General features: G+C 67.7%; 218 protein-coding genes and 2 tRNA genes (1 of these 220 cut by a window edge). 124 read left to right on the forward strand and 96 right to left on the reverse strand.

Annotation, left to right across the window (positions count from 1 at the left end):
* Positions 1-31 precede the first annotated feature (31 nt).
* The 14 genes from ACWPOC_RS01055 (at position 32) to ACWPOC_RS01120 (ending at position 13,698) form a co-directional block, all read left to right on the forward strand.
* Positions 32-1,138 (forward strand): aromatic/alkene monooxygenase hydroxylase subunit beta, encoded by a 1,107-nt coding sequence (locus ACWPOC_RS01055; RefSeq protein WP_145690506.1) that lies wholly within the window; start codon positions 32-34, stop codon positions 1,136-1,138.
* The gene (gene mimD, locus ACWPOC_RS01060; RefSeq protein ID WP_174246967.1) at positions 1,135-1,476 is read left to right on the forward strand and encodes a propane 2-monooxygenase effector subunit MimD; all 342 of its coding nucleotides are present in this window, start codon (positions 1,135-1,137) and stop codon (positions 1,474-1,476) included. The genes ACWPOC_RS01055 and mimD overlap by 4 nt, the downstream gene beginning before the upstream one ends.
* A 14-nt stretch (positions 1,477-1,490) precedes the next feature.
* Positions 1,491-2,534, forward strand: coding sequence for an amidohydrolase family protein (locus ACWPOC_RS01065; RefSeq protein WP_120280835.1), 1,044 nt, complete (start codon positions 1,491-1,493; stop codon positions 2,532-2,534).
* Positions 2,531-3,286, forward strand: a complete 756-nt coding sequence (locus ACWPOC_RS01070; RefSeq protein WP_455407860.1) for an iron-sulfur cluster assembly protein — start codon at positions 2,531-2,533, stop codon at positions 3,284-3,286. Before ACWPOC_RS01065 ends, ACWPOC_RS01070 begins: the two co-directional genes overlap by 4 nt.
* Complete coding sequence (locus ACWPOC_RS01075) at positions 3,283-4,308, forward strand: NAD(P)-dependent alcohol dehydrogenase (RefSeq protein WP_455407861.1); 1,026 nt, start codon at positions 3,283-3,285, stop codon at positions 4,306-4,308. The genes ACWPOC_RS01070 and ACWPOC_RS01075 overlap by 4 nt, the downstream gene beginning before the upstream one ends.
* Before the next feature lie 31 nt (positions 4,309-4,339).
* On the forward strand, positions 4,340-5,989 hold the full coding sequence (gene groL, locus ACWPOC_RS01080) for a chaperonin GroEL (RefSeq protein ID WP_159417207.1): 1,650 nt from the start codon (positions 4,340-4,342) through the stop codon (positions 5,987-5,989).
* Between the two features lie 11 nt (positions 5,990-6,000).
* Positions 6,001-6,324 carry a putative quinol monooxygenase gene (locus ACWPOC_RS01085; RefSeq protein ID WP_229566442.1) on the forward strand — a complete coding sequence of 108 codons (324 nt, stop codon included), beginning with the start codon at positions 6,001-6,003 and terminating at the stop codon, positions 6,322-6,324.
* Between the two features lie 198 nt (positions 6,325-6,522).
* Complete coding sequence (locus ACWPOC_RS01090; protein ID WP_159417205.1) at positions 6,523-8,088, forward strand: long-chain-fatty-acid--CoA ligase; 1,566 nt, start codon at positions 6,523-6,525, stop codon at positions 8,086-8,088.
* Positions 8,085-9,149, forward strand: coding sequence for an MBL fold metallo-hydrolase (locus ACWPOC_RS01095; RefSeq protein ID WP_455407862.1), 1,065 nt, complete (start codon positions 8,085-8,087; stop codon positions 9,147-9,149). Before ACWPOC_RS01090 ends, ACWPOC_RS01095 begins: the two co-directional genes overlap by 4 nt.
* 1 nt (position 9,150) lies before the next feature.
* Positions 9,151-9,912 (forward strand): crotonase/enoyl-CoA hydratase family protein, encoded by a 762-nt coding sequence (locus tag ACWPOC_RS01100; RefSeq protein ID WP_455407863.1) that lies wholly within the window; start codon positions 9,151-9,153, stop codon positions 9,910-9,912.
* A gap of 2 nt (positions 9,913-9,914) precedes the next feature.
* Positions 9,915-10,709: an enoyl-CoA hydratase/isomerase family protein gene (locus tag ACWPOC_RS01105; protein ID WP_120280840.1), complete on the forward strand. Its 795-nt coding sequence runs from the start codon at positions 9,915-9,917 to the stop codon at positions 10,707-10,709.
* Positions 10,710-10,753: 44 nt separating this feature from the next.
* Positions 10,754-11,623, forward strand: coding sequence for a LysR family transcriptional regulator (locus tag ACWPOC_RS01110; protein WP_120280841.1), 870 nt, complete (start codon positions 10,754-10,756; stop codon positions 11,621-11,623).
* Between the two features lie 4 nt (positions 11,624-11,627).
* Positions 11,628-12,521 (forward strand): LysR family transcriptional regulator, encoded by an 894-nt coding sequence (locus ACWPOC_RS01115; RefSeq protein ID WP_455407864.1) that lies wholly within the window; start codon positions 11,628-11,630, stop codon positions 12,519-12,521.
* Between the two features lie 76 nt (positions 12,522-12,597).
* Positions 12,598-13,698 carry a methyltransferase domain-containing protein gene (locus ACWPOC_RS01120; protein WP_455407865.1) on the forward strand — a complete coding sequence of 367 codons (1,101 nt, stop codon included), beginning with the start codon at positions 12,598-12,600 and terminating at the stop codon, positions 13,696-13,698.
* Between the two features lie 281 nt (positions 13,699-13,979).
* On the opposite strand, the gene ACWPOC_RS01125 is transcribed toward ACWPOC_RS01120, so the two are convergent.
* Positions 13,980-15,191 carry an acetyl-CoA C-acetyltransferase gene (locus tag ACWPOC_RS01125; protein WP_455407866.1) on the reverse strand — a complete coding sequence of 404 codons (1,212 nt, stop codon included), beginning with the start codon at positions 15,189-15,191 and terminating at the stop codon, positions 13,980-13,982.
* 40 nt (positions 15,192-15,231) lie between these two features.
* Positions 15,232-15,972 (reverse strand): 3-oxoacyl-ACP reductase FabG, encoded by a 741-nt coding sequence (gene fabG / locus ACWPOC_RS01130; protein ID WP_016695803.1) that lies wholly within the window; start codon positions 15,970-15,972, stop codon positions 15,232-15,234.
* Between the two features lie 166 nt (positions 15,973-16,138).
* Between fabG and ACWPOC_RS01135 the strand changes: the two genes are divergently transcribed.
* Entirely contained in the window at positions 16,139-17,323 is a 1,185-nt protein-coding gene (locus ACWPOC_RS01135) for an acyl-CoA dehydrogenase family protein (protein ID WP_059384416.1), read from the forward strand.
* Positions 17,324-17,447: 124 nt separating this feature from the next.
* On the opposite strand, the gene ACWPOC_RS01140 is transcribed toward ACWPOC_RS01135, so the two are convergent.
* From ACWPOC_RS01140 to ACWPOC_RS01155, 4 genes are all read right to left on the reverse strand, one after another.
* Positions 17,448-19,103, reverse strand: a complete 1,656-nt coding sequence (locus tag ACWPOC_RS01140; RefSeq protein ID WP_120280846.1) for an AMP-binding protein — start codon at positions 19,101-19,103, stop codon at positions 17,448-17,450.
* A 14-nt stretch (positions 19,104-19,117) separates the two neighbouring features.
* Positions 19,118-19,882 (reverse strand): SDR family NAD(P)-dependent oxidoreductase, encoded by a 765-nt coding sequence (locus ACWPOC_RS01145; protein WP_016695806.1) that lies wholly within the window; start codon positions 19,880-19,882, stop codon positions 19,118-19,120.
* Between the two features lie 43 nt (positions 19,883-19,925).
* Positions 19,926-21,056, reverse strand: a complete 1,131-nt coding sequence (locus tag ACWPOC_RS01150) for a thiolase family protein (protein ID WP_159417198.1) — start codon at positions 21,054-21,056, stop codon at positions 19,926-19,928.
* 168 nt (positions 21,057-21,224) lie between these two features.
* The gene (locus ACWPOC_RS01155) at positions 21,225-22,565 is read right to left on the reverse strand and encodes an MFS transporter (RefSeq protein ID WP_120280848.1); all 1,341 of its coding nucleotides are present in this window, start codon (positions 22,563-22,565) and stop codon (positions 21,225-21,227) included.
* 338 nt (positions 22,566-22,903) lie between these two features.
* Here ACWPOC_RS01155 and ACWPOC_RS01160 point away from each other — a divergent pair, with 338 nt between their 5' ends.
* Genes ACWPOC_RS01160 through ACWPOC_RS01170 form a run of 3 tightly spaced genes read left to right on the forward strand, consistent with a single transcriptional unit; the run spans position 22,904 to position 26,538 of the window.
* The gene (locus ACWPOC_RS01160; protein WP_120283788.1) at positions 22,904-24,148 is read left to right on the forward strand and encodes a CoA transferase; all 1,245 of its coding nucleotides are present in this window, start codon (positions 22,904-22,906) and stop codon (positions 24,146-24,148) included.
* Positions 24,145-25,338 (forward strand): acyl-CoA dehydrogenase family protein, encoded by a 1,194-nt coding sequence (locus tag ACWPOC_RS01165; RefSeq protein ID WP_016693093.1) that lies wholly within the window; start codon positions 24,145-24,147, stop codon positions 25,336-25,338. The genes ACWPOC_RS01160 and ACWPOC_RS01165 overlap by 4 nt, the downstream gene beginning before the upstream one ends.
* Before the next feature lie 42 nt (positions 25,339-25,380).
* Positions 25,381-26,538 carry an acyl-CoA dehydrogenase family protein gene (locus tag ACWPOC_RS01170; protein ID WP_159417196.1) on the forward strand — a complete coding sequence of 386 codons (1,158 nt, stop codon included), beginning with the start codon at positions 25,381-25,383 and terminating at the stop codon, positions 26,536-26,538.
* Positions 26,539-26,612: 74 nt separating this feature from the next.
* Here ACWPOC_RS01170 and ACWPOC_RS01175 read toward each other — a convergent pair whose 3' ends face one another.
* The 10 genes from ACWPOC_RS01175 to ACWPOC_RS01220 form a co-directional block, all read right to left on the reverse strand.
* A complete protein-coding gene (locus tag ACWPOC_RS01175) occupies positions 26,613-27,401 on the reverse strand; it encodes an IclR family transcriptional regulator (protein WP_455407867.1) in 789 nt (262 codons plus the stop codon).
* 130 nt (positions 27,402-27,531) lie between these two features.
* Positions 27,532-28,404: an alpha/beta fold hydrolase gene (locus ACWPOC_RS01180; RefSeq protein ID WP_455407868.1), complete on the reverse strand. Its 873-nt coding sequence runs from the start codon at positions 28,402-28,404 to the stop codon at positions 27,532-27,534.
* Between the two features lie 12 nt (positions 28,405-28,416).
* Positions 28,417-29,619, reverse strand: a complete 1,203-nt coding sequence (locus ACWPOC_RS01185; RefSeq protein ID WP_455407869.1) for a hydroxylase — start codon at positions 29,617-29,619, stop codon at positions 28,417-28,419.
* Between the two features lie 79 nt (positions 29,620-29,698).
* The gene (locus tag ACWPOC_RS01190; RefSeq protein ID WP_455407870.1) at positions 29,699-30,571 is read right to left on the reverse strand and encodes a VOC family protein; all 873 of its coding nucleotides are present in this window, start codon (positions 30,569-30,571) and stop codon (positions 29,699-29,701) included.
* 93 nt (positions 30,572-30,664) lie between these two features.
* Entirely contained in the window at positions 30,665-32,068 is a 1,404-nt protein-coding gene (locus tag ACWPOC_RS01195) for an MmgE/PrpD family protein (RefSeq protein WP_455407871.1), read from the reverse strand.
* The gene (locus ACWPOC_RS01200) at positions 32,065-32,871 is read right to left on the reverse strand and encodes an alpha/beta fold hydrolase (protein WP_455407872.1); all 807 of its coding nucleotides are present in this window, start codon (positions 32,869-32,871) and stop codon (positions 32,065-32,067) included. Before ACWPOC_RS01200 ends, ACWPOC_RS01195 begins: the two co-directional genes overlap by 4 nt.
* 95 nt (positions 32,872-32,966) lie before the next feature.
* Complete coding sequence (locus ACWPOC_RS01205) at positions 32,967-34,124, reverse strand: flavin reductase (RefSeq protein ID WP_455407873.1); 1,158 nt, start codon at positions 34,122-34,124, stop codon at positions 32,967-32,969.
* An 84-nt stretch (positions 34,125-34,208) separates the two neighbouring features.
* Positions 34,209-35,285, reverse strand: a complete 1,077-nt coding sequence (locus tag ACWPOC_RS01210) for an ABC transporter substrate-binding protein (protein WP_455407874.1) — start codon at positions 35,283-35,285, stop codon at positions 34,209-34,211.
* Between the two features lie 47 nt (positions 35,286-35,332).
* Positions 35,333-37,081, reverse strand: coding sequence for an ABC transporter permease (locus tag ACWPOC_RS01215; RefSeq protein ID WP_455407875.1), 1,749 nt, complete (start codon positions 37,079-37,081; stop codon positions 35,333-35,335).
* Positions 37,078-38,256: an ABC transporter ATP-binding protein gene (locus tag ACWPOC_RS01220; protein WP_455407876.1), complete on the reverse strand. Its 1,179-nt coding sequence runs from the start codon at positions 38,254-38,256 to the stop codon at positions 37,078-37,080. The genes ACWPOC_RS01215 and ACWPOC_RS01220 overlap by 4 nt, the downstream gene beginning before the upstream one ends.
* Positions 38,257-38,438: 182 nt before the next feature.
* Here ACWPOC_RS01220 and ACWPOC_RS01225 point away from each other — a divergent pair, with 182 nt between their 5' ends.
* The 6 genes from ACWPOC_RS01225 (at position 38,439) to ACWPOC_RS01250 (ending at position 41,772) form a co-directional block, all read left to right on the forward strand.
* Complete coding sequence (locus ACWPOC_RS01225) at positions 38,439-39,059, forward strand: AIM24 family protein (protein ID WP_455407877.1); 621 nt, start codon at positions 38,439-38,441, stop codon at positions 39,057-39,059.
* A gap of 6 nt (positions 39,060-39,065) precedes the next feature.
* The gene (locus ACWPOC_RS01230) at positions 39,066-39,770 is read left to right on the forward strand and encodes an AIM24 family protein (RefSeq protein ID WP_455407878.1); all 705 of its coding nucleotides are present in this window, start codon (positions 39,066-39,068) and stop codon (positions 39,768-39,770) included.
* Complete coding sequence (locus tag ACWPOC_RS01235; protein WP_006550740.1) at positions 39,767-40,516, forward strand: AIM24 family protein; 750 nt, start codon at positions 39,767-39,769, stop codon at positions 40,514-40,516. Before ACWPOC_RS01230 ends, ACWPOC_RS01235 begins: the two co-directional genes overlap by 4 nt.
* Positions 40,517-40,667: 151 nt before the next feature.
* The gene (locus ACWPOC_RS01240; protein WP_006550741.1) at positions 40,668-40,865 is read left to right on the forward strand and encodes a (2Fe-2S)-binding protein; all 198 of its coding nucleotides are present in this window, start codon (positions 40,668-40,670) and stop codon (positions 40,863-40,865) included.
* A gap of 48 nt (positions 40,866-40,913) precedes the next feature.
* Positions 40,914-41,390 carry a bacterioferritin gene (bfr, locus tag ACWPOC_RS01245; RefSeq protein ID WP_006550742.1) on the forward strand — a complete coding sequence of 159 codons (477 nt, stop codon included), beginning with the start codon at positions 40,914-40,916 and terminating at the stop codon, positions 41,388-41,390.
* Between the two features lie 91 nt (positions 41,391-41,481).
* Positions 41,482-41,772 carry a GNAT family N-acetyltransferase gene (locus tag ACWPOC_RS01250; RefSeq protein ID WP_120280850.1) on the forward strand — a complete coding sequence of 97 codons (291 nt, stop codon included), beginning with the start codon at positions 41,482-41,484 and terminating at the stop codon, positions 41,770-41,772.
* Between the two features lie 77 nt (positions 41,773-41,849).
* Here ACWPOC_RS01250 and dmpG read toward each other — a convergent pair whose 3' ends face one another.
* The 4 genes from dmpG to ACWPOC_RS01270 form a co-directional block, all read right to left on the reverse strand.
* A complete protein-coding gene (dmpG, locus tag ACWPOC_RS01255; protein WP_006550744.1) occupies positions 41,850-42,905 on the reverse strand; it encodes a 4-hydroxy-2-oxovalerate aldolase in 1,056 nt (351 codons plus the stop codon).
* Positions 42,902-43,834, reverse strand: coding sequence for an acetaldehyde dehydrogenase (acetylating) (locus tag ACWPOC_RS01260; protein ID WP_088899521.1), 933 nt, complete (start codon positions 43,832-43,834; stop codon positions 42,902-42,904). Before ACWPOC_RS01260 ends, dmpG begins: the two co-directional genes overlap by 4 nt.
* Positions 43,831-44,676, reverse strand: a complete 846-nt coding sequence (locus ACWPOC_RS01265; protein WP_006550746.1) for a 2-keto-4-pentenoate hydratase — start codon at positions 44,674-44,676, stop codon at positions 43,831-43,833. The genes ACWPOC_RS01260 and ACWPOC_RS01265 overlap by 4 nt, the downstream gene beginning before the upstream one ends.
* 90 nt (positions 44,677-44,766) lie before the next feature.
* A complete protein-coding gene (locus ACWPOC_RS01270; protein ID WP_016696328.1) occupies positions 44,767-45,522 on the reverse strand; it encodes an IclR family transcriptional regulator in 756 nt (251 codons plus the stop codon).
* A gap of 116 nt (positions 45,523-45,638) precedes the next feature.
* Here ACWPOC_RS01270 and ACWPOC_RS01275 point away from each other — a divergent pair, with 116 nt between their 5' ends.
* Positions 45,639-46,175, forward strand: coding sequence for a DnaJ family domain-containing protein (locus ACWPOC_RS01275; RefSeq protein WP_455407879.1), 537 nt, complete (start codon positions 45,639-45,641; stop codon positions 46,173-46,175).
* Here the strand turns inward: ACWPOC_RS01275 and ACWPOC_RS01280 are convergent.
* On the reverse strand, positions 46,162-46,815 hold the full coding sequence (locus ACWPOC_RS01280; RefSeq protein ID WP_120280851.1) for a CoA transferase subunit B: 654 nt from the start codon (positions 46,813-46,815) through the stop codon (positions 46,162-46,164). The two genes, ACWPOC_RS01275 and ACWPOC_RS01280, sit on opposite strands and share 14 nt — an antisense overlap.
* A gap of 3 nt (positions 46,816-46,818) precedes the next feature.
* Positions 46,819-47,580, reverse strand: coding sequence for a CoA transferase subunit A (locus ACWPOC_RS01285; RefSeq protein ID WP_455407880.1), 762 nt, complete (start codon positions 47,578-47,580; stop codon positions 46,819-46,821).
* 202 nt (positions 47,581-47,782) lie between these two features.
* Between ACWPOC_RS01285 and ACWPOC_RS01290 the strand changes: the two genes are divergently transcribed.
* Positions 47,783-48,556, forward strand: a complete 774-nt coding sequence (locus ACWPOC_RS01290) for an IclR family transcriptional regulator (protein WP_006550750.1) — start codon at positions 47,783-47,785, stop codon at positions 48,554-48,556.
* 7 nt (positions 48,557-48,563) lie between these two features.
* Here ACWPOC_RS01290 and ACWPOC_RS01295 read toward each other — a convergent pair whose 3' ends face one another.
* Genes ACWPOC_RS01295 through ACWPOC_RS01315 form a run of 5 tightly spaced genes read right to left on the reverse strand, consistent with a single transcriptional unit; the run spans position 48,564 to position 54,643 of the window.
* The gene (locus tag ACWPOC_RS01295) at positions 48,564-49,385 is read right to left on the reverse strand and encodes an HpcH/HpaI aldolase/citrate lyase family protein (protein WP_455407881.1); all 822 of its coding nucleotides are present in this window, start codon (positions 49,383-49,385) and stop codon (positions 48,564-48,566) included.
* Positions 49,382-49,876 carry a MaoC family dehydratase gene (locus ACWPOC_RS01300; protein WP_006550752.1) on the reverse strand — a complete coding sequence of 165 codons (495 nt, stop codon included), beginning with the start codon at positions 49,874-49,876 and terminating at the stop codon, positions 49,382-49,384. The genes ACWPOC_RS01295 and ACWPOC_RS01300 overlap by 4 nt, the downstream gene beginning before the upstream one ends.
* Positions 49,873-51,036, reverse strand: coding sequence for an acyl-CoA dehydrogenase family protein (locus ACWPOC_RS01305; RefSeq protein WP_006550753.1), 1,164 nt, complete (start codon positions 51,034-51,036; stop codon positions 49,873-49,875). The genes ACWPOC_RS01300 and ACWPOC_RS01305 overlap by 4 nt, the downstream gene beginning before the upstream one ends.
* Positions 51,033-53,039 (reverse strand): acetyl-CoA carboxylase biotin carboxylase subunit, encoded by a 2,007-nt coding sequence (locus tag ACWPOC_RS01310; protein ID WP_455407882.1) that lies wholly within the window; start codon positions 53,037-53,039, stop codon positions 51,033-51,035. Before ACWPOC_RS01310 ends, ACWPOC_RS01305 begins: the two co-directional genes overlap by 4 nt.
* 8 nt (positions 53,040-53,047) lie before the next feature.
* A complete protein-coding gene (locus ACWPOC_RS01315) occupies positions 53,048-54,643 on the reverse strand; it encodes a carboxyl transferase domain-containing protein (protein WP_455407883.1) in 1,596 nt (531 codons plus the stop codon).
* Between the two features lie 89 nt (positions 54,644-54,732).
* On the opposite strand from ACWPOC_RS01315, the gene ACWPOC_RS01320 reads away from it, so the two are divergent.
* Together ACWPOC_RS01320 and ACWPOC_RS01325 are read left to right on the forward strand one after the other, a co-directional pair.
* Positions 54,733-55,392, forward strand: a complete 660-nt coding sequence (locus ACWPOC_RS01320) for an SACE_7040 family transcriptional regulator (protein ID WP_016693261.1) — start codon at positions 54,733-54,735, stop codon at positions 55,390-55,392.
* Entirely contained in the window at positions 55,389-56,159 is a 771-nt protein-coding gene (locus ACWPOC_RS01325) for a thioesterase family protein (protein WP_016693262.1), read from the forward strand. The genes ACWPOC_RS01320 and ACWPOC_RS01325 overlap by 4 nt, the downstream gene beginning before the upstream one ends.
* An 87-nt stretch (positions 56,160-56,246) precedes the next feature.
* Here the strand turns inward: ACWPOC_RS01325 and ACWPOC_RS01330 are convergent, their stop codons facing one another.
* Complete coding sequence (locus ACWPOC_RS01330; RefSeq protein ID WP_202400343.1) at positions 56,247-57,119, reverse strand: LLM class F420-dependent oxidoreductase; 873 nt, start codon at positions 57,117-57,119, stop codon at positions 56,247-56,249.
* Between the two features lie 264 nt (positions 57,120-57,383).
* On the opposite strand from ACWPOC_RS01330, the gene ACWPOC_RS01335 reads away from it, so the two are divergent.
* Positions 57,384-59,024, forward strand: a complete 1,641-nt coding sequence (locus ACWPOC_RS01335) for a sensor histidine kinase (protein ID WP_088899515.1) — start codon at positions 57,384-57,386, stop codon at positions 59,022-59,024.
* A gap of 11 nt (positions 59,025-59,035) precedes the next feature.
* The gene (locus ACWPOC_RS01340) at positions 59,036-59,485 is read left to right on the forward strand and encodes a response regulator (RefSeq protein WP_172415070.1); all 450 of its coding nucleotides are present in this window, start codon (positions 59,036-59,038) and stop codon (positions 59,483-59,485) included.
* 34 nt (positions 59,486-59,519) lie between these two features.
* Here ACWPOC_RS01340 and ACWPOC_RS01345 read toward each other — a convergent pair whose 3' ends face one another.
* Complete coding sequence (locus ACWPOC_RS01345) at positions 59,520-59,765, reverse strand: DUF6480 family protein (RefSeq protein ID WP_024102438.1); 246 nt, start codon at positions 59,763-59,765, stop codon at positions 59,520-59,522.
* 244 nt (positions 59,766-60,009) lie between these two features.
* On the opposite strand from ACWPOC_RS01345, the gene ACWPOC_RS01350 reads away from it, so the two are divergent.
* Complete coding sequence (locus tag ACWPOC_RS01350; protein ID WP_016693267.1) at positions 60,010-61,191, forward strand: zinc-dependent alcohol dehydrogenase; 1,182 nt, start codon at positions 60,010-60,012, stop codon at positions 61,189-61,191.
* Positions 61,192-61,247: 56 nt separating this feature from the next.
* On the opposite strand, the gene ACWPOC_RS01355 is transcribed toward ACWPOC_RS01350, so the two are convergent.
* Entirely contained in the window at positions 61,248-61,673 is a 426-nt protein-coding gene (locus tag ACWPOC_RS01355; protein ID WP_016693268.1) for an Hsp20/alpha crystallin family protein, read from the reverse strand.
* Positions 61,674-61,832: 159 nt separating this feature from the next.
* Between ACWPOC_RS01355 and ACWPOC_RS01360 the strand changes: the two genes are divergently transcribed.
* The 5 genes from ACWPOC_RS01360 (at position 61,833) to ACWPOC_RS01380 (ending at position 65,932) form a co-directional block, all read left to right on the forward strand.
* Entirely contained in the window at positions 61,833-62,162 is a 330-nt protein-coding gene (locus ACWPOC_RS01360; protein WP_026061371.1) for a MerR family transcriptional regulator, read from the forward strand.
* Between the two features lie 366 nt (positions 62,163-62,528).
* Positions 62,529-62,738: a hypothetical protein gene (locus ACWPOC_RS01365; protein WP_447815201.1), complete on the forward strand. Its 210-nt coding sequence runs from the start codon at positions 62,529-62,531 to the stop codon at positions 62,736-62,738.
* Between the two features lie 56 nt (positions 62,739-62,794).
* Positions 62,795-63,688, forward strand: a complete 894-nt coding sequence (locus tag ACWPOC_RS01370; protein ID WP_455407884.1) for an AAA family ATPase — start codon at positions 62,795-62,797, stop codon at positions 63,686-63,688.
* Positions 63,685-64,797, forward strand: coding sequence for a vWA domain-containing protein (locus ACWPOC_RS01375; RefSeq protein ID WP_455407885.1), 1,113 nt, complete (start codon positions 63,685-63,687; stop codon positions 64,795-64,797). Before ACWPOC_RS01370 ends, ACWPOC_RS01375 begins: the two co-directional genes overlap by 4 nt.
* Positions 64,790-65,932, forward strand: a complete 1,143-nt coding sequence (locus tag ACWPOC_RS01380) for an XdhC/CoxI family protein (RefSeq protein WP_120280855.1) — start codon at positions 64,790-64,792, stop codon at positions 65,930-65,932. The genes ACWPOC_RS01375 and ACWPOC_RS01380 overlap by 8 nt, the downstream gene beginning before the upstream one ends.
* Here ACWPOC_RS01380 and ACWPOC_RS01385 read toward each other — a convergent pair.
* A complete protein-coding gene (locus ACWPOC_RS01385; protein ID WP_120283790.1) occupies positions 65,920-66,735 on the reverse strand; it encodes a mycofactocin-coupled SDR family oxidoreductase in 816 nt (271 codons plus the stop codon). The two genes, ACWPOC_RS01380 and ACWPOC_RS01385, sit on opposite strands and share 13 nt — an antisense overlap.
* Positions 66,736-66,878: 143 nt before the next feature.
* On the opposite strand from ACWPOC_RS01385, the gene ACWPOC_RS01390 reads away from it, so the two are divergent.
* Genes ACWPOC_RS01390 through ACWPOC_RS01405 form a run of 4 tightly spaced genes read left to right on the forward strand, consistent with a single transcriptional unit; the run spans position 66,879 to position 71,534 of the window.
* Positions 66,879-67,367 carry a (2Fe-2S)-binding protein gene (locus tag ACWPOC_RS01390; protein ID WP_120280856.1) on the forward strand — a complete coding sequence of 163 codons (489 nt, stop codon included), beginning with the start codon at positions 66,879-66,881 and terminating at the stop codon, positions 67,365-67,367.
* Between the two features lie 2 nt (positions 67,368-67,369).
* Complete coding sequence (locus ACWPOC_RS01395) at positions 67,370-69,769, forward strand: xanthine dehydrogenase family protein molybdopterin-binding subunit (RefSeq protein WP_026061374.1); 2,400 nt, start codon at positions 67,370-67,372, stop codon at positions 69,767-69,769.
* On the forward strand, positions 69,766-70,620 hold the full coding sequence (locus ACWPOC_RS01400; protein ID WP_016693278.1) for an FAD binding domain-containing protein: 855 nt from the start codon (positions 69,766-69,768) through the stop codon (positions 70,618-70,620). The genes ACWPOC_RS01395 and ACWPOC_RS01400 overlap by 4 nt, the downstream gene beginning before the upstream one ends.
* Before the next feature lie 53 nt (positions 70,621-70,673).
* Positions 70,674-71,534, forward strand: a complete 861-nt coding sequence (locus ACWPOC_RS01405; protein WP_120283792.1) for an SRPBCC family protein — start codon at positions 70,674-70,676, stop codon at positions 71,532-71,534.
* 71 nt (positions 71,535-71,605) lie between these two features.
* Here the strand turns inward: ACWPOC_RS01405 and ACWPOC_RS01410 are convergent, their stop codons facing one another.
* Positions 71,606-72,529, reverse strand: coding sequence for a LysR family transcriptional regulator (locus tag ACWPOC_RS01410; RefSeq protein ID WP_120280857.1), 924 nt, complete (start codon positions 72,527-72,529; stop codon positions 71,606-71,608).
* A gap of 286 nt (positions 72,530-72,815) precedes the next feature.
* Here ACWPOC_RS01410 and ACWPOC_RS01415 point away from each other — a divergent pair, with 286 nt between their 5' ends.
* The 8 genes from ACWPOC_RS01415 (at position 72,816) to ACWPOC_RS01450 (ending at position 80,547) form a co-directional block, all read left to right on the forward strand.
* Complete coding sequence (locus tag ACWPOC_RS01415; protein WP_120280858.1) at positions 72,816-74,891, forward strand: ATP-binding protein; 2,076 nt, start codon at positions 72,816-72,818, stop codon at positions 74,889-74,891.
* 42 nt (positions 74,892-74,933) lie between these two features.
* Positions 74,934-75,827, forward strand: coding sequence for an amidohydrolase family protein (locus ACWPOC_RS01420; RefSeq protein ID WP_120280859.1), 894 nt, complete (start codon positions 74,934-74,936; stop codon positions 75,825-75,827).
* Positions 75,828-76,034: 207 nt separating this feature from the next.
* Positions 76,035-76,535 carry a cysteine dioxygenase gene (locus ACWPOC_RS01425; protein ID WP_120280860.1) on the forward strand — a complete coding sequence of 167 codons (501 nt, stop codon included), beginning with the start codon at positions 76,035-76,037 and terminating at the stop codon, positions 76,533-76,535.
* Between the two features lie 83 nt (positions 76,536-76,618).
* Positions 76,619-77,530, forward strand: coding sequence for an ABC transporter substrate-binding protein (locus tag ACWPOC_RS01430; RefSeq protein ID WP_120280861.1), 912 nt, complete (start codon positions 76,619-76,621; stop codon positions 77,528-77,530).
* 16 nt (positions 77,531-77,546) lie between these two features.
* Positions 77,547-78,656 (forward strand): ABC transporter ATP-binding protein, encoded by a 1,110-nt coding sequence (locus ACWPOC_RS01435; RefSeq protein WP_120280862.1) that lies wholly within the window; start codon positions 77,547-77,549, stop codon positions 78,654-78,656.
* Positions 78,653-79,297 carry an ABC transporter permease gene (locus ACWPOC_RS01440; protein ID WP_060652536.1) on the forward strand — a complete coding sequence of 215 codons (645 nt, stop codon included), beginning with the start codon at positions 78,653-78,655 and terminating at the stop codon, positions 79,295-79,297. The genes ACWPOC_RS01435 and ACWPOC_RS01440 overlap by 4 nt, the downstream gene beginning before the upstream one ends.
* Positions 79,294-79,968 (forward strand): ABC transporter permease, encoded by a 675-nt coding sequence (locus tag ACWPOC_RS01445; protein WP_183070615.1) that lies wholly within the window; start codon positions 79,294-79,296, stop codon positions 79,966-79,968. Before ACWPOC_RS01440 ends, ACWPOC_RS01445 begins: the two co-directional genes overlap by 4 nt.
* A 105-nt stretch (positions 79,969-80,073) precedes the next feature.
* The gene (locus ACWPOC_RS01450) at positions 80,074-80,547 is read left to right on the forward strand and encodes a hypothetical protein (protein ID WP_120280864.1); all 474 of its coding nucleotides are present in this window, start codon (positions 80,074-80,076) and stop codon (positions 80,545-80,547) included.
* A 301-nt stretch (positions 80,548-80,848) separates the two neighbouring features.
* Here the strand turns inward: ACWPOC_RS01450 and ACWPOC_RS01455 are convergent, their stop codons facing one another.
* Entirely contained in the window at positions 80,849-81,721 is an 873-nt protein-coding gene (locus tag ACWPOC_RS01455; RefSeq protein ID WP_455407886.1) for an alpha/beta fold hydrolase, read from the reverse strand.
* Positions 81,722-81,928: 207 nt separating this feature from the next.
* Positions 81,929-83,203: a glutaminase gene (locus tag ACWPOC_RS01460; protein ID WP_455407887.1), complete on the reverse strand. Its 1,275-nt coding sequence runs from the start codon at positions 83,201-83,203 to the stop codon at positions 81,929-81,931.
* Between the two features lie 87 nt (positions 83,204-83,290).
* On the opposite strand from ACWPOC_RS01460, the gene ACWPOC_RS01465 reads away from it, so the two are divergent.
* Positions 83,291-83,974, forward strand: coding sequence for a phosphodiesterase (locus tag ACWPOC_RS01465; RefSeq protein WP_159417174.1), 684 nt, complete (start codon positions 83,291-83,293; stop codon positions 83,972-83,974).
* On the opposite strand, the gene ACWPOC_RS01470 is transcribed toward ACWPOC_RS01465, so the two are convergent.
* Positions 83,967-84,461 (reverse strand): hemerythrin domain-containing protein, encoded by a 495-nt coding sequence (locus tag ACWPOC_RS01470; RefSeq protein ID WP_159417173.1) that lies wholly within the window; start codon positions 84,459-84,461, stop codon positions 83,967-83,969. The genes ACWPOC_RS01465 and ACWPOC_RS01470 overlap by 8 nt on opposite strands.
* A 70-nt stretch (positions 84,462-84,531) precedes the next feature.
* The gene (locus ACWPOC_RS01475) at positions 84,532-85,398 is read right to left on the reverse strand and encodes a LysR family transcriptional regulator (RefSeq protein WP_455407888.1); all 867 of its coding nucleotides are present in this window, start codon (positions 85,396-85,398) and stop codon (positions 84,532-84,534) included.
* Between the two features lie 76 nt (positions 85,399-85,474).
* On the opposite strand from ACWPOC_RS01475, the gene ACWPOC_RS01480 reads away from it, so the two are divergent.
* Positions 85,475-86,464: a bile acid:sodium symporter family protein gene (locus tag ACWPOC_RS01480; RefSeq protein WP_159417172.1), complete on the forward strand. Its 990-nt coding sequence runs from the start codon at positions 85,475-85,477 to the stop codon at positions 86,462-86,464.
* Positions 86,465-86,598: 134 nt separating this feature from the next.
* Positions 86,599-87,816, forward strand: a complete 1,218-nt coding sequence (locus ACWPOC_RS01485; protein WP_268654878.1) for an alpha/beta hydrolase — start codon at positions 86,599-86,601, stop codon at positions 87,814-87,816.
* A gap of 3 nt (positions 87,817-87,819) precedes the next feature.
* On the opposite strand, the gene ACWPOC_RS01490 is transcribed toward ACWPOC_RS01485, so the two are convergent.
* Positions 87,820-89,016, reverse strand: coding sequence for a 4-hydroxybenzoate 3-monooxygenase (locus ACWPOC_RS01490; protein WP_455407889.1), 1,197 nt, complete (start codon positions 89,014-89,016; stop codon positions 87,820-87,822).
* A 103-nt stretch (positions 89,017-89,119) separates the two neighbouring features.
* Entirely contained in the window at positions 89,120-89,878 is a 759-nt protein-coding gene (locus ACWPOC_RS01495) for an IclR family transcriptional regulator (RefSeq protein WP_159417170.1), read from the reverse strand.
* Positions 89,879-89,959: 81 nt separating this feature from the next.
* Here ACWPOC_RS01495 and ACWPOC_RS01500 point away from each other — a divergent pair, with 81 nt between their 5' ends.
* From ACWPOC_RS01500 to ACWPOC_RS01515, 4 genes are all read left to right on the forward strand, one after another.
* Complete coding sequence (locus tag ACWPOC_RS01500) at positions 89,960-90,319, forward strand: ArsR/SmtB family transcription factor (protein WP_159417169.1); 360 nt, start codon at positions 89,960-89,962, stop codon at positions 90,317-90,319.
* A complete protein-coding gene (gene arsB / locus ACWPOC_RS01505) occupies positions 90,316-91,395 on the forward strand; it encodes an ACR3 family arsenite efflux transporter (protein WP_327204010.1) in 1,080 nt (359 codons plus the stop codon). Before ACWPOC_RS01500 ends, arsB begins: the two co-directional genes overlap by 4 nt.
* Positions 91,392-91,799 carry an arsenate reductase ArsC gene (locus tag ACWPOC_RS01510; RefSeq protein ID WP_120280870.1) on the forward strand — a complete coding sequence of 136 codons (408 nt, stop codon included), beginning with the start codon at positions 91,392-91,394 and terminating at the stop codon, positions 91,797-91,799. The genes arsB and ACWPOC_RS01510 overlap by 4 nt, the downstream gene beginning before the upstream one ends.
* Before the next feature lie 204 nt (positions 91,800-92,003).
* Positions 92,004-92,954: a DUF808 domain-containing protein gene (locus ACWPOC_RS01515; protein WP_183070775.1), complete on the forward strand. Its 951-nt coding sequence runs from the start codon at positions 92,004-92,006 to the stop codon at positions 92,952-92,954.
* 22 nt (positions 92,955-92,976) lie between these two features.
* Here ACWPOC_RS01515 and ACWPOC_RS01520 read toward each other — a convergent pair whose 3' ends face one another.
* Positions 92,977-93,579: a phosphoribosylanthranilate isomerase gene (locus ACWPOC_RS01520; protein ID WP_455407890.1), complete on the reverse strand. Its 603-nt coding sequence runs from the start codon at positions 93,577-93,579 to the stop codon at positions 92,977-92,979.
* A 48-nt stretch (positions 93,580-93,627) separates the two neighbouring features.
* Positions 93,628-93,987 (reverse strand): Rv2640c family ArsR-like transcriptional regulator, encoded by a 360-nt coding sequence (locus ACWPOC_RS01525; protein WP_120280873.1) that lies wholly within the window; start codon positions 93,985-93,987, stop codon positions 93,628-93,630.
* A 93-nt stretch (positions 93,988-94,080) separates the two neighbouring features.
* Here ACWPOC_RS01525 and ACWPOC_RS01530 point away from each other — a divergent pair, with 93 nt between their 5' ends.
* A complete protein-coding gene (locus ACWPOC_RS01530; RefSeq protein ID WP_159417165.1) occupies positions 94,081-94,578 on the forward strand; it encodes an ArsI/CadI family heavy metal resistance metalloenzyme in 498 nt (165 codons plus the stop codon).
* 75 nt (positions 94,579-94,653) lie between these two features.
* On the opposite strand, the gene dnaB is transcribed toward ACWPOC_RS01530, so the two are convergent.
* The 5 genes from dnaB to rpsF form a co-directional block, all read right to left on the reverse strand.
* A complete protein-coding gene (gene dnaB, locus ACWPOC_RS01535; RefSeq protein ID WP_455407891.1) occupies positions 94,654-97,878 on the reverse strand; it encodes a replicative DNA helicase in 3,225 nt (1,074 codons plus the stop codon).
* A gap of 469 nt (positions 97,879-98,347) precedes the next feature.
* Entirely contained in the window at positions 98,348-98,803 is a 456-nt protein-coding gene (rplI, locus tag ACWPOC_RS01540; RefSeq protein WP_455407892.1) for a 50S ribosomal protein L9, read from the reverse strand.
* A gap of 17 nt (positions 98,804-98,820) precedes the next feature.
* Positions 98,821-99,063 (reverse strand): 30S ribosomal protein S18, encoded by a 243-nt coding sequence (gene rpsR, locus ACWPOC_RS01545; RefSeq protein WP_006550800.1) that lies wholly within the window; start codon positions 99,061-99,063, stop codon positions 98,821-98,823.
* Positions 99,064-99,104: 41 nt separating this feature from the next.
* Positions 99,105-99,623, reverse strand: coding sequence for a single-stranded DNA-binding protein (locus ACWPOC_RS01550; RefSeq protein WP_006550801.1), 519 nt, complete (start codon positions 99,621-99,623; stop codon positions 99,105-99,107).
* A 64-nt stretch (positions 99,624-99,687) separates the two neighbouring features.
* A complete protein-coding gene (rpsF, locus tag ACWPOC_RS01555) occupies positions 99,688-99,975 on the reverse strand; it encodes a 30S ribosomal protein S6 (RefSeq protein ID WP_006550802.1) in 288 nt (95 codons plus the stop codon).
* Between the two features lie 154 nt (positions 99,976-100,129).
* Between rpsF and ACWPOC_RS01560 the strand changes: the two genes are divergently transcribed.
* The 3 genes from ACWPOC_RS01560 to ACWPOC_RS01570 are packed head-to-tail and all read left to right on the forward strand — an operon-like array spanning position 100,130 to position 102,464.
* Positions 100,130-101,470, forward strand: a complete 1,341-nt coding sequence (locus tag ACWPOC_RS01560) for a glycosyltransferase 87 family protein (RefSeq protein WP_159417163.1) — start codon at positions 100,130-100,132, stop codon at positions 101,468-101,470.
* Entirely contained in the window at positions 101,470-102,057 is a 588-nt protein-coding gene (locus tag ACWPOC_RS01565; protein WP_159417162.1) for a GNAT family N-acetyltransferase, read from the forward strand. The genes ACWPOC_RS01560 and ACWPOC_RS01565 overlap by 1 nt, the downstream gene beginning before the upstream one ends.
* Positions 102,058-102,083: 26 nt before the next feature.
* Positions 102,084-102,464 (forward strand): DUF2752 domain-containing protein, encoded by a 381-nt coding sequence (locus tag ACWPOC_RS01570; RefSeq protein WP_268655797.1) that lies wholly within the window; start codon positions 102,084-102,086, stop codon positions 102,462-102,464.
* Between the two features lie 3 nt (positions 102,465-102,467).
* Here the strand turns inward: ACWPOC_RS01570 and ACWPOC_RS01575 are convergent, their stop codons facing one another.
* Together ACWPOC_RS01575 and ACWPOC_RS01580 are read right to left on the reverse strand one after the other, a co-directional pair.
* A complete protein-coding gene (locus tag ACWPOC_RS01575; protein WP_159417161.1) occupies positions 102,468-103,025 on the reverse strand; it encodes a hypothetical protein in 558 nt (185 codons plus the stop codon).
* Between the two features lie 121 nt (positions 103,026-103,146).
* Positions 103,147-106,965, reverse strand: a complete 3,819-nt coding sequence (locus ACWPOC_RS01580; RefSeq protein WP_455407893.1) for an nSTAND1 domain-containing NTPase — start codon at positions 106,963-106,965, stop codon at positions 103,147-103,149.
* 174 nt (positions 106,966-107,139) lie between these two features.
* On the opposite strand from ACWPOC_RS01580, the gene ACWPOC_RS01585 reads away from it, so the two are divergent.
* Positions 107,140-107,421, forward strand: a complete 282-nt coding sequence (locus tag ACWPOC_RS01585; RefSeq protein ID WP_120280880.1) for a response regulator transcription factor — start codon at positions 107,140-107,142, stop codon at positions 107,419-107,421.
* A gap of 219 nt (positions 107,422-107,640) precedes the next feature.
* Here the strand turns inward: ACWPOC_RS01585 and ACWPOC_RS01590 are convergent, their stop codons facing one another.
* The 5 genes from ACWPOC_RS01590 to ACWPOC_RS01610 form a co-directional block, all read right to left on the reverse strand.
* Positions 107,641-108,054 (reverse strand): RNA polymerase subunit sigma-24, encoded by a 414-nt coding sequence (locus ACWPOC_RS01590; RefSeq protein ID WP_455407894.1) that lies wholly within the window; start codon positions 108,052-108,054, stop codon positions 107,641-107,643.
* Between the two features lie 96 nt (positions 108,055-108,150).
* Positions 108,151-109,743: a glycosyltransferase family 87 protein gene (locus ACWPOC_RS01595; RefSeq protein WP_159417158.1), complete on the reverse strand. Its 1,593-nt coding sequence runs from the start codon at positions 109,741-109,743 to the stop codon at positions 108,151-108,153.
* 9 nt (positions 109,744-109,752) lie between these two features.
* Positions 109,753-112,416 (reverse strand): transglycosylase domain-containing protein, encoded by a 2,664-nt coding sequence (locus ACWPOC_RS01600; RefSeq protein WP_455408007.1) that lies wholly within the window; start codon positions 112,414-112,416, stop codon positions 109,753-109,755.
* Between the two features lie 553 nt (positions 112,417-112,969).
* The gene (locus tag ACWPOC_RS01605) at positions 112,970-113,146 is read right to left on the reverse strand and encodes a hypothetical protein (protein WP_159417156.1); all 177 of its coding nucleotides are present in this window, start codon (positions 113,144-113,146) and stop codon (positions 112,970-112,972) included.
* 15 nt (positions 113,147-113,161) lie between these two features.
* On the reverse strand, positions 113,162-113,584 hold the full coding sequence (locus ACWPOC_RS01610) for a DUF5318 domain-containing protein (protein ID WP_172414849.1): 423 nt from the start codon (positions 113,582-113,584) through the stop codon (positions 113,162-113,164).
* A 231-nt stretch (positions 113,585-113,815) separates the two neighbouring features.
* Between ACWPOC_RS01610 and ACWPOC_RS01615 the strand changes: the two genes are divergently transcribed.
* Both ACWPOC_RS01615 and ACWPOC_RS01620 read left to right on the forward strand, forming a co-directional pair.
* The gene (locus tag ACWPOC_RS01615; RefSeq protein WP_006550821.1) at positions 113,816-114,373 is read left to right on the forward strand and encodes a PadR family transcriptional regulator; all 558 of its coding nucleotides are present in this window, start codon (positions 113,816-113,818) and stop codon (positions 114,371-114,373) included.
* The gene (locus ACWPOC_RS01620; protein WP_060652510.1) at positions 114,366-115,466 is read left to right on the forward strand and encodes an inositol-3-phosphate synthase; all 1,101 of its coding nucleotides are present in this window, start codon (positions 114,366-114,368) and stop codon (positions 115,464-115,466) included. The genes ACWPOC_RS01615 and ACWPOC_RS01620 overlap by 8 nt, the downstream gene beginning before the upstream one ends.
* Before the next feature lie 93 nt (positions 115,467-115,559).
* Here ACWPOC_RS01620 and ACWPOC_RS01625 read toward each other — a convergent pair whose 3' ends face one another.
* The 3 genes from ACWPOC_RS01625 to ACWPOC_RS01635 are packed head-to-tail and all read right to left on the reverse strand — an operon-like array spanning position 115,560 to position 118,637.
* The gene (locus ACWPOC_RS01625) at positions 115,560-116,318 is read right to left on the reverse strand and encodes an SDR family oxidoreductase (RefSeq protein ID WP_455407895.1); all 759 of its coding nucleotides are present in this window, start codon (positions 116,316-116,318) and stop codon (positions 115,560-115,562) included.
* Positions 116,315-117,388 carry a phosphotransferase family protein gene (locus ACWPOC_RS01630; RefSeq protein ID WP_455407896.1) on the reverse strand — a complete coding sequence of 358 codons (1,074 nt, stop codon included), beginning with the start codon at positions 117,386-117,388 and terminating at the stop codon, positions 116,315-116,317. Before ACWPOC_RS01630 ends, ACWPOC_RS01625 begins: the two co-directional genes overlap by 4 nt.
* Before the next feature lie 16 nt (positions 117,389-117,404).
* Positions 117,405-118,637 (reverse strand): acyl-CoA dehydrogenase family protein, encoded by a 1,233-nt coding sequence (locus tag ACWPOC_RS01635; RefSeq protein WP_455407897.1) that lies wholly within the window; start codon positions 118,635-118,637, stop codon positions 117,405-117,407.
* A 153-nt stretch (positions 118,638-118,790) separates the two neighbouring features.
* Here ACWPOC_RS01635 and ACWPOC_RS01640 point away from each other — a divergent pair, with 153 nt between their 5' ends.
* Positions 118,791-119,306: a TetR/AcrR family transcriptional regulator gene (locus ACWPOC_RS01640; RefSeq protein WP_455408008.1), complete on the forward strand. Its 516-nt coding sequence runs from the start codon at positions 118,791-118,793 to the stop codon at positions 119,304-119,306.
* Between the two features lie 92 nt (positions 119,307-119,398).
* Here the strand turns inward: ACWPOC_RS01640 and ACWPOC_RS01645 are convergent, their stop codons facing one another.
* From ACWPOC_RS01645 to ACWPOC_RS01675, 7 genes are all read right to left on the reverse strand, one after another.
* Positions 119,399-121,528 (reverse strand): transglycosylase domain-containing protein, encoded by a 2,130-nt coding sequence (locus tag ACWPOC_RS01645; RefSeq protein ID WP_120280888.1) that lies wholly within the window; start codon positions 121,526-121,528, stop codon positions 119,399-119,401.
* 125 nt (positions 121,529-121,653) lie between these two features.
* A complete protein-coding gene (locus tag ACWPOC_RS01650) occupies positions 121,654-121,845 on the reverse strand; it encodes a hypothetical protein (protein ID WP_006550829.1) in 192 nt (63 codons plus the stop codon).
* Positions 121,842-122,663, reverse strand: a complete 822-nt coding sequence (locus ACWPOC_RS01655; protein WP_060652728.1) for a carbohydrate ABC transporter permease — start codon at positions 122,661-122,663, stop codon at positions 121,842-121,844. The genes ACWPOC_RS01650 and ACWPOC_RS01655 overlap by 4 nt, the downstream gene beginning before the upstream one ends.
* Positions 122,664-122,746: 83 nt before the next feature.
* The gene (locus ACWPOC_RS01660) at positions 122,747-123,820 is read right to left on the reverse strand and encodes a carbohydrate ABC transporter permease (protein WP_120280889.1); all 1,074 of its coding nucleotides are present in this window, start codon (positions 123,818-123,820) and stop codon (positions 122,747-122,749) included.
* 17 nt (positions 123,821-123,837) lie between these two features.
* A complete protein-coding gene (locus tag ACWPOC_RS01665) occupies positions 123,838-125,121 on the reverse strand; it encodes an ABC transporter substrate-binding protein (protein ID WP_120280890.1) in 1,284 nt (427 codons plus the stop codon).
* 157 nt (positions 125,122-125,278) lie between these two features.
* Entirely contained in the window at positions 125,279-126,352 is a 1,074-nt protein-coding gene (locus ACWPOC_RS01670; RefSeq protein WP_060652503.1) for an ABC transporter ATP-binding protein, read from the reverse strand.
* Between the two features lie 47 nt (positions 126,353-126,399).
* On the reverse strand, positions 126,400-127,854 hold the full coding sequence (locus ACWPOC_RS01675; RefSeq protein WP_120280891.1) for an alanine/glycine:cation symporter family protein: 1,455 nt from the start codon (positions 127,852-127,854) through the stop codon (positions 126,400-126,402).
* Positions 127,855-127,951: 97 nt separating this feature from the next.
* On the opposite strand from ACWPOC_RS01675, the gene ACWPOC_RS01680 reads away from it, so the two are divergent.
* The 12 genes from ACWPOC_RS01680 (at position 127,952) to ACWPOC_RS01735 (ending at position 135,109) form a co-directional block, all read left to right on the forward strand.
* Complete coding sequence (locus ACWPOC_RS01680) at positions 127,952-128,761, forward strand: DUF2786 domain-containing protein (protein WP_033098495.1); 810 nt, start codon at positions 127,952-127,954, stop codon at positions 128,759-128,761.
* Complete coding sequence (locus tag ACWPOC_RS01685; protein WP_120280892.1) at positions 128,758-129,285, forward strand: TIGR04338 family metallohydrolase; 528 nt, start codon at positions 128,758-128,760, stop codon at positions 129,283-129,285. Before ACWPOC_RS01680 ends, ACWPOC_RS01685 begins: the two co-directional genes overlap by 4 nt.
* A gap of 297 nt (positions 129,286-129,582) precedes the next feature.
* Positions 129,583-130,266 carry a hypothetical protein gene (locus ACWPOC_RS01690; protein WP_120280893.1) on the forward strand — a complete coding sequence of 228 codons (684 nt, stop codon included), beginning with the start codon at positions 129,583-129,585 and terminating at the stop codon, positions 130,264-130,266.
* A 5-nt stretch (positions 130,267-130,271) separates the two neighbouring features.
* Complete coding sequence (locus ACWPOC_RS01695; protein ID WP_120280894.1) at positions 130,272-131,642, forward strand: SRPBCC family protein; 1,371 nt, start codon at positions 130,272-130,274, stop codon at positions 131,640-131,642.
* A complete protein-coding gene (gene gvpJ, locus ACWPOC_RS01700) occupies positions 131,639-132,049 on the forward strand; it encodes a gas vesicle protein GvpJ (protein WP_024102484.1) in 411 nt (136 codons plus the stop codon). Before ACWPOC_RS01695 ends, gvpJ (ACWPOC_RS01700) begins: the two co-directional genes overlap by 4 nt.
* Positions 132,049-132,861, forward strand: coding sequence for a GvpL/GvpF family gas vesicle protein (locus ACWPOC_RS01705; RefSeq protein WP_120280895.1), 813 nt, complete (start codon positions 132,049-132,051; stop codon positions 132,859-132,861). Before gvpJ (ACWPOC_RS01700) ends, ACWPOC_RS01705 begins: the two co-directional genes overlap by 1 nt.
* Positions 132,862-132,863: 2 nt before the next feature.
* A complete protein-coding gene (locus ACWPOC_RS01710; RefSeq protein WP_016693989.1) occupies positions 132,864-133,118 on the forward strand; it encodes a gas vesicle protein GvpG in 255 nt (84 codons plus the stop codon).
* Positions 133,119-133,122: 4 nt separating this feature from the next.
* Positions 133,123-133,419, forward strand: a complete 297-nt coding sequence (gene gvpO / locus ACWPOC_RS01715) for a gas vesicle protein GvpO (RefSeq protein WP_060652497.1) — start codon at positions 133,123-133,125, stop codon at positions 133,417-133,419.
* Positions 133,416-133,814 (forward strand): gas vesicle protein GvpJ, encoded by a 399-nt coding sequence (gvpJ, locus tag ACWPOC_RS01720; RefSeq protein ID WP_016693991.1) that lies wholly within the window; start codon positions 133,416-133,418, stop codon positions 133,812-133,814. Before gvpO ends, gvpJ (ACWPOC_RS01720) begins: the two co-directional genes overlap by 4 nt.
* Entirely contained in the window at positions 133,807-134,595 is a 789-nt protein-coding gene (locus ACWPOC_RS01725; RefSeq protein ID WP_258260024.1) for a GvpL/GvpF family gas vesicle protein, read from the forward strand. The genes gvpJ (ACWPOC_RS01720) and ACWPOC_RS01725 overlap by 8 nt, the downstream gene beginning before the upstream one ends.
* The gene (locus ACWPOC_RS01730) at positions 134,592-134,819 is read left to right on the forward strand and encodes a gas vesicle protein (RefSeq protein ID WP_258260023.1); all 228 of its coding nucleotides are present in this window, start codon (positions 134,592-134,594) and stop codon (positions 134,817-134,819) included. Before ACWPOC_RS01725 ends, ACWPOC_RS01730 begins: the two co-directional genes overlap by 4 nt.
* The gene (locus tag ACWPOC_RS01735; RefSeq protein ID WP_016693994.1) at positions 134,816-135,109 is read left to right on the forward strand and encodes a gas vesicle protein K; all 294 of its coding nucleotides are present in this window, start codon (positions 134,816-134,818) and stop codon (positions 135,107-135,109) included. Before ACWPOC_RS01730 ends, ACWPOC_RS01735 begins: the two co-directional genes overlap by 4 nt.
* Positions 135,110-135,119: 10 nt before the next feature.
* On the opposite strand, the gene ACWPOC_RS01740 is transcribed toward ACWPOC_RS01735, so the two are convergent.
* Both ACWPOC_RS01740 and ACWPOC_RS01745 read right to left on the reverse strand, forming a co-directional pair.
* The gene (locus ACWPOC_RS01740; protein WP_455407898.1) at positions 135,120-136,256 is read right to left on the reverse strand and encodes an acyl-CoA dehydrogenase family protein; all 1,137 of its coding nucleotides are present in this window, start codon (positions 136,254-136,256) and stop codon (positions 135,120-135,122) included.
* Between the two features lie 10 nt (positions 136,257-136,266).
* Positions 136,267-137,436, reverse strand: coding sequence for an acyl-CoA dehydrogenase family protein (locus tag ACWPOC_RS01745; protein ID WP_120280899.1), 1,170 nt, complete (start codon positions 137,434-137,436; stop codon positions 136,267-136,269).
* A 102-nt stretch (positions 137,437-137,538) separates the two neighbouring features.
* On the opposite strand from ACWPOC_RS01745, the gene ACWPOC_RS01750 reads away from it, so the two are divergent.
* The 4 genes from ACWPOC_RS01750 (at position 137,539) to ACWPOC_RS01765 (ending at position 142,471) form a co-directional block, all read left to right on the forward strand.
* Positions 137,539-138,165 (forward strand): TetR/AcrR family transcriptional regulator, encoded by a 627-nt coding sequence (locus ACWPOC_RS01750; RefSeq protein ID WP_088896930.1) that lies wholly within the window; start codon positions 137,539-137,541, stop codon positions 138,163-138,165.
* 10 nt (positions 138,166-138,175) lie between these two features.
* Positions 138,176-138,970: an LLM class F420-dependent oxidoreductase gene (locus tag ACWPOC_RS01755; RefSeq protein WP_059381980.1), complete on the forward strand. Its 795-nt coding sequence runs from the start codon at positions 138,176-138,178 to the stop codon at positions 138,968-138,970.
* Positions 138,971-139,030: 60 nt separating this feature from the next.
* Positions 139,031-140,263, forward strand: a complete 1,233-nt coding sequence (locus ACWPOC_RS01760; protein WP_455407899.1) for an alpha/beta fold hydrolase — start codon at positions 139,031-139,033, stop codon at positions 140,261-140,263.
* Between the two features lie 129 nt (positions 140,264-140,392).
* Positions 140,393-142,471: a PhoX family protein gene (locus tag ACWPOC_RS01765; RefSeq protein ID WP_455407900.1), complete on the forward strand. Its 2,079-nt coding sequence runs from the start codon at positions 140,393-140,395 to the stop codon at positions 142,469-142,471.
* Positions 142,472-142,531: 60 nt separating this feature from the next.
* Here ACWPOC_RS01765 and ggh read toward each other — a convergent pair whose 3' ends face one another.
* Together ggh and ACWPOC_RS01775 are read right to left on the reverse strand one after the other, a co-directional pair.
* Positions 142,532-143,869 carry a glucosylglycerate hydrolase gene (gene ggh / locus ACWPOC_RS01770; RefSeq protein ID WP_230789201.1) on the reverse strand — a complete coding sequence of 446 codons (1,338 nt, stop codon included), beginning with the start codon at positions 143,867-143,869 and terminating at the stop codon, positions 142,532-142,534.
* Positions 143,870-143,974: 105 nt separating this feature from the next.
* Positions 143,975-145,144, reverse strand: coding sequence for an LLM class flavin-dependent oxidoreductase (locus ACWPOC_RS01775; protein ID WP_120280903.1), 1,170 nt, complete (start codon positions 145,142-145,144; stop codon positions 143,975-143,977).
* A 166-nt stretch (positions 145,145-145,310) separates the two neighbouring features.
* On the opposite strand from ACWPOC_RS01775, the gene ACWPOC_RS01780 reads away from it, so the two are divergent.
* Genes ACWPOC_RS01780 through ACWPOC_RS01790 form a run of 3 tightly spaced genes read left to right on the forward strand, consistent with a single transcriptional unit; the run spans position 145,311 to position 148,601 of the window.
* Positions 145,311-146,627 (forward strand): MFS transporter, encoded by a 1,317-nt coding sequence (locus ACWPOC_RS01780; RefSeq protein WP_120280904.1) that lies wholly within the window; start codon positions 145,311-145,313, stop codon positions 146,625-146,627.
* A 34-nt stretch (positions 146,628-146,661) separates the two neighbouring features.
* The gene (locus ACWPOC_RS01785; protein ID WP_120280905.1) at positions 146,662-147,576 is read left to right on the forward strand and encodes a fused MFS/spermidine synthase; all 915 of its coding nucleotides are present in this window, start codon (positions 146,662-146,664) and stop codon (positions 147,574-147,576) included.
* Between the two features lie 44 nt (positions 147,577-147,620).
* On the forward strand, positions 147,621-148,601 hold the full coding sequence (locus ACWPOC_RS01790) for a pirin family protein (RefSeq protein WP_120280906.1): 981 nt from the start codon (positions 147,621-147,623) through the stop codon (positions 148,599-148,601).
* A 47-nt stretch (positions 148,602-148,648) separates the two neighbouring features.
* On the opposite strand, the gene ACWPOC_RS01795 is transcribed toward ACWPOC_RS01790, so the two are convergent.
* Positions 148,649-148,939 carry an antibiotic biosynthesis monooxygenase family protein gene (locus ACWPOC_RS01795; RefSeq protein WP_120280907.1) on the reverse strand — a complete coding sequence of 97 codons (291 nt, stop codon included), beginning with the start codon at positions 148,937-148,939 and terminating at the stop codon, positions 148,649-148,651.
* 87 nt (positions 148,940-149,026) lie between these two features.
* On the opposite strand from ACWPOC_RS01795, the gene ACWPOC_RS01800 reads away from it, so the two are divergent.
* Positions 149,027-149,647 (forward strand): class I SAM-dependent methyltransferase, encoded by a 621-nt coding sequence (locus ACWPOC_RS01800; RefSeq protein ID WP_120283806.1) that lies wholly within the window; start codon positions 149,027-149,029, stop codon positions 149,645-149,647.
* A 3-nt stretch (positions 149,648-149,650) separates the two neighbouring features.
* Here ACWPOC_RS01800 and ACWPOC_RS01805 read toward each other — a convergent pair whose 3' ends face one another.
* On the reverse strand, positions 149,651-151,093 hold the full coding sequence (locus ACWPOC_RS01805) for a flavin-containing monooxygenase (protein ID WP_455407901.1): 1,443 nt from the start codon (positions 151,091-151,093) through the stop codon (positions 149,651-149,653).
* Between the two features lie 3 nt (positions 151,094-151,096).
* Positions 151,097-152,107 carry a PHP domain-containing protein gene (locus ACWPOC_RS01810; RefSeq protein ID WP_455407902.1) on the reverse strand — a complete coding sequence of 337 codons (1,011 nt, stop codon included), beginning with the start codon at positions 152,105-152,107 and terminating at the stop codon, positions 151,097-151,099.
* A 40-nt stretch (positions 152,108-152,147) separates the two neighbouring features.
* On the opposite strand from ACWPOC_RS01810, the gene ACWPOC_RS01815 reads away from it, so the two are divergent.
* Together ACWPOC_RS01815 and ACWPOC_RS01820 are read left to right on the forward strand one after the other, a co-directional pair.
* The gene (locus tag ACWPOC_RS01815) at positions 152,148-152,852 is read left to right on the forward strand and encodes a YdcF family protein (RefSeq protein ID WP_120280910.1); all 705 of its coding nucleotides are present in this window, start codon (positions 152,148-152,150) and stop codon (positions 152,850-152,852) included.
* A 10-nt stretch (positions 152,853-152,862) separates the two neighbouring features.
* The gene (locus tag ACWPOC_RS01820; protein ID WP_120283808.1) at positions 152,863-153,534 is read left to right on the forward strand and encodes an SDR family oxidoreductase; all 672 of its coding nucleotides are present in this window, start codon (positions 152,863-152,865) and stop codon (positions 153,532-153,534) included.
* Between the two features lie 38 nt (positions 153,535-153,572).
* Here ACWPOC_RS01820 and ACWPOC_RS01825 read toward each other — a convergent pair whose 3' ends face one another.
* The 3 genes from ACWPOC_RS01825 to ACWPOC_RS01835 are packed head-to-tail and all read right to left on the reverse strand — an operon-like array spanning position 153,573 to position 156,019.
* Entirely contained in the window at positions 153,573-154,619 is a 1,047-nt protein-coding gene (locus ACWPOC_RS01825) for a DUF6777 domain-containing protein (RefSeq protein ID WP_455407903.1), read from the reverse strand.
* A 9-nt stretch (positions 154,620-154,628) separates the two neighbouring features.
* Positions 154,629-155,636 (reverse strand): alpha/beta fold hydrolase, encoded by a 1,008-nt coding sequence (locus ACWPOC_RS01830; RefSeq protein WP_455407904.1) that lies wholly within the window; start codon positions 155,634-155,636, stop codon positions 154,629-154,631.
* Positions 155,636-156,019, reverse strand: a complete 384-nt coding sequence (locus ACWPOC_RS01835; RefSeq protein ID WP_120280913.1) for a nuclear transport factor 2 family protein — start codon at positions 156,017-156,019, stop codon at positions 155,636-155,638. Before ACWPOC_RS01835 ends, ACWPOC_RS01830 begins: the two co-directional genes overlap by 1 nt.
* Before the next feature lie 143 nt (positions 156,020-156,162).
* Here ACWPOC_RS01835 and ACWPOC_RS01840 point away from each other — a divergent pair, with 143 nt between their 5' ends.
* The 3 genes from ACWPOC_RS01840 to ACWPOC_RS01850 all read left to right on the forward strand — a co-directional run bounded on the left by ACWPOC_RS01840 (position 156,163) and on the right by ACWPOC_RS01850 (position 158,370).
* A complete protein-coding gene (locus ACWPOC_RS01840; RefSeq protein WP_120280914.1) occupies positions 156,163-156,990 on the forward strand; it encodes an alpha/beta hydrolase in 828 nt (275 codons plus the stop codon).
* Positions 156,991-157,054: 64 nt separating this feature from the next.
* On the forward strand, positions 157,055-157,651 hold the full coding sequence (locus ACWPOC_RS01845; RefSeq protein WP_455407905.1) for a CsbD family protein: 597 nt from the start codon (positions 157,055-157,057) through the stop codon (positions 157,649-157,651).
* A 59-nt stretch (positions 157,652-157,710) separates the two neighbouring features.
* Positions 157,711-158,370, forward strand: coding sequence for a hypothetical protein (locus ACWPOC_RS01850; protein ID WP_060652439.1), 660 nt, complete (start codon positions 157,711-157,713; stop codon positions 158,368-158,370).
* Positions 158,371-158,438: 68 nt separating this feature from the next.
* Here ACWPOC_RS01850 and leuS read toward each other — a convergent pair whose 3' ends face one another.
* A complete protein-coding gene (gene leuS / locus ACWPOC_RS01855; RefSeq protein WP_455407906.1) occupies positions 158,439-161,306 on the reverse strand; it encodes a leucine--tRNA ligase in 2,868 nt (955 codons plus the stop codon).
* Between the two features lie 96 nt (positions 161,307-161,402).
* Between leuS and ACWPOC_RS01860 the strand changes: the two genes are divergently transcribed.
* Positions 161,403-161,807: an SdpI family protein gene (locus tag ACWPOC_RS01860; protein ID WP_016691037.1), complete on the forward strand. Its 405-nt coding sequence runs from the start codon at positions 161,403-161,405 to the stop codon at positions 161,805-161,807.
* Between the two features lie 21 nt (positions 161,808-161,828).
* Here the strand turns inward: ACWPOC_RS01860 and ACWPOC_RS01865 are convergent, their stop codons facing one another.
* Positions 161,829-162,482: a hemerythrin domain-containing protein gene (locus ACWPOC_RS01865; protein ID WP_120280919.1), complete on the reverse strand. Its 654-nt coding sequence runs from the start codon at positions 162,480-162,482 to the stop codon at positions 161,829-161,831.
* A gap of 101 nt (positions 162,483-162,583) precedes the next feature.
* Here ACWPOC_RS01865 and ACWPOC_RS01870 point away from each other — a divergent pair, with 101 nt between their 5' ends.
* Together ACWPOC_RS01870 and ACWPOC_RS01875 are read left to right on the forward strand one after the other, a co-directional pair.
* Positions 162,584-163,843 carry a response regulator transcription factor gene (locus ACWPOC_RS01870; RefSeq protein ID WP_455407907.1) on the forward strand — a complete coding sequence of 420 codons (1,260 nt, stop codon included), beginning with the start codon at positions 162,584-162,586 and terminating at the stop codon, positions 163,841-163,843.
* A gap of 4 nt (positions 163,844-163,847) precedes the next feature.
* Positions 163,848-164,801, forward strand: a complete 954-nt coding sequence (locus ACWPOC_RS01875) for a DUF1648 domain-containing protein (protein WP_455407908.1) — start codon at positions 163,848-163,850, stop codon at positions 164,799-164,801.
* Positions 164,802-164,826: 25 nt separating this feature from the next.
* Here the strand turns inward: ACWPOC_RS01875 and ACWPOC_RS01880 are convergent, their stop codons facing one another.
* The gene (locus ACWPOC_RS01880; protein ID WP_194293793.1) at positions 164,827-165,444 is read right to left on the reverse strand and encodes a YqgE/AlgH family protein; all 618 of its coding nucleotides are present in this window, start codon (positions 165,442-165,444) and stop codon (positions 164,827-164,829) included.
* Between the two features lie 13 nt (positions 165,445-165,457).
* Positions 165,458-166,126, reverse strand: a complete 669-nt coding sequence (locus tag ACWPOC_RS01885; protein ID WP_455408009.1) for a TetR/AcrR family transcriptional regulator — start codon at positions 166,124-166,126, stop codon at positions 165,458-165,460.
* A gap of 165 nt (positions 166,127-166,291) precedes the next feature.
* On the opposite strand from ACWPOC_RS01885, the gene ACWPOC_RS01890 reads away from it, so the two are divergent.
* Positions 166,292-167,239 carry an NAD-dependent epimerase/dehydratase family protein gene (locus tag ACWPOC_RS01890; RefSeq protein WP_455407909.1) on the forward strand — a complete coding sequence of 316 codons (948 nt, stop codon included), beginning with the start codon at positions 166,292-166,294 and terminating at the stop codon, positions 167,237-167,239.
* 4 nt (positions 167,240-167,243) lie between these two features.
* Positions 167,244-168,542 carry an MFS transporter gene (locus ACWPOC_RS01895; protein ID WP_455407910.1) on the forward strand — a complete coding sequence of 433 codons (1,299 nt, stop codon included), beginning with the start codon at positions 167,244-167,246 and terminating at the stop codon, positions 168,540-168,542.
* Between the two features lie 46 nt (positions 168,543-168,588).
* On the opposite strand, the gene ACWPOC_RS01900 is transcribed toward ACWPOC_RS01895, so the two are convergent.
* The 6 genes from ACWPOC_RS01900 to ACWPOC_RS01925 form a co-directional block, all read right to left on the reverse strand.
* Positions 168,589-169,650 carry a sulfate/molybdate ABC transporter ATP-binding protein gene (locus ACWPOC_RS01900; protein WP_455407911.1) on the reverse strand — a complete coding sequence of 354 codons (1,062 nt, stop codon included), beginning with the start codon at positions 169,648-169,650 and terminating at the stop codon, positions 168,589-168,591.
* Positions 169,647-170,432: an ABC transporter permease gene (locus ACWPOC_RS01905; RefSeq protein ID WP_268654910.1), complete on the reverse strand. Its 786-nt coding sequence runs from the start codon at positions 170,430-170,432 to the stop codon at positions 169,647-169,649. Before ACWPOC_RS01905 ends, ACWPOC_RS01900 begins: the two co-directional genes overlap by 4 nt.
* Positions 170,429-171,184 (reverse strand): molybdate ABC transporter substrate-binding protein, encoded by a 756-nt coding sequence (modA, locus tag ACWPOC_RS01910; RefSeq protein ID WP_455407912.1) that lies wholly within the window; start codon positions 171,182-171,184, stop codon positions 170,429-170,431. Before modA ends, ACWPOC_RS01905 begins: the two co-directional genes overlap by 4 nt.
* Entirely contained in the window at positions 171,181-171,585 is a 405-nt protein-coding gene (locus ACWPOC_RS01915) for a TOBE domain-containing protein (RefSeq protein WP_455407913.1), read from the reverse strand. The genes modA and ACWPOC_RS01915 overlap by 4 nt, the downstream gene beginning before the upstream one ends.
* Positions 171,586-171,649: 64 nt before the next feature.
* Complete coding sequence (locus tag ACWPOC_RS01920) at positions 171,650-175,711, reverse strand: molybdopterin-dependent oxidoreductase (protein ID WP_455407914.1); 4,062 nt, start codon at positions 175,709-175,711, stop codon at positions 171,650-171,652.
* A 141-nt stretch (positions 175,712-175,852) separates the two neighbouring features.
* On the reverse strand, positions 175,853-177,307 hold the full coding sequence (locus ACWPOC_RS01925) for a CCA tRNA nucleotidyltransferase (protein WP_120280930.1): 1,455 nt from the start codon (positions 177,305-177,307) through the stop codon (positions 175,853-175,855).
* A gap of 75 nt (positions 177,308-177,382) precedes the next feature.
* Between ACWPOC_RS01925 and ACWPOC_RS01930 the strand changes: the two genes are divergently transcribed.
* The 5 genes from ACWPOC_RS01930 (at position 177,383) to ACWPOC_RS01950 (ending at position 185,769) form a co-directional block, all read left to right on the forward strand.
* Complete coding sequence (locus ACWPOC_RS01930) at positions 177,383-177,988, forward strand: NUDIX hydrolase (protein WP_033098068.1); 606 nt, start codon at positions 177,383-177,385, stop codon at positions 177,986-177,988.
* Complete coding sequence (locus ACWPOC_RS01935) at positions 177,985-180,486, forward strand: glycoprotein (RefSeq protein ID WP_455407915.1); 2,502 nt, start codon at positions 177,985-177,987, stop codon at positions 180,484-180,486. Before ACWPOC_RS01930 ends, ACWPOC_RS01935 begins: the two co-directional genes overlap by 4 nt.
* Complete coding sequence (murJ, locus tag ACWPOC_RS01940; protein ID WP_455407916.1) at positions 180,483-184,301, forward strand: murein biosynthesis integral membrane protein MurJ; 3,819 nt, start codon at positions 180,483-180,485, stop codon at positions 184,299-184,301. Before ACWPOC_RS01935 ends, murJ begins: the two co-directional genes overlap by 4 nt.
* 142 nt (positions 184,302-184,443) lie before the next feature.
* Positions 184,444-184,992, forward strand: a complete 549-nt coding sequence (sigM, locus tag ACWPOC_RS01945) for an RNA polymerase sigma factor SigM (RefSeq protein WP_120283815.1) — start codon at positions 184,444-184,446, stop codon at positions 184,990-184,992.
* Positions 184,993-185,046: 54 nt separating this feature from the next.
* Positions 185,047-185,769, forward strand: a complete 723-nt coding sequence (locus tag ACWPOC_RS01950; protein WP_455407917.1) for a hypothetical protein — start codon at positions 185,047-185,049, stop codon at positions 185,767-185,769.
* Between the two features lie 24 nt (positions 185,770-185,793).
* Here the strand turns inward: ACWPOC_RS01950 and ACWPOC_RS01955 are convergent, their stop codons facing one another.
* A complete protein-coding gene (locus ACWPOC_RS01955) occupies positions 185,794-186,345 on the reverse strand; it encodes a TetR family transcriptional regulator (protein ID WP_006550897.1) in 552 nt (183 codons plus the stop codon).
* A gap of 105 nt (positions 186,346-186,450) precedes the next feature.
* Between ACWPOC_RS01955 and ACWPOC_RS01960 the strand changes: the two genes are divergently transcribed.
* From ACWPOC_RS01960 to ACWPOC_RS01975, 4 genes are all read left to right on the forward strand, one after another.
* Positions 186,451-187,650: an NADH:flavin oxidoreductase gene (locus tag ACWPOC_RS01960; protein WP_120280934.1), complete on the forward strand. Its 1,200-nt coding sequence runs from the start codon at positions 186,451-186,453 to the stop codon at positions 187,648-187,650.
* Between the two features lie 200 nt (positions 187,651-187,850).
* Positions 187,851-188,816: a thioredoxin-disulfide reductase gene (gene trxB, locus ACWPOC_RS01965; protein WP_120280935.1), complete on the forward strand. Its 966-nt coding sequence runs from the start codon at positions 187,851-187,853 to the stop codon at positions 188,814-188,816.
* Between the two features lie 46 nt (positions 188,817-188,862).
* Positions 188,863-189,192 carry a thioredoxin gene (trxA, locus tag ACWPOC_RS01970; RefSeq protein WP_006550900.1) on the forward strand — a complete coding sequence of 110 codons (330 nt, stop codon included), beginning with the start codon at positions 188,863-188,865 and terminating at the stop codon, positions 189,190-189,192.
* A gap of 135 nt (positions 189,193-189,327) precedes the next feature.
* A complete protein-coding gene (locus tag ACWPOC_RS01975; RefSeq protein WP_060652419.1) occupies positions 189,328-190,506 on the forward strand; it encodes an N-acetylmuramoyl-L-alanine amidase in 1,179 nt (392 codons plus the stop codon).
* A gap of 85 nt (positions 190,507-190,591) precedes the next feature.
* Here the strand turns inward: ACWPOC_RS01975 and ACWPOC_RS01980 are convergent, their stop codons facing one another.
* From ACWPOC_RS01980 to rpmH, 9 genes are all read right to left on the reverse strand, one after another.
* A complete protein-coding gene (locus tag ACWPOC_RS01980; protein WP_455407918.1) occupies positions 190,592-191,281 on the reverse strand; it encodes a GNAT family N-acetyltransferase in 690 nt (229 codons plus the stop codon).
* 58 nt (positions 191,282-191,339) lie between these two features.
* Positions 191,340-192,572: a ParB/RepB/Spo0J family partition protein gene (locus ACWPOC_RS01985; protein WP_455407919.1), complete on the reverse strand. Its 1,233-nt coding sequence runs from the start codon at positions 192,570-192,572 to the stop codon at positions 191,340-191,342.
* A complete protein-coding gene (locus ACWPOC_RS01990; protein WP_016691064.1) occupies positions 192,569-193,540 on the reverse strand; it encodes a ParA family protein in 972 nt (323 codons plus the stop codon). Before ACWPOC_RS01990 ends, ACWPOC_RS01985 begins: the two co-directional genes overlap by 4 nt.
* Before the next feature lie 623 nt (positions 193,541-194,163).
* On the reverse strand, positions 194,164-194,844 hold the full coding sequence (gene rsmG / locus ACWPOC_RS01995; RefSeq protein ID WP_174246960.1) for a 16S rRNA (guanine(527)-N(7))-methyltransferase RsmG: 681 nt from the start codon (positions 194,842-194,844) through the stop codon (positions 194,164-194,166).
* A gap of 110 nt (positions 194,845-194,954) precedes the next feature.
* Complete coding sequence (locus tag ACWPOC_RS02000; protein WP_120280938.1) at positions 194,955-195,503, reverse strand: Jag family protein; 549 nt, start codon at positions 195,501-195,503, stop codon at positions 194,955-194,957.
* 22 nt (positions 195,504-195,525) lie between these two features.
* The gene (gene yidC / locus ACWPOC_RS02005) at positions 195,526-196,629 is read right to left on the reverse strand and encodes a membrane protein insertase YidC (RefSeq protein ID WP_159417113.1); all 1,104 of its coding nucleotides are present in this window, start codon (positions 196,627-196,629) and stop codon (positions 195,526-195,528) included.
* Between the two features lie 69 nt (positions 196,630-196,698).
* Positions 196,699-196,989 (reverse strand): membrane protein insertion efficiency factor YidD, encoded by a 291-nt coding sequence (gene yidD, locus ACWPOC_RS02010; protein ID WP_120280940.1) that lies wholly within the window; start codon positions 196,987-196,989, stop codon positions 196,699-196,701.
* Positions 196,986-197,381 carry a ribonuclease P protein component gene (rnpA, locus tag ACWPOC_RS02015; RefSeq protein ID WP_159417112.1) on the reverse strand — a complete coding sequence of 132 codons (396 nt, stop codon included), beginning with the start codon at positions 197,379-197,381 and terminating at the stop codon, positions 196,986-196,988. Before rnpA ends, yidD begins: the two co-directional genes overlap by 4 nt.
* A 20-nt stretch (positions 197,382-197,401) precedes the next feature.
* Positions 197,402-197,545 carry a 50S ribosomal protein L34 gene (gene rpmH / locus ACWPOC_RS02020; RefSeq protein WP_006550910.1) on the reverse strand — a complete coding sequence of 48 codons (144 nt, stop codon included), beginning with the start codon at positions 197,543-197,545 and terminating at the stop codon, positions 197,402-197,404.
* A 658-nt stretch (positions 197,546-198,203) separates the two neighbouring features.
* Here rpmH and dnaA point away from each other — a divergent pair.
* The 17 genes from dnaA (at position 198,204) to ACWPOC_RS02105 (ending at position 218,494) form a co-directional block, all read left to right on the forward strand.
* Positions 198,204-199,874: a chromosomal replication initiator protein DnaA gene (dnaA, locus tag ACWPOC_RS02025; protein WP_455408010.1), complete on the forward strand. Its 1,671-nt coding sequence runs from the start codon at positions 198,204-198,206 to the stop codon at positions 199,872-199,874.
* Positions 199,875-200,375: 501 nt separating this feature from the next.
* Complete coding sequence (gene dnaN / locus ACWPOC_RS02030) at positions 200,376-201,560, forward strand: DNA polymerase III subunit beta (protein WP_024102543.1); 1,185 nt, start codon at positions 200,376-200,378, stop codon at positions 201,558-201,560.
* Between the two features lie 22 nt (positions 201,561-201,582).
* Positions 201,583-202,815 (forward strand): DNA replication/repair protein RecF, encoded by a 1,233-nt coding sequence (recF, locus tag ACWPOC_RS02035; RefSeq protein ID WP_230789331.1) that lies wholly within the window; start codon positions 201,583-201,585, stop codon positions 202,813-202,815.
* Entirely contained in the window at positions 202,812-203,384 is a 573-nt protein-coding gene (locus tag ACWPOC_RS02040) for a DUF721 family protein (protein WP_230789334.1), read from the forward strand. Before recF ends, ACWPOC_RS02040 begins: the two co-directional genes overlap by 4 nt.
* Before the next feature lie 215 nt (positions 203,385-203,599).
* Positions 203,600-205,636: a DNA topoisomerase (ATP-hydrolyzing) subunit B gene (gene gyrB / locus ACWPOC_RS02045; RefSeq protein WP_120280945.1), complete on the forward strand. Its 2,037-nt coding sequence runs from the start codon at positions 203,600-203,602 to the stop codon at positions 205,634-205,636.
* A gap of 360 nt (positions 205,637-205,996) precedes the next feature.
* Positions 205,997-209,554, forward strand: a complete 3,558-nt coding sequence (locus ACWPOC_RS02050; protein ID WP_455407920.1) for an ATP-binding protein — start codon at positions 205,997-205,999, stop codon at positions 209,552-209,554.
* Positions 209,551-209,967 carry a roadblock/LC7 domain-containing protein gene (locus tag ACWPOC_RS02055; protein ID WP_006550917.1) on the forward strand — a complete coding sequence of 139 codons (417 nt, stop codon included), beginning with the start codon at positions 209,551-209,553 and terminating at the stop codon, positions 209,965-209,967. Before ACWPOC_RS02050 ends, ACWPOC_RS02055 begins: the two co-directional genes overlap by 4 nt.
* Positions 209,968-209,980: 13 nt before the next feature.
* A complete protein-coding gene (locus ACWPOC_RS02060) occupies positions 209,981-210,355 on the forward strand; it encodes a DUF742 domain-containing protein (protein ID WP_006550918.1) in 375 nt (124 codons plus the stop codon).
* 13 nt (positions 210,356-210,368) lie between these two features.
* Positions 210,369-210,923: a GTP-binding protein gene (locus tag ACWPOC_RS02065; RefSeq protein ID WP_016691076.1), complete on the forward strand. Its 555-nt coding sequence runs from the start codon at positions 210,369-210,371 to the stop codon at positions 210,921-210,923.
* Complete coding sequence (locus ACWPOC_RS02070) at positions 210,923-211,735, forward strand: MHYT domain-containing protein (protein WP_120280947.1); 813 nt, start codon at positions 210,923-210,925, stop codon at positions 211,733-211,735. Before ACWPOC_RS02065 ends, ACWPOC_RS02070 begins: the two co-directional genes overlap by 1 nt.
* A gap of 147 nt (positions 211,736-211,882) precedes the next feature.
* Complete coding sequence (locus ACWPOC_RS02075; protein WP_120280948.1) at positions 211,883-212,722, forward strand: MHYT domain-containing protein; 840 nt, start codon at positions 211,883-211,885, stop codon at positions 212,720-212,722.
* 160 nt (positions 212,723-212,882) lie between these two features.
* The gene (locus ACWPOC_RS02080) at positions 212,883-213,689 is read left to right on the forward strand and encodes an MHYT domain-containing protein (RefSeq protein WP_225623680.1); all 807 of its coding nucleotides are present in this window, start codon (positions 212,883-212,885) and stop codon (positions 213,687-213,689) included.
* Positions 213,690-213,837: 148 nt separating this feature from the next.
* The gene (gyrA, locus tag ACWPOC_RS02085; protein WP_455407921.1) at positions 213,838-216,342 is read left to right on the forward strand and encodes a DNA gyrase subunit A; all 2,505 of its coding nucleotides are present in this window, start codon (positions 213,838-213,840) and stop codon (positions 216,340-216,342) included.
* Positions 216,343-217,605 (forward strand): DUF3566 domain-containing protein, encoded by a 1,263-nt coding sequence (locus ACWPOC_RS02090; protein ID WP_455407922.1) that lies wholly within the window; start codon positions 216,343-216,345, stop codon positions 217,603-217,605. It abuts the gene before it with no gap.
* Between the two features lie 75 nt (positions 217,606-217,680).
* Positions 217,681-217,754 (forward strand) — tRNA-Ile (locus ACWPOC_RS02095).
* A 137-nt stretch (positions 217,755-217,891) separates the two neighbouring features.
* A tRNA-Ala gene (locus tag ACWPOC_RS02100) sits at positions 217,892-217,964 on the forward strand.
* 98 nt (positions 217,965-218,062) lie between these two features.
* On the forward strand, positions 218,063-218,494 hold the full coding sequence (locus ACWPOC_RS02105) for an SAM-dependent methyltransferase (RefSeq protein ID WP_455407923.1): 432 nt from the start codon (positions 218,063-218,065) through the stop codon (positions 218,492-218,494).
* 42 nt (positions 218,495-218,536) lie between these two features.
* Here ACWPOC_RS02105 and ACWPOC_RS02110 read toward each other — a convergent pair whose 3' ends face one another.
* From ACWPOC_RS02110 to ACWPOC_RS02120, 3 genes are read right to left on the reverse strand one after another with little or no spacing between them, the layout of a single operon-like run.
* Complete coding sequence (locus tag ACWPOC_RS02110; RefSeq protein WP_455407924.1) at positions 218,537-219,109, reverse strand: TetR/AcrR family transcriptional regulator; 573 nt, start codon at positions 219,107-219,109, stop codon at positions 218,537-218,539.
* Between the two features lie 31 nt (positions 219,110-219,140).
* Positions 219,141-219,821, reverse strand: a complete 681-nt coding sequence (locus ACWPOC_RS02115; protein WP_455407925.1) for an ABC transporter ATP-binding protein — start codon at positions 219,819-219,821, stop codon at positions 219,141-219,143.
* Positions 219,818-220,948 (reverse strand): FtsX-like permease family protein, encoded by a 1,131-nt coding sequence (locus tag ACWPOC_RS02120; RefSeq protein ID WP_455407926.1) that lies wholly within the window; start codon positions 220,946-220,948, stop codon positions 219,818-219,820. Before ACWPOC_RS02120 ends, ACWPOC_RS02115 begins: the two co-directional genes overlap by 4 nt.
* Before the next feature lie 145 nt (positions 220,949-221,093).
* On the opposite strand from ACWPOC_RS02120, the gene ACWPOC_RS02125 reads away from it, so the two are divergent.
* The 4 genes from ACWPOC_RS02125 (at position 221,094) to ACWPOC_RS02140 (ending at position 224,381) form a co-directional block, all read left to right on the forward strand.
* A complete protein-coding gene (locus tag ACWPOC_RS02125; protein WP_277370644.1) occupies positions 221,094-221,597 on the forward strand; it encodes a hypothetical protein in 504 nt (167 codons plus the stop codon).
* Between the two features lie 74 nt (positions 221,598-221,671).
* The gene (locus tag ACWPOC_RS02130) at positions 221,672-222,178 is read left to right on the forward strand and encodes a copper chaperone PCu(A)C (protein ID WP_277370645.1); all 507 of its coding nucleotides are present in this window, start codon (positions 221,672-221,674) and stop codon (positions 222,176-222,178) included.
* The gene (locus tag ACWPOC_RS02135) at positions 222,171-223,346 is read left to right on the forward strand and encodes a Dyp-type peroxidase (protein ID WP_455407927.1); all 1,176 of its coding nucleotides are present in this window, start codon (positions 222,171-222,173) and stop codon (positions 223,344-223,346) included. The genes ACWPOC_RS02130 and ACWPOC_RS02135 overlap by 8 nt, the downstream gene beginning before the upstream one ends.
* A gap of 45 nt (positions 223,347-223,391) precedes the next feature.
* Positions 223,392-224,381, forward strand: a complete 990-nt coding sequence (locus ACWPOC_RS02140; RefSeq protein WP_455407928.1) for a R2-like ligand-binding oxidase — start codon at positions 223,392-223,394, stop codon at positions 224,379-224,381.
* Here the strand turns inward: ACWPOC_RS02140 and ACWPOC_RS02145 are convergent, their stop codons facing one another.
* Entirely contained in the window at positions 224,382-225,491 is a 1,110-nt protein-coding gene (locus ACWPOC_RS02145; RefSeq protein ID WP_455407929.1) for a hypothetical protein, read from the reverse strand.
* Between the two features lie 215 nt (positions 225,492-225,706).
* Here ACWPOC_RS02145 and ACWPOC_RS02150 point away from each other — a divergent pair, with 215 nt between their 5' ends.
* On the forward strand, positions 225,707-226,636 hold the 5' portion of the coding sequence (locus ACWPOC_RS02150; RefSeq protein WP_455407930.1) for an alpha/beta fold hydrolase. Its footprint extends 363 nt past the window's final position; 930 of the gene's 1,293 nt are visible here — the first part of the coding sequence; it begins with the start codon at positions 225,707-225,709; its stop codon lies off the right edge, out of view.

A 226,636-nucleotide genomic window follows, 5' to 3' on the forward strand; every position in this document is an offset into this window, starting at 1 on the left:
CACTTCGTCCCAGCGACAGGAGAATCCACAGATGACCGCCACTGCAGAGCCCCAGCGGCGCAGTTTCCCGCGCATCGAGTTCACCGATGCCGAGGCCGGCGCACTGGAGTTCCCGAGTTCGAAGAGCCGCACCTACAACTACTACAAGCCGGCGAAGCTGCGGGCGACGACCTACGAGGACGTCACCGTCGACGTGCAACCCGACCCCGAGCGGCACCTGAGCCAGGGCTGGATCTACGGATTCGGCAACGGCCCCGGAGGCTACCCGAAGGAATGGACGGTCGCGAAATCATCGGACTGGCACCAGTTCCGGGATCCGAACGAGGAGTGGGACCAGTCGATCTACCGCAACAACGCGGCGGTCGTCCGGCAGGTGGACCTGTGCCTGAAGAACGCGAAGCGGGCACGCGCGTACGAGGTGTGGAACACCCCCTGGCTCACGTTCATCGCCCGGAACCTCGGTGCGTGGATGCACGCCGAGAACGGTCTCGGTCTGCACGTGTTCACGTCGATCCAGCGGTCGGGACCGACCAACATGATCAACACCGCGGTGGCGGTCAACGCGGCACACAAGCTGCGGTTCGCGCAGGACCTGGCGCTGTTCAATCTCGACCTCTCCGAATCCGGTGTGCCGTTCGACGGATCGGCCCACAAGGAGGTCTGGCAGTCCGCCCCCGAATGGCAGCCCACCCGCGAAGTGGTCGAACGCCTGACGGCGGTGGGCGACTGGTGCGAACTGCTCTTCGCCACCAACATCGTCTTCGAGCAGCTGGTGGGATCGCTCTTCCGGACCGAGCTGATCATGCAGATCGCCGCCCGCAACGGCGACTACATCACCCCGACGATCGTCGGCACCGGCGAACACGACTACGACCGCGACCTCTCGTACACCCGGGCTCTGTACCGAATGCTCACGCGCGACGAGGAATTCGGTGAATCCAACAAGGAACTGTTCTCGTCGTGGATGAGCACGTGGGTGCCGCGGTGCATCGACGCGGCACGGGCGTTGCAGCCGATCTGGTCGCAGCCGTCCGACAAGGCGATCACCTTCGCCTCGAGCCTCGAAACCGCCCAGTCCAAGTTCCGGTCCCTGCTCGAGGAGATCGGCCTGGAAGCACCGAAGGAGTTGGACCAGTGAGCATGAATTTCGGATCCTCCACCGAATTCTCCAACAAGTGCGGAGTGACGCTCATGAACACTCCGATCGGCCGGGTCGTCGCCGACGTGATGGGCGCGAAGGAGGGAGTGGAACTGACGGAGTATCCGTCGATGATCCGCGTCGACGGCACCCGGTTGCTCGAGTTCGATTACGACGAGCTCACCGAGGCCCTCGGCAGCGAGTTCGACGGATCGATCTTCGAGGAGATCAGCTCGACCCACTACGGACGCATGGTGCATCTCGACGACAGGACCATGTTGTTCGCCAGCCCCGAGGACGCCGCCGAGTACATCGGCTTCGACCTCACCGCGCCCTAGGAATCGAGGACGGCATGTACACCAAGGACGACGAGAACTACTTCATCGTCGACGCTCACGTGCACATCTGGGACGCACGGGCTTCGAACTTGAAGAACATCCACGGTCAGCAGTTCATCGACTGCTTCTACGACTACCACAGGAACCTCAGCCCGCAGGAGGAGGTGTGGGACTTCGACACCTACGCCTACTACGGCAGCGAGAGGTTCATGAAGGACCTGTTCGTCGACGGCTACGTCGACCACGCGATCTTCCAGGCGACGCTGCTGAGCGAGTTCTACAAGACCGGCTTCGGGCAGACCGAGGAGTGCCTCGCCCTCACCCGCAAGCATCCCGGCAAGCTCACCTACAACCACGCCTACGATCCGCGTCACGAGGAGGCCGGCCTCGAACAGTTGCGGCGCGACGCGGAAAGCATGAACCTGCAGGGCGTCAAGCTCTACACGGCCGAATGGTTCGGCGACTCCCGCGGATACAAGCTCGACGACAAGTGGTCGCGCCGCTATCTCGAGGAATGTATCGAGCTGGGCATCAAGAACATCCACGTGCACAAGGGACCGACCATCAGGCCGCTCGACCGTGACGCCTTCGATGTCGCCGACATCGACAAGGTTGCCACCGACTACACCGACCTGCGGTTCGTCGTCGAGCACGTCGGCCTGCCCCGCCTCGAGGACTTCTGCTGGATCGCGACGCAGGAATCCAACGTGTACGGCGGTCTGGCCGTGGCGATCCCGTTCATCCACACCCGCCCGCGCTATTTCGCACAGATCATCGGTGAATTGATGTACTGGATCGGCGAGGACAAGATCCTGTTCTCGAGCGACTACGCGCTGTGGACACCGCGGTGGCTGATCGAGAAGTTCGTGGACTTCCAGATCCCCGAGGACATGACCGAATACGCTCCGCTGACCACCGACCAGAAGAAGAAGATCCTCGGTCTCAACGCGGCGGCGCTGTACGACATCGATGTGCCCGCGGAGTTGCGGCTTCCCGAACCGGCCGGACAGGAAGGGGTCGAGGTCGCCGCGGGAGCGCAGGAAGCGGTGTCGTCATGACGGTCGGACCGGTGACGGCCGACGACGTCCTGCGGGCGTTGTCGGACGTCACCGACCCCGAACTGGACGAGCCCATCACCGATCTCGGGTTCGTCCGGTCGGTGGTCCTCGACGACGAGGGCGTCACCGTCCACCTGCGTCTTCCCACGGCCTTCTGCTCACCCAACTTCGCGTACCTGATGGCCTCGGACGCGCAGGACGTGCTCGAGGCCGTCGAAGGGATCGGGCAGGTGCGGGTGCTGCTCGACGACCACCACGACAGCCACAAGATCAACACCGGATTGGCGGCGAACGTCGGCTACCGCGGCACCTTCGGGGTCGAGGCCGTCGACAGTCTCGAGGATCTGCGGCACACCTTCCTGCGCAAGGCCCATCTCGCGGCGCTCGAACGCTGCGTCGAGGCGCTGCTCCGCACCACCGAGCTCACTCTCGACGACCTGCCGTCGCTCACCCTGAGCGACATCCCGCCCGGCCGGTACCGGTCGGCCCTGATCCGGCGACGCCTGGCGCTCGGCCTGACGCTGTGTCCTGCAGGACGGGTCTTCGTCGACGACGACGGCAGAACGATTCCGGCCGAGAAGATTCCGATGCGACTGCGGTTCGCGAAGTCCGTGCGCATCTCCATGGAGGGCAACTCCCACTTCTGCCGGGGACTGCTCGCCACCCGCTACGCCGACGACGACGGGACCGCCGGCCCGCGGATCGTCGACGCCAGATCCACCTCGTCCGTTCCAGTCAGGAGGGTGTCATGAAGGCCGTCCAGGTCGTGGGTTACCACACGAAACTGCAGCTCACCGAGGTGCCGGAACCGAAGATCGAAGGTCCCCTCGACGTGATCGTCCGCATCGGCGGTGCCGGGGTGTGCCGCACCGACATCCACATCCTCGAAGGACAGTGGGCGGAGAAGAGCGGCGTCGAACTGCCGTACACGATCGGCCACGAGAACGCCGGATGGGTGCACGCCGTGGGGACTGCGGTCACGAACGTCGCGGTGGGCGACAAGGTGATCCTGCACCCGCTCATCACGTGCGGTCAGTGCCGCGCGTGCCGCTCCGGCGACGACGTGCACTGCGAGAACAACGCCTTCCCCGGTATCGACACCCACGGTGGCTACGCCGAATACCTGAAGACGACCTCCCGCAGCGTCGTCCGTATCGACGATTCACTCGAACCCGCGGACGTCGCTGCTCTCGCCGATGCGGGCCTGACGGCCTACCACGCAGTCGCCAAGGCAGCCAAGCTTCTTCACCCGGGCGACACCTGCGTGATGATCGGCGCGGGCGGTCTCGGCCACATCGGCATCCAGGTGCTGAAGGCGATCTCGGCGGCCACACTCGTCGTCGTCGACCGCAATCCCGACGCCGTGGAACTCGCCGCCGAGATCGGCGCCGACCACGCGATCGTCGCCGACGGCACCCATATACAGCAGGTCCTCGATCTCACCGGCGGCAACGGAGCCGAGGCCGTCGTGGACTTCGTCGGCGAAGGCGGCGCCACCAAGGAAGGCGTGGCGATGCTGCGACGCGCCGGCAACTACTACGTCGTCGGCTACGGCGAGAACATCGACGTCCCCACCATCGACATCGTCTCGACGGAGATCAACTTCATCGGCAATCTCGTCGGCTCCTACAACGACCTGCAGGACCTGATGGTCCTCGCCGCCCAGGGCAAGGTCACGCTCCACACCACGAAGTACCCGCTCGACCAGTTCCAGCAGGCCATCGACGATCTCGATGCCGGTCGCGTCCGCGGTCGCGCGATCCTCGTTCCCTGATCCCGAACCGCATCGACGAAAGGAAACCGCCATGGCCAAGGATCTGCGGTTCGAACAGGAAGCCCGCACCCTGCTCGAATACGGCGTCAACGCGCTCGCCGACGCGGTGAAGGTGACGCTCGGCCCCAAGGGACGCAACGCCGTCCTGGAGAAGCTCACCGGCCCGCCGACCATCACCAACGACGGCGTCACCATCGCCCGGGAGATCCAGCTGCGCGACCCCTTCGCGAACATGGGGGCGCAGCTGGTCAAGGAAGTCGCGATGAAGACCAACGGGACGGTCGGCGACGGCACCACCACCGCCACCGTGCTCGCGCAGGCCATGGTCCGCGAAGGGCTCCGGGCGGTCGAGGCCGGTGCCAACCCGATGCGGGTGCGTCGCGGCATCGAACGCACCGTGCCCGTCGTCGTCGACGCCGTGCGCGCCCATGCCGTGCAGATCCGCGACCGGCAGGATCTCGCCCGCATCGCGACCCTCGCCGCCAGCGACGACGACGCGATCGGTGAGGTCATCGCCGACGCCGTCGCGCATGTGGGACGCTCCGGCATCGTCACCACAGAAGAGTCCGACACGCTCGGCATGTCGGTGGACGTCGTCGACGGCATCGAGTTCGACCACGGCTACATCTCCGGCTACATGGTCACCGACCCCGAGCGCATGGAGTCGGTCCACGAGAACCCGCTGGTGCTGCTCACCAACAAGAAGATCAGCCAGGTGCAGGACATCATGCCGAGCATCGAGGCGGCCAAGCGCGCCGACCGGCCGCTGGTGGTGCTGGCGGAGGACGTCGACGGACCGGCGCTGCACCTGCTCGTCGGCGGCAACATGCACAAGACGATGCAGTCCGTCGTCGTGCGCGCCCCGGGCTTCGGGCACCGGCGGGTCGCCGAACTCGAGGATCTCGCGGTGGCGCTCGGCGGTCACGTCGTCGCCAAGGACACCGGTATCGAACTGTCCGAGGTCACGCGTGAGCACCTGGGCTCGTGCGATCGCATCACGGTCACCGAGAACGACACGACGATCGTCGGGGGTCACGGCGATCCGAATCTCGTGCAGGCCCGCATCGCGCAGCTCGAGACCCAGCTGCGGCGCGCCCGCATCGACGCCGATCAGGACGCGCTGCAACTGCGGCTGGCACGGCTGACCGGCAGTGTCGCGGTCATCAAGGTCGGTGGCGCGACCAGCGTCGAACTCAAGGAGCGGATGCTGCGGGTCGAGGACGCACTCGCCGCGACCCGCGCGGCTCTCGAGGAGGGTGTCGTCGCCGGTGGCGGCACGGCACTCGGGCAGGCCCACCGGGCGCTGGCCGACCTCGATCTTCCGGGCGACGAAGCAGTGGGGCGCGACGTGGTGCGGCGGGCGCTCGCCGAACCGATGCGCCGCATCGCGATCAATGCGGGCTTCGACGGCGACCAGGTCGCCGAGGTCGTCGAGGGGCTGCCGCTCGGTCACGGATTCAACGCCCTCACCGGTGAGTACGGCGATATGTTCGACGAGGGCGTGATCGACCCGTTCAAGGTCACCCGGGCGGCCTTCGAGAGCGCGGCGTCGATCGCGGCCCTGCTCATCACCACCGAGACCGCCGTGGTCGAGGAGGTCATGGGTAATCCCGGGGCGATCCCCGCGCCGGGCTTCGGCGACCTCGCCGAAGGCATGATCCGTCCCTCGAACATCTACTGACCGGAGGCGAGATGATCTTCATCGTGGTCCGTTTCAAGGTGAAGCCCGAGTACCAGGACAGCTGGCTCGAGACCACCGCGGAGTTCACCGAGGCGACTCGCAGCGAACCGGGGAACCTGTGGTTCGACTGGTCCCGCAGCGTGGACGATCCGTCCGAATTCGTTCTCGTCGAGGCGTTCCGCGACGGGGACGCCGGGGCCGAGCACGTGAAGTCCGATCACTTCCGCAAGGGACTCGACGCGATGCGGCCGGCGCTGAGCGAGACTCCACGCATCCTCAACACGGAGATTCCGGGCACCGAGTGGGCCCGGATGGGCGAACTGCAGATCGACTGATCGACCGCATCGAGACCGACGTCGTGTGCGAGATTCGTCGGGGATTTCGCACACGACGTCGGCCTCGGTGTGCGCCCATAGGTTTGTCCTAACGTTTCGTACGGCTGCAGGTCTTTGTGGCAGCAGTCACGGTCGTGATCGACTGGACCGGCGTGGACGGCATGTCCGCGCGTCGGCCGTGTCGATCAGGAGCGTGATGTGAGCGAGTTGCACCTTCCCAACCGAATCCGGCAGCTGGCAGTCGAGCATCCGGATCGTGCGGCGGTCAGCTCCGGCGGAACGACCCTCACCTACTCCGAGTTCGACGCGCTCACCAACCGGGTCGCCTCGGCACTCGCGACCGTTCCGGCGACGTCCATGCGCATCGGTGCGCTGCTGCGCATGGGCCTGCCCGGCGCGGCCTCGTTCGTCGGCTGCGCCAAGGCCGGGCTCGTCTTCACCCCGCTCAACTGGCGCCTGAATCCGGACGAGATCGCCGACATCGCCGACGACGCGCAGCTCGACGTCCTGATCGTCGAGGACGAGTTCGCCGCATCCGCCCGTGCTGCCACCGCGGTCCTGCCCGACGCACAGATCGTCGTGGTCGGCGACGCCTCTACCGTTCCCGGCGCACGCTCGTGGGACGACTTCGTCGCCTCCGGTGACGACATCGACCCCGGCTTCGGCGACGACCCACGGACCGAGGTGCTGCAGCTCTACACCTCGGGCACCACCGGCCGTCCCAAAGGTGTTGTGGCGACGCATCACAACCTGTTCAACGAACCGCAGAACTTCGCGCTGTACGAGTTCACCGAGGACTCGGTGTCCCTCGACGCGCTGCCCCTGTTCCACATCGCCGGCGCCGGCTGGATGAGCACGACCCTGTCGGCGGGTCTGCACCTGGTGCTGCTCGGCGAGATGCGCCCGAACCTCGTGGCGGCAGCCATCTCCGAGCACGGCATCACCCACGCATTTCTCGTGCCGTCGGTGATCAACATGCTCGTGGAGATGCCCGACCTGTCGGATTACGACCTGTCGACGCTGCGCCTGGTGGCCTACGGCGCCTCCCCCATCACGCCCACCCAGCTCGCCCGCGCCATGGACACCCTCGGCTGTCGCTTCGTGCAGCGTTACGGCATGACCGAGACGATGGGTGCCCTCACGGCCCTGCGTGCCGACGACCACGACCCGCACGGATCCCGCTCGTACCTGCTGCGTTCGGCCGGCAGCCCGCTCCCCGGCGTCGAGGTCGAGATCCGCGACATCGCCACAGGTGAACCGCTTCCCGACGGTCAGACCGGCGAGATCGTCTGCCGATCGCGCAACAACACGTCGGGCTACTGGCGTCGCGACGCCGAGAACGCGGCCCTGTTCACGGCCGACGGTTTCCTGCGCACCGGCGACGCCGGACACATCGACTCCGACGGCTACCTGTTCGTCACCGACCGCGTGAAGGACATGATCATCTCGGGTGGCGAGAACGTCTACCCGATCGAGGTCGAATCCGTCCTGTCCGAACACCCCGCCGTCGCGGAGGTCGCCGTCGTCGGTGTGCCCGACGACCGTTGGGGTGAGGCCGTCACCGCCGTCGTGCGGGTCGCGCCGGGCGCATCCCGCCCGACCGAGGACGAACTCCTCCAGTTCACGGTGGAGCGACTCGCGTCCTACAAGAAGCCCCGGCACATCCACTTCGTCGACGAACTGCCACGCAACGCGAGCGGAAAGATCCTCAAGCGCACACTGCGCAACGAGTTCGCTCCCGTGCAGGAGGGAACGACGCCATGATCGTCACCGAGGACCTCGGCGCCGTCCAGCGTGAAGCATGGGCCGCCGGAGTACTGCCGCCCGTCGAGGAAGTGCGTCCGGGACTGTGGTCGATCCCGGTCCCGATGCCGAAGAACCCGCTGCGGTACGTACTTTCGTATGCGCTCGCACTCGACGACGGTCTCGCTCTGATCGACCTCGGTATGGACACCGACGAGTCGTGGGACACCCTCGTCGCCGGTGTCGCCGCGACCGGCCACCACATCACCGACGTGCGCTACGCGGCGATCACCCACCTGCATCCCGACCATTTCGGCCTGGCACCCCGCCTGAAGGAGACGACCGGCGCCGTCATCGCGATGCACGCCGCCGACGCCACCGCCCTCGGGCACTTCACCCCGGAGGATGTCGCCGCCGACAAGGAAGCATGGCGCGTGGACCTCACCGGGCTCGGCGCACCGCCCGAGGTGGTCGAAGCCGCCCGCTTCGAACTCGTGCGCTTCCCCGAAGGCGAGAGCGCCGATGTAGTTCTCGCCCACGGCGATCGACTCGATCTCCCCGGATGGAACATCGAAGCGGTGTGGACACCCGGCCACACACCCGGGCATCTTGCGTTCGTCGACCGCGACCGCGACCTGCTGTTCAGCGGCGACCACATGCTCCCGCGCATCAGCCCCAACATCTCTTCGGGCCCCGGCGAACTGGGCGACCCACTGCACCGCTACCTGTTGTCGCTGCACGCGACGACGGCCCTGCCGGACTGCGAGGTACTACCGGCTCACGAGTACCGCTTCCGCGGGATCACCGAGCGTGCACGCCAACTCATGGACCACCACGAGGTCCGTCTCGACGAGATCCGCGAAGCCGTCGCCGTCCGGCCCGAATCGACGGCCTGGGAGATCACGACCCGCGTCACCTGGTCGCGCCCCATCGACGCGATGGATCCCCGGCTGCAGCGACTCGCCGTCCGCGAGACCCAGGCCCATCTCATCGTTCTCGCCGATCGAGGCGACATCCGTTCCGACGGCGGAACTCCCGCCCGCTGGACTCTCTCCGCTCCGACCGATACGAAGGAAAACTGACATGAGCGTTGTCCTCACCGAATTCGCCGACGGCGTCGCGGTGTTCACCCTCAACCGCCCCGAGGCCAAGAACGCCGTGAACCTCGAGGTCTCGGAAGCGCTGGCCGCGGCCATCGACGAGTTCGAGGCACGTCCCGACCTGACCATCGGCATCCTCACCGGCGCCGGCGGAACATTCTGCGCCGGAATGGACCTGAAGGCGTTCGCGCGCGGTGAGAAGCCGTCGATCCCCGGCCGCGGATTCGGTGGCCTCACCGAGGCACCGCCGAGCAAGCCGCTCATCGCCGCCGTCGAGGGCTGGGCTCTGGCCGGTGGATGCGAACTCGCCCTGTCCGCCGACCTGATCGTCGCGTCGCGTGAAGCGAAGTTCGGTATCCCCGAGGTCAAGCGCGGACTTGCCGCGGCGGCCGGTGGCCTGCTGCGCCTGCCGAAGATCCTGCCCTACCCGCTCGCGATGGAGCTGGCCATCACCGGTGACCCGCTCACCGCCGAGGTCGCCCACCAGCACGGTCTGGTCAACCGCATCACCGAGCCCGGTGAGGCACTCACCGTGGCAAAGGAACTCGCCGCCCGCGTCGCGGCGAACGGCCCTCTCGCCGTCAAGGCCACCAAGCAGGTCGTCGCGATGGCCGCCAACTACACCGACCCCGATGCCTTCGTCGCGCAGCGCAAGTTCATCGACCCGGTCTTCGCGTCGGCCGACGCCAAGGAAGGCGCTCGGGCGTTCGCCGAGAAGCGCGCACCGGTCTGGAAGGGCGAGTAGGAATGTCGGACGTGCTGGTCGCGCAGGACGGCTCGGTCGCCACGATCACGCTGAGTCGACCGGAGCGCAAGAACGCGATGACGCTCGATGCATGGCGATCGTTGCGTGAGACGTTCGGTGCGCTCCAGCACGACGACTCCGTCCGCGCCGTGATCCTCACCGGCGCCGGTGGCGACTTCTGCACCGGCGCCGACATGGAACGGCGCGACTCCACCCATCCCCTCGACCGCATGCGGGAGATCAACGCGACGGCGCTCGCCGTCGCCGAGTTCTCCAAACCGCTGGTCGCGCAGGTCGAGGGGTATGCGGTGGGCGCCGGATGGAACATGGCGCTGCTGTGCGACGTGGTCGTCGCCTCCCGGACGGCGAAGTTCAGCCAGATCTTCGCGCGGCGCGGACTGTCGGTCGACTTCGGCGGATCGTGGATCCTGCCGCGCCTCGTCGGATTGCACCAGGCGAAGCGTCTGGTCATGCTCGCCGACATCGTGAGCGCCGAGGAAGCGTACGGCCTCGGGCTGGTGACCGAGCTCGTCGAGCCCGACGCCCTCGCCGGTCGCGCCGCCGAACTGGCCGCGCGACTGGCCGCCGCCCCACCGGTCGCGGTGAGCATGTCGGCGCGGATGCTCGAGCAGGGTTCGTCGCTCACGCTCCGCGAGGCACTCGAGAACGAGGCGCGTTCGCAGGCGGTCAATCACGCCACCGACGCGCCCGACGCGATGCGCGCCTTCGTCGAGAAACGCGAGCCGTCGTTCACCGGCGGATGGCAGGTACCACGCCCGGTCGACACCCCTTCCTGACGGTTACGTGCGGGACGATTCGGGGCGTCACCTACGATAATCGGGTGGACCTGCACCTCGTGACCTATTTCGTGGCCGTCGTCGACCACGGCGGAATCACGAAAGCTGCTCAGGCACTCTATATTTCGCAGCCATCGTTATCGCAGGCCATCCGCACCCTCGAACGACGGCTCGGCACGACCCTGTTCGACCGCACCGGCCGACGGCTCACCCTCACCGAGGACGGTCGTGTCCTCGAGGTCGCCGCGCGCCGCATCCTGGCCGACGTCGAGCGGGCGAAACAGAAGGTCGCGGCGGTGCGCGACCTCGAGGCCGGTCGCGTCGAGATCGTCACCTTCGCGACGTTCTCGATCCACCCCGTCATCGAGTTCGTCCAGCGCTTCCGTCAGCGCTACCCCAACCTGACCGTGCGGGTGAACGACGCCGAAGGGCCTCCCGGGGTCCACGCGGCGCTGCGCCGCGGCGAGGCGGAGATCGGCATCACCGACCTGTCGGTCGAGCACGCCGGCATGATCACCGTCCCGGTCCTCGAGCAGGAGATGGTGCTCGCCCTGCATCCCGACCTCGCCGCCGACGTGCCCGACCCCGTCACCCGGGCCCAGGTCCGCGACTTCCCGCTGGTCCTGGACCTCGGCTCCCGCGCGAGCGCCGCGCGGACCGGTGAACTGCTCGGCGAGCAGAACGTCGTCGTCGACTGCGCCAACCAGGCCGCCCTGTGGCAGTTCGTCGAGCGGGGCACCGCCGGGACGGTCGTTCCGCGTCGCGTCGCCGAGAAGCAGATCCCCGGTGCGGTCATCCGGCCACTGGACCCGCCGTTCCGGCGTCCCGTCGGGTTGGTGATGCGCCCCGGCGATCTGTCCCCCGCTGCCGCCGCATTCGTGGCGACCACCACCGGCACCTCCTGGGAAGCGTGACGACATGGAGTTCCGTCAGGTCGAGTACTTCCTCGCCGTCGTGGAGAACGACGGCATCAACGGCGCGGCCGCCGAGCTCGGCGTCGCCCAGCCCACCGTCTCCCAGGCCCTGCGCAGCCTCGAGCGCGAGCTGGGCGTGCAGCTGTTCCACCGCATCGGGCGCGGCATGGTGCTCACCGCGGCGGGCAAGGCGCTGATCGGCCCGAGCCGGCAGATCCTCCGCGATGTGAACGCGGTCGAGGAGCTGCTCACCGTGTCGACGACCGAGGTGACGGGCCGACTGGATCTGATGGTCTTCCCCGCTCTCGCGACCGGCCCGATCGTCGACCTGGTCTCCGAGTTCCGCCGCCTCCATCCCAAGGTCACCGCGCGCCTCGGTGATCTGCGTGCGGAGGAGTTCACCGCGTCGGTCATCCACGACGGACACTGCGAGTTCGTCGTCACCCACCTGCCCGTCGAGGACGAGGTGGGTCTCGAGATCATCGAACTCGGACAGACCGAATACTGGCTCGCCTATCCCCCCGGCACCGACCTGCCACCCGGGCCGCTGTCCTTGGCCGAACTCCCCGGCATCCCGATGGTGTTCGTTCCCCGGGGAATGGGATCGGTGAGCGACGCGATCGACTACGCGATGCGACAGGCCGAGGTGCGCCGTCCCATCTCCGTGCTCACCGATCATCGCGAGGCCCGCCTGCCGATGGTGCTCGCGGGGCTCGGCGGGTCGTTCGTCGAACGGTCCCTCGCCGAGTCGGTCCAGGACATCGCGGTGGTCCGTCCGTGCGAGCCGGCCTTCGCGCAGTCGTACGGACTGGTGTTCGACCCGGTTTCACTGTCGAGAGCGGGACGCGCCTTCGTCGACTTCGTACGGTCGTCCGAGGAGACAGCCCCGGTCGAGTGAGTTCGTCGGGACGGTGACATCCGGAGGTCCGGGCGCGACCATAGGTGGGTACGACGTCCACTTCCGTCCTCGGGAGATGATCCGTATGTCCACTTCGACGTCCTCCCCCGTCCACCTCGACTCCGTCGACGCCTACGCGCAGCGCGTCCTCGATTCCGTCCTCGGCACCATGGACACCCTCATGATCCTGATCGGCGACCGGCTCGGCTGGTACCGAAGCCTCGCCGACCACGGGCCTGCGACGGCCGACGAACTGGCCGAACGCACCGGCACGCACCCGCGGTACACCCGTGAGTGGCTCGAGCAGCAGGCCGTGACCGGTCTGCTCGACGTCGACGACGGCGATCCCCCGCGCTTCGCGCTGTCGTCGGCCGGTCGCGAGGTGCTCACCGATCCACGCAACCTGGCGTACATGGCGCCGCTCGCCCGGATGATCGTCGGCGCGACGATGCAACTACCCGGCCTGCTCGAGGCCTACCGCAGCGGCGGCGGAGTGAGTTGGAGCCAGTTCGGCCGCGACGTGTGCGAGTCGCAGGCCGACGCGAACAGGCCGCTGTTCGAGAAGGCCCTGCCCGATGCCCTGCGGTCGGTCCCGGAGGTCGACCGGGTGCTCGGGCAGCCGGGCGCGCAGATCGCCGACATCGGCTGCGGCGGAGGATGGTCGACGATCACGATCGCACGCACCTATCCGGAGGCGAAGGTGCAGGGCTTCGACATCGATGCCCCGTCGGTCGAGATGGCCCGGTCGAACCTCGCGGAGAATGCCGATGTGGCGCAGCGCGTCACGTTCACGCAGTGCGACGCGTCCGAACTGCCCGGCGGAAACTTCCACGCGGCCTTCGCATTCGAGTGCGTCCACGACATGCCGCAACCGGTCGAGGTACTGGCTGCCGTGCGACGTTCGCTCGCACCCGGCGGGTTCATGATCGTCATGGACGAAGCGGTCGCCGACACCTTCACCGCGCCCGGTGACGACGTCGAACGGCTCATGTACGGCTACAGCCTCACCATCTGCCTCCCCGACGGCATGAGCCACACACCGAGCGCCGCGACGGGCACCGTCATGCGTCCCGCGACCCTGCGCCGCTACGCCCTCGACGCCGGTTTCACCGAGGTCGACGTGCTCCCCATCGAGGACTTCGGCTTCTTCCGCTTCTACCTGCTCCGCACCGAATAGCGGCGCCCGCCGAAACTTCGGCTCGGACGGGCGCACCGGCCGCTCCCAGAGCGCGACGCACCCGTTCGACGAAGACTTCGGGGCGCCGATAGCGGAGGTCGGTGCCGACCCGGATGGCCGTCCACCCCAGTTCGGGCAGCACCGCGTACCGGTCGATGTCGTGGGTGCGAATTCGACGTCATCCCCAGGCCCGGTCATCTGCGACGAAAGAAGTTCGGGGAGGTTGTGTCCAGGTTTTTCGAAGAACCGGACACAACCTCCCCGAACCCGGAGCTGTCTGCTTACGCGACGCGCTCGAAGATCGCTGCCAGACCCTGGCCGCCGCCGATGCACATGGTCTCGAGGCCGTAGCGGGCCTCGCGACGGTGCAGCTCGCGGGCGAGGGTGGCGAGCATGCGTCCGCCGGTCGCGCCGACCGGGTGGCCGAGCGAGATGCCGGAGCCGTGGACGTTGGTGCGCTCGAAGTCGGCCTTGCCGAACTTCCACTCGCGGGTCACGGCGAGGGCCTGCGCGGCGAACGCCTCGTTGAGCTCGATGAGGTCGACGTCGGCGAGGGTGATGCCCGCCTTGGCGAGGGCGACCTCGGTGGCCGGCACGGGACCGATGCCCATGACTTTGGGCTCGACGCCCGCCACACCCCACGAGACGAACCGCACCAGCGGGGTCAGGCCCAGCTCGGCGGCCTTCTCCGGGGTGGTGACGATCGCCATGGACGCGGCGTCGTTCTGGCCGCTGGCGTTGCCGGCGGTGACGGTGGCCTCGGGGTCCTGCTTGCCCATGATCGGCTTCAGCTTGGCGAGGGTCTCCAGGCTGATGTCGGGGCGCGGGTGCTCGTCGCTGTCGATGACCTCGTCGCCCTTACGGCTGCTGACCGTGACGGGGATGATCTCCTCGGCGAGGATGCCGTTCTTCTGGGCGTGGACGGCACGCAGGTGCGAGTTCAGGGCGAGCTCGTCCTGCTCGGCGCGGGAGATCGAGTACTCGCGACGCAGGTTCTCCGCGGTCTCGATCATGCCGCCGGGCACCGGATAGAAGCGGCCACCGGCGGTCGAGCGAGCGCGGACCAGACCGTCGTGCATCTGCACGCCGGTGCGGGCGCCGCCCCAGCGGATGTCGGTGGAGTAGAACGCGGCGTTGCTCATCGACTCGGTGCCACCGGCGACGACGAGATCGTGGTCGCCGTTACCGACCTGGAAAGCGGCCTGGATGACGGCCTGCAGGCCCGAACCACAACGGCGGTCGATGTGCATGCCGGGCACCGTGATCGGCAGACCGGCGTCGAGGGCGACGACGCGGCCGATGGCCGGGGCCTCGCTGTTGCCGTTGCAGTGGCCGAGGATGACGTCCTGAACCTGTTCGGGCGCAACACCGGTGCGCTCGAGCAGACCCTTCAGTGCCGCGACACCGAGATCGACTGCGGTGAGGGACTTGAACATTCCGCCGTAGCGGCCGATCGGGGTACGGACCGGCTCGCAGATGACTACTTCGCGCATGATGACCTTTCGGGAAGAGAGGGAGATGACGGACGGACCGTCACATGAAGCGGCCGCCGGTGACCTCGAGGACGGTGCCGGTCATATAGGAGGACATGTCTGACGCCAGGAACAGTGCGACGGAGGCGATCTCGTCGACCTCACCGGGGCGGCCCATGGGGATCTCGGCCATCTTCTGGTCCCATGCCTTCTGCGGCATGGCCTCGGTCATCGCCGAACGGATCAAGCCGGGCTGGATCGCGTTGACCCGGACGCCGTGGTGCGCCATCTCCTTGGCGGCGGCCTTGGTCAGGCCGACGATGCCCGCCTTGGCGGCGGAGTAGTTGGTCTGGCCGACCATGCCGACCTTGCCGGACAGCGAGGAGATGTTGACGATCGCGCCGCGCTTGGCCTCACGCATGATCGCGGCGGCCTTGCGGGTGCCGTGCCAGGTGCCCTTGAGGTGCACCGAGATGACCAGGTCGAAGTCCTCTTCGGTCATCGTGCGCATGGTCGCGTCGCGGGTGATACCGGCGTTGTTGACCACCACGTCGAGCGAGCCGAACCCGTCGACGGCCTCGGCGAGGAGGGTGTCCCAGTCGGCGGACTCGACGACGTTGGCACGCACGGCCCGGGCGACGTCGCGGCCACCGAGCTTCTCGGCGGCGGCGGTGGCGGCATCGAGGTCGAGGTCGCCGATCACGACGCGAGCGCCGGCGTCGACGAACTCCTGCGCGATGGCGAAGCCGATTCCCTGAGCGCCACCGGTGATCACGGCAGTGCGGTTCTCCAACAGAGACATCTACGATTCCTTTCGGCGGGGCTCGGGACGGCCCCCAGACAAGTCGATGCTCCGAATATAACGGCGATCCGGCCCGCGGAACGGTCTCGATCCATCGACAATGCCTATACGGGAATGGCGCCATTCGTATTGGACACCTCCCGGCGGCCGCACGAAGGTTGTAGACATGACACTCTCCATCCCGGCCCCCGAGGTCGACGAAGACGACTTCCGCGAGATCCTCGCGCAGACCCGCGCGTTCGTGCGCAACGTGGTCGTGCCGCGCGAGCAGGAGATCGCCGAGACCAATGCGATTCCCGAGGACATCCGCCAGGCCGCGAAGGACATGGGCCTGTTCGGATACGCCATCCCGCAGGAGTGGGGCGGCCTCGGCCTGAATCTGCAGCAGGACGCGGAACTCGCGATGGAGCTGGGTTACACGACCCTGTCGCTGCGCTCGATGTTCGGCACCAACAACGGCATCGCCGGCCAGGTGCTCGTCAACTTCGGCACCGACGAGCAGAAGAAGCAGTGGCTCGAGGGCATCGCCTCCGGCGAGGTCGTCGCCTCCTTCGCCCTCACCGAGCCGGGCGCCGGCTCGAACCCGTCGGGTCTGCGCACCAAGGCCGTGCGCGACGGTGACGACTGGGTGATCACCGGCGAGAAGCGCTTCATCACCAATGCGCCGCTGGCGAACCTGTTCGTCGTGTTCGCCCGCACCCGTCCGGCGGACGAGAACGGCACCGGCATCGCGGTCTTCCTCGTCCCCGCCGACACTCCCGGCCTGACGGTGGGCAACAAGGACGCGAAGATGGGCCAGGAAGGCGCCTGGACCGCCGACGTGCACTTCGACGGGGTGCGTGTGCCGAACTCCGCTCTCGTCGGCGGCAGCGAGGACGTCGGCTACAAGGCGGCGATGGTCTCGCTCGCCCGTGGTCGCGTGCACATCGCCGCACTGTCGGTCGGCCAGGCCCAGCGGGCGCTCGACGAATCGGTGGCCTATGCGGCCGCGGTGACCCAGGGCGGCACTCCCATCGGCAACTTCCAGTTGGTGCAGGCGATGATCGCCGATCAGCAGACCGGTGTGATGGCCGGCCGTGCCCTCGTCCGCGACGCCGCGAAGGCGTGGGTGGAGGAGACCGACCGCCGCATCGCACCGTCGGTCGCGAAGCTGTTCTGCACCGAGATGGTCGGCAAGGTCGCCGATCTCGCGGTGCAGATCCACGGTGGCAGCGGCTACATGCGCGAGGTCGCCGTCGAGCGGATCTACCGCGACGTGCGTCTGCTGCGCCTGTACGAGGGCACCAGCGAGATCCAGCGCCTGATCATCGGCGGCGGACTCGTCAAGCAGGAACAGAAGAAGAACTCCTGATCTTTGCGGCGCGGTTCCGGAACGGGTACATCCGGAACCGCGCCCGAAGCGATTCTCTCAATCGCCTTCCACCGCATACGAAGAAACCCCCGGCATTCGATGCCGGGGGTTTCTCGTGTGCGGGTCAGGAGATCGTCAGGCGCGATCGCAGATCGGTCTTGAGGATCTTGCCCGCGGCGGAGGTCGGCAGTGCGTCGACCACCACCACTTCACGGATCTTCTTGTACGGCAGGACCCGCTCGGCGACGTACGCCTTCAGTTCCTCCGCGTCGGGCTCCTCGCCGGCGATGGGGACGACGAAGGCGACCGGCTCCTGACCGATCGCGCCCGCCTCCCGGCCGACGACCGCCGCGGTGGACACCTTCGGGTGGGTCACCAGGATCTCCTCGAGCTCACGCGGATACACGTTGTAGCCCTTGTAGATCAACATGTCCTTCGCCCGGTCGGCGATGTACACGAATCCGTCGGCATCGCGGTAGGCGATGTCACCGGTGGCGAGCCAGCCGTCGACGTACTGCTCCGCAGTGATCTCGGGGTGTCCGAGATATCCGTCGGTGACCTGCGGTCCGCGGATCCACAGTTCGCCACGCTCCCCCTCGGGAAGGACGACGCCCGGATCGATCTGCGACCGGATCTCGAGCTCGGTGTCGAAGACCGGAAGGCCGACGCTGCCGAGGCGGTACTCCGAGTCGACGACGAGCGGCATCGCCGTGACGACGCAGGTGCCCTCGGTCAGACCGTAGCCCTCCGCGATACGTGCGTTGGGGAAGGCGCGCTCGAGATTCTCGAGGGTCACGTGGTCGATCGGCGCGGCACCGGACGCCACGACCCGCACGCTCGACAGATCCCGAACCTCCACATCGGGGTGTTCGGCGAGCGCGTGCCACATGGCCGGGCTGCCGGTGATGTAGCTGGCCTCGTACTCCTCGATCAGCTCGAGCATGCGCCCCGGCTCGAACCGTCCCGCGAGCACCTGGGTCAGGCCGCACGCGAGAAGGAACGACGTGTTGATCAGCGCGTGCGCGTGGAAGAGCGGGGACACCACGATCGTCGATCCGTGGCCCGGAACGACGCCGGCGATCTCCAGATCGTCGATCGGCTCGAGTAAGATCCGTCCGTCGACATCAGCGACCAGTTGATGCCCGGCCCGCCACGCGCACATCTGGGTGACGTTGCCGACGACGTTACGGTGCAGTACCCGAACGCCCTTCGAAATGCCGGTCGTGCCACCGGTGTACGCGATGTGCGCAATGTCGTCCGGGCCGGTCACGACCGGTTCGAATGTCGTGGGACGTTCCTCCAGAGCATCGGCGAAGTGCACCGCGCCCGCCGCGGTGACCGCCGCGTCGGAGACGACGGCGATCAACCGGACACTCGTCCCCTCCGCGGCCCGCAGCAGCGTGTCCGATTGGGCGGACTGCGTGACCGCAACCGCCGCGGAGGTCTCCTCGATCTGGCGGCGCAGGCCCGGCTCGGGCTGGAGCGGATTGACCAGCGTGACCGCCGCTCCGACGCGGAGCGCGCCGTAGTAGGCGATGTGGAACTCGACGCAGTTACCGAGGTGCAGGAGCACCACGTCGCGGGCCCGCACCCCGGCCTCGTGGAGCACGCCGGCGAACTGCGCCGAACGTGCATCGAGGTCGTTGTAGGTGAGCACCCGGTCGCCGTCGATCACCGCGGGACGGTCGCCGTAGACGGCGGCGAGGCTCGGTGCCCACACCGCCATCGTCGTCGCCGGGTACGACAGCCTGCGCTGTGCGAGGTCGGAAGCCGAGGTCATGGTCGACGCCCGGCTCAACGCGGTGCCATACGGATGGCGCCGTCGAGGCGAATGGTCTCGCCGTTGATGTAGCCGTTCTCGAGGATGTTCGTGGCCAACTGACCGAACTCGTCGGGGCGGCCGAGACGCGACGGGTTGGGCACGGTCGCCTCGAGCGACTTTCGGACGTCCTCGCGCAGGCGGGCGAGCAGCGGGGTGTCCATGATGCCGGGGGCGATGGTGTTGACGCGGATGCCCTTGCTGGCGAGGTCGCGTGCGGCGACGATCGTCATGCCGACGATGCCGGCCTTGGACGCCGAGTAATTGATCTGTCCGATCTGGCCCTCGAAGGCCGCGACGGAAGCCGTCATGACCACGGCGCCACGCTCGTCCTCGATGAGGTCGAGTTCGGCCATGCGCTCGGCGCCGAGACGCAGCGCGTTGAACGAGCCGATGAGGTTGAGGCGGATCACGAACTCGAAGTCCTCGAGCGAACCGGCCTTGCCCTCCTTGTCGAGGACACGCATCTTGCGTCCGGCGCCGGCGCAGTGCACGACACCGCGCAGGCCGCCGCGCTCGTGCGCGACGTCCAGTGCTGCCGCGAACTGCTCCGAATCGGTCACGTCGCCGGGAGCGAAGACGGCGCCGTCGCCGAGTTCCTTGGCGATCTCCTCACCGTTCGAGCCGGGGAGGTCGATGAGGGTGACGTTGCCGCCGGCAGCCAGGACGCGACGTGCCGTGGCGAGGCCGAGACCGGACGCTCCGCCGGTGACGGCAACGGACAGACCCTTGAGTTCCATGGTATTTCCTTCGAATTCGTAGCAGCTTGGGTGATGAGCAGGATCAGAGCAGTTCGAGGATGGTCGCGTTGGCCATGCCGCCGGCCTCGCACATCGACTGCAGGCCGTAACGGATGCCGTTGTCGCGCATGTGGTGCACGAGGCGGGTCATGAGGATCGCACCGGAGCCGCCGAGCGGGTGGCCGACACCGATCGCGCCGCCGAGCGGGTTGAGGCGGTCGGGCTTCGCGCCGGTCTCGACCTGCCATGCGAGCGGCACCGGTGCGAAGGCCTCGTTGATCTCGAAGGCGCCGATGTCGTCGATGGACAGACCGGAACGCTTGATGGCCTTCTCGGTGGCGGGGATGGGGCCGGTGAGCATGACGACCGGGTCGTCGGCAGCGACGACGGCGGTGTGGATGCGTGCGAGCGGGGTCCAGCCCTGGGCCGCGGCGTATTCGCTGGTGGTGATGAGCAGGGCGCCGGCACCGTCCGAGATCTGCGAGGAGTTGCCGGCGTGGATCACGCCGTCCTCCTTGAAGACGGTCTTGAGCTTGGCGAGCGACTCGACGGTGCCGCCGCGGCGGATGCCCTCGTCGGTGGCGAAGTCGCCGACCGGGGCGATCTGGCCGGTGAACGCGCCCGCGTCGGTGGCGGCCGCGGACAGCTCGTGCGAGCGCAGCGCGTACTCGTCGAGCTGGGTGCGGGAGAAGCCCCACTTCTCGGCGATCATCTCGGCGCCGATGCCCTGGCTGAAGCCGCCGACCTCGAAGCGGTCGAGCACGTTCTGCGGGAAGTGCTGGCCGTCCTTGCTGGCGCTGCCCATGGGCACGCGGCTCATGGACTCGACACCACCGGCGATCACGACGTCGTTCTGTCCGGAGATGACGGTCGCGGCGGCGAAGGACACCGCCTGCTGGCTCGATCCGCATGCCCGGTTGATGGTGGTGGCGGGAACGGTAACCGGCCATCCGGCCGCGAACACGGCGCTGCGCGAGACGATTCCGGCCTGGTCGCCGACCTGGCTCACGCAACCCCACTGGACGTCGTCGATCGTGGCGGGATCGAGTCCGGTTCGCTCGGCCAGTGCGGTCAGCACATGGGCGGACAGGTTGACGGGGTGGATCTCGGACAGTGCACCACCGCGACGTCCGATGGGGGAACGGACGGCGTCGACGATCACGGCATCGCGCATGCGAATCGGTCCTTTGCTGTTGCGGGTCACGGTTGCCGGGCAACCGTGGTGGGAGAAAAGACGACCGGCCGGGTGGTGGTCCTCACATTCGAGGAGACCATGCACCCGGCCGGTAGGGGAAAGTCTTTCCGCGGAAGCTTCCGTTAGGCGGAAGCTATGCCGAACTGGTCAGGCCGCGGCCCGGATGAGCTTGCGATCGCGTTCCGGGTTCGCCAGGAACAGGACCAGGATCGCAGCGAGCGCACCGAGTGCACCGATGACCTGGAAGGCCGTTGCGTAGCCCTCCGCCGCGGTCGCGGCGTTGTCGACGAGGACACCCGTGCCGTAGGGGGCGACGAGGCCGCCGACGGCCATCAGGGCGAGGAAGACACCCATCGTGCCGGCGGTCTGCTGCGGCGGGCACAGCTCGGAGATCGCGGCGTTGATCAGCGGGAACGCGATGGCACCGAAGCCGTAGCCGATGGAGACGACCGCGACGGCCAGGGCCGGCGTACCGATGGACGGGAGGAAGACCAGGATGGCACCGCAGATGAGCACGCCGACGGCGGGCACGATGATCCGGACGACCCGCGAACGGTAACCCTTGGCGCTGAGACGGTCGGTGACCGTACCCGAGCTGATCATGAGGAACAGACCGATGATGGACGGCAGGGCGAACATCGAGCCGGCCTGCAGGGCGCTGTAGCCGAGGCCGACCTCGAAGTAGGACGGCAGCCAGGTCAGGACGACGGTGGTGAGCGCGTAGACGACCATGATCAGAATCGCGCAGCTGATGAACGTGCGGGTGAGGAAGATCTTGCGCCACGGCACGGACGGTTCGGTCTGTGCAGCGGACGCAGAGGTCTCGGCGCCCTTGACGGCCTTGGTGGTGTAGGGGCCTTCCTTCCAGCCGAGGAGCCAGGAGCCCATCCAGACCGCTCCGAGGATCGACAGAGAGATCAGCGCGGCACGCCATCCCCACTCGACGGTGATGAAGGTCAGAACCGGGGCGAGGGCGATCTTCGCGACGGAGGCGGAACCGGCCAGGAAGGCGCCGGGCAGGCCACGCTTGGCCGGCGGGTGCCACGAGTACGCGGCGGTGTGCATGAGGGCCGAGCTCGGTCCTTCGGCGAGACCGAGCAGCATGCGGGTGACCACCAGCATCGCGAAGCTCGCGCTGACGACGAGCGGCAGCATCACCACCGACCAGATCAGGCCGAGGGCCAGCAGGGCCCAGCGGAGGGTCAGGTACTTGTTCAGCGGCCCGGCGAAGAATCCGCCGACGGTGAATGTGACGAAGAACAGCGATCCGACCAGGCCGATCTGGGAGGAGCTCATGCCGAGCTCACGCGCCAGGGGCTGGGCGATGATGCCGAGGACGGCCTTGTCGGCGTAGTTGACGACGTAGAGGAAGATGACCAGGCCGGTCATGCTCCACGCGCGGCCGGGAGTCACGAGAGGCGCGCGACCCGTTTCAGCCGGTCCGCCCGGAGAACCCAATTTTTCGTGCACGATTTCGCCTGTAGTCACTGAGAGTCCCTTCAGAACTCGGATGGGAGTCGACGGACGAATCCCCGTGGAATGCACCGCCGGTAAAAATGTCAAGCCTGATGTCCCAGCCATTGAACGTGAGCAAGCTCACGATTGGCAAAGTGCAGGAAGTGAACGAATCGATCACCAAAACCTATGACCCCTCACAAGCCGCTCCACTCGCGGTCTGTACCCACCGGTGATATTGGTCTGCGCTAACCGTGGGATAGCCGATCGGTGCTGTTCCCGGGCGCGAGAGCTGGGGCATGCTGACAGTGCATCCTCCGATTCGGGTCACCGCTGTACCCGACGAACCGCGACGAGAACAGGCGAGCAGCATGAACTCCACCGCTTCCACCGACGAGCTGCCCTCGTCCACTGCGCCCCTCGCGGGAGTGCGCGTTGTCGAGGTGTCCAGCTTCGTGGCCGCGCCCCTGTGCGGCATGACCCTGGCCGCTCTCGGCGCCGACGTGATCCGTGTCGACCCGATCGGCGGCGCCGCCGACTACCGTCGCTGGCCGGTCACCGACGACAACGAGTCGATCTACTGGGCCGGCCTGAACAAGGGCAAGCGGTCGTTCGCAGCGGATTTCCGTAACCCGGACGCGCAGAACCTGATCCGCGACCTGATCATCGATGCGGGGGTGCTGGTCACCAACGCTGCCGGTCGCTCGTGGCTCGACTACGACGAGCTCGCCGCGATCCGCCCCGACCTGATCCACGTGCAGGTCCTCGGCCGCGCCGACGGCACCGGCGCTGTCGACTACACCGTCAACGCCGCCGCCGGTTTCCCGCAGGTCACCGGCGCCGAGAACGTCTCGACCCCGGTCAACCACGTGCTGCCCGCCTGGGACGTCTCGTGCGGCCTGTACGCCGCGTTGTCGGTCGCCTCGGCCGTCTACCGCCGCGAGATCACCGGTGCAGGAACGAAAGTCGTACTCCCCCTCGAGGACGTTGCGTTCGCGACCGTCGGCAACCTCGGCTACATCGCCGAGGCCCAGCTCGGCCGCCCCGTCCGGGAGAAGGTCGGCAACTCCGTCTACGGCACATACGGCGCCGACTTCGCCACCAGTGACGGCGCACGCTTCATGCTCGTCGCGCTCACGCCGCGGCACTTCCGCGACCTCACCGAGCTCACCGGTACCGCCGAGGCCGTGGCCGCACTCGAATCCGCCCTGGGCGTCGACTTCCGCGACGAGGGCACCCGGTTCGAACACCGCCACGTGCTGAACAGCCTGTTCGGCGCCTGGTTCTCGCGCCACACCGCCGACGAGGTCGAGACGGCGCTCGGTGGTACCTCGGTCCTGCACGAGCGCTACCGCACCTTCGCCGAACTCGCCGCCGACCCGCGCGTGACCGACAACCCGATGTTCCACAAGCTCGACCAGCCGCGCATCGGCAGCTACCACGCCCCGAGCACCCCGATGTCCTTCGACGGCTGCTACCCCGAGGTCCGCCCCGCGCCGGCCAACGGCGACGACACCGCCGAGGTGCTCACCGAACATCTCGGGCTGACCGACGACGAGGTCGACGCCCTCGCAGCTTCCGGCACCATCCGCATCTCCCAGAAAGAGCCCGCATGACCCGCCTCGCCCAGACCCTCGGTCTGACGGAATTCCAGTCCGAGATCCTCGACACGGTCCGCACCTTCGTCGACCGCGAGATCATCCCGAACGCTCAGGAACTCGAGCACTCGGACACCTACCCGCAGGCCATCGTCGACCAGATGCGCGAGATGGGGCTGTTCGGACTGATGATCCCCGAGGAGTACGGCGGACTCGGCGAGTCGCTGCTGACCTACGCGCTGTGCGTCGAGGAACTCGCCCGCGGCTGGATGAGCGTCTCCGGCGTCATCAACACGCACTTCATCGTCGCGTACATGATCCGCCAGCACGGCACCGAGGAGCAGAAACAGTACTACCTGCCGCGCATGGCCACCGGTGAGGTCCGCGGCGCGTTCTCGATGTCCGAGCCCGAACTCGGCTCCGACGTCGCCGCCATCCGCACCAAGGCCAAGCGCGACGCCGACGGCAACTACGTCATCAACGGCCAGAAGATGTGGCTGACCAACGGCGGCAGCTCCACCCTCGTCGCCGCCCTGGTCAAGACGGAGGAAGGCTCCGACAAGCCCCACAAGAACCTGACCACCTTCCTGGTGGAGAAGCCCGCCGGCTTCGGTGAGGTCGTCCCGGGTGTCACCATCCCCGGCAAGATCGACAAGATGGGGTACAAGGGCATCGACACCACCGAACTCGTCTTCGACAACTACAAGGCCTCGGCCGATTCGATCCTCGGCGGCGAGCCCGGCAAGGGCTTCTTCCAGATGATGGACGGCGTCGAGGTCGGCCGCGTCAACGTCTCGGCCCGCGCGTGCGGTGTCGCGATCCGCGCGTTCGAGCTCGCCGCCCGGTACGCCCAGCAGCGCACCACCTTCGGCAAGCCCATCGCCCAGCACCAGGCGATCTCGTTCTCCCTCGCGGAAATGGCCACCAAGGTCGAGGCCGCCCACCTGATGATGGTCAACGCCGCGCGCCTGAAGGACTCCGGCGAGCGCAACGACGTCGCCGCCGGTATGGCCAAGTACCTCACCAGCGAGTACTGCTCCGAGGTCACCCAGGCCAGCTTCCGCATCCACGGCGGCTACGGCTACTCGAAGGAGTACGAGATCGAGCGCCTCATGCGCGAGGCTCCTTTCCTGCTCATCGGTGAGGGCACCAGCGAGATCCAGAAGACGATCATCAGCAAGGGTGTGCTGCGTAGTTACGCGCTGTAAGGTCCACCCCCGCAATCACATTCATCCCTGGAAGGACAACGCGTGAAGCGCACGCTGTACAACGAGGATCACGAGGCGTTCCGGCAGACCGTCCGCGACTTCATCGCGAAGGAGGTCGTACCCGTCTACCCGGAGTGGGAAGAGTCCGGCCATCCTCCGCGCGAGTTCTACAACCGCATGGGAGAACTCGGGCTCCTCGGTATCCAGGTTCCCGAAGAGTACGGCGGAGGCGGCGAGACGTCGCTGAAGTTCAACGTGATCCTCGCCGAAGAGGCGTCGGCGGCCGGTGTGTCGTTCGGTTCGTCGTCGGTGCACTCGAACCTGATCCTGCCGTACATCATGCAGAACGCCACCGAGGAGCAGAAGCAGCGCTGGCTCCCCGGGTTCGCCTCGGGTGAGCTGATGTTCGCCATCGCGATGACCGAGCCGGGCACCGGTTCCGACCTCGCCAACATCGCGACCACCGCGAAGCTCTCGGAGGACGGCAGCCACTACGTCCTCAACGGCGCGAAGACGTTCATCACCGGCGGTGCGCTCGCCGACCGCATCCTCGTCGTGGCCCGCACCTCGCCGTACAACCCCGAGGACCGTCGCGGTGGCCTGTCGATTCTTGTGGTGGACACCAGGAGCGAGGGCTTCGCGGTCGGGCGCAAGCTCCACAAGATCGGTCTCAAGGCCTCGGACACCGCCGAGCTGGCGTTCGACGACGTGAAGGTGCCGGTCGCCGATCTGCTCGGCAAGGAGGGCGAGGCGTTCTCGTACCTGACGCAGAACCTCGCGCAGGAGCGTCTCACCATCGCGTTCGGCGCTGCCGCCACCGCGGCCGCGGCGATCCAGCACGCCATCGCATACACCAAGGACCGCAAGGTCTTCGGCAAGCCGGTCGCCGCGTTCCAGAACACCAAGTTCGTGCTCGCCGAATGCTCCGCGGAGCTGCAGGCGCTGCAGATCATGGTCGACAACGCCATCGAGCTCAACGATCGCGGTGAGCTCACCGTGCCCGACGCCGCCCGCGCGAAGCTGTTCGCGACGGAAACCGCCGGCCGCATCATCGACAAGTGCCTGCAGCTGCACGGCGGCTACGGCTACATCACCGAGTACCCCATCGCCCGCCTCTACGCCGACACCCGCGTGACCCGCATCTACGGCGGCACCAGCGAGGTCATGAAGACGATCATCGCCAAGGATCTGGGGCTGTAGATCTTCTGTCGTTCTTCGGTGGAGTGAACCCCGCTACCCGGGGTTCACTCCACCGAAGTCGTTTCGGTCCGCTTCTAGTCCGCGGGTGCCATCATTGCCCGTTTGCGTTCGATCTCCCGGCCGATCGCCTGAGCCGCCGATGCGACATGCGGCGCGGCGGTCCGCAGGTTGAGACCCGTGGAAGGACCGGAGACGGAGATCGCCGCGACCTGCTGCCCTTCGACGACGATCGGTGAGGCGACACAGGTGATCCCGAGGAATCCCTCCTGGAGATCGTAGGCGACCCGCTCGTCACGGATCCGTCGGAGCTGTCCCATCAGCACCCCGTGGGCGGTGATCGTGTTCCGGGTCATCCGAGGCAATTCCCCGGTGAGAGCCTCCTGTACGGTCTCTCGCGAACCGAAGGCCAACATCGCCTTGCCGAGCGCCGACGCCGCAGCGGGGAGTTGCCCGCCGACCCGCGTGGGGATCCGCGGCGAGTCGCGGGCCTCGAGTTTGTCGAGGAAGATGACGTTGCGTCCATCCAGTACCGCGAGATGAGCGGTGTGCCGGAGTCTGAGGAACAGGTCTCCCAGGAAGGGACCGGACGTTGCTCGAATCCCCGGGGCCGTGGACCCGATCGTTCGGTTGCCCAATTCGTAGACACGAAGGCTGAGCCGATACCGGTTTCCGACGCGCACGACGAACTCGCTACTGATGAGCTGGGCGAGAATTCTATGTGCCGTCGTCTTCGGAAGGTTGGCTCGTCGCGCCAGTTCGCTGAGCCCGCATTCCTCCCCGACGCCGTTGAAGGCGTCGAGGAGTTGCAGGGCCTTCGAGACCGCGATCGAAGCCTCTTGTCCCTTCGACATTGCCTGTGCCACAACGCGAATATTACACCTGTTCGGTGTCTTTCATTCGGACTGCGGAAAGCATGTGGCGACGGGTCGGCTCCGTTCCTCGGTGTGGGCACCGAACGATCGATACTCGACCGTCCGTGCCGGTTCCCGTTCTCTAGGGTGCTGCCCCAGAAGCTCTTTCACGGGCCAGGAAATCCTCGAGTAATGCGTCGAACTCCTCCATCTTCTCGTAGGGCACCCACAGGCCGCATTCACCGAAGACGTGCAACTGCGAGTGCTTGATCCTGCTGAACATGAAGACCGCGTTCTCGAACGGTTGCATCCGATTCTCCCGCCCCCATACGATCAGGGTCGGCGCGGTGATCTCGTCGAGGCGCTTCCACAGATCGTCCGGCGTGTGCCGCTTGTCGCTGCGCCCTTCCGGCGCCTTCTGCATGAACTCCGGGTCCACGCTCGCCTCGTACCGCTCCCACACGATCTCGTCGGTGATGAGTCCGTGGTCGTACACGATGTCCTCGAGGTACTCGCGCATCTTCGGCAGCGACGGACCCTCTCCCGCGTAGTAGGCCCGCATCGCGTTCATCCGGGGCGGGACGTGGAACATGGTCCTGCCACCGGACGAGCTCACGAGGACGAGCTTGTCGATACGCTCGGGGAAGTCCAGCGCCATCCGGGCGGCGACCGCACCTCCGGTCGCCATCCCCACCACATGGGTTCTGCCCAGTCCCAATTCGTCGATCAGTGCCGCCATGGTCTCCGCGTACATCAGATGCCGCCCGTCCTCGACGTCGGGCTTGTCCGAACGACCGTAACCCGGTAGGTCCACGATGACCACGCGGAAGTTCCGGGACAGCGCCTCGAGATTGCGGCCGAAGTTCCCCCACCCGAAGGCACCCGGGGCACCGCCGTGGATCAGCAGCAGCGACGGACCCGTGCCCGCTTCGTGGTAGTGCACCCGTATGCCGCCGGCATTCACGAACCGACTGGTCGTCTCGTAGGTGGGTGCCTCGTCGACAGCGTTGCTCATGTCTGCGCCCACTCAGAACTTGATGCCGGGCAGTCCCGGGAATCCGAAGTGGTCACGGACGGCGGCATTGATGATGGTTCCTTCGACCTGCTGTGCGTGATGGACGGCCGAGTGGGCGTCGCGCCACATCCGTTCCATCGGAAGGTCGGTGCGGATGCCACGACCGCCGCTGAGCCGGAAGAGCTTGTCGACCGCGTCGAGAGACCGATGCGATGCACGGACCTGGTTGCGGCGTATCTCGGCCCGCAGTGAGTAGGGAAACTCGTCGCCGCGCAGACGCTCGGCCAGATCGTACGACCGCTCGATGTCCCACAGGAAGTGCCGGATGCTCGCCTGCACGTCCGCCATCGCGATGCCGAGAGCCGTCAGACGGTAGGGATCCTCGCTGGCCTTGCCGTACCGGCCTTCATGGTCACCGGTGCGCGCCGCACTCTCCTCGATGATGCCCAGGCAGATGCCGAGTGTCGCCGCCGTCACCGCACCCGCGAAGACGATGTTGCGGGGCATGCTGAACAGGGGTTCGTCGCGGCCGGCGGCGCGTCCGCCGGTTCCGTCGGTGATCGCGGCGATCTCGATGGCACGGTAGTCCGGCACGAACGCGTCACGGATGACGATGTCCTTGCTGCCCGTGCCCTTCAGACCCATGACCTGCCACGAGTCGTCGATGATCTCGTAATCCGAACGCGGGACCATGAAATGCCGCGGTGATTGCTCCACGATCTGACCGTCGTCGTTGGTGACGAATCCGCCGAGCATGGCCCACTGCGAGGGGTCCGCACCCGACGAGAAGCTCCAGTGCCCGGACAGCAGGAACCCACCGTCCACGACGCGCGCACGGCCGACCGGGTTGTACGACGACGACGTCCACACGTCGGGATCCGTGCCGAGCACCTCCTGCTGGAGTCGCGGATCGGCCTGGGCGAGTTCGTGATTGTGCACGGCGACGACACCGGTGACCCATCCCGCCGAGCCGTACTTCGAGGCGAGTCGGATCGAGGCCTCGAAGAACTCCACCGGGTGCGCCGCGGAACCGCCCAGGTCGGTCGGCTGCAGCATGCGCGTCAGGCCGGCCTGCTTGATCCCCTCGACCAATCGCGGAGTCAACGACCCCTGGACCTCGCTCGCGTGGGCCTCTTCGGTCGCGATCGTCCAGAGGGACTCGTATGCCTCATCGGCTCCCCGGTCGGCACCGATCTGCACGACAGCACTGCTCATGACAACTCCCATCACTTTCGAAACTCGTATTCCGGATCAACCGAATGGATCCCGACGATCGCGGAAACCCGCGTCGGGCTCAGATCTTCTGCTTCTCGTGGCCCCAGTAATGGCCCCAGTCGTAACGGGTCGGCGTCCACGTCGAGTCGTCGATGAGGAGACCGCCGAAACCGTACTCGACGCCGACGTTCGCCGGTGATTTCACATAGGCGGAGATCATCTTGTCGTTGGTGTGGCGCCCCAACGTCTGGATGACCGGTTCCTTGTCGTCGAGCATCTGCTGCCATGCGCAACCGACCCGGTCGAGATCGTCCACTTCGACCATGAAGTGTCCGACGCCGGTGGGACGAGCCGGGTTCTTCACGAAGGCGAAGGAATGGTGCCGTTCATTGCAGTGCAGGAACGTCGCTTCGATCTCCGGGGTGACGTCGATGTAGTCGCTGAGCCGGAAGCCGAGGATCTCGCGATAGAGCGTGTTGTACTTCTCGCGGTCCTCCACCACCTGGAAGACGTGTCCCACGCCCAGTCGGCCGGCGACGAAGTTGGCACCCTTGATCGAGTAGAAGGGTGTGTTGGCCGTCTTCAGCCCGATGTAGAGCTCGAGGTTCAGAACGTCGTCCGGGTCACGGAAAGTGACCAGTCGCGAGACGTTCCGGGCACGGGCGACGGATTCATCGAGGCGATCGACCCGGTAACCTGCCTCCTCGAGACGTTCGACGATCTGCTCGAGATCGCCTTCGCTCGCGACTTCCCATCCGATAGTGTCGACGCCGTCCGAAGCGGCTTCGTTGACCTCGATGCGGTACTCGTACTCGTCCATCCGGAACCGGATGCGATCCTCTCGATGCTCGGCAACATTGAGGCCCAGGAGATCCTCACCGAATCGTCTCCACTCACCGAGGTCGGTAGCGTTGATCCGGAGGTATCCCAAACTTCGCACAGTGGCCGCCATGGCATCTTCCTTTCGTCCTGATGAGAACATGCTCCCGCGGTTCGACGGCCGGTCGAAGAAAACCGTTCCGAGGGCCGGTACGCGCGAAAGTTTCTAATGGTGAGCCGCTTTCGACGCGATACAGACGTGAAGTTCACCCAGGAGCGACACGATGGGTTGCACGCTCGAACGCTCCGTGACGGAGAAGAGCGCGTCTGCGACCCGATGTGCTGCGCGGTCCTGCAATCCGGCACTCCGGCAGGCTCCGTCGAACTTCTCACGGATCTCGTTTCCGGTCATCGGGTTCCGGGCGTCACCACGGGTGATCTCGGTGCGTATGTCGATCGCGCGGCCGTCACGGAGCGTGACGGTGAGGTCTGCGAATCGGGCCGTGGCAGCGGGGTCGCCGACCAGGCGGATCCTGTTCATGAGTGTTGAAACGGACGGATCGAGCACGGCGTCGTCCTCGAAATCAGCTGCGGTGACAGCCCCACGGAGAAGAGCGACCGCGACGACGTACTCGAGACTGAACTTCGCCTCCAGGCCAGTGGCCGGTTTCCGTTTCGCCAGGATCGTGAGATCCGGACCGTAGATCGATACATCGATGCGCTCCACATCTTCCGGGTGGAACGCGTGACGGATGTCGAGCACGGCGTCGACGGCGTGGTGCGTGCCGTAGCAACACGGATACCGTTTGATGGACCAGTCACCGGTCCAATTGTCCTGCCAGTACTCGAGTCTCGCCGGGATCTGTTCGAGCCGAGTGAGGTCGCTGCGACCGTACATCGCGAAGAAGCCGTGCGGATGTTCGAGCTGGGTGACGTTCGCGGTGAATCCCCTGCCGGCGAGGGAAAGTGCGGTCAGGGCGTCGCGCGCGGCCAGTCCGGCGTGGAGTGGTTTGGTCATGGTGCCGAAGTTGCCGACGCTTCCGCTCGCCATCGACGCGACCGACCCGAGGGCGTGCGCTGTCGTAGCGGGATCTGCGGAGGTCAGATTCGCCAACGCGGCGACTGCCGCGATCCGGCCGGAGGTCGCGGTGTTGTGCCACCCGAGATCGACACTCGTATCAACGGGCAGTGCCTCCGACACCGCGCGGAAGACCGCTGCGCCGACGTTGTATGCGCGGACGAGCGCCGAACCCGACACGTCCCGCTCCGAGGTCTGGGACAGCAGGGCCGGCACGAGTACCGCGCTCGGGTGTATCGGCATCGACGGGGAGGCATCGTCCCAGTCCAGCGCGTGTGCGGCCGTGCCGTTGACCAGCGCCGCATCCGGAGCAGACACCCGAACCCCGCTACCCCACAGGGGCGCATCACCGACCGACGGGAGAGTCGTGACCCAGTCCGTGAGAATGCGGACCGCGTCACTGCGTCCGCCCGCGATCGCGACCCCCACGGTATCGACGATCGCGATCGCGACGGCATCGGCGTGCCGGGAGCTCTCGGATTCTCTTCGCGGCCGGGTCGCGAAGGTCGCGATCGCGGACGTGAGCGACAGGTCCGTCTCCCCGGTACTCATGCCGCTCGGAGATCGGCGAGGAAGAGTCGGAGCTGCTCCTCGAACAGGTGAGCGTGCTCGATCTGCACCCAGTGACCGCACTGGCTGACCAGGACCGCCCGCACGTTCGGAAGCAACGTCGCCAGGGAGTAGCCGTTCTCCACGGGAACGACCTTGTCCTCACGGCCGTGGATCACCAGTGCGGGGATCTCGATCGCGCGGATCTCGTCCTCGGTCAGCGGCAGCACGTTGGCCTCCGGTGTGGAGAACATCGCGCGGTAGTGCTCGGCTTCGCCGGGTCGCGAGCTCGCCTCGTAGCGCATCCGGACGAGTTCGTCGGTCACGACCTCGGGATCCACCACGAAGACCTCCCGCAGCGTCCTGCTCATCGACTCGTACGACGGGGAGAAGCTGCGCAGGTTGGTGAGCACCTCGGAGCGCGGTACCGACGGCGACAGAACACCCATGAGGGTGAGACTGCGCACGAGCTCGGGGGACTTGGCGGCGAGCGTCAGCGCGATCCGCCCACCCATCGAGTTTCCGACGAGATGAACAGGACCGAGATCGAGCGCCTCGATGAACTCGGCGACCGATTCGGCCCAGTTCAGGGAACTATAGGTGTACCCCTCGGGACGGTCGCTGTCACCGAATCCGACGAGGTCGGGCGCAATCGCGCGGTAGCCCATGCCCGCCACCGAAGGCAGGGTCCGTTCCCAGTTGAATCGGGCCGATACACCCGGTCCGGAACCGTGCAGAAGCACCACCGGGTCTCCGCTACCGGCCTCCTGATAGGCGATCGAGACGCCACCCGCTGTGATCTTCACGTCCAATCCTTTCGCAATGCTTCGGCCCGAGAGCCGGGATATCGATGGTGTGGAACCTGTGAAGGCTCCGGATACAGTTCGAGGTCCGGAATCGCTCACGCCGTGACGGGCAGGCTCGGTTCGATGCGACGCGCTCCGGCGACCAGACGCTGTCCGATCCGATGCGCGGTCGGTCCGTCGAGAGCCTCCGGGAAGTGGGCGAGTCGGAGCACCATCACCGGCCGTCCACCGTCGTCGAGCACGGGCGCGACGATCGAGTGCACCTCGAACTGCTCGTCGTTCGACTCCTCGACCGGCCGATAGAACCGCGCGAGTCCGGACACCTTGGCCGCCAGTGCCCGTTCCTGAACCGGAGTGAGACTGCCCTCCGCGCGCCGGCGGAAGTCGGTGTACAACACGCGTTCCTCTGCCGGGCCCGCCAGGGACATCGACCATCCACGTTCGCGGATGGTGCGCAAGCGCGTGCGGTAGTCGGCAACAGTCGACTCGTCGAGTGTGCCGGCGCGCGCGAGCCACCCTTCGATGTCGTCGTCTCCGCCGAAGGCGATGTAGGCCTCCCCCATGGGGGCGATGAGCGGTACTCGGGTTCCCAACAGGGAGCCGTCGGAGCTGGTCGCATTGTTCGCGATGGCGACCAGCACGAGGTCGTCGCCGACAGGGACCATCGCCGAGCACTCGGCGTCGAACTCCGTTGCGAGGATCTCCATTTCGTTGCGTGCAGCATTCCCCAGGCGCACACCCTCGATGAGCCCTGCATCCTCGGAGAGGACCATCGACGAGGAGGCGAACCGGCCCATCCCGCCCTGGAAGAAGATCAACGGCGATCGTGGATTGTGCGCTCCGAATTCCTGGACGCGACCGAGAACGATGTAGTGGTCGCCGGCTTCGAGGATCGACTCGTAGGTGCAATCGAACCAGGCCACAGCCTCGTCGAGAACGGGTGCTCCGCCGGAACCGAGATGCCAGGGCACGTCGCCCAGCCCCTCGGGAGTCGACGCGATCCGGCGACACACTTCCTCCTGCTCGTGGCCGAGGATGTTGACGCAGAACGACTTCGCTTCGCGCAGCCGCGCGAAGCGGTAGGAGGTCTTCGTCGGCAGGAAGGCCACCAGCGGTGGGTCCAGAGAGACCGATGTGAACGATCCGATGACCATTCCCACCGGTTCGCCATCACCGTCGCACGCGGTCACTACCACGACGCCGGTCGGATAATGCCCCAGGACCCGCCGATACTCCCCCGGATCGAAATTCACTGTTGCTCCCTGATCGTTGCCGTGTTCAGGCATGCGCTGCCGGATCGAACGGGCCGGATGCCGGGTGGCATCCGGCCCACTCGGTCACTTGAAGAGGTTGTTCCAGTCCTCGGTCATCGTGGTCCGCTGTTCGAACCATGCCTCGGTCGGCGGAACCTTCAGGACTGCGGAATCCGCGGCGGGCATGTCCACACCCTCGACCGACGGGCCTTCGACCGTCGGGTCGGCCGGGTACTCGTTGGTCTTCTCGACGATGACCTGCTGACCGCGCGGCGACAGCAACCACTCGAGGTAGAGCTTGGCGGCGGCGGGATGCTCGGCACCGGCGACCAAACCGACGACGCTCTGGAAGACCGGCACACCGTCCTCGGGGAAGACCATGGTCACCGGGGCGCCGTCCTCGATGAGACCGGAGACCACGCCCGGGTTACCGATAGTGATCGGAACCTCGCCGCGGACCATGTCCTGACCCAGCGCCACGCTGGACTCGTACATGCGCGGCTGCTGGGCGTTCAGTGCCTCCCAGTACTCCCGGCCGTAGGTCTCCTGCAGGAAGTGGAACAGGGAGAACGTACTACCGCCTGTGGTGATCGGCGTCATGCCGATCTTGCCCTTCCACTTCGGGTCGAGCAGATCCTCCCACGTCTTCGGGGCTTCCTCCTCCGGGACGATGTCGGTGTTGTAGCTGATGGTGAGTCCGGGAAGCAGGCTGGAGTACCAACCGCCGTCCGGGTCGAAACGTCCTTCCGGCAACGCTTTTCCGCTCACCGATTCGAAATTCTCGGTGATGCCGCGATTCTGGAGTTCGGTCATGAGCGTGATGTCGGTGATACCGATCGCATCCGCACCGAATCGCCCTGCGCCGGCCTCGGAGAGCATCCGCTCGTACATCTTGCTCGTGACCAGTCGGACCGACTCGACCTCGACGCCGGTGTCCTCGGTGAACTCGTCGAGAAGTGCCCGCCACTGCTCTTCCGGGTAGGTGTCGTAGAGCGTGAACGATCCCTCGTCGAGGGCGGCCTGCCACTCCTCCTGGTCGGCGATGGTGACGCCGTCGATGACGAGATCCCCCTCGGCGCTCGAGGGTGCGCTCGAGCCGGAGCCACATCCGGCAAGGGTCAGGGCCAGAGCCACGCAGCCTGCCGCGAACTTCAACCTCATTGTCTTGTTCCTTCAGTCCGTAGTTGCAGTGGGGCGGGTGTCGCCGGCTACTTCATCCAACGTCGGCCGACGAGGGTGAGCACCAGGAGCACAGCGCTGTAGGCGAGGCCGATGGAGGCGACGCGATCCCATGCGCCGTTCTCCCATTCCTCGAACACGACGACCGAAAGCACCCGGGTGTCGGTCGTGTAGAGGAAGATCGAGGCCGACAACTCACGCAGCGACAGGATGAACACCATCAGGCCGCCGGAGAAAATGCTCGTCCGCAGCAGCGGGAAGGTTACATACGAGGTGGCGCGCATGGCGCCTGCACCCGACATCCGGGCCGCTTCTTCGAGTTCGGGGCTGATCTGCTGCATCGAGGTCAGAATCCCGCCATGGCCCTGGGGCATGAAGCGGACGATGTAAGCGATGACGAGGATCGCCAGCGTGCCGTAGACGGGGACCTGCATCGGTGCCCAGGTCCACATCAGAGCGATGCCGAGCACGAGGGCGGGCACCGCAACCGGCAGCACCGCGACGATCTGCAGGATGCCGCCTGCGGTTCCACCGCGCCGGTTGATGTAGTGCGCGAGAACGAAGTACAGCACGACACCGATCACGGCGGCACTGGCACCGGCGATGAGACTGTTGGTGCTACCGAGAATGAATTTGGTGCCCTGGATCGTCTTCACGAAGGTCTCGGTGCTGTACTTCGACGAGTCGAAGACGTCACCGAAGCTCTTGACGTAGATGGACTTCGAGAACGCCGTCTTGAGCAGCGCCAGCATCGGCAGGACCACGGCCAGGAAGAGGTACAGGACCACCAGGGCGAAGGCCGGCCAACGGAACTTGCCGAGCTTCATCACCGACGGCTTGAAGCCCTTGCCGGTGACGGTCTGATAGGACTTGCCACGCACCAGCATCCGCTGCGCGGTGACCAGCAGAGCCACCACGAGGATGAGGGTGAATCCGACCGCGCTGGCCTCGCCCAGGCGGGCGGGTGCCTCGGACATCAGGGCGTAGACGTAGGACGCGAGCGTCTCATTGCCTGTGCCGCCGCTGAGGATCGAGGGGATCGGAAAGTCCTCGATGATGAGGGTGAACGTCAGGATCCCGGCGGCGAGGATGGCCGGTCGGACCATGGGCAGGGTCACCCGGGTTACCACCTGCCATGGCTTCGCGCCGTGGATGGCGGCGGCCTCCTCGAGTTCGGGGTTCATCAGCGACATCGAGCCGTACATGAACACGAACGCGTACGGCGAGTAGTACAGCGACATCACGAAGATCACGCCGGGCAGCGAGTAGACGTTGAGGGTGACGCCGATACCCAGCGAACTGAGCATCAGGTTGATCAGCCCGGCCTGCGGGGAGGCCAGGATGCTCCACGCCATCGCGCCGACGAAACCCGAGATGAACAGCGGCACGATGCCGGCGGCCTGGGCGAGCCCGCGGAAGGGCATGTCGGTACGGGCGGCCAGCCAGGCCAGCCCACCGCCGATGCACAGCGCCAGTGCACCCGCGCACAGGGACACGATCAGCGAGTTCTGCGCCGCGCGCAGGCCGCGTTCCTGGAACAGGGCGGAGAAGTTGTCGAGCTGGAAGGAGCCCATGCCCTCGCCCGGGCGTGGCGGCGCGTCGGTGAACGCGCCGACGATGAGCATCACCAGCGGCACGATCACCAACACGAACAGGATCACGCTCAGCGCGATGAGGGTGGTGTTGCGCCGCAGGAACTGCAGCGGTCGGTTCCAGCGCGACTCGGGGATCTCGTCGATCGGAACCGGCGGCGGGGTACGTTCGAGAAGGTCGGTCACGACTGCTCCTCCGGGAAGCACCGGACGTGACGCACGTCCACAGCGAGCTGCACTTCGGTTCCGTGCGCGAGCATCTGGCCGTTGTTGCCGGTGAGGACCTGCAGGAGGGTCTCACCGACGCGCACCGCGTACAGGAACTGGCTGCCGAGCAGCTCGACGAGTTCGACGGTGCCCTGCAGCAGGTTCGTGCCGTCGTAGTACTCCGGTCCGCCGAGAACGATGCGGATGTCCTCGGCGCGGATGAACGCCGTAGCCGGCCCGGTCGTGGACAGTGCACTGCCGGAGAACAAATCGAACGAGCCCGGGACGTCGAAGCGGGCGCCGTCGCCTGTCTGGGTCGCCCGTCCGATCAGCTTGTTGTTCAGGCCGATGAATTCGGCTGCGAACCGCGTCTGCGGATCGTGGTAGAGCTCCATCGGAGTGCCCTGCTGCTCGATCGTGCCGTTGCGCATCAGGACGATGCGATCGGCGAGCGCGAGTGCCTCGGCCTGATCATGGGTCACGTAGATGGAGGTCATGCCGAGATCCCGCTGGATCTGCTTGAGTTCGACCCGAAGCTTCTCGCGCAGTTTGGCATCGAGGTTGGACAGCGGCTCGTCGAGCAACAGCACATCCGGTTCCATCACGACACTGCGAGCAAGTGCGACACGCTGCATCTGGCCGCCACTGAGACGGCTGGCGGACTGCGCGCTGACGTGGTCGAGTCCGACCATCTCGAGGGTCGCCTCGACCCGCTTCTCGATCGCCTCCTTCGACGGGCGCGGCCGCTTCATGGTCAGTGGGAACGCGACGTTCTGGAAGACCGTGCGGTGCGGCCAGATCGCGTAGGACTGGAAGACCATGCCGATGTTCCGCTCGTTCGGCGCGACCTGGGTGTGCGTGCGAGCGTCGAAGACCGTGCGGCCACCGATGGAGATCGACCCCGAGGTGGGGTGTTCGAGGCCCGCGATCGAACGCATGGTGGTGGTCTTGCCGCAGCCGGAAGGGCCGAGGAGCACGAGGAATTCACCGGCACGGACATCAAGATCGATGTTGTTCACCGCGACCTTGTCGCCGTACTTCTTGGTGAGACCGGAAATTCGGATATGCGCGTTGCCTGCGGTTTCGCCGGCCTTGTGGCCTGTTCTCGGCACCTCTACAGGCGCGTCGGCAAGCGCCGCGGTCTGGTCGATCACTTCGATCACTCCCTGGAAATTGGACAGCTCGAACCGCGCATCGAATGCTGTGCGCTCGTCGGCCGGATGACCTACGGCTGAACACTAACGCCGGAAAATGTGAGCTACGCCCTAGCTCGGTCCGCTGTACGGAACGCTCGCGTCTACTCCACCGAAGTCGTTTCCGACTATCGTTTCCCGCCATGCGGCTAGTCGTGAAGACCAAGAGGGTGATCGAAGCCCACCTGAGCAATTCGTCCGTCCGGGCCCTGTCGGGGTCGATGGTGGCGTACGAAGGGCAGGTCGGTTTCAAGTCCGCCGGCTTCGGTGGTGGTGAGGGTGTTCTCTCCGGGCTGCGGCAGCGCGCGACGGGTGAGGGGCTCTCGCTCATGGAGTGCAGCGGCACGGGCGTCGTCTACTTCGCGCATCAGGCGCAGGACGTGACGGTGCTGGACCTGAACAACGAGACCCTGCAGGTCGAGTCCGAGCAACTGCTGGCACTGAGCGGGAACCTGAACACGAACGTGACGTTCGCGGGTCTGCGCGGCAGTATGAGCGGCCAGGGTCTGTTCACCACGACGGTGACGGGGACCGGGCAGGTCGCGCTGCTCTCGGCCGGGGGCCCGCTCATCCATCTCGAGGTGTCGCCGCAGTATCCCCTCGTCGTCGATCCCGACGCCTTCGTGTGCGCGAAGGGTCAGCTCACGCAGTCGTTCGTCACCGACGTGTCGTGGCGCTCCGCCATCGGTCAAGGTAGCGGCGAGGCGTTCTCCCTGAAGTGGGACGGCGTGGGCGTGGTCTCCATCCAGCCGGCGGAACGGTAGGAACAGATGAGCTTCACGAAGATCAACGGCAAGGTCGTGCGCGTCGACCTGCGGCAGTCCGGTCCCGTCGTGGCCCGCCGCGGCGCGATGCTGTTCTACACCGGCAACGTCCGGTTCTCCCCCCACGGCGTTCCCGGCGGCGCGGGAGGCGCTCCCGGTCTCGGCGGTCTCGCCGGTATGGCGGGACGCATGCTGCAGGGTGAACACGAGGCCACGATGCTCGCGCAGGGCGACGGTGTCGTGCACTACGGCTTCCGCGGTCTCGAGACACACATCGTCGACATGTCCGCGGGCGGGGAACTACGCGTGGAGGCGTCGCGCCTGCTCGCCCACACCACCGGTCTGCAGTCCACTGTCGTCTCGGTGGCCGCGGCCTCCGGTGGGGGCGGTGGCGGCGGGGGTCTGTTCGGGGCGCTACGCGGCGCCGCCACCGGCGCGATGACCGGCACCGGCATGTTCACCACGCAACTGACCGGCCAGGGTGCGGCGGTGCTGCTCGCCCATGGGGGCGTGTTCGAGCTTCAGGTGGGCGGCCCGACGCCGGTGGTCGTCGACCCGCAGGCGTTCGTAGCGTCCTACGGCCCGGTCCGCACCGAACTGAAATCGTCGATGAGCTGGCGGAACGTCGGTCGCACCGGCGGGGAGGCCATGCAACTCGAATGCAGCGGACAGGGCATCGTCTACGTGCAGGCATCGGAGGAGAAGCTGTGAGTACCGTTCTGAACCCGTCGAGCTTCGGCGGCAGCGACAACGTGCCGGGCAACCCCTATGCCTACTGCATCGACCTGCAGACGCCTTGGTTCCTGTCGAAGGGCGCGATGATCGCGTACTACGGCCAGGTGCAGTTCTCGGCGCTCACCCACGGACTGCAGGGACACCTGCTGCACATGGTGGCCCAGCAGTTCTCCGCTCCGCTCTATCTCGGCGACTACGTCGTGGCCGAGGGCTTCGGGAAGCTGATCATCGGCGACCGCGGATACGACATCAACTCGTACGACCTCGACGACGGCAACCTCACGATCCGGCAGGCCAATCTGCTGGCCTTCGAACCGGGCCTGTCGCTCAACCAGTCGATCGTCCCGGGTTTCCTCACCCTCATCGGTACGGGCCGTTTCCTCGCGTCGTCGAACGGGCCGGTGATGTTCGCCGAGCCGCCCCTGAGGGTCGACCCGGAGGCACTCGTCGGCTGGGCCGACTGCCCGTCCCCCAGTCACCACTACGACGAATCGTGGATCACCGGGTTCGTCTCGGCCGGGGCGCGGCGTTTCGGCGTGCAGTCGGGGGAGGAACGGCAGTTCGATTTCACCGGCGCGGGCACCGTCCTGATCCAGTCGAGCGAAAAGGTTCTCGACGATTCGTCGCTGGTGCGCACGATCGAGAACCAGATCCCGGGCCTCACCGCGCCTGGTCTGCACCGGATCAACCAGGTGGTATCGCAACACCTGCAACAGCAGTAGCTGCGGTAACACCCCCTAGGACGGACCTGGGTATAGCACGGATTCGGCCCTCCCTTTGTGTGACTACGATCACAAGCTAGGCTAGCCTAAGCCGATGTAAGGTTTGGACAACCTAAGTGAGTGTTCCCTCAGTCGCAGAAAGGTGGCTCTGATGATCGTCTGCAGTTGCCACGCTCTTACCCACCACCACATCGAGGCAGAGGTGGCTGCGGGAGCACGCTGTACCCGCGAGGTGAGCGCCAAGTGCCGCGCCGGTACCGACTGCGGGAATTGTGTACGCAATATCTCGGCGATCATCCGGCAGGCCCGGCAGCGGAATGAGACCATCGAACTCGAGACCGCCGTGTAGCCAGCCCCTACCCGGCGGTAAACCTGATGGTTCACCCCGGGAGGTGCCATGAAGGGCGACAAGAAGGTCATCGAGTTGCTCAACGAACAACTCACCGCCGAGCTCACGGCGATCAACCAGTATTTCCTGCATTCGAAGATGCAGGAGAACCGCGGATGGTCGAAGCTCGCGAAGCACACGCGCGACGAGTCGTTCGACGAGATGCGTCACGCCGAGAGGCTTACCGATCGGATCCTCTACCTCGACGGACTCCCCAACTACCAGCGCCTCGGCGCATTACGTCTGGGGCAGTCCGCCAAGGAGATGCTCGAATCCGACCTGCAGGTCGAGATCGAGGCCCGCGATCGCCTCCGCAAGGGGTCGGAGTACATGCGCTCGGTCAGCGACATCACCTCGGCCAACATCTTCGAGGACATCCTCGCCGACGAGGAAGAACACATCGACTATCTCGAAACCCAGCTCGACCTGATCGAGCAGCTCGGCGAACCGCTGTATCTCGCCCAGCACATCTCGCCGCCGGAATAACCCGGCACCGCAGAACGGGCCGCGGCATTGCGCCGCGGCCCGTTCTCTATGCTGTGGGACACACCCGCTTGTCGACGGTGAGAGGAAGACCATGAGCGATTCGTCCGTGACCGTGGTGCACAACGCCGAGAAGCAGAGATACGAAGTCCGCGACGACGACGCCGTCGTCGGGTACACGCAGTACCACCCCGACGACGACGGCCGCCTCGTCTTCGACCACACCGAGATCGACAAGGGCTACTCCGGTCAGGGACTCGGAGGCAAGCTCGTCGGTTACGCCCTCGACGACGTCCGCGAACGCGGCAAGCGCATCGTCGCGATCTGCTCGTACGTCGACAAGTTCATCGAGAAGCACCCGGACTACCGGGATCTGACCGACTAGACATGCACACGGGCGCGGCACGACCAGTGGGTCGTGCCACGCCCGACGCGGCTGTTCCGGCTCGATGCGGCCGGGGATCAGTTCCCTGTGCGGTTGCGCAGGTCGAGTGCGACGTCGGTGATCATGTCCTCCTGTCCACCGACGAGGCCGCGACGACCGATCTCGACCAGGATGTCGCGGGTGTCGAGGCCGTAGATGCTCGCTGCGGTCTCGGCGTGACGCAGGAAGCTCGAGTACACGCCGGCGTAGCCGAGGGTGAGGGTTTCACGGTCGACCTGCACCGGACGGTCCTGCAGCGGACGCACCAGATCGTCGGCGGCGTCCTGCAGACCGAACAGGTCGCACGAGTGCTTCCAGCCCTTGAGGTCGGCGACCGCGACGAACGGTTCGATCGGGCAGTTGCCCGCACCGGCACCCTGGCCGGCGAGCGACGCGTCGACGCGGATCACGCCCTCCTCGACCGCCACGACGGAGTTCGCCACCGACAGCGACAGGTTCTGGTGGGCGTGGATACCGATCTGGGTGCTCTCGTTCAGCACGTCCCGGTATGCACGGATGCGCTCGCGGACACCGTCCATCGTGAGGCGGCCACCCGAGTCGGTGACGTACACGCAGTCGGCGCCGTAGGACTCCATGAGCTTCGCCTGCTGGGCCAGGGCGTCTGCGGAAGTCATGTGCGACATCATCAGGAAGCCCGACACGTCCATGCCCAGTTCCTTCGCCGCCGCGATGTGCTGCGCGGAGACGTCGGCCTCGGTGCAGTGCGTCGCGATGCGCACCGACCGCACACCGATCTCGTAGGCGCGCTTCAGCTCGTGGACGGTTCCGATACCGGGCAGGAGCAGCGTCGTCAGGGTTGCCGAGTTGATGGCTCCCGCTGCGGCTTCGAGCCACTCCCAGTCGGTGTTGCTGCCGGGACCGTAGGTCAGCGAGTGACCGGCAAGGCCGTCACCGTGCGACACCTCGATGGCGTCGACACCCGCACGGTCGAGTGCACCGGCGATCGCCGCGACGTTCTCGGGGGTGATGCGGTGACGGATGGCGTGCATGCCGTCGCGCAGGGTCACGTCCTGGATGTACAGCGCCGTTCCGTCGCTTGCGAATTCACGTGCCGTAGTGGTTGCCGCGGTCATGCCGTCACCTGATCCTTCTTGCGTGCCGCCACGGCGCGTGCGACCTGCAGCGCCGCGGAGGTCATGATGTCGAGATTGCCCGCGTACTCGGGCAGGTAGTGCGCTGCGCCCTTGACCTCGAGGAACACCGCGACCTTCCACAGGGGGCCGGTGTGGTCGGTGAGCGTCTCCATGGGCTCGGTGACCTCGGTGAACTGCACCTCCTGCTTGAGGGCGTAACCGGGCACGTATTCCTGGACCTTCGCGACCATCGCCTCGACGGACGCGACGATCTCGTCCTTGCGGTCCTCGCCGACGAGCGCGAGCACGGTGTCGCGCATGATCATCGGCGGCTCGGCCGGGTTGAGGATGATGATCGCCTTGCCGCGCGTGGCGCCACCGATCTTCTCGATGGCCTGCGAGGTGGTCTCGGTGAACTCGTCGATGTTGGCGCGGGTGCCGGGGCCGGCCGACTTCGAGGAGATCGAGGCGACGATCTCGGCCCAGTGCACCTTGGTGACCTGGGAGATTGCCGCGACGATCGGGATGGTGGCCTGGCCACCACAAGTGACCATGTTGACGTTCGGAGCGTCGAGGTGCTCGGTGAGGTTCACCGGCGGCACCGTGTACGGGCCGATCGCGGCCGGCGTCAGGTCGATGAGCATCTTCCCGTGCGGGCGCAGGACCTTCTCGTTGTACTCGTGGGCCTTCGCCGAGGTCGCGTCGAAGACGATCTCGATCTCGTCGAAGCGCGGGTGCTCGACGAGTCCTTCGACACCGTTCGAGATGGCGTCGATGCCGAGGCGCTTCGCCCGTGCGAGACCGTCGGATTCGGGATCGATACCGACGAGGGCGACGGTCTCGAGTTCGGCGTCGGCCAGTCGCTTGATCTTGATGAGCAGGTCGGTGCCGATGTTGCCCGACCCGATGATGGCAACCTTGGTGGTCATGAGTTCTCCTGTGCGGTGGAGCTTTCGGAAGAGAAACGCGCGGTGACGGTGCCGAGCGAGGAGATCTCGGCGCGGACCGTGACGCCGGGCGGCGCCGGGACCATCGGGCCGAGTGCCCCCGACAGCACGACCTGCCCTGCGCGCAGGGGCTGGCCGAACTCGCGTGCCGTGCGCGCGAGCCACAGCAGGGCGTTCAGCGGATCGCCGAGGCAGGCTGCGCCGTTGCCCTCGGAGACGAGTTCGTCGTCGACGTACATCCGCATGGTGGCGTCGATCGGCTCGAATTCGTCGAGGGTGAGCGTCTGCGAGCCGAGCACGTACAGGCCGCTGGATGCGTTGTCCGCGACCGTATCCGTGATCTTGATGTCCCAGCCGGCGACGCGGCTGTCGACGATCTCGAGAGCGGCGACCGCATGTCCCACGGCGGCGCGGACGGTCGCGAGATCGAGATCGTCCGAGTCGAGGTCGGCGGAGAGGACGAAGGCGATCTCGGCCTCGGCCTTCGGCTGCAGCAGGCGCTTGCTGGGCACCTCGTCGAGATCGGTGACGTCCATGTCGTCGAAGAGGACACCGAAGTCGGGGCGGTCGACACCGAGCTGCTGCTGCACCGCCGGGGAGGTCAGGCCGATCTTGCGTCCGACGATGCGGGCACCTTCGGCGAGCCGGCGGTCGGTGAGCTGCTGCTGCACCGCGTACGCCAGGTCGATGTCGGTCTCCCCGAGCAGGTCGCGGACCGGACCGCACGGGGTGGAGCTGCGTGTGGCCTCGATGAGACGGTCGGCCGCCGCACCGGCGATGCGGGTGCGATCCGCCGCTGATGTGGTGTTGGAGCTGGTAGTCATCACGTCCTCGTCGTTCGATGGATTACGACCATCCTGGCGGCGAGGTCCGTACCCGCATAGGGGCGCGTTCCGGTGAGTGGAACGTGAGGCTCAGAGGTTGCGGATGGCTTCGCGCCGGGCGTGGGTGGCAGCGATGCCCGCGGCGGCGGCCTTCACCGCGCCCTCGTGCTTCTCCGGACGGAACCGGGTGACGGGACCGGTGACGCTCACCGCCGCGATGGGACGCTCGTCCGCGTCGAAGATCGGAGCGGCGACGCAGGCGAGGCCCACCGCGGACTCCTCGAACTCGAACGCCACACCGCGCTCGACCACGGTCGCGAGATTCGCCCCGAGCCGGCCGGGTGTCGTGATGGTCCGGGGAGTCTTGCGCGCCAACCCGGCCTCGACCACCCCGGCCAGCAGCTCGGGCGGGGAGAACGCGAGAAGGGCCTTGCCGATTCCGGTGCAGTACATGGGCATCCGTCCACCGATCCGGGACGGCGTGGAGGCGGGGCGATGTCCGCCGATCTTCGAGACGTAGACGACCTCCACCCCTTCGGGGACGCCGAGGTGCACGGTCTCGTGGGTGCGCTCGTACAGGTCTTCCATGAACGGGATCGCGACCTCGACCAGGCCGCGCTCGAGAGAGGCGCGCAGACCCAGTTCGAAGAGCTGACCGCTCAGGCGGTATCCCGCCGGATCCTTGTCGAGCAGCCGGACGGCGACGAGATCGGTGACGATGCGGTGCAACGTCCCCTTCGGCAATCCGGTACGCCGGCCCAGTTCGGCGAGGGTGAGGACGTGGTCGTCGGCGGTGAACGCCCACAGCACGGTGACGACCTTGCCGAGCACCGTGTTGGTGTCCACCCCGTCGCCCGGCGGGCGGGCATGCACCGGCGACTCGCGCTGTCCTTCCACGTGGCTCAGGTTAGGACACCACGCACCGCACCCGGGACGGGCGCCCGCGCTGGCATCCTGGATGTGTGACCGAGCGCAAGCGGTGGGACCTGACGTTCGAGACATGGATCGAACGTCAGATCCGCGTGGCGCAGGACCGGGGCGATTTCGACGATCTGCCCGGTTACGGCAAACCCATCCCCGACCACGGCGACGACGATCTGTGGTGGGTGAAGAGTTATCTGGCGCGTGAGGGCCTGTCGACGGAGGCGCTGCTGCCGCCCGAACTGCAGTTGCGGCGCGAGATCGAGCGGCTGCCCGGCACGGTCGGCTCGGCGCCCAGCGAGAAGGTGGTGCGCGACATCGTCTCCGATCTCAACCGGCGGATCGCCGACTGCCTGCGTTTCCCGAGCGGCCTGCCCGTACCGATCCACAAGGTCGACGCCGAGGAGCTGGTGGAGGTGTGGAAGGTCGAGCGGGCACGTCGTCGCGAGGAGGCCCGCACGGCCCTGAACTCGACGCGACCCCGGCTCGAGACGGAGTCCGAGACCGGGGTCGCGCGGAGAAGGTGGATCTTCCGGTGGTTCCGCAGGCGGAACCGGCCGGTCGTCAGGGAAGGGTGAGCGGCGCTCCGGTCGCGGCGCGCACCTGCTCCTCGGTGACGCCGGGGGCGCACTCGGTCAGGACGAGGCCGTCGGCGGTCACGTCGATCACCGCGAGGTTGGTGATGATGCGCTGCACCACTCCCTCACCGGTGAGCGGCAGCGAGCACTCCGAGACGATCTTCGGGTTGCCCTGCTTGTCGGTGTGCTCCATGAGCACGATGACCTTGCGGGCACCGTGGACGAGATCCATCGCCCCGCCCATGCCCTTGACCATCTTGCCGGGCACCATCCAGTTGGCCAGATCGCCGGTGGCCGAGACCTCCATGCCGCCGAGCACGGCGGTGTCGATGTGGCCGCCGCGGATCATGCCGAAGCTCAGCGCCGAGTCGAAGAAAGCAGCGCCGGGGTTGACCGTCACGGTCTCCTTGCCAGCGTTGATCAGGTCGGGATCGACCGCGTCGTCGGTGGGGTACGGCCCGGTGCCCAGGATGCCGTTCTCACTGTGCAGGGTCACGTGCACACCCTCGGGCAGGTAGTTGGGGATCAGCGTCGGCAGGCCGATACCGAGGTTGACGTACTCCCCCGGCGAGAGTTCCTGCGCGGCGCGCGCGGCCATCTGCGTGCGCGTCCAACCCTGTGTCTCGACAGCTGTGGTCATCTTCTACGCTCCCTTCGCGGCGCTGACGGTGCGCTTCTCGATCTGCTTGTCCTGGACACCGGTGTGCACGACCCGGTTCACGAAGATTCCCGGCAGGTGCACCTCACCCGGATCGATCTCACCCGGCTCGACGAGTTCCTCGACCTGGGCGATGCACACGCCGCCGGCCATCGCGGCGAGCGGGTTGAAGTTCATCGCGGCCTTGTTGAACACCAGGTTGCCCTCGGTGTCGCCCTTGAGGGCGTGCACGAGCGAGAAGTCGGCGGTGATGGACTCCTCGAGCACGTACCGCTTGCCGCGGAACTCGCGGATCTCCTTCGCCGGGGATGCCACGGCGATCGAACCGTCGGCGTTGTACTTCCACGGCAGTCCGCCCTGCGAGATGGGCGTGCCGACGCCGGCGGGGGTGAAGAAGGCGGGGATGCCCGCACCACCGGCGCGGAGCTTCTCGGCGAGAGTGCCCTGCGGGGTCAGCTCCACCTCGAGCTCACCCGAGAGGTACTGCCGGGCGAATTCCTTGTTCTCCCCGACGTACGATGCGGTGACCCGGCGGATGCGCTTGCTGCCCAGCAGGATTCCGAGGCCGTGGCCGTCGACGCCGCAGTTGTTGGAGAACACCTCGAGGTCGGTGGCCCCGGTGTCGGCGATGGCCTGGATCAGGATGTCGGGAATGCCGCACAGTCCGAATCCGCCCACCGCGAGCGTCGCACCGTCACGGATGTCGGCGACGGCCTCCGCCGCCGTCTCGAACACTTTCGTTGCCAACTCTCACCTCTCGGATTCCGGGGGAGCCGCCTGGGCTCCGCTGGACGAATCACGTCCACTAGATGAACGCGGTCACATTCTCGGCTTCTACTAAAGATCCTGCAGGTGGCGAACACAAGTGCCCGTCCGAATCTCTCTGAAATTGGTCGTTCATCGAACGGAGACGCCATATGCGTTCATTGAGTGGACGTAGAATCGAGGCATGTCGTCCGATGCACGGGGTCAACTGGTCACGCGGATCGCCGCTCTGCTGCGCACCGTCTCGTCGCACGAACCGAAAGGGGTGACGACCTCGGAGGTCGCCCGCAGCACCGATCTCGCCCGGCCCACGGTGCACCGGCTGCTCAGCTCGCTCGCCGACGAGGGGCTCGTCGACCGGGATCCGGCGTCGGGACGCTGGGCCCTCGGACCCGAACTCTACCTGCTGGGATCGCTTGCCTCGGTGCGCTACGACATCACCGATCTCGCGGGCGACGTGCTGCGCGATCTGGCGCGCGCGACCGGCGAGAGCGCCTTCCTCTCCGCGCGACGGGGCGACGAGACCGTGTGTCTGGCGATGGAGGAGGGCAGCTTCCCGCTGCGTTCGCACGTACTCCACATCGGGATCCGGTTCCCGCTCGGGGTGGCGTCGGCGGGGCTGGCGATCCTCGCGCACATGCCCGACCAGGAGATCGAGGCGTATCTGTCGCGGGCGGATCTCACGGAGAACTGGGGGCCGGACCATGCGCGACCCGCACTGGAGAAGCGCATCGAGGCGACACGGCTGGCCGGCTACGCCGTCAATCCGGCGCTGATCGTCGAGGGCAGTTGGGGAATGGGCGCCGCGGTGTTCGATCACCGCGGCGCCCCGACCTGGGCGTTGAGTCTGACCGGCGTGGAGAGCCGGTTCCGGCCCGATCGTGTGCCCGAACTCGGTGAGGCCCTGCTCGACAGCGCCCACCGTCTCACTCAGTTGTTGCGTCACCGTCCCCGGTGACGCGCGGTCATGCCGAGGCGGCAGCCGACGCGCGCTGCAGCACGCGCTCGGCGTGACGCAGCACCGGGGCGTCGACCATCTTCCCTTCGAAATCGAAGACGCCGCGCTCCGATTCGGCGGCCTCGAGGACACGTCGCGCCCACGCCTCCTCCTCGGGGGTGGGCGCGTACGCCCGGCGGACGACGTCGACCTGGCTCGGGTGGATCGACACCTTGATGTCGAATCCGACCGCCACGGCGTCGAGGGCCTCCTCGTGGAGACCGTCGGTGTCCTTGATGTTCAGGTACACCGAGTCGAGCGCCCAGCGGGCGTGACCCTTCGCGGCGAGCAGGGTCACCGACCGGGCGTGTTGCGCGACCGCGCGGTACGTCCCGTCGGCGCGGCGGCTCGCGTTGCCACCGAGTCCGGCGACGAGATCCTCGGCACCCCACATCATTCCGAGTGTGTTCTCGGCGACGGCGATGTCTTCGACCGCGAGCACCCCGAGGGGCGACTCGATGAGCGCGACCACCTCGAGCGGTGCGAGCGAGCGCACCTCGTCGCCGCTCTCGCATTTGGGCAGCATGACCCGCGTGTACGACGTGCGGTGCAGCGCCTCGAGATCGGCCTCGTGGTCGGCCGTGCCCACCGGGTTGACCCGCACCACGGTGCGTTCGGGGTCGAGCGGCGTGGCGATCAGTGCCTCACGGGCGGCCTGCTTGTCGGCCGGTGCGACGGCATCCTCGAGGTCGATGATCACCACGTCGGAACGTTCGGCGGCCTTGGCGTAGCGCTCCGGGCGATCGGCGGGACAGAAAAGCCATGCGGGGCCGGGGAGTTCCCAGGTCATGTCGTGGGCCTCTTCTGGACGAGGGTCTTGCGCACGGCGACGGCGACGACATCGCCGTGCTGGTTGCGACCGGTGTGCTCGAGGGTGACGATGCCCTCCCCCGGCCGGCTCTTCGACTCGCGCTTGTCGACGATCTTCGTCTCGGCGTAGAGCGTGTCGCCGTGGAAGAGCGGCTTGGGGAAGGAGATCTCGGAGAATCCGAGGTTCGCGACGATCGTGCCCTGCGTGAGCTGGGCGACCGACAGTCCCACGATCGTCGAGAGCGTGAACATCGAATTGACCAGACGCTCACCGAAACTGGTCTCGGCGGCGTAGGCGGCGTCGAGGTGCAGCGCCTGCGTGTTCATCGTCTGCGTCGTGAACAGCGTGTTGTCGGCCTCGGTGATCGTGCGACCGGGGCGGTGCTCGTAGATCGCGCCGAGTTCGAATTCCTCGAACCACAGGCCGCGCTGGACGATCCGCTTCTCCACGGTGGTGTCGGTCTCGCTCACAGTCCCAGCTCCCGTCCGATGAGCATGAGCTGCACCTCGGTGGTGCCCTCACCGATCTCGAGGATCTTGCTGTCGCGGTAGTGGCGCGCCACGGCGTACTCGTTCATGAAGCCGTAGCCGCCGTGGATCTGCGTCGCGTCGCGCGCGTTGTCCATCGCGGCCTCGGACGCGACGAGCTTGGCGACCGCGGCCTGCTTCTTGAACGGCTTACCGGCGAGCATCGCGGCGGCGGCGTCGTAGTAGGCGGTGCGTGCTGCGTGCGCACGTGCCTCCATGCGGGCGATCTTGAAGGCGATGGCCTGGTTGTTGCCGATCGGGCTGCCGAATGCCTCGCGTTCCTTGGCGTACTTCACCGATTCGTCGACGCAGCCCTGCGCGGCGCCGGTCGACAGCGCGGCGATCGCGATGCGGCCCTCGTCGAGGATGCGCAGGAAGTTGGCGTAGCCGCGGCCCCGCTCGCCGAGGAGGTTCTCCTCGGGCACCCGCACGTCGGCGAAGGTGAGCGGATGCGTGTCGGAGGCGTTCCAGCCGACCTTGTTGTAGGCGGGTTCGGCGGTGAAGCCCGGCGTGGAGGTCGGCACGAGGATCGTGGAGATCTCCTTCTTGCCGTTCTCCCGCACCCCGGTGACGGCGGTGACGGTCACCAGCGAGGTGATGTCGGTGCCGGAGTTGGTGATGAACTGCTTGTTGCCGTTGATGATCCACTCGCCGTTCTCGAGCTTGGCGGTGGTCTTCGTGCCTCCGGCGTCGCTGCCCGCACCCGGCTCGGTGAGACCGAAGGCAGCGAGGTTGCGACCGCTCGCGAGCTGCGGCAGCCACTCCTGTTTCTGCTTCTCGTTGCCGAAACGGTAGATCGGCATCGCACCGAGCGAGACACCGGCCTCGAGGGTGATGGCGACGGACTGGTCGACCTTGCCGAGTTCCTCGAGCGCGAGGCACAGCGCGAAGTAGTCGCCGCCCATGCCGCCGTACTCCTCGGGGAACGGCAGGCCGAACAGGCCCATCTCTGCCATGCCCTGCACGACCTCGTAGGGGAACGAATGCTCGGCATCGTGCTTGGCCGCGACCGGCGCGACCACCGTGCGGGCGAAGTCCGCGACGGTCTTGCGCAGCTGCTCGTACTCGTCGGGAAGTTGGCCCGTGGCCAGGTATTCCGTCATGACTGTGCCTCTTCCGTGTCGGCGTGCGGGGTGACCCGCGCGAGAAGTTGATCGACCTTGACCTGCTCACCGGCGGCCGCGAACAGTTCGACGGTGCCGTCGATGGGGGCGGTGAGCGAATGTTCCATCTTCATGGCCTCGACGACGACGAGCGTCTGCCCGGCGGTGACGGTGTCGCCGGATGCGACGGACACCGCGATGACGGCGCCGGGCATCGGGCTGGTGATGTCGGCGTCGCCGGCGTGCGCGTCGTCGCCGCGCACCGATGCCTCGCGCACCTCGCGGACCGCGACGCTGCCGTGGCCGTCGGAAAGCCAGACCGCACCGTCGGATTCGCCGACGCGGTAGCTGTGACGCCGGCCGTCGAGCACGACCGCCAGATCGGAACCGTGCAGCACGGCGCTGAACCGGTAGGTCTCGCCGTCCTCGACCTCGGCAACACCGGCCGCCGGGGTTCCGGTCAGGCGCACGTGTGCGGTGCGGTCGCCGGAGGTGAGGCGCGACGTGACGGGCCGGTGGGCACCGACGCGCCATCCGTCGGGCACCGCCCACGGATCGGTGGTGTCGCCCTCCCAGCGGTCGAGCCACCGCAGGATCGCCGCGGCGACGAGCGTGGAATCGGCGGTCGTGGGGGCGGTGTAGTCGCCGACCCGGCGGTCGAGGAGTCCGGTGTCGAGCGCACCGGCCACGACGTCGTCGTCGGCGAGCAGGAACCGCACGAAGTCGACGTTGGTGACGACGCCGAGCACGGCGGTCTGTGCGAGTGCCCGGTCGAGGCGTCGCAGTGCTCCGGCGCGGTCGTCGGCGTGGGCGATGACCTTGGCGAGCATCGGGTCGTAGTCGCTGCCGACCACGGTGCCGGCGCGGATGCCGGAGTCGACGCGCACGCCGGGGCCGGTGGGTTCGACGACGTCGGCGATCTCACCGCCGGTCGGGAGGAAGCCGCGAGCCGGATCCTCGGCGTAGACGCGGGCCTCGATCGCGTGGCCGGTGAGGGTGATGTCGTCCTGGGTGAAGCCGAGCGGCTCACCGGCGGCGATGCGCACCTGCCACTCGACGAGATCGAGGCCGGTGACCATCTCGGTGACCGGATGCTCGACCTGCAGTCGGGTGTTCATCTCCATGAAGAAGAACTCGTCCGGCTTGTCGGCGGAGACGATGAACTCGACGGTGCCGGCGCCGGTGTAGTCGACGCTGCGCGCGGTGTTGCACGCGGCCTCACCGATGCGGGCGCGGGTGGCCTCGTCGAGCAGCGGCGAGGGCGCTTCCTCGATGACCTTCTGGTGCCGCCGCTGGAGGCTGCACTCGCGCTCGCCGAGGTGGACGACGTTGCCGTGCGCGTCGGCGAGGACCTGGACCTCGATGTGCCGGGGGCGCTGCACGAACCGCTCGAGGAAGAGGGTGTCGTCGCCGAACGCCGACGCCGCTTCGCGACGGGCGGATTCGAGCGCGGCGGGCAGATCCTTCGGGTCCTCGACGAGGCGCATGCCCTTGCCGCCACCACCGGCGGACGGCTTGACGAGCACGGGATAGCCGACTTCCTCGGCGCCCGCGATCAGTTCGTCGTCGCTCAGTCCGGGCCGGGAGATGCCGGGCACGACGGGAACGCCGAACTCCGACACCGCGGCCTTGGCGGTGATCTTGTCGCCCATGGTCTCGATCGCGTGGGCGGACGGGCCGAGGAAGGCGATACCGGCGGTGGCGCATGCGGCGGCGAAAGCCGAGTTCTCCGAGAGGAATCCGTAGCCGGGGTGGATGCCCTGCGCGCCGGTGGCGAGCGCCGCGTCGATGACCTTGTCGATCACCAGGTAGCTCTCGCGCGCCGCCGCGGGTCCGAGCAGCACCGCGGTGTCGGCCTCCTGCACGTGGCGGGCGTCGCGGTCGGCCTCGCTGAACACGGCGACCGAGCGGATGCCCATCGCCTTCAGGGTGCGGATGACGCGCACCGCGATCTCGCCGCGGTTGGCGACCAACACCGTGTCGATCCGAGTCGTATCAGTCATGGGTGCACTCACATCCGGAAGACGCCGTAGGAGACCGGCTCGAGCGGGGCGTTGGCGCACACCGACAGTGCCAGTCCGAGAACTTTTCTGGTGTCTGCGGGATCGATGATGCCGTCGTCCCACAGGCGCGCGGTCGAGTAGTAGGGGTTGCCCTGCTCCTCGTACTGGGCGCGGATCGGAGCCTTGAACTCCTCCTCCTGCTCGGCCGTCCAGGGCTTACCCGAGGCGTCGAGCTGGTCGGAACGCACCGTGGCCAGCACAGAGGCGGCCTGCTCGCCACCCATGACGGAGATGCGGGCGTTGGGCCACATCCACAGGAAGCGAGGCGAATACGCGCGACCGCACATCGAGTAGTTGCCGGCGCCGTACGAGCCGCCGATGACGACGGTCAGCTTCGGCACCCGCGCGCACGCGACCGCGGTGACCATCTTCGCGCCGTGCTTGGCGATACCGCCGGCCTCGTAGTCGCGGCCGACCATGAAGCCGGAGATGTTCTGCAGGAACACCAGCGGGATCGAACGCTTGTCGCACAGTTCGATGAAATGGGCTCCCTTGACAGCGGATTCGCCGAAGAGCACGCCGTTGTTCGCGATGATGCCGACCGGGTGGCCGTGGATGCGCGCGAAGCCGGTGACGAGCGTCTTGCCGTATTCGGCCTTGAACTCGTGGAAGCTGGAGCCGTCGACGACGCGGTCGATGACCTCGTGCACGTCGTAGGGGATGCGCGAGTCGGTGGGCACCACGTCGTACAGCTCGGTGGGGTCGGCCTCGGGCGGGGTGGTGGGTTCGACGTCCCATGGGCGCGGGTTGCGCGGACCGAAGGTGGAGACGATGTCGCGCACGATGCGCAGCGCGTCGCGGTCGTCCTCGGCCAGGTGGTCGGTGACGCCGGAGACCTTCGAGTGCAGGTCGCCGCCACCGAGTTCCTCCGCGGTGACGACCTCGCCGGTCGCGGCCTTCACCAGCGGCGGGCCACCGAGGAAGATGGTGCCCTGGTTGCGGACGATGACGGCCTCGTCGCTCATCGCGGGGACGTAGGCGCCGCCGGCGGTGCACGAGCCCATGACCGCGGCGATCTGCGGAATCCCCTTGGCGCTCATGGTGGCCTGGTTGTAGAAGATGCGGCCGAAGTGCTCGCGGTCGGGGAAGACCTCGTCCTGCCGCGGCAGGAAGGCGCCACCGGAATCGACCAGATACAGGCACGGCAGATTGTTCTGCAGCGCGACTTCCTGCGCCCGCAGATGCTTCTTGACCGTGATCGGGTAGTAGGTGCCGCCCTTGACGGTGGCGTCGTTCGCGACGATCACGCACTCGCGGCCGGCGACGCGGCCGATGCCGGCGATCATGCCGGCGCCGGGGCACTCGTCGTCGTACATGCCGTCGGCGGCGAGCGGCGACAGTTCGAGGAACGGGCTGCCCGTGTCGAGCAGTTCGTCGACGCGGTCGCGGGGAAGCAGCTTGCCGCGCGCGACATGCCGCTCCCGGGCTTTCTCGCTGCCGCCCAGTGCTGCGGCAGCGAGCTTGTCTCGGAGCTCTCCGACCAGCTGTTCATGCTGGTCGCGGCTGGTTGTCGAGGCCGTCTCAGCGGTTGTCACGCACACCATCCTCGGTAGATCGACTAATCGCCATTAACTGAAATCTAGGTTAGTTATGATTAACCGAGTTGTCCAGACCACACCGAGCGGAGATTTTCATGACCGAGTCCGCGATCGACGTCTCGACCGCATCGGGACGCCCGACGCGGCGTAGCCTCGCCAAGGCGGAACGCCGACGGGACCTCCTGCGTGCCGCGGCGCACCTGATCGCCGAACGCGGATTCCCCGGGGTCCGCCTCGAGGATCTCGGTGCGGCCGTGGGGATCAGCGGACCCGCCGTGTATCGGCACTTCCCCAACAAGGACGCCCTGCTCGTCGAGATCCTCGTCGAGATCAGCCGCCGCCTCCTCGCAGGTGGCACGCAGGTCGCCGAGACGACGCCCGACCCGCGCGACGCCCTCGAGGGGCTGGTCGACTTCCATCTCGACTTCGCGCTGGGCGAGCCCGATCTCATCCGCGTGCAGGACCGCGAGTTCACGTCCCTCCCCGACGAGGGGCAGCGGGAGGTGAGGGTGACCCAGCGGCGCTACGTCGAGATCTGGGTCGACGTCCTGCGCCGCATCGACCCCGCACTGCCCGAATCCGACGCGCGCACGATGGCGCACGCGACCTTCGGACTCATCAACTCGACACCGCACAGTGCCGACCCGCGTTCCCCCGAAGGCACCCGCGCGGTGCTGCGACGCATGGCACTGGCAGCTCTCGCCACGACCCCCTCGGCTCTCGCGGCAGAGCCGGCACGAACGGAGACCGCATGAGCTACTTCGAACGACTCGGCCCGACCTCCTTCCGCGCCACCGAACACGTCGGTGGGGCGTGGAACGAGGCGGAGCAGCACATCGCGCCCGCCCTCGGGCTGATCGCCCACGTCGTCGAATGCGACCGCGACGCGCGGCGCGACGACGACCTCGCGATCGGACGCCTGTCGTACGACATCCTCGGCACCGTGCCCGTCGGTCCCGTCGTCACGACCGTCGAGGTCCTGCGGCCCGGACGCACCATCGAACTGGTGGAAGCGACACTCGCCTACGACGGGCGCGCGATCGTGCGTGCGCGCGCGTGGCTGATGCAGACCGGCCCCACCGCGGAGATCGCCGGCACCACGCTGCAGCCGATCCCGTCGCCCGAGGACTGCGAACCCTGGGACCCGACGACGCTGTGGCCGGGAGGATTCATCGACTCGGTGGAGGTGCGTCGCGTCTCGACCGCACCCGGACGGGCCTCGTTCTGGGTGCGTACCGATCTTCCGCTCGTGGAGGGCGAGAAGGTCAGCGATCTCGCCGCCACGGCCGGCCTGTTCGACATCGCCAACGGCATGGCGGTGCGTGCCGATCCGAGGACGGTCGCCTTCCCCAACCTCGATCTGACCGTGCACCTGTTCGCCGAACCCCGCGGTGAATGGGTCGGCTTCGATACGTCGGTCTCGTTCGGCGCCGACGGCATCGGCCTGACGAGCACGGTGCTGCACGATGCGACCGGCCCGATCGGCACGATGTCCCAGATCCTCACGGTGCGGCCGATCTGAGCGGCCGCACCGGTCCGGAGGTCTCGGAGTCCGGTGACCTCGAGGTTCGGTGACCTCGGGGTGCGGCGCCCTCGGGGTTCGGTGGCCTCAGCTCAGCAGCGCGGACGCGAGCTGCCGGTAGCCCTCGCTCGGGAAGGTGAACGGATCCGCGGTGAGCACCTGGATGGCCACCTCGTCGGCACCGGCGGCGTAGTGCTTCTCGATGCCAGCGACGACGCTGTCGAGATCACCCCACGGGATGAGCACGTCCATCAAGGCGTCGCTGCCACCGTCGGCGAGGTCCTCGTCGGTGTACCCGAGACGACGCAGGTTGTTCGAGTAGTTCGGCAGCGCGAGATAACCGCGCATGTACTCGCGGGCGATGCCGCGCGCGACGGTCTCGTCGGTTTCGAGGACGACGGCCACCTCGGGCGCGAGCAACGGCTCCGAGCCGAGGGCCTCACGCGCGACCGCCGTGTGCTCGGGCGGAACGAAGTACGGATGGGCTCCTGCCGCGCGCTCGGCGGACAGCTTCAGCATGCGCGGGCCGAGCGCCGCGAGGACCCTGCGATCGGTGGGCACCGGCGTCGACGCCGCATCGAGACCGTCGAGGTACTCGACCATCCGGCTGTAGGGCTTGGTGTAGCTGGTGTTCTCCCGCGCGTCGACGACGGGAGCGTGACTCGTTCCGACTCCCAGCAGGAAACGACCAGGATACCGCGACTCCAGATCGGCGACCGCAGCGGCCGTGGTCTCCGGGTCGGCGTGCCAGATGCTGATGATGCCGCTCGCCAGTTCGAGCGTCGTCGTCGCCGCGAGCAGTTCCCCGTAGACGGAGGGGAAACCGTCCTGGAATCCGCCGGACGTCCACAACCGGGAGTACCCGAGCTCCTCCAGTTCGCGGGCAGCGCCGAGCGCCTGCTCGCGAACCTTCCGACCGAGCCAGAACGCGCCACCCCACACACTCACTCGTCGTGTCATGCGACCGACCCTAGTCGCGTTCCGGCACTCGGTGCAGCCGCTTCGGCCCGTGGCCGGATCGGGACGGCTCCACCGGTCGGCTACAGTTCGCATTCGGGTTCAACAGACAGCCCGTCCATACGTGTGTTCGCAGACCGACAGGTCCGGGACCGCACCGCCGTCGGGATTCGTCGCCCGTAGGCGCGAATCGGGCACGGACCGGGAAGCTGGGGTGGATGTGATCGGTTTCGTGCGTTCCGCCGAAGTCGGAGCGACGGTGCAGCGATGAGGGATCCTTCGGTTCCCGAACCGCGTATCGAGCGCATCTCCTCGCGGCTGGCCGTGCAGAGCTGGTTCCAGTTGGCGTTCGCGCTCCTCGCGGTGTTCGCCGTCGTCGGTTCGATCGTCGGCGGGATCTTCATCCAGCGCACCGTGCAGATCACCGACGAGGTGACCGAGCGGATCCAGCCGGCGATGACGCAGGCCTTCAACTTGCAGACCGCTCTGCTCGATCAACAGACCGCGGTCCGCGGGTACGCGCTCACGACCGAACCCGTCTTCCTCGGGCCGTACCGTGCGGGTCAGGAGAACCAGCAGGTCGCGCTCGATCGTCTTCGCGTGCTCCTCGCCGGGCATCCGGATCTGCTCGCCGACATCGACACGATCGAGGCCGCCGCTGCGCAGTGGCGGACGCAGTACGCAGAGCCGATCATCGAGACCGTCGTTCCCGGGGAGCCGCGTCCCGTCGATCCGGCCCTGGCCGAGCAGGACCGGCTGGCCTTCGGTGAGATCCGGTCGATGTTCGCCCAGGAGAACAACGCTCTCTCCGATGTCCTGGCGGAGGACCTCGACGAACTCGCGGAGTCCCGCACCATCCGCAATTCGGTGTTGATCGCGATGGTGATCACGTTCATCCTCACCGGTCTCGCCACGGTGGTTCTCGTCCACAACCTCGTCGCCGTGCCGCTCGCAAGGCTTCGCCGGGCCAGCCGCCGGGTCGCGCTGGAGGAGAACTTCTACCAGCACATCTACCCCCAGGGACCGAAGGACATCCGGGCACTCGCCCTCGATGTCGAGACGATGCGCGGTCGTATCGCGGACGCGTTGGCGGACTCCCGGAAGCAGCAGACCCTGCTCGCGAAACAGACCGAGGATCTCGATTCCCAGGCCGAGGAACTCCGCCGCTCGAACACCGAACTCGAGCAGTTCGCCTACGTCGCATCGCACGACCTGCAGGAACCGCTGCGGAAGGTCGCGTCCTTCTGCCAGTTGCTCGAGAAGCGGTACGGCGACGTCCTCGATGATCGGGGACGGCAGTACGTGGAGTATGCCGTCGACGGCGCGAAGCGGATGCAGGTGCTGATCAGCGATCTGCTCGCCTTCTCCCGGGTCGGACGCGTTCACGACGCCTACGTCCGGGTCGACCTCGGCCGACCGCTCGAGAAGGCGTTGTTCAACCTCTCTGCCTCCATCGAGGAGTCACAGGCGCAGATCGAACGCCCCGACGACCTCCCCGAGCTCACCGGCGACCCCACTCTGCTGACGATGCTGTGGCAGAACCTGGTCGGCAACGCCATCAAGTTCCAACATCCCGATCGCACCCCGGTGATCAGGATCGAGTGCGAAAAAGTCGAGGACGAGTCGGACGGTCCGCAGTGGCACTTCTGCGTCACCGACAACGGCATCGGGATCGACAGCGAGTACGCCGAGAAGGTGTTCGTCATCTTCCAGCGGCTGCATCCTCGCGACGATTACCAGGGCACCGGTATCGGACTGGCGCTGTGCAAGAAAATCGTCGAGTATCACGCGGGAAGAATCTGGATCGACACCGAGTACGGCGATACTCATACCGAGGGCACTCGAATCTGCTTCACCCTCGGAACCGCATCACGCCCCGTCGAGCAGAAGCAGGGGACCACGGCCTGAGGAGCACGATCGTGACATATCCCCCTGCCCGACCGGTGGACGTCCTGTTGGTCGAGGACGATCCCGGCGACGAGCTGATGACCCGTGAAGCATTCGAGGACAACAAGATCGGCAACGCCCTCCACGTCGTCCGCGACGGGGCGGAAGCACTCGACTTCCTGTACCGCCGGGGCGACCACGAGGGCGCGCCGCGCCCGGATCTGATCCTGCTCGATCTGAACCTGCCGAAGTACGACGGCCGGCAGGTGCTGACGAAGATCAAGTCCGATCCGGAACTGTCCGACATCCCGATCGTGGTGCTCACGACCTCGTCGGCCGAGGAGGACATTCTCCGCAGCTACAAGCTGCACGCCAACGCGTACGTCACCAAGCCGGTCGATCTCGACCAGTTCATCGGTGCCGTGAAGCAGATCGACGAATTCTTCGTGCAGGTCGTGCGGCTACCGCGTCGCGGACGCTGACGAGAAGCTCCGCGGCGCGGCTCCGGCCGAACCGTCAGGACAGGATGCCGAAGATCGCGACCACGAAGATGATCACGATCACCGCGACGGCGAGCAGCGTGAGCCACCCGCTGATGGGGAACCGCTTCCTCGTGTCGGGTTCCGGGGCGGACAGCCCGGACGTCGTCCCCGAATCGGGGGGCGTCGATCCGGGCGCTACGCCACCGCCGGGTTCCAGATCCGGGGTACGTGCAGGGTCGGGATCCTGGTTTCCATGATGTTCGGGGTCCGACGTGGTCACCTGACCTCCTTCTGTGCGGCTGCGCTCCCGTGGAGCGGCCGCAGACGTGTGTCGCGGTGAATTCGGTTCTACGGCGACATACCTCTCCCCCGCACTCCGCAAACCCCGCACTCCGCAAACCTGCCTTCTGCGGCAGGCGACCTCTTCCGGTCCGGCGTTTGCCCGCTCCGAGCGCGGGTAGGCATCGAGGGACACGTGCCGGGTACGACCCGACATTCCTGCACCCGAGGAGCCGAGGAGCGACATGAAGGCAGTGACATGGCAGGGGCGCCGCAACGTGAGCGTCGATACGGTGCCCGATCCGACGATCCAGGAGGCCGGTGACGCCGTCATCCGCGTCACCACCACCAACATCTGCGGCTCCGACCTGCACCTGTACGAGGTGTTGGGAGCCTTCATGACTCCTGGCGACATCCTCGGTCACGAACCGATGGGCATCGTCGAGGAGGTCGGCTCCGGCGTCACGAAACTGAAGCCCGGCGACCGGGTGGTGATCCCCTTCCAGGTGTGTTGCGGCCAGTGCTTCATGTGTTCCCACGGCCTGCATTCGCAGTGCGAGACCACGCAGGTCCGTGAGGAGGGCACCGGTGCCGCGCTGTTCGGCTACTCGAAGCTCTACGGCAGCGTGCCCGGCGGGCAGGCCGAATACCTGCGCGTCCCCCATGCCGACGCCACCCACATCAAGGTCCCGGAAGGGCCGGCCGACGACCGTTTCGTCTACCTCTCCGACGTGTTGCCCACCGCGTGGCAGGCCGTCGAATACGCGGAGATCCCCGACGGTGGGAGTGTCACGGTGCTCGGCCTCGGCCCCATCGGTGAGATGGCCGCGCGCATCGCGGCGCACAAGGGTGCCCGCGTGATCGGCGTGGACATGGTCCCCGAGCGACTGGCCCGCGCGGCCTCCCGCGGCATCGAGGTCGTCGATCTGCGCGAGGTCGACAACAACCCCGGCGACATGATCCGTGACATGACGAACGGGCGCGGTACCGATTCGGTGATCGACGCCGTGGGTATGGAGGCGCACGGCTCACCCGTCGCGAAGCTCGCCCAGAGTGCCGCCGGTTTCCTGCCGTCGGCAATCGCCGAGCCGTTCATGGAGAAGGCCGGAGTGGACCGTCTCCACGCGCTGTACACCGCGATCGACGTCGTGCGGCGTGGTGGTGCGGTCTCGCTGAGCGGCGTGTACGGCGGGGCGGCAGATCCGATGCCGATGCTCACCCTGTTCGACAAGCAGATCCGTCTCCACATGGGTCAGGCCAACGTGTTGAACTGGGTCCCGGAGATCCTGCCGCTCCTGACCGACGAGGATCCGCTGGGGGTCGACGACTTCGCGACCCACCGCCTCCCGCTCGACGACGCACCGCACGCGTACGAGATCTTCCAGAAGAAGCAGGACGGCGCCATCAAAATCTGTCTGAAACCGTAGTGGACGCAGCCGAACCGGGCCCGGGAATCACCCCGGACCCGGTTCGTCGTAGCGGTTCACTTCTCGATCGCGGCCTGGCCGTTCGTCTCCGCGTCGATCACGGAGATCTTGCGGGGCTTCGCCTTCTCTGCGACCGGAATCGTCAGGCGCAGAACACCACCGCGATACTGTGCTTCGATCCGATCGGTGTCGAGAGTGTCACCGAGGAACAGCCGACGAGTGAAGACGCCTCGCGGCCTCTCGGTGGAGACGAATTCCTTGTCCCGGTCGACTTCCGGACGTTCCGCGCGCACGGTGAGCACGTTGCGTTCGACATCGAGGTCGATCGAGTCGGCGTCGACGCCCGGGAGATCGAACTCGGCGACGAAACGGTCGCCTTCTCGCCATGCATCAAGCGGCATCACCGCGGGCCGTGCCATGGTGCCGAGCACCTGCTGCGTGAAGCGATCGATATCGCGGAAGGGGTCGGTGCGCATCAACATCGGTCTGTCACCTCCGACTGTCCGGCCGTTCGTGACGGCCACACTCTGTTTGATTATCTGTGTCTGTAGACACAGATTTATTATGGCCCTGTGATAAGGTTCGGTCAAGGCTGCGGGTGACCGCGGCGCGACCCGAGAACCCCGACTCCGGAGGAAACGATGACGCCAGATCCGTTACGCGCCCGGCGCGGGGTCTACGGCATCTCGGTGGCCGCCGAACTGTCGGGACTCGACCCGCAGACCCTGCGCCTGTACGAACGCCGAGGGCTGCTGAACCCCGAACGCACGGCAGGCGGAACGCGCCGCTACAGCGACAACGATCTCGAGATCGTCCAACGGATCGTCGAACTGGTGGGCTCCGGAATCAATATCGCCGGAATCGCCCGGATCCTCGAACTCGAGGCGAACAACGCGGCCCTCAGGGAGGACAACGACCGTCTGCGCTCCACTCTGGACAGCAGACCCCCTCCCCCGCCGCATACTTCCTAGACCTCCTCTACCTGCGCAAACAGCAGAAAGACCGGGCCGGTTCAGGAGAACCGGGCTAAGATTCAAGAACGCCTCAGAGGTGCGTAGGAGTGCGTCCGCCAAGTGACGCACCGATAGCAATAAGGGGTGACCTCAGTGCGCAATGCACAGCACGATTCACCGAATATCGGACAGGGACAGCAGGACACGGTATTCCGGCCTAATCACATCGCAGACGACACGATCCGCTGGCCCGATCCGAGCCCGCTGGACGGATGGTGGGCCCGCGTCATGGGCAAGTCGGTTCCCTGAGAGGAACCGGCACGATCCGACCATTCCACGACATCGATTCGCAGATACCGAGTTATTGATATCGAGGTGGACATGATGCCGCACCGCGACCCGCTCTCCGGTGGCCGGTGGGTCTTCCGTTGCGACCATTGCGATCACTGCTACCGCACTGCCGCACAGAGCAAGCTGCAGGCAGAGCTCTATGCCCAGATGAACGGCTGGGCCACCCATCCGACGACGTTGTGCCCCGGATGCGCAACACTGTTCACCGGCGAGTTCGCGCCGCTCGCGCACGCCGACGGTTGAGCCGATAGTTGTCGCAGTCGCCGGTCGGGAGGCGGGTGAGCATCTAGGCTCGCTTCATGACCGGCGACGCGACGCGTATCGATTCACCCGAGAAACTCTCGGCTGCTCTCGAGACCACGGGATATCTCGCCGACGATGGACTGGCGACCGTCGTCTTCCTTGCGATGCGTATGGGCCGGCCGCTCTTCTGCGAAGGCGAACCCGGAACCGGGAAGACTTCGCTCGCAGCGGCTCTCGCTCAGTCCCTGGATCTGCCGATGGTCCGGTTGCAGTGCCACGAGGGCATCGACGCCTCGCAAGCCCTCTACGACTGGGATTTTCCCCGGCAGTTGCTCCATCTGCGCTCGCTCGAAGCGGCGAGCGACGGTGTGCTCGATGCGGATACCGCCGAGCGTTCCCTCTACACGGAGCGTTACCTCCTCGTCCGCCCGTTGCTGCAGGCGCTCACCGACTCGCCGTGCGTGCTGCTCGTCGACGAGATAGACCGCGCCGACGACGAGTTCGAGGCCTTCCTGCTCCAGCTGCTCGACGAGAACGCGGTGACGATCCCCGAACTGGGCGAGATCCGCGCGGAGGTCCCACCGCTGGTGGTGCTCACCTCCAACCGGACCCGCGAGGTGCACGACGCGCTCAAGCGCCGCTGTCTGTACCACTGGGTGGAGCATCCCGATCTCGAACGCGAAGTCGCGATCCTGCAGCGGCGGTTACCCGGTCTGGGGCGCCCCCTGGCCGAGCAGATCGCCCACGCGGTGCGCTCGCTCCGCGAACAGGACCTCCTGAAGCCCCCGGGGATCGCCGAATCCCTCGACTGGGCGCGCGCACTGATCGCCCTCGACCGCGACGTCCTCGACGCGGCGACCGCTGCGGCGACACTCGGTGCCGTACTGAAGTACCGCGAGGACATCGACCGGGTCACCCGCGCCGGACTCGACCTCTCGAGCGCCGGATGACGACCGCCCCCGGTCCGGTCGTCGGGCTGGCCGGCTTCTGCCGCGCCCTCGCTGCCGCCGGTCTGCCCGTCGCCCTCGATGCCACCGCTACCTATCTCGACGCCCTCGCACACGTCGACGTCGGGGATCCCGTCCAGGTCTACTGGGCGGGCCGCGCGACGCTGTGCCGCACCCCGGACGACACGGCCCGCTACGACGCGACCTTCGTCCACTGGTTCGGCGACACCGTCCCCACCGGCTCGCGCACCCACGGGCAACGCACCCGCACCGCACGGATCGCGGCGCTGTCCCGCGGCGAGGGCGCCGACGGCGACTCCGGCGACGACGCGCCACGACTGCAGGTCGCGGCGGACGACACCGACGTCCTCCGGCACCGCGACGTGGCCGAACTGACGACCGCGGAACGCGCCCACCTCGCCGAACTGCTCGCGCGGCTGCAGCCCCGTCCGCCGACGCGTCGGGGATTGCGGTCGAAGCCCTCCCGCCGCGGACCGGTGGATCCGCGGCACACCCTGCGCGACATGCTGGCGAGCGGAGGCGAACCCGTCCGGCCGCGGCACCGTGCACGGGCGACGAGACCGCGCCGGGTGGTGCTGCTGATCGACGTGTCCGGTTCGATGAGTCCCTACGCCGACGCGCTCCTGCGGTTCGCGCACGTCGTCACGCGTGCCGCACCGTCGTCCACCGAGGTGTTCTCCCTCGGCACGCGGCTGACCCGCCTGTCGCGGGCGCTGCGTGCCCGCGACCCGCAGATCGCGCTCGCCGGGGCCTCGCGTGCGGTTCCCGACTGGGCGGGTGGGACACGTCTCGGCGACACGCTCGGTGCGTTCCTGGACCGTTGGGGGCGAAGGGGTTTCGCGCGCGGCGCGGTGGTGGTGATCTTCTCCGACGGCTGGGAGCGCGGCGACGCCTCGCTGCTCGGGGAACGCATGGCGCAGCTGCATCGCCTCGCGCACCGCGTGCTGTGGGTGAACCCTCACGCCGGCGGCGCCGGATACGAACCGATCCAGTCGGGTATCTCCGCGGCCCTGCCGCACATCGATCGTCTGCTCGCGGGACACAGCCTCGCGACACTGGAAGAACTTCTCGAGGAGGTTCGGCGTGCGTGAAATTCTGGACGAGCTCGACCGGCGGTACCGGGACGGGGAGGCCGTCGCGGTGGGCACCGTGGTCTCGACCTTCCGCTCGGCGCCCCGGGGACCGGGTGCATCGATGCTGGTCGCGCAGGACGGCACCGTCACCGGCAGCGTCTCGGGCGGATGCGTCGAAGGCGACGTCTACGAACTCGGCCGGTCGGTCATCGACAGCGGGCAGCCGGTGCTGCAGCGCTACGGGGTCTCCGACGACGACGCGTTCTCCGTCGGCCTGACCTGCGGCGGCATCATCGACGTCTTCGTCGAACGGATCGACGCCGCGTCCTTCCCCGCCTTCACCGACCTGCTCGGCTCCGTCCGCGCGGGCGAGCCCGTCGCGCTCGCGACCGTCACCGCCCATCCCGACCCGGCGGTACGGGGACGACGGATGGTCGTGTGGCGCGACCGCGCCGACGGGCAGCTCGCCTCGTCCCGCATGCACGACGCCGTCGTCGACGACGCGCGCGGCCTGCTCGAGGTGGGACGCTCGGGCACCCTCCACTACGGCACCGACGGTGAGCGTCGCGGCGAGGGGATGTCGTTGTTCGTCAACGTCTTCCAGCCCCCACCGCGGCTGATCGTGTTCGGGGCGATCGACTTCGCGTCGGCGATGGCCCGGCTCGGCTCGTTCCTGGGTTACACGGTGACCGTGTGCGACGCGCGTGGAGTGTTCGCCACCGAGGCCCGCTTCCCCGGCGCCCACGAGGTGATCGTCGACTGGCCGCACCGCTATCTCGCCGCCGAGGCCGAGGCCGGACGCGTGGACGCCCGCACCGTCATCACGGTGCTCACCCACGACCCGAAGTTCGACGTACCGCTCCTCGAGGTCGCGCTACGGCTCGACGTGGCCTACGTGGGAGCGATGGGGTCGCGCCGCACGCACGACGACCGGATGGAGCGTCTGCGGGAGACGGGACTGACCGAGGAGGAACTGGCACGCCTGTCGTCGCCGATCGGCCTGGACCTCGGGGCCCGCACCCCGGAGGAGACGGCGGTGTCGATCGCCGCCGAGATCATCGCGCTGCGCTGGGGTGGAGGCGGCGGCCGCCTCGCGGAGACACGCGGACCGATCCACGCCCACGAGGAGCACATCGGCGCTCAGAAGTACTGAGCACCACCGTCGATCGCGAAGCTCTGGGCGGTGACGAAGGCGGACTCGTCGGACGCGAGGAAGGCGACCATGTTCGCGATCTCGTCCGCCTCGGCCATGTACTTGTTCAGGAAGGGCATGGTCATGCCGCCGAGCCGGGGGTTGCTCTCGGCCGTCTGCGCGATGCGTTCGCGCATCGAACCCGATCCCATGGGCGTGTTCACCGCGCCCGGATGAATGCTGTTGACCCGGATGTCGTGCTGTCCGAGTTCGGCGGCGAAGGCCCGCGCCATCCCGACGAGGGCGTGCTTGCTGGTCGTGTAGTGCACCATGAACGGCTGCAGCTTCACGCCGGCGAGCGAGCTGGTCACGACGATCGAACCGCCGCCGCGGGCGATGAGGTACGGGGCGGCCGCGGTGATCGTGTTCCACACACCGGTGACGTTGATGTCGAGGGTGTCGCGGAAGCTCTCGGGGGTGATCTCGTCCCACGTCTGCGGGATGCAGATCCCCGCGTTGGCGACCACGACGTCGAGACCGCCGAACTGCGCGACACCCTCTTCGAGCACCGCCTTCGTACCGTCGAGATCGCGGACGTCGCACTGCACCAGATGCGCCTTCGCGCCCTCCGCCTCGACCAGCCGGCGCGTCTCGTCGAGGTCCTCGACCGTGGGGGAATCGTAGGGAACACCCGGCAGCGGACCGGCGAGATCGATACCGACGATCTGCGCACCCTCCTGCGCGAGCCGGACCGCGTGGGCGCGGCCCTGACCACGCGCGACTCCGGTGATGAAGGCGACCTTGTCCTCGAGGCGACGGGTCATGCGGTTCCTCTCGTGGCGGCTTCCGCCTCCGATCGACGCGAGCACGAAGGCGATTTCGGCGATTCGGGTCCTTTCTACGCGCGATATGCAGCAGAGTGTCAGTGATCTGTATCACTGCGCTACGCGAGGTACTTGGAGGACCGATGCGCATCACTGTCACCGTAGACGGAACGCAGTACACGGACGACGTGGAACCGCGACTGCTTCTCGTCCACTACCTCAGAGATCGACTCGGGAAGGTGGGCACGGTGGTCGGCTGCGACACGAGCAACTGCGGCGCCTGCACCGTGTTGCTCGACGACCACAGCGTCAAGTCGTGCTCGGTGCTCGCGGTACAGGCCGACGGACACGCGGTCACCACCGTCGAAGGGCTCTCCACGAACGGCAGCCTGCATCCGGTCCAGGAGGCGTTCCGCGAGAAGCACGCCCTGCAGTGCGGCTTCTGTACGCCCGGGATGATCATGGCGACCATCGACCTGCTCTCCGAGAACTCCGATCCGAGCGACGAGGACGTCCGGCACGGCCTCGAAGGAAATCTGTGCCGCTGCACCGGATACCAGAACATCGTGGCCGCTGCGCGTGACGCCGCCCAGCGACTGCGCGAGAACCCGGCCGCCACGCAGGAGGTATGACGATGACGAGCACCGTGGATCCCACCACCGACGAGGGAACCGGCGAATCCGAACTCGGCCGGGCACGCCGCCGCAAGGAGGACGAACACCTCATCACCGGCCGCACACGCTGGACCGACAACATCGTGCTCCCCGGGATGCTGCACGCCGCGATCCTGCGCAGCCCGGTCGCGCACGCCCGCATCACCGGCCTCGACGTCTCCGAGGCCCGGGGCAAGCCGGGGGTCGTCGCCGTCTACACGGGTGCCGACCTCGCCGAGGAGCAGGGCAGCCTGCCGTGCGCGTGGCCGATCACCGAGGACATGAAGACCCCGAACGCCCCGGCCCTCGCAGTCGACACCGTGCACTTCGCGGGTGAAGCCGTCGCAGTCGTGGTGGCCCGCAGCGCATACGAGGCCCACGACGCCCTCGATGCGATCGATGTGGACTACGAGGACCTGCCGGTCGTGCTCGATCTCGAGAGCGCGGCGCAGGACGGCGATCTCGTCCACCCCGATCTCGGCACCAACGTCAGCGCGACGTGGGTGTTCGACTCCGCCGAGGCCGGTAGCGGTGGCAACGTCGAGGACGCGATCCGCGACGCGGAGGTGATCGTCGAACGGACCTTCCGGCAGCAGCGGCTCATCCCCGCTTTCATGGAACCGCGGTCGGTCGTCGTCGACCCCACCGCCTCGCAGATCACCATGTGGTCGGCCACCCAGGTCCCACACGTGCTGAAGCTGATGCTCGCGATGACACTCGGTCTCCCCGAGCACAAACTGCGCGTCATCGCCCCCGACGTGGGCGGCGGTTTCGGTGGCAAGCTGCAGGTCACCCCGGAGGAGGTGCTCACGCTCCTCATCGCGCGTCGCCTGCACAAGCCCGTCAAGTACACCGAGACGCGCAGCGAGTCGATGCTCGCCGCGCACCACGGCCGCGACCAGGTCCAGAAGCTGACCCTCGCCGCGCGCCGCGACGGCACCGTCACCGGCCTGAAAGTGGAACTGCTCGCCGACATGGGCGCCTATCTGCGTCTCGTCACCCCGGGTGTGCCGATCCTCGGCGCATTCATGTTCAACGGCATCTACAAGTTCGACTCGTACCGGTTCGCGTGCACCAACGTGTTCACCAACAAGGTGCCCACCGACGCCTACCGCGGCGCCGGACGCCCCGAAGCCACCTTCGCGATCGAACGCATCATGGACGAGCTCGCCGTCGAACTGTCCATGGATCCCCTCGAGCTCCGCGAGAAGAACTGGATCAAGCACGAGGAGTTCCCGTTCGACACCGTCGCGGGTCTGACCTACGACTCGGGCAACTACGAGGCCGCGACCGCCAAGGCACGAGAGTTGTTCGACTACGACGCATTACGACGCGAACAGGCCGAACGACGCGAGCGCAACGACCCGGTGCAGCTCGGTCTCGGGGTCTCCACGTTCACGGAGATGTGCGGCCTGGCCCCGTCGCGGGTGCTCGGTTCGCTCTCCTACGGCGCCGGCGGCTGGGAGCACGCCGCGATCCGCATGCTCCCGACCGGCAAGGTGGAGGTCGTCACCGGTTCGTCCGCCCACGGTCAGGGCCACGAAACGGCGTGGAGTCAGATCGTCGCCGACCGGCTCGGAATCCCGTTCGAGGACATCGAGATCCTGCACGGCGACACGCAGAGTTCACCGCGCGGTCTCGACACCTACGGTTCCCGCTCACTCGCCGTCGGCGGCATCGCTGTCGTGAAGGCCGCCGAGAAGGTGGTCGCCAAGGCCCGGCCGATCGCCGCACACCTGCTCGAATGTTCCGAGGACGATCTGGATTTCGAGGCAGGACAGTTCCGTGTGAAGGGCACCTCGAAGTCCGTCGGGCTCACCGACGTCGCGCTCGCGGTGTTCGCCGCGCACGACCTGCCCGACGGTGTCGAACCGAACCTCGACTCCGAGGCGACCTACGATCCCGACAACTTCTCGTTCCCGCACGGCACCCACCTGTGCGCGATCGAGGTCGACACCGAGACGGGGCACGCGCGAATCCGCAAGTACGTGTGCGTCGACGACGTCGGCCACGTCGTGAACCCGCTCATCGTCGAGGGTCAGGTGCACGGCGGACTCGCCCAGGGCATTGCCCAGGCCCTGTACGAGGAGGCGGTGCACGACGAGTCGGGCACGTTGCTGAGTTCGTCGTTCGCGGAGTATCTGCTGCCCACCGCGGTGGATCTGCCGCCCTTCGTCACCGATCGCACCGACACCCCGGCACCCGGTAATCCGCTGGGTGTCAAGGGTGTCGGCGAGGCAGGAACCATCGCCTCCACCCCGGCCGTCGTCAATGCCGTACTCGATGCGGTCCGGCCGTTCGGCGTCACCGACGTCGAGATGCCCTGTACACCGATGCGGATCTGGCACGCGCTCCGCGACGCCCGAGGAGGCACGAAATGATTCCGGCTCCGTTCGACTACGTCGCCCCCTCGAGCGTCGACGAAGCGGTCGCCGCGTTGACGGAGGCCGGTGAGGACGCGAAGGTCATCGCCGGTGGGCAGAGCCTCATGCCCGTCCTGCGACTGCGGATGGCGGCACCGACCGTGCTCGTCGACCTCGGCAGGATCCCCGAACTGCGGGGCATCCGCGACGACGGCGACGCCCTGGTGATCGGCGCGACCACCACCCACCACGACGTGCTGCACGACCCGCTCGTCGCGGAGCACGCACGGTTGCTGGCCGAGGCGACGGCGACCGTCGCCGATCCTCAGATCCGGCACCGCGGCACGTTCGGCGGGGCGCTCGTGCACGCCGATCCGGCCGGAGATCTCGCCGCGCCGGCCGTGGCGCTCGAGGCGACCTTCACCGTGGCGGGTCCGTCAGGGCGTCGCACCATCGCGACGGACGACTTCTTCCAGGACTACTTCACGACCGCGGTCGAACCCGGAGAGATCCTCGTCGAGGTCCGGATTCCCAAGCACACGGGCTGGTCGGCGCGCTACGAGAAGTTCCATCGCGCGGCCCAGCAGTGGTCGATCGTCGGAGTCGCGGCGACCCTGCAGGCGTCCGGCGGCACCATCGAGCGGGCGAGGATCGCGCTCACGAACATGGCGGCCGTCCCGGTCCGGGCACGCGGCGTCGAGGAATCGCTGGTCGGCAAACCCGCGACGGCAGAGACGATCCGCGAGGCCGCCGAGCTCGCCACCGACGGCACGGCTCCCATGACCGACGGGAATGCCGACGCCGAGTATCGGAGCCACCTCGCTCGGGTACTCACCCGACGAGCGGTCACCACTGCCTCCGGGGTCTAGGCGTTTCCACGCCGAACACCGAGATCCCGGACCACTTGTTCGGAAAGGACCTCATGCAACTCGAACACACACTGTCCGTTCCCGCCCCGGTCGACGAGGTGTGGACCGCCCTGCTGAATCCGGAGAAGGTTGCGCCGTGCATGCCGGGCGCGACGCTCACCGGGGTCGACGGCGACACGTTCACCGGGACCGTCAAGGTGAAGCTCGGACCGGTGGCGCTCACGTTCAAGGGCACCGGCGTGTACGTCGAGAAGGACGAGAGCGCCCGCCGGGCGGTCATCGAAGCCAATGCGAAGGACACCCGGGGCAACGGCACGGTGGCCGCGACCATCACCGTCACCCTCACCGGCGACGGCGACCGCACCGACGGCATCGTGAACACCGACATGAAGATCACCGGCAAGCCCGCCCAGTTCGGACGAGGGATGATCTCGGATGTCGGTGGGAAGATCCTCGAACAGTTCGCGGACTGCCTGTCGAAGAAGCTCGGACCCGAAGCGGCGGCCTCCTCCACGTCCTCCTCCTCCGCGGCGACCGCTGAGGCAGCCGAGTCGCAGCCCAACGAATCCGTGCCGGCGAGCCCGCCGCTCACCGCCGCAGGTTCGGGCGACGAGCCTGCCGGTGGAGCATTCGTCGGGCCCGGCGCCGGGGACGACGACTCCGCGCAGGCGCGGCCGAACGAGTCGGTGCCGCCCAGCCCGGTGAGCGCCTCACCGGCACCGACAATGACCTCGACGCCTCCCACGCCGTCGACGACTCCCTCCCCGGCCGCGCCCCCGCAGCCCGAGGCCGAACCGCTCGACCTCATGCAGTACGCGAAGGGATCGGTCGCGACGCGGGTCGCGCCGGTGGGAGTGATCGCGATTCTCGTCGTGGTCATCGCGGTGATCCTCCAGCGTCGATCGGGACGCTGACCCACGCCGGATCCACTCGAACGCTGCGGATCGGACCCGTCGAACGGGCCGGTTCGCAGCGTTCGTCGCTGTCAGCCCGCCTGTGCTGCGACGCGGCGACGCCCGACCGGATCGAGCTGCGCGCGGAGCCAGGCGTGCGCGGGATCCGCATCGCGCTCGGCGTGCCACACCGCGAATTCGCGCAGGGGCGGCAGCTGGAAGGTCGGTTCCAGGATGCGCAGGGACGCCGCCTCGGCGACGTGCCGGGCCATGCGCTCGGGCAGGAAGGTGATCATGCGGGTGTTCTCCAGGGCATACGGGAGAACCGCGAGGTTGCCGCTGGTTGCGCCGATCCGGGCCACCACTCCTGCACGCAGCAGCGCGCGGCCGAGGTTGGTGTCGTCGGAATACTGCGCGTAGGACAGCAGCGGGTAGCGGCCGAGCACTTCGCGTGTGAGCTTGGTGCCGGTGTACGGGTGGCCGGACCAGACCGCCCCGACGAATCTGTCGGTCAGCACGACCTGCCTCCGGCAGGTCTCGAACTCCGGGGATTCGAGGACGTATCCCGGCAGCACCGCGAGGTCGATCTCGAACCGGCGGAAGGCATCGAGACCGGCACCGTTGAACGGCAGCAGATCGAAACGGATATTGGCCGGGGTGCTCCCCCGCACCAGCATGCGCAGAAGGGTGATCTCCGCGTAGTCGCCGGTCATGATCGTGAAGGTGCGCGAATCCGTCGCGGGGTCGAAACCGGGTGCGGCCAGCACCGAACGCTCGAGGGTCCGCAGCACCTCGCGGAGCGGTTCGACGATCGCCTGCGCCCGCGCGGTGGGACGCAGTGTGCGGCCGCTCTTCACCAGAAGCGGATCGTCGAATTGCTTGCGCAACCGGGCGAGAGCCGTACTCGTGGCCGGCTGCGACATGTTCAGTCGCCGCGCCGCCCGCGTGACATTGCGTTCGGAGAGCAGGACATCGAGGACGACGAGCAGGTTGAGATCGACCCGTCGCAGATCCATGCGCCCCCCTGACATCGAAACCCGGCGGAACGGAAAATTCCGGCGGCATCGTAGCGCACGACCGTGATGTATACGCAAGGCCGAATACCAGCTATCGGACTTGGACGGCGATCTTGTGAGCGCAACGAAGTACTACCTACTCTGACCCACGTCCTGACGGCAGCGAACCGTGATTCGCCCTGGCCCGAATTTCGAAGGCGAAATTCTTTACTTGCCGAAGTCCAGTTTCGGCCGGCCGCCGACTCAGGCAGGTAGAGAGGTTCGGGGGCGAAACGTTGTGAGTCTCATGAAGAAATTCCGGCAGCACACGCCGGACAACTGGCGTCTGTGGCGCAGGATGACCGCGGTCGTCGCCGTCCCCCTCGTCGCCGCGACCCTGTACGGCTCGCTCCGCGTCTACGACCTCTACCAGGAGAACGACACCTACAGCGCCGCCGCCGAGAACGTCTCCATCCTGCCGACCCTCGCCGACTACGCCACCAGTGTCACCGGCGCCGCCGCAGCGACGATCCTGTCACTGCCCGTCGACAACGGTGCCCAGGTCGCCCGCGAATCCGCCGCGACGCTGCGCGACCACATCGACGCCAAGGATCTCGATCCGCAGATCGCGGCGATGATCAACCGCATGCTCGCCGAGGGCGAGAGCCTGCTCGACAGCGCGTCGTCGGGAACCCTGGCGCCGACCGTGGCCAGCGAGCGCGCCGAAGGATTCGTCAGCCGCGCCCAGGCTGCCTACCGCGCCATCACCACCACCACGGACGACCCCACCGTCCAGCGCGAGAGCGCGACACTTCTCGACCTGTGGGACACCCAGTGGTCCCTGCTCGACCAGGTCCTCGCATACTCCGCGCTGAGCGCCGGAACCGACGGTGCCCTGCTGATGTGGAACAACGCCCTCGGTGTCGAGTCCGCGCGACTGGCCGTCCTCCGCGACACCTTCGTCGAGAACGAGGCCGCCGACGCCTCCCGGGTCGACGGTCTGATGACCCAGCTCGAGAACCGCCGCAGCATCACGGCCAACCTCGACAACGAAGCGGGCAACGTCGCCGCCCTGCGCGGGTCGATCTTCGAGAGCCTCATGATCTACCAGGAGGAGGTCGCCGGTTCCGCGACCCGAGCCGTGACCGCCCTCGACGACCTCGCGGCCGAAGCACGCACCGAAGCCCTCAAGAACGCCATCGGTGTCGCGATCATCCTCCTGCTCGCCCTCACCCTGGCGATCGTGATCGCGATGTCGCTCGTCCGGCCGTTGCGCCGACTGCGCGACGACACCCTGCGCACCGCCGAACAGGATCTGCCCGCCGCACTCGCTGCGATCAAGGACGGCGCCGAGATCGAATCCGTCACACTGGATCCGATCCGCGTCCACACCCGCGAGGAGATCGGCGAGGTGGCGCGCGCCGTCGACAGCATGAACGAAGGTGCCCTACGCCTGGCCGGCGAACAGGCCCAGCTACGCCGCCAGGTCAACGAGATGCTCGAAACGCTCGCCCGCCGCAACAAGACGCTCGTGGAACAGCAACTGGCGCTGATCGATTCGCTCGAACACGAAGAGCGCGACCCGACGCGTCTGCAGAACCTGTTCGCGCTCGACCACCTCGCCGCCCGCATGCGGCGCACGGGCGACTCGCTGCTCGTCCTCGCCGGTACCCGCCAGCGCCTCGGTCGCGTCCCCGACACACCGCTCGTCGACGTCCTGCGCGCATCCGTCTCGCAGGTCGAGAACTACCAGCGCGTGAACATCGGAAATGCGCCGGACGGCAATCTGGTCGGCAGCGCCGTCACCGACGTCGTCCACATGATCGCCGAGCTCCTCGACAACGCGCTGCGCGCCTCACCGCCCGAGAGCACCGTGGCGTTCGCGTTCTCCCGCGCCGTCGACGGCGGCCTCCTCCTCGAGATCGCCGACCGCGGAATCGGTATTCCCGCAGACGAACTCGCCGACATCAACATACGGCTGGGTTCGGACGGCGAAGCCGGATCCGGTGCCGCACGGCGAATGGGTCTGTTCGTGGTCGCGCGCCTCGCCGATCGTCACGGCATCACGGTGCGTCTGCGTCCGACCTTCGACTCGTCCACCAACGCCGGCATCACCGCGAGCATCTACCTGCCGACCAGCCTGCTCAAGGGAACCGGCAGGAACCATGACGATCCGTACCGGATCGATCGGCCGCGCCGCCTGCCCGATCCCCCTTCGGAGTACGGCGAGCAGTTCCACGCCGACCCGGCATCCGGATCGCAGCCGGCGGTCGGAAGCCGTCACTCGGCACCCACCCCCGCTCTCGCGACGCCCGGGACGAGTCCGGGCATCCGACGCGGACAGCTGCACGAACGATGGGTCCCCCGCGGCGCGGGACAGTAGGCGACGCAGGCAGTGGGCAGGGCGGTCTGTCATCCTGACGGCATGACCGCTCCCCGCGTCGATGTCCACCAGCACGTCTGGCCGGCACCGCTCGTCGCGGCATTGCGGGCACGCACCCGTGCGCCGCGGCTCGTCGGATGGACGTTGTACCTCGACGGTGAGCCCCCGTACGAGGTGCGACCCGAGGATCATTCGATCGCCCGGCGGGCCGAGCTCGCGGCGCAGGACGGCATCGACCTGGCGCTGGTGTCGTTGTCGAGCCCGCTGGGGATCGAAACGCTTCCCGCGGCCGACGCCGCCGGCCTGCTCGACGCCTACCACGAGGGAGTGCTCGCGCTGCCGCACCCGTTCGGGGCATGGGCGGCGGCGTCGATCGACGATCCCGATCCCGCGGCGCTGCGCGCGGTGCTCGGGGCGGGCTGCGTCGGCCTCCAACTTCCCGCCACCGAGTTGGCGGATGCCGACGGCTACGCGCGGTGCGCCCCACTCCTCGACGAACTCGACCGCGTCGGCGCTCCCCTCTTCGTGCATCCTGGGCCCGCCGCGGCCGACCCGTCGGCTCCGCCGTGGTGGCCGGCGATGGTGTCGTACGTGGCGCAGATGCATACCGCGTGGTTCGCCTGGCACGAGTACGGGGCCCCTCGCCTCCCCGGACTGCGCGTGGGGTTCGCGATGCTCGCCGGGCTCGCTCCGCTGCACGCCGACCGGATGGCCGCGCGCGGCGGACCGGCGACGATCCCGTCGGCCGGAGTGTTCGTCGACACCTCGTCGTACGGTCCCGAGATCGTCGAGGCCGTGGCGGCCGGGCTCGGCCGCGACCGCGTCGTACTCGGGTCGGACCGTCCGTACGCTGCACCGTTGCTGTTCGGCGACGAGCGCGACGAGCCCGTACGGCGACGCAATCCGGCCCGGTGGTTCCGAACGTCACACGAGTGAAAACCTTGACAGCGCCGCATCCGGCCGCTGAAGTGATCGGCATGCATCTTCCGGCGACCCTGCGGCATCGCAGGCTACATGTGGACTACGTCCGCATCGCCGGTGGTTTCTGTGGTTGTCGCGCCTGTCGTTGATCCCGGCCCGACCCCACTTCTTCTGCCCGGACGACCCTTCGGTCCCGTCCGGCTCCCGTTTCGAGGAACCACGATGCCTGCTGCTCTTCTGTCCACCTCCGTGCGCGTCGATCTCGCCGAGATCGTCCGTGACATCGCCGCGGACGCCTCCCGCTGGCGGCCGCTCGTCCGTTTCGACGAGACCGAACGCTGGTACACCCGGCTCGCCGTTGCCGACGACTACGAAGTGTGGTTGCTGAGCTGGCTTCCCGGGCAGCGCACCGGGATTCACGATCACGGTGGGAGCGCCGGTGCGTTCGCCGTGGCACAGGGACGGGTCCGGGAGGACACCGTCGACCAGCCGTGGTCGGAAGACCTTCCCGGGCAACGCGTGACACTCTCCCGCACCCGTCTGTCGACGGGTGCCACGCGTCGATTCGACGGTCGGCACGTGCACGAGGTCGTCAACGACGGTCCCGTCCCGGCGGTGACCGTGCACGCCTATGCCCCCGCACTGGACTCGATGAGCCGATACCGTCTCGAGAGCGGCATCCTCACCCTCGCGACCTCGGAGCGTGCCGGCGACGACTGGTGATCCACTCGTGACAAATCCGGCACAGTGGGTATCCGCCGGGATAGAGTCGAAAACCGACCGTGCCGCATCCGAGGGAGCAACCCGTGAAACGCTTCGCACGCACCACCGCACTTCTCGCCGTGTCCGCATTCGCCCTGGCCGCCTGTTCCGGCGGTGGAGACGAGGATCCCCTCGCCGGGGATACAGCGGACGGAGGCGCGATCGTCGTCGGTTCGGCGAACTTCCCGGAGAACGTCCTGCTCGCGGAAATCTACTCGCAGGCACTCGAGAGCGCAGGCTCCGAGGTCACCCGCCAGTTCAACATCGGCAGCCGCGAGATCTACTACGACCAGGTCGCCTCGGGTGCCATCACACTCGTCCCGGAGTACAACGGCGCACTGCTCGCCCGGGTCGATCCCGACAGCACCGCCTCGACGACCGAGGACGTCAATGAGGCCCTGTCCGAAGCCCTTCCGGACGGACTCGAGATCCTGGCCTCCGCACCCGGCGAGAACAAGGACGCCCTCGTCGTCACCGAGGAGACCGCGCAGCGCTACAACCTGGTGAGCATCGCCGATCTCGCGCCGGTCGCCGGCGAACTCGCCCTCGGCGGACCGCCGGAATTCGAGACGCGTCAGCAGGGTGTCGTGGGTCTGCGCGAGGTGTACGGGGTCGAGTTCCGCGAATTCGTTCCCACCGACACCGGTGGTCCCATCACCATCCGCGCGCTCTCGGACGGCACCGTGCAGGCCGCGAACATCTTCACCACCGATCCGTCTCTGAGCACCGAACCGTTTGTGGCGCTGGAGGATCCGGAATCGGTCTTCGGAGCCCAGAACGTCACCCCGCTGGTACATCGCGCCGATCTCGACGACGACGACGTCGCGAAGATCGACGCCGTGTCCGACAAGCTCACCACCGACACCCTCGTCGTTCTGGTCGGCCAGGTGGTCACCGACGGCCGCGACATCGACGTCGTCGCCGAGGAGTGGCTGCAGCAGAACGATCTGAACTGACGGAAGTCGGTGCCGCGTGATCACATTCGACAACGTCGAGAAGCGTTATCCCGACGGGACCGTCGCCGTCGACGGACTTTCGCTGGAAGTCCCGACGGGCACCCTGACGGTGTTCGTCGGGCCGTCGGGATGCGGGAAGACCACCTCGTTGCGCATGATCAACCGGATGATCGAGCCCTCGGGCGGGCGTGTGCTCGTCGGGGGCCGCGACGTCCGGGACGAGGATCCCCGGATCCTGCGCCGCGGCATCGGATACGTCATCCAGCACGCCGGGCTGTTCCCCCATCGCACGGTGGTCGACAACGTCGCCACCGTTCCCCGGTTGCTCGGCGCGAGTCGTAAGGAGGCCCGCGCGACCGCGATGGACGTGCTCACCCGGGTCGGCCTCGGAAAAGAACTGGCGCAACGCTATCCGGCTCAGCTGTCCGGCGGGCAGCAACAGCGTGTCGGTGTGGCCCGCGCGCTGGCGGCCGATCCTCCGATCCTGTTGATGGACGAGCCGTTCTCCGCGGTCGATCCCGTGGTCCGCAAGGATCTGCAGGACGAACTCCTGCGCCTGCAATCGGTGCTGGCCAAGACGATCGTGCTCGTCACCCACGACATCGACGAGGCGATCAAGCTCGGCGACCGCGTGGCCGTCCTGCGGCCGGGCGGGGTGCTCGCCCAGTACGCGACCCCGGAGGAGCTTCTCACCTCCCCCGCCGACGATTTCGTCGCCGGATTCCTCGGCGTCGACCGCGGTGTGCGGCTCATGTCGTTCTTCTCGTCCGCCGACCTGCCGCTGCGTACCGATCCGATCGTCACCCGCGATGCCTCCGAACTCGCCGTCGGCGACGGCTGGCTTCTCGTCGTCGACGACGACGGGCGCCCGACGGGGTGGCGCGACGGCAGTGCCGATGCGGAATTTCTACCGGCCGGAAAGCCGTTCGTTCCCGGGCGGGATCCGCTGCGCGTCGTGCTCGACGCGGCCGTGCTCTCACCGTCGGGCCATGCCGTGGCGGTGGACGACGACGGACGTGCGCTCGGGGTGATCAGTGGCGAAGAGGTGGCGGCGGCGGTCCGCGCGGCGCACAACCACAGGGAGGCCGGCACCCCGTCTCCGCTCGAGATGCGGAAGTCGCGGTGAGCCTGCGGATTCCCGGTTATCTCGGGACGTTCTGGGAACTGCTCGGCGATCATCTCGTCATGGCCCTCGGCGCGTCGCTGCTCGGCCTCGTCCTCGCTCTGCCGCTGGGCCTCGCGTGCGTGCGGTGGCCGCGGGTGTACGCCCCGGTGCTCGCGGTCTGCAGCGTCCTGTATTCGATTCCGTCGCTTGCCTTCTTCGTCCTGCTCATCGCGTTCACCGGGATCAGCCGGACCACCGTGATCCTTCCGCTGGCCGTCTACGCGCTGGCGGGCCTCGTCCCGAACGTCGTCGACGGATTGCGCGCCGTGCCCGACAGTGTCCGCCAGTCGGCGGTGGCGATGGGATTCTCGACGCCTCGCCGGTTGCTCACCGTCGACCTGCCGCTGGCGATCCCCGCGGTCATCGCGGGGCTGCGGGTCGCGACGGTCGCGAACATCAGCATGGTGAGCGTCGGAGCGCTCATAGGCATGGGCGCCTTCGGGGCACTGTTCACCGCCTCGGTGCAGCTCGACCGACTCGATCTGGCGATCATCGGCATCATCGCGACCGTCGTGATGGCACTGGTCGTCGACGCGGTGCTCGTGCTCGTCCAGCGTCTCACCACGCCGTGGATGCGCCGCACCTCGAAGGTGCGCCGATGACGACGCTGCTGAACTATCTGGCCGAGTACTTCGGCGACTCCGCGAACTGGTCGGGCGCGTCCGGGATCCCGACGCGACTGGGCCAGCACTTCGGTTACACCCTGCTCGCGTTCGTGATCTCCGTGCTCCTCGCGTTGCCACTCGGTCTGTGGACGGGTCACACGGGCCGCGGTGGTGTGCTCGTGTCGCTCACGGCGAACGCCGCACGCGCTCTCCCGACCTACGGCCTGCTCGTGTTGCTTGTCGTGCTGTACGGGATCGGACTTGTTCCGGTGATGGTGCCGCTGGTGGCACTCGCGATTCCACCCATCCTGTTGAACTCCTACGAAGGGATCCGCGGGGTCGACCCGGCGCTGACCGACGCCGCCCGCGGGATGGGGATGACCTCGTCCCAGATCCTGCTGCGAGCCCAGCTCCCGGTGGCTCTGCCGCTGATCCTCGTCGGCCTGCGCACCGCCGCCGTGCAGATCGTCGCGACCGCCACGATCGCCGCGGCGGTGAGCTTCGGCGGGGTGGGAAGGCCCATCGTCGACGGTCTCGCGCGCAGCGACTACGCCCTGGTCGTAGGCGGTGCCGCCCTCGCCGGGATCTGCTCGCTGGTGATCCTCGCGATCTTCGCGGTCCTCGGCCGAGTGCTCGTCTCACCCGGCGTCCGGGCCTCGCGCGACTAGCTCGTACGACCCCTCGGGACGCCTCCTTCGGAGCCGCAAAACGTGTCGGTGGCCCGGAGCACACTGGAGGTAGAGACGAAGTCCTATCGAGGAGGCGCAGGTGCGATGTATGCGCAACGCGAAACCTACTTCGGCTGGACGTCTCGGCGTGTACCCCTGTACGCCGCCGCGCAGCCCACGGCATCCCCGGCCACACCGGCCGCATCCGGTCCGAGCATCCGTCCCGAGGACGAGAGCGTTCCCTCGGGCGTGACGCTCGACCGCATCCTGCCCGAGTCCGTGCTGCACGGCCGTCTGGTCGCGTATCACGACGCGGACGAGGACAGGGACTACGTGGCCGTGGCGGTCGGCGCGGTGGCGGGCGAGAACGATGTACCGGTCCGGGTGGCCGAGGAGGAGACACTCGTCGTGTCCGCGGCCCGTAGCGTGATCAACGGGATCCTCGTCGGCACGGAGGACGACGACCTCGACGAACTGGAGGTCGCCCGTCAGCTCCGCTTCGGCGGACCGGTCCGCGACCTGCTGGAATACATCGGCGCACGGTCGGTCGTGGTCGACTGGAGTCCCGCTGTGGCGTGATCCGACAGCGCCGTGGCGTGATGTGATCGAGTCCCCGTGATCGCGGATGTGTGACGCGCCGACACACACATCTGCAACGACTCGGCGTTCAGGTGGTACGGTCGTAGGTGTCCCCGTGACCAAACCGTAATAATCTGGGGATTATCACAGCCCTGAGGTGGGTACCCGAGCGCTCGGGTTCCACTGGGAGGGTGACCGGAAGTGGCGATGCCGGACTGATAGCTACGCCCGTCGGGGGCAGCCCGGCATCGCCACTTTCGACCCGGTTTTCCGGATCCCAGGTACTCAGTTCTCTGTTGTCTCAGTTCTCTGTTACCGATGCAGCAGCGGCCATCGACGCCAGGGCTGCCGGCGTCTCGACCGCGAGGAGATGACCCGCCTCGGGAAGCGCCACGAAATGCGCGCCCATGTCGTCTGCCAGCTTGTTCAGCGCGTCGACCTGCACGAGGGGATCCTTGATTCCCACGACGACCTCGACCGGACGCCCGCGCCAGCGGCGCAGCACGGCCCGATCGATGCGGGGCATGTTCGTCAGCGACGTGCAGTACGCGCCGACACGGCAGGACCATCGCAGGGTCTGTTCGTCGGGCCGGTAGTCGCCTCCGGCGAGTGCCCGGAGGTACCGCTCGGTGTTCTCGAGGTTGGGCTCGTTGCGCCACTGCAGGCCGGGGATGAGAGCGCGGTTCCAGCGCACGCGCGGGACGAGCCCCAGCGGCGCGGCGATCACCAGCTTCTCGATCCGGTCGGGATCCTCCACCGCAGCAGCTACCGATGCCGACCAGCCGAGACCGATCACGGGAACCCGCTCGACGCCGAGTGCATCGAGCACCTCGACCAGCCAGTGACCGTAGACGGTGTGGATCCGGCTGTCGGGCCGGCTGCCCGCGCTCGCACCGGGAAGGCCCGGGACGTCCACGAGCACCACCCGGTGGTGCTCGCCGAACTGCTCGGCGAGCAGACGCAGCCCCGCCGCCGGGAGGTCGCCACCCGCGAGCACCACGATCGGCGGTGCGGTGGCAGGACCCGTGGTGAGCACGTAGGTGTCGCCCAGCGAAGTGCGGGCGACGTGCTCCTCGACGGGACGCTTCCAGTAGGTCAGCAGTCCTGCGCACGCCTGATGGATCACACTGCCGTCTCCGGGGCAGCGATAGGGCGAACGTGTGAGCAACGCCATCATCCTCCTACCCGGACGGTTCCGGGGACGACGAGGGATTCACGGAACGGCATGAATGGATCTTCTTTCGTGGGGTACGAGCGTCTTTCGCCGCCGGCCTCAGGCACACCGCACGACACCGTAGCCCAGTGCTCGGCGTGAACGCCACCCGTGGTGCCGGAAAGTTTCACAGCCGTCCCTCACGTCACTTTCGTGCCGAATGCCCTTTCACCTCTGCGCCTCCAGGTCTTCCCACGAGGCGTGGACCTGCGGCCGGAAGCCGTAGCCGGTGTCGGGATCGGGCAGATGCCCTTCGGGGTCGATCACGACGACCTCCACACCGTCCCGATGGAGCCGACCGATCATCTCCAGCAACATCCTTCGGCCCACAGGCAGGACCGTGCGGACGAGGGAAAGGTCGAAGACCAGGCGTTTCGTCTTCACCGGATCGTCGACCACGGCCGTCACGAGACCCTCGGCACTGGTGAACTGGAGGTCGCCCTGCAACTCCAGAAGAGTGAGAGACTCGTCACCCTCACCGATGACATGTCTTCTGCGCAACACCGAGTGCGCGACCATCGGCGCGTCCATCAGATGCAGGCTCATGTCACGGGAGAGACGACCGAAGGCCGCGACGCCCTGGACGCTGGTGCCGTGCTCGTCGAGGCGCGGTGAGTACGCCGCAATACCCAACTGTCCCGGTAGGATTCCTATGATTCCTCCGGACACGCCGCTCTTGGCGGGGATGCCGACGGTGGAGAGCCAGTCCCCCGCCGCGTCGTACATCCCACAGGTCGCCATCACCGACAACACCTGACGCACCACGTCGCGCGAGAAGATCTCCTCGCACGTCACGGGTTGCACGCCACCGGCCGCGAGTGTCGCGGCCATCATCGCGAGGTCCTTGGTCGTGACCGTCACCGAGCACTGCCGGATGTACCCCTCGACGATCTCGTCGGGATCGTCCTCGAAAACCTCGTATCCCCGAAGGAGGTTGGCGATGGCGACATTGCGATAGGAGTTCTCGAGTTCCGAGGCCGCGACCTTCTCGTCGATCGCCAGGTCGCGACCGGCCAGGGACGACAGCAGGGAGCGGATGTCCTCCACCGAGTCCGCGACCGGCCTGTCGTCGAGCACCAGGGCGTGTGCGGCGAGCGCACCCGCGTTGATCATCGGGTTCAGCGGACGGCCCGTGTTGCGTTCGAGGGAGACCTCGTTGAACGCCTCCCCGGAGGGTTCGACGTCGATCACGTCGAGTACGGCGTCGAAGCCTCTCTGTTGCAGTGCGAGACCGTAGACGAAGGGCTTCGAGATCGACTGGATCGTGAACTCGGTGTCGTCGTCGCCCACGGAGTACATCGCGCCCTCGGCGGTCACGAGGGTGAGTGCGAACCGGTCCGGGTCGGCCCTCGCCAGTTCGGGGATGTAGTCGGCGAGTGTGCCCGAACTGTCGGCACATCCTCGGAGGACTTCGGTCAGGTAGTCCGGCAACGGTGAACGCATGCATTCCATCGTGACCGAATCGGACGCTGCCGGGGTAGGGAGTGACGAACGCGATTGAACCGACAGACCGACGGGTATGCCATCCCCATGACTGCTCTGTCGTCGGCGCTGTCCGTGCCGTTCCGAGTGGGATCCGCGCTGCGCGGAGCACGCGTGTTCCATCCCCGCGGCGAGACCTTCGAAGGGATGGCCGAACTCGAGTCGTCCTGGTGGCCGCAGCAGATCCCCCGCCCCACCCCGGTGATCGCCCGGGTGTCGCGAGGCATCGGCACGCCGGACGGGATGCCGGACGTGCTCGGTCTCGCGGTGCGCTTCGCCTCGAAGACCGGCCCGTGGGATGTCCTGCTCGCATCCGCCTACCTGCCGGGCCGGGTGACGTTGGTGCCGGCCCGCTCGTGGTCGACTGCCCGCTACAGCACACTCATGGCCTATCGGACCGACAGCGATCCCACGCCGCGGTGGATCACTGCCGTTCCGCGCGGGCAGCATCCGTCCTCGACGACCTCGGTGCAGGCGCTCGAGGTGCCGCTCGAATTCTCCCTCCTGGTGGGTTCCGCCCGCGGCCCTCTCGAAGCCGCGGGACGCCTGACGCTGAGTCGCCGCCTGCCCGAGAAGGATTCGGAACAGCCGTCCTTCGATCCGACCGTCCACTGCCCCGGATTCGTCGATCCGTGGCCGGGCTGGCTCGTCGAGACACGGCGCGACGCCTACCGGGCGAGCCGGGCCGGACGAGGCGCCTCCCTCGCCCGGCCGCAGCACACCGTCAGCTGATCACCGCGTCGATCGTCTTCTTCAGCGCGGACGGCTGTGCCGGTGACCGCGGGGCGTCCTTCTTCATCTCGAGCATACGAGCACCGATGTCCTGCAATTGCTTACGGCCGAGCGCCTCGCGCACCTTGGGGAACCACTCGTCCTCCTCCTCGTCGATGTGATGCTCGACGTTCTCGATCAGGACCGTCGTCTTCGCGTCGAAACGCTCTGCGTCGGGCTTCATCCCGGCCAGTTCGACGACGAGCACATCGGCGACGTGGTGTTCCTCGTACGACTCGAGGATGTCGTCCTCGAGATCGGGAAGCAGGGAGCGTATCTCGGGGTACATGCACTCGTTCTCGAGGTAGGTGTGCACGGTGAGGGCTTCGATGATCCTGTCGACGATCTTGCCCTTCTCCTTCTCCCCCTCGGCCTTCCGGAAGTCGCGGAAGAGTTTCTTGATCTCCTTGTGGTCTTCCTTCAGCAACACGATCGCGTCTGTGGACACGGTTCCTCCTGCGGCGTGAGAAATGCCGCCCCCAGCGGGCGTGACACAGGAATACCCATCCGCGACACCGTCACACGCGCACGCGATCCGCATTCGCGAGGATGGCCGCCCGCAGTGCCGCCTCCGGACCGCTGAGTACGGAACGGCGCGCCATGAGCACGAACTCGATCTCACCCGCATCGGGAAGCAATCGTCGGGGATCGCGCACCGGGACGAGACCGGGTGGTGGAAGCCGCTCGGCGTGCAGCACCACGCCCAGTCCGGCGAGCGCCGCGGCGCGCAGGCCGTTGAGACTGTCGGTCGTGCACGCGACGCGCACACCGCGCCCGCTGCGCTGGAGGACCTCGAGCGCGATGTCGCGGGTCAGGGCCGGCGATGGATAGGACACCAGCGGTGTCGGCTCGTCCGGGTCGAGGACGTAATCGGGGGCGGAGAGGAAGACGAGGCGCTCGCGGAAGATCATCTCGCCGTGGCGGCTGCCCGGTCGGCGCTTGCCGAAGACCAGATCGAGTTCGTTGTCGTCGAGCCGGCGCTGCAGATCCTCGCTCAGATCCACGGTGAGTTCGAGATCGATGCGGGGATGACTGCGCCGGAACTCGGCGAGGATCGACGGCAGCTCGTAGAGCACCAGGTCCTCGGAGACCCCGAAACGCAGCCGGCCGCTGAGCGGTGACTCCGAGAAGTGCCTGCGGGCGGCATCGTGGCGATCGAGGATCTCGCGGGCGAAGGCGACCATATCGGCGCCGTCCGCCGTGAGCTCGACGTTGTGCGTGTCGCGTACGAACAGGCGCCGCCCGATCTCCTTCTCGAGTCGCGCGACGTGCTGACTGACCGTCGACTGCCGCAGGCCGAGCCGCTGGGCGGCCGCGGTGAAGCCGCGCTCCCGCTCGACGGCGAGGAAGCTCCGTAGGTGTACCGGATCGAACACAACCTCCATTTCATCATGAATCACGATTACAGAAAACGTGGTGACCGTCTTCTGTAATGGCCTCAGGCTGCCGTACGGTCGATTCGTGCTCTCCAAGATCCCCGTGCTCGGACGACTCGACCCGTTCCTGCTCGCCATCCTCGCCACCGTCGCCGTCGCTGCTCTGCTGCCCGCCGACGGGGTCGTACTCGACGGCGTGAACTGGGCCGCCAAGATCGCCATCGGGTTGCTGTTCTTCCTGTACGGCGCGCGCCTGTCCACGCAGGAGGCCATCGAGGGTCTCAAGCACTGGCGTCTGCACCTGACGATCCTCGCCACGACCTTCGTCGTCTTCCCACTGCTCGGCCTGGCCGCGAAGGTGCTCGTGCCGTCGATCCTGAGCGACCCGCTCTATCTCGGCGTCCTGTACCTGTGCCTGCTGCCGTCCACGGTGCAGTCCGCCATCGCGCTCGTCTCTGTGGCGCGCGGCAACATCCCCGGTTCGATCGTCTCGGCCAGCGCCTCGAGTCTCATCGGAATCTTCGCGACGCCGCTGCTGGTCGCGCTGACGATGTCCACCCAGGGCGTCACCTTCAGCGGGTCGGCCGTGCTCGACATCGTGCTGATGTTGCTCGTGCCGTTCGTCGTAGGTCAGCTCCTGCGGCGCTGGATCGGTGGCTGGGTGAAGGCCCACGGCAAGCCGCTCAAGCTCGTCGACCGCGGATCGATCATGCTCGTCGTGTACGTGGCGTTCAGCCGCGGCATGAACGAGGGCATCTGGTCGATGATGTCGGTCGGTCGCCTGCTCGCCCTCGTCGGTGTGTGCGCGGTGCTGCTCGCGATCGTGCTCGCACTCACCTGGTACTCGTCGCGCGGACTCGGTTTCGAATACCAGGACCGTGTCGCGATCCTCTTCTGCGGCTCCACGAAGTCCCTGGCCACCGGCCTTCCCATGGCGATCGTGCTCTTCCCCGGCCAGCCCATCGGCCTGATCGTGCTGCCGCTCATGCTGTTCCACCAGATGCAGCTCCTGGTGTGCGCGGCCCTCGCCGGACGCCTGGCGAAGAAGGCACCGGACGGGCTCGTAGCCGTATAGGAGAGCGAAGCGGAAGCTCCTGTTCGACGAGATCGAGGGTGAAATCCGCTGATTCCGGTAGCGGTGACGTCGTCGTGCCGTCACCGTGCAGGGAGAACCCCGATTCGCGAACCTCGGCTCGAAGGAGCACCGGCATGGGTCTGCTCTTCCACGATCATCTGCACGACGAGTTCGGAACCTGGCCATTGGCCTACATCCCCTACGGCGGTGCCGACTTCGGCGAGATCGCCGCAGTGGCCCGGCAGGTGGGGGACGGTGACGACGCGGACTTCTACGGGGCATGGGTCGAGGCCGGGGACCGTCTCGTCGCCGAAGCGGAGACCTGTGCGGCCGCCGGGCACGACGACTCGGCCCGCGAGTTGTTCCTGCGGGCGAGCGCCTACTACGCGACCGCCTATCACCCGCTGTACGGATCCCCGGTCGACCCGCGTCTGATCGCTGCCTTCGACAAGCAGGTCGCGGCCTTCGATGCCGGGCTGGCGATCGGGGACACACCCGTGAAGGCTGCCAGGATTCCGTTCGAGGACACCACGCTTCCGGGCTACCTGATCCCCGCACCCGGTCACGAGAGCAACGTGCGGCCGCTCATCGTCTTCACCAACGGATACGACGCCACGATCACCGACATGTTCTTCGCGTCGGCGGTGGCGGCACTGCGACGCGGCTACCACTGTCTCCTGTTCGACGGACCGGGTCAGGGCGAGATGCTCTACAAGCAGAACATGCCGATGCGCCCGGACTGGGAAGTGGTCGTGCGCGCGGTGATCGATCATGCGACGGCCTCCCCCATCGTGGACCCCGAACGCATCGTCCTGAGCGGATGGAGTCTCGGGGGGTATCTCGCGCCGCGCGCAGCGTCCGGTGAGCATCGCCTGGCAGCGGTGGTCGCCGATCCCGGTCAGTGGAGCGTCGCGGCCGGCACCCGGGCCCTCGGGGCAGCATTCGGCCTGTCCCCCGAGGTCCTGGACGATCCGCTCTCGATGCACACGCAGGACGCCGACGCGATCATGGCTGCGGTGCAGGCGGATCCGTCGCTGCGCTGGAAACTCGTCTCGCGCGGATTCTGGGTCAACGGAGTCTCGGACATCCGGGAACTGTTCGCGACACTGAACGAGTACACGCTCGACGAGGTCGGGGAACGCATCTCGTGCCCGGTCGTGGTGACGGCGGCCGAGAGCGATGCCCTCGCACGCGGTGCGGGAACATTCGGAGATCGGCTCGGCGACACGGTGACTCTCATCCCGTTCACCGACGCCGAGGGTGCGGGTGGGCATTGCGAGATGGGCAACCGCACCCTCCTCAACAGGCGGGTTCTCGATCGGCTCGACGAACTCCTGGCCCGCACGCCCTGACGATCAGCGGTCGGGCCAGCCCGTGTACGCCTCCGCGAGATACTGCTGCCCGTACCGGGAACCGACGATCCCGGCGAGTTCACCCAGCGCCCGCTTGTTCTCGAACGACGTTGCGTCCTCACGGGTGTGGAGCATCGAGGTCATCCAGTACGAGAAGTTCTGCGCCTTCCACACGCGCTGCAGCGCCGTGTCGCTGTAGGCGTCGAGCAGGTCGGACGAGCCGGTGGAGAAGAACGCGTCGAGCGCGCGGAAGAGCACCCGGACGTCGGCCAGGGCGAGGTTGAGTCCCTTGGCACCGGTCGGCGGAACGGTGTGGCCGGCATCGCCTGCCAGGAAGAGGTTTCCGTGCCGCATCGGTTCGCACACGTACGAACGGAAGGGCAGGACCATCTGCTCGAAGATCCGGCCGCGCTTCAGTTCGAAATCGTCGGGGCCGTCGACACGCCGCTGCAGTTCGTCCCAGATCCGGTCCTCGCTCCACGCCGACGCGTCCTCGGACGGGTCGCACTGGAAGTACATCCGCTGCACCGACTCGTTGCGCTGGCTGATGAGGGCGAATCCGTGATCCGAACGCGCATAGATCAACTCGGGTGCGCTCGGCGGAGCCTCGGTGAGGATCCCGAACCATGCGAAGGGGTACTCGATGAAGTGGTCGGTACGGACGTCCCCCGGAATCGCCTTGCGGCAGATGCTCTGTGATCCGTCGGCTCCGACGAGGAATCGGCACCGGATCTCGACCGGCGTGCCGTCGGATTCGGTGAACCGGATCTTGGGTGTGTCGGTGGTGATGTCGAGAACCTCTGTGTCGCAGACGCTGTAGCGCACATCGCCACCGTCGCGTTCGCGTGAGGCGGCCAGGTCGACGAAAACCTCGTTCTGCGGATACAACCACACCGACTCACCTACGAGGTCCCGGAAATCGATGCGGTGGCTCTCGCCTCCGAAGCGCAGATCGATGCCGTCGTGGCGGTGCCCTTCGTTCAGGACACGGGTGTCGACTCCGCTCTCGGTGAGCAGCGAGACCGAGCCGTGCTCGAGGATGCCCGCACGGTGGGTGGTCCGGATGGTCTCGTGATCACGCTTCTCGACGACGATATTGTCGATCCCCGCCTTCGCGAGGAGGTGGGAGAGCATGAGACCTGCCGGGCCGCCGCCGACGATGCCGACCTCGGTGGTGACGACCGTACGGGTTGCGTTCATGTGTTCGTCCTTCGCTGCGCGTATCCGATTCGCGTCCCGTCGAGTGTCGTGCGCCTCACCCCCCGAACACGCCGACTTCTCGTTCAATGAGAAAACGATCGGGTCAGTCCGGGGGACGCTCGCCGACTCCGCGCGCGATTCCGCGGGCAGCGGCCATGAGGACGGGCACGACGGCCTGCTGCCGGGACGCACCGGTGGGCACCACCACGCCGAGCGCCGCCATGGCATGACCCGACCGTGCGAGGACGGGCACCGCGATGCCCGTGGTGCCCTCGTCGAGCACACCGTCGAAGCGCGCATAACCCCGGCGGCGGACCTCCGCGAGCGCGCGACGGAAATCCCTCGTCGTGGCAGCGAACCGCTTCTCCACCTCGGGATGTCGTCGCCGATAGGTTTCCTGCACCTCCGCAGGTGAGAACGCGAGCATCGACATGCCCAGCGACGTGTCGTGGACGGGGAGCCGACGCGCGACCGAGGCCTGGTTGACCACCGAATCGGACGCCGACAGCCGTTCGAGGACGAGGACCTCGTCGTCCTGCAGGACCGCGAGCTGGGTGTGCTGGTGCACCACCGACTGCACGTCCTGCAGGAAGGGCAGCGCCGCCTCCCGCAGATCCCGCGCGGGTGCACTGCGCGCGACGAGTTCCCACAGGCGCAGACCGAGCCGTACCCGGCCGTCGTCGTCCCGGGTGAGCAAACCGTGTTGCACCAGCTCGCCGACGAGCCGGTAGGTCGTGGCCTGCGGGATGCCGGACCTGCGGGCGAGACTCCCGACCGTCAGGCGGGGTTGGGTGTCGTCGAACGACTCGAGGATGCGGACGACGCGGTCGAGCATCGAGTCACCGGACGGCGAGTTGGCCATGCCGCCATTGTTCCGTGTCCGATCCGGGCAGCTTCACCATCCGGATCCGTCCGTAGATTCGACATCTGTCAATATAGACGTGTGTCGAATCAAGATCTCGCGGGTGACGACGCCTGCTGCTCTCCGCTCGTGCGCCAACCCCTGACGGGCGATCGCGCCGTCGACCTCGCCCGGATGTTCAAGGCCCTCGGCGATCCGGTGCGTCTGCGGTTGCTGTCGCTCGTCGCGAGCCATGCCGGCGGTGAGGCGTGCGTGTGCGACATCTCGGGATCGTTCGATCTGTCCCAACCGACGATCTCGCACCACCTCAGAGTTCTGCGCGAGGCAGGCCTGCTCGAGTGCGAGCGTCGCGGAACGTGGGTGTACTACTGGGTGGTTCCGGCTGCATTACGGCAACTCTCCGAGGTGCTCGGGATCGAGTCGACCGAGGTACCTGCATGAGTGAGCGCACCGCGGTGGACACTCCCGTGATGGGCAGGATGTCGACACTCGACCGCTTCCTGCCCGTGTGGATCGGCACCGCCATCGTCGTGGGCCTGCTGCTCGGCCGCATGATTCCCGGACTCGGGGAAGCCCTGGGTTTCATCGAGATCGACGGAATCTCGCTGCCGATCGCCCTCGGTCTGCTGATCATGATGTACCCGGTGCTGGCGAAGGTGCGCTACGACCGTCTCGACACGGTCACCGGCGACCGCACCCTGTTGATCTCGTCGCTGATCCTCAACTGGATCGTCGGTCCCGCACTGATGTTCGCGCTCGCGTGGCTGATGCTGCCGGATCTGCCCGAATACCGCACCGGTCTGATCATCGTCGGCCTCGCGCGCTGCATCGCGATGGTGATCATCTGGAACGACCTGGCGTGCGGCGACCGGGAAGCCGCAGCCGTGCTGGTCGCGATCAACTCGGTCTTCCAGGTGATCATGTTCGCCGCTCTCGGCTGGTTCTACCTGTCGGTGCTGCCCGGATGGCTCGGCCTCGAGCAGACCGGTCTCGACGTCTCCCCATGGGAGATCGCGAAATCCGTGCTGATCTTCCTCGGAATTCCGCTCGTCGCCGGTTTCCTCACTCGTCGATTCGGCGAGAAGGCCAAGGGCCGCAGCTGGTACGAGCAGACCTTCCTGCCGCGCATCGGACCGTGGGCGCTGTACGGACTGCTGTTCACCATCGTGATCCTGTTCGCGCTGCAAGGCGAACAGATCACCTCGCGACCACTCGACGTCGTACGCATCGCGCTGCCCCTGCTGGCGTACTTCGCGATCATGTGGGGGAGCGGGTATCTGTTCGGCGCTGCAGTAGGACTCGGCTACGAACGCACCACCACACTCGCCTTCACCGCCGCGGGCAACAATTTCGAACTCGCCATCGCCGTCGCGATCGGCACGTTCGGCGTCGCGTCCGGGCAGGCCCTGGCTGGAGTCGTCGGACCACTCATCGAAGTGCCCGTCCTCGTCGCACTCGTGTATGTGGCTCTGGCTCTGCGTACACGTTTCGCCGCACGCGCCGGAGGTGCGTCGTGACCACGGTCCCGTCGGTGTTGTTCGTGTGCGTGCACAATGCCGGTCGGTCCCAGATGGCCGCCGGGTTCCTGAGTCATCTCGCGGGGGACCGCATCACAGTCCGTTCCGCCGGGTCCGCACCCGCCCCCGAGGTGAACCCTGCTGCGGTCGCAGCGATGGCCGAGGTCGGCATCGACATCTCCGGCGAGAACCCGAAGATCCTCACCGCCGACGCCGTGCAGGCCTCCGACGTCGTGATCACGATGGGCTGCGGCGACACCTGCCCGGTGTTCCCCGGTACGTCCTACCGGGACTGGGTGCTCGACGACCCGGCCGGACGAGGAATCGACGCCGTGCGTCCGATCCGTGACGAGATACGGACGAAGGTCGAGGCGCTGATCGCCGAACTGACGTCGCCGGCATGATCGAGTTCGGCAACCGCATCCATCGGGTACCCACAGATCTGTCACGCCGGGCGTCCGCGTAGGGCGCCCGGTGTGGACGAAGTCGTCCCCGACATGCTCCGGACACCGCGTTGCACGTCATCGCAGGTCCGGTAGCGTTCTGAGACGACTCGTAATCGCGTGTCGGTCGATCGGCTCGGTGCAGCCGAACTGTGGGAGGTACCCGTGGCTGGTGGTCTCGTCGCCCTTCTGGACGACGTCGCGGTACTTGCGAAGGCAGCCGCGGCATCCATAGACGACATCGGCGCCGCAGCCGGCAGGGCGAGCGTCAAGGCAGCGGGCGTGGTCGTCGACGACACGGCCGTCACCCCTCGCTACGTGCACGGGTTCACCCCCGATCGCGAACTGCCGATCATCCGCAAGATCGCGATCGGGTCGATCCGCAACAAGCTCCTGATCATCCTGCCGGTCGCGATGATCCTGAGTCAGTTCCTCCCGCAGGCCCTGCCGTATCTGCTCATCGCCGGTGGTCTGTTCCTCTGCTACGAGGGCGCCGAGAAGGTCTACGAAGCGCTCACCGGCGGCCACCACGAAGAAGAGGCCACCGCGGCGGAGAAGGGGCCCGAGTTCGAGAAGGCCATGATCGGCGGCGCGATCCGCACCGACCTGATCCTGTCGGCCGAGATCATGGTGATCTCGCTGGCCACGGTCGAGGACGAACCCTTCCTGACCCGACTGCTCGTCCTCCTCGTCGTCGCCGTCCTCATCACCGTCCTGGTGTACGGCGTGGTCGCCCTGATCGTGAAGATGGACGATGTCGGCCTGGCGCTCGCGAAACGGAAATCGACCTTCGCTCAGCGCGTCGGTCGCGGTCTCGTGACGGCGATGCCGAAGCTGATGACCGTTCTCACCGTGGTCGGGATCGCCGCCATGCTGTGGGTCGGTGGGCACATCCTGCTCGTCAACGTCGGCGAGGCCGGATTCCATTGGCCTGCCGATCGTCTCCACGATCTCGAGCACTGGTTCGGCGAGCTCGTGCACGGCGGATTCGGCGGCGTGCTCTCGTGGACCGCGGGGACCGTGGCATCCGCTCTGGTGGGCCTGATCGTGGGCGCGATCGTCGTGCTGATCATGCACCTGATCCCGCGGCGGAAGAAGGCCGACGCCGCGCACTGACGCCGCCGGATCCCCGGACGGGTCACTCCGCGCTTCTCCGGACCGCCTGCGCGAACGCCCGCATGAGACCGGGATCCTTGACGCCGCGTTCGGCCTCGATGCCGCTGGAGACGTCGACACCCCACGCCCCGGACGCGGCAAGCGCCCTCTCGACATTGTCGGGGTTCAGCCCGCCCGCGAGGACCCACCGACCGGACGGCAGGGAACTGCGGTCCTGCCAGTCCCACGTCTTCCCGGCACCAGCGACGGCACCGTCGACGAGCAGCAGGTCGGCCCCGTAGTCCTCCGACAGCGCCTCGGCTCCTCCGGTGTTGACGGCACGGATCACCGTGAATCCAGCGTCGTGCAGCACGCGCACGTCGTCGGCCGACCGAAGGTCGTGCACCTGGACGTGATCGAGATTCGCGGCCCGCGCCGTCGCGATGATCTCGTCGAGGGGCATCTTCACGTAGACGCCGACGGCGAGTGTTTCCGCCGGCACGCGGGGGCGGAGCGTCGCGGCCCGGTCGGGGGAGATGCGACGAGGACTCTCGGCAAGGACGAAACCGACCGCGTCGACGCCCAGTTCGACGGCGAGATCGACCGTCGCCTCGTCCTGCAGCCCGCACATCTTGATGAACGTCATCACTACCTTCCTCGCCGTTTCTCCACCTCGAGGATATGTCTGCGACCGTCAGCGGCAGCAGTTCGGATCCAGGACGACCCTGAGCGCCTCGAGGGACTCGGAGCGGGCACGGTGATAGACGTTCATCCCGCGCCGCTCGGATTCGACCATGCCCGCCTTGCGCAGTTGTCCGAGGTGATGGCTCACCGTGGATTCCGCGAGATCGACACCGGCTGCAAGATCACATGTGCACACCGCACCTTCGTCTGCAGTGAGCAGGATCGACATGAGCTTGATGCGCACCGGGTCGGCCAGGGCCTTCAACCTCAACGCGACTTCGAGGGCGGCATCGTCACTCATCGGCGCAGCCGATACCGGCGCACAGCAGATCGGGGCGCGGACATCGATCACGGGTAGAGCTTTCGGCATGATTCGAGCCTAACCACCTTCTTGACATATGTCGAAATATAGGAGCATCCTGTGAGCGGTAATTCGATATATGTCACACGGGTGGAGGAAGTCATGTCACGCATCCAGTTCGCTCTCAACGTCGACGACCTGCCCGAAGCGGTCGCCTTCTACTCGACACTGTTCGGTACCGAACCGGCCAAGCTCGAACCGGGCTACGCCAACTTCGCGATCGCCGATCCACCGTTGAAGCTGGTGCTGTTCGAGAACCCGGGCAAGGGCGGCACGATCAACCATCTCGGGGTCGAGGTCGACTCGTCCGAGAAGGTGCACACCGAGATCGCCCGATTGACCGAAGCGGGCCTGTTCGCCGACGAGGAGATGGGCACGACCTGTTGCTACGCCACGCAGGACAAGGCGTGGGTGACGGGTCCGGCAGGGGAGAAGTGGGAGGTGTACACCGTCCTGGCCGATTCGGAGACCTTCGGGTCGAGCCCGCAGCATCTCGACGGCCCGCGAGAGACCGACGACGTGGCGTGCTGCACCGCGAACACGGCAGACGAGCGCCAGAACCAGCCTTCGACGACAGGAGCCGCACCTACCTGCTGCTGAACGTCTTTCGCCGAAGGTTCACGTCCTCGGGACACGATCTGTCGCCCCGGCCGCCGGGCGGGGCGACGACTCGTATCAGCCTCGCGCCATGTCCACGAACCGCGACAGGTGCAGCTGGTGCGCAACGGTGATGGTCGCGGTCGGGCCGTTACGGTGCTTGCCGACGATGAGGTCGGCCTCGCCACCACGCGGGTCGTCGCGCTCGAACGCGTCGGGGCGGTGCAGCAGGATGACCATGTCGGCGTCCTGCTCGAGGCTGTTGTGCACCGCGATGCCGTCGGCGACGAAATTGTGTGTGCCGGGCACTGTTCCGTCGTAGACGTCCTGCTCGCCGAGACTCGTGACGGAGACGATCTCGTCCCAGAACACGTTGTTGGTGGCGACCATGTCGATGTCGGCCGTGTCGAGGACATCGGCAACCCGGGCGAGCCGCGAGCGTGCACCCTCGGTGGTCCGCGGGATGGCGAACGCGACCGGCCCGATCGGGGCGAGCTGTTCGACGGCGAGAAGTTCGCCGAGCTCGGCTTCGATCTCGGGGGTGACGGTGTCGGGGCTGTGCTTGACGAGCTTCGGTCCCAGTTGCGCCAGGACCCACTGCGCCGCGGTTCCGTGCTTGCCCACGTCGTGGAGGAAGACCGCCTGGTTCTCCGCTCCGGTGACCGTGAGGTCCCAGCCCTCGCCGGCATCGGTGATCCGCGCGAACACGCCGATGCGCAGGAGCAGGCGCGCGAGGTCGTCGGCGAGACGACGATCCGCCGACCGGTAGCGGACGACGGCGCGGGCAGCGCCTGCGTCCCATGCGACCTCACCGCTGTCTTCCCAGATGTGGCAGACGAGTTCGGCGACCTGTTCCTTGGGGAGCGAGAACGCGCGGGTGGGGATGAGTCGGCCGGCCACGGCAGTGTCCGCGAGAGCGGCCACCTCGTCGTCGGATGCGGGTATCACGTCGAGGGGTGCGGGCACCGCGCGCGGCACTGCGACACGCTCACCGGCGACCAACTCGCCCAATGGCATCCAGCCGTCGATGGTGAGGAAGGGATGGTTCGCGGTGGCTTCGACACGACGCCCCGAGGCCAGCTCCAACCGGAAGACTTCCTTACGGCCGCTGGGGAAGACCTTCACCATCGGCCGGACGACCATCCGCATGCGTTCGTCGAGCGACCACACGAGGGGCTGTTCGCGCGACTCGAGCAGCTCGCCGAGCGTGACCTCGGCACCGGTGTCGGCGCGCATGATGCGCGTGGACGCCGGCAGGCAGCCCGACTCACGGAGGTCGGAGACCTGCGGCCGCTTGTCGGTGCGCTGCTCGGGACCACGGTTGAGCTGACACACCGCGACGACCGGAACCTCGAGTTCCTTCGCGAGAAGCTTGAGGCTACGCGAGAATTCGGAGACCTCCTGCTGACGCGACTCGACCTTCTTGCCGGACGACATGAGCTGCAGGTAGTCGATGACGATGAGACGGATGTCGTGTTTCTGCTTGAGCCGCCGCGCTTTTGCGCGGATCTCCATCATCGTGAGGTTCGGTGAGTCGTCGATGAACAACGGCGCTTCGCTGATCTCGCTCATGCGACGGGCGAGACGCGTCCAGTCGTCGTCGGTCATCCGTCCGGATCGCATGTCGCCGAGCTTGATCTTCGCCTCCGCGGACAGCAGACGCATGACGATCTCGGTCTTGCCCATCTCGAGCGAGAAGATGACCGACGCCATGCCGTGCTTGATGGAACACGACCGCATGAAATCCATGCTCAGCGTGGAGTTGTGCGTGGGCACCATCGCGCGACCCGCGAGGTACATGTGGTCGCCGTCGACCTCGACGCACCGCACCGGGACCGAGGGGACCGGGCGGACGGCGACGATGCGGCGTTCGCGCGGCACGGTGGCGCGGCATTCCTTGTGCCGCACGGCCTTACTGGGCAGGACGAAGACGTCGTCGTCGGTGCTGAAGGCGACCTCGGTGCCGTCGAGCACCGGTGCGTAACCGAGGCCCGACAGGAGTTCGGCGACGCCCTGCGCCAGTCGCTCGGACGAGCCGACGAACCGGATGGTGCCGTCGTCGTCGATCTCTCCACCGGCGTCGAGCAGACCCGCGAGAAGTTCGCGACGCTGCGGTTCGGATGCCCGCTGGTATTCGGCGGGGATGTGGGCGCCGAGCGCGACAAGGGCGCTGGTGAAGCCACCTTCGCCGTCGATACGCATGTGCAGTTCGGGATCGGACGACGGGCCGCCGAGCCACGCACCGAGCGTGAAGGGGGAGACGGGCAGCTCGGTTGCCGGGAACGACAGTGCCTCGGTGTTCGCGACGGTGTGCCCGGCGTCGGCGGAGGCGGCGAGTTCGCCCGTGGTGCGGATCGCGCCGTCGCCGGTGCGCCACTGGTGCTGCTCGTCGGCGACGATCACGGTGCCGTCGGAGAACACGACGTCGAAGCACGGACGGCCGTGCATGACCTCGGTGGCGGCGAGGACGCGGGTGGGGCGGCCGTCGGCACCGAGGAGTTCGTCGCCCACACCGACCTCGCCCATCGTGGTCCAGCCGGTGGGGGTGGGCAGGGGAGTGTCGAGGGCGAGCGCCTTACCCACACCGGGACGCGCGGCGACGATGATCATCTGGCCGGCGTGCAGCCCGTTGGTGAGCTCGTCGAGTTCGGCGAAGCCGGTGGGCACGCCGAGGGAGATACCGCCGCGGCTGGCGATGGAGTCGATCTCGTCCATCGTGGGCTGCAGGAGCTCTTCGAGCGGCACGAAGTCTTCGGTGGTGCGTCGTTCGGCGACCTCGAAGACCTCGGCCTGCGCGCGGTCGACGATCTCGGCGACGTCCTGGCCGTCGGCGCCGGCGTAGCCGTACTGGACGATGCGGGTGCCCGCCTCGACGAGACGGCGCAGGACGGCCTTCTCGGCGACGATCTCGGCGTAGTAGCCGGCGTTGGCCGCGGTGGGGACGGTCTGGGTGAGCGTGACGAGGTAGGCGGCTCCGCCGAGACGCTTGAGTTCGCCGCGCCGGTCGAGTTCGGCCGACACGGTGACCGGGTCGGCGGGTTCGCCGCGGCTGTAGAGATCGAGGATCGCGTCGTACACGGCCTGGTGGGCCGGGCGGTAGAAGTCGCCGGGCCTCAGCACTTCGAGGACGTCGGCGATGGCGTCCTTGCTCAGCAGCATGCCGCCGAGCACGGACTGCTCGGCTACGAGATCCTGAGGGGGCTGTCGACCGAAGTCTCCACTCGGTTCCTCGGGAGGTCCCGAATATTCGGGATTTCCACGATCGTCAACGACGGCCACTGCAGTGCCTGCCTTCCTCCACATGTCCCCGTCCGGCGCGCTGTGCTCCGGCGGATACCTGCACGCACTCCCGGTGTCGGTACCCGGGGTTTCGTGTCCGGTTCTACTCGCCCCTACCGACATCCTGTGTGTGGAGTCGTGCGCCCGACGTTAGGGATCGGGATGACCCTCCACAACTCGGGTTGTGCACACAGTTGGGGATGAATTGTGGAAAGAGGAGGACAGCCTTGTGCACCGGATGTGCACAACCTGGGGACAACACATCTCACATCTCCCATAACTGCAGGTAGGAGCGGAAAAACGCCTGTTCACACCTGTGGAGAAAAAGAATTTCGGCGTGTCGGAGGGCCGGGCGTGTTCACCCATTCGTTCCCCGAACGACATTCCGAGGAGTCACAACGGTGTGGTTTACCCCCCGGTTTATCCACAGGCTGTGCACAGACGACGAGGAGCCCCACGCCGACCAGGCGCGGGGCTCCTCGAGGGGCCGGAATCAGGCAGCCACGACGTTCAGCGTGAACTTCGCGGTGACATCCGGGTGCAGCTTCACGACGATCTGGTGCTTACCGGTCGCCTTGATGTGAGTCTTGGGCAGCTCGACGATGCGCTTGTCGACAACCGGGCCACCGGCAGCCTTGAGAGCACCGGCGACATCGGCAGCGGTGACCGAGCCGAACAGCTTGCCCGAGTCGCTCGAGGTCTTGACGCTCAGCGAGACGTCCTCGAGACCCTCGATGGCGGCCTTGAGCTCCTGGGCGTGCTCGAGACCACGCACGGCGCGAGCCTCCTGAGCACGGCGGATGCCCTCGACCTGCTTCTGGGCACCACGGGTGGCGACGATCGCCAGGCCGCGGGGCAGCAGGTAGTTGCGGCCGTAGCCGTCCTTGACCTCAACGGTGTCGCCAGGCGCACCGAGGTTGTCCACGTCAGCAGTAAGGATGAGCTTCATCGTGTCCCTCCCTTTCCTCAGCGAGTCGTCGAGACGTAAGGGAGCAGAGCCACCTCACGAGAGTTCTTGACAGCAACAGCGACGTCGCGCTGGTGCTGCACGCAGTTGCCGGTGACGCGGCGAGCGCGGATCTTGCCGCGATCGCTGACGTACTTGCGCAGCAGCGTCGTGTCCTTGTAATCGATCTGCACGTTCTTTTCCTTGCAGAAGGTGCAGACCTTCTTCTTCAAAACCTTCTCGCGCGCGGGCGACTTAGGCATGGTCGTTCTCCGTAATTTTGGATGTTCCGATCGAGGTCGGATCAGAACGGAGGCTCGTCGTCCCCGGAACCACCGAAGGAGCCCGACTGCGGGGCGTCGCCCCACGGGTCGTCTCCGCCGACGTTCGTGTTCTGAGCGGGACGGCCACCGCCCGATCCACCGGAGGAACCACCGAAGCCTCCGCCACCGCCACCGCGACCGGCCTTGGTGACCTTGGCCGTGGCGTAACGGAGCGAGGGGCCGATCTCGTCGACCTCGAGCTCCACGACAGTGCGCTTCTCACCTTCACGCGTCTCGTAGCTGCGCTGCTTGAGCCGGCCCTGCACGATCACACGCGAGCCGCGAGTCAAGCTCTCGGCCACGTTCTCCGCTGCCTCACGCCAGATGTTGCAGCGCAGGAACAGAGCCTCGCCGTCCTTCCATTCGTTGGACTGACGGTCGAACACGCGGGGCGTGGATGCAACGGTGAAGTTCGCAACCGCAGCACCCGCGGGGGTGAAACGCAGTTCGGGGTCGGCGGTCAGATTGCCGACCACGGTGATGACGGTGTCGCCTGCCATGTGGTTCCTCCTGCAGTGTGGGGAGTCCTGATGCGCCAGAGCCTACGGCCCGGCGCCGACAGGCTCACTTGCCGTGGCGCAGAACCTTGGTGCGGAGCACCGACTCGTTCAGGCCGAGCTGGCGATCCAGCTCTGCAACGGCAGCAGGCGTCGCGCTGATGTCGATCACCGCGTAGATGCCTTCGCTGTTCTTGGCGATCTCGTAGGCGAGACGGCGCTTACCCCACACGTCGACCTTGTCGACCTTGCCGCCTTCCTGGCGAATGACGTTGAGGAACGTCTCCAGCGAGGGAGCGACGGTGCGCTCGTCCAGGCTGGGGTCCAGGATGATCATCAATTCGTAATGACGCATAAGACCTCATCACCTCCTATGGACTGTGAACGGTCACGGACGTTCCGTGACAGGAGGGTCGTTGCGTCAGCAACCCATGAAGGGTACACGACGGCCCGGCGACCAGCGAAATCGCCGACCGTCGCGGGCAGGGGTTTTGTCCTAGGGTGAGGACATGCGCACGAGCTCCGGGACCGTCTCGCTCGTCGCCGTCCTGACGTGCGCGGTGATGATGTGGTTCGGCTACCTGAACAAGGCCCGGTGCGCCGGCCCCACCTTCGACGCCGAGGGCCGCACGCTGCGGTTCGAGGACATCAAGGACGCGGACGTCTGTTATTCCGACATCCAGCAGTTGTGGATCGGCCGCGGCATCAACCTCCACCTCTTCCCCTTCGTCGACGGGGGCATCACCTCGTCGGGAGCGCTGACCGGGGGCACCGTCGAGTACCCCGTGCTCAGCGGGGTGCTCATGTGGATCGGGGCGATCGGTGCCCACACCGACGCGGAGTTCCTCCTGCAGTCGGCGTGGTTGCTCGCCCCCTTCGGGCTGATCACCGCGTGGTTGCTCGCCCGGATGGCGGGGTGGGCAGCGCTGACGTGGTCGCTCACGCCGCCGCTCGTGCTCTACGCCTTCCTCAACTGGGACCTGCCGGTCGTGGCGGTCACCGTCGCCGCCGTCGCGGTGCTGACGATCGAACGCTGGTCGCTGCGGACTCGCGGAGTGGTCGCGGCGGTGCTGCTGGGCGTGGGCTTCTGTCTCAAGCTCTATCCGGGCATCTTCGTGCTGCCGCTCATCGCCTACGTCCTCACCGGCGGGAGCTCACCCGACCGGAAGCGGGACGTCCCCGGCGCCCTCGCCGTCGCGGGCACGGCGGCAGCGACGGTCGCCGCGATCAACCTGCCCTTCGCGATCCTCGGCTACGAGGGCTGGCGCGCGTCGTTCGCCTTCCAGCAGAACCGGGAAGCGGACGGGACCAGCAACTCCATCTGGTACTGGGGTCTGCGGCCGTTGATGGGCGGCTACCAGGAATACGAGAACACTCCCCAGTACAACGAGCTGGTGGCCCAGTTGTCGCCGACGCTGGTCGCGCTGTCGTTCGCGCTCGCCCTGTGGCTCGGATGGCGCCGATACCTCCGCGACGGCGTCTATCCGTGGCTCGGGACCGGGGCCGCGATGCTGTGCGGCTTCATGCTCTTCCACAAGGTGCACTCACCGCAGTACACGCTGTGGCTGCTGCCACTGCTGATCCTGCTGCGCGTGCCGTGGGGTCTCGTCGCCGCTTATCTCCTCGCCGACCTCGCCATCGGCATCGGCATCTTCCGGTGGTTCGCCGCGACCGCCGGCGAAACGGACATGGCCCTGCCGCTCACGCTCGTCCACATCGGAGTGTGGGGACGCGCGGTCCTGCTGGTCGTGCTGTTCTTCGTCTTCCTGCGCGTCGCGCCCCGAACTCCGTGGCAGCAGACGGAACGAACGGACTACGCTCGCCGTCCGACGACGACCGGGAGAACGTGATGAACGACAGTTGGACGGAACATCCCCTCCTCGAGGGTCCCCGTATCCGGCTCGAGCCCCTCACCGACGCGTACGCCGAAGGGTTGCTGGAAGCCGCCGACGATCCCGACACGATTTTCGCCTGGGCGCACCTCGTGATCCGCGACCTCGACGACGCGCGCACCTTCGTGCGCGAGGCGGTGGCCGATCCGTCCCGGTTGCCCTACGCGATCGTCGACAGGACGACCGGTGAGGTGCTGGGATCGACGTCCTACTACCTGCTCGAACCGGCCCACCGCACATTGGTGATCGGGTACACCTGGTTGTCGACGCGAGTGCAGCGCACCCACGTGAACAGCGAGTCGAAACTGCTTCTGCTGCAGCGCGCATTCGACGACCTCGGGGCCGTGCGCGTGACGTGGCACGCCGACGAACGCAACACCCGTTCGCGCGACGCTCTGCGCCGGCTCGGCGCCACCGAGGAGGGTCTGCTCCGCAAGCACCGCAGGCGCCGTGACGGCAGCTGGCGGACCACCGCCCTGTTCTCCCTCACGGACGACGAATGGCCCGGGGTGCGCGCCCGGCTCGAGGAGCGCACGGTGCGATGAGGACGAGGCGCGCGCTCGCAGCCCCCATGGCGATCGCCGTGGGTGCGGTCGCGGTGTGCGCAGCGGTGGCGTGGGCCGACCCGACCACGCCGGGTGGGGTCATCCCGCCGTGCCCCACCTATTCACTGTTCGGAATCCTGTGTCCCGGTTGCGGTTCGTCACGGATGTTGTACTCACTCGTCCATCTCGACGTACCGGCAGCGTTGCACTACAACGCCCTCGGTCTCGTCGCGCTGGCCGTGCTCACCGCGGTCTTCGGTCTGTGGACGTGGGGCCGGGTGCGGGGCACACCGATGCCGCGATGGACGCGATACCGGTGGACCCCGCACCTCGTGCTGGCCCTGACGGCGGTGTGGTTCGTCGTGCGCAACATCCCGGTCGCGCCGTTCACCGCCCTACGGATCTGACCGTCAGAGGATCGGGCAGTTGACCAGGTAGTCCCAGTCCGTCCCGGGATCACCGGTCACTCGGACGAGAACCGAGGTCGCGCTCCCGGCCGGCACGTTCACCACTGCCGATCCGGTGCCTTCGTTGATGCTGTCACCGATACGACCGGTGTCGTAGATCTGGGAACCCCCGTAGAACACCTGGATCCGGTCGGGAACGTCGTAGGTCTCCCAGTCGAGCAGGAACGACGTGGGACCGCTGCGACCCAACTCGTGGTAGGTGCTGGTGACACCTTCCCCTCCCGACTGCCGCGACTGGTTGCACTGCTGTGTCGTCGGCAGCGACGATCCGTTCTCCAGGATCACGCTGCCCAGATCGATGGCGCGGGCCCCCAGATCCATCACGCTGCCGGGCAGTTCGGACACACTGCCGGGCAGATCGGCGACACTGCCCGGCAGATCGTTGCTGCCGGCGCTGCCGGTGGGAGCGGCCGAAGCGGCAACGGGCGCACCGAATGCGACCGCCGCCACCGTGACCGCCGTCAGAACCGCGCGCAGACCCGACCTGCGAATACGAGACATGCTTCCTCCGATGATCGATGCGTTGAATCCCCCACCAGGACGTTCCCACACCGCGAGGCCTGTGCGTATCCTGCAATCGGATGAATCCGTCTCGGTCGGAACATCTTCCGGCCCTTCCGATTCACGCCGTGTCGCCACACGGCGGCCGGAAGGGAACACCCGGCAGGTGCCGTTCCCATTCGTCCTCGGTCACCGGAGTGCCGACGGTGGAACACAGTGTCGCCGCGACGGTCTCGGGGTCGAGTTGCCACAGTCGCACGGAACGGTCCGGACCGCCTCCCACGAGCACCGCTCCGTTGTGCGCGAAGGTGGCGTCGTAGACCCGGCTTCCGTAGGCGGTGAGCACCGCGTGGGTGGTGGGGGAGTCCGGTCGGGTGACGTCCCAGATCCACGCCGACCCGTCGCCGACGCCGGCCGTGAGACGATCCCCGTCGGGGGAGAAGTGCAGCGAGTACACCGCGTCCGCCGGCCCGGTGATCCGCGCCAGTTCGCGTGGGACGGCAGGGTCCGCGACATCCCACAGGCGCATACTGCGGTCGGCGCTCGCGGCGGCGAGGATCGTTCCGTCGCCACCGAACGCGACCGTCTGCGCCTGACTCTCGAATCCGGACAGCTCGGAGATCCGCGTCGGGTCGGCGGGATCGGAGAGATCCCACAGTTCGACGAGGCCACCGGCGCTCGCCGCGGCCACGATGTCTGCAGTGGGATGCCACGACAGCATGTACGGATAGTCGTCCGCCTCGAAGGTGCCCACGACGCGCGGAGCCGCCGGATCGGAGGCATCGACGATCGCGACCTTCGCGTTCTCCGTCGCCGTTACCGCCACCACGGGTCGGTCGGGAGCGAACTCGACCACTCCGACGACGCCCGTGACGACGCCTTCGGCTGTCCCGGCGAACTGCGGCGCTGCAGGGTCCGCCAGATCCCACAGGTGCACGGATCCGCCGGATGTTCCTGCTGCAGCGAGTGATCCGGTCTTCGACAGTGCCGCGGCACCGCTGAACCGATCCTCGACGGGCGGGCTCAGGGACGGCAGTTCCGCCGCCGCACCGGGATCGGCGATATCCCACAGCGGCAGGACATTCGACCGTCCCTGACCGAAGAGGACGAGGGTGCCGTCCGCATCGACGGAAGTGACGTAGACGGCCTCGTCCGCGGGCAGGACCGGGCCGGGCACCGGCCACCATCCCACCGAGCCGTCCAGTGCCGCGGTGAGCACTGCACGACCCCCGTCGGTGAAGGCGACCGAGGTCACGGGATTCGAACCGGGCAGTGTCGTGATCGATTCCGCGACGTCGGGAGTCGTTCCGTCCGCCCAGATGCGGACCGTGTTGTCGGAGCTGCCCGCCACCAGACGACGACCGTCCGGAGCGAACGCGACGGTGTTGACATAGCTGGTGAACCCCTCGAGGGCCGCCAGGGGCACGGGCGCCGCGGGATCGACCATGTCCCAACGCAGTACGTGGCGCCCGGTGGTGCCGGCCGCGACCGTGCGGCCGTCGGGCGAGAACGCCACCGACAGAAGATTCTCGGTGCCGCCGTCCGGTAGCGTCTCGAACACCGGTCGCGTGCCGGCATCCTGTGCCTGCGCGTCCCACACCCGCAGTGACATCTGCTTGCCGGCCACGACGAGCCACCGATTGTCAGGCGAGAAGGCCGGGTACACAGCACCTTCGACCGGATGATCGAGCGGGGGCAGTTCTCTCACCTCGTCGGCATTCGTACCCCATCGCAGCACCGTGCCGGATCCCGTTCCTGCCACGAGTTGCCGTCCGTCCGGCGAGAATTCGAGGGAATATGCCGTGTGGTCGGAGTTCGCGAGCACCGCCCGCTGTCGCGGGGAGGTGCGGTCACGGATGTCCCAGAGCCAGATTCCGCCCTGACCCCCGACCGCAATGGAGTCGCCGTCCGGCGACACCGCGAGCGCATAGAGTTCGGCGGCGCCGTCGCCCGCACCGAATTCCGCGGTCGGGGTGGTCGACGGTCCGGTCTCACCCACCGCCCACAACCGCACCGTGCCGTCGGATGCGGCACTGACCACAGTGCTCCCGTCGGGTGTGCTGCGTGCCTGGAGGGGGCCGGCCGGTCCCGTCAGACGCACGGGGGTACGCACACCGGTGGTGTCCAGCAGCGCCGAGCGCGCTTCCACGGTGTCGGCGACGCGGTAACCGGCCAGGGCGAACTGTGCTGCGAGAGCGGGTTCGGTGGCCGACAACTGCGTGGAGACGGTCGCGATCTGGCGCGACATCGCGTCGTCGCGTGCGCGCTGGGCGTCGGCGCGTTCGGTGCGCGCGCTGATTCCGGCTGTGGTGGCGACGACCACCAGTACGAGAGCGATCACCGCTGTCACGGTGAGAGCGCCGACGAGCCGCCGGAGCACCCTGGTCCGGCGACGTTCCGCCTCGACCTCGGCGTCCCGGTGCGCGACGCTCCGGGTGAGGAACTCTCGTTCGGTGTCGTTGAGCGCGTCGGCGTTGTCGTCGACGCGACTCCAGTCGTCGTGGAGGACGAGCCGGCCCCCGCCGAGCAGGGTGGTGTCGTCGCGGCCGCTGTCCTCCCACACCTGCGCGGCGCGGGTGAGTTCGCGATGGACCGCGAGGCCCGCCCGGTCGGCGTCGATCCATCCGCGCAGCCGGTCCCACGCGGTGAGGAGAACCTCGTGGCTCAGCTGGACGGAATCCTCGTCGACCGTCAGGAGCCGGGCGTCGGCGAAACGGTCGACGATCTCGTCCACGGCGTCGACGTCCCCGAACGTCAGTTCGCTGCGGGGGGTGCGTCGTCGCGTCTGGGTGTCGTCGTCGACGTTGACGAGACGCAGGAACACCCGGCGCGTGAGGCGCTGCTGTTCGGGGGTCAGTTCCGAGTACAACTCCTCGGCGGTCTGCTGGACAGCGCCGGAGATACCGCCGACCGCGGTGTAGTCGGCGACGGTGAGCATCCGGCGCTCGGCCCGCTGCCACAACCGCAGCAAGGCGTGGGACAGCAGGGGAAGTGTGCCGGGCTCGTCCTTCGTCCGCGACGCGCGGGGAGCGAGATCGGTCAGCAGCACCTTCACCAGCTCCGGCGGAACGGTCACCCCCGCCTTGGCCGCCGGTTGCACGATGACGGATTCGAGTTCGGGCGCCGACATGGGACCGACGACGACGGGCCCGGACTCCAGGATCGGTACGAGGTGCGGTTCCCGTGCAGCGAGCCCGTAGAAGTCGGCGCGGAGTCCGAGGACCACGACGATGTCGTCGGACGGTTGCGCGAGGTGTTCGAGGAAGTCGTGGCGGTCCTCTTCCTCGCCGGCGGTCCACAATTCCTCGAACTGGTCGACGACGAGAACGGTCGGGTGATCGACGTCGAGGGCGCCGGCGAGCTTGTCCGGTCCTGCCGACGTGGGGGTCAGGACGACGGGTTTCCAGTCGCGGAGATCGGTCTCGTCGGCACCGACGGCGGCTGCGACACCGGCTCGCAGCAGAGACGACTTGCCCGCGCCGGAGGGACCGACGACGAGGATCACCCTCGGTCCCTGCCCGGCGACCGCGGCGCGGATCCGGTGGAGAACGTCCCCGGTGATGTCGTTGCGACCGAAGAACCACTCGGCGTCCTCCGCCTCGAAGGAGGACAGACCGCGATAGGGGATCGGGCCGGTGTCCCGGCGCTTGGTCCGTGCCTGCCGGGCGCGACGCGCAGCCGCGATCCAGGTGTCCGCCTCGATCTCGTCGGCGACCCCGCACGCCGCGAGCACGGCGCGGAAGGCCGGCTCGCTGGCGCGGGTCGGCAGGTGCTGTCCGGAGAACCATCCGGCGACCGTGCCGTGCAATGCGCCGGACGCGTCGACGACTTCGCGGATCGACAGTCCTGCTCGGGTTCGCAGGGCGGTCAGGGCCCGGCCGAACTCGGCCCGGGAGGTGATGGAGGTCGGATCGGCCGCCTCCACGGTTGTTTCCGTCATCTACGGTTCCCTCGGGAAGAATCTGCGTTTCCGCAGGTCAGCGATGTATGACTGTACGGATTTCGTACGGGATCACGCGCGGGCGTAGGTCTTGGCACCGACGGCGACGAGGATTCGGGGTGGCGCATTCGCGCCGGCTCCCCAGACTCTTCGTCAGCCGAGAGGCGGTTCGCCGTGAACGCTCAGCACCGTTCGTCCTCGTTCCACGAGATGCGTGTCGGCGGCCTCGTGCGGCCTCTGCTCAGCGCCCGCGAGAAGGAAGTTCTGCTCACCTGGCTGGCAGCGGACTCGAAGACCGAAGCGGCGAGGCGGCTGTTCATCTCGGTGGGCACGCTCAACACACATCTGCAGCGGATCCGCCTCAAGTACGCGGCAGCCGGACGGGATGCCTCGACGAAGGCGAGTCTGCTGGCACGCGCGCTCCAGGACGGCCTGACGACGCTGGACGAATGGTGACACCGCACGAAGGTGACGCCGCGCGCACGGTGACGCGCCGGCGCGCGTGAGGTCAGGGATCGTCGGAAGTGCAGGGCACGGCGAACCTCCAAGGCGCGGTCGACAGGGTCCCCGACAGTCCCGTAGCAACGAAGTGACGAATCGGATATTAGCGACAAATCGCCCGGAGATGTGTGGTTCGTCCACTCACCCGCGGGTGTGGACTTCGTCCACCCGGATTCAGGCCGCGCGCAGGGAACTCAGCGCCGCGTGCTGCTCGACACCGACCCGCCCCGGCGCCACGGCGAGCGCCACCGCGGTCTGCCGCGAGTCGAGGCCCACGATGGTGCGCAGGATGAGGATCTCCTGCTGGAGTCGGGTCAGCGGGAAGGCCCGCGGGCTCGCGAACTCGGCATCGGCCGCGTCGGCGACCAGCGTGTAGGCCGACCGCAGGAAAGGCCGGTCGGCTCCGGACGGCGCGGTGAGCTCGGCGAGAATCGCACGGCAGGCGGCCAGGGCGAGACGATCGGCGTCGGCGAAGGTACCTCCGGCGGCTTTCGCACGGGCCCGGAAGTAGGCGATCACGAGCGGATGCAGGTCGCGCAGGAGTCGTGGGATCGCGGTGGCGTCGCCGGCCGCGACCGTCCACGCCAACTCACACGTCGTGAACTGTGATGCGGTGACATCAGTCCCCGCTCCGAATCCCCGTCCGCCGCTCGCCATTCTCCCCCCTCGTGCTCGTTCCCGAGCCTAGGGGGCCGACGAAGTCTCCGACATCCATCGTTCGGATGATTCTTCTCTCGTGACCCGATGGTGAGCAGGTCGCAACCTGGCGGGCAGCCATCGCGGCGGACGGTCGGGAGCCTGGTCGAGCACACCACCGACGGGATCGTCGACGAAGCCGTACCGCACGGGATCCCGCACCGGACGCCGGATCTGCCACAGCACGACCGCGCACAGTGCCACGACGGCGACATCGCGCAGGAAGACCGTGGCGGTGAACCACTGCTCCGGCAGCCCCTTCCGATCGGGACCGAGGTAGTAGTACATGCGCGGAACCCACACCAGCGCATCGATCGTCATCCAGGCGACCAGCGCGCGCCGGTGGGGCACGGCCAGCACGGCGAGCGGCACGAGCCACAGCGAATACTGCGGACTCCACACCTTGTTCGTGAGCAGGAAGGCCGCGACGAGGAGGAAACACAGCTGCGCGAGGCGGGGGCGGCGCGGCGCGGTGAGCCCGATCCACCCGATCGCGGCGCAGGCCGCGGCGAACAACACGAGCGAGACCCCGTTGAAGGTCGAGGCCGACCAGGCCGGCCAGCCCACGAACGAGTGCAGCACGTTGTAGATCGAATCCGGATCCGCTCCGCGATCGGAGTTGAGCCGGAAGAACTCCGCCCATCCGCGCGGGTACAGCACCATGATCGGCAGATTCACGACCAGCCATGCCGCGGCGGCCGCTCCCGCGGTGCGGGCGAACGACCGCAGGTGGCCGGTCCGCAGGCACAGCACCAGCAGCGGACCGAGCAACAGCAAGGGATACAACTTCGTCGCGGCACCGAGGCCGAGCAGGACACCGGCGAGAACCGGTCGACGACGTGCCCACGCCAGCAGGCCACCGGCGGCGAAGGCCGTGGCCAGGGCATCGAAGTTCGTGAAGGCGTGCACCACGACCAGCGGTGACGCCGCGACGAGTGCAGCGTCCCAGATCCTGCGACCCGCCGACATCGCGGTGGCCCACACCGTGACGAGCCAGGCGAGCGCGAGACCGAGTGCGACGACGGCGAAATAGATCGCGACCTGCAGCGCATCAGGGAGCCACGGTGTGGCGTCCCACGCCTTCGCGATGCGCATCGAGCCGTACTGGTAGAGCCCCGCGAGCACCGGATACTCCATGTACCGGGTCTGCATCTGCCCGTCGGGGCCGGGTTCCTCCCACGACGTCCGGTACGGGAAGGCGCCCTCGGCGAGCCGTTCGGCACCGTAGAGCGGAACGATGTCGGAATAACACATCGCCACGTACTGCCGGTTGCCGCTCCAGTCCAGGCCGAGCGCGCCATCGGGACCGACGGGTCCCTGCTGGACACAGGCCGCCTTCGTGAACCAGCCGAAGGCGAGGAAGACGACCGCGAGCAGCAACATCGCCCGCAGGGGAGTGAAGAAGCGGGTGCGCCCGAGCACGGCGTGCCGGCCCACCGGACCGCCGATGACGGCGGTCAGGCGCGACACCGTCGGGTCGGTACGCCCGGGGGTGTCGCGCCAGTCCAGGGAACGACGATCCTCGGCCGGTGGTGCAGCGGACACCACCGGCCGGGCGTCGGATCCCCGGTCGTCGCTCACGCGGCGAGGCTACCCGGCCGGAGCGTATTCGAACGCGTCCTGGGGGCTACCGCCCTGAGCGCCCTGGAATCCGCCTCCCTGCGCGCCCGGGATCGCGGGGCTCTCGAGTCCCGGGATGCGGTTCTGCGGAGGCGATCCACCCTCGTCGGAGTCGTCGCCGGTACCACCGCCGCCGGTTCCGCCGCCGGTGTCCTCGCTCTCCTCCTGCTGACCGCCGGTGCCGGGACGGGAGGGCGCGTTCTGGGTGGTCGTCTGCGGGGCGACACCCGGAACGGGGATCGTGACGCCGGGGAAGATCTCCACGTTCTGCGTGGTGATCTCCGGAACCTCCGGAAGACTCGGTACGACACGCGAGGTGGTGGTCTGCTCACGGGTGGCCGGAGCCGTCGTCGACGCGGTCCACGCCGGCACGCCGGAGACACCGGCGATCGGTTCCGGCTTCGGGAACGACTCGACCTCGGTGCCCTCGAGAGCGCCGTCCATCGTGTCCTTCCAGATGTCCGACGGGATACCCGAGCCGTAGATCATGCCGCCCCAGCTGTTCTCGAGGGGCAGGCCCTCCTCGGTGCCGACCCACACAGCGGTCGACAGCGACGGGGTGTAACCGACCATCCACGCGTCCTTGTTGGAGCCGGTGTCGCCGAGCTGAGCGGTACCGGTCTTCGACGCGGACGGACGGCCACCGGCCAGGGCGTGGCCGTTCGAGTACGCGGCGATCGGGGTCATCGCGGAAGTGGTGTTGTCGGCCACCGCCGCGTCGACGACCTGCTCACCGGCAGGGGTGCCACGGTCGAGGAGCACCTCGCCGTCGGACGTCACGACCTTCTGCACGAAATACGGCTCGTGATAACGGCCGGACGCCGCGAGCGTGGCGTACGCCGACGCCATGTCGAGCACGCGCGACTGGTACTGGCCCAGCACGATGCCGTAGTTGGGGCCGATGCCGCCCGGCTCGGTGAGCGTCTCACCGATGCCCGGCAGTTCCTTCGCGACACCCAGCTTGTGCGCCATGTCGGCGATGGCCTGCGGGCCGTTGTCCATCTCGAGCATCATCCGGTAGAAGCTCGTGTTCAGCGACCGCTTGAGCGCTTCTGCGATGGTGCACTGCCCGCACGACTCACCCTCGACGTTGCCGATCTTGATGCCGTTGACCGTCAGCGGACCGCTGTCGTAGGTCTGCGACAACGGCACGCCCTGGTCGAGGTTGGCGGCCAGGCCGAACACCTTGAACGACGAACCCGTCTGCAGACCGGACTGGGCGAAGTCGTAACCGACACCGCTCTCACCGCCGTAGTAGGCGCGGATCGCCCCGGACCGGGGATCGACCGACACCACCGCGGTACGCAACTCCTCGGGTTCGCCCTCGAGATTGCTCTGCGCCGCCTCGACCGCCGACTGCTGGGCCTGGGGGTCGATCGTCGTGGTGATCTGGAGACCGGCCGTGTTGAGAAGGTTCTCGTCGATGCCCTCGCGGGACAGCTCGGCGAGCACCTGGTTCTTGATCAGACCTTCGGGGCCGGACGACTGGTCGCCGTTGTCGAGCTCAGCAATCGGCACGTAGGCCGGGTACTTCATACCCGACCGTTCGGCGGCATCGAGCGTGCCCGCGGAGACCATGCCGTCGAGCACGTAATTCCAGCGCGCCTCCGCACCCTCGGGGTTCTGCTCCGGATCGAGCAGCGACGGCAACTGGATCGACGACGCGAGCACGGCGCCCTCCTCGACGGTGAGCTCACCGACGGGCTTGCCGAAATACGCGTTCGACGCCGCGGCAATGCCGTAGGCACCGCGACCGAAGTAGATGGTGTTGAGGTAGGCCGCGAGGATGTCGTCCTTGGCCCACTGGTTCGCCATCTTCGTCGACAGCACCAGCTCCTTGAGCTTTCGCGTCAACGTCCGCTCGGAACCGACGACGGCGACCTTCACGTACTGCTGGGTGATGGTCGAACCACCACCGGCGCTGTCGCGGCCGAGCACGTTGTCGCGGGCAGCACGCGCGAAGCCGGTGACCGAGAAGCCGGGATTGCTGTAGAAGTCGCGGTCCTCGGCGGCGAGCACGGCATTGCGGACGTGCACGGGGATCGCGTCGAGTTCGACCTCGGTGCGGTTGCCCTCCGGCGGGATCACCTTCGTGATGACACCCTGGCCGTCGGAGTTGAAAATGGTCGCGGCCTGGTTCGTCTGCAGCTCACCGGGGCGCGGCACGTCCTGGACGATGTACGCCAGCATGAACATGAGGATCGGGACGAGGATGCCGGCGGCGACCACGCCGTAACCGATCCGGCGGATCGTGCGCCAGCGGTTGTTCTTGCCGTCGCCCTTTCCACCCCCGGTGCCGCCACCCGAACCGCCACCGGGCGGAACGGTGGGAGGTCCGCCTGCGGGCGGGCCGCCGGCGACGCGTGTCGTGGGTGCATCGTTCGCAGCACTCGCAGTCCCTGCAGCACTCGCACCTACTGCAGCACCCGCTGCAGCGCTCGCACCCATCGCAGCGGAGACCCGCTGCGTCGGCGCGTCCGCTCCGGGACGCTGCGCACCTGACGCGTCCGCTCCGGGACGCTGCGCACCTGACGCGTCCGCTCCGGGACGCATGGCGACGGTCGGATCGGCCTGCGGCGTGCGCTGGACGGGAGGCACCGCGCCGGGCGGCAACGTGCCAGGACGCGGCGGCATCGGCTGGTTGGGGTTGCGCGGCTGGTTCGCGCCCGGGGCGGGCACCGGTCCGCGCGGCGGGTACGGCTGTCCCGGCCGGCCCTGCTGGGGGGCCGGTCCCTGCCCCTGACCGGGAGCCGGGGGACGTTGCCCCTGGACGGGACCCTGAGGGCGCTGCCCCTGACCGGGGGCTCGAGGACGTTGCCCCTGCCCGGGGGCTTGAGGACGCTGCCCCTGACCGGGAGCCTGGGGCGGGTACGGCGGCCGGCCGCCGGGGCGCGGCGGTTGCTGACCTGCGGGACCACCGGGCTGTCCGCCCGGTCGGCCCGGCTGTCCCTGAACACCCGGCTGACCCTGTGCTCCCGGCTGACCCTGCGGGCGCGGTGGCGGCGGCAACGGACGACCCTGCACCGGTCCCTGGACAGGGCGCTGCTGTCCCGGACCGGGCTGTCCCTGACCGGCACCGGCAGGAGGACCGGGACGTTGCTGCCCGGGCTGCGGTCCTGCGGGACCGCTGCGCTGGGGCGGGACGGCCTTGTTGTCCTCGGGTTCGTTGTCGGGGGAACTCACGTACTCATCTCCAACTGTTCTCGCGACGCATCACGCCGCGGCCTCGACACTGCTCCACGAAGAGCCGATCGGCGATGCCGGCGGACGGCAGCCGATCGACGATGTGCGCAGCGGACGACGCGACGATCAGGTCGTGCGGGTCGGACCCAGGAGCGAACTCCACGAGAAAGCGTACGGGCACGTTGCCGGTACCCCTTCACTCGCTGGCGGTACGACGGCTCGATCCCGTCGACCGGCGACGCGGGCTCTTGGGGGCGGGTTGCGATCCCAGGACGTACGACTGCACCAGGTGATTCCAGCTGCAGGTACGGCACACCTCGACCACGTGAACCGAGAATTCCTCCTGGCTGGCGGCCAGACGCACCAACTCTTCGGGGGTGCGCGCCGACCCGGACACCGGACCGAGTTTGTCGCCGAAGACCCACGAGACGAGGGTCAACTGCTCCTTACGGCAGATGGGGCACATCACATCGCTGCCCCGTCCGTGAAATTTCGCCGCCCGCAGCAGATAGGGGCTCGCGTCGCAGACCTCGCTGACTCCGCGTCGCCCCGAGTAGACCTCGGCGAGCAGCGAGCGTCGCTGCAACGCGTAGTCCACCACCTGCCGCTGAATTCGCACGGCTTCCAGAGTACGTGCGGGCGATGCAGCGATGGGCGAGGAGTGGCCCACCGGACACGAAGACGGGCGGTCGAGGCGGCACCGACGCATTTCCGATCGGGTCCGGAGAAGAGTGCCCGCCCGCAACCGGACGTGACACGAACCGTGTGGGGCGTATCGTCGTATATATCGGCGCGATATAGTTCCGTGTCGTATCAATCGGTTGGTTCGAACGGAAACAGGAGGTGACCCGTGCTGGAACTGGCGATACTCGGGCTCCTCCTCGAATCGCCCATGCACGGCTACGAGCTGCGCAAGCGTCTGACCGGGCTTCTCGGAGCCTTCCGCGCCTTCTCCTACGGGTCGCTCTATCCGACTCTGCGGAGAATGCAGGCGGACGGCCTCATCGAAGAGGATCCGGGAATTCCCGGTCCCGTGAAACGACGTGCCCGCCGCGTCTACCAGCTCACCCCGAAGGGTCGAGAACGCTTCACCGAGCTGGTCGCCGACACGGGACCGCAGAACTACACCGATGACGGATTCGGCGTGCACCTCGCCTTCTTCGGTCGCACTCCCGCCGAAGCGCGGATGCGAATTCTCGAAGGCAGGCGCCGCCAGGTCGAGGAGCGCAGAGAAGCGCTCCGCGATGCGATCGGACGGGCCAGCGGCACACTCGATCGTTACACCCGTCAGCTCCATCAGCTCGGCCTCGAGTCCAGCGAGCGCGAAGTGCGCTGGCTCAACGAACTCATCGCCGCCGAGCAGTCGTCAGCAGCACGCAACAAAGAAGGAGAACCCGACCATGGGTGAGAACAGCACCGCGGTGCGCGTGGCCATTGTGGGCGTGGGGAACTGTGCCTCTTCCCTGGTCCAGGGCGTCGAGTACTACAAGGATGCGGACGCCGAGACCACCGTCCCCGGCCTGATGCACGTCGAATTCGGTCCCTACCACGTGCGCGATGTCCAGTTCGTCGCCGCGTTCGACGTGGATGCCAAGAAGGTCGGCTTCGACCTGTCCGAGGCGATCCTCGCGAGCGAGAACAACACCATCAAGATCGCCGACGTGCCGCCGCTCGGTGTGCCCGTCCAGCGCGGTCACACGCTCGACGGCATCGGCAAGTACTACTCCGAGACCATCGAGCTGTCCGACGCCGAGCCCGTCGACGTGGTTCAGGCGCTCAAGGATGCCCAGGTCGACGTTCTCGTCTCCTACCTCCCCGTGGGTTCCGAAGAGGCCGACAAGTTCTACGCGCAGTGCGCCATCGACGCGGGCGTCGCCTTCGTCAACGCTCTCCCCGTGTTCATCGCCTCCGACCCCGAGTGGGCGCAGAAGTTCACCGACGCCGGTGTCCCGATCGTCGGCGACGACATCAAGTCGCAGGTCGGCGCCACCATCACCCACCGCGTGATGGCGAAGCTGTTCGAGGACCGCGGTGTCGTGCTCGACCGCACGTACCAGCTCAACGTCGGCGGCAACATGGACTTCAAGAACATGCTCGAGCGCGAGCGTCTGGAGTCGAAGAAGGTCTCCAAGACCCAGGCCGTCACGTCGAACCTCAACGGTCCCCTCGCCGGCAAGGTCCACGACCGCGACGTGCACATCGGTCCCTCCGACTACGTGCAGTGGCTCGACGACCGCAAGTGGGCGTACGTCCGCCTCGAGGGTCGCGCTTTCGGTGACGCCCCGCTGAACCTCGAGTACAAGCTTGAGGTCTGGGACTCCCCGAACTCGGCCGGCATCATCATCGACGCCATCCGCGCGGCGAAGATCGCCAAGGACCGCGGCATCGGCGGCCCGATCCTCCCGGCTTCGGCATACCTGATGAAGTCCCCGCCGGTCCAGATGGCCGACGATTCCGCCCGCGCCCAGCTCGAGGCGTTCATCATCGGAGCCGACGCGTAAGTAGTCGTTCTCCGGCAGGATTTCCGGCGAAGGCCGCATCCCTCACGTGGGATGCGGCCTTCGCCGTTGCTGCTGTGTGACGTCCGGACCGGCCTATGCCATCTTCCGGATCACCGACAGCGGCAGTACCTTCATCGCGTAGCCGAGCGGAATCCACGGCCAGCCCGGCACGTACGCCTTGGCGGGTTCCTTCTCGATCGCAGCCGCCAGTGCGCGACAACCTGTTTCGGTGTCGACGATGAACGGGACCTTCTTCACCTTCTCGTTGATCTCCGACCGGATGTATCCCGGGAAGATCGTGCTCACCGAGATGTCGGTGTCGGCGAGATCGGCCCGCATCCCCTCACCGAGCGAGGCGACGGCGGCCTTCGACGCACCGTAGGTCGTCATATTGCGCGGCATGCCCCGCAACGCGCTCATGGACGAGATGAGGACGACGTGCCCGCGCCCGCGAGGCCGCATGAGCTCGAGCGCCGCTTCGCTCTGAGCCAGTGCACCGAGAAAATTGGTGTTCGCGGTCTGCGCGTTCGCACGGAAGTAGCCGGTACCGAGGGGTTGCCCCTTGCCGAGGCCGGCGTTGACGATCACCCGGTCGAGACCACCGAGCTCCTCGTCGAACTCGCGGAAGACGGTGAACACGTCGTCGTGCCGGTTCACGTCGAGGGCGCGCACGCTCACGGTGATGCCCGGGTGCGCGGCGAGCAGTTCGTCCCGCAGCTCCTCGAGCCGTTCGACGCGCCGGGCGGCGAGCGCGAGATTCCTTCCCCGCGCGGCGAATTCACGCGCCATACCGGCACCGAGGCCGGAACTCGCACCGGTGATGAGGATGTTCCGTCGCTGCGGGCGGCTCATCGGTTCTCCTTCTCGTATCGATCGATCAGTGCACTGCAACGGGATTCGAGGTAGCCGACCACGATCCAGAAGTCCTTGAAGGCCGGATTGGTGGTGTGGCCGTGGTGGTAGCGGTAGTAGATCTGCTGGGCGATCACGGCGAGGCGGAACAGTCCGAACACCTCGTAGAATCCCCAGCCGTCCACGGGCAGTCCGGTTCGCTCGGAATAGTATTCGACGATCTCCTGCCGGGTGAGCATGCCGGGCAGATCGGACGGCTGCCGCTTGGTCAGCAGCAGCATGTCGTCGTCGTCCGCCTGGACCCAGTAGGCGAGCGACGAGCCGAGGTCCATCAGGGGGTCGCCGATGGTGGCCAGCTCCCAGTCGAGTACCGCGACCGGCTTCAGCGGATCGTTCTCGTCGAGGACGATGTTGTCGAGCCGGAAGTCGCCGTGGATCACGGTCTGCGCGACGTCCTGCGGCTGCCGCCCCGCCAGCCACTCGGTGACGCGGGCGAAGTCGGGGACGTTGTCGGTGCGGGCCTTGGCGTAGCGCGACGTCCAGCCCGCGACCTGCCGTGCGACGTAACCGGATCCGCGCCCCAGTTCGGACAGTCCCGCGGACTCCGGATCGATGCCGTGCAGTTCGACGAGCAGGTCGACGATGCGCAGGCACAGGGTGCGGGTGTCCGCTTCGGAGAGGTCGAGTTGCGTGGGCGGATTCGTGCGCAGGATGGTGCCGGGAACGCGGTTCATGACGTAGAAGTCGCTGCCGAGCACGCTGTGATCGGTGCACAGGCCGATCATGGTGGGCACGTAGGGGTAGACCGGTGCGAGCATCGACTGGATGCGGTACTCACGTGCCATGTCGTGACCGGACGACGGCTTCGCCCCGGCCGGCGGACGGCGCAGCACGAGATCGCGATCCGGATAGCGCAGCAGGTAGGTGAGATTGGATGCGCCGCCGGAGAACTGGCGTACCTCCGGCACTCCGGTGATGCCGGCGTTCTCGGCGAGCCAGGCCGCGACCGCGTCGACGTCGAAGGCATCCTCCTCGCGAACGGTACGGGCGTTGTCGGGAAGTGTGGTCATCGTCGAAATCTCCCTCTCACGCGTACTTGCCGAGTTCGAACCGGGCGACGAGCCCCTGGTGCACCTCGTCGGGTCCGTCGGCGAGACGCAGTGCTCGCGCGGCCGTCCACGCACCGGCGAGGGGGAAGTCGTCGGAAAGCCCGCCACCACCGTGGATCTGGATGGCGAAGTCGACGATCTGCTGGGTGACGCGCGGTGCGACGACCTTGATCTCCGAGACCGCCGAGCGCGCTCCGGCGAGTCCCTGCGTGTCGAGCAGCCAGGCCGCGTGCAGGACGAGCAGCCGCAGTTGGTTGATCGCGATGCGGGCGTCGGCGATGCGTTCGCGGTTGCCGCCGAGGTTGATGATCGGCTTGCCGAAGGCGGTGCGTTCGAGACCGCGGCGACACGCGAGTTCGAGGGTGTGCTCGGCCAGCCCGACGAGGCGCATGCAGTGGTGGATGCGGCCGGGACCGAGCCGGCCCTGGGCGATCTCGAATCCTCGTCCGGGACCGGCGATGACGGCGTCGAGCGGCAGTCGCACGTCGGTGAACGACACCTCGCCGTGGCCACTGGGCTCGTCGAAGAAGCCCATCGTCGGGAGCATGCGCTCGACCTTCACACCGGGGGTGTCGAAGGGCACGAGGACCATCGAATGTCGCTGGTACTTGTGGGCTTCCGGGTCGGTCAGGCCCATGAAGATGAGCACCTTGCAGTCGGGATGGCCGACGCCGGTGCTCCACCACTTGCGGCCGTTGAGCACGATCTCGTCGCCCTCGACCACGGCGGTCGCGGCCATGTTCGTCGCGTCCGACGACGCGACCTCGGGTTCGGTCATGCAGAAGGCCGAACGGATCTCGCCGTCGAGGAGCGGGCGCAGCCACTGTTCCTTCTGCGTCTCGCTGCCGTAGTGGTAGAGGACCTCCATGTTGCCGGTGTCCGGGGCGTCGCAGTTGAACACCGCGGAGGCGAACTGCGAGCGGCCCATCTCCTCGGCGAGCGGGGCGTATTCGACGTTCGACAGTCCGGCACCGAGTTCGGCGTCGGGCAGGAAGAGGTTCCACAGCCCCTCGGCACGGGCCTTACGCTGCAGCTCGCGGAATTCGGGGGAGACGGCCCACCTCTCGGCGGCGTCGATGTCGCGTCGTCCCTCGCCCGCGGTGCGTCGCTCGGCCCGCAGTCGCTGTTCGACGGGCGTGACCTCGGCGGCGATGAACGCTCGGAGGCGTTCGAGATAGTCGCGACTGCGCTCGGACTGTGCGAAATCCATCGGGTGCCTTCCGTCGAGTTCGACCGGGAATCTGCCCGGTCGGGCGGTCGTAACTGAGCGATGCTCAGTTAGGCTATCGGTGTGAGCACCCCGCGACAAGAGGCGTCCAAGGGACGGCGTCGTCTGCCGCCCGAGGAACGTCGACGGCAACTCGTGGCGATCGGGCTGCAGGAGCTGTCGACGCGCCCGATCCACGCCCTGTCGATCGACCGCGTCGCCGAGATCGCCGGCATCTCCCGCGGCCTGCTGTTCCGCTACTTCCCCACGAAGCAGGACTTCTACGTCGCCGTCGTCGGCGCCGCGTCACGCCGGTTGCTGCGCGCGGCGGATCCCGATCCGGACGAGCAGGATCCCCTCCGGGCGGTGCTGCACCCGTTCGTGTCGTTCATCGATCGTCACGGCGACAACTATCAGGCGTTCTTCCACAGCGGCGTCGGTTCGGATCCCCAGATCCGCGACATCCACGACTCGATGCGCGACACCATGGTCGAGCGGGTCGTCGCGGCGCTGGGCTGCGACGACACCCCCGTCACCCGCATGCGGCTGCGGGCGTGGTGGGCGTTCGTGGAGTCGCTGGCGATCGACCGGTTCCGCGAAGGCACACCGAGCGTCGACGAGGTCGTCGATTATTCGGCCGCGCTGCTGCCGACGGTGCTGGCCGGGCCGTAGACCCGAACCGCCTCGACAACGAAGGGGAGGTCGTGTGCGTCCCCGGGCGGGAAAACGCACACAACCTCCCCCTCGATGGGTGGAGTACGGATCTACAAGCCGGGGATCTGGATCGTCACGCCGGGGAACACCTCGATCTGAGAGGGCACCGGGACGGGCAGATCGACCGGCGGCGCGGGAATCGTGATCGGCGGCAGGTTCGACAGGTCGGGCAGCTGGAAGGTCGGCGCCGGGGGAGCGGTGGTGGTCTCGATACCGGCGTCCTTCGGGACACCCGCCTGACCACCGATCGGCGCCGGCCACGGGAAGCTCTCGACGGGCGTGCCTTCGAGCGCGCCGTCCATCGTTCCCTTCCAGATGTCCGACGGCAGTCCGGAACCGTAGATCGACCCGCCCCAGCTGTTGGTGATCGCCCCGGCATCGGGGGTGCCCATCCACACGGCCGTCGACAGCGACGGCGTGTACCCGACCATCCAGGCGTCCTTGTTCAACCCGGTGTCGCCGAGCTGCGTGGTGCCGGTCTTCGATGCCGACGGCCGCCCACCGGCGAGCGCGTGCCCGCGGGAGTAGGCGGCGATCGGCATCATGGCCTGGGTCGCGTTGTCGGCGACCGCGGCGTCGAAGCGCTGCTCGCCGGGTGACGGCGGACGATCGAGGAGCACGACACCGTCGGCCGTGACGACCTTCTGCACGAAGTACGGCTCGTGGAAGACACCGGACGCGGCGATCGTCGCGTAGGCGGAGGCCATGTCGATGACTCGTGCCTGGTACTGGCCGAGGACGATCCCGCCTTCCGGCGGACCACCGTTCTCGCTCAACGTCTGCCCCTCGACCCCGGGGATCGTCAGCGGGATCCCCGCTGCGTGCGCGGCGTCGGCGATCTTCTGCGGGCCGTTCGACATGGACATCATGAGCCGGTAGAAGCTCGTGTTCAGCGACCGCTTGAGCGCCTCAGCGATCGTGCAGCGTCCGCACGACTCGCCCTCGACGTTGCCGATGCGGATGTTGCCCACCGTGAGCGGGGAGCTGTCGAAGCGCGCGTTGAGGCCGATCCCGTCGTCGAGCGCGGCGAGCAGGCCGAACACCTTGAACGCCGAACCGGTCTGGACGGGGGCCTGCGCGAAGTCGAAACCGGCGCCGTCCTCACCGCCGTAGTAGGCGCGCACGGCACCGGAGCGGGGGTCGACCGAGACCACCGCGGTGCGCAGTTCTCCGGGTTCGCCGGACAGCGTGGACCGGGCCGCGTCGATCGCCGCCTGCTGGGCCTTCAGGTCGATGGTGGTGGTGATGCGCAGACCTTCGGTGTTGAGGGCCTGTTCGCTGATCCCCGCCGCGGACAGCTCGCGCAACACCTGGGTACGGATGTGGCCTTCCGGTCCGGTCGCCTCGGTGGCCAGCACGAGGGTGTCCGACGGCACCGTCGGAGGGAACACCTGGTCCGACCGCTCGGACGGGTCGAGGACCTTCATCTCGACCATGCCGTCGAGCACGTAGTTCCAGCGTTCCTCGATGGCGGGCAGGTTGTACTCGGGGTCGAGCGACGACGGCGTCCGGATCACCCCGGCCAGGACGGCGCCCTCGGAGACCGACAGCTCCTCGACGGGCTTGCCGAAGTAGGCCTGGGACGCCGCGCCGATGCCGTAGGCGCCGCGACCGAAGTAGATGGTGTTGAGATACGCCTCGAGGATCTCGTCCTTCGACCACTGCCGCGCCATCTTGGTGGAGATGACGAGCTCGCGCATCTTGCGTTCGAGCGTGCGATCGGAACCGACGAGCACGTTCTTGACGTACTGCTGGGTGATCGTGGAACCACCGCCGGCGGTGTCCTTGCCCATGACGTTGTCGCGGGCCGCGCGCGCGAAACCGGTGATCGAGAAACCCGGGTTGCTGTAGAAGTTGCGGTCCTCCGCCGACAGCACGGCGTTGCGGACGTGCTCGGGGATCTGCGCGATCCCGACCTCGACACGGTTGCCCTCCGGCGGGACCACCCGGGTGATCTCGGTGGCGTCGTCGGACGCGTAGACGCGCGCGAGCTGGTTCGTCTTCATGTCCGCCGGGGTCGGCACGTCCGCCGAGTAGTAGGCGGTGGCGAAGATCCCGAGCGGGACGAGCACGGCGAGAACGAACGCGACGAGTACGGCGTAGCGAACGATGCGTCCCCTGCGCTTCTTCGCTGCGGCCGCGGCGGCGCGCGAGGATGTCGACCTTTTGGGGCTCGTCACTCGTTCCACTTTCTCGGTACCGGAAATCCGGACGGGAGGGTCTCCCGCCCACCGTATGGTACGGAAACGACCACGGGACGCGTCCGGAACACCGGTACGGTGCTCCTTCTCACGTCACGGGAGGATCAGCCGGATCGGCGCCACGCGCGGAACGCGAACCCCCACATCACGACGAATGCGAGCAGCACGAGGGACGGCACGATGCCGGGTTGCGGCGACGTCAGCTCGGCGACCGCGGAGATCACCGCCATCACCGTGAACACCGTGAGCAGGCCGAGCAGCATCTCGAGTCGGTTCCGGCGCGGAACCTTCCTCACGACTTGACGCCGCCCGCGGTCAGACCCGAGATGATGCGGCGCTGGAAGATCAGCACCATCACCACGAGCGGCACCATGACGAGCGTGCCGCCGGCCATGATCGACGCGTACGGGGTGACGTACGGGTCGGTGCCGGTGAACCGTGCCATCGCGACCGTCACCGGGGCCGTGCTCTCGCTCGACAGCTGCGACATCAGCAGGTACTCGTTGACGGTCGCGATGAAGGCGAGGATCGCCGTGGTGAACAGCGCAGGTGCCGCGAGGGGCAGCATGACCAGGCGGAACGCCTGCCCGCGCGTCGCGCCGTCCATGCGGGCGGCCTCCTCGAGTTCCCACGGCAGTTCGGAGAAGAACGAGGTGAGCGTGTAGACCGTCAGCGGCAGCACGAACGAGATGTTCGGGATGATCAGCGCCTGGTACTTGCCGATCCAGCCGATGTCGGTGAACAGCTGGAACAGCGGCGTCACGAGCGCGACGACCGGGAACATCGACGCGCCGAGGATGATGCCGGTGACGAAGTACTTGCCGCGGAACTCGAAGCGCGACAGCGCGTAGGCGGTGAACACGCCGAGCAGCAGCGCGACCGCCGTGGTGGCGCCGGCGATGATGACGCTGTTGAGCAGCGCCCGCGAGAAGTTGACCTTGGCGTCGGGGTCGAGCGCGTCGGCGAAGTTCTGCAGTGTCGGGTTCGACGGCCACAGGGTCGTGCTGAACGTCTCCGACGGGTCGCGCAGGGCCGTGACGATCATCCAGTAGCAGGGGGCCAGGCCCCACACGACGATCAGCGCGACACCCAGATAGGTGCCGACGGTGCTCATCCTGCGCTTGAACGGCACCTTGCGGGTCTGCACCGGCGTGGGCTCCGGCTCCGGCCGGCTCCGGGGAATCTCGGTGGTGACGGTCATACGACCTCCCCCTTACGCTGTTTCTCCTGCGTACTCACCGCGTTGGCGCCGAGGAACCGCACCAGCACGAAGGCGACGGCGAAGATGAGCAGGAAGGTGATCGTCGACAGGGCGGACGCGGAGTTCGAACCCTGCCGCATCTGGTCGACGACGAGCACCGAGATCGTGGACGTCGCGGGATTGGACCCCATCATGATCGCGGGCAGGTCGTACATGCGCAGCGCGTCCATGGTGCGGAACAGGATCGCCACCATGAGAGCGGGCTTCACCAGCGGCAGCGTGATCATCTTGAACCGCTGCCAGGCGTTCGCGCCGTCGACCTTCGCGGCCTCGTAGACGTCCTGCGGGATCATCTGCAGGCCGGCGAGGATGAGCAGCGCCATGAACGGCGCCGTCTTCCACACGTCGGCGACGATGATCGCGAAGCGCGCGGGCCACGGGTCGGCGGTCCACAGATAGTCGGTGCCGAGCAGTTTGTTGGCGGCACCGTCGTTGGCGAAGATGAAGAACCACAGCTTGGCGGTGACGGCGGTGGGGATCGCCCACGGCACGAGCACGGAGGCGCGCAGCAGGCCGCGACCCCGGAACGACTTGGCCATCACGACCGCCATCGCGAAACCGATCACCGTCTCGAGCGAGACCGTGACGACGGTGAAGAAGAAGGTGTTGAAGATCGACTGCCAGAACTGGGAGCCGAGGGTGCCAGGAGGGCACGGGATCGAACCGGTGGCGGTGTTGCAGGTCTGGGTGATCCAGCGCGTGTAGTTCTCGATCCCCACGAAACCGCCGGTGACGAACCGGCCCGTCTCGGGGTCGAGTCGCTTCGAGTCACCGTGCAGCGACATCCACACCGCTCGTCCGAGCGGGTACAGGATGATCACGGCCAGGACGAGCATCGACGGGGCGACGAACATCCATACCGGGACCTTGCGCCGCGTCTTCACCGCCGTGACGGGAGGTGCGGGCACGCGGTGACGTCCGCCGACACGTCCGCGGTCGGGACCGGGCACGGTCCCGACCGCGGGGGCGTGTGGCGGATCCGCGGGATTGTCGACCTGCGGGTCAGCCATGTACTGCTCCTAGAGCATCAGTTGCCGGCGGTCTCGATGCCGGCCTGGGTGTCGTCCAGCGCCTGCTGGACGGTCTTCTCGCCACGGATCGCAGCGTAGGCGTTGTCGGCGATCGCCTTGGACACGGCCGAGTAGTAGGGCGACGCCGGACGCGGCTCGGCTGCCTCGAGGGCCTCCTTCAGCGTCGAGAAGTAGGGGTACTGCTCGAGGATCGAGGCGTCGTCGTAGACCTCGGCGAGAACCGGGGCGCCGCCCGCTTCCGCGTAGTACATCTGTGCCTGGCGGGTCTGCATGAACTCGAGGAAGTCGCGCGCGGTGGCGGGAGCATCCGAGAACGCGCTGATGCCGACGTTGTAGCCGCCGAGCGTCGAGACGCCGGGGCCGTCGACGCCGGGCAGGACGGCGATGCCGTAGTTGCCGGCGACCGATGAGCTCTCACCGTCGGTGTAGAAGCCGGGCCACGTGCGCAGGAACAGTGCCTCGCCGTTGCCGAAAGCGGTCTGCGACTCGCCCTCGGTGTAGGTCTGCGCGGCGGCCGGGATGATGCCGTCCTCGAAGTTGTCGACGATGAACTGCAGGCCTTCGGCCGTCTTGTCGTCGACTGCCGGGGTCAGGCCGTCCTCGGCGACGAAGGAGCCACCGAAGGCGTTGACGATCTCGGTGACGTTGACCGTCAGGCCCTCGTAGTTCTTGAACTGACCGATGTAGCAGGCGATACCCGCCTCCTCGGCCTTCGGGCACTCGGCCTTCAGGTCGTCCCAGGTCGCGGGTGCCTCGTCGACGAGATCGGTGCGGTAGTAGAGGAACGCGCCGTTGGTGTTCTTCGGGGCGGCGTACAGGGTGCCGTTGTAGGTGCCCGACTCGACGGTCGCGGGCAGCAGGCCCTCGGTGTCGATCGCCAGGTCGTCCTCGAGGGGGAGCAGCCAGCCGTTCGCGGCGAACTCCGCCGTGTTGGTGACGTCCACGGCGATGAGGTCGTACTCGTCGCTGCGGGCCTGCATCCGCTGGGCGATGTCGTCGTACTGGTCGTTGGCCTCCTTGGCCAGCGGCTTGAACGTCACCTGCTCGTCGGGATGCTCGGCGTTCCAGTCGGCGATGATGCTCTCGAGCGCCGCGTTCAGGGGATCCTGCCCCTCGACGATCGTGATCGGGCCGCGGCCCTCACCGGAAGCAGCGGTACCCTCGCCGCCGGTCGAGGTGTCGTCGCCACCGTTGTCCGACGAGCAGCCCGCGAGAACGAGCGCGGTCGCGGCCGTAGCGGCGATCGCAGCCCTCCGCATCGCCTTCGTATTCAGAACCATCAACAACTCCCCATTTCGAGGTCGGAAAACACACGTCGGTGACCCAGGTGCACCGACACCGGCCACTACTGTGGCACGCAGCACCGGTAAAAGTCGGCATTCCGCCCATCCTGAATCGGTCGAGTGTCGACTCCGCAGACCGATCCCGGAGCGGTGATCAGCCGATCCGCTTCCCGTCGGACGTTCCGAAGACGTGCACGTGTTCGGGGTCGAAACGCAGGTACAGCCGGTCGCCCTTCTGCGGAGGGTTGCGCCAGTCGCTGCGGGCGACGATCTGCTGGACGATCCCGCCGACGTCGGCCCGGCCGTAGACGTAGGCCTCCGAGCCGAGCTCCTCGACCACATCGACATCCATGGCCAGACCCTCGTTCGAGATCTCGAGGTGTTCGGGCCGGATCCCGAGCACGACCTCCTTCTCGGTGACCTGACCGACCACGTCGCGCGGCACCGGTACGTGGGTGTCGCCGATCATCGCGCCGCGGTCGAAGACCGGGAGGCGGAACAGGTTCATCGCGGGCGAGCCCATGAAACCGGCGACGAAGACGTTCGCCGGCTTGTTGTAGAGCACGCGCGGCGACGCGCACTGCTGCAGGATGCCCTTCTCGAGCACCGCGACGCGGTCACCCATCGTCATGGCCTCGACCTGGTCGTGGGTGACGTAGACGGTGGTGGTGCCGAGGCGGCGCTGCAGCTGCGCGATCTGCGTGCGGGTCTGCACACGGAGCTTGGCGTCGAGGTTCGACAGCGGCTCGTCCATGAGGAAGACCTGCGGCTGGCGGACGATGGCGCGCCCCATCGCGACGCGCTGACGCTGACCGCCGGACAGCGCCTTGGGCTTGCGGTCGAGGAACTGCTCGAGGTCGAGCATCTTCGCGACCTCGACGACCCGCTCGCGGATCTCGTTCTTCGGTGTCTTGGCCAGCTTCAGCGCGAAGCCCATGTTCTCCGCGACCGACATGTGCGGGTAGAGGGCGTAGTTCTGGAACACCATCGCGATGTCGCGTTCCTTCGGATCCTGCCCGGTGACGTCCTGGTCGCCGATGAGGATGCGCCCGCTGTGCACCTCCTCGAGACCGGCGAGCATGCGCAGCGAGGTCGACTTGCCGCAGCCCGACGGTCCGACCAGGACCAGGAACTCGCCGTCCTCGATCTCGAGGTCGAGCGCGTCGACCGCGGGCGTACTCGAGCCGGGGAACAGGCACGTGGCCTTGTCGAAGGTCACCGACGCCATCTCGAAGATCCTTTCCGAAGCGGTACACGCTCGTGCGGTAGGGGAATCTACCGTGCGTCGCTCGATCGGCTCTCGACCGGCGTGACGTCGTCGTCGTTCCACACCTGGATTCCGCGGACGCCCGGGACGTCACCGGCGCGGAAGACGGGGTCGCGACCCTGCTTGCGTTGCGCGCTGTAGTGATGGAACAACGCGTAGGCGATACCCGACAGCGGGATCAGGGCGATGAGGTTGACGGTGGCCATGATCCCCATGGCGAGGTCGGCCAGCGCCCACACCAGCGGCAGCGAGCCGATCGCCCCGAGGAAGACGCACAGCACGACCGCCGAGCGCAGGTAGGGCAGGATGCGGCGCGATCCGGTGAGGAACTCCATGTTGGATTCGCTGTAGTAGTAGTTGCCGATCACCGAGGTGAACGCGAGGAAGAAGATCAGCACGGCGAGGAAGTGCACCGTCCAGTCGCCGAGCTGCAGCGCGAGCGCGTTCTGCGTCAGAGCGGCGCCCTCGAGACCGCTGCCGAATTCGGGCTCGGACAACAGGATGATGAAGGCCGTGATCGAGCAGACCAGCAGGGTGTCGAAGTAGACGCCGAGGCTCTGGACCAGGCCCTGCTTGACCGGGTGGGAGACCGCGGCGGCGGCGCCGGCGTTGGGTGCCGAGCCCATGCCGGCCTCGTTCGAGAAGAGACCTCGGCGGATGCCGTTCATGAAGGCGGCACCGAAACCACCACCGACGACCTCCTCGAGACCGAAGGCGTTCTCGACGATGAGGCGGAACATGGTCGGAACCTCGCCGATGTTGAGGACCACGACGATGATGCCGATGACCAGGTAGACGAACGCCAGGACCGGCACGACGATCTGGGAGACACCGGAGATGCGGCGGATACCGCCGAAGATCACCACGCCGACGATGAGGGCGACGACCAGGCCCACGATCACCTGGAGGGTCATGGTCTTCTCGCCGACGGAACTCGAGACGGCGTCGACGATCGAGTTGGTCTGCACCGCGTTGAACACGAATCCGTAGGTGATGGTGATGATGACCGCGAAGATCATGCCCATCCAGCGTTTCCGTAGCCCGTACTGCATGTAGTAGGCGGGGCCGCCGCGGAAGGTGCCGTCCTCGTCGCGCACCTTGTACAGCTGGGCGAGGGTGGACTCGAGGAAGGCGGTCGCCGCACCGACCAAGGCCATCGCCCACATCCAGAACACCGCGCCGGGACCACCGAGGCTGATCGCGATCGCGACACCGGCGACGTTGCCCGTTCCCACGCGGGAGGCGGCCGAGACGGAGAAGGCCCGGAAGGCGGACAGGCCCGGTTCTCCGTTGGGTTGTCTCTCGGGTTTCTCCACGATGGAACGCAGCATGTCGGGCAGGAGCCGGATCTGGATGAACCGGGAGCGGATCGTGTAGTACAGGCCCGAACCGATGAGCAGCGCGATCACCGCGTACCAGAACGTGTCGTTGATATCGGTGACGAAATCGACCGCAGTGTCCATCTGCACGATCTTGGTGGGTCGCGGGCGGTTTCGCAGGAATTTCGTGCGTGTTCCCGGTCTCGTGGGCGGAGTCGGTGCCGGGCTCTACGCTCGCTGGGTGAGTTCGGACAAGATGTTGAGTCGTATCGGCGGGTTGCTCCGCCAGGCGGAGTCCACCGACAACCCTCACGAGGCCGACGCCTTCCTCGCCGCGGCGCAGCGGCTCGCGACGTCCTCCTCGATCGATCTGGCGGTCGCGCGCAGCCACACGGCGGCGAAGGAACGCCGCGCGACTCCCGTGCAGCGACTGATCACCATCGGCGAGACGGGCAAGAAGGGACTGCGCACCTACGCCCAGTTGTTCATCGCGATCGCGGGGGCCAACGACGTGCAGTGCGACATCACCGCGAACTCCACCGTCATCTACGCCTACGGCTTCGCCGACGACATCGACGTGTGCGAGGCGCTGTATTCCTCTCTGCTCGTGCAGATGGTGCGGGCGTCCGACGCGTATCTGCGCGAGGGCACCTACCGGAACGAGACCACGGTGCGCACCGTCGTCGAGGAACGCGGCGGTCGCCGGGTGCGCACACGTGTGCGCAAGCCCGTTGCCGCGGTGACGGCCCGGCTGAACTTCCAGTCGGCGTTCGCCGCGCGCATCGGCGCCCGGCTGGCCGAGGCGAAGCAGGAGATCGAACGCGAGGTGGAAACATCCGCGCCCGGTACGGCGTTGGTGTTGCGTGGGAAGAGTCTGGAACTCCAGGACTTCTACCGCAGTACGTCGCAGGCACGGGGCAGTTGGCGGGGAAACCGGGCACCGTCGGCGCGCTCGGCCGATGCCCGGCGCGCGGGCGACCGCGCCGGACGTGCGGCACGACTGGGAACGGCACCCGAACTGCCGTCGGCTCCGAGGAGGCTGGAACGGTGACCAAGGTGCGCGATACCCGCAGAACCGCTGTGTACGAAGCGGAGTCGATCGTACGGAAGATGCTCGACCGCGCCGACGAGCGCGGTCTGCGGACCGTCGAGGTCGCCGGTTCCCACGTCACACTCCCGGTGGAGAGACGGTTCGCCTCCATCGCCTCGGTCCAGGACTACATCGACGCCGTGCTCGCCCTCGACTGGGTACGCGCCCGGTGGGAGCGCGCCGCCGTGCCGGTGCGCGTGCGGGCCCGTGCGGGCAACGCAGCCGCACACTACGAACGCGACTGCGCGACGATCGCTCTTCCCGAGCACCGGGCGAACACCGCGTGGGCGTTCCGCGAGATGGTGGTGTTGCACGAACTCGCGCACCATCTCGATCCGCAGGATCCCGACGACGCCACCGAGGGAGCCCACGGGCCGGCCTTCGTCGAACGTTTCCTTGCCCTCGTGGGCGAAATCATCGGCCCGGAAGCAGCATTCGCGTTGCAGGCGACAGGGATCGCCGCCCCGGTGCATCCGCGTCGATAGCCTCCGGTTTCCGAAACCCTTACCGGCTCGAGAACCTTTCTTTGGCATGCCCGCGGACGGCCGGGCGAGATCTGTAGCAAATATCGTATCCTGCTGCATAACATACTGATTGGTACTTTCCGAGCCCGTCGTTCACTCCGGGATCCGCATGCCGACGAAGCATGCGAATCACGGTCTCGAGTGACGTACTGTGGTTTGCATCACACAAAGACGCGCGTCGGCTGCGTACCGTACCGAGACTTCCCCGGCCCCTTCCGAGCACGCCACACGACGCGCGGCATACGAAGGAGAACGGTGATGAAACCCGGAGCACGAGTCGCCCTCGGTGTGGGCATCGGATATTTCCTCGGCCGTACCAAGAAGATGCGGGTGGCCATGATGCTCGCCGGTGCCGGAATGACCGGCAAACTGCCCAGCAATCCGCAGGAACTCCTGCAGCGCAGCGCCTCGATGCTCGGCTCGTCTCCCGAGATCAACAAGATCACCGAATCCGTTCGCGGAGAACTCATGCATGCGGCTCGTGCCGCTGCCGTGACCGCGGCCAGCAACCGGATCGACGCCCTCAACGAACGTCTGCAATCCCGTGCGAGCGGTGGCGGCGGAGGGTCGGAGGAACCCGAGGACGCCGAATACGAGGACGAATACGACGAACCACGCGACGAGCAGGAAGGTCGCGGCAGCAAGCGTCGCGGCAACCGGAGTCGCAACGAGGAGCCGGATTACGACGAGACGGACGAAGAGGGTTCCGACGAGGAGGATTCGGGCGACGAAGAGGAGCCGGAGCCCGAGCGTCCCACACCGCGGCGCCGCGCAGCTCGGGCCACATCCCGTCCGCGGACTTCCCGCAGCAAGAAGACGGCCGACAGCGAAGACTCGGACGACTCGGAGGAGGCACCTCCGAAGCCGCGCAAGCGCGCAGCGCGTAGCACTGCGTCGTCCTCCTCCTCCGGTCGTGCGCCCGTACGTCGAACGAAGCGGTGAGAACGATGGCCAGGTTGAGCGATGTATCGGGCGGAGTCGCCGACGCGGTGGGCCAGGCCGGGAAGACCGCGACCGATACCGCCGGTAAGGCCGGCCGCACCGCCACGGACACGGCGGGGAAGGCCACGGGAGGATTGACCGGCGGGTTGCAACAGTCGTTGCAGGGTCTCGCGGGAACGGTCGCCCAGAACGCGTTGTCGAGCCTGTCCGACAGGGTCACCGGCACAACTGGACGATTACAGGATTACTCCGAGGGCAAGGGCGGGAACCTGGCCAGTGCACTGACCGGTGTCGACAAGCTTGCCGAGGGCGAGTCGCCGTTGAAAGCAGCGGCGAGCTCAGGCTTCGAGAATCTGAAGAACACCGCCAAGGACAAGTTCCAGGACGTCAAGGAGGCCGTCACCGGCGGCGGCGGAGGCAAGGGCGGGGGTGGCAAGAAGCTCAAGCTCACCAACATCGTCGAGAGCATCGACGTGGGCGTGCCGATCGACCTCGCCTACGACCTGTGGACCCAGTTCGCCGACTGGCCGAAGTTCATGAAGAAGGTCGAACAGGTCGAACAGGTCGAGGACGAGAAGCTCAATTGGACCGGCAAGGTGTTCTGGTCGCGCCGGAACTGGGAGTCCACGATCCTCGAACAGGTGCCGTTCGAACGGATCGTGTGGCGTTCCAAGGGCGGCAAGGGTTACATCGACGGCGCGGTGACCTTCCACGAGCTCACACCCGATCTCACCCGGATCCTCATGGTCCTCGAGTACCACCCCCGGGGCCTGTTCGAGCGCACCGCGAATCTGTGGCGGGCGGTCGGTCGCCGGTCCCGTCTGGAACTCAAACATTTCCGGCGCTACGCCATGACCGAGGCCGTACTGCATCCCGACGACATCGTCGGCTGGCACGGCGAGATCCGTGAGAGCGAGGTCGTCAAGGACGACGAGACCGCGCGTCAGGAGGAAGAGGAGCGGGAGCAGGAGGACGCCCGCGAGAACGGCGAGGAGGGGGACGAGGGGGAGACCGACACCTCCGGTGACGAGGACGAGATCCGCGACGAGGACGAGGATTTCGAGGAGGGTGAACCGTCCGAGGACGAATACGAAGAGGAGTCGCCCGAGGACGAGGATCTGCGGGACGAGGACGAAGGGGACGAGGAGCCGGCCGAGGACACAGGCGACGAGGAGTCGCCCGAGGATGAGGAGGATCTCGAGGACGAGTATCCCGAAGAGGAGGACGAGACCGAGGAGGACGAGTCCTCCGACGAAGAACCCGACGACGAAGAGGACGAACCCGAACCGCCTCGGAAACGTGCGCCCGCCAAGCGGACCCGGGCGACGAAGAGCACCGGTACGCGCTCGTCCCGCTCGAGAGGATCCCGGTCATGACCATCCAACCTGCAGGGGGCGGCGGGGGCGGCGGCGGGGGCGGTATGGCCCGTCCCAACTCGTCCGGCCTCGCCGACGTCATCGACACCATCCTCGACAAGGGCCTCGTCATCGACGCGTTCGTGCGTGTCTCGCTCGTCGGTATCGAACTGCTCACCATCGACGCCCGCGTCGTCGTGGCCAGTGTCGACACCTATCTGCGTTTCGCGGAAGCGGTGAACCGGCTCGAGATCTCCGACAACGAGCCGAAGGGCCTTCCGGATCTCGTCGGCGACATCACCTCCGGCGGTTCCAAGCACAAGACGAAGGGCGCGCTCGAGGCTGCGGGGGAGAAGGTCAGCGAGTTCCTCGGGGATGTCCAGGAGCAGCGGCAGCCCGCTCGACGATCACGCAGGGGTGAGGACTGATGTCGACCGAACAGACCGAACGACCCGAGCAGGGCGACAGCGACGAAACCGCTACGACCACTGCGGTCTACGTCTACGGCATCGTCCCGTCGGATGTGGAACCGGAGGAGCATGCGGAAGGGGTGGGCAATCCGCCGGCCGAGGTGTCGGTGGTCAAGTCCGGTCGCATCGCTGCGCTGGTGAGCGAGATCCCGACCGATCGCGCTCTCGGCACACCGGACGATCTCAAGGCGCACGCCGCGTTGCTCGACGGGACCGTGGCGGTCGCCCCCGTACTCCCGCTGAGATTCGGTGCCGTCCTCACCGACCGAGATGCGGTGGCCGCGGAGTTGCTCGAGGGGAACGAGGACGAACTCGCCTCGGCCCTCGACCAACTCGACGGTCTCGCACAGTTCGTCGTGAAGGGACGGTACGACGAGAGGGCGATCCTGCAGGAGATCCTCGAGGAGAACTCCGAGGCGGCGCAGTTGCGGGAGCAGATCCGCGGCCAGTCCGAGGACGCGACCCGCGAGGCCCGGATGGCGCTCGGGGAGATCATCAACGCGACGATCGAGGCCAAACGGAACGAGGACACGCGCCGCACGGTCGAGGCTCTGTCCTCTCTCGACCCGATGGTCAACGAGCGGCAACCCACGCACGAGCAGGATGCCGTGCACATCGCCGTCCTCGTCGAACTCGAGCGGCAGGACGAACTCGAACAGGCCCTGCAGGAACTGGGTCGGGAATGGGAGGACCGGGTCGAGATCTCGTTGCTCGGCCCGATGGCGGCCTACGACTTCGTGGCGAAATCCGATCCCGGCGAAGGAGGTTGACGATGGGTCTGCTGACCTCCCTGCTCACGCTGCCCCTCGCTCCCGTCAAGGGAGTGATGTGGCTCGGAGAGATCATCCAGGAGCAGGTCGAACAGCAACTGCACGATCCCGCCAACGTGCGGCGCGAACTCGAGCAGATCGAGGAAGCGGCGGAGGCGGGCGAGCTGACGCCCGAGGAGAAGGACGAGGCGCAGCAGGCCGTGCTGAACCGGATGATCTCCCGGGGTGGATCCGGCCCCGCCGAGGGAAAGGAGTGATCCCGTGGCGCAGGACACCGGCCCGCCCGCGATCTCGGCGGCCGAGGCCGCATCGGCGGCTCTCACACATCTGAAGGAACTGACCTCGAAGGAGGCTCAGGGGGTCACCTCCGTCGAACCCACCGAGGACGGATGGGTCGTCGAGGTGGAGGTCGTGGAGGACAGGCGGATTCCGTCGTCGGCCGACATGCTCGCGCTCTACGAGGTGGAGGTCGATCTGGACGGGAATCTGCTCGCGTACCGGAGGACCCGGCGTTACGGACGCGGCAGCAGCGACATCGGTGCGAGGACCGGGTCATGACGGTGGTCGGCGGGGGTGGCGGCACGTCGTCGCCGCAGCCCTACGGGGGTGGAGGACGGTCGACCAATCTCGGCGACATCCTCGAGCGTGTCCTCGACAAGGGATTGGTCATCGCCGGCGACATCCAGGTGAATCTGCTCGACATCGAACTGCTCACGATCAAGCTCCGCCTCGTCATCGCATCGCTCGAGACGGCCAAGGCCGTCGGGATCGACTGGTGGGAGAGCGATCCGTGGTTGACGAGCAAGGCTCGCGCACCCGAGGTCGATTCGAGCCGGGCGGAACTCGAGCTGGAGAATCGGCAGCTGCGCGAGCGGCTGGCCGCACTCGAGGCCCGAGCGGAGGAACTGGAGCCGGAAACGGCGGAGATCGTGGACGAGGAGGACCGTGACTGACACGACCGGGATCTGGATGTACGCCGTGACCGACGGGACGCTCGTCGGCCACGAGACCGAGGGCGCCTCCGGTGTCGCCGGTGAGCAGGTCCGCGCGGTGCAGGAGGGCGGACTGACCGCCGTGGTCGGAACGGTGCCCCTGGACGATTTCGGCGAGGCCGCGCTGGCACGCAATCTCGAGGACCTGGACTGGCTGGAAAGAGTCGCCCGCGCCCATGATTCGGTCGTCGCCGGATTGGCACGGCACGTCTCCGTGGTACCCCTGCGACTCGCGACCGTCTGTCTCGACGACGAACGGGTCCGGGCCCTGCTCACCGAGCACCGGGAGCAGTTCTCGTCTGCGCTCGCCCTCGTGACCGGTCGTACCGAATGGGGGGTCAAGGCGTTCGCCGATCGCAAGGCGTTGACCGCGGCCGTCGCCGAAGCACATGCGGAGGGGGCGGGTTCCGGTGCGGGCACAGCCTATCTGCTGCGCCGGCGTGCGCAATTGGCGGCGCAGGAGAGCGTCGAACGCGATGCGGCCGAACGCGCCGCCGAGATCCACGAGCGACTGCTGCGCGTATCCGCTGCGGGTCGCCGGAGTGCGCCGACCGATCCGGCACTGAGCGGCAGCCAGGAGTGGATGCTGCTCAACGGGACATATCTCGTCGACGACGACCGGACGGACGAATTCCGTTCCGAGGTAGAGGAACTCGGGTCCCTGAATCCGGGGATCAGGCTCGAGACGAGCGGTCCGTGGCCGCCCTACTCGTTCGCCGGAGCAGAACGGATCTCGCCGTGAGGTACGCCGACGGATCGGTGGACGAGGAACGGCGGATCGCCCTGATCGATCTGCTGGATCGGGTGCTGTCCGGTGGCGTGGTCATCACCGGCGACATCACGTTGTCGATCGCGGAGATCGACCTGGTACGGATCTCGTTGCGCGCGTTGATCTCGTCGATCAGTACCCTGTCGCTGCCCGGGGGCGACGTCCCCGTTCCCCGTGGGGCCCGGGAGGGTTCGTGAGCGAGCCGGTGAACTTCCCGTCGCGTATCGACGCCGATCCCGAATCCGTGGAGCGGGGTCTGGTGACGCTGGTGCTCACGCTCGTCGAACTGCTCCGGCAGCTGATGGAGCGTCAGGCCCTGCACCGCATGGATGCAGGGGATCTCAGCGACGAGCAGATCGAACGTCTCGGGACCACACTGATGCTGCTCGAACAGCGCATGGGCGAACTGCGCGACCATTTCGGGCTCACCCCCGAGGATCTCAACATCGATCTCGGTCCGCTGGGGACACTGCTGCCCCGGGAGTGAGCCCGATCGGTCACATTCCGGCGATCTCCACGAGCTCGTAGTCCTTCACACCGCCGGAGAGCACCCGCAGGTGATCGTCCATGGTGCCGAGGGTGTGCTCGATCGCGGTCAGGCGGCTCAGGTAGTGGCCGATGGAGTGCTCGGCCGTGACACCGATACCGCCGTGCATCTGCACGGACTCCTGACCGATCTTCCGAGCGGACCGGCCGACCTGCAGCTTGGCGCGCGAGGCGATGGTCGGGTCGACGATGCCGTCGGCGAGGGCCATGGTCGCGTACAGGCTCATGCTCGACGCCAGCTCGTACAGCACGTACATGTCGGCCGCACGGTGGGTGAGCGCCTGGAACATCGACAGCGGCACACCGAACTGCTTGCGCTGCTTGAGGTAGCTCGTCGTCAGCTGCACCGAGGAGTCGAGGGCACCGACCGCCTCGGCGCACAGTGCTGCCTGCGCGTGCACCTGCGCCGCGGTGATGGCGGCGGACGCGTCGGCCGCCTCACCGAGCGGGGTCGCCGCGACATCATCGAGCACGAGCTGCGCACCGCGACGCTCGTCGTGGGTGCGGTACGGCGTGCGGACCAGACCGTCGGCCGATGCGTCGACGACGAACAGTCCGACGCCACCCTCCGGGAGCTTCGCGGAGACGATGAAGGTGTCGGCGCAATCACCGTGCAGCACAGGGTTCTTGCGACCGGAGACGGTCCAGGAGTCGCCGTCGCGCGCCGCGGTGGTGGCCACCTCGGTGTGCGGCCAGCGGCTGCCCGGCTCGTCCTGCGCGAACGCGAGGAGCACGGTGCCCTCGGACAGTCGCGGCAGGATGTCGGAGCGCTGCGCGTCGGTGCCGACCTCGGCGACGAGCCGGCCGGGCAGGTAGACGCAGTCGAGCACGGGCTCGGGTGCGAGCGCGCGGCCGATCTCGGTCATGACGGCCATGACCTCCACCGGTCCGGCTCCCATGCCGCCGTGCTCCTCCGCGAAGGGCAGGCCGAGCACGCCGAGTTCGGCGAGCTGCTTCCACACGTCGCGGTTCCAGCCCAGGTCACCTTCGGCCACCCGGTTGCGCGACTCGACGTCGTACGCGCCGGAGAGCAGGTCGCGGACGGTCGCGCGGAGCATGTCCTGTTCGGTGTCGAGTTCGAAATTCATGTCCGGGGCCTCACAGTCCGAGAATCGAGGAAGCGATGATCGAACGCTGGACCTCGTTCGACCCGCCGTAGATGGTGACCTTGCGGTTGTTGAGGTAGGTCGGCATCGTCAGCTGCGCCCAGTCGGGCGAGTCGATACCGGCCTCGCCGGCGGGCAGCGAATCGGGGCCGGCGATGTCGACGAGCAGTTCGGTCGCGGCCTGCTGCAACTCGGAACCGCGCATCTTGAGCAGCGACGATGCCGGGTTGGGCTTGCCGTCGGCCGAGCCGGCGACGACGCGCAGCTGGGTGAGCTCGAGAGCGAGCAGCTCGTTCTCGAGTTCGGCCAGGCGTGCCGCGAAGATCGGGTCGTCGAGCAGCGAGCCGCTGCCGTAGCGGGTCTCGGCCGCGAGGGACTTCGCCCGCGCGAGCTTGACCTTGGTGGCGCCGACCCGGGCGATGCCGGTGCGCTCGTTGCCGAGTAGGAACTTCGCCTGCGTCCAGCCCGTGTTCTCCTCGCCGACGAGGTTCTCGGCGGGAACGCGCACATCCTCGAAGAAGACCTCGTTGACCTCGTAGCTGCCGTCGATCAGCTTGATCGGACGGCGGGTGACGCCCGGGGTGTCCATCGGGAAGAGCAGCATCGAGATGCCGGCCTGCTTCTTCGCGCTCGGATCGGTGCGGACGAGGCAGAAGATCCAGTCGGCGTGCTGCGCGAGCGTCGTCCAGGTCTTCTGCCCGTTGACGATGTAATCGTCACCATCGCGGACGGCGCGGGTCTTGAGGGACGCGAGGTCGGAGCCGGCCTCGGGCTCGGAGAATCCCTGACACCACCAGATGTCGAGGTTGGCGGTGGCGGGGAGGAAGCGTTCCTTCATCTCCTGCGAACCGAACTGCGCGATGACCGGGCCGATCATGGATGCGTTGAACGGCAGCGGGTCGGGCACCGACGCGAGCTGCAGCTCGCTGAGCCAGATGTTGCGCTGCATCGGCGTCCAGTCCTGACCGCCCCATTCGACGGGCCAGTTGGGAACGGCGAGGCCGCGCGAATGCAGGATGCGCTGGACGGCGACGTAGTCGTCCTTGCCCAGCGGGGTGCCGGAGGCGGTCTTCGCACGCACTTCGGCGGGGATCTCGGTGGTGAAGAAGGTGCGCAGTTCGTCGCGGAACGCACGCTCCTCCTCGGTGAGCTTCAGGTTCATGGAGGGGCCTTCCAGGGATGCCGGCGCCGTAGCGCTTCTCGCGATTCCAAACTAACCTTACATTGTTAGCTCGTCCAGGCCGGGCCGGAAGGAGGACGATGGATGGCGCGCCCGCGCACGCCTCTGCTCAGCCGTGAGCTCATCCGCGACGTCACGCTGCGACTCGTCGACGAGCACGGCCTCGACGCCGTCTCGATGCGTCGGATCGCCGCCGAACTGGGTGTTCGCGCCCCGTCGCTGTACAGCCACTACGCCACCAAGGAAGAACTGCTCGACGACATCGCCGACGCCATCGGCGAATCGGTCGACGTCAGCGGGTTCGCCGAGGACGACTGGCAGGAAGCGCTCCGACGCTGGGCCCGCACCTACCGCGACGCGCTCGCCGCGCACCCGAACATGGTGCCCTTCCTCGCCTCGAGTCCCGGCACCCGGCCCGTCTCCCTCCAGGCGTCCGACGCCATCCACGGCGGCCTCACCCGCGCCGGCTGGCCGCCCCGCTTCGCGACGATGATCGGCGCCTCGATCAAGTACATCGTCATCGGCTCCGCGATCACCTCGTTCGCGGGCGGATTCGACGATCACATCGACACCTACAACGAGCGGTATCCGCATCTGTCGCAGGCGCATCGGCTCCGCGAGTACGCCGCCGAGATCGACGCCGAGAGCTTCGACCTCGTTCTCGAGTCCTTCCTGCGGGAACTCGGGCGACGATACGAGATGTTGCCTTAACGTGGACTCCATGACGCGCCCCATTCGCATCGGACTCCAACTACAGCCCCAGCAGCAACCCGACTACGGCGTCATCCGCGACACCGTGCTCCGCGCCGAGGACGCAGGCGCCGACATCGTGTTCAACTGGGACCACTTCTACCCGCTCTACGGCGACCCCGACGGCGCCCACTTCGAGTGCTGGACGATGCTCGGCGCTTGGGCGGAGCAGACCGAACGTGTGGAGATCGGCGCACTGGTCACCGGTGGTGGCTACCGCAACCCCGACCTGCTCGCCGACATGGCCCGCACCGTCGACCACATCAGCGGCGGCCGTCTCATCCTCGGCATCGGTTCGGGCTGGTTCGAACGGGACTACGACGAGTACGGCTACGAATTCGGCACCAAGGGCTCCCGCCTCGACCTGCTCGCCGAGTACATGCCCCGCATCGTGAATCGCCTCGGCAAGCTGAACCCGCAGCCCACCCGGCACATTCCCATCCTCATCGGTGGCGGCGGCCCGAAGAAGACGCTGCCGATGGTCGCGAAGTACGCCGACATCTGGCACAGCTTCGGCGAGATGGAGACCCACGCCGAGAAATCCGAGATCCTCGCGCAGCGCTGCGCCGAGGCCGGTCGTCGACCCGAGGACATCGAACGGTCCACCTCGTGGCCCGGCGCCGAGGCGGCCCCGTCCTATGTGGAGCTGGGGATCACGCAGTTCACGGTGGGTGTCGGTGGTCCCGACTACGACCTCACCGAACTGCGCGAAGCCATCGCGTGGCGAGACGACAACTCCGCACCCCCGCTGACGGGGCTGAGCTGATCCCGGCCCGTGCCGACGGGCCCTGAGCCGAGCACAGTGCGTCGGTAGCATCGGTGGTGCATGTCGAACGCACCATGGCTACCGCCCTGCACCGCCGACGACTGGGACGACAGTCGTCGGCGGCGACGTCTCCGCGATACCCGCACCGGTCATCACTGGGTGCGGTTCGGCCGGCTCCGACGAGTCCTCGCGCGCACGGCCGTCGCGGCGCTCCCGCTCGTCGCCCTCTTCACCCAGTACTGGGCATGGGACGTCGCGCCGGTCCGCGAGCGACTCGCTCTCACGCAGCCGCAGCTACATCCGATCCACGACGCGGCGACGCGGGAGGACCGCGACACGGCGGTCGTCGACCTGGTGGGCCTGGGCAACCTCGACGCGACCGAGACCGCCACGGCACTGCCCGCACTGAGCGAGCTCGGGCAGGTGTGGGCTGTCGAGTACGACAACAGCGGTCTCGACACCGCCGTCGTCAGCCGCCTGATCCACGAGCGTGCCGCGTGGTCCGGGATCGAGAACATCGTGCTCACCGGGCACAGCATGGGTGGGATCATCGCCCTCGAGGTCGCCCAGCACCTGTATCAGGACACCGATCTCGAGGTGACCGGCGTGATCCTGGACTGCACGCCGCTCGACCTGCACGCCGTGCGGGCCGACGCGCGCGACGCCGGTGAGGACCTGTTGCGCTGGATCGGCTGGCTGCCCGGCGCGCGGGAGAGCCGCAGCATGCGCATGCTCGTCGAGGTCGTCGCCCGCATGGACCGTTTCGTGCTCCCCTCGGACCGGTGGTACCGCCGTATCGACACCGAAGAGTTGCACGACGTCGCGGCCGAGGTGCTCCACGACAAGATCTTCTCGACCGACGCCGCGAGCAACGGACTGATCGAATCGCAGTTCCGGGCGATCGTCGCCTCCGGTGCGATCGACAACCTGCGGGCACTCGCCGACGAACGCGACGACAAGATCCGTCCCGCCATAGCGTTCCTCCGGCCACGGAACGCCATGAACGACAACGTCGTCGATGTCGAGTACAGCCACCGGATCCTGATCGACCAGTCCGGCGGTGTCGACGGCACGCTGCTGGTGTCGAAACTCGACCGCACCGGACACGCCAATCCGATCCAGGCTCCCGCGGAATACAACACCGCGATCACGAACCGGGTGGTGCCTTTCGTCGACGGCAGGCCCGGCGAGGTCGAGGACGACGAGGAGGGGCCGCCGGACGACGAGTCCTTCGATGACGACGGTCCCGGTGTCCGGCCGATCGTGGATCTCGACCGCATCGCCCCGGGCTGACCTCGGCCCGTTCTGTGACCGCCGTCTCACGGACGCCGAATGCTCATCGGGTGTTCACCTTCTCGTTCCGTCCGACTCGCCTGGCGCTCCTACGGTTCCGGCGTCGAACCGATTTCCGAGGAGAACGTTGTGGCCCGTAGAGTCCTGCCCTTGTTCGTCACGCACGACGGCATATCGTCGCGCTCGAACATCACGTGCAAGTACAAGTGCGGGGATGCCTGTTCGCACGCCGTCCCGAACACCTCCCGCGGTGAATATTTCGGCGACATCGTGCGCGCCGCCGTCTCGCGTCGCGGGGTCCTGCGGGGCGGTGCCATGGCCGTGCTCGCCGTCGGCGCCGGTGGCGTTCTGACGGCCTGTGCGGACGATTCCGCTGCGGCCGCCGGCAGTGACGCCGGCACGGCGGGAGATCTCGGTCCGGTGCCCGACGGCACCAACTTCACGGCGGTCGCGCCGAACACCGATGACGCGGTGACGGTTCCGGAGGGATACGAGAACGACGTCGTCATCCGGTGGGGCGATCCGGTGCTGCCCGAGGCACCGGCCTTCGACATCGGCAACCAGACGGCGACCGCGCAGGAGAAGCAGTTCGGGTTCAACAACGACTTCGCCGGTCTGCTCGCGGTGGACGGCCGACCCGACACCTACCTGCTCGTCGTCAATCACGAATACACCACCGAACCCTTCATGTTCGCCGACTACGACGCGGACGACCCCACCGAGGAACAGGTACGCATCGGCATCGCCGGTCACGGGCTGTCGGTCGTCCAGGTGAAGGGCGAGCCCGGGACCGGACGCCTGACACCGGAATTCGGCGAATACAACCGTCGTATCACCGGAACCACCGAGTTCCTCCTCACCGGACCGGCCGCGGGCAGCGACCTGCTGAAGACCACCGCCGACCCGACCGGTACGCGGGTCGCGGGGACGTTCAACAACTGCGCCGGCGGGCTCACCCCGTGGGGCACCGTGTTGTCGGGCGAGGAGAACTTCAACCAGTACTTCGCCAACGCCGAGAGCGTGACCGACCCGGTCGTCGCCGAACGTCTCGCCCGGTACGGACTCGAGGGCGCCGAAACCGAACGGAAGTGGGAGCGATTCGATCGGCGCTTCGACATCGCCGCGGAACCCAACGAGGTCAACCGGTTCGGGTGGATCGTCGAGATCGATCCGTGGGATCCGAACTCTGTGCCCGTCAAGCACACCGCGCTGGGACGGTTCAAGCACGAGGCGGCCACCGTCCACGTCACCGACGACGGCACCGTCGTGTCGTACAGCGGTGACGACGAACGCTTCGACTACATGTACAAGTTCGTCTCGTCGCGGAAGATGCAGCCCGGGAACTCGCGAGCGGCGATGCGGCACAACATGACCCTGCTCGACGCGGGCACGCTCTACGTCGCGAAGCTCAGGGGGGACCATCCGGACGAGATCGACGGATCCGGAACGCTTCCCGAGGCCGGCGAGTTCCGCGGCAGCGGCGAGTGGATCCCGCTGCTGCGCGCGAACGAGGACGGTAGCGCCGAGTCGCTGGTCGACGGCATGAGCGCCGAGGAGGTCGCGGTGTTCACCCGCCTCGCCGGCGACCGGGTGGGCGCGACGAAGATGGATCGCCCCGAGGACTTCGAACCGAATCCGGTCACCGGCAAGGTCTACGTCGCCCTGACCAACAACACCAAGCGTGGTGTCGACGGCGCCGCCCCGGCGGACGAGGCGAATCCGCGCGAGAACAACAAGAACGGTCAGGTCCTCGAGATCGACGACGATCACGCGGGTACGTCCTTCACGTGGACGCTGTTGCTCGTGTGCGGGGACCCGAACGAGGCCGACACCTACTTCGGCGGCTTCGACAAGTCGCAGGTCAGCCCGATCTCGTGCCCCGACAACCTGGCCTTCGATTCGTACGGCAACCTGTGGATCTCCACCGACGGCAACGCACTCGGCTCCAACGACGGATTGTTCAGCGTCGTCCTCGACGGACCGCGCCGCGGTGAGACGAAACAGTTCCTCACCGTGCCGATCGGTGCCGAGACGTGCGGTCCGATCGTGCAGGACGGCCGGGTCGTGGTGTGCGTGCAGCATCCCGGGGAGACGGACGACGCGTCGTGGGCGTCGCCGGCCTCGCACTGGCCCGACGGCGGCGACTCCCAGCCGCGTCCCGCCGTGGTCGCGGCGTGGAAGTCGGACGGCGGACGTATCGGGGTCTGACACCTCATGTGTGGTTCCGGTGGCGCTCGCTACGGCCTCGCTACCGGAACCACGCACAGGTCATCCGAGCCAGTCCAATACCGCTGCGGCGGTCCACGACTGTTGCATGCTGCCGAGCGGGTCGCCGGTGAACGGCTCGTAGTACTCGGCGAAGGTGCCGTCGCTCGCCTGCCGGAGCCCTTCCGCGCGAAGCACGTTCGCGCGTTCGGCCCAGCCGCGACGGGCGAACGCCCACGAGAACAACCACGTCATCACGGGCCACACCGGTCCGCGCCAGTACTCGCGGGGACGGAAGTCGCCCGAGACGGGGGAGGTCGACGGCGGTACCGCATAGCGAAGATCCGGATGCCCGCAGAACTTCGGCCCTTCGAAGGTGCGCAGCAGCGCCCGCTCGGCCTGCCGGTCGAGGCCACCGCACAGCAGCGGAGCGAACATCGCGAGAGTGTCGGTGGCGACCCACTTCCCGCTGCGCAGGTCGAAATCCTTCGCCGCGCCCGTCCGCGGATCGGTCGTGGCGATCACGCCCTTCCGGAACCGTTCAGCCCACGAATGCAGCTCGCGCACATCCGCGTTGGGACGGGAATGCTCCTCACCGATGGTCGCGAGCACCTCGCACGACAGCGAGAACACCGCGCTGACGAAGACGTCCTCGACCGCGAAGCTCATGGCCTTCGCGAGCACGCCGTCCTCGTAGCGCGCCGTCTTCATCTCCTCGAGCAACCACAGATAACGCGCGTATTCACGGTCGGTGGGTCGCTGGGTGGCGTCGGCGACGTGCTCGAGATCCTCGCGATGGAAGGGCGGCACCGGACCGGCGATGACGTTGGCGTACGCCGTATCCCAGCGCGGGGAGTTGTCCATGCCCGACTCCCACCCGTGGTACAGCGCGATGCGGCCGTTGCCGTCGAGATCGCGCGCGTGCGCGAGCCAGCGGTGCCAGCGCACCAGATCCGCCCACCGGCGATCCAGGAACTCCTCGGCGACAGCACGTGTCGAGCGGCCGTGCCGTCGCGAATGCTCGAGGATGCGCTGCACGGCGATGGCGTGCACGGGAGGCTGGGTGATGCCCGAGGTCTGCACCTGGGCGGGTGCGTGCGCGGCCAGCTCGGAGACCGCCCAGCGCGCCGGGCCGGGGAAGTAGCCGTCGACACCGTTGGCGAAGACGATGTGCGGGATCATCCCGTTCTTCCACTGCGCCGAGAGCAGGGTGTCGAGTTCGACCACCGCCCGTTCGACACTGAGCGGCGCGAGCCCCACGGCGACGAACGCCGCATCCCAACTCCACATGTGTGGATAAAGCTTGGGAGCGGCACTCGTCATGGTGCCCAGGTCGTTCCCACGCAACAGGTACGCCGCGCGTGCGGCGAGCTGTGTGGACGTGAATCCTCGGTCCGGCATGGCCCCCATTCTCTGCGCTGCGGACGGATCCGCACGACGAGGGCCGCAGCTGTAACAGCGCCGACACATTTCGTGCCGGCGCTGTACCGAGCTGACGGATGGTGGTCAGTGAGCCGAGGGCAGGAAGGCCGTCGAACCCGACAGGTCGCCCGCTCGACGGGAGGCCGGTGCGAGCAGGCCACGACGCTCGAGGATCGGGCGCACGCCCTCACCGAAGCGGTAGGCCTCCTCGAGATGCGGGTAGCCCGACAGCACGAAGTGGTCGAGACCGATCTCGGCGTACTCGGCGATACGGTCGGCGACCTCCTCGTGGGAACCCACGAGCGCGGTGCCCGCGCCACCACGGACCAGACCGACACCCGCCCACAGGTTGGGGGCGACCTCGAGGCTGCGGGCGTCCTTGCTCGCGGCGTAGGCGCTGCCGCCACCGTGCAACTCGACCATCCGTCGCTGACCTTCGGAACCGGAACGGGCCAGACTCTGCTGGGCCTTCTCGATCGTCGCGGGGTCGAGCGCGGAGAGCAGGCGATCGGCCTCGGCCCAGGCCTCCTCGGAGGTGTCGCGGCTGATGACGTGCAGGCGGATGCCGTAGTCCAGGGTGCGGCCCTGGATGTCGGCGAGGCCGCGGATCCACGCGATCTTGTCGGCGACGGCAGCCGGCGGCTCACCCCACGTGAGGTAGGTGTCGCAGAACTGCGACGCGACGGTGCCCGCGGCGGGAGAGGACCCGCCGAAGAAGAGCGGCGGCACCGGATCGGGGATGCGCTGGAGTTGGGCGTTCCGAACCTGGATGTACTCGCCCTCGAAGTCGACCGGGCCGTTGCCCGCCCACAGGCGCTTGATCACGTCGAGGTATTCGCCGCAGCGCGCGTAGCGCTGATTCTTGTCGAGGAAGTCGCCGAAGGTGCGCTGTTCGTGGTCCTCTCCGCCGGTGACGACGTTGAGGAGCAGGCGTCCCTGCGACTGCCACTGGAAGGTCGCGGCCATCTGCGCGGCCAGCGTGGGGCTGATGAGCCCGGGGCGCAGTGCGACGAGGAACTTGAGGGTCTCGGTGGTGTCGATGAGCATCGCCGTCGTCAGCCACGCATCCTCGCACCACGCGCCGGTGGGGGTGAGGACCGATTCGAAGCCGCTCGACTCCGCAGCGGCGGCGATCTGGTTCAGGTAGCGCAGCGTCGCCGGACGATCGCCCGACATCGAACTGCCGTGGCCTCCTGCCATGAGGTTTCGCGAGTCGCCGTAAGTAGGCAGGAACCAGTGCATATGCAGAGACAAGACGAAGTCCTCGAGTCGACGACAGGCAAGCGTGATGTCCAGGAGAACAGCCCCGGAGGGTGCCCGGCAACATTTGCGATCAGCATGATCGGAACCCGTGCGTGAAGGCGGCGGGCGTGGTTAGCGTCGCCGGGTTGCACGCTGTCCACCACCGGGAATCGAGTCCATGACCACGCTGTCACAGCCCAGTTCCGCACCCGAGTCCGATCTCGATCGCCGCAAGAGACTACGCACCGTGGTCGCGGCGAGTCTGCTCGGTACGACGGTCGAGTGGTACGACTTCTTCCTGTACGCGACGGCCGCGAGCCTGGTGTTCAACCAGCTGTTCTTCCCCGACCAGAGTTCGTTCGTCGGCACGATGCTGGCCTTCGCGACCTTCGCCGTGGGTTTCGTGGTCCGCCCCATCGGCGGTGTCGTCTTCGGCCACATCGGTGACCGGATCGGACGCAAGAAGACCCTCGCGCTGACGATGTTCATCATGGGCGTCGCCACCGCGTTGATGGGCATCCTGCCCACGTACGCGCAGGTGGGTGTGGTCGCACCGATCCTGCTGCTCCTGCTGCGCATCCTGCAGGGCTTCGCTCTCGGTGGTGAATGGGCCGGGGCCGTCCTGCTCGCCGTCGAGCACAGCCCGGAGAAGAAGCGCGGCCTGTTCGGCAGCATCCCGCAGGTGGGCCTCGCGCTCGGTCTCGCGTTGGGCACCGCGGTCTTCGCGGCCCTGCAGGTGATCTTCGACGAGCAGCAGTTCCTGTCGTACGGTTGGCGGATCGCATTCCTGCTCAGCCTGGTCCTCGTCGCCGTCGGTTTCGTCGTGCGTCTGAAGGTCGACGAGACCCCTGCCTTCCGCGAGGTGCAGGAACTCGCGAAGAAGTCGTCGGCTCCGCTCGTGGACGTCTTCCGGCCCGGCGTGCGTCGCAGCACCGTCCTCGGTCTGCTGTCGCGGTGGGGTGAGGGCGCGGCGTTCAACACGTGGGGTGTCTTCGCCATCACCTACGCCACCAACGACCTCGACTTCGCCAAGGTGCCGGTGCTCCTCGTCGTCACCCTCGCCGCGCTGGTCATGGCCGCGCTGCTCCCGGTGTCGGGCATGCTGGTCGACCGGTTCGGCGCGAAGCAGATCTACACCGTCGGCATCGCCGCCTACGGCATCGCGGTGTTCCCGACCTTCGCCCTGTTCGGCACGAACAACCTGTTCTGGTTCGCCGCCGCGATGATCCTCGTGTTCGGCATCGTCCACGCCCTGTTCTACGGCGCGCAGGGAACGTTGTACGCGAGCCTGTACCCGGCGGAGATCCGCTACACGGGCCTGTCGGTCGTCTACCAGTTCTCCGGCGTCTACGCGTCGGGCATCACCCCGATGATCCTCACCGCGCTCATCGCCGTGGCCGGCGGTCCCTGGCTGGCCTGCGGTTATCTCGTTCTCACCTCCGTGATCAGCGTCGTTGCCACCTCGATGATGCGCAAGGAGGACCTCCACCTCTGATCGGACACCGGGTGGCCGGTACTAGGCTCGTCGTATGAGCAGGCAACGAGGTGGCCGCGCCGCATCGTCGCCGCGCAAGGAGAAGACGGGTGCACCGGGCGGCCCGGTCGAGGGGTTGTACGACATCGACACGGGTACGTGCGAGCTCGTCAAGGACCGCTATCTCGCCGACGGATGGGTACTCGAGATCAACGGGGTGCCCAGTTCGCACATCGACCTGAGCGATCCGGCCCTGCTCGAGTTCGAGTACATGCGGTGGATCGCGATGCTCGTCGAGAGCAGGTTCGAACGCGACTCCAGATTGCGCGTGCTGCACCTCGGTGGGGGTGCGTGCACGATGGCGCGCTACTTCGCCGCGGTCTACCCCGACGCTCGGCAGGTCGTCGTCGAGATCGACGGTCGCCTCGCCGAACTCGTCCGCCACTGGTTCGATCTGCCCCGCGCCCCGTTGCTGCGCATCCGGGTGGGGGAGGCCCGTCAGGTCCTCACCTCGCTCTCCGACGCGAGCCGCGACGTGATCGTGCGGGATGTCTTCGCCTACAACCGCACTCCCGTCGCACTCACGACCCTCCAGTTCACTCAGCACGCCCGGCGTGTGCTCGCACCCGGCGGTGTCTACGTCGTCAACTGCGGCGACTTCCGCGACCTGACCGTCGCGAAACGCGAGGCCGCGACGATCGGTGAGGTCTTCGAACACACCGTGATCATCGCCGACCCCGCGATGCTCAAGGGACGTCGCTACGGCAACGTCGTCATCGCCGGCAGCGACCTGCCGCTCGGTGACTCCCCGGCCCTGGCCCGCGACCTGCTCGGCGGGGCCGTCCCCGCGCAGATCCGACTGGGTGACCAGGTCGAGAAGTTCGCCGCCGGGGCGCGCGTGCTCGACGACAGCGAGGCCATCACACCGCCCGGAACAAAGAGCACGGGCACGGAGTTGCACGGGTCATGACGTCAGCAGCCCCTACTCCGGTACTCCAGGTCTTCCGGCTCGGTATGCCCTGGCAGACGATCGATCCCTTCCTGTTCGTCGCACACCACGTCGACGCGTATCCGGCGGGCAACGACGAACTCGGACCCGACGCGTCGCTCGACGGCCGCCCGCTCGGCCAGGACTTCGGCAACCCTGCGGGCTGGAGCATGTACCACGGCACCACCGTCCCGGGATTCCCCGGCCACCCGCACCGCGGCTTCGAGACGGTCACCTTCGTCCGCTCGGGGTTCGTCGACCACTCCGATTCGGTGGGTGCGGCGGCGCGTTTCGGTGAGGGCGACACGCAGTGGCTCACCGCCGGCAACGGAGTTGTCCACAGCGAGATGTTCCCTCTGCTGAACAAGGATTCGGACAATCCTCTCGAACTGTTCCAGATCTGGCTGAACCTGCCCGCCGAGTCGAAGACCGTCGACCCGCACTTCTCGATGCTGTGGAACGAGGACACCCCCACCGTGACGGTCGCGGACGAGGACGGGCACACCACCTCCGTCCGCGTCATCGCCGGTGAACTCGACGACGCGACTCCGCCGCCGCCCCCGCCGAATTCGTGGGCGTCCCGACCCGGCACCGACGTGGCGATCTGGAACATCGACCTGTCGTCCGGTGCGCGCTGGGAACTGCCGGTCGCGCGCGGTGAGCAGACGCAGCGGGTCCTGTACGTGTACAACGGTTCTCCCGTGCGGATCGGCGATCGGACGATCGAGTCCGGGCACGGGGTCGTCGTCGACGCGTCGGTACCGGTGCACCTCACCGGCGGCGACGAGGGCACGCAGATCCTGATGCTGCAGGGTCGTCCGATCGGCGAACCCGTCGTCTCGTACGGCCCGTTCGTGCTCAACGACGAGGCGGGCGTCCGGCAGGCGTTCGAGGACTACCGCCGCACCGGATTCGGTGGATGGCCCTGGGACAGCGACGGTCCCGTGCACGAACGCGACGCCGGCCGGTTCGCGCGGTATCCCGACGAGAAGCTCGAGGAACGCTGACCGCCTGCGCAGATCCTGTCGAGCTCCGGCGGGATCTGCGACGAGAACTACTCGTTCGACGACAGCACATCCGGGACGAGGTATTCGGAGACCTCCATCGACCGGATCTCCCGGGCCTGATCCTCGCCGGGTCCGCTACCGCGGAAGTCGTCGAGCTGTGCCCGTGACTCCCACCGTTCGTAGATGCAGACGCGGTCGGGTTCGATCAGGTCTGCAGTGACGGCGAAGTCGAGACAGCCCGGCGCTCTACGGGCCGCCTCGACGACGGCCCTGCAGGTCGCAAGATAAGCCTCGCGCCTGTCGGCATCGATGATGAGATGTCCTGCGACGATGATCATGGATCCCCTCCGGTGGTAACCGCTTCGTCGTGGGTAGGACCTGCGAACGGGGTCGAACTCATCGCGACTCCGTCGTACCATGCCGGAGTGAACCAGCCCGGATACGACGCCCTCGCGGATCTGTACGTCGAGCTGTTCCCCGATCCGTACCTGACCCCGCTCGAACGCCACACTGTCGCCGCCTTCGCCGAGATGGTGCGGCAAAGCCCCGTGGAGGGTGTCGTGCTGGACGTGGGCTGCGGACCCGGATACGTGGTGGCGGACCTCGCCGAACGCGGACTCGACGTGATCGGCCTCGATCCCAGCACAGAGATGCTGCGCATTGCGCGAGGCGCCTACCCCGATTTGCGATTCGTCCGGGACGACGCGCGACTCGGGTCCGACGAACTCCGCGGAGTGGTTCCGAGCGCGATCATCGCGCGGTGCAGCCTCATCCATGTTCCGCCGTCCGAGATCCCCGGGATCCTCGATGGGTGGGCGGAGAGGATCCCGTCCGGGGGCGTGGTGCTCGTCGTGGGCCAGACAACCGACATCCCGGGCGAGGTGGTCGAGTTCGATCACGCGGTGGCGCCGGCGTGGCGGTGGCACCCTGATCGTCTCGCCGCGGTGTTGTCCGACGCCGGTTTCGACGAGGTGTGGCGGACGGTCAGCCGTCCCGACGCCGACCATCGCTTCCCCGACGTCCACCTGGCGGCGCGCCGACGCTGACGGTCAGGGCGTGAACTGCATCGATTCGTCGATACGCCCGAACCGCATGGTGGGCAGGTCGAGGAGATAGTTCTGCCGCATCAGCCACGGGCTGCGCGAACCCTGCTTGGGAAGAGCACTTTCCGCCCGGTGGATGTACCCGGCGTCGAGACCGAGCAGCGGACGGGTGCGACCGTCGCCCGAATATCTCGGCACCGCCGAGCGGTAGCCGTTGCGGCGCATGTACCGCAGTAACCGGCACACGTAGAGGGACGCGAGATCGGCACGCAGGGTCCACGACGCGTTGGTGTAGCCGAGGCACATCGCGGCATTGGGCAGACCGTCGAGCATCATGCCGCGGTAGATGAACCGGGTCGAGAGGTCGATCTTCTCCCCGTCGACGACGAACTCGATTCCGCCGGCAGGAACCAGTTGCAGACCCGTTGCGGGGATCAGGATCTCGGCCTCGAGTTCGCGACCGGACTCGAGGCGGACGCTCTTCTCGGTGACGGTGTCGATCCGGTCGGTGACGATCTCGGCCTTCTCCGCACGCAGGGTGCGGAACAGGTCGGAGTCGGGGACCACGCACAGTCGCTGATCCCACGGGTCGTAGCGCGGTGAGAAGTGGGGATCGACCGGGATCCTGCCGCGCAGGCGACGTTCGGTGAGGGTGCGCAGCACGCCTTTCGCGGCCGAAGGGAACCGCTGACAGAACTGGTAGAAGCCGAGATTGACCACGACGTTCTTCGTCCGCACCGCGCGATGGGCCACCTTGTCCGGCAACAGGCGTCGTATCCGCGTCGCGATCGGGTCGCGCGCGGGCAGTGACATCACGTAGGTGGGGGAGCGCTGCAGCATCGTCACGTGCTCGGCCTTCTCCGCCAGGGCGGGCACGAGCGTGACGGCCGTGGCGCCGCTGCCGATCACCACGATCTTCTTCCCCTCGTAGTCGAGGTTCTCGGGCCAGAACTGCGGATACACGACCGTGCCCGCGAAGTCCTGCAGGCCGGGGATGTCGGGGAGGTAACCGGACTCGTAGCTGTAGTAGCCGCTGCAGAGATAGAGGAAGGAGCAGGACATCTCGACCGTGCCCTGCCCGGTCGAGGCACGCACCGTCCACCGTGCGTCCGCGGACGACCAGGATGCGTCGATCACCTTGTGGCCGAATCGGATACGCTGGTCGATACCGAATTCGGCGGCGGTGTCTCGGATGTACTGCAGGATGTGGGGACCGTCGGCGATGGATTTCTCGCCCCGCCACGGGCGGAACGGGAAGCCGAGCGTGTACATGTCGCTGTCCGACCGGATCCCCGGATAGCGGAACAGATCCCACGTACCACCGATCGCGTCGCGACTCTCGAGGATGGCGTACCCGAGATCCGGGCACTGTGTCTGCAACCGGTAACCGGCATCGATGCCGGACAGTCCGGCTCCCACGATCAGTACGTCGACGTGTTCCACGCGCATCCCCTACCTGTCGGTCCACGCCAGCAGGTCGTCGACCTCCCAGGTGTTGATCACCTGTTCGGGTTCGACACCCCGCTCGACGGCACGTTCGCAACCGTACCCGAGCCAGTCGAGCTGCCCGGGTGCGTGCGCATCGGTGTCGATGGAGAACAGGCAGTCCGTCTCGAGCGCGAGGTCGATGAGACGCGACGGCGGGTCGCGGCGTTCGGGCCGGCAGTTGATCTCGACGGCGGTGTCGTGGTCGCGACACGCGGCGAAGACTTTTTCGGCGTCGAACTTCGACTCGGCACGGCTTCCGCGACCTCCGGCGACGAGCCGGCCGGTGCAGTGCCCGAGGACGTCGACGTGGGGATTCGCCGCCGCGCGCAGCATGCGTTTCGTCATCGCCGACCGGTCGGCCCGCAGGTTCGAGTGCACGCTCGCGACGACGACGTCGAGTTCGGCGAGCAGCCCTTCGTCCTGGTCGAGCGACCCGTCGTCGAGGATGTCGACCTCGATACCCGTGAGAATCCGTGCACCACTGCTGTTCTCGTTGATCTCCGCGACGACGGCGAGCTGCGAGCGCAGCCGCTCCGCGGTGAGGCCGTTCGCGACCTTCAAGCGAGGGGAGTGGTCGGTGAGGGCGAAGTACTCGTGCCCGAGCATCGTCGACGCGACACGGTGCATTTCGTCGATGGGGCTGCCGCCGTCGGACCAGTTCGAGTGGGTGTGCAGGTCGCCGCGTAGGGACTCGAGCAGATCGCGGCCGCCGCGTCCGATCGGGTCGGCCTCCTCGCGCAACTGCTCGAGATAGGCGGGTACTCCGTCGAACGACTCGCGGATGACGGTCGCGGTCTTCTTCCCGACGCCCGGCAGATCGGTCCACGAGTCGGTCTTCCGCAGCACCTCCCGCTTGGGGTCGCTCACCTCGGCGAGCACCTCCGCCGCGCGTCGATAGGCCTGCACGCGGTAGGTGTCGGCGTGTTCACGTTCGAGCCAGAAGGCGACTTCGCGGAGTGCGTCGACGGGGTCCACCCCTCCATTGTGGCCGCCGGGCGTCCGTAATCTGGGACGCATGCTCGAATCCGTCCGGTCGTCGTCCCCCCTCGGTGCGGTCTCCGCACTGGTCGTCGGTGCGGTGTCCGCGCTGACACTCGTCTCCGCCCGCGTTGCGTCGGAGGCGAAGGACCTCATGTACGAGGTGGACGACGCGCCGCCCGCCCCGGTGGTGATCGTGCCGGGCGCGCGGGTGCACGAGGGCCGTCCGATGCGGGTGCTCCGCAGCCGCCTCGACATCGCGGTCGCGTTGATGGAACTGGGACGGGTGCAGGCCGTGCTCGTCTCAGGTGATGGGGCCGGAACCTCGGGCGACGAGATCGAGGCGATGATCGCGTATCTCGTCGAGCAGGGTGTGAACCGGGAACGGATCATCGCCGATCCGTACGGTCTCGACACCTACGACACCGCCCGGCGCGCCGTGGCCACCTACGGCGTGCGGCAGGCACTGATCACGACCCAGGGCTTCCACCTTCCGCGCGCGGTGGCGTTGTGCCGGCGGGCGGGCATCGACATCGCCGGAGTCCGCGCTGCGAACGACGTGCGGCTGCGCACGCGGCTGAGGAATCTGGCGCGTGAGTACGTGCTGTCGCGACCCAAGGCGTTCCTCGAACTCCGGTTCCCGCGCGACCCGGCGGTGGAGACCCCGCCGGACGACCGGCTCGCCGAGATCCTGGCCGGTCTCGAGCACGGTGTGGTGGCCGCCCCACCGTCTGCTTCCTAGGCTCGTGATCATGCGCCCCACAGCTCTCGTCACCGGAGGGGGTCGCGGTCTCGGCGCCGCGATCGCCCACGAACTCGCTCCCACCCACGATCTGCTCCTCGGCGGCCGACGTCGCGAGTCGCTCGATGCGATCCTCGAGGAACTGCCCGACGCCACGCCGTGGCCCGTGGACCTGCTCGATCACGACGCCGTCGCCGCTGCTGCCGCCGACATCGACCGGCTCGACGTGCTCGTCCACAACGCGGGTGTCGCCGAACTGGGCACGATCGCCGACAGCGAGCCCCGGCAGTGGCGCGAGACGTTCGAGGCGAACGTCGTCGCCGTCGTCGCGTTGACACAGGTGTTGCTGCCGGCCCTGCGGGCCGCGAACGGCCACGTGGTGCTCATCAACTCGGGGGCGGGTCTGCGTGTTCGCCCCGGCTGGGGTGCCTATGCCGCGAGCAAGTTCGCACTGCGGGCGTTCGGCGACGCGCTGCGCGAGGAGGAACCCGCGCTGCGGGTCACCTCGATCCACCCGGGCCGGATCGACACCGACATGCAGCGCGCGATCGTCGCGTCGGAAGGTCGTGAGTACGACCCGTCGCAGTTCCTCAGCCCCGGCACAGTGGCGCGTGCGGTGCGGCAGGTCGTCGAGGCGCCGGTCGACGCCCACCCCACCGAGGTCGTTCTGCGTCCTCGCTGACAGCTCGAAAGAGCTGGCGGCTCGGAACGGCCGACGACTCAGAAGGGCAGCGGAATCACCACCGGGGGAGCGCCCGGGATCTGGATCTGGATCTGCGGAGGCGGCGGCGCCGGAGCCCGCGGCGCCGGCGGAGGTGCCGGTGCCGGAGCCGGAGCGGGTTCCGGAGCCGGCGGCGGTGGCGGTGGCGGCGGTTCCGGAGCGGGCGGAGGCGGCGGTTCCGGGGGAGGAGGCGGTGGTGCCGCGGCTTCCGGCACCGGAGCACGCCGCGGTGCGGGAACGGGTGCCTGCAGTGCCTCGGTCTCCGGGAGGGTTTCCTCCGTGGTCTCCGGTGCGGCCGGAGCCGTGGTCTTCGGCAGAGCCTCACCGACCGGCACGGGGACCATCGCGCCGGTCGTGATGTCGACGACCTCCAACTCCCGCACGGCAGTCGCGGCGGGCTGGACGACGAACATCCGCTCGGCGTTCAGACCGGGCCATTTCGGGCCTTCGAGTTCGTCGTTGCCGGTGAGCACCGGCGCGGACAGGGGATTGCCGCGCACGCACCGCACGCGCGGAACACCGAGTTCGTCGACGAGGACGATCGTGCCGCGCTCGAGCAGCGACTGCACGGGCCGCGCGGCACCGTCGCGGTACTCGTGCATGGTCACCCGGGTGTCGGCGCGCAACAGGACCGCCGTGAGGGTGTCGGTGTAGCCGCGGATGTCGGGCACGCCGAGGACACCGCGCCACGCTTCGGCCTTGGCCGGATCCTCCTCCAGATGAAGGATGAGTGCTTCGCGGTCGCACAGGGGCCGGTCGAGACTGCCCCCGTAGAGGGCGGGCCGATCACCGGGAACGGCCGGGGCCCCGGCGGTGGCAGTGACCGGGTCGCCGCCGTCCTCGACGACTTCGGGGGGTGGGGGCGGCACCGCGACAGGCACCTGCGGCGGTACCAGACGCGGCGTCCACGGGTCGTCCTGCGCGGTCGCGACATGCAGTTGCACGGGCGTCGTCGTCTCGACCGAACCGCCCGACGAGCAGGCACCCGCCACCAGTGCCGTCAGGGCGAGTGCCAGACCGAATCCACGAACCGTGTCGCTGGCCACGCCGCCATGCTAGGTCGATGATCGCCGGTGAAAGTGCTGTTCGGCGGTTCTCGTCGGTATCCGGATCCCGGAGAGGAAACGCAGGAGAAGGTCGTTCACCTCGTCGCGACGTTCCATCTGCACGAAATGCCCCGCGCCCTCGAGCAGGTGGACACCGCGCAGATCGGGGACGAAGGCACGCATCCGTTCGAGCGCCGACGACCCCGACATCGCGACGACGGGATCCCGATCGCCCGCCACGAACAGCGTCGGTACCTGCACCTTCGCACCCTCGTAGGGACGCGACGCCTCCCAGTTGGCGTCGTAGGCGCGGTACCAGGACAGACCTCCACCGAATCCGGTGCGGGCGAACTCGGCCGCATAGTGCGCGAGTTCGTCGTCGTCGAGCCAGTCCCACGGCAGGTCGGGCGCGGTGGGCAGCACGTCGAGATATCCGCGTCCCTCGGACGGATGCGACCACACGTCGAGATAGCGATATCCGCCCGACAGGGCGAAGAACAACCTCTGCAGGAATTCGCGCGGGCGGGGATCGAGTTCTGCCTCCGCGACTCCCGGTTCCTGGAAGTAGTGGAGGTGGAGGAAGTGCTTGTCGGCGAGACCGCGGAAGATCTCGCTGGGTCGCGCGGGCATCCGGTCGGGCGAGTAGGGCACGGCGAGCAGGACGAGACCGGCGACGCGATCCGGATGTCGCAGCGCCGTCGTCCACGCGACGGGCGCACCGAAGTCGTGACCGACGACGACCGCACAGTCGATCCCGAGGACGTCGAGCAGTCGGACGAGGCGATCGGCGACCGCGACGTTCGTGTACTCCTCGACCTCTCGGGGCCGGTCGGTTCGGCCGTAGCCGGGCATGTCGGGGGCGACGGCACGGTAGCCGGCGTCGACGAGTGGCGTGAACTGGTGCCGGTAGCTGTACCCCAGGCCGGGGAATCCGTGGCACATCACGACCGCGGGTCCGTCGCCCCGATCGTCGATGTTCCACGTGAAACCATCGACCTCGACGATGCGGCTGCCCATCAGGAGGCGGGGACGGTCTGCATGTCCTCCTGGCTCCAGAACGCCCTCATGCTCGTGATCCTCGCGTCGTCGTCGAAGGTCATCACGTCGACGACCTCCATGATCAGATCCTGCTCACCCAGGTGCGTGACCAGACGGAACACGAAAGCGGCGTTGCTCTCCGTGATCTTGAGGGTGATCACCTCACCGGTCTGCGCGAGCGGTTCGACCACGCCGTAGAACTCGCGGATCTCGGCCTCGGTGGCGCGGACCGGCGTGCCGACCGGATCCTCGACCGTCGCGCCCGGCGCGTACAGGGCGAGGACATCGTCGACGGTGCCCGAGGCCACGGACTTCACATAGTTCTCGACGGTGGCGCGGATCGCGTCCCGACTCGGTGCCATGAGGTCTCCTTCGTTCGAATCTGGAACACGTTTCAATTCGACGGTAGTGGGCCGGATCCGTAGATGCACTCGCGATTCCCACTCGGAAGGCCCCGCGCCGGAGGACGATGACATCGCCATCACCCGGAACGATCGGAGACCCGATGATCGACGCTGTCGCCTTCACCCTCGACGGATACGCCGGCGCCCTCGCGGCCCGCACGTGGGTCGGTGAGAACCCGCGCTACGTGGTGCTGTTGTGCCACGGCTACGGCGAGCACTGCGGACGCTACGAGTACGTGGCCGCGCGCCTCGTGGCCGACGGCGCCGCCGTCTACGCGGTCGACCACATCGGTCACGGTCTCAGCGACGGCGAGCGCGTCCTCATCGACGACTTCGAGAAGGTGGTCGACGACTTCCGTCTGCTCGATCTCACGGCGCGCCGCGAGCATCCCGACCTGCCGGTCGTGCTCGTCGGACACTCGATGGGCGGCATGATCGCCGCCCGGTACGCGCAGCGATACGGCTCGGAACTGGCCGCGGTGGTTCTGTCCGGCCCGGTCCTCGGCAGGTGGGCGGCCGTCGACGCCCTGCTCACGGCCGAGGAGATCCCCGATACCCCCATCGATCCGTCCACCCTCTCCCGCGATCCCGAGGTGGGTCGCGCCTATGTGGCCGACCCGCTCGTCTGGCACGGCCCGTTCAAGCGCACCACCGTGCAGGCACTGAAGACCTGCATCGACACGATCACCGCCGCCGGTGCCATCGACGACGTGCCCGTGCTGTGGTTGCACGGCGAGGAGGATCGACTGGTTCCCCTCGACGGCACCGCCACCGGATGGTCGTCGCTGGCAAGTCGCGGGTCGTCGTCGAAGACCTATCCCGAGGCACGGCACGAGATCTTCAACGAGACGAACCGGGACGAGGTCCTGGGCGATGTCGTCGACTTCGTCGGCGCGCACATCCACCCTCTCGAGACTCTCGAGGATTGAAGCCGACCGCGTCTGGCTACCCCAAGCCATGGGGCCGTCCCCTTCGTGTCCCGTACGGAAGGAGATGACCGTGGTCGAAGACAGCCCATCCGACAGGGCTCGCCCTGGTCCGGCCGACAAGGCACGCCTCGGGTTGAAGCAGACCGTGTTCGGCAAGGCGAAGGAGGTCGCCGGCGCTCTGACCGGCAACGACTCCCTCACCACCGAAGGCCGTCTCGAGCAGGAGCAGGCCCGGCAGGCCAGGAAGGCCGACACCCTCTCGCACATGGCCGAGGCCGAGAGCGACGAGGCGGTTGAGCAGCTCGACGCCGTCCGCGAGGCCGGACAGCAGGAACGCGAGGCCGTGCAGCAGCGGACCGACGCCGTCGAGTCGCAGGCCGAGCGGGAGGCACGGGTCCGCAAACAGGCCGCCGAGCTCGAACATGAGGAGAACATCGTCCGAGGGCGATCCGACGCCGCCCGCGAGGCCACGGCCGCGGAGCAGCAGGCACGCCGTGAGGAGAACGAGCAGGTCACGGATGCCGCCGCAGAGGTTGCGGCCGCCGACGAGGACCACCGACGCGCCTCCCACGACGCCGAACGTGCACGCCTCCAGGCCGAGGAGGAACGCCGCAAGGCCGAAGCCCTCGAACGCACGCTGACCGACGAGCCGGATCGCTGACGAACACCACCGACATTCCCTACCGGAGCTGTACCCCCATCGAAGTTGGAGATGCGCCCATGAACCTCGCCACTCTGCCCAAGAGCGTTCTGCGACTGCAGTACAAGATCGCCCGCTTCCCGCTGGGATTGATCGAGCAGCAGTTGCGGTTCCTGCCCACCGACGCCCCGCCGCGCCTGATGTACGAGCGGGGACTGGGCATGCTGGACGGCATCGTCGGCAGCGTGCTCGACGACCAGGAGATCGCCACGCGCGGGGCGCTCGCCACCGAACGTGCCGACGCGGTGAAGCGCGCGGAGAAGCTCGACGCCCAGGCCGCGGCCGAGAAGCGCGCGGCGGACGCCGAACTCCGCCGGACGCGTGAGCGCGCCGAGGCCGAGCAGGAAGCCGCACGGCGCGACCGTGAGAAGGAGGTCCAGCAGGCCCGCGAGCGTGCGCAGGAACGCGCGAAGCAGGCGGAGAAGGAAGCCGAGCAGAAGAAGGCCGCCGAGACCGCGAAGGCCGATCAGGAGGCCGCCGCGAAGCGCCGTGCCGCCGAGACGGCGAAGAAGAAGGACGAGGAGCGCATCCGCAAGGCCGAGGAGGAGGCCGCCGAGCCCGCCAAGGTCTCCCTCAAGGATGCCGTCGCCAAGCAGCTCGAGGCGAAGGAGGCGGAGGAGCGCGCGCACGATGCGGGCGAGGTCGCCGAGTTCGAGAAGATCGAACACAAGCACCCCTGATCCCGGTTGTAGTCGACGAGACCCCGGTGCATCCTGTGCACCGGGGTCTCGTCCGTCGTAAGCGGTTGCTACTTCACGACATTGACCATCTTGCCGGGAACCACGATCACCTTGCGCGGTGCGGCACCGCCGAGCAGGTCGGCGATCTTCTCGTCCGCGAGCGCAGCGGCCTCGATCGCGTCGGGCGCGGCGTCGGCCGGGACGGTGATGCGGCTGCGCACCTTGCCGTTGACCTGGATCGGGTACTCGACACTGTCCTCGACGAGCCACTTCTCGTCGGCGACCGGGAACGGGCCGTGCGCAAGCGATTCGGTGTGTCCGAGACGCGACCACATCTCCTCGGCGAGGTGCGGGGCGACCGGGCCGAGCATGAGCACGAGCGGTTCGACGGCGCTGCGCGGCGCACCCGACGGGTACTGCTTCGTCAGGTGGTTCGTGTACTCGATGAGCTTGGCGATCGCCGTGTTGTCGCGCAGGTGGGTGAAGTCGTCGGACACACCCGCGACCGTCTTGTTGAGCGCCCGCAGCGTGTCGTCGCCGGGGATGTCGTCGGTGACGCGCAGCGCGCCGCTCTCCTCCTCGACGACCAGACGCCACACGCGCTGCAGGAAGCGGTGCGCGCCGACGACGTCCTTGGTCGCCCACGGACGCGACTGGTCGAGCGGACCCATCGACATCTCGTAGACGCGCAGGGTGTCGGCGCCGTACTCGTCGAAGATCTGGTCGGGGCTGACGGAGTTCTTGAGCGACTTGCCCATCTTCCCGTACTCGCGAGCGACCTCCTGCTCACCGTCCGGGCCGGTCCAGTAGAACGTGCCGTCGCGCTCGACGACCTCCTCGGCCGGCACGTACACACCGCGCGAGTCGGTGTAGGCGTAGGCCTGGATGTAGCCCTGGTTGAACAGGCGACGGTACGGCTCCGAGGAGGTGACGTAGCCGAGGTCGAAGAGCACCTTGTGCCAGAACCGCGCGTACAGCAGGTGCAGCACCGCATGCTCGACACCGCCGACGTAGAGATCGACGCCACCCGGGTCGTTCGGGCCGTGCAGTTCCGGCCGCGGGCCGGTCCAGTACGCCTCGTTCTCCTTGTCGCAGAAGGCTTCCGAATTGGTGGGGTCGATGTAGCGCAGCTGGTACCACGAGCTGCCGGCCCACTGCGGCATCACGTTGGTGTCGCGCGTGTAGCGCTTCAGGCCGTCGCCGAGATCGAGCTCGACGTTCATCCAGTCGACCGCCTTCGCGAGCGGCGGGGACGGTTCGGAATCGGCATCGTCCGGATCGAAGGAGACCGGCGCATAGTCCTCCACCTCCGGAAGTTCCACGGGCAGAGCGGATTCGGGCAGCGCATGGGCGCGTCCCTGCTCGTCGTAGACGATCGGGAAGGGCTCGCCCCAGTACCGCTGCCGCGCGAACAGCCAGTCGCGCAGCTTGTACTGGATGGTGCCGCGTCCGGCGCCGTCCTCTTCGAGTTTCGCGACGATCGTCTTCTTCGCCTCGGCGACGTCGAGACCGTCGAGCAGGCCGGAGTTCACCAGCACGCCGTCGCCGGTGTACGCCTCGGCGGTGACGTCGCCGCCGGAGATGACCTCGCGGACGGGCAGGCCGAAGGCGGTCGCGAACTCCCAGTCGCGCTGGTCGTGGCCGGGAACGGCCATGATCGCGCCGGTACCATAGCCGGTGAGGACGTAGTCGGCGATGAAGATCGGCAGTCGCTCACCATTGACCGGGTTCACGGCGTAGGCGCCGAGGAACACACCGGTCTTCTCCTTCGACTCCTGCCGCTCGAGATCGGACTTCGCGGCGATCGACGCGCGGTAGGCCGCGACCGCGGAAGCCGGATCGGCGGCGCCGCCGGTCCAGCGCTCGTCGACACCCTCGGGCCAGGACGCACCGACGATCCGGTCGACGAGTTCGTGCTCGGGAGCGAGGGTCACGTAGCTGGCACCGAACAGGGTGTCGGGCCGGGTCGTGAACACCTCGATCGCCGAATCGTGGTCGGCGACGGCGAACTTCACCTGAGCGCCGTGCGAGCGCCCGATCCAGTTGCGCTGCATGGACTTGACCTTGTCGGTCCAGTCCAGGTGCTCGAGATCGTCGATCAGGCGGTCGGAGTAGGCGGTGATCCGCATCATCCACTGGCGCAGGTTCTTCCGGAAGACCGGGAAGTTGCCGCGCTCGGAGCGGCCGTCGGCCGTGACCTCCTCGTTAGCGAGCACCGTGCCCAGACCCGGGCACCAGTTGACGAGCGAATCCGACCGGTAGACCAGGCGGTACGAGTCGATGACGTCGGCGCGCTCACCCTCCGACAGCGACGCCCAGTCGCGTCCGTCCTCGAGACGACGCGTGCCGTCGGCGAATTCGGCCTCGAGTTCGGAGATGCGACGCGCCCGGCCGGCCTCGCGGTCGTACCAGGCGTTGTAGATCGTCAGGAAGATCCACTGCGTCCAGCGGTAGAAGTCGACGTCGGTCGTCGCGACCGAGCGACGCTCGTCGTGCCCGAGACCGAGTCGGGAGAGCTGCCGCTTCATGTTCCCGATGTTGGCCTCGGTGGTCGTGCGCGGGTGCGTGCCCGTCTGCACGGCGTACTGCTCGGCCGGCAGGCCGAAGGCGTCGTAACCGAGGGTGTGCAGCACGTTGCGGCCCTGCATGCGGTTGAAGCGCGCGTACACGTCGGTGGCGATGTACCCGAGCGGGTGCCCCACGTGCAGGCCCGAGCCCGAGGGGTACGGGAACATGTCCTGCACGAACAGCTTGTCGGAGGGCACCTCGCCCGCGAGATCGCCCACCGGATTGGGAGCGTGGAAGGTGCCGCGCTCGCGCCAGAGCTCCTGCCAGCGCTGCTCGATCCGCCCCGCGAGCTCGGCGGTGTACCGATGCTGCGGAGTGCTGCCGGGTTCGTGCTGGGAGGTCTGTTCGGGACGGGTCACGGTGATCACTATCTACTCGGCCGGGCGTGTGAGTGCTCCCACCAGGGTAGAACGTGCCCGCACCCGAGCAGACCGGTGGCACCACCGGCCGCGTATCCTGGTCGGGTGCTCATCGTCGCTGTCCTGCTCTTCGTGCTCGCTCTCGTCGTCGGCGCGGTGGGTGTCGCGGCACTGACCGGCAAGCTCCCGCGCAACCGCTGGGCCGGTGTGCGCACCCCCGACGCACTGCGTGACGACGAGGCGTTCGCCCTCGCCAACAAGGTCGCCGCACCCAGCATGCTCGGGTCCGCGGTGCTCCTCGCCCTCGGTGGAGTCGCGTCGCTGACGCTGCCCACCGTCGCCGGGATCATCGCGGTCGTCGTCACCGTGGTGGCCGCCCTGATCACCGCCGGAGCCGGCGGATCCGTCGCAGCGCGCGTCGCTGCGGCGACCAAGCCGGAGGAGACGGCCGGCTGCGGTACCTCGTGCGGCGCGTGCAGCCTGCGCGGGGCATGCGAGCCGACCGCCTGACGGTCCTCCCACCGGCAGTCCTCACGCCCAGCGGCGCTCCCGTGCGTAGCGCGGTGTCCACCAGAACCGGTTGAGCACCCGCACCGGTACCGGGAGACTCTTCAGCACTGTGGCCACGCTGTCCTTCGGTGCTCCCTCGAAGAGATAGGGCAGCATTTCGGAGACCTCGCGTTTGTCCAGTTGCCCGAACGCCCGCATCGAGATGTCGTGCCATTCCTCCTTGGTGATGGATTGTTCGATCAAGGGGAAAGCGTCCCGCTCCTCGTGCGCGAGATGAGCACCCAACGACGTCACGAGACCGTCGAGGAGGCCGCCGAGCCGCTCGGTCGCCGTCTCCCGGTCGTCGAGCACGGCCTCGATCTCAGCCAACGCCGGATCGATCACGGCGTGTTCGGCCTCCATCGCATCGAGCACCTCCATCGCCCCCGCATCGTGTGCGAGGCGTGGCCGCATGAACGGCCAGACGTAGGCGTCCTCGATGGAGTGGTGCGTGTGCAGTTCGGTGCTGAACCCGTGCCAGCCGAGGAGCAGCGCATCGTGCGTGCCGGGGTCGGCGGTCCGCCACTTCTGCGCAAAGTCGGCGAGACGTTCGGTGTCCCGGCGTAGAGCGGAGTGGATCAGATGCACGACCTCCAGATCCTCGGCGGACAACGGCGTGGCGTGAGTGGTGGTCATGGCGGGTACCTCGACTTCCGTTTGAATGTCCCCGTGCCCATGGAGCCTCGTCGTCGCGCGAAGTGTTCTCAATCCCACATTCGAGGGGGATACTGCGAAATATGCGCTCTGCGCAGCGATTGAGGGCAGGCATCCACGACGCAGTATCCGCGGCTGCGGACGGCACGCAGTTCCGCGAGAACGTGATGGACGTGCTCGGCGCCTTCGTTCCGTACGACGGTGGTTGCCTGGCGCCCGTCGACCCTGCCGTCGTGGTCCCCACCGGCTTCACCACCCGTGGTCTCGACGACCCGATCGAGGTCCTCCGGTTGTCGATCGAGATCGAGTACGGCCCGGACCCCGATCCGGACAGTCTCTATGTGCTCCTCCATCGCCCATCCGGGATACGCCGCGTCGGGGAACCGGACGGTGACGGGACAGGACAGGGAAACCGCCGCTATCTCGAACTCGTGTCGCAACTGGGCATGGGACACGAGCTGCAGTTGGTCTTCCGGGACGGCGGTCGTCGGTGCTGGGGTGTCGGAGAGCTGATGCGCGAACCGGGACGTGGCTTCACCGACGCCGAACTCGCGATGCTCGACGACGTGCTCGGCGACATCGCGAACGGCTTCCGCACCACGCTCATCCGGGACGCATCGGCGCAGGCACTGATGCGGGACGCATCGGCACAGGCACTGATGCGGGACGCATCGGCACAGGCACTGATGCGGGACGCATCGGCACAGGCACTGATGCGGGACGCATCGGCGCGGGTGCGACACTCGGAGGTCGCGGATGGGTGTCCGGGTCCGGCCGTGGTCGTGATCGGGGCGGACGACGACTTCGATTCCGTGACCGCCGCCGCGGCGGTCTGGTTCGAGCGGCTCGGCTGGGGCAGTCCCGTCCGGGGCCGGCCCGGGCCGGCACACGTGGTCGCCCGCCAGGTCCGCAGGACACGCCCCACCCCCGCGACGGTGCGCCTGCGCACCCTCGACGGCGAATGGGTGGTGCTGCGCGCCGCGATCTTGGACGGGACCGGTCGCGTCGTCATGACCTTCGAGCGCGCACGTCTACCCGAGATCGTCACCCTGGTGACCGCCGCCTACGGCCTCACGCCACGCGAATCGGAAGTGCTCGTCGAAGTGCTCGCCGGACGGTCCCGTAACGAGATCGCAAGCCGATTGTTCATCAGCCCGTACACGGTGCAGGACCACCTGAAGAACATCTTCACCAAGACCGGTGTGAACAGTCGGCGCAGCCTCGTCTCGCGACTCGCGTGTACCGAGTACATGCCCCGGTTCGGTGGCGACCTGCGACCCGACGGATGGTTCGACGAGAGCGGAACGAGGACGGCACCGGTGGAGGCCCGCACCCTAGGCTGACCCCATGACGACGCGTCAGGTCGACCCCGTGGGTGCGCTGCTCGGACTGGTCGTTCCGTTGCTGTGTGCCGTGGCCGTACTCGTGCTCACCCGCTCGTGGATCCCACGATTGCCCGGGGAGATCGCCACGCACTGGTCGGGCACGACACCCGACGCGTTCGGATCACCTATGACCTCGGCGTGGACCGCCGCCCTGCTGATCGTGCTCGTCGGGGGCGGATGCTGCGCGATCGCCGCGCTCGCGCAGGCGCAACTGCTCATGCGTCGCTACATGCTCGCGATCGGTCTCGGGGTCACCGGCACGATCACCGCGCTGTTCCTGGCCGGTCTCGCGGGGCAGCTCGACACGACCGACGCCACGCAGGCCGCGTTGGAGGGTTGGCCGGCGGTGCTCGGCATGTGGGCGGGTATCGCGGTGGGCTGGTTCGGGGGACGGCTCCTGCGCGACGGCCGGGAACGGAAGGCAGCGACAGTTGCTCCGGATCCGGCGCTGCCGCGCGGTCGCGCCGAGCTGCCCATCGTCGAGCAGGTGGGCACCGGTGCGGGCACGACGGCGGGACTGTCGCTGCTCGTCCTGATCCCCGCGCTCGTCGTGTGCGGTGCGACGCAGAGCTGGTGGCCGTTGGGTTTGATCGCGCCCGTCGCTCTGCTCGTGCTGGGTCTGCTGCGCTACACCGTGGTGGTCGACGCGGACGGGATCCGGGTGTCGAATCTGGCCACCGACGCGCTCGGATACGACCTCGACGAGATCGTCGGCGCGAAGGTCACCGAGACCCGCCCGTTCCAGGACTGGGGTGGCTGGGGGCTGCGGGCCAAGGGTGGCAAGCGGTACGGCCTGGTCACGCGCACCGGACCTGCCGTCGTGGTGACCACGGCCTCGGGACACGAATTCACCGTGACCGCAACGAGGGCCGAGGAGATGGCCGGCGCGCTCAACACTCTCGCCGACGCCCGCTGACCGGTCCCGGTCGCCCGAGGGGGGCTCAGTTGCGTTCGACCTCGATGGGGTGGGTCGCGAGCAACGCCATCGGCAGTGGTTGCCGGCGCAGCACCCTCGCCCACACGTCGAGGTGCGCGGGGGCGAGCACATCGGTGGGCAGGGCCGAAACCACCATCCAGTCGTCATTGCGTAGTTCGCCGTCGAGCTGACCTGCGCTCCACCCCGCGTATCCCGCGAAGATCCGCACACCCTCGACGTAGTGGGCGATGTGCCCGGGATCGGCATCGAGGTCGATCATCACCACTCGGCCGTCGACGTGGCGGATGCCGGGGACGTCGGTGATGTCGGCCCCCACCCGCAGCGTGCCGAGGCACAGTGCCGAACTGCGGTGGACGGGACCGCCGACGAACAGGGTCTTCGGTTCGGCGGCGAGCCACGACCATTGCGGCAGCATCGCGTCGACGGAGGTGTCGCTGATGCGATTCAGGACGACACCGAAGCTGCCCGCATCGGTGTGCTCGATGATGTAGACGACGGTGCGGCGGAAGGTCGGCTCGGTGAGATCGGTGGCGGAGACGAGCAGGCTGCCGGCCCGCACCCTGGGTGTCGAGGGTGCGGTGCGGTCCTCGGGTTCGTCCTGATGCTGCGCCACATCAGCCATTCTGTCACCGCCGTCACCGGCGCGTGGGGTGGAACCCGACGGTCTGTGCCAACAAGGCGAGATGATGTTCGAACAGGACCTCGCGGTCCGGAAAAGTGTCGGGGCCGTACTGTCCGAAGACCTCGAAGCTCACGGACCCGAACAACGACGGCCACACCCAGAGACCGCGTGCCAGTACGGAATCCGGGGCGGTGAGGGAGAACTCGTCCCGGATCCGGCCCAGCGGTTCCCCCAGGCTCTCCGGAGGTGAGGCAGCGGCCGTGTCGTCCAATACACCCGCGGCGTAGGCCTCGTCCACGATCCGGGCCAGTCGCAGGACCACGCGGATACCGGGTGCGGTGGTGCGCTCGGCGGGGGCGGCGTAGCCGGGGACCGGGCTGCCGTACAGCAGCCCGTAGCGGGCCGGTTCGGCCAGCGCCCACGAGCGCACGGCACGGCCGAGGGTGAGGAACCGTTCGCGGTGGTCGGAGGGGTCGGCCGCGTCGACGGCACGGTCGACTTTGTCGCCGAGTTCGTCGTAGGCGTCGACGACGAGCAGGGTGAGCAGCTCGTCGCGGCTCGAAACGTAGCGGTAGACGGCGGAGGAGACGACGCCCAGATCGCGGGCGACGGCACGCAGCGACAGCGCCGCCGCTCCGTGGGTGCCGAGATGCTCGCGGCCGATCCGGAGGATGTCGGCCATCGTCTGTGCGCGTGCGCGCGCCCGTGGTGTCGTCACCGGGCCATTCTGCCGTCGAACAGAGAGCACCGTCAACAAACGAGAGCACCGCTCTTGACAATCCCGGCTGCGCGGAGGATCGTCGAAGCCATCAGAGAGCAGTGCTCACTCTTTCCGAATCGAGGAATCATGTCGCATCTCCAGGTGGTCGCAGGAGCCGGACCCGTCGGCTGGACCGTCGCCGAACAACTTGCCGCACAAGGACATCGCGTGCGTGTCCTGACCCGATCGGGCAGCGGACCGGAAGGTGCGGGCATCGAACGCCTGCGTGTCGACGTCACGGATCCCGAGGCCGTGGCCGCAGCACTCGTCGACGAAGACGGACTAGTTGCCGACGCGGTGTACATGTGCGTCCACGGGTCGGCCTACCGCGCCGACGTATGGGCACGCGAACTCCCGATCGCCGAGCGGGTCGTTCTCGACGCCGCCGCGAACCTGTCGGAGAAGACGGTCGTCGTCTTCCCCGAGAGCCTCTACTCGTACAGCGAACCCGACCGGGTCATGACCGAGAACTCGCCCCGCGAGGCCGACACCGGCAAGCGCGGCATCCGGCGGCAGCTCCTCGCCGCCCGCGCCGCCCACCGTGCCCCGACGGTGAGCGTCGTGGCATCGGACTTCTTCGGTCCACGGGCACTGAACGCGATGGCCGGCGAACGCATGGTGCCCACCGTGCTCGCCGGCAACAAGGTGCGGGTACTCGGCTCGGCCGACCTCCCGCATTCGTTCACCTACGTTCCCGACCTGGCGGCGGCGATGATCGCGTCGGCGGGGGAGCCGGCCGTGTGGAACACCGTGATCCACGCACCCACCGGACCGGCCGTGACACAGCGTGAGATCGCCACCGCCTTCACGCGGGCGGCCGGCCTGCCCGCGCCCGCGGTGGGGACGATCCCGTCCTGGCTGGTGCGGGCCGGCGGCCACGTGAACCGGGACATGAAGGAACTCGCCGAGATGCTCTACCAGTTCGATGCCCCGTTCGTCATGGACTCGACCCGCACCGAACAGGTACTCGGCCTGTCGCCTACCCCGCTCGACGAGGCGGCCGCCCGCACGGTCGAATGGTGGCGGAGCCGATAGTGTCGTGCTTGTGCGAGACTCCGGGCAGCAGTCCAGGCAGCGGGCGTGGCGATCGACCGCGACCGCCCTGCGGAACTCGCCGGGTCTCGTACGACTGACGGGGGTGCGGTTCGCGAGCCAGTTCGGCGACGGACTGTTCCAGGCCGCACTCGGCGGGGCGATCCTGTTCAACCCCGAACGTCACACCGACCCGGTGACGATCGCGGCAGGCTTCGCGGTGCTGCTGTTGCCGTACTCGGTGATCGGTCCGTTCGCCGGCGCCCTGCTCGACCGGTGGGACCGGCGCCTCGTCCTCGTCTGGGCCAACGTGCTCCGCGGAGTGTTCATCGCGGCAGCCGCGGCCGTGTTGCTCCTCGGGGGACCGCAGACCCCGCTCATGCTGCTCGCGCTCGCCGCCGTCGGCGTGAGCAGATTCGTCCTGGCAGGCGTCTCGGCCTCGCTCCCACACGTGGTGGCCCAGTCGTGGCTCGTCCCGGTCAATTCCGTTCTGGCGACGGTCGGTTCGGGTGTCTCGGCGGTCGGGGCCGCCACGGCGGTCGCGACCATCGGATTCGTGGGCGCGGGCGACACCGGTTCCGGGACGGCCGTCCTTCTCGGCGTGAGCGGCTCGCTCGTCGGCGCGTTCGCCGCAGCGGGATTCGCCGCGAATGCGCTCGGCCCCGAGGGAATACGTCCCCGGACCGTGATCCGCACCGTTCTGGCGGGTCTGCGGACCGGTACGGGAGCCGTCCTCGAAGCGCCGGGCGTGACGATCGCGATGCTCGGAATCGGCGCGCACCGCATCGTGTTCGGCATCGACACGCTCATCATGGTGCTCGTCCTGCGTGCCGAGGAGAATGGCTCCGACCTGCTCGCGGGATTCTCCGGCTTCGGTGTCGCGGTCGCCTGCACCGCCGCCGGCATGCTCCTCGCAGCGGTGCTCGCACCGATCCTGATCCCGCGGCTGGGCCGGCCGCGCACCGTCACCGTCGGGTTGATCGCCGCCGCGATCGTGCAGTTCGCGTTCGTCACCACCGTGTCGGCCGGACCGTTGCTCGTCGCGGCCTTCCTGCTCGGCCTCGCCGGTCAGACCATCAAACTCACCGGCGACGCCGCGATGCAGATCGATATCGACGACGCGCGCCGAGGTCAGGTCTTCGCACTGCAGGACACCGTCTTCAACATCGCCTTCCTCGGCGCGATCGTCGTGGCGGCCTTCGTCATCGACTCGGACGGACGCACGCCCGAACTGGCCGTCGCCGGTGGGGTCGTCTACCTGGTCGGTCTCGTCGCCGTGCTCGCCCTGCGGCGCACACGGTACTGATCACGCACCCACAGCAGTAACGATCACGCGCTCAGCGCGGTAGCGATCACGCACTCAGCGCGGCCGGATGGATCCCCACCTCCGTGGCCTTGACGACGAACCACACGGAGTCGCCCGGATGGACGTCGAGGTCGGCGAGTGCCGCCGTCGTGATCTCCGCGGCGATACCCGTATCCGACCGCACGAGCACCGTCGACCCCTGCGCCTCGAGTTCCGCGATCCGCACCCGCAGGGCGTTGCGCGGGCTCCCGTGCGGGGCCTCGGTGTAGACGGCGACCGCCGACGGCGCGAAGACGGCGACGGCGGCCCTGCCCGGGACGCAGTCGTCGTGGACCCGGCCGTGGACGAGACCGCCCGCGGATTCCAGCGCCTCCTGCCGCACGGTTCCGGTGACGAGATTGGTCCCCGCGATGCGGGCTGCGAAGGCGCTGCGCGGTCGCGTCAGCACCCGGCGTACCGGCCCGTCCTCGACGATCCGACCGGCCTCGATCACGATCACCCGATCGGCGAGCGCGAGCACGTCCAGCGGGTCGTGGGTGACGAGCAGGGCCGTGCGCCCGCTGTCGCGCAGGACGCGTCGCAGCAACGACCGCAGCACCGGTGTCGCGGTGACGTCGAGCGCGGCCATCGGCTCGTCGAGCAGCAGCAGGTGCGGTTCGGCCGCGAGGGCACGCGCGAGTGCGACCCGCTGCGCCTGTCCACCCGATAATTCGTGCGGACGACGATCGGCGAGTTCTGCGGCATCGACCTCCCGCAGCCACCTGTCGGCGCGCGCACGGGCCTCACGCCGGTCCGCACCCGCACTGCGTGGTGCGAACTCGACGTTGCCCGCGACCGTCAGGTGCGGGAAGAGCAGCGCCTGCTGGGCGAGCAGCACCACCGATCGATCGTGCGGAGCCACGGCGACGCCCGTCGCAGTGTCGGTGAGGACGCGACCGGCGAGTTCCACGCGACCCGCATCGGGGCGCAGCAGACCGGACACCACACCCAGCAGCGTCGACTTGCCGGCTCCGTTGGGGCCGAGCACCGCGACGATCTCACCCTGCGCGACCTCGAGATCGACGTCGACGTCGCGTGCGGCGACCCGGGCCCGCACCGTCAGGCTCACAGCGGCCGGTCCTTCCGCCGCGAGTACACGGCCACGACGATCACGACCGCCACCAGGATCAGCACGAGCGACAGCGCGACCGCCGCGTCGGGATCGGTTTCCCGCTGCAGGTAGATCTCGAGCGGTAGCGTGCGCGTCACGCCCTGCAGGCTGCCGGCGAAGGTGAGGGTCGCGCCGAATTCGCCCAGGGCACGGGCGAATGCGAGTACCGATCCGGAGACCAGGCCGGGCAGCACGAGGGGCAGGGTGATGCGCCGGAAGACCGTCGTGGGGCGCGCACCGAGTGTCGCCGCGACGTCCTCGTAGCGTGAACCCGCACTGCGCAGCGCGCCTTCGAGACTCGTGACGAGGAAGGGCAGCGCGACGAAGGTCTGCGCGAGCACGACCGCCGTGGTGGTGAAGGCGATGTGGATCCCGAGCGCGTCGAGGTGCTCTCCGATCAGTCCGCGACGGCCGAAAGTGTAGAGCAGGGCGATGCCGCCCACGACCGGGGGGAGCACGAGTGGCAGCAGGACGAACCCGCGGATCACCGATATCCACCGGAAGTTACTGCGTGCCAGCACCATTGCGAGCGGTACGCCGAGCAGGATGCACAGGATCGTGGCGGCCGCGGAGGTGCGCAGGCTCAGGACGAGCGCGTCGAGGGACGCCGGGGATGTCACGAGCGAGGGGAAGGTCGTCCAGTCGACGGTGAGCAGCATCGACACCAGGGGCACGACGACGAACAGCAACCCGAGTGCCGCGGGGGCGAACAACCACCGGGGCAGTCCCGTCGCGGTCATGGTGCACCGAATCCTGCGTCGGCCAGGACGGCACGACCGTCCGTGCCGGTGACGAAGCGCACGAAGGTATCGGCGCGATCGGCATCGTAGGAATTCGACAATGCTGCAACGGGATAGATGTTGACGATCTTCGCGGCTTCCGGGACGGGGACGACGGAGACCTTCGCACCGGCCCCCATCGCGTCCGTGACGTAGACCAGACCGGCGTCGGCCTGACCGGAGGTGACCTTGCCGAGCACGTCGGTCACCGACGACTCCTCGGACACCGGCGCAAGTTCGACACCGGTGGTCTCCTCGAGCCGCTCGGTGGCGGCCCCGCACGGCACCTGAGGGGCGCACACGACCACCGAGAGACCGTCGCCGGTGAGATCGTCGAACGAGGTGATGTCCTTCGGGTTCCCCGGTTCGGTGACGATCGTGAGCGTGTTGGTCGCGAACGGGATCGGCTCACCGGCAACGAGTCCGGCGCCGACAGCGGCGTCCATCGTCAGGGTGTCGGCGGAGGCGAAGACGTCGGCCGGTGCACCCTGCTCGAGTTGGGTCTCGAGATCGGACGAACCGGCGAACGAGAATTCCACCGACACTCCGGGGTTCGCCGCCTCGAATCGTTCGGCGATCTCGATGAACGGCGCCCGGAGCGAGGCCGCCGCATAGACGGTGAGGACATCCGAGTCGCCACCGCCGGTGCCGCACGACGTCAGTGCCGCAGCGGTGAGACCGGCAGCGAGCGCGGCGAGCACCCGGCGTCTCATTCGGTCGCTCCGGGTGTCTCGACGATGACGGTGGTCGCCTTGACGACGGCCACCCCGACGCTGCCCGGCTCGAGACCGAGTTCGTTCACGGCCTCGGTGCTCATGAGCGAGACGATGCGGTGGGGGCCGCACTGCATCTCCACCTGCGACATGACGGTGTCGGAGACGACGCGCGTGACCAGCCCGACGAAGCGGTTGCGGGCGGAACTGCCCACCCCGAGCGGATCGGGGCCGGCATCGGCCTGGGTACGGGCGAACTCCGCCAGCTCGCGACCGTCGACGGTCTTGCGTCCGGCGGAGTCCTTACCGGCGCGCAGCAGCCCCTGGTCGATCCAGCGACGGACCGTGTCGTCGCTGACCCCCAGCAACGACGCGGCGTCGCGGATCCGGAGCGAGGTCACGCTTGTCTCCGCAGATGCGTCATGAACGACACGTTATATCCGCATCTGCGGACCGACAAGCAGATCAGTAGACGTCGCGAACGTATCGCTTGTCGGCGGCCATCTGCTCGACGTACGCCGCGGCGGCGTCGCGGTCGAGCCGTCCGTGCGCCTGCACCACCTCGCGCAGGGCCGCATCGACGTCCTTCGCCATACGTCCGGCGTCGCCGCACACGTAGAAATGGGCACCGTTCTGCAGCCACTTCCATACCTGTGCGCCGTGCTCGCGCATCCGGTCCTGCACGTAGATCTTCTGCCGCTGGTCGCGCGAGAAGGCCAGTCCCAGTTCGGTGAGGAAACCGTCGGCGTGCATCGACTCGATCTCGTCGCGGTAGAGATAGTCGGTCTCGGATTGCTGGTCGCCGAAGAACAACCAGTTGCGGCCCGTGTGCCCGGCCTCGCGACGGTCGTGGAGGAAACCGCGGAACGGTGCGATGCCCGTACCGGGGCCGACCATGATCATGTCGGTCTCGGGTGCCGGTGGCCGGAAGTGCTCGTTGCGCTGCACGAAGATCGGGATGTCCACGCCCTTGCTGTGATCGGCGAGGAACGACGAGCACACACCCGCCCGGGAGCGACCCTCGAATTCGTAGCGCACCACCGACACCGTCAGCTGCACCTCGCGCGGGTTCGTCTTCGGGCTCGACGAGATCGAGTACAGGCGCGGACGCAGACGGCCGAGGAGGTCCTTCCATTCGTCCCAGGGCGCCTTGAACGGGTACTCGGCGATGACGTCCATCGCCTGCCGCCCGTACAGCCACTGCTGCAGCTCGATCTTGTTGCCCGGTCGCAGCAGCTTCGCGAGTTCGGCACTGCCGCTCTGCTTCTGCACGAACCGGAGCAGTTCCGGTGTCACCCGGGTGATGTCGAGGTGCCGGGTCGCGGCCTCGCGCAGCGGCACGGTGGGACGGTTGCCGAGTTCGACGGCGGTCTCCGGGTCGAGAGCGGTGACCTGCAACCATTCGTCGACGGCCTCCGGGCCGTTCGTCGGCATCACCCCGAGGGCGTCGCCGGCCTCGTAGTCGAATGCGGGATCGAAGATCTCGAATCCGAACTGGCGCACGTCCTTCGCCGAACCCGCACCGCTCAGTGCGATGTTGCGGGTGATCCGGGTGACGAGCGGCGAGTTGCGGGTGTAGGCGGGGGCCGCGGGAGCCGATGCGACCGATGCGACCGGGGCCATCGAGCCTCCCAGCAGCGGTACGAGCGCGTCGAGCCAGCTCTGTGCGCGCTCGTCCTCTCCGGGTTCGCAGTCGACCCGCTCGGTCAGGCGAGTCGCGCCGAGAGTGCTCAGACGGTCGTCGACACGGCGCCCGAAGCCGCAGAAATCGTCGTAACTCGAGTCACCGAAAGCCAGTACCGCGTAACGCGTTCCGTTCAGTTCGGGTGCGGTGTCCGATGCGAGCGACCGCCAGAACGACCCGCCGTTGTCGGGTGGGTCGCCGTCGCCGAAGGTGCTCGTGACGACCACGAGGTCGTTGATGTCGACCAGCGCGGCGACGTCGAGTTCGTTCAGCCCCGTCAGCCGCACGGCCCGACCGGCGTCGCGGAGCCGTTGTGCGCAACTCGCCGCGAAGGATTCGGCGTTGCCCGTCTGCGACGCCCAGGCCACCACGACGACCGGCCCGTCCGGCACCGCCTCGGTGGGCGTCGCGTCGGAAACCGGGGCCGAGTGCGCGTACATCCCGGCGAGCAGTCCGTCGACCCATGCCCGCTTGTCGGCCGGGAACGGCGCGGTCGGCGGAAGGGTCGGCGCGGCAGTGATGTCCGCCGTCCTGAGTCCGGCGAGAAGACCTGCGAGATAACCGCGTTCGGTGTCGTCGAAGGTGGGTGCGGGAATCGTCTCGAGTCCCAGCGCGGACTCGAGACGGTCGAGCACCGAACCGCTCTCGAGTACCGGTTCGACCGCACCCACGACCTTCTCCAGCGACACGGCACAGACCTTGAATTCGGGCTGTAGGGATGCCGGGTCGACGGCGTCGTTCGTCACGGCGTTGATGGCGAGATCGTCGCCGAAGAGGTCGTTCCAGTGGAAGGGCGCGAAGCAGTTCCCGGGCAGCACGCGGTCGGTGACGACGGCCGGCAGCACGGCCCGGCCGCGCCGCGATGCGATCTCGACCCGATCGCCGTCGACGATCGACAGTCGCTGTGCATCATCGGGATTGATCTCGACGAACGGTCCGGGATTCAGTTTGGTGAGTTTCTCGACCTTCCCCGTCTTGGTGAGGGTGTGCCACTGGTGCTGGACGCGTCCGGTGTTCAGGACGAAGGGGTGGTCGTCGTCCGGCATCTCCGCGGCGGGCATGTGCGGGCGAGGGAAGAAACGGGCGCGGCCGTCGGGGGTCGCGAACGCCAGCCGCGGACGGGAACCGTCCTCGCGCACCACCGGGGTCCGGCTCGTCCCGTCGTTGAGATAGCGGACGGGATGACGCGTCTCGGCCGACTCCGGCGGGCACGGCCACTGCACGGACCCTTCCCGCAGTCGGTCGTAGGTCATGCCGCGCAGGTCGTATCCGGTCTGCGGATTCGCGAACCCGGTGATCTCGTCGAAGATCTCCTCGGCACTCGAATAGTCGAAGGCGTCGCCGAAACCCATCTCCTGCGCGACCCGCGCGATGATCTCCCAGTCGGGCAGCGACTCGCCGACGGGTTCGACGGCCTGCTGCAGAAGATTGACGGTGCGGTCGGAACCGACGGTGACATACTCGGACTCGGCCCACAGGGCAGCAGGCAGGAGAACGTCTGCGTACGAAGCAGTTTCGGTCTCGCGATAGACGTCCTGCACGATCACCAGCTCGGCCTTCTCGAGTGCCTCGAGAACGGTGCTTCGATTCGCGATCGACGCGACGGGATTGGTGCAGATGATCCAGCACGCCTTGATCTCTCCGGCGGCCATGCGCTCGAACATGTCGACGGTGCCGGCGCCACCCTCGGTGCGCAGCGTGCCGCGCGGCAGCGACCAGCGATCCTCGACGAACGCGCGGTCGTCGTCGGAGAGGACGCTGCGCTGACCGGGCAGACCCGGTCCCATGTATCCCATCTCGCGGCCGCCCATCGCGTTGGGCTGGCCGGTGAGGGAGAACGGCCCGCTGCCGGTGCGGGAGATCGCCCCGGTCGCGAGGTGCAGATTGCAGATCGCGTTGGTGTTCCACGTGCCGTGGGTGCTCTGGTTCAAACCCATGGTCCAGCAGCTCATCCACTCGCCGGCCTCGCCGATCCACTGCGCCGCGGTGTGGATGTCGGCCTCGGCCAGTCCGGTGACCTCGGCGACGACGTGCGGTGGGTAGTCGGCGAGGAAGGATTCCATCGCGTCCCAGCCGTCGGTGTGCTCCTCGACGAAGGCGCGGTCGACGTGCCCGTTCTCGACGATCAGGTGCAGCAGTCCGTTGAGCAGCGCCAGGTCGGTGCCCGGTGCGATCTGCAGGAACAGGTCGGCCTTGTCGGCAGTGGCGCTGCGTCGCGGATCGACGACGATCAGTCGTGCTCCCGCCTTGACCCGATCCATCATGCGCAGGAACAGGATGGGATGGCAGTCGGCCATGTTGGAACCCGACACGAAGAAGACGTCGGCATGGTCGAAGTCCTCGTACGAGCCGGGCGGGCCGTCGGATCCGAGTGACTGCTTGTAGCCGGTCGCGGCGCCGGCCATGCACAGTCTCGAGTTCGACTCCATGTGCGAGGTGCGCAGATATCCCTTCGCGAGTTTCGTCGCGAGGTACTGGGCCTCGAGCGACATCTGTCCCGAGACGTAGAGGGCCACCGCGTCGGGGCCGTGGGCCGCGACGATGTCGCTCAGGCGCCGCGCGGTCTCGGCGATCGCATCGCCGAGGGGGAGCGGGGCCACCTCGGCCGCCCGCTCGGAACGCATCCACGCCGTCCCGAGCCGGCCCCCCGCCGCGAGCATCTCCGCGCTCGTCGCGCCCTTCGTGCACAACCGACCCCTGTTGGTCGGATGATCCTTGTCTCCGTATGCCCTCACCACGCGTCGGTCGCCCGTCTCCGGATCGACGACGACGTCGAGGAGCATCCCGCATCCCACACCGCAGTAGGAGCAGGTGGATTTCACCGTGGTGATCTCGTCCTGCATCCCGCAACTCCTAGACACCGTCTCGACTACGCCGGTGTCCATGCTGGAGAAGCGGTGTTGCGGTGGCGTCACCCGCGGTGAGCACGCGGTGACATCTGGCTCACGCCGCCGTCACGGCGATGTGAGATCGGACGTTCGGAGTCAGGCCTTCTGCTGCTGCGCCCACCATTCGAGCAGCGCGGCCTCGGCCTCGTCGCGCTCGAGCGGGCCACGGTCGAGCCGCAGTTCCTTGAGGAAGTTCCACGCCTTGCCGACCGACGGACCTGCGGGAATACCCAGCAGTTCCATGATCGCGTTGCCGTCGAGGTCGGGCCGGACCTTGGCGAGATCCTCCTCGGCGGCGATCCGCTCGATCCGTTCCTCGAGACCGTCGTAGGTGGCCTGCAGTGCGGCGGCACGACGCTTGTTGCGGGTCGTGCAGTCGGCGCGCACCAGCTTGTGGAGTTTCGGCAGCAGCGGCCCGGCGTCGTGCACGTAACGGCGCACGGCCGAATCCGTCCACTGTCCCTTGCCGTAGCCGTGGAAGCGCAGGTGCAGGAAGACCAGGCGGCTGACGTCCTCGATCATCTGCTTCGAGTACTTGAGCGCGCGCATGCGCTTGCGCACGAGCTTCGCCCCGACCACCTCGTGGTGATGGAAGCTGACGCCGCCCTGCGGCTCGTTGCGTTTGGTGTCGGGCTTGCCGATGTCGTGCAGCAGCGCGGCCCACCGCAGGACGAGATCGGGATCGCCGTCCTCGAGGTCGATGGCCTGCTTCAGGACGGTCAGCGAGTGCCAGTACACGTCCTTGTGCTGGTGGTGCTCGTCGATCTCGAGCTTCATCGCGGGGATCTCGGGGATCACCCGCTGCGCGAGACCGGTCTCGACCATCGTGTCGATGCCCTCGATCGGATAGTCGCCGAGGATCAGCTTGTCGAGCTCGGCCTGCACCCGCTCGGCGCTGATCCGCAGGATCTCGTCGGCCATCGAGACGATCGCGGTGTGCACGCGCTCGGTGAGGGCGAAGCCGAGCTGGGAGACGAACCGCGCCGCGCGCAGCATGCGCAGCGGATCGTCGTGGAAGGAGTCCTCGGGCTTGGCCGGGGTGTCGAGCACGCCGGCGAGCAGGGAGTCCATGCCGCCGAGCGGGTCGACGAACTCGCCCGCACCGTCCGGTCCGATCCGCACGGCCATCGCGTTGACGGTGAAGTCGCGGCGCACGAGATCGTCCTCGAGACTCGTGCCGTACTTCACGATGGGGTGACGCGTGACACGGTCGTAGGCGTCGCTGCGGAAGGTGGTGATCTCGAGTTGCTCGAGTCCCTTCACCGCACTGATCGTCCCGAAGTCGATTCCGGTGTCCCACTGGTGGTCGACGAATCCGCGCAGCAGTTCCTGCACGACCTCCGGACGCGCGTCGGTGGTGAAGTCGAGGTCGGTGCCGAGGCGACCTAGCACCGCGTCACGCACGCTGCCCCCGACGAGATACAGCTCGTGTCCGGCTTCGGCGAATCGCGCCCCCAGCGGGGCGAGGATGTCGGACAGATCGCGCAGAGTGGCCTCGGCTCCGGCGAGCAGCCGGGTGCGACGGTCGGTGTCCGCGGTGGGGGAGTTCACGTCTTTGCACCTTACCGAGCAGCACGTTCGTGTGGTTGAGCCGGGACCGACCTCGGTCCATCTACTATCTATGAGGTGTCGCCCGCCGAACGTGCCAACCGTAACCGCCGCAGCTCGCGGCGGCGTGGCGCGGGCGCAAAGAAGACCGCGCACGGCGCTTCGCCCGGATCGTCCGCTTCGCCCGGACCTCGCATGCGGACCGTCCGCGAGACCTCCGCGGGAGGTCTGGTGGTCGACGGGCTCGGTGGTCCGCCCGAGAAACTCTGCGCAGCCCTGATCGGCCGCACCGATCGGCGGGGCCGCCTGCTGTGGTCGTTGCCGAAGGGCCACATCGAGCAGGGTGAGACCGCCGAGGAAACCGCGATGCGCGAGGTCCGCGAGGAGACCGGAGTGCGCAGCTCGGTGCTCGCCGAGCTGGGCAGCATCGACTACTGGTTCGTCACCGAGGGCCGCCGGGTCCACAAGACCGTGCACCACTATCTGCTGCGTTATCTCGGCGGAGAACTCTCCGACGCGGACGTCGAGGTCACCGAGGTGGCGTGGGTGCCGCTGCGCGAACTGCGGACCCGCCTGGCGTACGCCGACGAACGCAAGCTCGCCGACATCGCCGATCAGCTCATCGCCGAGATGGACCACACACGACTCCCCGATGCCGACGAACCGGGGGCCCCACGCGGATGACGGTGGTGGTGTCCCGGGCGGGCGCCGCGGTGCTCGCCGTGCTCGTACTCGTCCTCACAACGGCAGGCGTGACGCCTCTTCTGCCGACGACTCTTCTCCCGACGGCCTCGGCGAACCCGGCCGCAGCCCAGACCGACCCCGACGAGCCGCGCTTCCTCGAGCTGAGCATCGACGAGGTGACGCCGCAGACGGTGACCCTCACGAGCGAGTCCGTCGTCACGGTCCGCGGCACGGTGGCGAACATCGGCGATCGGGACGTCGAGGACGTCTGGGTGCGGCTGCAGCGCGCACCGGTGGTCTCCGACTCCGCAGCGCTGCGCACCTCGCTGTCCCTCGACCAGGCCGGATTCGACACGGTCGGTGAGTTCGAGGAGGTCGCCGACCGGCTGGGGCAGGGCGAACGTGCCGACTTCGAACTCGAACTGCCGCTGCGCTCCGATCTCGTGCCGTCTCTCGACATCGACACTCCCGGCGTCTACCCGCTGCTGGTGAACGTCAACGGTGTCCCCGAGTACGGCGGCGCGGCCCGTCTCGACGACGCACGCTTCCTGCTGCCCGTGCTCGCGCTTCCCGCGAGCGACGAGGTCACCGAGGACACAGCCCTCACCGAGGAAAGCGGGACGGGCAGCGGCGGGTCGCGGGGCACGACCCGCTCGTCCGACGACGGCCTGCTCGACCGCGAGGAGAAGGCGTTCCCCGCCGTAGCGCCCGACGTGTCCCGTCCCGCCGCGGTCACGATGCTGTGGCCGCTGGCCGATCGGCCGAGGCTCGCCGCCGGCGTGGCCGGTTCCGGCACCGAACCGGTCCGCCTGGTCGACGACGACCTCGCGGTCTCGCTCGCCGAGGGCGGGAGGCTGGACGGTCTGCTGCGCGCCGTCGAGGACACCGCCCGCACCGAACCCCGCGTGCTCGAGGGACTGTGCCTGGCGATCGACCCGGATCTGCTCGTGACCGTCGCGAACATGACGCGCGACTATCTCGTCGTCGAGGATCCGAACGAACCGACCGGCGACGCGCGGCCCGGTTCGGGCACCGATGCCGCGGTCGCCTGGCTCGAGCGGTTGCGTGCCCTCGCGGCGACAACCTGCACGATGGCCGTGCCGTTCGCGCAGGTCGACCTGACAGCGCTCGGCGACCTCGCCGACTCGTCCCTGACCGACTCCGCGCTGGCATCACCGGCGGCCATCGTCGACTCCATCCTCGGCGTCACCTCCACCGCGGGCGTGATGTGGCCCGACTCCGGCGTACTCACCGAGAAGACCGGATCGATGCTCGCCGCCGACGGTCCGGTGACCGCTCTGGTGTCCGACAACGCCGTCGAGGGCGGGCGCGCCCTGCTCGCGGGCACGTCGTCGACGCCGTCCACCGCGCCGGGTGGCAACGGCTTCCGGATCTCCGGTGTGTCCGGCCTCACCGCTGCCCTGTTCGACTCGTCCGCGTCCGCGGCATTGGCCGGGATGGGTACCGACCCGCAGACGCCGTCCTTCGTCCCCTCCTCGGCGCGCTACGACCTCTCCCGCGATTCCTCGACGGCCCGCCTGCAGGATGCCCTCGGCGCGCTGGCCTGGCCGGCCATGGTGCCGACGGTCAGCGAGGTCACCGGGGCGGCACTGCCGGCGGCGGGCCGATCGGTGCTGTTCGCGCCGCCGCAGAACTGGTCGGCATCGCCCGACGACGCCGCGTCCGTGCTGTCGATGCTCTCCACGCTCGTCCGCTCGGGCCTGACCACGCCGCGACCGCTCGCCGCGCTTGTCGACGCGGCCGCGAACACCGCGAACGATCCGACAGCCTCGCTGCTGGTCTATCCCGAACAGGCGATCACCGACGGGGCCTCCGCCGCGGTCGTGTCCGAGGCCGAGGAACAGATCGGCCGCCTCGACGCGATCCAGACGGCGCTGGTCGAGGACCCGCAGGCGCAGCTCACCCCGCAGCAGTTCACCGCCCCGCTGCGTGAGGATCTGCTGCGCGCGATGAGCCTGGCCGGTCGTCGCGGTGCCGACGCCGACGGTGCCTACGCGACCGGCGAACACCGCGCCGCCGAGGTGCGCGAGGCCGTCGACGCCATCTACGACGCCGTGACGGTCATCTCGACCGGCGGTGTCTACACCCTGACGTCCGAACAGAGTCCGCTGCTGCTCACCGCGCGCAACGACCTGCCCGTGGGCATCACCGTGCGACTGCAGGTGGACGCGCCCGACACGGTGGACATCACCGACATCGGACCGACCCAGCTCCCGCCGCGCGGCAGCCGCACCCTCACGGTGCCGGCACAGATCAGCGACTCGCGGAACCTCCGGTTGGAGTTCGCACTCACCACCGAGTCCGGCCTGCCTCTCGGCAGCTCGACGACGGTGACGGTACGTTCCAATGCGTACGGCCAGATCCTCGCCGTCGTCACGGGATGTGCGGGAGCACTCCTGCTGTTCCTGGCGGGCAGACGACTTCTGCACCGGTTCCGGGGAGAGCCGGATCCAGCCGACGAAGGGTATGAGAAATGACCGGGAACTCCACACGGGACGACGTGGAGACACACCCGCACCCGGGACCGTCGGACTCTCCCACCACCTCGCCGGACATCACGGGCGTCGCGTCCGGCCGCAGGAAACCGCAGAGCCTGCTCGCGGCGACCGGCTCCATCGCCGTGGCGACCCTGGTCAGCCGCATCACCGGCTTCCTCAAGCAGCTGCTCATCCTGACCCTGCTCGGTGCGAGCGTCGCATCGTCGTTCACCGTCGCGCACCAGATCCCCAACATGATCTCCGAGCTGGTGCTCGGCGCCGTCCTGACCTCGATCGTCGTCCCGGTGCTGGTGCGGGCCGAGCGGGAGGACCCCGACGGCGGTGAGGCCTTCGTCCGGCGACTGTTCACCGCGGCGCTGGTGCTGCTCGGCACCGCGACCGTTCTCGCGGTCGCCGCGGCCCCGGTCCTGACCACCCACGTCTTCCTCGACGAGTCCGGCAAGGTCTCGACGTCGCTGACCACGGCGCTGTCGTACCTGCTCCTGCCCGCGATCATGTTCTACGGCCTGTCGGGTCTGTTCACGGGCATCCTCAACACCCGTCAGGTGTTCAAGCCGGGCGCCTGGGCCCCGGTGTTCAACAACCTCGTGGTCCTCACCGTGCTGGTGATCTACTACCTGATGCCGGGCGAGATCACCCTCGATCCGGTGCGGATGAGCGATCCGAAACTGCTCGTCCTCGGCATCGGTGTGCTGCTCGGCGTCATCACGCAGGCGATGTGCCTGGTACCGGCGCTGCGCCGCGAGGGCATCAACCTCAGGCCGCTGTGGGGTCTCGACGACCGGCTCCGGCAGTTCGGTGGCATGGCCGCCGCGATCGTGCTGTACGTGCTGATCAGCCAGGCCGGCATGGTCTTCGCCACACGCGTGTCGTCGGGGGCCGACGAGGCCGGACCGGCGATCTACAACAACGCATGGCTGTTGCTGCAGCTGCCCTACGGCGTCCTCGGTGTCACCGTGCTCACCGCGATCATGCCGCGCCTGAGCCGCAACGCCGCCGCGGACGACACCCCGGCCGTCGTCGACGACCTGTCCGTCGCTACCCGCCTGACCATGATCTCGCTCATCCCGATCGTCACCTTCCTGACGATCGCGGGTTCGCAGGTCGGCGCCGCGCTGTACGGCTACGGCAACTTCGGCGGCAGCAACGCCGAACGCCTCGGCCAGGCGGTGAGCTGGTCGGCGTTCACGCTCATCCCGTACGCCCTGGTGCTCATCCACCTGCGCGTGTTCTACGCCCGGGAACAGGCCTGGACCCCCACCTGGATCATCCTCGGCATCACCGCCGTCAAGATCGGCCTGTCCGCGCTGGCGCCCGTCGTCGCGGCGAACGACGAGCAGGTGGTGCTGCTCCTCGGCGCGGCCACCGGTGTCGCGTTCGCCGTCGGAGCGTTCATCGGCGGCTATCTGCTGCACCGCACGCTCGGCAACCTGCAGATGGCGAACGTCGGACGCACCGTCTGGCACGTCGTGCTCGCGTCGCTCGCCGCGGCGGTCGTCGTGCTCGTCACCGACTGTCTCCTGCAACTCGACGTCCTCGCCGACCGCTTCGGGGGCATCGGATCGCTCGTGCGGGTCGGGCTCAACGGTGTGCTGATGGTGCTCGTCGCGCTGGTCGGGATGTACCTGCTCAAGGTGCCCGAGATCCTCGCGATCGAGGCGGCCGTACGACGGAAGGTCGCGGCACTGCGCGGCACCGCCCCGGTCGAGGAGGCCCCCTCCGAGCCCGAGACCGGAACCACCTCCGCCGCGGCACCGGTTCCCGCCCCCGTCCCGCGTCCGCGCTACGCCGAATCGGATGCCGAGAAGACCGTCATCCTGCCGCGTATCGACTACGGCGACTACGGCGTCGGGCCTTATGACGCCATCACGGAGGTCATGCCCGCCATCAGGGACGTCCCCGGTCGCAGCAATGCGCACGGACAACTCCCGTACCCTGATCAGCAGCAGGTACGGTCCGGGAGCCGTCGACCACGGTTCTTCGCGGCCCCCAGCGGCGACCCGCGTCTGCACACCGGAAGTGGACGAGTCGACAACGAAGGAGTGAGGGTGAGCGACGACCACGCTGCCGGCAAGTCCACCATCGATGCCGCCGCACGGCAGAAGTCTGCCGACAAGGACGGCAAGGGCCCGCCGCGCGATCCGAACCTCGACACGGGTGTCATCCCGGTCGGATCCCCGCAGCTCCCGCCGGTGCGTGTCGCAGGTCCGGCCTCCCAGCCGCGCCGTCCGATGCGCGGCCCCGATCTCATCGCCGGTGCCTCGGTCGCCGGTGGTCGCTACCGTCTGCTCGCCCCGCACGGTGGCGCGCGCGGCCTGCGCTTCTGGCAGGCGCTCGACGTCAAGCTCGATCGCGAGGTCGCGCTGACCTTCGTCGACGCGGAACAGCGCGCGGCCGACGGCACCGGCCCCGACTCGCCGCAGGCCGTGCTCTCGCGCACCCTGCGCCTCGGTCGTATCAATTCGCCCGGACTCGCCCGCGTCCTCGACGTGGTGCGCGGCAGCTCGGGCGGCATCGTCGTCTCGGAGTGGACCCCCGGCCGGTCGCTGAAGGAGATGTCCACCACCGAGCCGTCGCCGATCGGTGCGGCACGCGCGATCCGCGCGCTCGCGGCCGCGGCCGAGGCGTCGCACCGTGCGGGCAGTGCCCTGTCGATCGACCATCCCGATCGCATCCGCATCAGTGTGGCAGGCGACGCCGTGCTGGCCTTCCCCGCGACGTTCTCCGATTCCGATGCGATGTCCGACGTGCGCGGTCTCGGCGCGAGCCTGTACGGACTCATCACCGGACGGTGGCCGCTCGGCGAGCCGTCGGCTCCGGGCGGCGCTCCCGTCCCGCACCACAGCGGTGCCACCGTCGGCGGGATGCCGGAGCCCGACCGCAAGGACGGTGTGCCGGTGGAACCGCGCGTCCTGCGTCCCGACGTGCCGTTCGAGATCTCGGCGGTCGCGGTGCGTGCCCTGTCCGAGAACGGCGGTATCCGGACCGCCGCGACCGTGCAGCACATCCTCGACCAGGCGTCGGTCGTCGACCAGAAGACCGAGATGATCCCGGCCCTGCGGATCGGGCAGCGCGCTGCCGCCGCGGAGACGCACGCACTCGCGGATCCCGAAGCGCTGGAACAGAAGAAGAAGCATTCGCAGCGGATGCTCATCGCCCTGGCCGCGCTCGGTGCCACGACCGTACTGCTGCTCGCGCTCATCGGGTGGTGGATCGCGAACCTGCTCGCAGGCGACGCCAACGATGCCCCGCTGACGAGCCAGGAGTTCGGCCTGACCCCCACCGCCGAGGCACCCGCCGAGGACCGGGCGGGCGACGAGCAGGCCGAGGCCGCGCCGCCGCGACCGGCGGCGAGCGCTCCGGTCTCCGCGACCTCCGTGTCGGTGTTCTCGCCTCAGGGCACACCCGATTCGCCCGCCACCGCGTCGCAGGCGATCGACGGTGATCCGTCCACCTCGTGGAGCACCGATGCCTACTTCGATCCGTTCCCGTCGCTGAAGAACGGTGTCGGGCTTCTGTTCACGCTCGCCGACGCGTCGGAGCTGTCCGCGGTGAAGGTCACCACCGACACCCCCGGCACGGTCGTCGAGGTGCGCAGCGCACCGTCCGAGTCGACGTCGCTCGATCAGACGCAGGTGATCGGTTCGGGCACACTGGCTTCCGGCGAGACCACGATCCCGGTCGAGGCGGACGGCCAGACCTCGCACGTGCTGGTGTGGATCACCGATCTGAGCTCGAGCGGCGGAAGCAACAAGAGTTCCCTCTCCGAAGTGGAATTCGAAGCCGCACGCTGACCGCGGACAGCCGGGCGGAATCGTCCGGATCGGCTACCATCCGCGCGTGCGAATTTTCGGGGGGATCGCAAAAATCGCCGTGCCCGACGGGGGTGTCGACGACGGCGGGAGTGTGTCGGACGGGGTGGCGTCCGATGGGGCGGTGTCGGATGCCGAACTGCTCGCAGCACACGTCGCAGGCGATCGGCATGCCTTCTCCGCCTTGCTGGCACGACACCACGACCATCTGTGGCAGGTCGCGCGGCGGACGAGTTACTCGAACGAGGACGCTGCCGACGCGCTGCAGGAGGCACTGCTCTCGGCGCACCGCAGGGCATCGGGTTTCCGGGAGGACGCCGCGGTCCGCAGCTGGTTGCACTCGATCGTCGTCAACGCGTGCCTCGATCGCATCCGCCGCAATCGTGTCCGCGTGACCGTCCCACTGTTCGAGGACGATTCGCACGACCTGCGTACCCCGCGCGATCCCATCCACGACACCGAGATCGCCCTCGACATCGAATCCGCCCTGTTCGCACTGCCACCCGGCCAGCGAGCGGCCGTCGTCGCGGTGGATGTGGAAGGTTTCTCCGTCCGGGAGGCGGCGCAACGACTCGGTGTTCCGGAGGGAACGGTGAAGAGCCGCTGTGCCCGCGCGCGGAGCAGGCTCGCAGTTCTTCTCGACGACCTTCGCTCCGAGGGGAACCGATCGTGACCCTCCTCCGTCTTACTCTGGTGAGGGATGCCGAGCCGCGGAGGAGAGTCGCGCATGAACGAGGACGAGATGCGTCCGTCGAACTCCGCCGAGATGCGTCCGCCGTACTCCGCGGAGTTGCTCGCCGATCTACATGCCGGGGCGCTCGACGAGGAGCTCGCCGCCCGCTTGTGGCCGCGCGTGCGCCGCGATCCCGAGGCCGTCGCGTATCTGGCGCGGCTCGACGCGACGCAGGCGCGGTTGTCGGCCCTGCGAGACGCTCCACCGAAGGAATCGATTCCGCCCGAGATCGCCGCACGTATCGGAGCCGCACTCGCGGAGGGTCGGTCCGACGACCGGTCCGACGTCCGGCCCGTGCCGTCCCCGATCGCACGGCGTCGCCGGTGGGCGGTGGCCGGTGCCGCGGTCGCGGCCGCAGTGGCGGTGATGCTCGTGGTGGTCGTGCGTGGGACGGCTTTCGGTGGCGACGACCCGACCGGTGTTCCCGTCGCGGCAGCGGAGGACGAGGCTTTGCTCGAACCCTCCACCTTGCGGGCGATGATCGGCGACACCGATCCCGGTCTCCTCGGCGGAGCAGATCGTCTCCGGGAATGCCTGGACGCGAACGGTTTCGAGGGACGATCCCCGATCGGCTCACGCGCCGTACGGTACGCCGACGACGATGCCGTACTCGTCCTGATGAGCGGGCCGGACACACCGGCGCTCACCGCACTGGTGGTCGGAACAGACTGCGACGCAGACGATCCCGCAACACTGGCCCGGAAGACGATCGGCTGACCCTCCGTCGCTCGGGGTTCGTCGCTACGCCACGGTCGACAACAGTTCCAGGATCCGTGCGCGCAGCGCGGGTGTGTCGTCCTCCGCGGCGATGAGGCCGGCGAACAACGCCGACCCCGCTGCCATCACGAGCACCGCCTTGGCGTCGATCTCGACGTCCGAACCGTCGCCGTCGGCGAACAGGGCGGTGCTGGGTCCGCTGAACGTGCGCCAGAGCGTGTTGCGGAGGTCGTCGTGGTCCCGCAGTGCCGCGAGGAGGCCCGGGAGCGCAGCACGGACCTCCGGCCGGGAGAACAACTCGATGCTCCCGGTGACCACCCATTCGATCCAGCCCTTGCGATCGATGCCGTCGTAGGGCGTCAGATCGGGTGCGGACCCGAGCAGTGCGTCGAGCACCAGGTGGGCCTTGGTCGGCCACCGACGCGTGAGTGCGGCGCGGCCGACGCCGGCGCGGGCGGCGACCGCCCGCAGGCTCAGCCCGTCCCAGCCGTGGGAGCGGAGCATCTCGCGGGTGGCGGTGAGGACGTCGTTGTCTATTCGGGGGTCGCGGGGGCGCCCCGGAGCGGTGCTGGGCATGGGATCCGTGATGTCGGGACCGAGTGGGAATCGATCTGGCGTGGAGTGTGACGAGCGTTATAGTCGAAGCGCAATTACGGTACCACTGGCATCGAAAGTAGGGGCATGTCTTCGCCGCGACCCACCGTGTTCGAACCGGCCCGACTCGGGCCGCTCACCCTCCGCAACCGCATCGTCAAGGCGGCGACCTTCGAAGGCGTCATGCCAAGGGGAGCCGTCAGCGACGAACTCGTCGAATTCCACGCCGAGGTCGCCCGCGGCGGCACCGCCCTCACCACCGTCGCATACTGCTCGGTCTCACACGACGGCCGCGTCCACCGCGACACCCTCGTGCTCGACGCCGACTCCGTCCCCGGCCTGACCCGGCTCACCGACGCCGTGCACGCCGCCGGTGGTCTGGCATCCGCGCAGATCGGCCACGCCGGACTCGTCGCCAACCAGATCTCCAACAAGATGAAGACGCTCGCGCCGTCCACTCGCATCAGCGCCCCCGCCATGGGGCTCGTCCGCGGCGCGACACTCGAGCAGCTCGATCGGGTGGTCGAGGACTACGCACGCGCCGCGCGCTTCGCCGTCGAAGCCGGATTCGACGCCGTCGAGGTCCACCTCGGGCACAACTATCTGCTCAGCTCCTTCATGAGCCCGAATCTCAACAAGCGCTCCGACAAGTACGGCGGCAGCATCGCCAACCGCACCGCCTTCCCGCGTCGCGTGCTCGAGGCCGTCCGCACGGCAGTGGGGGAGGGGGTGGCCGTCATCGCGAAGTTCAACATGACCGACGGCGTGCCCCAAGGTCTGTGGCTCGACGAGTCGCTACCCATGGCCAAGCTCATCGAGTCCGACGGCACCATCCATGCCATGCAGCTCACCGGCGGGAGCTCGCTGCTGAACGGGATGTACTTCTTCCGCGGCGATGTGCCGATGAAGGAGTTCCAGGCGTCGCAGCCGAAGGTCGTCGGCTGGGGACTGAAGGTCTACGGGCCGAAGATCTTCCCGAAGCTCCCGTTCGAGGAGGCCTTCTTCCTGCCCATGGCACGGCAGTTCCGGGAGGAACTGAAGATCCCGCTGATCCTGCTCGGCGGCATCAACCGGCTCGACACCATCGAGACGGCGCTCGACGAAGGCTTCGAGTTCGTCGCCATGGGTCGCGCGCTGCTGCGTGATCCGTATCTCGTGCGCAAGTTCGAGGAGAAGACCGCACACGAAGGTCTGTGCATCCACTGCAACAAGTGCATGCCGACCATCTACACGGGCACGCGTTGTGTGATCCGCGAGACGCTGCGGGATGTGCCCGGCGCGGTCTGAGACCCTTCCGGTTCGCATCGGGGACGGGCCGGCCGGGCGACCGACCGGTCCGTACAGGGCGTCTGTGGCGGGACGCACGGCGGGAGGGGAACAACACCGTTTACCCTGGTGTTGACAGTATCTGTAGGCTGCCGTCCGGTTTCGGCCGGATCGCCCGCAGTCCTCGCGCCCCCGATCACCCAACCGGAAGGCTCCGCCGCATGACGACCTCGCCCACGATTCACGACCTCATCATCGTCGGTTCGGGACCGGCCGGATACACCGCCGCGATCTACGCGGCCCGCGCCGAACTCACACCGCTCGTCTTCGAGGGAACGCAGTTCGGTGGCGAGCTCATGACCACCACCGAGGTCGAGAACTTCCCGGGGTTCAAGGACGGGATCATGGGCCCGGAGCTCATGGATCAGATGCGCGAGCAGGCACTGCGTTTCGGCGCCGATCTGCGCACCGAGGATGTCGACGAGATGGACCTCACGGGCGCGGTCAAGACGGTCGTCGCCAACGGCGAGACCTACCGCAGCCACGCCGTCATCCTCGCGATGGGCGCCGAGCCGCGTTACCTCGGTGTGCCCGGTGAGTCGCAGCTTCTCGGCCGCGGCGTCTCCGCCTGCGCGACCTGCGACGGCTTCTTCTTCCGCGACCAGGACATCGCCGTCGTCGGCGGTGGCGACTCCGCGATGGAGGAAGCGACCTTCCTGACACGCTTCGCGCGCAGCGTCACCCTCATCCACCGCCGCGAGGAGTTCCGCGCCTCGAAGATCATGCTCGAGCGCGCCCGTGCCAACGAGAAGATCCGCTTCGTCACCAACGCGAAGGTCGCCGAGGTGCAGGGCGAGAACAGCGTCACCAACCTCGTCCTCGAGGACACCGTCACCGGCGAGCGCAGCGACCTTCCGGTCACCGGCCTGTTCGTCGCCGTCGGCCACGACCCGCGCAGCTCGCTCGTCAAGGGTCAGGTCGACCTCGACGACGAGGGTTACGTGAAGGTCTCGGCGCCGTCCACCGCGACCTCCGTGCCGGGTGTCTTCGCCGCGGGCGACCTCGTCGACCACACCTACCGCCAGGCGATCACCGCCGCCGGCACCGGATGCTCGGCGTCCATCGACGCGGAGCGGTGGCTCGTCGCGAACCGCGAGGTCGAGGCGCCCACGCTCGCCGAGGCCTGATCCACCACCCCGTTCCACATTCCATCCCGAGATTCAGGAGATATCCGTGGCCGACAAGAACACCGTCACCATCACCGACTCGTCGTTCGTCGAGGACGTACTGCAATCCGAGAAGCCCGTCCTCGTCGACTTCTGGGCCACCTGGTGCGGTCCGTGCAAGATGGTGGCTCCGGTTCTCGAGGAGATCGCGGCCGAGCACGGCGACAAGCTGACCGTCGCCAAGCTCGACATCGACGCCAATCCGTCGGCCGCACGCGACTACCAGGTCATGTCGATTCCCACGATGATCCTCTTCTCCGGTGGCAAGCCGACGAAGACGATCGTGGGGGCCAAGGGCAAGGCGGCGTTGCTTCGGGATCTCGCGGACGTCCTGTAGTACCGTCCCAGGATCAACCTCTCGGATGTGCCCGTGAGCCCGTATTCACGGGCACATCCTTCATCCAACCCCCGTTCGATGCTGCCCAGCCCTCACGCCGGGCACCGATCCGGTCAGCACGGAAAGGCCCGATACATGCGCCCTCTTCGTCACGGCGACCACGGTCCGGCGGTCGCCGAGATCCGGAGCACCTTGGCCGGCCTGGGCTTCCTGCACAACGAGCCCGAGGAGTCGGGCGACTGGATGGGATCGGACGTCCCCTTCGATCGTGAACTCGACGGAGCCGTGCGCGCCTTCCAGCAGCAGCGCGGTCTGCTCGTCGACGGGATCGTAGGCCCCGCGACCTACCGTTCCCTGAAGGAAGCGTCGTACAAGCTCGGTGCGCGCACCCTGATGTATCAGCTCTCCGCTCCGCTCTACGGCGACGACGTCGCGGCCCTGCAGACCCGTCTGCAGGATCTCGGCTTCTACGTCGACCGCGTGGACGGCTACTTCGGTCCGAAGACCCACGAGGGTCTGTGCTCCTTCCAGCGCGAGATCGGACTCGCCTCCGACGGCATCTGCGGTGCCGAGACACTGCGCTCGCTCGAACTGCTCGGCACGCGTGTGTCGGGCGGGTCGCCCCACGCGATCTCCGAGGAGGAGATCGTGCGCCGCTCCGGTCCGCAGCTCAGCGGCAAGCGCATCGTCATCGACCCGGGTCTCGGCGGCAACACCCACGGCATCATCGTGCCGAGCCCCCACGGCCCGATCTCCGAGGCCGACATCCTGTGGGATCTCGCGCGCCGGCTCGAGGGCCGGATGGCGGCGACGGGCATGGAGACCTTCCTGTCGCGGCCGTACCACGTGAATCCGACCGACGTCGAACGCGCGGGTACGTCCAACGCGTTCGGTGCCGACCTCATGATCTCGCTGCGGTGCGACGCGAGCCGCAGCCCCGCCGCGAACGGCATCGCGAGCTTCCACTACGGCAACTCGCACGGCTCCGAGTCGATGATCGGTCAAGTGCTCTCCGGCTACATCCAGCGCGAGATCGTCGCCCGCACGAACCTGCAGGACTGCCGTAGCCACGGCCGCACCTGGGATCTGCTGCGCCTGACGAACATGCCCACGGTGCAGATCGATCTCGGTTACCTCACCAACGAGCAGGACGCCGCGCTGCTCGCCGATCCGCGCAGCCGCGACATCATCGCCGAGGCGATCCTCATCGCGGTGAAGCGGCTGTACCTGCTCGGCCAGGACGACCAGCCGACCGGCACGTACACCTTCGCCGAGTTGCTCGCCGAGGAGCTGTCCATCTCCGACAGCCGCTAGCCGGCCCGTAGACGAGAAGAGGACTGCCCCCCGCAGAGTCTGCGGGGGCAGTCCTTTTTCGTCGGTGTCCGGTGGACGTATCGGTTCAGTGAGCGCCGACGGCCGAACCCGCGGTCAGGTCCGCGACGGTGAGAGAGGACTCCTCGAGAAGCCGGTCGAGTGCGGCCTCCACGGCGAGCTTCCACTCGTGGTCGCGGTCGAGCTCGAGACGCAGGCGCGGGTACCGGTAGTGCGGTGCGACGACCTCGAAACCCATGTCCTCGAGGAAGTCGGCGTCGATCATGCACTCCGTGTCGGAGCATCCGAGTGCGGCCGTCGCATGCGGCACATCGCTCGCCTCCGACTCGGCGGTGCGCCGGATCCCGAAGGCCTCGATGGCACGGACGTTGCGGCGGACGAGGTCGGCGACGACACCGCGGATGAGGTCCGCTCCGACGTCCAGATCGACCGCGTGGGGTTCCGTCCGCATGGACGTCAGCAGGATCGCGTCGGCGCTGACGGGTGCGGTGGGGAAGGCCAGCGCGCGGGGCACCATGCCCGGGGGAGCGTAGAGCGCGCACCCGGCGGCCTTGTCTCCGATCGTCGCGATCTGGCCGCACGACCCCCATTCGAGAAGGACCATGGACAGCCATGCTTCCTTCTCGAACTCGGGGTCGGCGAACTGCTGAACGTCGGGCGTCGCGGTGGGATCCAACTCCCAGAACACGCACCGTCGCGCATGAGCAGGCAACTGCTCGATCCCACTCAGCGTGAGCGGTGATACTCGAGTCGACACGGGATAGCTCGCCTCCACGTCTTTCGTCTACAGACTGTTGTCCTGCTCCGACGAGGAGTCAAGAAAGGTCGGTCTGAGACTCCATCATCTTCACGATGCGTTCGAGATCGTCGACCGAACCGAACTCCACCACGATCTTGCCCTTGCGCTTGCCGAGGCTCACGGTCACGCGCGTGTCGAAGGAGTTCGACAGGCGCTCCGCGACGTCCTGCAGCCCGGGCATCTGGATGGGCTTCCGACGCTTCTGCTGCGGAGCGTCGGGCGTGTCGTTGCGGTTGGCGAGCACGACGGCTTCTTCCGTCGCCCGCACGGACAGGCCCTCGGCGACGATGCGTGCGGCGAGTGCCTCCTGAGCGTCGGCACCGGCCTCGAGGGCCAACAGGGCACGCGCGTGCCCGGCCGACAGCACTCCGGCCGCCACGCGTCGTTGCACCGCGACCGGCAACTTCAGCAGCCGGATCATGTTCGTGATGACCGGCCGCGAGCGTCCGAGCCGGCTCGCGAGTTCCTCGTGGGTGACCTCGAACTCTTCGAGCAACTGCTGATAGGCCGCTGCCTCTTCGAGGGGGTTGAGCTGCACCCGGTGGATGTTCTCGAGCAGCGCGTCGCGCAACAGCGATTCGTCCTCGGTGTCGCGGACGATCGCGGGGATCGTGTCGAGGCCCGCTTCCTGGACGGCACGCCAGCGACGCTCACCCATCACGAGCTGGAAGCGGTCACCTTCGAGACGGCGGACCACGACCGGCTGCATGAGCCCGAACTCGCGGACGGAGTGGACGAGCTCGGCGAGCGCTTCCTCATCGAAGACCTGACGCGGCTGCTTCGGGTTGGGCTCGATCCGGCCGATCGGGATCTCGAGGTACACCGCTCCGGTGGGGGAGGGGAGGGGTTCGCTCTCGGGCGTCGCTCCGGACGGTCGTGCCGCGTCGTCCTCGACAGGCTCCGCCGGGGACGCGGGCGCCGGCGTCCTGCCGTCGCCGATGATGAGGTCGGCGGCTGCCGTGCCCAGACCGGAGGACGGGAGGTTCAGGACCGACGAGCCCGGGCGACGCGACGTGGCCGACTTGGACTGCCCGCCCGAAGCCGGCTTCGACGGTGCACCCGCGGCCGGTGCGGATTTGGCCGGCGAAGGAGCGGCCGGAGCCGCGGTCTTGGTGGGAGCGGTGGCCGTGGGAGCGGTGGCCGTGGAACTCGGGGCGGTCGCAGGCTTCTGCTCTGCGTCCACCGGAGGACCGGTGGGGATGAGTGCTGCCAGACCTCGACCGAGCCCGCCTTTACGTGTCGCGCTCATCCGTTCCCCTGATTCTCGTGTACCCCGCGTGCCGCCAACTCGCGCCCCGCGTCGAGATAGCTCATCGCGCCGCGCGATCCAGGATCGTAGTCGAGAACCGTCATCCCGTAACCGGGAGCTTCGGAAACCTTCACGCTGCGGGGGATGACCGAACGCAGCACCGCGCTGCCGAAGTGCGCACGCACTTCCGCGGCGACCTGATCGGCCAGCTTGGTGCGACCGTCGTACATCGTCAGGAGGACGGTCGAGACGTGCAGTTCGGGGTTGAGATGCGACTGGACGAGCTCGATGTTGCGCAGGAGCTGCCCGACACCTTCGAGTGCGTAGTACTCGCACTGGATGGGGATGAGGACTTCCTTCGCCGCGACGAGCGCGTTGACCGTGAGCAGACCGAGCGACGGCGGGCAGTCGATGATCACGTAGTCGAACTCGCGGTCGCCGAGCGCCTCCTTGGTGAGGGCGTTCCGGAGGCGGTTCTCGCGCGCGACCATCGAGACGAGTTCGATTTCGGCACCCGCGAGATCGATCGTGGCGGGGATGCAGAAGAGACGCTCGTTGTGCGGGCTCTGCTGCACGGCCTCGGCGGCGTTGATCTCGCCGAGAAGGATCTCGTAGCTCGAGGGCACACCGGAGTAGTGCGGCACACCCAGGGCGGTGCTCGCGTTGCCCTGCGGGTCGAGGTCGACCACGAGGACCGACAATCCCTGCACGGCGAGCGCGGAGGCGATGTTCACCGCCGTGGTGGTCTTACCGACCCCGCCCTTCTGGTTGGCGATCGTGAAGACGCGGCGCTCGCGCGGCTTGGGCAGCGCGTTGGCGTCGCTCGGATGCAGAACCTGGGTGGCGCGATGAGCAGCCGCGCCGATCGGGGTGTCGACAGTGGAGAAACCGTCGAAGGGCACGGGGGAGAAGTCGTCCTCGACGCCTCCGGTTTCACGTGAAACAGCGGATTCAGATCCACCCGTCATAGAACACTCCTTACACGTAGATCCGCTCGGTTCGCACGCTACATCCTCGTCGCTTCCCGGTCGCGACTTCGAAGACCGAGTCGAGGCGCCGAAGGGAGAATGCGAGGCCCGGGCCCGGAGTTGTCCCCGGTCTCCCGACCACGCGCACGCATTCTCGGTTGGTTCAGTATCCCATCCGCATTCTAGGTTCCGTCGGCGACATGGCCGGGTGACGTTTCACGTGAAACGACGCGCGGAGTTGTTTCACGTGAAACAGGCACATGAGGGATCTCAGCGGTTCACGTGAAACAATGCCGACCCGCAAGAGGGTGCAGTCGAGGACAGCAACTGTTCAGACAGAAATGCTCTGCACCACAACTGAATTCACATGTTGCAATGCCAATTGCATTGCACAGTAAGGTAATTAACGATATTCAAATACCGCGACTCCTGAATCATCACAGTGACGAAACTCTCTGGGGTGATTGGGTCTGGTGTGACAACGCCCGAATCAACCGTTTCGAACCGGAAAAGTACTCGAGTAGATTCCTCGAGTCGAAAAAGATGTCTCGGAAACGACAACACCCTCCCGACCCGGCGGGGAGGGGAGGGTGTCAGGGCGATCGTCGCGCCAGGCGATTCGGTCAGCGCTTCTTGCGACGCCGTGCCGGCCGCGGAATCCGCTCGGCCTTCACGACGATCGTGGGCGTCGGAAGGAGATCGCCTCCGCACTCGAGCACCTCGAGATTGCCGGCACCGAGGCGGGCGAGTTCGTCGTGATCGCGGTCGATCTCTTCTCGAGCGGACGTACCCTTCAACGCCAGCATCCGGCCTCCCTCGTGGACGAGGGGGAGCGACCACTTGGCAAGCTTGGCGAGAGGTGCGACGGCACGGGAGGTCACGACGTCTGCGCCGCCCGCCTCCTGCAGGACGCTCGGCTGCTCGGCACGGCCCCGGACCACGAGAATGTTCTCGATCCCGTGGGATTCGACGAACTCCGCCAGATAGACGGTGCGGCGCAGTAGCGGCTCGACGAGCGTGACCTGGAGGTCGGGGCGGGCAAGTGCGAGAGGAATACCCGGCAGACCGGCGCCGCTGCCCACGTCGACGACCGTCTCACCCTCCTGGATGAGTTCGCCCACCACGGCGCAATTGAGAATGTGTCGCTCCCACAGGCGCGGCACCTCACGCGGTCCGATGAGCCCCCGCTCGACACCTGCTGTCGACAACGAATGGTGGTACCGCTCGGCAAGTTCGGTCCGATCCCCGAATACCCGCTGCGCGACCGCCGACAGTTCCGCCTCGTGCTGTTCCACGTGAAACATCCTTTCCTGTCGGCTCACCCGAAACAACATCGGGACCCACAGCATCAGTTACGAAAAGGCGAAGAGGGACCCTGACGACGCAGAGTCCCTCTTCGGTCGGCACGGCCGACTCAATCCTTGACGATCACCACACGACGGTGCGGCTCCGCGCCCTCGCTCTCGCTGGACACACCGTCGATCTTCGCGACCGCGTCGTGCACGATCTTGCGCTCGAACGGCGTCATCGGCTCGAGTTCTTCGCGCTTGCCGGTCTCGAGCACGCGCTTCGCGGCCGACGTGCCGAGCGAGGAGAGCTCGGCACGCTTGCCCGCACGCCACCCGGCGATGTCGAGCATGAGCTTGCTGCGCTCGCCGGTCGCCTGCTGCACGGCGAGGCGGGTGAGCTCCTGCAGAGCGTCGAGCACTTCACCGTTGCGACCCACCAGCTTGGTCAGATCCTTGCCACCGTCGATGCTCACAACTGCGCGGTCACCCTCGACGTCGAGGTCGATGTCGCCGTCGAAATCGAGCACGTCGAGCAACTGCTCCAGGTAGTCGCCGGCGATCTCGCCTTCTTCGATGAGGTAGTCGTCGTCATCGAGATCGGTGTCCGCCGCAGCGTCGCTCTCCTCGGGTGCCACCGCGAGGTCCTCTTCCACCTTGTCCAGGTCACTGGCCATGTTCAGCTCTCTTCTACTTCGGTCAGCGCCGCTTGCGCTTGGAGTTCTTGGGACGGCTGCCCGGCTTGGGAGCGGACGCACCGGACTTCGAAGCCGCGGGGGAGCCGTCGCCGGCCGCGGCGTCCTTCTGCAGCGACACCTCGCCGGTCTCGTCGACCGTGGCGTCGACGGCGTCGGACGCTGCCGCTGCGGCCGAGCCCTTCTTCTTGGACTTGTCGGGGCGAGCACCCGGCTTCGGTGCGTTCTCGTTCCGGCGGGCCAGAGCCGCAGCCTTCTTCTCCTCTTCCTCCTTGTCGATACGGCGGAAGACGAGGTGCTGCTGTGCGTAGGTCCAGATGTTGTTGCTGACCCAGTAGATGATGACGGCGATCGGCAGGAACGGACCACCGACGATGACGCCGAGCGGGAAGACGTACAGGGCCAGCTTGTTCATGATCGCGGCCTGCGGGTTGGCAGCGGCCTGCGCGCTCTGGCGGGCGACGGATGCACGTGCGTTGAAGTGCGTCGCAACGCCGGCGATGATCATCAGCGGCACGGCGACGGCCGCGATCTCCCAGCGAGTGGGGAGTTCGGCGCCACCGACTGCGAAAGCCTGGAGCGATTCCATCGGCTGCGTGATCCACGCCGAGATGGGGGCACCGAACAGCCGCGCGTCGAGGAAGGACTGGACGTCCTCCGGGCTGAACGCGTAGTTGCCGATCTCGCGGTTCTCGTAGGGATCGAGACCGAGCTGACCGAAGCCCGAGCCGGTGCGGTTGAACGAGCGCAGCACGTGGAACAGGCCGATGAACACCGGGACCTGCAGGAGGACCGGCAGGCACCCCATCAGGGGGTTGAAGCCGTGCTCCTTCTGGAGCTTCTGCATCTCGAGTGCTTGGCGCTGCCGGTCCTTGGCGTACTTCTTCTGGAGCGCCTTGATCTGCGGCTGCAGTTCCTGCATCTGGCGGGTCGTGCGGACCTGCTTGACGAAGGGCTTGTAGAGAATCGCACGGAGGGTGAACACGAGGAACACCACCGACAGTGCCCAGGTCCAACCGCTGTCGGGTCCCAGGAACGGGATCGCGGCGAAGACTTTGTGCCAGACCCAGAGGATCCAGGACACGGGATAATAGATGAAGTCGAGCACGGCTCTATGTACTCCTCTGGTCGTCCATGATCGCCACGAAGAGGCGTCGGTCTCGGGTCTCGGCTCCGGTCAGGTACCCACTGGGGACGACCGATGTTTCCGTTCGGGTACCGGATCCCACCCACCAGGGTGCCAGGGGCCACACTTGAGCAGTCTCACCGATGCCAGGACCGAACCGACGACGACACCCCGCGTGCGCAGCGCCTCCACGGCGTACTCGCTACAGGTCGGAGTGAATCGGCAGGTCGGCATCCGTGTGGGCGACACATAGGTGCGATAGAGCTCGATACAGAAGATCAATGCCCGGGCCGGGGCGGACCGCAGGGACCGCCACCACGACCTCCGCTCGGGCTCGTTCATGCGCGAGCACTCCCACGCGAGGCGGGAGCACCGGCGTCGAGCAGTCCGAGACGGGTGAGACCCGACCGCACCTGCTTGTCGAGCTCGCGGGAATCCGCGGTGGCAGCGCCGGGTAGTGCGCGCAGCACGATGTCGGTCTCGGAGGGCAGAGCCTCGACGAGACCTGCACAGATATGACGAAGCCGGCGTGCGACTCGATGTCGAATCACCGCCGGCCCGACAGCCTTGCTCACGACCAGTCCGAAACGCGGACCGCCGACACTCACCAAGGACTCGGTGCGATCGCGTTCGAGAACGTGAACGACCAGATCCCGCCGCCCCTGACGACGCCCTCGGCGGACGGTGTCCGAGAAATCCGAGTGGCGCCGCAGTCGATACGGCTCAGGTAGCACCCCGAGCTCCCGTTAGGGAATCAGGCGGTGAGAGAAGCGCGGCCCTTACGGCGACGCGCCGAAACGATTGCGCGACCCGCACGGGTGCGCATCCGGAGACGGAAGCCGTGAACGCGCGCGCGGCGTCGGTTGTTCGGCTGGAACGTCCGCTTGCCCTTGGCCACGGTCGACACTCCTCGATAATTCTGCGACGGCGCGGCAAGCACCGTCGTCCAACGTGTACGTGAATTCGCAGGATTCGTATTGCCCGACTCGAGCAGGACGAACCCGTCACCTCGGTATGAGTGACTGTTCGAGGCTACTCGGACGCGGGCGCGAAATCAAACCGCGACGAACAGCGGCGATCAACGCGACACGCCGGACGTGTTCGGTGAAAACTATTCGCCCAGAAGATATGTGATCCAGGGCACAGCTCGGGTACGCTTTTGGCCATGTCTTCGACGGCGCATCGCGACTACCTGTGCAGTCCCGCGTCACGCTCCGTCCGTCGACGATGTGCCGGCCGGTGACGGCCTGCTGCCCCGCGCCTCTTCGAGCGTCGTCGCGCAGCTTCTCCGGGCGCGTTCACCGAACACGGAGTCGGATCGCGTCGCACCGTGTGTCACACTGATCCCCGCAGACCGCCCGGGCCACGAGCCCCGCTGAGCGAATACAGACCTCCCATCCACACATCCACCGGGTGATTCCCCCGGTTGTCCACACCTGTGGATAATCGTGTGGAAAACCGGTGATCAAAGGGAGGGAAGCTGCGTGAGCGACGAGCCGAACGCGCTGGCCGATGTGTGGACGGACGTCGTATCCGAGCTGACCATCGACGACGGAATGCTGACGAAGAGCCAGAAAGCATGGCTCGCGCTGGTCAAACCGATCACGCTCGCACAGGGATTCGCCCTGCTCTCGGTGCCGTCCACCCTCGCCCAGCAATCGATCGAACGCGATCTGCGCGAACCCATCCTTCGCACCCTCAACCGGCACCTCGGTCACCGGGTCGAGGGTCTCGGTGTGCGCGTCGAACCGCGGGAACGCGTGGACGACCCCGCCGAGGATCCCTACGCCGAACCCCGCGACACGCTGCCTCTCGAGGGTCTGCCGGAAGATGCACAGCCTGTGAATCCGCGCACGGCAGAGCCCCGCAGCCGTGACCCACGCACGGCAGAGCCTCGCAGTCGTGACCCGCGTCGCGACCCTCCGATGCCCCGGGATGCCGCCGGCCCGCGGGACGGGGCTGTGGCCAGGGACGGCGTCGGGCCGATGGACGGGGGATTCACCCGGGACGGCATGCTTCCCGGTGAGGGTGCGGCCTATCGGCGACGCCTGATCTCCTCGCGCGAGCACGACATGCTCGAGGCCGACCACGGCGAACTCGAGGAGGTCGACGACGACCGGGAGGCCATGACCGCCGTCCGCGAGTCGTGGCCGTCCTATTTCACCCAGCCCCCGCCGCCCGAGACGCCCATCGGCAGCAGCAGCCTCAACGCGAAGTACACCTTCGACACCTTCGTGATCGGTGCGTCGAACCGGTTCGCGCACGCCGCGGCGGTGGCGATCGCCGAGGCACCGGCACGGGCCTACAACCCGCTGTTCATCTGGGGTGCCTCGGGCCTGGGGAAGACCCATCTGCTGCACGCCGCCGGCCACTATGCACAGCGACTCTTCCCGGGCATGCGAGTGAAGTACGTCTCCACCGAGGAGTTCACGAACGACTTCATCAACAGCCTCCGCGACGACCGCAAGGTCGCGTTCAAGCGGCGTTACCGTGAGACCGACATTCTCCTCGTCGACGACATCCAGTTCATCGAGGGCAAGGAAGGTATCCAGGAGGAGTTCTTCCACACATTCAACACTCTCCACAACGCCAACAAGCAGATCGTCGTCTCGTCCGACCGGCCGCCCAAGCAGCTCGCGACGCTCGAGGAACGACTGCGGACCCGGTTCGAGTGGGGACTGATCACCGACGTCCAGCCTCCCGAACTCGAGACGCGCATCGCGATCCTGTCGAAGAAGGCACGCATGGACGGCCTGAACGTGCCGCACGACGTGCTCGAGCTGATCGCGAGCCGGATCGAACGCAACATCCGCGAACTCGAGGGTGCCCTGATCCGTGTGACGGCCTTCGCGTCGCTCAACAGGCAGCCGCTCGATCTCACCCTCGCCGAGGTCGTGCTGCGTGATCTGATGCCGGACTCCTCGGCTCTCGAGATCAATGCCGCCACGATCATGGCCGTGACCGCGGAGTACTTCGGAACGTCGATCGACGACCTGTGCGGGCCCGGAAAGGCACGGCCGCTGGCCCAGGCCCGCCAGATCGCGATGTATCTGTGCCGCGAGCTCACCGACCTGTCGCTGCCGAAGATCGGGCAGACCTTCGGTCGCGACCACACCACAGTCATGTACGCGGACAAGAAGATTCGCAAGGAGATGACCGAGCGTCGCAAGGTCTACGACCAGGTGCAGGAGCTCACCGCGCGTATCAAGCAGCGGTCCAAGCGCTGATTCCTCGAGCCTCGAGTTTCCATCCACAGGGAGCGTCCACAGGGCGCTCCCTGTCCCGTATCTCGAGAAATTTCCGGTCCCCACACCTGTGGACAAGGGTGTGCAGAACGTGGGATCTTTGTGGACGAACGGTGGACAAAGAATGAACAGTCTCGAGGAATCCACATTCGTCCTCGAGAACTCCTCGAGTTCATCCTCGAGTTCGACCCCCTCGAGAACGTCGCCTCACCAGCCTAGACGGTCGTTCGTCCACAGATTCCACAGGCCCTATTACTACTTCTGTGAGTTCTCTTCAGAAATCTTCTTTCAAAACAGGTGTGTGGAGAGCGTCGGTCCACAGGCCCTCGAGTGAGGCTCACGCCTCGAGCCTCCCGGCTTTCCAAGCAGCGAGGGAAGGCATAACGTGGACCCGCATCCCCCGGCTCCGCCTCATCGGTGTCGGGGTTCTGTGACAGACTTCGTAGACTTGTCGAGACCACGATCGAAGGGATCCACCGGGCGATGGAGCTGGGAAGTATGAAGTTTCGTGTGCCTCGCGAGGACTTCGCTGATTCCGTTGCATGGGTTGCCCGAAGCCTTCCGTCGCGACCCCCCGTTCCCGTCCTGGGCGGTGTCCTGCTCGGAGCCGACGAACGCGGGCTGACGGTCTCGGGCTTCGACTACGAGGTATCCGCGCAGGTCCACGTCTCGGCCGAGGTCATCACCCCCGGTCAGGTGCTGGTGTCCGGCAAGCTGCTCGCCGACATCACCCGCGCGTTGCCCCACAAGCCTGTGGATGTCGTGCTCGACGGCACCCGTGTGCTCATCACGTGCGGTAGCGCCAAGTTCTCGCTCCCCACCATGCCTGTGGAGGACTACCCGCAGCTGCCCGCGCTCCCGCAGCAGACCGGTGCGCTCTCCGGCGATCTGTTCGCCGAGGCCATCAGCCAGGTCGCCGTCGCCGCCGGCAAGGACGACACGCTCCCCATGCTCACGGGTATCCGAGTGGAGATCGAGGGCACCGACATGGTGCTCGCGGCCACCGACCGTTTCCGTCTCGCAGTGCGCAAGCTCGAGTGGATGCCCACCGCGGAGTCCACCAGCTCGGCCGTGCTCGTGCCCGCAAAGACCCTCTCCGAGGCCGCGAAAACTGTTGGCGGGTCGTCCAACTCCCCGGTCCAGCTCGCTCTCGGCAGCGGGTCGTCGGTGGGCGCCGAGGGCCTGCTCGGCATCGTCGCCGAAGGTCGCCGCACCACCACGCGCCTGCTCGACGCCGAATTCCCCAAGTTCCGCCAGTTGCTCCCCAACGAGCACACCGCGATGGCGACCGTCGAGATCGCACCGCTGGTCGACGCGATCAAGCGTGTCGCGCTGGTCGCCGAGCGCGGTGCACAGGTCCGACTCGAGTTCACCGAGGGCAGCGTGATGCTGTCGGCCGGTGGCGACGACGCCGGCCGCGCCGAGGAATCGCATCCCGCGGAGTTCTTCGGTGAACCGCTGATCATCGCGTTCAACCCCGGCTACCTGCTCGACGGCCTGACGTCGCTGCACACCGACAAGGTCTCGTTCGGGTTCACCACCTCGAGTCGTCCGGCCGTGCTGCGGCCGGCGCTCGACGAGGAGCCCGTGCCGGATTCCTCGGGTACGTTCGCCGCTCCGGACAGCGATTACACCTATCTGCTGATGCCGGTGCGCCTGCCGGGCTGACCGGCCCCGAGACTGGAAAGCCGTGTACGTTCGCACCTTCTCGCTGCGCGACTTCCGTTCGTGGAGAACGGTTTCCGCCGACCTCACTCCGGGGGCGACGGTCTTCGTCGGGCGCAACGGACACGGGAAGACCAACCTGCTCGAGGCCCTCGGATATCTGTCGACGCTCTCGTCGCACCGGGTGTCCTCCGACGGCCCGCTGCTGCGGGCCGGCACGTCGCGGGCGTTCGCCGGGGCGCTGGTCGTCAACAACGGTCGTGAGCTCGGTATCGACATCGAGATCAACGAGGGCAAGCAGAACCGGGCGCGGATCAACCAGTCGCCGGCCCGGCGTCCTCGAGAGATCCTCGGCATCCTCCGCACGGTGCTCTTCGCCCCGGAGGATCTGTCGCTCGTGCGCGGCGACCCGGGCGATCGCCGGCGGTTTCTCGACGAACTGCTCAGCACGCGTTTCCCGCGGATGAGCGGGGTGCGGGCCGACTACGACAAGGTGCTGCGCCAGCGATCCGCCCTGCTCAAGACCGCGGGGGGAGCGCTGCGGCGCGGGAGTCGCTCGAGCGACGGGGCGAGTGCTCTGGCGACCCTCGACGTGTGGGACGGCCATCTCGCGGCCCACGGAGCCGAGCTGCTCGCCGCGCGCATCGCGTTGCTGCACGAACTGGCCCCGCACGTGTCCGAGGCGTACCGGTCGATCGCGCCCGAGTCCCGTCCGGCGAGCCTGCGTTATCGCAGCAGCCTGGCCGACGCACTGCCGCCCGAGTTCTCCGACCCGGCCCGGACGCCGGCGTCGGACGATCGGGAGTTTCTCGAGACCGTCTTCCTCCACCGCCTCGCGGAGGTGCGGTCGAAGGAGATCGAACGCGGCGTCTGCCTCGTCGGACCCCACCGCGACGATCTCGACCTGATGCTCGGTGCCGAGCCCGCGAAAGGCTATGCGAGCCACGGCGAGTCGTGGTCGTTCGCGCTCGCCCTGCGGCTCGGCGCGTTCGCCCTGTTGCGCACCGACGGCACCGATCCCGTTCTCATGCTCGACGACGTCTTCGCCGAACTCGACCGACGGCGCCGCTCCGCCCTCGCCGAGGTCGCCACGACGGCCGAACAGGTGCTGATCACGGCGGCCGTGCCGGAGGACGTGCCGGCCGAACTGAACGGCGCCCGATTCCCCGTGCATGCCGAGGACACCGAAGAAGGTCGTATCTCTGTGCTGGGATCGGTGCAACGGGAGACGGACCCGATCACCGGGGAGGTCGGATGAACGACGAACAGGCAGGTCACGAACGCGGTGCCGGGCCGGAGCGCAGCGCGGACGAGCCGGAGCTGAAGGGCATCGATCTGGCCCGCCGCGCGCTCGAGGAGGCTCGAGCTGCCGCCAAGGCGAGCGGTAAGGCCGTCGGCCAGGGACGCGCGTCGCGCGGCCCGCTGCGCCCGAAACGACGACGTCGCGGCTGGTCGGGGCCCGGTCCGGACGACCGCGATCCCCAGACACTCGGTTCGCTCGCGCAGTCGCTGTCCAAGCAGCGGGGCTGGTCGGCGCACGTGTCCGAGGGCACCGTCATGGGGAGTTGGGCGCGGGTCGTCGGCGACGACATCGCGAGTCATGCCCAGCCGACCACGCTGCGCGACGGGATCCTGCACGTCTCGGCCGAGTCGACGGCCTGGGCGACGCAGCTGCGGATGATGCAGTCGCAGATCCTCGCCAAGATCGCCGCGGCCGTGGGGCACGGGGTGGTCAAGGAACTGCGGATCACCGGCCCGACGGCTCCGAGCTGGCGGAAGGGCGAACGCCACATCCGCGGCCGCGGACCGCGCGACACCTACGGGTGATCCCGAGCTCGCTCCCGGGCCGTACGAGGGGCGAAAATCGGAGCGTGTAGGAAATCACGCTGTCCGGGTCGAAAAGGGGCCGCTACGGGGACGTCAGCGGTGCGGAACGCCCGCTTTCGTGTCCACCCCGGCACAAGGCTCGCGGGCACGTAGGATGGACAGGAATGCGTCGCGCGCGTGCGCGGGGCCGATCGGAGAAGGAGAGCTACCCACCCGTGGCTGCCCAGAAATCGAACAACAACAAGAACGAGTACGGTGCGTCGTCCATCACCGTCCTCGAGGGTCTCGAGGCGGTGCGCAAGCGCCCCGGTATGTACATCGGTTCCACCGGAGAACGTGGCCTGCACCACCTGATCTGGGAGGTCGTCGACAACTCCGTCGACGAGGCCATGGCCGGTTACGCGTCGAAGGTCGAGGTCACCCTCCTCGCCGACGGCGGCGTCCAGGTCGTCGACGACGGTCGCGGTATCCCCGTCGCCATGCACGCCTCGGGTGTGCCCACCGTCGAGGTCGTCCTCACCCAGCTCCACGCCGGTGGCAAGTTCGACTCCGATGCGTACGCCGTCTCGGGCGGTCTGCACGGTGTCGGTATCTCCGTGGTGAACGCGCTGTCCACAACTCTCGAGGTCGCGATCGACCGCGACGGATACCACTGGGACCAGACGTACACGAACTCCAAGCCCGGTGAACTGGTCAAGGGTGAGCCGACCAAGCGCACCGGAACCACCGTTCGGTTCTGGCCGGACCCGGACATCTTCGAGACCACGACGTTCAACTTCGAGACCGTTGCGCGTCGCCTGCAGGAGATGGCGTTCCTCAACAAGGGACTGACCATCACCCTCACCGACGAGCGGGTCGCGCCCGAAGAGGTCACCGACGAGGACGTCCCGGAGACCGCCGAGGCTCCCAAGACCGCCGAGGACGAGGCCGTCGAGGCCGCCGAGCCCGAGGTCCACAAGGTCAAGGTCCGCACCTACCACTACCCCGGTGGTCTCGAGGACTACGTGCGTCACATCAACCGCACGAAGTCGCCCATCCACAACTCTGTCGTCGGGTTCACCGCCAAGGGCACGGGCCACGAACTCGAGGTCGCGATGCAGTGGAACTCGGGTTACTCCGAATCCGTCCACACCTTCGCCAACACCATCAACACCCACGAGGGTGGTACGCACGAGGAAGGCTTCCGTGCGGCGCTGACCACGGTCGTCAACCGGTACGCGAAGGACAAGAAGCTCCTCAAGGACAAGGACCCGAACCTCACGGGCGACGACATCCGCGAGGGTCTCGCGGCCATCATCTCCGTCAAGGTCGCCGAGCCGCAGTTCGAGGGCCAGACGAAGACCAAGCTCGGCAACACCGAGGTGAAATCCTTCGTGCAGAAGGCGTGCAACGAGCACATCTCGCACTGGTTCGAGGCGAACCCGGCCGATGCGAAGACGATCGTCACCAAGGCGGTGTCGTCGGCGCACGCGCGTGTCGCTGCCCGTAAGGCGCGCGAGCTCGTCCGCCGTAAGAGCGCGACCGACATCGGTGGTCTGCCCGGCAAGCTCGCCGACTGCCGGTCGAAGGATCCGAGCAAGTGCGAGATCTACATCGTGGAGGGCGACTCCGCAGGTGGCTCCGCCAAGTCGGGTCGCGACTCGATGTATCAGGCGATCCTTCCGTTGCGCGGCAAGATCATCAACGTCGAGAAGGCCCGCATCGACAAGGTCCTCAAGAACGCCGAGGTCCAGTCGATCATCACGGCGTTCGGTACCGGCATCCACGAGGAATTCGACATCTCGAAGCTGCGGTACCACAAGATCGTCCTGATGGCCGACGCCGACGTCGACGGTCAGCACATCGCGACGCTGCTGCTCACGCTGCTCTTCCGCTTCATGCGGCCGCTGGTCGAGGAAGGCCACGTCTTCCTGGCGCAGCCGCCGCTGTACAAGCTCAAGTGGCAGCGCACCGAGCCGGAGTTCGCGTACTCCGACCGCGAACGCGACGCCCTGCTCGAGGCAGGTCTGAAGTCCGGCAAGAAGATCAACAAGGACGACGGCATCCAGCGTTACAAGGGCCTCGGTGAGATGAACGCCAAGGAGCTGTGGGAGACCACCATGGATCCGAGCGTCCGCATCCTCCGTCAGGTGACCCTCGACGACGCCGCTGCCGCCGACGAGCTGTTCAGCGTCCTGATGGGTGAGGACGTCGCGGCACGACGCAGCTTCATCACACGCAATGCGAAGGACGTCCGCTTCCTCGACGTCTGATCGCCATCGGTTCCGCTCGACTCGGAGACCGAATCTTCATGCAAACCCCCGCTGTGCCGTAAATCACAGCGGGGGTTTGCATGTCGTGCACCGGAAACGTGGAAGGGCCGTTAGCCTTCTTCGTTACTCGTGAGTACACTCCAGTCGGCCATTTGTACGTGTGGCTGCCGAAGAGGGGGCCGGGGTAGCACGGGGTGCGGGAAGGACTCACTCTTCCGTATCCGCTGTATGTCCCGATATGGTGCCCTCACCCGAAACGTCTCGTTCGACTGCACTCGATCGAAAACGCGCTCATCGGAGTGCAGTGCCGACTGGTGCTCGTCGCCCGGCGCGGACGGGGTGGAAGGAGAGCTGTAATCCATGAGTGACAAGTCGCCGCCCCAGCAGCGGTGGTGGAACATCGAGGGGTGGGGTCTTCGCAGGAAGGTCACCGCCGTTCTCGCTGTCCCCGTGACCGTGGCAATGGTCCTCGGTGGTCTTCGTGTCGAGAACGAGCTCAGCAACGCCGTCCACTTCTCGTCCGCGGCCGATCAGGTCGCGGCCGTGCCGGACATCGTCGAGTTCTCGACGGCGTTCGCGACCGCCACCGCGAGTGCCGCCGCCGGGACGGTGACTCCCGAGGAGATGGCCGCGCTCGGCGACGCCTTCGGCACCATCGCCTCCGTCACGGAGAACCCCGAGCTCGATCCGGCGGTCACCGCCGACCTGAGCCGTACTGCTGCCTCCGCGCAGTCGCTCTACACGAAACTGCAGGCCGGGCCGGTTCCGGTCGAAGAGATCAGTGCTGTCACCAACGAGGTTCGTGACAGCCTGAACCGCGTCGTCGAAGCGATTCTCGACGAGGTCGACGACCGCGAGATCCTCATCTACGGCGACCAGCTGATCAACGCCTGGTACTCGCAGCGCTATCTGTTCGGTCAGGTGCTCGGTGTGCTCCAGCTCCTCGCCGACCCGACCCAGCCGGGCACCGCGCTGGTGTCCGCCTCCGGCGCCGAGCTCGCGATGCTCGACCTGCTCGCCCGCTCCTACCCGATGGCCGACCAGCAGATCGCCGAACTGCGAGCCGGCGTCCAGGAGCGTGCCGACATGGTCGACGCGGCCGGTTCCGGTCCGCTCCCGATCCTCAACATCCGCGCGTCGCTGCTCAACAGTGTCGACATCTACGGCACGATTATCGACGAGGCGTCGACGCAGGTCAGCACCACGATTCAGGACCGCGCCGCGGAAACCCGCTCGGCCGCTCTCCGCGACACCGCGATCGTGCTCGCGGCCCTGCTCGCGGCCCTCGTGCTCGCACTCCTCGTGTCCCGCTCGCTGGTCGGCCCGATCCGCCGCCTGCGCTACGGCACGCTGAAGGTTGCGCGGCAGGAGCTGCCCGAGGCCATCGACCGCATCAAGGTCGGCGACAACATCGAGGACATCGAGTTCACCCGGGTCCCGGTGCACACCACCGAGGAGATCGGTCAGCTCGCCCGCGCCGTCGACGACATGCACGGGCAGGCACTGCGCCTCGCCGGCGAGCAGGCGCACCTCCGCCTGCAGATCAGCGACATGTTCGAGACGCTCGCACGTCGCTCCAAGTCGCTCGTCGAGCAGCAGCTCGGCCTCATCGAACGACTCGAGTACGAGGAGAAGGATCCGGCCCGACTCGAGAGCCTGTTCCGCCTCGACCACCTCGCCGCGCGCATGCGCCGAAACGGCGACAACCTGCTGATTCTCTCCGGTACCCGCATGCGCCGCGGTCACTCCGCGCCCGTGCAGCTCGGCGACATCCTGCGCGCCGCGATGTCGGAGGTCGAGGACTACCAGCGCGTGCAGATCGGTTCGACTCCCGACGGTGCCCTCAGCGGCGCGGTCGCGACCGACATCGTGCATCTCCTCGCCGAGCTGGTCGACAACTCGCTGCGCGCGTCGCCGCCCGACAGCAACGTCACCTTCAGCTTCGCGCGTGCCGTCGACGGCGGCCTGCTCGTCGAGATCGCCGACCGCGGTATCGGTATCCCGGCCGACGAACTCGAGTCCATCAACCAGCGTCTCGCAAAGGGCGGCGAGGTCGGTCCCGACACCGCACGTCACATGGGCCTGTTCGTGGTCTCGCGACTGGCCGAGCGGCACGGTCTCACCGTGCGCCTGCGCCCGACCTTCGACACCGCGCGCAACCCGGGTATCACCGCGAGCGTCCATATCCCGGACGTCCTGCTGGTCTCGCCGCTGGCGTTGTCGCACACCGGTCCTCAGCCCCGCATCGAGATCGAGGCGGAGGAGTACTCGGCACCGCAGGCGCTCTCGGCGCCCGTCGCCCAGCAGGGTCTGCCCGCGGCCGACGACCGGCACGAGTACGCGTCGTCGCAGCCGGTCGACTCCGCCGACGATGTCCGTGCGGACGAATCCGACGATGCCTACGCGAACAACGGCTACGCCACCTATGTCGACGAGACCGCTTCCGCTGCACGGGATGCGGAGCCGTCCTACGAGGACGAACGACGCGGCGAGCCGCAGCGCGAAGCGGGACGGAACGAGTTCACCCCGTCCGCGGCGTCGTTCCAGGCACCGCCGCCCCGTGAGCCGCAGGGACAGCCGCGCGACAATCAGGCACCGTCGCCGCGCGACAATCAGGCACCACAGGCATCCCGCGAGTTCGGCCCGTCGGGTCTTCCGCAGCGTCGCCCCGGTGGAACTCCGGGTCTGCCCACGCGTCAGCCGGGCGAGACGCCGGGTCTCCCGACGCCGCCCCGGTCGCCGCAGCCGCGCCGGATCGAGCCGGATGCCGCCGCAGCCTTCGCGTCGTCGCTGCCTCCGCGCGGTCCTCGGCGCGGGCCGGACGAGACCAGCGGTCACTCGTTCGACGGACGCAACGGCGACGGCCGCAACGGTGCCGGGCCGCGACCCGACGCCGATCAACCTCGCCGGGAAGGGCTTTCGGGTCTTCCGCAGCGTCGTCCCGGTACCACACCGGGTCTGTCGCCGACGGACTCCCAGCAGTCGCAGTCCTTGCCGGTCCGTGAGCCCCAGCAGGGTTCGGCACATCGTGCACCCGCCCCGCCGCAGCGACCCGCGTCCCCCGGTCTTCCGCAGCGTCGGCCGGGCGCGACTCCCGGCCTGCCGGGACGGGCTTCCGGATCGTCCCCGTCCGTTCCGCAGAACCGGCCGGACGCACCGAACCGTCCCGACCTGCCGCAGCGCGCACCCGCGCAGGATGCACAGCGCGCACCCGCGCAGGATGCACAGCGCGCACCCGCGCAGGATGCGGACCGCCGGCAGCAGGAACCCTCGTCGGGTCTTCCGCAGCGCCGTCCGGGCAGCACGCCCGGTCTGCCGCGTCGTCAGCCGGGCAGCACGCCGGGGCTTCCTCAGCGGCCCGCTGCGTCGACCAACGGTTCCGAGCCCGATTCGGCTGCAGCGGTCTCCGGTCCGAGCATCGCCGATGGTGGCTCCGTCTCGCCGCACAGCGACGCGCAGCAGGCGGCACGCCATCGCTACCGGACCAACTCGGCGAAGACGGCATCGTTCTTCCAGCCGCGGTCCGACCTCGCGTCGGCCCGTCCGCAGCCGGCGAACACCCCGATCTTCACCACGATGATGTCGGACTGGCTCGTCGACCCGACGAGCCTTCCGGAGGACCGCAGGAAGCGGGAGTGGCGCTCCGCGGCGGACGCGGGTTGGGAAGCCGCACAGCGTGCTACCGAGGCCCCCGTGGAGGAGCACACCACCGCGGGTCTTCCGCGGCGCGCTCCCGGCGAGCGTCTGGTGCCGGGTGCCGTTCGGGCACCGGCAACGGGTGAGCTGCCGAGGACCATTCGACGTCGAGACCCGGAAGCCATCCGGGCCAACTTGAGCCGCCATCAGCAGGGTGTCCGCAACGGACGCGCCTCGGCGAATTCCAGCAATCGCGAGAACGACGAACAGGGAGTTCGATGAATATTGATCATGGATCCGACGCAGCTCGTCCATTGGACTGGTTGGTTTCCAACTTCGCGCGCGAAGTCCCGGGTGTCTCGCATGCCGTGCTCGTGTCCGCCGACGGTCTGCTCATGGCCGCCAGCGCCCACCTCCCGGTGGATCGTGCCGAGCAGCTCGCTGCGGTGACCTCGGGCCTGGCCAGCCTGTCCAACGGTGTGTCGCAGTTGTTCGACGGTGGGGGTGTGCTGCAGTCCGTCGTGGAGATGCAGCACGGCTACCTGCTGCTGATGAGCGTCGGCGACGGCTCGCACCTGGCGGCTCTGACCGCCTCCGAGTGCGATATCGGACAGGTCGGTTACGAGATGGCGCTCCTGGTCGATCGAGTGGGTGCTTCGGTCGAAGCCACCCCGCGGGTCGGTCTAGGGTCCTGACGTCGAGGTGGCCATGGAATCGCGGAAGCCGGAGTCGGTGCCGGACCAGCCCAGTCTGGTCCGGCCCTACTCCCTGACTTCGGGACGTACGAGTCCTGCGGTCGAACTGGCGTTGGAGGCGCTCATCCAGGCCATTCCGGGAACCGACGATCGGTCCCGGGATCTGGACAACATCAACGCCACGATCCTGGAGCTGTGCAAGGAATCACCCTCCGTCGCGGAGATCGCTGCGCGCGTGGGGGTGCCGATCGGCGTGGCACGCGTGCTCGTCGCCGATCTCGTCGAAGCCGGACACGTACAGATCCTGGCCACGCTGAAAGACGATTCGAGCGACGCGGAGCGTCGTGAGCTGATTGAAAGGGTCCTCAGTGGACTTCGCGAACTCTAACGCCACGAAGCGCGTGACCTCGACCAAGATCGTGATCGCCGGAGGCTTCGGCGTCGGTAAGACGACTCTGGTCGGGGCGGTGTCGGAAATCGTGCCGCTTCGTACCGAGGCGCTCGTGACGAACGCCAGCGACGGCGTCGACAACCTCTCTGCGACACCGCAGAAGGCGACCACCACGGTCGCCATGGACTTCGGTCGTATCAGTCTGGCCGACGACCTCGTCCTCTACCTGTTCGGCACGCCCGGACAGCACCGCTTCTGGTTCATGTGGGACGACCTGATCCGCGGCGCCATCGGCGCGATCGTGCTGATCGATACGCGTCGCCTGGACGAGAGCTTCGCCGCCGTCGACTTCTTCGAAGCGCGCAATCTCCCGTTCATCGTCGCCATCAACGAATTCGACGATGCGCCCCGGTACCCGCTCGAGGACATCCGTCAGGCGATGGCGATCTCGGCGGACGTGCCGATCGTGTCCATCGATGCGCGTGCCCGTGAGTCGGCGAAGCAGGCGCTGGTCACCGTCACCGAATACGCCTTGCGGAAGCTGCACCAGCCGGTGACCCAGTAATGGGGGAGGGCCTCGAACTCTTCACGATGGGCTCGTGGGTCACGGTCCTCGCCTATCTGACCTCGGCGATCGGGGTGTTCGTCGGGGTCACCGGTGCTCGGCGGGTCCGCACCACCTCCAGTGACCGATTGCGTTCGTACTGGATGATTCTCGCGGCGCTGGTGAGCGGCGGCGTGGGTGTCTGGCTCGCCATGTTCCTGCCGATGGCGGGCTTCAACGTCGAGGACAGCGTGGTGCGGTACGACACCGTCACCATCGTGTTCTCGATGCTCGTCGCCCTGGTGTCGGTGTACGTGGCGCTGTTCGTCGCGATTCCGAACAACGCTCCCGCCACCCTCGTCCGGACGGTCACGGGTGCTCTCGTGCTGGGCGCCGGCCTGGCGGGCGTGCCGTTCTCGGTCCTCGCCTCGGTGCGGATCCAGGGCTCGCTGACCTTCGATCCCCTCTGGGTTGCCGCGGCGGCGGGCTTGGCGATCGCGACCGCCGTGGGCTTCCTGGCCCAGGTGAAGACCGCGGACACGTGGCCCAAGCGCCTGTTGAGCAGCGCCTTGGCCGGTGCCGCAGTGATCGCGGTGCACTTCCTCGCCGCCGCGTCGGTCCGTGTGGAGATCGACCCCGCGGTAGTGGTCTCCGGTGGGATCGAGGTCTTCTCGATTCTCTTCCCGCTCTTCGTCGTCGGCCTGCTGTTGCTGGCCGTCCCGATCGTCCTGGTGCTCCAGGCCCCGGATCGTCTTGCGGCGGAACTGGAAGCGGAATCCGAGCGGTGGGCGGCGGACGGCCAGGCAGAGCCCGTCGACGGTCGGATCTTCTGAAGATCGTCCTAATTTGTTGTCACCCAAAATATCTGGTTGAAATCCCGGAAGTGGAGTAGCCTTCTGCGCAGCGTCGGGGGTCGCTGTCGGTCTACTCGGCACGACACGGACCGATGCGCCGTGCGTGCCGCTTCCTTGGGGGGCAACATGTCGCACGAGGTTCACCATTTCTCCATGGGCGGTTGGCTTTTCGCTCTCTCCTACATCACGTCCGCGGTCGGGTGCTATGCCGGCCTGTCCTGCGCGCGCAAGGCTGCGAACGCGTGGACGTCGGTCGCCCGGACCCGATGGACACTCATGGCAGCCCTGTCCATCGGGGGCGTCGGAATCTGGTTGATGCACTTCATCGGGATGATGGGCTTCGACGTACCCGGTTCCGCGATCCGTTACGACCTCGGGCTGACGCTGCTGTCGGTCGTGCTCGCCGTGACGGCCACACTGTTCGGATTGCGGATCGTCGACACCGACGTGCAGTGGATCCGCGCCTTGCCGTCGGACGTCCGGCTCCTCGTCGGCGGCGTCATCATGGGCTTCGCCGTCGCCGGAATGCATTACAGCGGCATGGCCGCGGTGCGGATCCAGGGCGAACTCGAGCAGGGGCGGTCGTACGTCGCGGCGTCCGTGGGGATCGGTGTCGTCGCGTCGATCGTCGCGTTGTGGCTGTCGCGGGTCGCGGAACGGCCGGCCGTGCGGATCCCGGCCGCCGCCGTCATGGGATGTGCAGTCGTGGCACTGCACTACACGGGCATGGCCGGGATCGCGGTGACCGTCGATCCTTCCGCTCCGAATCCGGAGGGAATGACCATCATGACCTTGCTGTTCCCCGGATTCATCATCGGTGTCGCGCTGCTCGCGGTGCCGGTCGTGGCTCTGATGGCATCGGCGAGCATCCAGGACCTCGAGCAGGATCGGGAGGTGGCGATCTGGCTCGGTGAGGAGGGTCCCGATCCGGTCTCCCGTCCCCACGGGCGACATGTGAAACGGTGATGTGATGTGAACCCCCACAGTGCGATAAGGTCGCTTACGCTGCTGGAAAGTCGGGGTGCAGCTCGCATCGGGTAGGTCGTGGCGCGCGCCCTCCGAGCGCGGTGGTGACAGCGCGCCGCTGTGAGGACCTCACGTGTCGCACGACGTACACCATTTCTCCATGGGGATGTGGGTTTTCTTCCTCTCCTACGCCACCGCCGTGATGGGCTCCTTCGTCGGATTGTCCTGCGTCCGGCGGTCGCTCGACGAGCCGCGGCGCAGCGGCAACTGGTGGCTCCTCATGGCGTCGTTGTCCATCGGCGGCGTGGGTATCTGGCTCATGCATTTCATCGGCATGATGGGCTTCTCCGTGCCGGGTACGACCATCCGATACGAACTGGCACCGACGGTCTTCTCCGTCGTGCTCGCCGTCGTCGCGACCCTCGTGGGTCTGCGGATCGCCGACGTACACGACGTCAGCAAGCACCGCATTCCCGAATCGGTGCGGTTGCTCATCGGCGGTCTGTTGATGGGCGCGGCCGTGAGCATGATGCACTACAGCGGAATGTTCGCCATCCACATCCGCGGCACGATCGAACACGAGACGGGGTACGTCATCGCGTCGGTGATCATCGGCGTCGTCGCCTCCACCGCCGCGCTCGCGCTGGCTCGCCGCGCGCGGCGTCTCGAGGTCCGCGTCGTCGCGGCCTTCGTCATGGGATGCGCGGTCGTGGCGCTGCACTACACTGGCATGGCCGGCGTGCGGGTCACCCTCGATCCGAGCATGCCCGCGCCCGAAGGCATGACCGTGATGTCGCTGCTGTTCCCGGCGTTCGTCCTCGGCATCATCGTCCTGGCCGTGCCGATCACCGCACTGCTGCTCGCCTCCGATCCGGAGGACGCCGTGCGCGACGCCCGGCTCGAACAGTGGGCGTCGGAGGTCGAACGGCAGGTGGACCGCGACCCGGTCACCGGATCCCACATGTGAGAGCTCGGTTCCGGACGGATCTCGGCATGTGAAGTGCCTGTCCTTCTCGGCATTGTCTGACCTGCACCTATAGACTCGTGTGGTTGCGAGACGTCCGTCGGGCCGAAGGCCGGAGCCGGGCGTGCGAGCCGAGTAGAAGAAGGAGCTCATGACCGACACCACGTTGCCTCCGGAGGGGCCGGGGCACGACCGCATCGAGCCCGTCGACATCCAGCAGGAGATGCAGAGCAGCTACATCGATTACGCGATGAGCGTGATCGTGGGCCGTGCTCTGCCCGACGTGCGTGACGGTCTCAAACCGGTGCACCGTCGCGTGCTCTACGCGATGTTCGACAACGGCTTCCGTCCCGATCGCGGGTACGTGAAGTCGGCGCGCGCGGTCGCCGAGACCATGGGCAACTACCACCCGCACGGCGACGCGTCGATCTACGACACGCTCGTGCGTCTGGCGCAGCCGTGGTCGATGCGTTATCCGCTCGTCGACGGCCAGGGCAACTTCGGTTCCCGCGGCAACGACGGCGCCGCCGCCATGCGGTACACCGAGTGCCGGCTCACGCCGCTCGCGATGGAGATGCTGCGGGAGATCGACCACGAGACGGTCGATTTCCAGCCGAACTACGACGGCCGCACGCAGGAACCGACGGTTCTCCCCAGCCGTATCCCCAACCTGTTGATCAACGGTTCGGGCGGTATCGCGGTCGGTATGGCCACCAACATCCCGCCGCACAATCTCGGCGAGGTGGCGGAAGCCATCTACTGGGCGCTCGAGAACTTCGAGGCCGACGAGGAGACCACCCTCGCCGCGGTCATGGAACGGATCAAGGGACCGGACTTCCCGACCGCCGGCCTGATCACCGGCTCGCAGGGCATCCACGATGCCTACACGACCGGTCGCGGATCGGTGAAGATGCGCGGCGTCGTGGAGATCGAAGAGGACTCCAAGAGCCGCACCAGCATCGTCATCACCGAGCTGCCCTACATGGTCAACCCGGACAACCTCATCACGTCGATCGCCGAGCAGGTCCGCGACGGCAAGATCGCGGGCATCTCCGACATCCACGACGAGTCGTCCGACCGCGTGGGCATGCGCATCGTCGTCACCGTCCGCCGCGACGCGGTGGCCAAGGTGGTTCTCAACAATCTCTACAAGCACACGCAGCTGCAGACGAGCTTCGGCTGCAACATGCTGTCGATCGTCGACGGAGTGCCGCGCACGCTGCGCCTCGACCAGATGATCCGGTTGTACGTCAACCACCAGATCGAGGTCATCGTCCGGCGTACGCGGTACCTGCTGCGCAAGGCCGAGGAACGCGCCCACATCCTGCGCGGCCTGGTCAAAGCCCTCGACGCGCTCGACGAGGTCATCGCGCTCATCCGCGCGTCGCAGACCGTCGACATCGCGCGCGCCGGCCTGATCGAGCTGCTCACGGTCGACGAGATCCAGGCCGACGCCATCCTGGCGATGCAGCTGCGTCGCCTCGCTGCCCTAGAGCGTCAGAAGATCGTCGACGACCTCGCCGAGATCGAGCGCGAGATCGAGGACTACAAGGACATCCTGGCCCGTCCGGAGCGGCAGCGCGCCATCGTCCGCGACGAGCTGAAGGAGATCGTCGACAAGTACGGCGACGAGCGTCGCACGCGGCTCGTCGCGGCCGACGGCGATGTCAACGACGAGGACCTCATCGCACGCGAGGACGTCGTCGTCACCATCACCGAGACCGGTTACGCCAAGCGCACGCGCACCGACCTGTACCGCTCGCAGAAGCGCGGCGGCAAGGGCGTCAAGGGTGCCGAGCTCAAGCAGGACGACATCGTCAAGCACTTCTTCGTGACGTCCACGCACGACTGGCTGCTGTTCTTCACGACGAAGGGTCGCGTCTACCGCGCGAAGGCGTACGAGCTGCCCGAGGCGAACCGCACGGCGCGTGGTCAGCACGTCGCGAACCTGCTGGCCTTCCAGCCCGATGAGCGTATCCAGGGCGTCATCCGCCTCAAGACCTACGAGGATGCTCCCTACCTGGTGCTCGCGACCCGCAACGGCCTGGTCAAGAAGTCGCGCCTGTCCGACTTCGACTCCAACCGTTCGGGTGGCATCGTCGCGATCAACCTGCGCGGCGACGACGAGCTCGTCGGCGCGGTGCTGTGCTCCGCCGAGGACGATCTGCTGCTCGTCTCGCAGCAGGGCCAGTCGATCCGTTTCTCCGCCACCGATGAGGCGCTGCGTCCGATGGGCCGCGCGACCTCCGGTGTGCAGGGCATGCGGTTCAACGGCGAGGACAAGCTGCTCTCGCTCAACGTCGTCAAGGAGGGCACCTACCTGCTGGTCGCGACCTCGGGTGGTTACGCCAAGCGCACCCCGATGGAGGACTACCCGGTCCAGGGTCGCGGCGGTAAGGGTGTTCTGACCATCCAGTACGACCGCAAGCGTGGCAACCTGGTCGGGGCGCGCATCGTCGAGGACGACGACGAGTTGTACGCCATCACCTCGAGCGGCGGTGTCATCCGCACTGCGGCGAAGCAGGTGCGCAAGGCAGGCCGTCAGACCAAGGGCGTGCGGCTCATGAACCTGGCCGAGGGCGATACATTGCTCGCGATCGCGCGCAACGCCGACGAGCCGGACGAAGCCGACGCAGCCGGAGCTAAGGAGTCGTAAGTGAGCACTCCCCAGGGACCGAACGGGGCCGATCGCGGGCAACCCGGTCGGAAGCCGGAGGACCGTACAGAGAACGAGGTGAAGCCCGAGAACACGGGCACGCAGCAGGGCCCGGCCTCGGAGCAGAAACCGGCACCGGAGAACCGGTCGTCGCAGTCGTCCCCGGCACAGCCTTCGCAGGCTCCTGGGGCACCGGCGCAGGGTTCGTCCGCTCCCGCAGCGGGAGCAGTGGACCCGGCACCCGTGCAGGGTTCGGCCGACCAGCAGCCGGCAGCAGGCCGGAAGGCCGCCGAGCAGACGGCGAAGGCGGCGCAGGACACGCCTGCTCAGGGCGGCTCCCAGAAGTCCGGTGGTGCCTCCTCGGACGGTAAGAACGGGTCGGCTGCGGCCGATCAGCCGGCCACAGGTCAGCAGCGCACCGCACAGATGCCCCGCTCCGGCGGCCCGACCCCTCCCTGGCAGCGGGGAGCGGCGTCGGCGCAGTCGGGCTCTCCGCAGAACGCTCCGCAGACGAACGTTCCGGGTGTGGGTCCGGGTCTGTCCAAGCAGGGCGGAGCGCCTCAGCGCCCTGCTGCGGCCTCGGCCAAGGGCCCTGCGGCCGGAGGTTCGGCGCCGTCGACGCGTCCCGTCGTGACCGGCACAGCGGCTCCCAAGGCCGCCGGAGGAGCTCGCCCGGCCGGTAGCGGAGACGCCGCGCGCGGGGCGGGCGACCGGGCTGCTGCGGCGAAGGCGAAGTCCGCGGTCATCGACGGCCCGACGCGGCACATCGAACGCAAGGATCTCGTCAAGGACCTGCCGGATCTGTCCGCGGTGAAGCATCCGTCGACCGGTTCGCCGAGCACGGGGGAGACCCCGCAGGTGAACGCTCCCACCACCACCGCGGTTCCCACGGCGATCCCCGCCGCCGGACCGCTGCGGGCCACCGTGCAGATCCGCCGTATCGATCCCTGGTCGATGCTGAAGATCTCGTCGGTGATCTCGGTGTCGTTGTTCTTCGTGTGGATGATCGCGGTCGGCCTGCTCTACGGCGTGCTGGCCGGCATGGGGGTGTGGGAACGCCTCAACAGTGCATTCACCGACATCGTCTCCGACGCCGGTAGCGGTGCGCTCGTCTCGGCCGGCCAGGTGTTCGGCTACGCGACGATCATCGGCATCGCCAACACGGTGCTGCTGACGGCTCTCGCGACCCTCGGTGCGTTCATCTACAACCTCTGCACCGATCTCGTGGGCGGCGTCCAGGCCACCCTCGCAGACCCGGATTGACCTGCAGGAACGCTGCCCCGCCGAGGCGATTTGTTTCCGGCGGCCCCGGTGGGGTAGTGTTCCATCTCGGTTCGAGGGCCTATAGCTCAGGCGGTTAGAGCGCTTCGCTGATAACGAAGAGGTCGGAGGTTCAAGTCCTCCTAGGCCCACTCCCGTGCCGGAAGGATGATCGGAATGAGGGTTCTCGCGCTCGTGGGAACCGGGATTCTGATCGTTCTCGGAATCGCTCGCATGCTTCGGAGCGAAGACGAATGGCACGCGGTTCCCAGTCGCTGACGCGGCGGACGGGGCCTTAGCTCAGTTGGTAGAGCGCTGCCTTTGCAAGGCAGATGTCAGGAGTTCGAATCTCCTAGGCTCCACAAGTAAATATCGAGGTAGAGGGCGTTTTCCGATCTTTCGGAAGCGCCCTTTCTCTGTTGCTTCCCCGGCCCGTGTGCCCACATTCCACACTCGAAGGGTGACACCCCGCCTCTCTCCGCGACTCGCCGCGATCGTCGCCGCGCTACCGCTCGAGCCGCACCTGCGTGTGCTGGAGATCGGCTGCGGTCCCGGTGCCGCAGCACGGGCCGTCGCCGAACGGCTGACCACCGGGCACATCCTCGCCGTCGACCGCTCCCGCACGGCGATCGACCAACTGATCTCCTCGTCCGGCGACCTCATCGCGTCGAGGCGGCTGAGTGCGCGCTGCGTCACCATCGAGGCCTTCGTCGTAGGGGAGGGGGAGGAGCCGTTCGACCTCGTCTTCGCGATCAGGGTCGGTGCACTCGACGGTCGGCATCCCGAAGCCGGCAGGCTCGCTCTGGAGCGGATCGCGGCGGCGACACGGCCGGATGCGCGCCTGTTCGTCGACGGTGGTGCCCCCCTCCGGGAGCTTGGCATCCCGAGGTGATCGTGAACGGTCCCGAATCGACGGTCCGTTTCACGTGAAACATCAGGAGAGCGCGGTGGTGAGAACCCTGCGGATCGAGGAACGCACCTCGTCGAGCTTGCGGCCGGATTCGATCAGTTCCGTGCCCTTGTGCACGAGGGCGGTGACGAGTTCGGCGTCGAGTTCGGGATCCGCGACTCCTCGGGCGCGTAGTGCCTCGACGAGGGGGAGGACCAGATCCTGGTGCATCGCGTGCATGCTCTCGTCGCTGAACGCCTGGGGTGTGAAGGTGGCGAGAGCACCGACGATCGCGTGTTCTCCCTCCGCGACAAGCTGCAGGTTGACGTCGATGTACGTCAGCACCCGCTCGGTCGGATCGGAGACCGTGTCCATCGCCTCGACCACACGCTTGTTCCAGCGGGGGAACAGGTCGACGACGACCGCGCGCAACAGGTCGTCGCGGGAATCGAAGTAGTTGTAGACGCTCGACCGTGCCAGTCCGGCACGACGGGCGACGTCGCCGAGGGAAGGCGCCTGTTCCGGCGTCTCGGCGAGGAGTTCGAGCGCTGCGTCGAGGAGGGCACGGCGCTGCGCGGCGCGATGCTCCGCGACCGTCGCTGCGGAAATCTTCGGCACCGCCGGCCCTCCTCGTTCAGCTGTCGATCACTCAGTCGTGTGGTCGAAGTCTTCCGTCGACCATCTCCAGCACGCGGTCGCAGTGCCGCAGGACTTCGTGGTCGTGGGTGACCATGATCGTAGCCACTCCACTGGTGTGGGTTTCCCGTGCCAGCAGTTCGACGACCTCGTGGCTGCGTGTGCGATCGAGCGCCGCGGTGGGTTCGTCGACGAGCAACAACGACGGTTCGGCCATCAGGGCCCGTGCGATGCCGACCCGCTGACGCTCACCACCCGAGAGCTGTCCGGGCCTGCGGTCGGCGCGGTGCTCCATGCCTACCGACGCGAGCAGTTCGGTGGGGTTCCGCCCGTGCCGTCCGGTGATCTTCTCGACGAGGAGCAGCTGATCGCGCGCCGTGAGGGCGGGGAGAAGATTGCCGGACTGGAACACGAAACCGATGCGTTCGCGCCGCAGCTTCGTGGTGGCCTTCCGGTCGAGCTCGGTCAGGTCGATCCCGTCGACCTTCACAGTGCCGGAGGTGGGTCGGCTCAGCCCACCCGCGACCGCCAGCAGGCTCGACTTGCCGGCGCCGGACGGGCCGACGATCGCGACGAGTTCACCCGGCGCGACGTCCAGATCGACGTGGTCGAGGGCGTGGACCGTGCTGTCACCGTCGCCGAATGACAGGCAGACGTCGGCCAGGTTCAGGCCCGTGGTGGTGGTGACGGTCATCGGTTCTCTCCCAGTGCTGCGAGCGGGTCGACGCGGACGATGCGGGCCACGGCGAGGGCGGCGCCGACGAGACCGAGGACGACGAGCAGGACGGCGCCCTGCACGATCGGCCCGGACTCGAGGACGAACGGCATACCGCTGCCTTCGAGGCCCGATCCGAGACCGAGGCCGATGAGCACACCCACGGCCACGGAGCCGACGAGCACGATCACGGCCTGCAGGAGCGAGTCCCGCAGGAGGAAGCCGGTGGAGGCACCCATCGCGCGGAGCACGGCGATCTCCCGGCTGCGCTGCACCGTCCAGATCGTGAAGAACGCTCCGACGACGAGGGCGGAGATCGCGTAGAGGAACGCGATGATCATCGACATCGTCATCATCTCGGCGCTGTAGCCGGGGGAGGCGTCGAACGATTCCTCGAGGGTCTTCGCGGCCGTACCGGCCTCGGCGTCGCCGGCGGCGAGGTCGGGCAGCGTTCCGCCGAGGCCCTCGATCGCGACCACGCTGGCTTCGGTGTACGCGCTCGGGGGGACCTGCTCACCGAGGCGGACGCCGGCGTGGATCTCCTGCCAGGTGTTCAGTGGCAGGTAGGCGACGTCGACGTGTCCGAAGGTGCGCTTGTCGGAGGTGAAGCCGACGACGTTCAACCGGGTGCCGAGACGATCGATGACGATGGTGTCGCCGAGTTCGACGCCGGTGTCGCGGGCGCTGTCGCTGAGGACGACGTCGGTGTCACCGCCGATCGGTGTCCCCTCGGCGACCGAGGGTTCGAGGAACGAGCCCGGCCGGATGCCGAACAGGGTGAGGTCGACGGGGACCCCACTGTCGGTCTTGGCGTTGACGATGGTGTTGCCGAACAGTTCGGCCCGGGCGACGTCCGGGCGGGCACGCCAGGCGTCGGCCTGGTCCTCCGTGACCACGGATCGGGAGAACGCGGAGTCGGTCTTGGTCCCCTCGGCGAAGGCGAACGCCTGGACGGGTGTGCGCTGCAGGGCGGAGACACCGTCGACGACGAGGCCGGACGACAGGCCGGACAGGATGACCATGAGGATCGAGATGAGCGCGACGACGGCGCCCATCAACAGGAAGCGGGTACGCGCGAACCACAGTTCGCGCAGGGCAAGAAACATGCGGAGTCCTTCGTGGGCTGGACCGGACAGGTACCCTCGATCTTCTCGACGGCACGTCGATATCTTACCGACATGCTGTCGGCATCTTTACGTGACGGTTACTACATTAGGTAGTAATTGCAGGTGAGAGAAGTATTCTGACCCCATGGCCGTCGACGTGGAGACCGTGAGGCGCATGCGCGCGGTCTTCGTGGGCGCAATTTCGGTCACCCTGAGCATCGCCGCGCACGCCGTCGCGGGCGGTGCCGTGCCGCATCAGGACGTGCTGGTGTTCCTCGCCGGTTCGGCTGTCGCCTCCGGTCTGCTCGCCGCGGAGACCCGCCTTCCGGTGCCGCTGCTCCTCGTCCTCGCTCAGGTGACAGGGCACCTCGTGCTCGGACTGCACGACGGCCATCTGCACACCCCGACAGCCGGGATGCTCGTCGCCCACGTCGCCGCGGTCGCCGTGGCGGCTCTGCTCCTGCGCGGCGCCGAGAAGGGCTGCGAGGTGGCGCTCGCGGCCTTGCACCGGATGGTCCCCGAGCTGTTCCGCGCGCTGCCCGTGGCCGTCGCGGAACCCACCCGCATCGCCCACCGGCCCCGTGTGGGCCCGGGGGTCCTGCTCGTCGGCGGGGTGGGAAGTCGCGGGCCACCCGCAGTTCTCCGCTAGGTCCCTCATTCGGTCGTCTCTCGACGACCGTTCGTTCGGCGTGCCCGTATGCCGCCACCGATCCACGGAGAATCATGAAGAAGACCCTGCTCTGCACCGTGAGCGTCGCCGTCGCCACCGCACTGTTCGCGACCGCCTGCGGATCCGAGACCACCACGACCTCGGCGGATGCCGTCGTCGTCGCCGATGCCTGGGTGAAGGCCTCCGACACCGGGATGACCGGAGCCTTCGCCGAGATCGAGAACACCGGAAGCGGCGACGTGCACATCGTGGGCGCGTCCAGCCCCTCGTCCGCCTCCACCGAACTTCACGAGATGGCGTCCGCGGAGGGCACCTCGATGGTCATGCAGGAGATGGGCGACGGGCTCGTCGTTCCTGCCGGGACCACCCACACCCTCGCTCCCGGCGGTGATCACCTCATGCTCATGGACCTCGCCGAACCTCTGAGGCCCGGCAGCACGGTGAGCTTCACGCTCGAGTTCGCGGACGGTTCCACCGAGGAGTTCACCGCCCAGGTCCGCGACTTCGCCGGAGCGCAGGAGGAATACGTGCCGGCCGACGGAGCGGCGCACGATGGCTAGGTTCACCCGACGCGCTCTGCTCGGTGGCGGTGTCGCAGCACTGGGTGCCGCGGGACTCGGCGCGGTCGGTGGCGGGACGGCGGTCGCGTCCCGCATCCCCGAACCGATCGGCGCGCGGACCGTGGAGATCCACGGCGCTCATCAGGCCGGTATCGACACCCCCGCGCAGTCGTTCGCGTCGTTCGTGGCACTGGACCTCGCCGACGGTGTCGATCGTGACGGGCTCGTCGGGATCATGCGGGTGTGGGCCGAGGACGCCCGGCGCCTCACCACCGGCATGCCCGCGCTGGGCGACACCGAACCCGAACTCGCCGTCGACCCGGCCCGGCTGACGGTCACCGTCGGCTACGGTCCCGCGGTCTTCGACGCCGCTGGTCTGACCGACCGGCGACCGGCGTGGCTGAAGCCGCTGCCGGCCTTCCCGATCGACCGGCTCGAGGAACGATGGTCGGGCGGCGACCTGCTGTTGCAGGTCTGCGCCGACGACCCGGTGACCGTCTCGCACGCGGTGCGCACACTCACCAGGAGTGTGCGCTCGCTGGCGACGGTCCGCTGGATCCAGCGCGGATTTCGGCGTGCGGCCGGCACGCGGCCCGACGGGTCGACGATGCGCAACCTCATGGGGCAGGTCGACGGCACCGTCAATCCCGTCCCGCACAGCCCGGACTTCGACCGGCAGGTGTGGAATCCGGGCGACCCGCCGTGGATGGCCGGCGGCACCTCGCTCGTGCTGCGCCGGATCCGCATGGAACTCGACACGTGGGACGAGCTGGACCGTCCGGCTCGCGAGCTCGCGGTCGGCCGGCGACTGTCGAACGGTGCTCCCCTGACGGGTTCGGAGGAACACGACGACGCCGATTTCGAGGCGACCGACCGGTTCGGCATCCCGGTGATCCCACCGGAATCACACGTCGCGCGGGCACGTCCCCGCACCGGCGACGAGCAGTTCCTGCGACGGGGGTACAACTACGACGACCAGGACGGCGTCGGACTGCTGTTCGCCGCCTACCAGGTGGACGTGGAGCGTCAGTTCGTCCCGGTGCAGCAGCGCCTCGCCGAGCACGACGCGCTGAATCCGTGGATCACCCCGATCGGGTCGGCCGTCTTCCTCCTCCCGCCGGGCTTCGGTCCCGACGGGTATCCCGGTGACGTCCTGCTGGGTGTCTGAGACAAGTCCGCGACGGATGTGGGATCGAGGTCTAGCCTCGATTGTGTGACCGAGATTACACAGATACGTCAAGGCTTCGCGTCGCTGCGGGAAGGCGGTCTGAACTGGGACGCCTTCCCGCTGCGTCTCTTCGCGAAGGGCAACGCAGCACATTGGGACCCGATGGACATCGACTTCTCCCACGACGCCGACGACTGGGCCTCGCTCAACTCCGAGCAGCGCCGCAGTTCGACCTATCTGGTCGCGTTGTTCGTCGCCGGTGAGGAGGCCGTCACGCAGGACATCCTTCCGTTCCTCCGCGCGATGGAGGCGGAAGGGCGGCTGGGCGACGAGATGTACCTGACGCAGTTCTGCTACGAGGAGGCCAAGCACGTCCAGGTGTTCCGTCGCTGGATGGACACCGTGGGACTCACATCCGACCTGCATCCCTTCGTCGCCGAGAATCCCTACTACCGGAAGCTGTTCTACGAGGAACTACCGCACAGCCTCCGCGTCCTCGATCGTGATCCGTCGCCGGCCAACCAGGTCCGCGCGAGCGTCACCTACAACCACGTCATCGAAGGCAGCCTCGCGCTGACGGGGTACTACGCGTGGCAGAAGGTGTGCACGAAGTTCGGGATCCTGCCGGGCATGCAGGAGATCATCCGGCGCATCGGCTCCGACGAGCGCCGGCACATGGCCTGGGGCACGTTCACCTGTAGACGGCATGTGGCAGCGGACGATTCGAACTGGAACGTCGTGCTGCAGCGGATGGAGGAACTGCTTCCCCTCGCGACCGGCATGATCCAGTGGCAGAACGAGCAGTTCGACGAACAGCCCTACGGTCTCGACAACGACGAATTCATCTCCTACGCGGCAGACCGTGCCCAGAGGCGGCTCGGCGCAATCGAATCCGCGCGCGGACGTCCGCTCGAGGAGATCGATCTCGATTTCGCTCCCGCGGTGCTCGAGGAACGTTTCGGCGACGAGGACGCTGCCGCGCTCGCCGCGGTACCCGCTCCCGACCGCACCCCCGCGGAGCGAGCGGGGCAGTAGTCAGAGCAGCACGCCGGCAACGAGCGCGATCAACACGAGAACGGCGACGACCCCGATGACCACCGTTCTCGTGTTGCCGCCGCTGCCGCTCTCCTCCTCGGTGTCGGCGGTGAGAACGGGAACGGGTGCGGACTCCTCCGCGGCGCCGCGTGCGTCCACGAAGTTCTCGGCCTCGACACGCCGCTCCTCGAGTTCGCGCAGTCGCGCGAGACCGCCGGTGAGGACGTCGGTTTCGTCATAGGAGGGCGGCAGCCCGATCCGGGTCTTGTTGGTCTCGCGTGCCGGGGTGAACCCGGCCGCGAGGATCGCCGCGCCGAGCGCCGCGGTCTGTTCCGGGCCCGGCCCGACGAGGCTGCGCACCGTGAGCTTCGTGGCGAGGCTGTTCGCGATCTCCTGGATGTGGGTGCGGTCGCGGGCGACGAGACCGTCGCCCATGACGACGACGGCCTCGAGATTGTCGGGCATCCAGCCGAACGATCCGAGGGCCGTGGCGAGTTGGGCCGCCGGGGACGGAGCGCCCTGAGCGGGGGTGCGGTAAGCCTTGCCGGCGGGCACGCCCGAACGTACGAGGGTGACGGTCGAGCCGCCGTCGTCGAGATGAAAGACCCCCACGAGCTGTCCTGGGGTCTCGGATATCTCGGAGGCGTACCAGGCGGCGGCCGCCTGTGCGTCGGACACGAGGTCGACGTGTCGCAGATCCGCGTAGTCCAGGGCCGCGCGCAATGTCGCGATGGTGTCCGGATCCCAGTGCGACGGGTAGGTCGCGGCGTAGCCGGGATCGCTGTCGCGGTCCATGCCGCCGAAGGTCGGCAGCGGGTGGCACTCCCGCAGCAGGCAGTGGATGGCAGTAGCCATCGCGTCCTCGGCGCGGTACATGCGACCGTCGCTCGCGGTGATGCCCGAGGCGTCGCCGACCCGCGTGAGGAAGCCCGCGATCGTGCGTGCTTCGTCCCCGTGCGCCACGCTGCCGAGCGACGTGTTGCCGTCGTGGTCGACGTGCAGGACGGAGTCGCGGGCGAGGACGACAGGGTCGGGAGTGCCGGGTTCGTTGGATGCGATGACCGCCGTGGACACGACTCGCCCGATCCGGAGGCCGACACCGATCGCCATGTCTTCCCTTCCTCGAGAGGCTGCTCGTCCGTCTTGCTGCCGAGGACCCGACTCGCTCCGGGTGCGCCGGACAAATGCACCGCTTCGGGCGCGAAGAACGATTGTGGCAGACAGGGAGGGAAGTGCCGACCTTACTTTCCGGTAAGTACGTGTTACAGTCCGTACCGCCGTGACGAGGGGCACACGGCTCCGGTGGATCCAGGTGGAGGAACAACATGGTGGGGCGTGCTCGGAAGTGGATGGCCGCGGCAGTGACGTCGACGGTCCTCGTGGGCGGGCTTCTCGGAACCGCGACGACAGCGGGAGCCGAGACGGACTTCTATCTCCCGCCGGAACCGCTGCCGATGGGTGCTCCCGGCGACGTCCTGCGCACGGCACCGTCCGACCTGGCGCTGCGCGCGCCGGTCGCCGAAGGCGTCTTCCCCGGTCAGGGCACCAAGCTGCTGTATCGCAGCAACGACGCCAAGGGCGCGCCCAACGCGGTGAGCGGCACCTACATCGAGCCGTCGACGCCGTGGAACGGTCCCGGCGACCGGCCGCTCGTCGCGCTGGCCATCGGCACCCACGGTCAGGGTGACCAGTGCGCGCCGTCCCGCAATCTCGGGGCGCTCGTGAACTACAACCCGCCCCTCGACTTCTTCACCGAGTACGAGGTGCTGTCGATCAACGCGCTGTTGCTGCGCGGCATCGCCGTGGTCGTCACCGACTACGACGGTCTCGGTACGCCGGGGCACCACACCTACGTGAACCGCGCCGCCGAGGCGCACGCGGTGCTCGACTCGGTGCGTGCGGCGCTGAAGCTCGAGAACGCGTCGGTGACCGAGAACAGCCCGGTCGGCCTCTTCGGTTACTCGCAGGGCGGCGGCGCGTCGGGCGCTGCGGCCGAGCTCGCACCCGAGTACGCCCCCGAACTGAACCTCGTCGGCGCCTACGTGGGTGCTCCGCCCGCCGACCTGGTGGCCACGCTGAAGCAGATCGACGGCACGCTGCTCACCGGTGCCATCGGGTACACGATCAACGGCCTGGGCGACGCCTACCCGGAGATCCGCGACGAGATCGATGCCGAGGTCAGCGACCGCGGCCGCGAGATGCTGGCCGCCGTGGCGAACCAGTGCGTCCCGGAGACGGTCGCGAACTTCGCGTTC

This window comes from Rhodococcus sp. 5G237, from assembly GCF_053764735.1.

Excerpts from the sequence above, each read along its gene's own strand:
- ACWPOC_RS01150 (WP_159417198.1), bottom strand. The coding sequence starts at position 21,056 with ATGCGCGATGCCGTGATCGTCGACGCCGTCCGTTCCCCCATCGGACGT.
- ACWPOC_RS01135 (WP_059384416.1), top strand. The coding sequence starts at position 16,139 with ATGACACTCTCCATCCCGGCCCCCGAGGTCGACGAAGACGACTTCCGC.
- rpsF (WP_006550802.1), bottom strand. The coding sequence starts at position 99,975 with ATGCGTCATTACGAATTGATGATCATCCTGGACCCCAGCCTGGACGAG.
- ACWPOC_RS01550 (WP_006550801.1), bottom strand. The coding sequence starts at position 99,623 with ATGGCAGGCGACACCGTCATCACCGTGGTCGGCAATCTGACCGCCGAC.
- ACWPOC_RS01375 (WP_455407885.1), top strand. The coding sequence starts at position 63,685 with ATGACGACCGCCCCCGGTCCGGTCGTCGGGCTGGCCGGCTTCTGCCGC.
- ACWPOC_RS02050 (WP_455407920.1), top strand. The coding sequence starts at position 205,997 with ATGAGTGACAAGTCGCCGCCCCAGCAGCGGTGGTGGAACATCGAGGGG.
- dnaB (WP_455407891.1), bottom strand. The coding sequence starts at position 97,878 with ATGTGGAGGAAGGCAGGCACTGCAGTGGCCGTCGTTGACGATCGTGGA.
- ACWPOC_RS01985 (WP_455407919.1), bottom strand. The coding sequence starts at position 192,572 with ATGAGCGCGACACGTAAAGGCGGGCTCGGTCGAGGTCTGGCAGCACTC.
- ACWPOC_RS02070 (WP_120280947.1), top strand. The coding sequence starts at position 210,923 with ATGGGGGAGGGCCTCGAACTCTTCACGATGGGCTCGTGGGTCACGGTC.
- ACWPOC_RS01460 (WP_455407887.1), bottom strand. The coding sequence starts at position 83,203 with ATGCGTTCACCGTTGCCGGACTACCTGACCGAAGTCCTCCGAGGATGT.
- ACWPOC_RS01445 (WP_183070615.1), top strand. The coding sequence starts at position 79,294 with ATGACGACGCTGCTGAACTATCTGGCCGAGTACTTCGGCGACTCCGCG.
- ACWPOC_RS01740 (WP_455407898.1), bottom strand. The coding sequence starts at position 136,256 with ATGAATTTCGAACTCGACACCGAACAGGACATGCTCCGCGCGACCGTC.
- ACWPOC_RS02075 (WP_120280948.1), top strand. The coding sequence starts at position 211,883 with ATGTCGCACGAGGTTCACCATTTCTCCATGGGCGGTTGGCTTTTCGCT.
- ACWPOC_RS01455 (WP_455407886.1), bottom strand. The coding sequence starts at position 81,721 with ATGGCGTTGCTCACACGTTCGCCCTATCGCTGCCCCGGAGACGGCAGT.
- ACWPOC_RS01450 (WP_120280864.1), top strand. The coding sequence starts at position 80,074 with ATGTATGCGCAACGCGAAACCTACTTCGGCTGGACGTCTCGGCGTGTA.
- ACWPOC_RS01625 (WP_455407895.1), bottom strand. The coding sequence starts at position 116,318 with ATGAGCCGCCCGCAGCGACGGAACATCCTCATCACCGGTGCGAGTTCC.
- ACWPOC_RS01465 (WP_159417174.1), top strand. The coding sequence starts at position 83,291 with ATGACTGCTCTGTCGTCGGCGCTGTCCGTGCCGTTCCGAGTGGGATCC.
- gvpJ (WP_024102484.1), top strand. The coding sequence starts at position 131,639 with ATGACCATCCAACCTGCAGGGGGCGGCGGGGGCGGCGGCGGGGGCGGT.
- ACWPOC_RS01355 (WP_016693268.1), bottom strand. The coding sequence starts at position 61,673 with ATGTTGATGCGCACCGACCCCTTCCGCGATATCGATCGCTTCACGCAG.
- ACWPOC_RS01280 (WP_120280851.1), bottom strand. The coding sequence starts at position 46,815 with ATGACCACAGCTGTCGAGACACAGGGTTGGACGCGCACGCAGATGGCC.
- ACWPOC_RS01635 (WP_455407897.1), bottom strand. The coding sequence starts at position 118,637 with ATGGATTTCGCACAGTCCGAGCGCAGTCGCGACTATCTCGAACGCCTC.
- ACWPOC_RS01875 (WP_455407908.1), top strand. The coding sequence starts at position 163,848 with ATGACGACGCGTCAGGTCGACCCCGTGGGTGCGCTGCTCGGACTGGTC.
- murJ (WP_455407916.1), top strand. The coding sequence starts at position 180,483 with ATGACCGGGAACTCCACACGGGACGACGTGGAGACACACCCGCACCCG.
- dmpG (WP_006550744.1), bottom strand. The coding sequence starts at position 42,905 with ATGACCGCGGCAACCACTACGGCACGTGAATTCGCAAGCGACGGAACG.
- ACWPOC_RS01905 (WP_268654910.1), bottom strand. The coding sequence starts at position 170,432 with ATGACCGCGACGGGACTGCCCCGGTGGTTGTTCGCCCCCGCGGCACTC.
- gyrA (WP_455407921.1), top strand. The coding sequence starts at position 213,838 with ATGACCGACACCACGTTGCCTCCGGAGGGGCCGGGGCACGACCGCATC.
- gvpJ (WP_016693991.1), top strand. The coding sequence starts at position 133,416 with ATGACGGTGGTCGGCGGGGGTGGCGGCACGTCGTCGCCGCAGCCCTAC.
- ACWPOC_RS01955 (WP_006550897.1), bottom strand. The coding sequence starts at position 186,345 with ATGCCCAGCACCGCTCCGGGGCGCCCCCGCGACCCCCGAATAGACAAC.
- ACWPOC_RS02135 (WP_455407927.1), top strand. The coding sequence starts at position 222,171 with ATGGCTAGGTTCACCCGACGCGCTCTGCTCGGTGGCGGTGTCGCAGCA.
- ACWPOC_RS01885 (WP_455408009.1), bottom strand. The coding sequence starts at position 166,126 with ATGGCCGACATCCTCCGGATCGGCCGCGAGCATCTCGGCACCCACGGA.
- ACWPOC_RS01320 (WP_016693261.1), top strand. The coding sequence starts at position 54,733 with ATGACCGAGTCCGCGATCGACGTCTCGACCGCATCGGGACGCCCGACG.
- groL (WP_159417207.1), top strand. The coding sequence starts at position 4,340 with ATGGCCAAGGATCTGCGGTTCGAACAGGAAGCCCGCACCCTGCTCGAA.
- ACWPOC_RS02040 (WP_230789334.1), top strand. The coding sequence starts at position 202,812 with ATGAACGACGAACAGGCAGGTCACGAACGCGGTGCCGGGCCGGAGCGC.
- ACWPOC_RS01410 (WP_120280857.1), bottom strand. The coding sequence starts at position 72,529 with ATGGATCTGCGACGGGTCGATCTCAACCTGCTCGTCGTCCTCGATGTC.
- arsB (WP_327204010.1), top strand. The coding sequence starts at position 90,316 with ATGAGTGAGCGCACCGCGGTGGACACTCCCGTGATGGGCAGGATGTCG.
- ACWPOC_RS01115 (WP_455407864.1), top strand. The coding sequence starts at position 11,628 with ATGGAGTTCCGTCAGGTCGAGTACTTCCTCGCCGTCGTGGAGAACGAC.
- ACWPOC_RS02125 (WP_277370644.1), top strand. The coding sequence starts at position 221,094 with ATGGCCGTCGACGTGGAGACCGTGAGGCGCATGCGCGCGGTCTTCGTG.
- ACWPOC_RS01105 (WP_120280840.1), top strand. The coding sequence starts at position 9,915 with ATGTCGGACGTGCTGGTCGCGCAGGACGGCTCGGTCGCCACGATCACG.
- ACWPOC_RS02000 (WP_120280938.1), bottom strand. The coding sequence starts at position 195,503 with ATGGCCAGTGACCTGGACAAGGTGGAAGAGGACCTCGCGGTGGCACCC.
- ACWPOC_RS01760 (WP_455407899.1), top strand. The coding sequence starts at position 139,031 with ATGTCGAACGCACCATGGCTACCGCCCTGCACCGCCGACGACTGGGAC.
- ACWPOC_RS01180 (WP_455407868.1), bottom strand. The coding sequence starts at position 28,404 with ATGAGCAACGCTGTCGACGAGGCACCCACCTACGAGACGACCAGTCGG.
- ACWPOC_RS01490 (WP_455407889.1), bottom strand. The coding sequence starts at position 89,016 with ATGAACGCAACCCGTACGGTCGTCACCACCGAGGTCGGCATCGTCGGC.
- ACWPOC_RS01960 (WP_120280934.1), top strand. The coding sequence starts at position 186,451 with ATGTCTTCGCCGCGACCCACCGTGTTCGAACCGGCCCGACTCGGGCCG.
- ACWPOC_RS01185 (WP_455407869.1), bottom strand. The coding sequence starts at position 29,619 with ATGAGCAGTGCTGTCGTGCAGATCGGTGCCGACCGGGGAGCCGATGAG.
- ACWPOC_RS01395 (WP_026061374.1), top strand. The coding sequence starts at position 67,370 with ATGACGAGCACCGTGGATCCCACCACCGACGAGGGAACCGGCGAATCC.
- ACWPOC_RS01070 (WP_455407860.1), top strand. The coding sequence starts at position 2,531 with ATGACGGTCGGACCGGTGACGGCCGACGACGTCCTGCGGGCGTTGTCG.
- ACWPOC_RS01485 (WP_268654878.1), top strand. The coding sequence starts at position 86,599 with ATGGGTCTGCTCTTCCACGATCATCTGCACGACGAGTTCGGAACCTGG.
- ACWPOC_RS01165 (WP_016693093.1), top strand. The coding sequence starts at position 24,145 with ATGACCCGCCTCGCCCAGACCCTCGGTCTGACGGAATTCCAGTCCGAG.
- ACWPOC_RS01390 (WP_120280856.1), top strand. The coding sequence starts at position 66,879 with ATGCGCATCACTGTCACCGTAGACGGAACGCAGTACACGGACGACGTG.
- ACWPOC_RS01405 (WP_120283792.1), top strand. The coding sequence starts at position 70,674 with ATGCAACTCGAACACACACTGTCCGTTCCCGCCCCGGTCGACGAGGTG.
- ACWPOC_RS01630 (WP_455407896.1), bottom strand. The coding sequence starts at position 117,388 with ATGACCACACTTCCCGACAACGCCCGTACCGTTCGCGAGGAGGATGCC.
- ACWPOC_RS01365 (WP_447815201.1), top strand. The coding sequence starts at position 62,529 with ATGCCGCACCGCGACCCGCTCTCCGGTGGCCGGTGGGTCTTCCGTTGC.
- ACWPOC_RS01330 (WP_202400343.1), bottom strand. The coding sequence starts at position 57,119 with ATGACACGACGAGTGAGTGTGTGGGGTGGCGCGTTCTGGCTCGGTCGG.
- ACWPOC_RS01055 (WP_145690506.1), top strand. The coding sequence starts at position 32 with ATGACCGCCACTGCAGAGCCCCAGCGGCGCAGTTTCCCGCGCATCGAG.
- ACWPOC_RS01890 (WP_455407909.1), top strand. The coding sequence starts at position 166,292 with ATGTCGCATCTCCAGGTGGTCGCAGGAGCCGGACCCGTCGGCTGGACC.
- ACWPOC_RS01865 (WP_120280919.1), bottom strand. The coding sequence starts at position 162,482 with ATGACCACCACTCACGCCACGCCGTTGTCCGCCGAGGATCTGGAGGTC.
- ACWPOC_RS01780 (WP_120280904.1), top strand. The coding sequence starts at position 145,311 with ATGACCACGCTGTCACAGCCCAGTTCCGCACCCGAGTCCGATCTCGAT.
- ACWPOC_RS01750 (WP_088896930.1), top strand. The coding sequence starts at position 137,539 with ATGGCGCGCCCGCGCACGCCTCTGCTCAGCCGTGAGCTCATCCGCGAC.
- ACWPOC_RS01240 (WP_006550741.1), top strand. The coding sequence starts at position 40,668 with ATGATCGTCTGCAGTTGCCACGCTCTTACCCACCACCACATCGAGGCA.
- ACWPOC_RS01360 (WP_026061371.1), top strand. The coding sequence starts at position 61,833 with ATGACGCCAGATCCGTTACGCGCCCGGCGCGGGGTCTACGGCATCTCG.
- fabG (WP_016695803.1), bottom strand. The coding sequence starts at position 15,972 with ATGTCTCTGTTGGAGAACCGCACTGCCGTGATCACCGGTGGCGCTCAG.
- ACWPOC_RS01125 (WP_455407866.1), bottom strand. The coding sequence starts at position 15,191 with ATGCGCGAAGTAGTCATCTGCGAGCCGGTCCGTACCCCGATCGGCCGC.
- ACWPOC_RS01085 (WP_229566442.1), top strand. The coding sequence starts at position 6,001 with ATGATCTTCATCGTGGTCCGTTTCAAGGTGAAGCCCGAGTACCAGGAC.
- ACWPOC_RS01495 (WP_159417170.1), bottom strand. The coding sequence starts at position 89,878 with ATGGCCAACTCGCCGTCCGGTGACTCGATGCTCGACCGCGTCGTCCGC.
- ACWPOC_RS01695 (WP_120280894.1), top strand. The coding sequence starts at position 130,272 with ATGGCCAGGTTGAGCGATGTATCGGGCGGAGTCGCCGACGCGGTGGGC.
- ACWPOC_RS01560 (WP_159417163.1), top strand. The coding sequence starts at position 100,130 with ATGCGCACGAGCTCCGGGACCGTCTCGCTCGTCGCCGTCCTGACGTGC.
- ACWPOC_RS01385 (WP_120283790.1), bottom strand. The coding sequence starts at position 66,735 with ATGACCCGTCGCCTCGAGGACAAGGTCGCCTTCATCACCGGAGTCGCG.
- ACWPOC_RS02055 (WP_006550917.1), top strand. The coding sequence starts at position 209,551 with ATGAATATTGATCATGGATCCGACGCAGCTCGTCCATTGGACTGGTTG.
- ACWPOC_RS01295 (WP_455407881.1), bottom strand. The coding sequence starts at position 49,385 with ATGACCTGGGAACTCCCCGGCCCCGCATGGCTTTTCTGTCCCGCCGAT.
- rsmG (WP_174246960.1), bottom strand. The coding sequence starts at position 194,844 with ATGTTTCACGTGGAACAGCACGAGGCGGAACTGTCGGCGGTCGCGCAG.
- rpsR (WP_006550800.1), bottom strand. The coding sequence starts at position 99,063 with ATGCCTAAGTCGCCCGCGCGCGAGAAGGTTTTGAAGAAGAAGGTCTGC.
- ACWPOC_RS01260 (WP_088899521.1), bottom strand. The coding sequence starts at position 43,834 with ATGACCACCAAGGTTGCCATCATCGGGTCGGGCAACATCGGCACCGAC.
- ACWPOC_RS01620 (WP_060652510.1), top strand. The coding sequence starts at position 114,366 with ATGGGTGAGAACAGCACCGCGGTGCGCGTGGCCATTGTGGGCGTGGGG.
- ACWPOC_RS01845 (WP_455407905.1), top strand. The coding sequence starts at position 157,055 with ATGACCGTGGTCGAAGACAGCCCATCCGACAGGGCTCGCCCTGGTCCG.
- ACWPOC_RS01265 (WP_006550746.1), bottom strand. The coding sequence starts at position 44,676 with ATGACTACCAGCTCCAACACCACATCAGCGGCGGATCGCACCCGCATC.
- ACWPOC_RS01975 (WP_060652419.1), top strand. The coding sequence starts at position 189,328 with ATGCGCCCTCTTCGTCACGGCGACCACGGTCCGGCGGTCGCCGAGATC.
- ACWPOC_RS01600 (WP_455408007.1), bottom strand. The coding sequence starts at position 112,416 with ATGCCGCCGCGTCCTGGCACGTTGCCGCCCGGCGCGGTGCCTCCCGTC.
- ACWPOC_RS01305 (WP_006550753.1), bottom strand. The coding sequence starts at position 51,036 with ATGACGGAATACCTGGCCACGGGCCAACTTCCCGACGAGTACGAGCAG.
- ACWPOC_RS02080 (WP_225623680.1), top strand. The coding sequence starts at position 212,883 with ATGGGGATGTGGGTTTTCTTCCTCTCCTACGCCACCGCCGTGATGGGC.
- ACWPOC_RS01530 (WP_159417165.1), top strand. The coding sequence starts at position 94,081 with ATGTCACGCATCCAGTTCGCTCTCAACGTCGACGACCTGCCCGAAGCG.
- ACWPOC_RS01370 (WP_455407884.1), top strand. The coding sequence starts at position 62,795 with ATGACCGGCGACGCGACGCGTATCGATTCACCCGAGAAACTCTCGGCT.
- ACWPOC_RS01210 (WP_455407874.1), bottom strand. The coding sequence starts at position 35,285 with ATGAGGTTGAAGTTCGCGGCAGGCTGCGTGGCTCTGGCCCTGACCCTT.
- ACWPOC_RS01850 (WP_060652439.1), top strand. The coding sequence starts at position 157,711 with ATGAACCTCGCCACTCTGCCCAAGAGCGTTCTGCGACTGCAGTACAAG.
- ACWPOC_RS01100 (WP_455407863.1), top strand. The coding sequence starts at position 9,151 with ATGAGCGTTGTCCTCACCGAATTCGCCGACGGCGTCGCGGTGTTCACC.
- ACWPOC_RS01335 (WP_088899515.1), top strand. The coding sequence starts at position 57,384 with ATGAGGGATCCTTCGGTTCCCGAACCGCGTATCGAGCGCATCTCCTCG.
- ACWPOC_RS01120 (WP_455407865.1), top strand. The coding sequence starts at position 12,598 with ATGATCCGTATGTCCACTTCGACGTCCTCCCCCGTCCACCTCGACTCC.
- ACWPOC_RS01755 (WP_059381980.1), top strand. The coding sequence starts at position 138,176 with ATGACGCGCCCCATTCGCATCGGACTCCAACTACAGCCCCAGCAGCAA.
- ACWPOC_RS01705 (WP_120280895.1), top strand. The coding sequence starts at position 132,049 with ATGTCGACCGAACAGACCGAACGACCCGAGCAGGGCGACAGCGACGAA.
- ACWPOC_RS01420 (WP_120280859.1), top strand. The coding sequence starts at position 74,934 with ATGACCGCTCCCCGCGTCGATGTCCACCAGCACGTCTGGCCGGCACCG.
- ACWPOC_RS02130 (WP_277370645.1), top strand. The coding sequence starts at position 221,672 with ATGAAGAAGACCCTGCTCTGCACCGTGAGCGTCGCCGTCGCCACCGCA.
- ACWPOC_RS01830 (WP_455407904.1), bottom strand. The coding sequence starts at position 155,636 with ATGGGCAGCCGCATCGTCGAGGTCGATGGTTTCACGTGGAACATCGAC.
- ACWPOC_RS01145 (WP_016695806.1), bottom strand. The coding sequence starts at position 19,882 with ATGGAACTCAAGGGTCTGTCCGTTGCCGTCACCGGCGGAGCGTCCGGT.
- modA (WP_455407912.1), bottom strand. The coding sequence starts at position 171,184 with ATGAGACGCCGGGTGCTCGCCGCGCTCGCTGCCGGTCTCACCGCTGCG.
- ACWPOC_RS02120 (WP_455407926.1), bottom strand. The coding sequence starts at position 220,948 with ATGTTTCTTGCCCTGCGCGAACTGTGGTTCGCGCGTACCCGCTTCCTG.
- ACWPOC_RS01075 (WP_455407861.1), top strand. The coding sequence starts at position 3,283 with ATGAAGGCCGTCCAGGTCGTGGGTTACCACACGAAACTGCAGCTCACC.
- ACWPOC_RS01350 (WP_016693267.1), top strand. The coding sequence starts at position 60,010 with ATGAAGGCAGTGACATGGCAGGGGCGCCGCAACGTGAGCGTCGATACG.
- ACWPOC_RS01805 (WP_455407901.1), bottom strand. The coding sequence starts at position 151,093 with ATGCGCGTGGAACACGTCGACGTACTGATCGTGGGAGCCGGACTGTCC.
- ACWPOC_RS01840 (WP_120280914.1), top strand. The coding sequence starts at position 156,163 with ATGATCGACGCTGTCGCCTTCACCCTCGACGGATACGCCGGCGCCCTC.
- ACWPOC_RS01325 (WP_016693262.1), top strand. The coding sequence starts at position 55,389 with ATGAGCTACTTCGAACGACTCGGCCCGACCTCCTTCCGCGCCACCGAA.
- ACWPOC_RS01835 (WP_120280913.1), bottom strand. The coding sequence starts at position 156,019 with ATGGCACCGAGTCGGGACGCGATCCGCGCCACCGTCGAGAACTATGTG.
- ACWPOC_RS01310 (WP_455407882.1), bottom strand. The coding sequence starts at position 53,039 with ATGACTGATACGACTCGGATCGACACGGTGTTGGTCGCCAACCGCGGC.
- ACWPOC_RS01425 (WP_120280860.1), top strand. The coding sequence starts at position 76,035 with ATGCCTGCTGCTCTTCTGTCCACCTCCGTGCGCGTCGATCTCGCCGAG.
- ACWPOC_RS01655 (WP_060652728.1), bottom strand. The coding sequence starts at position 122,663 with ATGAGCACCGTCGGCACCTATCTGGGTGTCGCGCTGATCGTCGTGTGG.
- ACWPOC_RS01870 (WP_455407907.1), top strand. The coding sequence starts at position 162,584 with ATGCGCTCTGCGCAGCGATTGAGGGCAGGCATCCACGACGCAGTATCC.
- dnaA (WP_455408010.1), top strand. The coding sequence starts at position 198,204 with ATGCTGACGAAGAGCCAGAAAGCATGGCTCGCGCTGGTCAAACCGATC.
- ACWPOC_RS01815 (WP_120280910.1), top strand. The coding sequence starts at position 152,148 with ATGCTCGAATCCGTCCGGTCGTCGTCCCCCCTCGGTGCGGTCTCCGCA.
- ACWPOC_RS01575 (WP_159417161.1), bottom strand. The coding sequence starts at position 103,025 with ATGTCTCGTATTCGCAGGTCGGGTCTGCGCGCGGTTCTGACGGCGGTC.
- dnaN (WP_024102543.1), top strand. The coding sequence starts at position 200,376 with ATGGAGCTGGGAAGTATGAAGTTTCGTGTGCCTCGCGAGGACTTCGCT.
- ACWPOC_RS01670 (WP_060652503.1), bottom strand. The coding sequence starts at position 126,352 with ATGGCGTCGGTGACCTTCGACAAGGCCACGTGCCTGTTCCCCGGCTCG.
- ACWPOC_RS01745 (WP_120280899.1), bottom strand. The coding sequence starts at position 137,436 with ATGAACCTGAAGCTCACCGAGGAGGAGCGTGCGTTCCGCGACGAACTG.
- ACWPOC_RS01525 (WP_120280873.1), bottom strand. The coding sequence starts at position 93,987 with ATGCCGAAAGCTCTACCCGTGATCGATGTCCGCGCCCCGATCTGCTGT.
- ACWPOC_RS01140 (WP_120280846.1), bottom strand. The coding sequence starts at position 19,103 with ATGACCTCGGCTTCCGACCTCGCACAGCGCAGGCTGTCGTACCCGGCG.
- yidD (WP_120280940.1), bottom strand. The coding sequence starts at position 196,989 with ATGAACGAGCCCGAGCGGAGGTCGTGGTGGCGGTCCCTGCGGTCCGCC.
- trxB (WP_120280935.1), top strand. The coding sequence starts at position 187,851 with ATGACGACCTCGCCCACGATTCACGACCTCATCATCGTCGGTTCGGGA.
- ACWPOC_RS01690 (WP_120280893.1), top strand. The coding sequence starts at position 129,583 with ATGAAACCCGGAGCACGAGTCGCCCTCGGTGTGGGCATCGGATATTTC.
- ACWPOC_RS01565 (WP_159417162.1), top strand. The coding sequence starts at position 101,470 with ATGAACGACAGTTGGACGGAACATCCCCTCCTCGAGGGTCCCCGTATC.
- ACWPOC_RS01230 (WP_455407878.1), top strand. The coding sequence starts at position 39,066 with ATGAGCTTCACGAAGATCAACGGCAAGGTCGTGCGCGTCGACCTGCGG.
- ACWPOC_RS01065 (WP_120280835.1), top strand. The coding sequence starts at position 1,491 with ATGTACACCAAGGACGACGAGAACTACTTCATCGTCGACGCTCACGTG.
- ACWPOC_RS01570 (WP_268655797.1), top strand. The coding sequence starts at position 102,084 with ATGGCGATCGCCGTGGGTGCGGTCGCGGTGTGCGCAGCGGTGGCGTGG.
- ACWPOC_RS01710 (WP_016693989.1), top strand. The coding sequence starts at position 132,864 with ATGGGTCTGCTGACCTCCCTGCTCACGCTGCCCCTCGCTCCCGTCAAG.
- ACWPOC_RS01675 (WP_120280891.1), bottom strand. The coding sequence starts at position 127,854 with ATGGACACTGCGGTCGATTTCGTCACCGATATCAACGACACGTTCTGG.
- ACWPOC_RS01660 (WP_120280889.1), bottom strand. The coding sequence starts at position 123,820 with ATGGCTGACCCGCAGGTCGACAATCCCGCGGATCCGCCACACGCCCCC.
- ACWPOC_RS01190 (WP_455407870.1), bottom strand. The coding sequence starts at position 30,571 with ATGGCGGCCACTGTGCGAAGTTTGGGATACCTCCGGATCAACGCTACC.
- ACWPOC_RS01160 (WP_120283788.1), top strand. The coding sequence starts at position 22,904 with ATGAACTCCACCGCTTCCACCGACGAGCTGCCCTCGTCCACTGCGCCC.
- ACWPOC_RS01475 (WP_455407888.1), bottom strand. The coding sequence starts at position 85,398 with ATGGAGGTTGTGTTCGATCCGGTACACCTACGGAGCTTCCTCGCCGTC.
- ACWPOC_RS01225 (WP_455407877.1), top strand. The coding sequence starts at position 38,439 with ATGCGGCTAGTCGTGAAGACCAAGAGGGTGATCGAAGCCCACCTGAGC.
- ACWPOC_RS01790 (WP_120280906.1), top strand. The coding sequence starts at position 147,621 with ATGCCCTGGCAGACGATCGATCCCTTCCTGTTCGTCGCACACCACGTC.
- ACWPOC_RS01920 (WP_455407914.1), bottom strand. The coding sequence starts at position 175,711 with ATGCAGGACGAGATCACCACGGTGAAATCCACCTGCTCCTACTGCGGT.
- rplI (WP_455407892.1), bottom strand. The coding sequence starts at position 98,803 with ATGAAGCTCATCCTTACTGCTGACGTGGACAACCTCGGTGCGCCTGGC.
- ACWPOC_RS01950 (WP_455407917.1), top strand. The coding sequence starts at position 185,047 with ATGAACGAGGACGAGATGCGTCCGTCGAACTCCGCCGAGATGCGTCCG.
- ACWPOC_RS01665 (WP_120280890.1), bottom strand. The coding sequence starts at position 125,121 with ATGGTTCTGAATACGAAGGCGATGCGGAGGGCTGCGATCGCCGCTACG.
- ACWPOC_RS01820 (WP_120283808.1), top strand. The coding sequence starts at position 152,863 with ATGCGCCCCACAGCTCTCGTCACCGGAGGGGGTCGCGGTCTCGGCGCC.
- ACWPOC_RS01880 (WP_194293793.1), bottom strand. The coding sequence starts at position 165,444 with ATGGCTGATGTGGCGCAGCATCAGGACGAACCCGAGGACCGCACCGCA.
- ACWPOC_RS01415 (WP_120280858.1), top strand. The coding sequence starts at position 72,816 with ATGAAGAAATTCCGGCAGCACACGCCGGACAACTGGCGTCTGTGGCGC.
- ACWPOC_RS02115 (WP_455407925.1), bottom strand. The coding sequence starts at position 219,821 with ATGACCGTCACCACCACCACGGGCCTGAACCTGGCCGACGTCTGCCTG.
- ggh (WP_230789201.1), bottom strand. The coding sequence starts at position 143,869 with ATGCCGGACCGAGGATTCACGTCCACACAGCTCGCCGCACGCGCGGCG.
- ACWPOC_RS02060 (WP_006550918.1), top strand. The coding sequence starts at position 209,981 with ATGGAATCGCGGAAGCCGGAGTCGGTGCCGGACCAGCCCAGTCTGGTC.
- bfr (WP_006550742.1), top strand. The coding sequence starts at position 40,914 with ATGAAGGGCGACAAGAAGGTCATCGAGTTGCTCAACGAACAACTCACC.
- ACWPOC_RS01520 (WP_455407890.1), bottom strand. The coding sequence starts at position 93,579 with ATGACGTTCATCAAGATGTGCGGGCTGCAGGACGAGGCGACGGTCGAT.
- ACWPOC_RS01990 (WP_016691064.1), bottom strand. The coding sequence starts at position 193,540 with ATGACGGGTGGATCTGAATCCGCTGTTTCACGTGAAACCGGAGGCGTC.
- ACWPOC_RS01400 (WP_016693278.1), top strand. The coding sequence starts at position 69,766 with ATGATTCCGGCTCCGTTCGACTACGTCGCCCCCTCGAGCGTCGACGAA.
- ACWPOC_RS01290 (WP_006550750.1), top strand. The coding sequence starts at position 47,783 with ATGTCGTCCGATGCACGGGGTCAACTGGTCACGCGGATCGCCGCTCTG.
- ACWPOC_RS01935 (WP_455407915.1), top strand. The coding sequence starts at position 177,985 with ATGACGGTGGTGGTGTCCCGGGCGGGCGCCGCGGTGCTCGCCGTGCTC.
- ACWPOC_RS01095 (WP_455407862.1), top strand. The coding sequence starts at position 8,085 with ATGATCGTCACCGAGGACCTCGGCGCCGTCCAGCGTGAAGCATGGGCC.
- ACWPOC_RS01195 (WP_455407871.1), bottom strand. The coding sequence starts at position 32,068 with ATGAGTACCGGGGAGACGGACCTGTCGCTCACGTCCGCGATCGCGACC.
- ACWPOC_RS02145 (WP_455407929.1), bottom strand. The coding sequence starts at position 225,491 with ATGGCGATCGGTGTCGGCCTCCGGATCGGGCGAGTCGTGTCCACGGCG.
- ACWPOC_RS01580 (WP_455407893.1), bottom strand. The coding sequence starts at position 106,965 with ATGACGGAAACAACCGTGGAGGCGGCCGATCCGACCTCCATCACCTCC.
- ACWPOC_RS01795 (WP_120280907.1), bottom strand. The coding sequence starts at position 148,939 with ATGATCATCGTCGCAGGACATCTCATCATCGATGCCGACAGGCGCGAG.
- ACWPOC_RS01785 (WP_120280905.1), top strand. The coding sequence starts at position 146,662 with ATGAGCAGGCAACGAGGTGGCCGCGCCGCATCGTCGCCGCGCAAGGAG.
- ACWPOC_RS01315 (WP_455407883.1), bottom strand. The coding sequence starts at position 54,643 with ATGGTGTGCGTGACAACCGCTGAGACGGCCTCGACAACCAGCCGCGAC.
- ACWPOC_RS01250 (WP_120280850.1), top strand. The coding sequence starts at position 41,482 with ATGAGCGATTCGTCCGTGACCGTGGTGCACAACGCCGAGAAGCAGAGA.